Raw genomic sequence first — 224,560 nt, 5'->3', positions numbered from 1 at the left:
AAGCTGTTGTCGTTCAGGCGTGCCAGCAGGTGCGGATGGCCGGCTTCGGCCAGGCGCTGCCCGGCCTGCACCATCAGCCGTTCAAACGCGGCATAGCCATAGCGTTCGCGCAGGCCCAGCGCGCTGGCCACTTCGATGAAGAACACGCCGCCCTGATCGCGGTGGGCGAGTGCGGTGTTGAGCTGCTGCAGCACGTGGTGGCGCGTCGGCAGGCCGGTTTCCGGATTGCTGGTGGCCGGTGCGCCGGTGGCGCCGGGCAGGGTCGCGGCCTGGGCTCGTGCGCGGCGGATGCGGTTGGCCACCGCTGCGATCAGGTGGCGGGGCCGGATCGGCTTGCTCAGGTAGTCGTCCGCGCCGCTGTCGAGGACTTCGAACTGGCGCTCCGGATCCGGATCACCGCTGAGAAACACGATCGGAAGCAGCTGCAGGCCGGGCTGCTGGCGGATCAGCGCGGTCAGGCGCATGCCGTCCAGGCCGGGCAGATGAAGATCCATCAGGATCAGGTCGGGGCGGTGCTCCTTGATGGCCTGCAGCGCGGCATCGGCATCGTTGTGGACGATCGCCTGCATGCCGGCGCCGTGCAGCACGCTCTGCGCGAACAGGGCCTGCGCGCGATCGTCCTCAACGATCAGCACGCGGTAGGGCGAGTCCGATGGCGACGGGGCCAGATCGTTGTTGCCGGCGTCGGCCAGTGCGATCGGGCCGGGCAGCGGCGGCGGCGCGCTGTTGGCCGGCGTAGACGCATCGGCCGCGACAGGAGATGGGGTCGCCGCCATCGGCGGGTCCACGGCCGGAGGTGCCGTCTCGGGGGCCCAGCGTTGCCAATGGTCGGCCGGAGGGGTTTCAGCGCGTCCCGGGCGGGCGCCCGCGGGGGATTCGTTTGCGGCCATCGGTGCTCCTGGTGTTCGCGTCCATTATGCGACAAGCCCGGCGCTCAGCCGGTACCGGTGTGCCCTGGCGGTGCTGCCGATGCACCGCGCGCCAGCCAGCGCACACCCTTCCACAGGGCGCGCCAGACCAGCCACACCAGCAGCGCACCGGCCAGGCTGCAGGCCAGCACCACGATCAGCGCGATCCACGGGTGTGCCAGCGCGAGGGCCAGGCCACCGATCACGACGGTGTCTTCGGCCGCAGAGGCGACCCAGTTGCTGGCCGGTTCCGGCGAGGTGTTGAGCAGGGCGCGGGTACCGGCCTTCAGGCCATGGCTGGCCAGGGCGACGCCGGCACCGGCGGCGAGCGCACCGGTGCCCAGCTGGCCATCCGGCGACAGCGTGGCCGCCGCAAGGAATGCGCCGGCGGGTACGCGCGCGAGCGTCTGCACCAGGTCCCACACCGAATCCACGCCAGGGATCTTGTCGGCGAAGAACTCGGTCACCGCCAGCGCCGCCGAGGTGCCCAGCACCCACCATGATTCGGTGGCCTGCAGGGCGGGGGGCAGATCGACCCAGCCAAGCAGCCCGGCCAGGCCGACACCGAACACGGTGAGGTAGACGCGGATACCGGCCAGCCAGGCCAGCAGGATGCCGATCACGAACAGGTGGGCCTCGGTCATGGCGATGCTCCGGCGACGGAACTGTGCAGGGGGCCACACTATCGACGATGGCGTGCCTGAACGCCACAGACCGTGGCCGGCCGCTGCGCAGGAAACCCACCCGTCCTGTCATACACTAGCCCGTCGTTTGCCACAGGGGCCGTACCGGTGTCGCCCTTGCGATACCCCGGAAACCACCCATGACCAACCGTCCTCCCATGCGCGTGCAGGTCCGCCTGCCCGGCGCGCCGCAACCGCCTGCCGACCGTCGCCGCCTGCTGGTGATCGGCGGCATCTGGCTGCTCAGCCTGGTGCTGGCGGTGCTCGGCGGCTGCTGGATGGCCACCCCGCGCGATGCCCAGGGCCAGCGCCTGCAGGCCGCCGAGAAGCGTGCCGAGACGCTGCAGGCACAGCTGACCGAGTTGCGCCAGAAGCAGGCCACGCTGGAAGCCTCCGACCGCATCAGCCGTGCCGCCAATACCGAGGTGCAGTCCTCGCTGGCCGAGCGCGATGAGGAAATCGCCGGGCTGCGCGCCGATGTTGCCTTCTATGAGCGGCTGGTCGGCTCGACCAGCCAGCGCAAGGGCCTGAACACCCATTCGATCGAGTTCAGCCCGGAAGCGGCCGGCACCTGGCAGTACACCGCGGTGCTGACCCAGAACCTCAACCGCGGGGCCATCAGCCAGGGGCAGATGCGCTTCACCGTGGAAGGCGTGAAGAACGGCAAGCTAGCCACGATCAGCTGGGATGATCTGCACCAGCGCAGCAAGGTGCCGGGACAGGACTACTCGTTCCGGTACTTCCAGCAGCTCACCGGCAGCGTGATGCTGCCGGCTGACTTCACCCCGCAACGCGTGCGGGTGACATTGGGGAGTGGTACGGGGGGTACCACCCAGGTATTCGACTGGAAACAGGCCGGTGCGCCGGCCAGCAAAGGGGAGTAGGCAGATGTTCGGAAGCAGCAAATCCAACCGTGAAGGCCAGCTGGTGGTGGATGCCCTGATCGGCAACCAGGTGGTGATCCGCGGTGATGTGGAATTCAGCGGGGGCCTGTATGTGGAAGGCCGCATCCACGGCAAGGTGATCGCCGCCGAAGGCGCCAGCGGCGCGACCCTGACGGTCGCCGAGCATGGCGTGATCGAGGGTGAGATCCGGGCCCAGGTGGTGGTCATCAGCGGCCGCCTGGACGGCGATGTACACGCCACCGAGAAGGTCGAGCTGACCCCCAGCGCACGGGTCAACGGCAACGTGCATTACCAGGTGGTGGAGATGAACGCGGGCGCGCAGCTGAACGGCCGCCTGATCCATGCCAGCGCCCCGATGGCAGCCTTGCCGGCGCCGGAAGGCGAAGACGCCCCGGATGGCAAGGGCGATACCGCCGCGCGTCGCAAGCTGGCCGAGGCGATGGCTTGAAAGCCGCCGTCGGCACCCCCATGCTGGCAGCATGAGCACGCTAGTCTCCCTGCCCGGCGCCACCCCGGTTGCCGCGCCCGATTACCAGTCGCTGGAGCGCCCGCTGAACTTCACCGAGTCGGCGGCCGCCAAGGTCAAATCCCTGATCCAGGAAGAGGGCAACCCCGACCTGGCCCTGCGTGTGTACATCGAGGGAGGCGGCTGTTCGGGCTTCCAGTACGGGTTCGAGTTCGACGAGAACCGTGCCGAGGATGACCTGGCGGTACAGACCAGCGGGGTGACCCTGCTGGTCGACCCGCTGAGCCTGCAGTACCTGATGGGCGCGGAGGTGGATTACACCGAGAGCCTGACGGGTGCGCAGTTCGTGATCCGCAACCCGAACGCAAAGACCACCTGCGGCTGCGGCAGCAGTTTCAGCATGTAAGCAGGGCGCGGGGCCTGTGTCCCGCGCGACAAGGTGTGTGGAGCAAGCGGCACACCCACAGGCGGTTTCCGCGAAGCCTGCGGCTTGCCACCTGCATCGATTGGCGGCACGCTTGGCGGATGCCCAATACTCCTTCGCCGCTTTCCGGTTTCGCCTTCGTTGGCGAACCGTTGGAGCGCGCCGATGCCCTGCGCGAAGATGCCGATGCACTGGCACGCCTGTGGCCGGGCGCGCGCATCCTCGTGCTCGATCAGGACGGCAGTGCCTTCACCGGCGATGACGACCAGCCGCTGGCGCTGACCGGCGCCGACATCGGCGGTGGCCCGGGCGCCGCAGTTTTCCTGGGGCTGCGCGGTGATCAGGCATGGTTCTCGGTTGAAGCCACCAATGTCACCGTGAACGCGCCACGCCGACTCGATCTGCGCCAGGCTGCGTTGTTGTGGCCGATGGCCGATGCCACCGCTTTCAGCTATGCCCGTGGCATGTCCTACTGGCACTCGCGCACCCGCTTCTGCGGCGTATGCGGCGGCGCGGTGGCGTTTGCCCGTGGCGGCTTCGTCGGCCGTTGCGCGCAGTGTTCCACCGAACATTATCCGCGCGTCGATCCGGCGGTGATCGTCGCCGTGGAAAACCAGGGCCGGCTGCTGCTTGGCCGGCAGTCGAACTGGGCCCCGCGCCGTTACTCGGTGCTGGCCGGCTTCGTCGAACCCGGCGAGACCTTCGAGCAGACCGTGGTGCGCGAAGTCCATGAGGAGAGCAAGGTGCGGGTGACCGCCTGCCAGTACCTCGGTTCGCAGCCGTGGCCGTTCCCCGGCGCGCTGATGGTCGGCTTCCGTGCACAGGCGCATGACGACCTGCCGACCGTGGATGGCGAGCTGGAAGACGCGCGCTGGTTCAGTGCCGACGAGGTCGGCGCCGCGTTGGCGCGCGATGTGGAGGACGACGGCCAGGGCATCCGCCTGTCGCCACCGATCTCGATTTCGCGGGGCCTGATCGAACACTGGTACCGCCAGCAGCGAGGCTGAGTCGGCGTTTCGGCAGGGCCGGTCGTGGCAGCTGTATTGCCGCCACCTGAACACGGCCCGGGTTACAGTCCGGTTCACCCGCGAGGGCACCGCTGCGACAGGTAAGGTAGCGACGCCGAGCGTTCTGTTTCGTAGGGAGACCTGCCATGTTCACCACTCTGGCCGCCGTGCTGGTGGCGCTGGCCCTGGGCCACGTTGCCCCGGCCGCTGCCGCCTCGATGCGCCGTTTCGACGGCTTCCGGCGCTGGCTGGGCTGGCTGGACGCGCGTGGTGGCAAGGCCTGGCAGGGACCGGCTGGAGTGGCACTGGCGCTGCTGCCGCCGCTGCTGCTGATGGGGCTGCTGGCGTGGCTGCTGCGCGGAGTGCTGTTCGGCCTGCCGTCGCTGCTGCTGGGTGTGGCCGTGCTGGCCTGGTGCTGGGGGCCGCGCGACCTGGATCGTGATATTGAAGCGATCATTGATGCGGACGACGCCGCGACGCGGCAGGCCGCCGTGCGCAACCTGCAGGCCGCCGGTGGCAGCCTGCGCGAAGATGTGCCGTCGCTGGTCGAAGCGACCGTGCTCAATGCGCTGCGTCGCTGGTTCGCGGTGCTGTTCTGGTTCCTGCTGCTGGGCCCGGCCGGTGCGCTGGGCTACCGCTTGCTGGCGTTGATGGCGGAAAGCCCGATGCGTGCACGCGTGCCGGTGGAGCCGCTGGCGCTGGCGCAGCGCCTGCTGGGCTGGATCGAGTGGCCGGTAGCGCAGCTGATGGCGTTCTCGATGGCGCTGGTCGGCAACTTCGATACGGCGTGGAAGGCCTGGCGCCAGGCCCATGGCGAACGCTTGGCCGGCACCATCGGGTTCCTGGGCGCGGTGGCGCGGGCCAGCGTCAACGCCGAACTGCGCGAGGACGCGCACGATTACACCGAGGCGGGGCTGTTGCCGGTGTGGCAGCGGCTGCCGGACCTGCGTGATGCGATGAGCCTGGTGTGGCGGATGCTGCTGCTGTGGCTGGCGATCCTCGCGTTGCTGGTGATTGCAGGTTGGGTGACGTAGTTGTTTTGCAGGGCTTGCAGCCCTGCACCTGCAGAGGCCAAAGCCAAAGCCAGAGCCAAAGCCAAAGCCAGAGCCAAAGCCAGAGCCAAAGCCAAAGCGGCTCTGGATTGCTGAGGGTTGGGCGGGGCGGTGTGGGGCTGCAGGACACGCCGTAAACCCGTCCCTGGGGGCTCGATGGCGCCATCCATGGCGCCAACGGTCCTGCTGCCCCACACCGCCCCACCCCCGACAGTTTCCCGGTGACGGTGGGTCAACCGCGACTGCCGGTGGGTGTCCACCTTGGTCGACACGGTCGATCCACGCCATGCGTGGATACAGAGCGAAGCGATCCGCTTCCGCTTTTGATCTTCTCTTTCTTTTCCGTGGTGGACGCACACGGAAACTGTCCGTGGCCGGGCGGGATGGGTTTGCGGGGGTGTCCGCGGCATGGATGCCGCGGCCAAGCCTCCACGGACGGATTCACGGCGTCCCCCGCAAACCCATCCCGCCCGGCCAACCCCAGGGCTTCTGCCTTCAAACGCCGCCCACCACGAGGGGCTGCGCCGTTGGCTGGAAACTAGACCGGTGCCAACGCCGTGAACGGTGCCCACGGCAGGTTACGCAGCAGCGCATACCCGGGCAGTACCCAGAGCCAGAACGTGGGATTGGCCAGCACCCGCATCAGCGGGTCCAGCAGGCGCGGACGGATGCCGGCGACGTTCAGCAGCATCAGCAGGAGGAAGGGCAGGCTGATGACCAGCAGCGGGTTCATCGCCATCGCGCCGGGCAGGTCGAAATGGACCAGCGAATACAGGCAGCGGGTACTGCCACAGCCCGGGCAGTACAGGCCGGTCAGCGCGTACAGCGGGCAGCTCGGCAAGGGATTGCCGGCGACATACGGATTGACGTTGCGCAGCACCAGCGCGGCACCGGCGGCCAGGCCGGTGGCGGCCAGCAGCGGTGCCCAGCGGGCCAGTCGGGATCGGGTGGGCAGTGCGGACATGCAGCAACGGATCCGGCGCAGGCGCCGGATCCGTCCACGCGGATCAGTAGCCGCTGTTGCTCATCGCACCCATGCCGCCGAGAGCGACGATCAGGATGCCGTACAGCACGCCGACCACGACGGCGGCAATGGCCGACCAGATGGCCCACTTCTTGGCCTTGGCCGAGGATTCCTGGGCACCGGCGATGTCGCCAGCGGCCAGCTTGCCGTTGACCTGGGCGGCGTAGACGATCGACACGATGCCGGCCGGCAGGCAGCAGAACAGGGTGCTCAGGATGGCCCAGACCAGATTGTTCGGGACCTGCGGAGTGGCGGTATTCATGGGTTCAAGCTCCTTGATGGGTGGTGGTGGTGAATCATTGGTCGGAAAGAGCGCCCAGTACGGCCAAGCCGCCGAACAGCCCGAACCACAACAGCAACAGGACCGGCAGGGCCACGGCCGAAGCCACCGCCCACCAGCCCGCCTTGCGCGACGCGCTGTAGGCCCCCGGCAGGTCGCCGGCCGCGCGGCGGCCATCGACCTGGGAGGCATAGACGATCGACACCACGCCCAACGGCAGGCAGCAGAACAGCGTCGTCAGGATCGCCCAGACCAGATGGTTGGGGATGTAGACCGGACGGCTGAGCGGTGGCGGTTGATTCAAAGCAAGACTCCATTCCTTGGTGGCCGGCCATGGTGCATTGGCCGAACCTCCCCCCTGTGGGTGCGTAATCTACCTCAACCTGCGCTGCATGTATGCGTTTACAGTCAGATGGTGGAGTGTGTGGCCCGTGACTGGGCGCTATTTGACGGGCCTCTGCCATGAAACAGAGGCCGTCATTCCAAGGATTGGGGCTATCGCCTGGAAGGGCTACCGGCGGCCGCTGGGCCGATCAGGCGTGATCGCCACGCAGGGCCCGTACCTGCGCCTCCAGCACCGGGGCGCGGGTGGCGTGGCCATCGACGGCCGGTGCCGCCACGACCTCGACGGTAGCGCGGAAACGGCGCGGCACCCGCATGCGGCCGAGGCGGCTGTCGCGGCGACTCCACATGCTCGACCACATGCCGCGCAGGGCCATCGGCACCACCGGCACCGGCCGCCGCTCGAGGATCTTCTCGACGCCGGACTTGAACGGCGCCATCTCCCCGTCGCGGGTCAGCGCACCCTCGGGGAAGATGCAGACCAGTTCGCCTTCGGCCAGCGCAGCGTCGATCTCGTCGAACGCGCGCTGCATCAGTGCCGGGTCTTCGCGAGCACCGGCGATCGGGATTGCCTTGGCGGTCCGGAAGATCCAGCGCATTACCGGGATGTTGAAGATCCTGTAGTACATGACGAAGCGCACCGGGCGCGGAATCGTCGCCGACAGGATCAGCGCGTCCATGTAGCTGACGTGGTTGCAGACCAGCAGTGCGGCGCCTTCGTCGGGCACGTTGGCCTCGATGCCGTGCGGGCGCAGCCGGTACAGGGTGCGCACCATCAGCCAGCTGAGGAAGCGCATCAGGAATTCGGGGACGATGGTGAAGATGTAGATCGCCACCAGCGCGTTGGCGATGGCCAGCGCCAGGAACTGCTGCGGAATGGTCCAGTGCAGCAGCTTGTGCGCGGCCAGCGACAGCAACGCCGCAGCGACGATGAAGCCCGAGTTCTGGATGTTGAGTGCGGCGAACACGCGCGACATCTGCGCCTTCGGCGTGCGGCTCTGGATCAGTGCGAACAGTGGCACCACGAAGATGCCGGTGAACAGGCCGATGCCGACCAGGTCGATGACGATGCGGATGCTGCCGGGCTGCTGCAGGAACGGCGCGATGGTCAGTCCGTGCACCGTCGCTTCGCCGCTGCGGGCGAAGTACAGGTCGAGCAGGAACGCGGTCATGCCGAACGCGCCCAGCGGTACCAGGCCGATTTCCACCGTACGGGCTGACAGCTTCTCGCACAGCAGCGAGCCGACGCCGGTGCCCACCGAGAACAGGGCCAGCGCGAAGATGTACAGGGTCGGCTGGCCGCCCAGGTTGGTCACCGCGTAGGCCGGCAACTGCGAGGTCAGCACGGTGCCAACGAACCAGAACCAGGACACGCCCAGGATCGAGTTGCGCACGGCCTTCTGCTGGCGCGCCATGCGCAGTACCGCCAGCGATTCCGGCAACGGGTTCCAGTTGATCTTCAGGTTCGGATCGCCGGCATCGACCCTGGGAATCAGGCGCGCGGCGATGTTGCCGCAGATCGCCAGGGCGATGATCGCGCACGCAGCCACCACCGTGCCGTGGCTGCCGGCCACGGTGAACACCAGGCCGCCGACGATCATGCCGGAGAGGATCGACATCGAGGTCCCCATCTCGACCAGGCCGTTGCCGCCGGTCAGTTCCTCGGGCCTGAGCACCGACGGCAGCACCGAATACTTCACCGGGCCGAACAGGGTCGATTGCATGCCGGTGCAGAACAGGGCGACCAGCAACACCGGCAGGCTCTGGGTGAGGAAACCGGCGGCCGCCAGCGACATGATCACGATCTCCATGGTGGTGGTGATCACGATCAGCCGCGATTTTTCCAGCTTGTCGGCGATCTGCCCGGCCAGTGCCGAGAACAGGAAGTACGGCAGGATGAAGATGGCTGGTGCCAACGTGGCGTACAGCCCGAGTTCCTCCTCTGGCACGGCCATGAACAGCAACATGCTGATGATCGCTTGCCGGTACACGTTGTCGTTGAACGCACCGAGCGCCTGTACGACGAAGAACGGCAGGAAACGGCGCTGGCGCAGCAGGGCAAACTGGTTGTGACCGGACATGGAACCTCCTTGACCGGCGCAGCCTAGCATTCCTGCCCATCCGCTGTGGGTGCGGACCTGTGGGTGCGGACCGTTGGTCCGCACACCTGCCAGCACCCTCAGACGATATCGTCGACCACGCCGCCGTCCACGCGCAGCGCTGCCCCGGAAGTCGCCGAGGCCTGTGGCGAGGCCAGGTACACCACCATGTTGGCCACTTCCTCGACCGTAGCGGTGCGCTGGATCACCGAAGACGGCCGATGCGCCATCACGAACTCGCGGCCGATCTGCTCCAGTGGCTTGCCGCTGCGCCGGCGTTCATCCTCGAACATCGCCGCGAAGCCGTCGGACAGGGTCGGGCCAGGCAGCACCGCGTTGACGGTGACGCCGCTGCCGGCCACGCGCTTGGCCAGGCCGCGCGACAGTGACAGCTGCGCGGTTTTGCTGACCCCGTAATGGATCATGTCGGCCGGGATGTTGCGCGCCGATTCGGACGAGATGAACAGCACGCGGCCCCAGCCGGCATCGACCATCGCTGGCAGCAGCGCACGCGACAGGCGTACGCCGGACATCACGTTGGTCTGCCAGTAGCGCTCCCAGGTGGCGTCATCGGTCTGGAAGAAATCCTCTGGGCCGAAGATGCCGGCGTTGTTGACCAGGATGTCGATCTTCGGCAACCCAGCCAGCAGCGTATCGACACCGGCCGCATCGGAGAGGTCGGCGGCGATACCGAGTACGTCGGCTCCCGGCACGGCCGCGAGCAGGTGCCGGCGGGCGCGCTCGACGCTGTCGGTGCTGCGGCCATTGAGAACGACCCGCGCACCAGCGCTGGCCAGGCCCTGGGCGATGGCCAGGCCGATGCCGGCGGTGGAGGCGGTCACCAGCGCGGTGCGGCCGCTGAGTTCGATTTTCATGGTGATGATCCGGGGCGGGAGCTGCCCAGTATCCGCGTGGCGGCGTGATCGAACTGCATCGCCAGGTGCAACGCGCCGTTGCACGCAGCGCAGCAGATCCACGCCGTGCGTGGATGGGACGCCCGATCAGCGATGAGGGATCAGGTCAGGTTGGTCACCGCCTCATTGGCCGCTGCACGCACCTTCGGCAGCATGCGCAGTACCAGCGCCATCTGGGTACGGATCAACTGCAGTTTCGGCGGCATCGCCTCGTCGATCTGCTCCAGCTCGGCGGCCACCGCGCGGTCGGCGTCGTTGTCATCTTCCGCGACGGGTTGCCGCGCGGTCAGCGCCGTCGCCAGCTGCTGAAGTGCCTTGCGCACGCGATCGCCCGCGGCCAGCGCCAGTGGATCGCCAGCGTAGCTGTCCACCTGGTCGCGGTGCGCACCCAGCGCCGACAGATGCCCCAGCAGCGTGTTGGACAGCGCCAGGAAGCGGAAGCCGGCATCCAGGTTGCGGCGCACGTGGCCGGGTTCGCGCAGCATGTTCGACAACGCGGTGGACAGCGCGGCGTCGGCGTTGTGCATGTCGCGGCGGGCGATGCGGTAGGCCAGGTCGTCGCGCATGCCGCTGCGGTACTGGCCCAGCACCGAATCCAGGTAGCGAGCCGCAGTGTCCAGCACGCGTGCCAGGACGAGATGCAGCTGGCGCCCCTGCCAGTCAGGCAGGATCAGGAATGCTGCCGCCGCTGCGATCGCGCAGCCCAACACCGTATCGACCATGCGCGGCACGATCAGCACGAAGCCATCGCCGATCAGGTTGAAGCAGGTCAGCGCCATCACGGTAATCGCGCCTGATGCCACCAGGTAGCGGTCGGTGCGGGTGAAGAAGAACAACAGTGCCGACAGCAGTGCGATCAGCAGCTGTACGTGCAGCTGCGGGAACAGCTGCAGCAGCGCCCAGGTCAGCACCAGTCCGGCGACGGTGCCGACGATGCGCTGTGCAAGGCGCTGGCGGGTGGCGCCGAAGTTGGGCCGGCACACGAACACGATGGTCAGCAGTACCCATGAACCATTCTGCGCATTGAACAGCCGGATCGCTGCAAAGCCGGCGATCAGCGCCAGTGCCATGCGCAAGCCATGGCGGAACAGCACCGAGCCGGGCGTGAGCTGCTGGCGGATGCGCACGCCCATCTCGCGCAGGGTATGCGGGTTGCTGTCGCGCAGGCGGGTGTCGACGTTGTCCAGGCTGGCTTCGGAACGTTCGGCATCCAGCAGGCGGCGCTCGATGCTGCGCAGGTTGTGAACCAGCAGGTCCAGCGAGCCGAGCAGGCGCTGCCACTGCGGGCGCTGCTGGTCACGCAGGTAGGCCAGCGCGTCGGCCAGGTCGCGCCCGGCCTGCTGGTTGCTTTCGCCGTATACGAACGGACGACGCAGCCGGATCGCCTCGCCCAGGCGGGCACAGGCCTGGCCCTGCAGGTCGAGCAGGCGCTGGCAGCGGTAAAGCACATCGCTGTGGAAGAAGGCGTCCACCAGCGCGCCATACGGGTAGTGCGAGGAACTGGCGCGCTCGTGGAAATCCTGCGCCATGTAGTACAGGCGCAGGTACAGGCCGGAGTTCACCCCGGGCCGGCCGGAGCGGCCGAAGCGGGCCAGGATCGCTGTCTTGGCCTCGTTCAGTGCACCCACCACACGGCGGTTCTGTTCGGCCAGGTCGAGCTGGCGACGTTGCAGGTCGGCTTCGCGCACCGGCTCGAACAGCGCAGCCTTCAGCTGCAGGTAGCGGCCCAATTCAAGGTACAGCCGCGCCACGCGTTCGCGCACCGGCCGGTTGGCGAACAACGCGGTCCACAGGATCGACAACAGCCCGTACCAGACCGCACCGGCCAGCAGATGGCTGACCGCTTCCAGTGCGCTGTGCAGGTCGCTGGCACCATGTTGTTCCAGGCCGATCATCGTGTAGATCGCCAGCGTCACCGTGGCCTGGGCAATCGATGCGTAGCGCTCGCCGAGCGCGCCAAGCAGGGTCAGACCGAAGGTGGACAGTGCCAGCGCGCCGATGAAGATCCACGGCCACGGGAACAGCCAGATCACCGAAGCCGCCGCAATGCAGAAGCACAACAGGGACAACACCACGGCCTTGGTCCGGCCCCACCAGTTGTCGTCGGTTTCTGCGATGGCGCTTGCGATGATGCCGAGGAACACGCCGGGCAGGGCGGTCAGCGCCTCGAACTGCCAGCACACGGCCACGGCCGCGGTCAGCGCGATGAACACGCGCAGGCCGTAGCTGGCCTTTTCGTGGGCCCACAGGCGGCTGAGGCGGGAGTGGCGGGCGGACATGCAGGCTCGGTGGAAGGGTCTTCCACCATTATTGCGGGCTGCGCGTGAAATATGGAGTGCGGACCAACGATCCGCACCCACGGTGGTGCCGGGCCTTACATGTCGAATCGCACGCTCACAGCGAACGTGCGTGGCAGGCCTGTGCCGGCGTTGGACCAGTACTTCCGGTTGGCCAGGTTCTCGACACTGGCGCGCACGGTCACCGGATGACCGGAGGCGAGCAGGCGGTAGCCGATGCCTGCATTGACCAGCGTGTAGTCGGGCAGCTTCAGGGTGTTGTCGGCGTCGTACCAGACATCGCCGTAATAGCGCACCGCGGCGTAGGACTCCAGCCCATCCACCCACGGCAGCTGGTAGGTGGCGTGCACGACCCCACTCCAGCGCGCTGCACCGGCGGTACGGTTGCCTTCCTGTGCGACGCTGGCCGGGGACAGCCTGTCGTAGGTCGGGTCAAGCCAGGTGACGCCTCCGCCAACCGTGAGGACATCGCTGAGGTGCAGGTCGGCACTGGCTTCGATGCCTTCGTACAGCGTGATGCCGTCCTGCACCAGGCGCTTGCCGGCCGGTGTGAGTTCATCGATATTTGCGCCACGCTCCAGCCGGAACGCCGCCACGTTCGCATTCCAGCGCGCGGCCTCGGCCTTCGCGCCGATCTCGTACTGCTTGCTGAGGGTCGGGTCGAGCACATCACCGGCGTTGACGTAGTTGTTGCCTACGCGGCTGCCCGCTTCCAGCGATTCGATGTAGCTGGCGTAGAGGGTGACCGCCTCGCTGGGCTTGAACATCACGGCATAGGTCGGTGTGACCGGATAGGTGTGGTAGCGGCCCTTGGTCTCGTAATCGTTGTAGCGCCAGCCCGCCAGCACCGACCAGCCGCTGCCGAGATCGACGGTATCGCTTGCGAACACGGCCTGCTGCACGGTCTCGTCGCCGCGGGTCATCACCCGTGAACCGACGGCGTCATGGCGGATGGCATGGCGCTGGTACAGGTTGGCGCGGCCGATCAGGCTCCATTCGTAGGGACGGTCCCAGCCCAGCCCGGTCTGGTGACTGATGCCTGCCACCACCTGATGCTGCAGCGGACCGGTGTGGAAGCTGCCCTGCAGCATCGCCTGCGCCAGCTTCCACTCGCTCTTGCCACCCAGTTCATAGACGTTGACGTCATAGTCGCCATTGGGCGAATCGATGTAGGCGAAGATCTTGTTGACGTCATTCCACGAGGTGGTGACGCCATAACTCAGGCTGGTTTTCCAGTCGCTGTTGATCTGCCAGTCCAAGCGGGTCGACAACAGGCTGGAACGAGTGTCGTAGTAGGTGCCGGGTACACTGTTGCCGGAATTCCCGGCGATCGGTCGTGGCAACGAGGTCAGTCCGCGGAAGTAGTACTGCGGCGATTCCTCGCGCAGGTCGCGTGACTGGAACACGCCGTCGAAGGTCCAGATCAGTGCGTCGTTCAGGCGCGCGTCCAGCGACAGTGCGCCCACCTTTCGATCGACGTGGCCACCGTTGAAGGTTTCGCCCTTTTCCCGGTAGGCGTTGAAACGATAACCGAACATCTGCTCGTTGCCGAAGCGGCCGCCGACGTCCATCCCGCCGCTGACGATGCCCTGCTCGCGCCAGCCCAGCTGGGCGGAGAAGGTGGGCGTGTCGGTCGGCTTCTTGGTGATGTAGTTGACGATGCCACCGGGGGCACCGAAACCGTAAAGGAATCCGCCCGGGCCTTTCAGCAGATCGACCTGTTCCATCACTTCCAGCGGCCACTCGGTACCCCACGAGGAGACCTGCAGGCCATTGACCCGATAGCTGTCGAAGTTCAGGTCGATGCCACGGTTGCGGATCGGCGAACTCCAGCCACTGGCATAGGCGCTGACCTGGGTGGTGACCGAAGGGTCGAGCAGGAACGCTTCGCCCAGCGAGACCACTTGGCGCTGCTCGATCTGCTCGCGGCCCACGGCGGTGATCGCAAACGGGGTATCACGCAGCACGCGATCACCAAGGGCGCCGGTATCGGCGTGGGTGCGTTCGGCGGTGACCTTCACCGCATCCAGATCGGTGGCACTGCGGTTCCGATTGGTGCGCTCGGGTACGGACTGGGCATGCGCGGCACAGGCCAGTGACAGGGAAACGGCAAGCAGGGCCGGGCGGCAGAGCGGGTGCAGGAGCATGGTTCAGTCATCCTCGGCGAACGGCCACGCGCCATCCGCCCGCATGGGGGGAAAGGTTGATGGCTGGGATCACGCAGGCTTGCCGGAGAGGGCAGCGGGGCGCCGCGAAGGGGCGCAGGACCATGGCTGGAGAGGAATTGTTCTCTTTTCGTTACAGCACGTCAAACCCGGAGGCGTGCGGACCAACGGTCCGCACCCACCCTCCGTGCCCGTGGTAGTGCCGGCCGCTGGCCGGCAGATTCGCAGTACCGAGAACTAGATCCACGCCATGCGTGGATGGGCTCTACTACGCCCGCTGTGCGCGCTTGAGCAGCCTCGCTTCGCGTCTGCGCGCGCGGCGGGCGCGCCAGCGCTCGGCCAGGCAGGAGAAGATCACGTACAGCGCCGGCGTACTGAGCAGGGTCAGGCTCTGCGAGAACAGCAGGCCGCCGATCATCGCGATGCCCAGCGGGCGGCGCAGCTCGGACCCTTCACCCAGGCCGATGGCCAGCGGCACTGCCGCCAGGATCGCGACCATCGTGGTCATCATGATCGGGCGGAAGCGCACGATGCTGGCCTCGCGTGCGGCATCGCGCGGCGCCAGCCCATGCTCGCGCTGCGCCACCAGTGCGAAGTCGATCATCATGATCGCGTTCTTCTTGACGATGCCGATCAGCAGCACCAGCGCGATCATCGAGATCACCGACAGCTCGGTGTTGGTGCCGAACAGGGCCAGCAGCGCACCGACACCCGCCGCCGGCAGCGTGGACAGGATGGTGACCGGGTGGATCAGGCTCTCGTAGAGCATGCCCAGTACCAGGTACACGGTCAGGATTGCGGCGAACACCAGGATCAGCATGTCGCTGGGATCGGAGTTGAAGCCGAAGCCCGCATCGTCGGCCAGGCGGATGTCGCCGGGCATGCGCATGCCGGCCACGGTCGCGTCGATGATCGCCTTGGCCTCGCCCATGCTCACGTTGGGAGCCAGGTTGTAGCTGAGGTCCATCGTCGTGTACTGGTTCTCGTGGGTGATCTGCGATGGGGCCAGGCCAGGCATCTGCGTGGCCACTGCGGTGATCGGCACCATGTCGCCGTTGCGCGCACGCACGTAGACCTCATCCAGCGCCGCCGGGGTGGCGGTCTGCGAGGGCAGGGCATTGACCACCACGCTGTACTGGTTGATGTCCGAATAGATGGTGGAGATCTGGCGCTGGCCGAACGCCCCGTACAGCGCGCCGTCGATGGCGCCCACCGTGATGCCCAGGCGCGCGGCCTTTGCACGGTCGATCTGGATGTTCTGGCGCAGGCCGGCATTGTCCACGTCGGTGCCGACGTCGCGCAGCTTCGGGTTCTTCTTCAGTTCCGCCTGCAGCTTGGGCAGCCATTCCTGCAGTGCGGCCAGGTCGTTGCCCTGCAGGGAAATGCGGTACTGCGCGCCCTGGCTGGAACCGCCGCCATCGTTGCTGGGCAGGTCCTGGATCGCGCGCAGGCGCAGCTGCAGGTCGGGATAGCGATCGGCCTTGGCGCTGAGTCGCGCCAGCGCATGTGCGGTGGTTTCGCGGCGGCCGTCGCTGCGTGATTTCAGCTCGATGTTGAACTGTGCACTGGAGCCCTGGCGGCCGCTGCCCAGGCGTACACCCACCGTCTTCACCGCCGGGTCGGCCATCAGCATGTCGGTGATGCGGCGCTGGCGCGCGACCATGTCCTCGAACGACACGGTGGCGCTGGAGTTGGCGCGGCCCCAGATCAGGCCGGTGTCCTGTGGCGGGAACGCACCCTTCTTCACCGCCCCGAACAGGAAGATGGTGACGCCGATCAGGATCAGCGGCGTCAGCGACAACAGCAGCGCGTGGCGCAGCGAGAAGTCGAGGAACACGGTGTAGATGCGCAGCATGCGCTCGTGGCCGGCGTCCAGCCAGCGGCCGAAACGCGATGGCGGCGCGCTGTGGTCGTGCGCACTGAGGAAGCGGCTGCACAGCGCCGGGGTCAACGTCAGCGAGACGATCATCGAGACCACGATGGCCGCCACCAGGGTGACGGTGAACTCGCGGAAGAACGCACCCATCATGCCGCTGGCGAACAGCAGCGGGATGAACACCGCCACCAGCGAGGCGGTGATCGAGACGATGGTGAAGCCGATCTCGCGCGCACCGGTCAACGCCGCCTGCATGCGCGGCATGCCCTCGTCGAGGTGGCGCATGATGTTCTCGATCACCACGATCGCATCGTCGACCACGAAGCCGATCGCGATCACCAGCGCCAGCAGGCTCAGGTTGTTCAGGGTGAAGCCCATCACGTACATCACCAGCGCGGCGCCGGCCAGCGACAGTGGCACGGTCACCGCCGCGATCAGGGTCGGGGCCAGCCGGCGCAGGAACAGCGCCATGGTCAGCACCACCATCGCCAGGCTGATCAGCAGGGTGATCTGCACTTCATGCAGTGACGAACGGATGGTCGGCGTACGGTCGAAGTACGGCGTCAGCGTGGTGCCCGGCTGCAGGTAGTCGCGCAGGGTGGGGATCTGCGCCTTGACCCGGTCCACGGTCTCCACGATGTTGGCGCCGGCACGGGTGAACACGTACATCACCACCGCCGGCTTGTGGTCGAACCAGGCCGCCTGGTAGGCATCCTGCTGGCCGTCGTAGACGTTGGCGATGTCCTTCAGCCGGATCACCCGGCCGTCGCCCTGGGTCTTGACCACCAGGTCGGCGAAGTCGGCGGCGCGTGCCACCGAGTCGTTGGCGATGATCGCGGTGGTGGTGTTGCCATCGCTGAGGAAGCCGGTGGGCGAGGTCACGTTGGCCGCGCGCACCGCGTTGCGCAGGTCATCGGCGGTCAGGCCCAGCGCGTTCATCAGGCGCAGGTTGACGTCCACGCGCACCGCCGGCGTCGACGCGCCAGCGATGTCGACCGAGGCGACGCCGCTGATCTGGCGGATGCGCTGCGCCAGCAGCGAGTCGGCCACGTTGTAGAGCTCGTCGGCCGACTGCGTCTGCGAGGTCAGCGCGATGGCGATCACCGGGTCGTCGTTCGGGTTCGCTTTCTGGTACATCGGCGAGCCCATGCCCGAGGGCAGGTCGGCCTGTGCCGAGTTGATCGCCGTCTGTACATCCAGTGCCGCCGAATCGATGTTGTGGCCGCTCTGGAAGATCATGAACACCAGCGAGCTGCCTTCCGAGCTCGACGAGCGCATGCGGTCGATGCCCGGCAGCTGGCCGAGGTGGCGTTCCAGCGGCGCGGTGACCGTCGAGGCCATGGTCGCCGCGTCGGCGCCGGACTGGCTGGCATGCACGAAGATCACCGGGATCTCGATGTTCGGCAGCGCCGATACGCCCAGGCGCAGGTAGCAGATCAGGCCGACCATGAACAGGCCGATGGCCAGCAGTGCGGTGCCGATCGGGCGGCGGATGAAGGGACCGGACAGGTTCATCGTGCGGCCGCCCACGGCAGCGGGGCGTGGATCATGCCTGCGGCTCCTGCAGCGAACCATCGCGCAGCGCACGCTGCTCGCGGCGGCGTGCCAGCCACTCCGAGAAACGTTCCATGTACAGGTAGATCACCGGCGTTGTGTACAGCGTCACCAGCTGCGACAGCAACAGGCCACCGACGATGGCGATGCCCAGCGGGCGGCGCAGTTCCGAACCGATGCCGGTGCCCAGCGCCAGCGGCAGTGCGCCGAGCATGGCTGCGGCGGTGGTCATCATGATCGGGCGGAAGCGCAGCAGGCAGGCACGGCGGATCGCCTCGTGCGCGTTGGCACCGGCGCGACGCGCCTCGATCGCGAAGTCCACCATCATGATGCCGTTCTTCTTGACGATGCCGATCAGCAGCACGATGCCGACGATGCCATCCACCGACAGGCTCAGCCCGCACAGCATCAGCGCCAGCAGCGCGCCGACGCCGGCCGGCGGCAGCGTGGAGATGATCGTGATCGGGTGGATGTAGCTCTCGTAGAGCACGCCCAGCACGATGTAGATCACCACCAGCGAGGCCAGCAGCAGCCACACCACGTCGGTCTGGCTGCCGGTGAACTCGGCGGCCTTGCCGATGAACTCGGCATGCAGGTGGGCGGGCATGTCCAGGCTGTCCTTGGTCTCCTGGATCGCTCGCACCGCTTCGGACAGCGAATAGCCCGGCGCCACGTTGAACGACACGGTCACCGCAGGCAGCTGCTGCTGGTGGCTGACCACCAGCGGTGCGCTGCTGACCTTGCCTTCGGCCAGCGCCGACAGCGGAATGATGTTGCCGGCGCCGACGGTGATGCCGGTGTTCTGCGCGCCGATGCCGGTGGCGGTGGACGAGTTGGAGGAGGTGACCTGGCCGAAGCTGGTGGCATTGGTGCCGGTCAATGCGCCGGCGCCGTTGGAGGCGACCGCCAGCTGTTCCATCAGCGCGGTGCTGGTGCGGAACTCCGGTGCCACTTCCAGCACCACGCGATACTGGTTGAGCTCGGTGAAGATGGTCGAGATCTGGCGCTGGCCGAACGCATCGTAGAGCGTGTCGTCGATGGTCTGCATCGGCACGCCCAGCACGCTGGCCTTGTCGCGGTCGATGTTCAGCTCCAGGGCGCGGCCCTGGTTGGACAGGTTGTTGTCGACGTCGGCCAGTTCCGGGCGCTTGCGCAGCGCTTCGGTCAGGCGCGTGGCCTGGGTCGCCACCGTCGCCGAATCCACGTCCGACAGCGAGTACTGGTACTCGGTGGCGGCCACGCGGGTATCCAGGGTCACGTCCTGCACCGGTTTCAGGTACAGCGCCACGCCCGGAATGCCGGCCACCGCCTTCTGCAGGCGCGGCAGGATCTCCTCCAGCCCATCGCGCTGGCTGCGCTCCTTCAGCACGATCGACAGCTGGCCCTGGTTGAGCGTGGGGTTCATGCTGCCGGCGCCGATGAAGGCCGACACGCCGGTCACGTCCGGATCCTGGCGCAGTGCTTCGGCCACCTGCCTGGTGCGCTGCTCCATCTGCGGGAAGGCGATGTTCTGGTCGGCCTGCACCACGCCGGTGATCAGGCCGGTGTCCTGTTCGGGCAGCAGGCCCTTGGGGATCAGCACGTACAGCAGCACGGTCAGCACCAGCGCGCCACCGGCCACGGCCAGGGTCAGGCGCTGGTGGCCCAGCACCCAGTCCAGGCTGTGCTCGTAGAGGCCGACGGTGCGCGTCCACAGGTTCTGCTTGCCGGCCGCCGCCGCGCGCTCATGCGCGTCCTCGCCCTCGGGCAGGGCATCGGGCTTGAGCAGGTAGGCACACATCATCGGGGTCAGCGTCAGCGAGATCAGCATCGACAGCACCACGGCGATGCTCAGCACCCACGCGAACTCGTGGAACAGGCGGCCGGTGACGCCGGGCATCAGCAGCAGCGGCAGGAACACCGCCACCAGCGAAACCGTCAGCGACAGCACGGTGAAGCCGATCTGGCGCGCGCCGATCTCGGCCGCCTCCTTGCCACTCTTGCCCTGCTCGATGTAGCGCACGATGTTCTCGATCATCACGATCGCATCGTCGACCACGAAGCCGGTGGCCACCACCAGCGCCATCAGCGACAGGTTGTCCAGCGACATGCCGGCGAAGGCCATCACCGCGAAGGTGCCGGCCAGCGACAAAGGCACTGCCACCGACGGGATGATCGTGGCCCACAGGCGGCGCAGGAACACGAAGATCACCGCCACCACCAGGCCGATGGTGAGGATCAGGGTGAACTGCACCTCATGCACCGAGGCGCGGATGGTCTCGGTGCGGTCGTTGAAGATTTCCAGGTGCACGTCGGCCGGCAGCACGCCCTGCAGCTGCGGCAGGAGCGCGCGGATGCGCTCGACGGTCTGCACGATGTTGGCGCCCGGCTGGCGGCGCACTTCCAGCAGCACCGCCGGCTTGCCATCGGCCCAGGCGGCCAACTGGTCGTTCTCCACGCCATCGACCACCTCGGCCACGTCCGACAGCCGCACCGGGCGGCCGTTCTTGTAGCTGATGATGGTGTCGCGGTACTCGGCGGCGCTGGCCAGCTGGTCGTTGGTGCCGATGCTGTAGGACTGGGTCTTGCCGTTCAACGAACCCTTCGGCGCGTTGACGTTGGCCTGGGTCAGCGCGCTGCGCAGCTGTTCCAGGGTCAGCCCCATGTTCGACAGCTGCGCCGGATTGACCTGGATGCGCACGGCGGGCCGCACGTTGCCGGCAATCGAGACCAGGCCGACGCCCTGCACCTGCGACAGGCGCTGGGCCAGGATCGAGTCGGCGTAGTTGTTGACGTCACGCAGCGGACGCGTGTCAGAGGTCAGCTTCAGGGTGACGATGGCCGCGTCGGCCGGATTCACCCGGTTGTACACCGGCTGGTAGGGCAGCGATGAGGGCAGGGTGGCCTGGCGGATCGCCGCCTGCACGTCCTGCGCGGCGATGTCGATGTCGCGGTCCATCGAGAACTGCAGGATGATCGTCGACAACCCGGCCGACGAATCCGACGTCATCAGTTCCAGCCCGGAGATCTGCCCGAACTGGCGCTCCAGCGGCGTGGTGACCAGCGAGGCCATGGTGGTGGCGTTGGCGCCGGGGTACTGGGTGGTCACCACCAGGCTGGGCGCATCGATTTCCGGCAGCGCCGACACCGGCAGCTTGCGGTAACCGAGGATGCCCAGCAGCAACAGGCCCGCCATCAACAGCGAGGTAGCGATCGGGCGGCGGATGAAGATCGTCGAAAAGCCCACGGACGGATCCTTGCTGTCACTTCAATGTCGGCGCCGGCAGGTCCGCCGGCGCGAGGGAGAACCGTGGCCTGCGCTCAGCGCGGGCCACCACCGCGACGGCCACCGCCGCCACCGTTCTTCTGCTCGGCCGCCTTCAGCTCGGCCTCGGTCGGCGCGGCCGGGGTCTCGCCCGGCTTCAGCGCGGTGACCTTGCTGCCCGGCTTCAGGCGGAACTGGCCTTCGCTGACCACCCGCTCGCCGCCCTTCAGGCCTTCGGCGATCTGCACCTGGCTGTCGCCCACTTCCACGCCGCTGCGCACGGTCTGCATCTTCACCGTGTTGTCGCCCTGCACGACATAGACGTACTCGCCGTCCGGGCCACGCAGCACCGCCTGGGTCGGAATGACCACGCCGCCGCCGATGGTGCGCAGCTGCATGCGCACGTTGACGAACTGGCCCGGCCACAGGCCGTTGTCGGTGTTGTCGAACACGGCGCGCGCCTTGAACGTGCCGCTGTCGGCACTGATCAGGTTGTCGACCACATCGAGCTTGCCGTCTGCGGACAGCACGTGCGAATCGGCGCGGTCCAGCGCCGCCACCGGTACCGTGCCGGCGGCCTGCGCCTGGCGCACATCGCCGAGCTGGCGCTCGGGCAGGTTGAACAGTACGTGGATCGGATGGATCTGGGTGAGCGTGACCAGCGCGGTGCCGGCGCTGACCACGTTGCCCGCGTCGACTGCACGGATGCCGGCGATGCCGGAGATCGGTGCGGTGACCCGGGTGTACTGCAGCTGCACCTGCGCCGAGCGCATGCTGGCCTCGTTGGCGGCCACGGCGCTTTCGTACTGTGCCACTTGGTTTCGCTGTGTATCCAGATCGGTCTTGGCGACGTACTGGCGATACTCCGGCGCGTTCGAGCGCTGGTAGTTGGAGCGCGCGGTGGCGAGCAGGGCCTCGTTCTGGCGCTTGGCTGCCGCGGCCTGGTCGTAGCTGGCCTGGGCGGTGCGCGGATCGATCACCGCCAGCACATCACCCTGCTTCACTTCCTGGCCTTCACGGAAATTCAGGCTCATCAGCTGGCCGCCGACCTGCGGGCTGACGGTAACAGTGTTCATCGCGGTCACCGTACCCAGCGCGCTGGCATACACCGGCACGTCCTGGCGCGTGGCCTCCACCACGGTCACCGGCACTGGACCGGCATTCGGATCTTCGCCGCCCTGGCGCGCGCCCGCAGCAGGTTTTCCCGCCTTGTCCTTGCCCCCGCCGATGACGCGCAGGCCGACCACGGCCAGCACCAGCACCGCCACGACCAGCAGCACGATCTTCCAAACACGTGACATTACGAGGACTCCGAGAGGGCTGGACCGGACGGGACGCCGGGACAATGCGCAAAGCATACCTGTGCCACATCACGTTTCCTGCATGACGGATGGGACGGGCGCTAAGACCGGATGCGGCGCCGGAGGTTCCCGTGGCGCCGGTGTTGCCCTACATTCAGCTGGAACCCTCTTGCTGTGGAGATTGCGATGCGCCGTTCGCTGCTGCTGTCCGCCCTGCTGCTGGCCATGCCGGCGCTTGCCCATGCCCAGGACGGGCAACGCCCGGAAGTGACCGCCGCCGCGCAGCGGCTGCAGGCCCGGGTGGTCGAATGGCGTCGTGACTTCCACCAGCACCCGGAGCTGTCCAACCGCGAGGCGCGCACCTCGGCCGAGGTCGCCAAGCGCCTGCGTGCGATGGGCCTGAAGCCGAAGACCGGCATCGCCCACCACGGCGTGGTGGCGATCATCGAGGGCGGCAGGCCGGGCCCGAAGATCGCACTGCGTGCGGACATGGACGCGTTGCCGGTGACCGAGCAGACCGGCCTGCCGTTCGCCTCCAGGGCCACCGACCAGTACCGCGGGCAGACCGTGGGCGTGATGCATGCCTGTGGGCACGACGCGCATACCGCCACCCTGCTCGGCGTGGCCGAAGCGCTGGTGTCAATGAAGAAGGACCTGCCGGGCCAGGTGATGCTGATCTTCCAGCCGGCCGAGGAAGGCGCGCCGCCGCCGGAAGAGGGCGGTGCCGCACTGATGCTGAAGGAAGGGCTGTTTGCCGACTTCAAGCCGGAGGCAGTGTTCGGCCTGCATGTGTTCTCCAGCGTGCAGGCCGGCCAGATCGCTGTGCGCGGCGGCCCATTGATGGCCGCCTCGGATCGCTTCGGGATCAAGGTGATCGGTCGCCAGACGCATGGCTCGGCACCGTGGAACGGTGTTGATCCGATCGTCGCCACCGCCGACCTGGTGGGGACCGCGCAGACCATCGTCAGCCGCCGCGCCAACCTGTCCAAGCAGCCGGCCGTGCTGACCTTCGGCGCGATCAACGGCGGCATCCGCTACAACATCATTCCCGATGAAGTGGAGATGGTCGGTACCATCCGCACCTTCGACGAAGGCATGCGCCAGCAGATCTTCGCCGACCTGCGCAACGTGGCCGAGCACACGGCCGCCGCGCACGGTGCGAAGGCGGTGACCGACATCTACGAATCGGAGGGCAATCCGGCCACGGTGAACGACCCGGCGCTGACCGCGAAGATGCTGCCGAGCCTGCAGGCGGTGGTGGGCAAGGACAATGTGTACGAGCCGCCGCTGCAGATGGGCGCGGAGGATTTCTCGCTGTACGCGAAGGAAGTGCCGGGCATGTTCTTCTTCGTCGGGTCCACCAGCGTGGGCATCGACCCGGCGACGGCGCCGGCCAACCATTCGCCGAAGTTCCTGCTGGATGAGAAGGCGCTGGATGTGGGCTTGCGTGCGCTGCTGCAGGTGAGCCTGGATTACCTGCACGGTGCCGGTACTCCGGCGGGGTAAGGGTTACCGGCAGGGCTTGCAGCCCTGGGTACGCGACATCGCATGCGCGCTGTCGCTCCCACAGTTCGCTGCGCGAACGGTGGGCCCCCCTTACCAGCTTCCAGACCCCTGCCGCTTCGCGGCCGCCCCCTGACTCGGGGGGCTTTCCTCCAGACCCGATCCCGTGGCTTGCCGGTAAATCCACGCCATGCGTGGATGGCAGACATCGAAAATGTCCGAAGGATCGGATTTTGATTTTCTGATCTTTCCCGTGGTGGATCGGCGGCAGAAATCTGTCGGGGGGGCCGGGCGGGTGGGGCTGGCGGGGTATCCGCGCCATGGATGGCGCGGCTAAGCCTCCAGGGACGGATTCACGGCGTCCCCGCCAGCCCCATCCGCCCGGCCCACTTCCGGGAATCCAGGCTTTCGACGACCCAACACCCCACCACGGAGGGGCTCCGCCGTTGGCCGGCCCGGCCGAAGGCCCGGTCTCCGCGCGATACAATGACCTCCATGAACACCCCACAGGATTCCAGCCTCGGTCGCGAGGTCAGTTACCCGTCGCAGTACGATCCCGGCCTGCTGTTCCCGATCCCCCGCAGCGGTGCCCGCGCCGAGATCGGCCTCGATGACGCCGCGCTGCCATTCGTCGGCCACGACCGCTGGCACGCCTTCGAGCTGAGCTGGCTCGACCCGCGTGGCAAGCCGCAGGTCGCCGTCGCCACCGTCCAGGTGCCATGCACTTCGCCGCGTTTGATCGAATCGAAGTCGTTCAAGCTGTACCTCAACTCCCTCAACAGCACCCGCATCGACAGCGCCGAGGCGCTGCGCGCGCGCATCGTGGCGGATCTGTCGGCCTGTGCCGGTGCGCCGGTCCAGGTGGAGTTCGGCCTGCCGGAGCTGCGCGAGACGCCGCTCGGCGAATCCATCGACGGGCTGGACGTGGAGATCGACTGCTACGGCCCGCCGCAGGCGGACTTCCTCGCCGCCGATGCGGGCGAGGTGGTGGAGGAGACCCTGGTCTCGGCGCTGCTGAAGTCCAACTGCCCGGTCACCGGCCAGCCGGACTGGGCCACGGTCAGCCTGCGTTATCGCGGGCCGAAGATCGATCGCGCCGGCCTGCTGCGCTATCTGGTCAGCTACCGCGAGCATGCCGAGTTCCACGAGCAGTGCGTTGAGCGGATCTTCAGCGAGGTGTCCGCGCGCTGCCGGCCGCACTGGCTGGAGGTCGAGGCCCGCTACACCCGCCGCGGTGGCCTGGACATCAATCCCTGGCGTGCCAGCCGGGGCATCGCCGCCCCGGCCGCGACCTACCGCGAGCTGCGGCAGTAACCGCCGCAGGCGGTTACCCGTTGTGCCGGGCCATGCCCGGCGCGCGCCGGCCAGCGGCCGGCACTACCATGGTTCGCAGGCGGTTACCCGTTGTGCCGGCCGCTGGCCGGCAATCGGCCAAGGCCGGATCCCCTGGCACAGCCGGCCAGCGGCCGGCACTACCGGGCGTCCATTCCCCCGATTGTTCAGTCGCCCCCGGGGGCGGCTTCACATCTGCACCATCCCCATTTAACAACCTCCATGGCACCGTGCCAATCACGTAGTCATGCAGACGGGAGTTGTGGATGAGTACCGAGAAGAAAGCCGATTTCTCCGGCGTCAGCAGCAGCGTCGACAGTACCGCCGAACAGGCACCGAAGGCGGATTTTTCCGGCGTCAGCGCCTCGGTGGACAGTAGCGCCGACGTTGTCAGCGGCGGCACCTACACCGTGCAGAAGGGGGACTCGCTGTCGAAGATCGCCAAGCAGCATCTGGGCGACGCCAATGCCTGGAAGAAGATCTTCGAAGCCAACCGCGATGTGCTTGATGACCCGGACAAGATCTTCCCGGGCCAGACCCTGAAACTGCCGCCGAAGTAAGCCGGCGATCGAACGCCATCCGACAATCCCTGGGAGGAACCCCGAATGATCAAGACCACCCCGCTCCAGACCGCCCTGATCGCCGCCCTGCTGGGCAGCGTCGCCCTGGTCGGTTGCAAGAAGAAAGAAGAGTCGACCGACACCAATGCCGCTCCGGCAGCGACTGCTCCGGCCGAACCGGCAGCACCGGCCCCGATGACCGGCGCGCCGCCGCCGATGGCCGAAGCCGCTGCTGTCAGCGTCTCGTCGGTCACGGTCGGCAAGACCGCAGCCGCCGACAAGTCGGTTGCGACGACGGCTCTGTTCGCGCCGAAGGACGACATCATCGTCTCGGTCAAGACCGACGGTGCTGCCAACAACGTCACCGTTGGCGCGAAGCTGACTTACCAGGACGGCCAGGTGGCCGGCGAACAGAATGCCACGCTGAACACCAGCGGTGCGGAAACCACCAACGTCACCTTCAAGAATGCAAAGGGCTGGCCGGCCGGCAAGTACCGCGCCGAAGTCACCGTCGATGGCAAGGCGGCCGGAACGCCGCAGGAGTTCGAGGTCAAGTAAGTCCAGCCGACTCTCTCCCGGCAGGGCTCACGATGGACGCAGCCGCGAGGCTGCGTCCTTTTTTGTTGGGCGATACCCGATCGAGGGGGTCTCGGGTACGCTGAACGGAATATGGAAGCGTGGGAGGGATGGGATGCTCAACTGGATTGTTCTCACGCTGGCAATGGCGTCGACGGACGGTGAAGTAGTCACCTATGTTCATACGGATGCACTCGGGAGTCCGGTGGCTATTACGGACTCAAACGGGAAGGTGATCGAGAGATTCACATACGAGCCTTATGGCTCTGTCGTTGGAATCGCCGCGGCAGATGGTCCTGGTTACTCAGGCCATGTGTTTGATTCCACGACAGGTCTCAATTACATGCAGCAACGATATTACTCTCCCGAAATAGGTGCCTTTCTCAGTGTAGATCCCGTCGCTGCCTATGGTGGGAGGTCTTCCCTCTTCAACAGGTACCGATACGCCAATAGCAGTCCTTACAACTTTGTCGATCCGGACGGCAGAGTTCCTGTAGTTACGCGGATGAAGGACGGTTCGGTGAAAATCAGCTTCCCTACAAAGTTTTCAGGGGATGGTGCGACACCCAAGAACATAGCGACCTTCAAAGAGCAGGTGGCGTCAATGTCAGGAACCTATGATATTGGCGGGAAGGAGACGCGCGTGACGGTCGAGGTCACTGACATTGAAAGAAGTACCCCGCGGGCCGCCCGTAATGAGATAAAGCTTGTCAGCGGGGAAACCTCCCACCGCAGCGGACGGAGTTTTGCGGAGTTGGGCGGAAAGAAGGGCGAGATCAATGTCCTGGATAGATTTGACAAGGGTGTTGTTCCTCATGAAGTGTCACATCTTGGCGGCGTGGATGATCTCTATGACAAGACAACGGGGCTGCCCAATCCTGCACGCGGCGACGGAATCATGAATAGGGTTCCCGGTGTGGTTGACAGCCATGCCATCGGTGGAATTGTGGATGGCGATTCGGCAGTCCAGAGACGGGAGCGTTGAGATGCTTGCACGCATTTTGGTTTTCTTCGCTTTCTTATTCCCGCTCACTTCGTGGGCCCAGGAATCTAGCCTGTGGAGCTACAGTTGCGACCACTTCCTATACGGCGCCTGTGTGCGGCTGCCGACAGGCATGTCCGTGACCTACGAGGCACCTGTTGACTTTGGTCTGCACCGCATCAGGCGTGATGGTAGGGAAGTCGCCTTGATCTACGAGGGCGATGCCCCCGAAAAGCCTGTGCCAGGAAGCACGCCGGATCTGCGCATCACGGATGGCGGATATGTCGTGTCGGGGTATGCAAGGGCGGAAGGACCTTCCACCCGGTACGACGTCTACGTTCGACCCGGATCATCTGGTGCCGGTTCGCTGCACATCCGAGGCTCTGCAGCGACGGCTGATGAACTCGCCAGCCTGGCCGCCGTCGTTGGGGGATTCCGAATCTGCAACTTCCAGCAAAGCAAGCGCTCGCAGACATTGATCTGTCCAAGGCGTGCCGAGTGGGGGCAGCGATTGTCGGAGTGGGTCATGCGTGCCTCAACGAGCGAGAAGTCGAATTAGCCATCAAGCCTCAGCTTCCTGACCGGAAGCGAGCCAACGACGAAACACAGCGGTCCAGTACCGCCGCGTATGGCACAGCTTTGCCCCGCGCGGCCGAAAACGCGACAATGCAGGGGTTTCCCCGCCGCGCGCCCACCCTGACGGCGACGGGGGAAAGCGCGGGGGCCAACCCCGCGCGCGACACGGTTGCACGTGGCCCGGCGCTGGCGCCGGCCTTCCCCTGAGCATTGCTACAGAGTCCAAGTCCCCCATGTCCAAGATCCTCTACACGCTGACCGACGAAGCACCGTTCCTGGCCACCCAGTCGCTGCTGCCGATCGTTGACGCCTACACCGCCACTGCCGGCATCGTGGTGGAAACCCGTGACATCTCGCTGTCCGGCCGCATCCTGTCGCAGTTCCCGGAACTGCTGTCCGACGCGCAGAAGGTCAGCGACGACCTGGCCGAGCTGGGCCAGCTGGCGACCACCCCGGACGCCAACATCATCAAGCTGCCGAACATCTCCGCCTCGGTGCCGCAGCTGAAGGCGGCCATCAAGGAGCTGCAGGACCAGGGCTACCCGCTGCCGGATTACCCGGAAACCCCGGCCGACGATCAGCAGCGCGACTACAAGGCGCGCTACGACAAGGTCAAGGGCAGTGCGGTGAACCCGGTGCTGCGCGAAGGCAACTCCGACCGCCGCGCACCGCTGTCGGTGAAGAACTACGCGCGCAAGCACCCGCACCGCATGGGTGCCTGGTCGGCCGATTCGAAGTCGCACGTCGCGCACATGGCCGCCGGTGACTTCTATGGCAGCGAAAAGTCGGCCACCGTCGCCAACGCCGGTTCGCTGAAGATCACCTTCCACGGCAAGGACGGCAGCGCTGTCGTGCTGAAGGAAAAGACTGCGGTCAAGACCGGCGAGATCGTCGACGCCGCCGTGATGAGCCGCAAGGCGCTGGCCGCGTTCATCGGCGAGCAGATCGCCGACGCCAAGGCCCAGGGCGTGCTGTTCTCGCTGCACCTGAAGGCGACCATGATGAAGGTCTCCGACCCGATCATGTTCGGCGTGGCGGTCAATGAGTTCTACAAGGACGTGCTGGCCAAGCACGCCGAAGTGCTCAAGCAGGCCGGTTTCGACGCCAACAACGGCATCGGTGACCTGGCTGCGCGCCTGCCGTCGCTGCCGGAAGCCACCCGTGCTGCGATCGAAGCCGACCTGGCTGCCGAGTACGCACAGCGCCCGGGCGTGGCCATGGTCAATTCGGACAAGGGCATCACCAACCTGCACGTGCCGAGCGACGTCATCGTCGACGCCTCGATGCCGGCGATGATCCGCGACTCCGGCAAGATGTGGAACGCCGAAGGCAAGCTGCAGGACACCAAGGCGGTCATTCCGGACCGCTGCTACGCCGGCGTGTACCAGGCCGTCATCGACGACTGCAAGGCGCACGGCGCCTTCGACCCGGCCACCATGGGCTCGGTGCCCAACGTCGGCCTGATGGCACAGAAGGCCGAAGAGTACGGCTCGCACGACAAGACCTTCCAGATCGCTGCCGATGGCGTGGTCAAGGTCACCGACGATGCCGGCACCGTGGTGTTCGAGCACGCCGTGGAAGCCGGTGACATCTGGCGCATGTGCCAGACCAAGGACGCGCCGATCCAGGACTGGGTCAAGCTCGCCGTCGAGCGCGCCCGCCTGAGCAGCACCCCGGCCGTGTTCTGGCTGGATGCCGCCCGCGCCCACGACGCGCAGGTCATCGCCAAGGTCGAGCAGTACCTGAAGGACCACGACACCACCGGCCTGGACATCCGCATCCTGCCGCCGGTGGAAGCGACCGCGTTCTCGCTGGCCCGCATCCGCAAGGGTGAGGACACCATCTCGGTGACCGGCAACGTGCTGCGCGACTACCTGACCGACCTGTTCCCGATCATGGAGCTGGGCACCAGCGCCAAGATGCTGTCGATCGTGCCGCTGATGGCCGGTGGTGGTCTGTTCGAGACCGGCGCCGGTGGTTCGGCCCCGAAGCACGTGCAGCAGTTCGTCGAAGAGGACTACCTGCGCTGGGATTCGCTGGGTGAGTTCCTGGCCCTGGCCGCGTCGCTGGAACACCTGGGCAACCGCTATGACAACGCCGCCGCCCGTGTGCTGGCCAAGGCGCTGGACGAAGCCAACGGCCAGTTCCTGGACAACGACAAGTCGCCGTCGCGCAAGCTGGGTGGCATCGACAACCGCGGCAGCCACTTCTACATCGCGCTGTACTGGGCGCAGGCCCTGGCCGCGCAGGACGAGGACGCCGCACTGAAGGCGCGCTTCGCCCCGCTGGCCAAGGCGCTGACCGACAACGAGCAGAAGATCGTCGACGAGCTGATCGCGGTGCAGGGCAAGGCCGTGGACATCGGGGGCTACTACCGCCCGGATGTGGCCAAGGCCAGCAAGGCGATGCGCCCGAGCGCGACCTTCAACGCCGCGCTGGAGCAGCTGCGCGGCTGATCCAGCGCCGTTCGCCTGCCGCAACATGGAAACCCGCGCTTCGGCGCGGGTTTTCTTTTTCCGGGGCCGCTCGGGGGCAGATCCCTTCTGCGCGCAAAAGCGATCCGACCCCGAGCGATGAAACCGTGACATCCGTCAGCTGTCGGACTGCCGTCAACGGGGCATGAAACTTGCCCGCGATGGCCGTCGCAGAACCGATCAGCACGCCGATGTAGCCCCACTCAATCTGAGCAGTCGATCACGACGGCCTTCGTCGGCAAACCCTAGCCTTGGCGACGCGAGACCACCGGGGAGGTGGTCGCCCGGGGAACACGGATGGCACGCGTGCTGGTAGTGGGGACCGACATCCAGGGCGAGCAGGCCCTGCTGCAACGGCTGCGCCTGGCGTCGGCACTGCCGGACGGCCAGGTCCGCCGCAGCCAGGACCTGGACGATTGCGACCTGCTGGTCATCCGCGATACCCCGGCGCTGCGCAACGCGGCCCAGCGCATGCGCCAGCAGCGACCGCGCCTGCAATGCTGGATCGAGGACAACGGCGGCCAACTGCGCGACGGCGACGGACACCAGGATGTGCTCGACGACGGTGCCATCGGCCGCGCGCTGCGTCGCATGCAGTTGGCACCGGAGCCCCTGGCCATGCCCGCACCCGCGCTGATACGTCTGGCCGATGGCGCACACGCCATCACCCGCCTGCTGCGCGAGCGGTTGCCGCTGCGCCATGGCCAGGCACTGTTGAGTGATGCGGGCGAACCTTTGCTGTTGATGGATCTGGAGCACGACCAGGCTGTGCTGTTGCAGGAACCCGCGAGCGTGCTGGTGGAGCGCCTGGCCGATGCGTTCGAACGCCTGCAGCTGGATGCGCTGACGCCGGCGCGCCTGCAGGCACTGGCTGGTGAGCGACCACGCCAGCCGCTGCGGCCGCTGCTGTGGCAATGGGCGCAACGCAGCCGCCACTGGCAGGCACTGGACGAACGCCTGCGCGGCGCTTCGGTGAAGCTGCTGCGCTGGCCGGATTTCCGCGTACTGGGGCACGACCACGATGGATTCCGCCTGTGCTCGCTGCTGCTCAAGCGCGCCTGCACGGTTGAAGAATGCGCGATGCTGCTTGAGCTGCCGGCGGCGGCCGTTCGCGATTTCATCCACGCGGCCTACCTGTGTGGCTACGCGCAGCTGCAGGCCGCCCCGGCGGCGCCGATGGTGGCGACCGGTGGCACCCGCACCGACAACGGATTGCTTGCCCGCCTGTGGCGGCACCTGCGTGGGAGTGAGCGCAATGCGTGAGCACAAGGTGGTGGTGCTGGGCGGCATGGGCAGCGGAAAGTCGACGCTGGTGCGCAGCATCGCGGCCGGCGCCGTAGTCGACACCGATGTGGCCAACAGTGATCGCCTCGGTGCCGACAAGGCCTCCACCACCGTCGCGCTGGACTATGCAGACATCGACCTGCCCAACGGCGAGCGCCTGCGGCTGTACGGAACGCCCGGCCAGCAGCGCTTCGACTTCCTGTGGCCGATCCTGCTGCAGGGTGCACGGGGTGCGGTGCTGCTGCTGGACGCACGTCGCGCGGGCCTGGCCAGCGAGCTGCAGGACTACCTGCAGGTGCTGCAGCCGTTTGCATCGTCCTTGGCACTGGTGGTGGCGGTCACCCACCTCGACCAGGCGCCGCAGGCGGCACTGGATGACTGGGCCAGCCGAGCCTGCCTGGACGACCAGCCACTGCCGCTGCTGGCCATCGATGCCCGTGACCGGGAACAGGGACTGCTGCTGATGGACGTACTGATGAGCGAAATGGAAGCGCACGCACTGGTGGCTGCGCATGGCTGACGGGCAGATGGCGGTATTGCCCGACGCCGGCCAGCGTGAGCGCCTGCAACCCCTGCTGCAGGACCTGCAGCAGCGGGTCGAAGGCGTACGTACCGTGGTCCTGGCCAGCGTTGATGGCTTCGCCCTGGTCAGCGCCGGAGCCGACGGGCGCGGTGAACGGCTGGCGGCGATGACCAGCGCGATGCTGGCGTTGGCCGCAGCGGTGGGGCGCGAACTGGTGCTGGGCGATCTGCAGACGCTGATGCTCGAAGCGATGGGCGGGAAGGTGCTGATGCTGGCGATCCAGGCCGAAGGGCGTGCGCCGCTGCTGCTGATGGCGGCCTGCGACCAGCGCAGCGTGATCGGGCAGGTGCTGTGGCAGAGCAGGGAATGTGGCCAGGCGATCCTGGCCGAACTCGGCGGATCGTGAGCCCGGCCGCAGGGGAACGAGGGGCTCGAACCAACATCGACAAGGGGTGCGACGTGGCTGGATTGAATGAATCGTTGAACGCACTGATGGGCATCGACGGCGCGCAGGCAGTGGCGCTGGTCGACTACGAAAGCGGCATGCTGCTCGGCGAAGCCGGTGCCGGCATGGACATGGAAGTGGCCGCCGCCGGCAATACCGAAGTGATCCGGGCCAAGATGAAGACCGCCGCCTCGCTGAACCTCAATGACAGCATCGAGGATATCCTGATCTCGCTGGGCAAGGCGTACCACATAATGCGCCCGGTCGCGAAGAAGAAGGGCCTGTTCTTCTACATCGTGCTGGACCGGACCAAGTCCAACCTTGCACTGGCCCGACGCAAGGTGCAGGACGTAGAGGCCGAACTGGCGATCTGAGCCGGTAGTGCCGGCCGCTGGCCGGCGTCTGCATCGACCATCGACGGTCCAGGTGCTGCCGGCCAGCGGCCGGCACTACCTTCGCGCTCGACGGCATCGCACACGCCAGCGTATGGTGAAGCCGGTCCTTCCGGGTGAGCCCTGCATGTCCGAGCCTGACATCGCTGCCGAGCTGGCGCCGCGCATCGCCGGCGCCATCCGCGATGGTTTCGAGCAGTACCATGCCCGCTTCGCGGCGATCACCGCCCGTGCACGGCAGCGCTTCGAGCAGCGTGACTGGGCGGGCGCGCGCCAGGATGCAGTCGAGCGCATCGCGTTGTATGACCTGTGCATCGCCGAGCAGATGGATGCACTGCGCCGCCTCGCCGGCGAAGCGATCGGCGAGCGCGCGCTGTGGCTGCAGGTGCATGCGCAGTACAGCGCACTGCTGCGGGGGCTGATCGACGCCGAACTGTACAAGACCTTCTACAACACGTTGTCGCGGCGCCTGTTTTCCATCCGTGGCGTGGATCCGGCGCTGGAGTTCATCGCCTTCGATGTCGAGCCGTCCGACGCGATCACCCATCCGGTCGCCCGGCATACCTATGCCGTCTCGCCGACGCGGCCGGTGGAGGCCCTGCAGCGCGTGCTGGCCGACTACCGTTTCGACATTCCGTATGCGCACCAGCTGCGCTGCGCGGCGGCGATCGCCGTGCGCCTGCAGGATGATCTGGCGCACTGGGGCGATACGCCGGTGCGCAGCATCGAGCTGCTCGACACCGTGTTCTATCGCGAGCGCCGTGCCTACCTGGTTGGCCGCGTGTTCGGCGAGCACCGCTTCTCACCGTGCGTGATCGCACTGGTCAACGATGAGCGTGGCCTGCGTGCCGACGCGGTGCTGACCCGTCGTCGCGACGTCGCCCACCTGTTCGGTGTATCGCGCAGTTACTTCCAGGCTGACCTCGCCACGGTCGGCGATGCGGTGGTGTTCCTGCGCAGCCTGCTGCCGGGCAAGCCCATCGATGAGATCTACACGGTGCTGGGACGCGCCAAGCAGGGCAAGACCGAGCGCTACCGCACCTTTTTCCGCCACTTCAACGAGCATCCGCAGGAGCGGCTGGTGCCCGCCGAAGGCACGCCGGGCATGGTCATGGCGGTGTTCACCCTGCCCAGCTATCCGCTGGTGTTCAAGCTGATCCGCGACCGCTTCGCCTGGCCCAAGGCGATGTCGCGGCAGCAGGTGGAAGAGAAGTACGCGCTGGTGTTCAACCTCGACCGTGTCGGCCGCCTGCTCGATGCGCAGCCATATCGCCACCTGCGCTTCCCGCGAGACCGTTTCGCGCCGGCCTTGCTGGAAGAGCTGCTGCAGCAGTGCGCGCAGACCGTGCGGGTCGACGGCGACGAGGTGGAAGTGGCACTGTGCTACGTACAGCGCCGCTTCCGGCCATTGAACCTGTACCTGCGCGAGCAGGGCGGTGAGGCCGTGCGCGCGGCGGTACTGGACTATGCGCAGGCGATCACCGACATGGCGCGCAACAACATCTTCCCCGGCGACATGCTGCCGAAGAACTTCGGCGTATCCCGGCATGGCCGGGCCGTGTTCTACGACTATGACGAGTTGTGCCTGGTCAGCGACTGCGTGTTCCGCACCTGGCCGCAGCCACGTACGCCGGAGGACGCCATGGCCGACGAGCCCTGGTTCCATGTCGGTCCACGCGATGTGTTCCCGGAGCGCTTCGGCCCGTTCATGGGCCTGCCCGCCAGCGAACTGGCGGCGGTGAGGGAGCACTACCGGCACCTGTTCGATCCGACGTGGTGGCAGGACCTGCAGGCGCGCTTCGTCGCGGGTGATTATCCGGATACGCCGCCCTATGCAGCGGCCCATCGCCTGGCCTGAACGGCGTGGCGTGAAGCGCGTGCCGGTCCGGTCTGGACTGCGGTACGCTCGGTGCTCACTTCATCACCACGGATCCGGCAATGATGCGTTCCCCCCTGTTCCTTGCGCTGGCCCTGGCGTTCTCCGCCGGTGCCCCCCTGCTGCCAGCCGAGGCCGTCGCCCAGAACGCGCGCGCCGTGCGTGCCACCGCCGAGATGAGCATGGCGCTGTCGGGCAGTATCGAGGTGGCGGCCGACGGCTCGGTCAGCGCGCTGGTCCTGGACCAGCAGGCGATGCTCGCACCGGGTATCGCCTCATTCGTGGAGGGCACCATCCGTGGCTGGCAGTTCGAGCCGACGCTGCGCGATGGCAAGCCGGTGGCGGTCCACGCACCACTGCGGGTGCGCCTGCGTGGCAAGCAGCAGGACGACGGCAGCTACCAGGTCAGCATGACCGGTGTCGACTTCAGTGAGTATGACCCGAAGGCTACCGATTCGGTGACCCGGAAGAGCATGCCGCCACCGCGCTACCCCGAGGATGTCTTCCGCAGTGGTGGGCAGGGTGATGTGCTGTTGCTGGTCAAGGTGGCCCGCGACGGGACCGTGGCCGACGTCATTGCCGAACAGGTGAACATGACCGTGGTCGCGCCGGAGCGGACCCTGGCCAAGATGCGCGACCTGCTCGCCAAGGCCAGCATCAGCGGCGCCCGCAAGTGGACCTTCGTCCCGCCGACCACCGGCGAGAACAGCGCGCGCGACTTCTGGACCGTGCGCGTGGCAGTGAACTTCGCCCTGAACAGCGACACCGGCAGCAACGGCAATGCCCAACCGGAACGCTATGGCCGCTGGCGTGCCTTCATCCCCGGCCCGCGCCAGGCCGCACCGTGGCGCAAGCCGGATGCCGCCGGACAGGCGGGCAGTGATCTGCTGCCTGCCGGGGGCGTGTACATGGTCGATGGCACCCAGCGCGGCCTGCGCCTGCTGACACCGTTGGCGCAGCGCTGAGCCCGGCGCGGTGAAGCGGTCGGTCAGGCCGGCCGCGTCTCAGTCCGCGTACGGGTAGACCACAACGCGGTTGCGGCCCTGTTCCTTGGCCATGTACAGGGCCTTGTCGGCCAGCCGCAGCGCCTGCTCGGCATCGACATGGAAGCTGGGGAAGTGGGCCACGCCCAGTGACACGGTGATGGTGCCGACCGGTGCGAACGGATGATCGGCGATGTGCTGGCGCAGGCGCTCGCCGGCCTGGCGCGCCGAGTCGGTGCTGATGCCCGGCAACAGCAGCAGGAATTCCTCGCCGCCGGCGCGGCAGAGGATGTCGCTGTCGCGCGAGTAGCGGCGCATCTGGTCGGAGATATGGACGATGGCGGCGTCACCGACGTCATGGCCGTGGCTGTCGTTGATCGATTTGAAGCGATCGATGTCCAGCGCCAGGATCGCGAACGGAATGCCCTGCACCTGCAATGCATCCAGCGCCTGCTGCAGGCCGCGGCGATTGAGCAGGCCGGTCAGCGGATCGGTACGGTTGGCGCGGCTGAGCGTGCCGATGCGGTCCTGCAGCGCGTTGAAGCTGTGCAGCACCGCCTGCTTGAGCTGGGCCACCTCGAAGTACCACGCGCGGATGCCGCTGACGTGGCTGATCGCGTTGCCGGTGTCCTCGCCACCCTGCACGTTTCGCGCCAGCTGCCACAGCGGCATCGAGATGCGACGGGCGAACCACCAGGTGACCAGCAGTGACAGCAGGCCGAGCGGGATCGCATTCCAGATCACCGCGGTCATCAACCGTGACAATGGCTGCAGCGTGGCCTCGGTCGGCCGCTGGGCGATGATGCCCCAGCCGGTGGCCGGTACCGGTGCATAGCCGGCCAGCATCGACACGCCCAGGTTGTTGCGGACCTGCTGCGCACCGCGTTCACCGCGCACGACTGCCTTCACCGCCGGGTTGCCGACCACGTAGTCGCCGACCCGCTTGCCATCGGCGTGGTACAACAGGCGGCCATTGCGGTCCACCACGTACAGGTACGAGCCGTCGCGGTAATAGTGCTTGCCCAGCAGCGTGTGCAGCGCACTGCGCTGGCGCAGGTACAGGGTGCCGCTGACGTAACCGCGGTAGTGGCCGCTGCGGTCGAAGATCGGATGCGACAGCGAGACCAGCAGCTTGCCGGTGGTCGACTGGTAGGGATCGCTGATCATCGGCTGGCGCGCGGCCAGTGCGGCGTTGTTGCCGGCGCTGTGCAGGATCTCGCCCTGCAGCTGCAGGGTCTGCGGCGAGGTGGCGATCACCAGACCATCGGCGTCGACCACCAGCGAGGAGTTGAAGCTGTTGGTCTGCAGCTGCAGCCGGCTGGCTTCATCCTGGGCCTGTGCCGGATCGAGATCATTCTGGCCGAGCCGGGTGGCGGCGTAGGCCAGCTCCTGCTGCGCGGCCAGCAGGAAATTCTGGGTGGTCTCGGCCAGCTTGGTGGCATAGACGCGGTTGGCCTCCAGCGTGTTGCCGACCAGCTGGTCGCGCTGCACGCGGTAACTGGCGAGCAGGGTATTGGCCAGGGCGATGATGGCGCTGAGCAGGGCCAGAGCGAGGATCAGCTTGCCCAGGTTGAGGCGGGGGGACAGCGTTCGCATGCGTCGACGGATCCGGCAGGAGGCTGGACCCGACCGGTTCTCCGGAAGGGGCGACAGCGGGAATCGGTGGCCACGCCCTTGGGGCCGGGCAGGGTGTCGGGCGAATTATCGCCAAAAGTCAGCGGCGGCAAAGTGAAACAGGTCGCCCTGCAGGCAAAAAAAAACCTGCCGCAGCGGGCTCGGTGCCAAGACGCGTGGGCGCAGGGCCAGTCTGGCTGGTCAAGGAAATCTACAACTATTCGCATGGTACCTGCCCACGGGAACTGAAAGCATGGTGCGTTTGGAGGATGCACGTTCATGCGATATCTGCTGCAGAGCTTGAGAGTTCTTCCTTGTGCAACCCATCGAAGCCACTTTGTCGAATCCCATCTTTCGCGGGTTCGCATGCACCTGAATGCCGGTGACCACGCTTCGGCCGAGGCCGTGATGGCGGGGGGGGCGGCTGAAACCCATGAGCACCTTGTCTGGCGCCTGTCGGTGGAACGCCGGGTTGGTCGATGGATCAAGACGTGGACGCAGGCGTTGCCACAATCCTCTCATCCTCTATTGGTTTCTGCATATGCGGACATCAACAAGGCATGGACAGTCCGCGGTGAGAGTTACGCAGCGGATATCCCGATGTTGCGGCGACGCAGATACCCCGGGATCATGATGCAGGCATATCGGAAGCTCTCGGACATCGTGGCCCAGGAGCCTGGCAATGCAATGGCGCTGGCTGGCCTGATTCACTGCAACGTCGTGGTCGGCGCAGGTGACGGAAACAGGGAGGAATGGCTCGATGCGGCGATGGCGGCCGAGCCGTTCCATTGCCCATCGATCGTGCAGTATGCGAGAGGGACATGGCAGCGCTGGGGAGGCAAGCCCGATGATCACTTTCGATTTGCCGATTGGGTGGTTGAGAACGCGCCCGCTGGTAGCTGCTCGCACATCGTGGCTGCACAAGCGGTGCTGGATGACGCCCTGACCGCGGCAGACAGCTTCAGCACGATGCGAGGAATCTCCCGCCATCTCGGAAACGAGGAAACCGCTGCGTGGCTACGCCGCGCAATACTGAAATGGGCCGGTGCCACGCCCGAAACCCTGGAGTGTCGTCTGCAGGACATTGCATCCGTTCATGGCGACAGCTATCACGGGGTCTGCATGGAGACATTTGCTTTTGCGGCGTACTTCGCGGGTGCGAAGGACGAGGCCCGCCAGCTGCTGATCGCATTGAGGGGGCGATTGCAGGCTGATGTATGGGAGATGCTCTTGCCCTCCATTCCCGGCTGGCTGGCTGCCGTTGGCCTCCGGCATCGGGCGGCGCATCTGGCGCATGATCGCATCTGTCGTGATCTGGGGTTGGACCCGAGGCAGATCTGCCGATAACTCCATGGTGCCCATGAACGGTAGCGATGGTCCCAATGAAGAGGCCCCGCATGGCGGGGCCTCTTCTCGTTCCATCAATGCCGTGGATCAGCGCTTCATCGAACCGAAGAACTCGTCGTTGGACTTGGTGTTCTTCATCTTGTCGAGCAGGAATTCCATCGCGGCCATTTCATCCATCGGATGCAGCAGCTTGCGCAGGATCCAGATCTTCTGCAGCAGCTCCGGTTCGATCAGCAGGTCTTCGCGGCGGGTACCGGAACGGTTGATGTCGATGGCCGGGAACACGCGCTTTTCAGCGATACGACGGCTCAGGTGCACTTCGCTGTTGCCGGTGCCCTTGAACTCTTCGTAGATCACCTCGTCCATCTTCGAGCCGGTGTCAACCAGCGCGGTGGCGATGATGGTCAGGCTGCCGCCTTCTTCCACGTTGCGCGCGGCACCGAAGAAGCGCTTCGGGCGGTGCAGGGCGTTGGCGTCCACACCACCGGTCAGCACCTTGCCCGAGCTCGGCACCACGTTGTTGTAGGCCCGGGCCAGGCGGGTGATCGAGTCGAGCAGGATCACCACATCCTTCTTGTGCTCGACCAGGCGCTTGGCGCGCTCGATGACCATTTCCGCCACCTGCACGTGGCGCGCGGCCGGCTCGTCGAAGGTCGAGCTGATGACTTCGCCGCGCACGGTGCGCTGCATTTCGGTCACTTCTTCCGGGCGCTCGTCGATCAGCAGTACGATCAGGTGCACGTCCGGATGGTTGGTGGTGATGGCGGTGGCGACCTGCTGCATCATCATCGTCTTGCCGGCCTTCGGCTGCGACACGATGAGCGAGCGCTGGCCCTTGCCCTGCGGCGCCATCAGGTCGAGGATGCGGCCGGTGATGTCTTCCGACGAACCGTTGCCACGCTCCAGGGTGAAGCGGCGGCGCGGGAACAGTGCGGTCAGGTTCTCGAACAGCACCTTGTTCTTCGACGCTTCGATCGGCTCGCCGTTGATGGTGTCGACGATGTTCAGCGCGAAGTAGCGCTCGCCGTCCTTCGGGAAGCGGATGCGGCCGGAGATGTGGTCGCCGGTGCGCAGGTTGAAGCGGCGGATCTGGCTGGGCGAGATGTAGGTGTCGTCCGGTCCGGCCAGGTAGCTGGCTTCGGCCGCGCGCAGGAAACCGAAGCCATCCGGCAGGATTTCCAGCACACCGTCGGCGGCGACGCCGTCACCGTGGCGGGTCAGCACTTTCAGCAGGGCGAAGATCACGTCCTGCTTGCGGGCACGGGCCACGCCTTCGGAGATCTGCAGTTGCTCGGCGATTTCCAGCAGCTTCTGTGCCGGCATGCGCTTGAGGTCGCTCAGCGAGTAGACCGGGAAGCCCTCGGGCACGTTGGCGTGCGGGCGCGGCACGAACGGCTGCTGTTCGCCGCCGTCATTGGACATGCCATCGTCGCGGAAGCGGTTGTTGCGGTCACGGTCGCGGCGGTTGCGGAAGCGGTCGCGTCGGTTGCCCTGACCTTGCCCCTGGCCCTGCTGGCCCTGCTGGCCGTTCTGGTTGTACGGGTTCTGGCCCTGGTTCTGGCCACCCCCCTGGTGATTCTGCTGCCGCGGCTGGCCGGATTCGCGGCCCTCGCCACCCTCGCCACCGCCACTGCTGGCAGGGGCCTCGGCGGCGGGCGCGCTCGGCGCAGGTGCTGCGGCCGGCGCCGGTGCTTCGGGCGCAGCTGCCAGCGGCAGGGTCGGCTGCGCCGGAGCGGCGCTGGTTTCTGCGGCTGCCGGGGCGGCGGCCTTGCTCACGCGGGGCTTGCGCACGCGCTTTTCGGCGGGCGCATCAGCGCTGCCGGTTTCGGAAGTGTTATCGGACAAGAGCGTTATTCCTCGCTTGACGGTGCGAGCGCCCGGCTGGGGCGGCGAACGTTGGGAATGGGTCTGGAAGAAACTGCGTCCAGAGGGTGCGGCACGCGAACGCGGCCGGATATGCCGACACTATCATCGGCCTGCGGCGCCATGCAAGGGTCGCCGGGAACAGCATTCATCATGGGCGTGGTGCGCCCGCCGGCAGCCGCGCTCGGCGGCTGCCGGAGACCGGCAGGATCAGGCCAGGGCCTTGTCCAGCAGGCCGGCCAGCTGGGCCTTGCCCACCGCACCGATCTGCTCGCCGACCTTCTCGCCATCCTTGAACACGACCAGGTACGGAATCGAACGCACGTGGTACTTCGCGGCCAGCGCACGGTTGTGGTCAACGTTGACCTTGGCGATCTTGGCGCGGCCCTGGTAGGCATCGGCCAGCTCGTCCAGCGCCGGGGCGATCATCTTGCAGGGGCCACACCACTCGGCCCAGAAATCGACCAGCACCGGTTCCTTGGAATTCAGCACTGCGCTATCAAAGTCGGCGTCGCCGACATGTACAACCTTGTCGCTCATCTTGGTTTCTCGTCTTGGATTGCACCCGGCCATGCCGGAGGTGGGTGAACTGGGCCTTGCCCGGTGGCGCGACCCTCGTCGTTGCCTCGCGGCGCACTGCCGCGGTGCGTTCGGCGGGATGCCTGGACGCTCACGGCCGGCAGTGTACCCCTATCGCGGGGCAGGGACAGGCGCCGGCTGGAACCCAGCGTATCGTGATCGCTTCGATGGCCGGTATGTGTCGGATTTCACTGTCTTCCTGAAGATGGGGCTGGCAGTGGGCGACACCAGCGCCCCCGTGCGGGTCGTTCAAGTCCGGTGTGGCTGGGTGAAGGTGGTGTCTCGGCATGCCATGAGACGCCGCATTCCGGTTTGCCTGCCCGAGTGCGGTAAACTGGGGCATTGCGCGGCGTGCGGACCAGGTGGTCCCTGCCTGCCAACCCGCCGCAGGGGCCGCAGTTGCGACGGTGCCCCCAGACGATGAAGTGCCAGCCGCCCCACGGGCCGGCGGCCATACCAAGACGGACTCATGAGCGACAAACCGCTGACCGATTTGACCTTCTCCTCCTTCGAGCTGCACCCGGCCCTGCAGGCCGGCCTTGAAGGAGCCGGATTCACCCGCTGCACCCCGATCCAGGCGCTGACCCTGCCGGTCGCGCTGCCCGGTGGTGATGTTGCCGGCCAGGCCCAGACCGGTACCGGCAAGACCCTGGCCTTCCTGGTCGCTGTCGTGAACCGCCTGCTGACCCGTCCGGCGCTGGCCGACCGCAAGCCGGAAGATCCCCGCGCCCTGATCCTCGCCCCGACCCGTGAGCTGGCCATCCAGATCCACAAGGATGCGGTGAAGTTCGGTTCCGACCTGGGCCTGCGTTTCGCGCTGGTCTACGGTGGCGTGGATTACGACAAGCAGCGCGAGCTGCTGCAGCAGGGCGTGGACGTGATCATCGCCACCCCGGGCCGCCTGATCGACTACGTCAAGCAGCACAAGGTGGTTTCGCTGCATGCCTGCGAGATCTGCGTGCTGGACGAAGCCGACCGCATGTTCGATCTGGGCTTCATCAAGGACATCCGCTTCCTGCTGCGCCGCATGCCGGAACGCACCATCCGCCAGACCCTGCTGTTCAGCGCCACCCTCAGCCATCGCGTGCTGGAGCTGGCCTACGAGCACATGAACGAGCCGCAGAAGCTGGTGGTCGAAGCCGAGACCATCACCGCTGCCCGCGTGCGCCAGCGCATCTACTTCCCGGCCGACGACGAGAAGATCCCGCTGCTGCTGGGCCTGCTGTCGCGCAGCGAAGGCGCGCGGACCATGGTGTTCGTCAACACCAAGGTCTTCGTCGAGCGCGTCGCCCGCTCGCTGGAAAAGGCCGGCTACCGTGTCGGCGTGCTGTCCGGCGATGTGCCGCAGAAGAAGCGCGAGAGCCTGCTCAACCGCTTCCAGAAGGGCCAGCTGGAAATCCTGGTGGCCACCGACGTGGCCGCCCGTGGCCTGCACATCGATGGCATCAAGTACGTCTACAACTACGACCTGCCGTTCGATGCCGAAGACTACGTGCACCGCATCGGTCGTACCGCGCGCCTGGGCGAAGAGGGTGATGCGATCAGCTTCGCCTGCGAACGCTACGCGATGGGCCTGCCGGACATCGAGGCCTACATCGAGCAGAAGATTCCCTCCGAGCCGGTCACCAAGGAACTGCTGACGCCGCTGCCGCGCCCGGAACGCCCGGCGCCGGCTGCAGGCGAGGAAGGCGAGGACAACGAAAGCGTCGGCCAGATCTTCCGTGAAGCGCGCGAAGCCCGCGCCGCCGAAGAAGAGCGTCGGGGTGGCGGCCGCAGTGGCGGTCGTTCCGGCAGTGGTGGTGGTCGTGGTGGCCGTGACGGCGAGCGCAGCGGCGAACGCCGTTCGCGCGGCCCGCGCAAGCCGCGCGTGGAAGGCGAGCAGGGGGCTGCCGCCCCGGTCGCCGGTGCTGAAGGCGCCGCTGCCCAGGCCCCGCGTCCACCGCGTCCGCCGCGCGCCGAAGGTGCACCGGACGCTGCCGTGGATGGTGAACACAAGCCGCGCAAGCGCCGTCGTCGTCGCCACGGCCGTCCGGTCGAGGGTGCAGAGGGTGTGCAGGCCAACGCCGGCAACGGCGCCAGCCCGGTCACCCCGGTGCAGGTGGTGGCCAAGCCGGTGCGTACCGCCGCCGATACCGGCGATTCGTTCCTGACCCGCATCGGCCGCAAGATCCGCCGGATGCTGTCGGGCAACTAGCGGGTAGCACCCGACCTTGGTCGGGTGGCCTTGAAAGGTGTGCCGGCCAACGGTCGGCACCCACCTTGGCCGGCAACCCACATAGCTGCCGGCCAGCGGCCGGCACTACCGATCCCGTGACCATCTCCACGCCGTCGCGCCGGTCCTGCATAATCGGGGCATGAGTGTCCTGCGCTTCGACAATGTCAGCAAACAGTACGCCGGTGGCCACGAGGCGCTGACCGATGTCAGCTTCGAGGTCGCGCCCGGCGAGATGCTGTTCGTCACCGGCCATTCCGGTGCGGGTAAAAGTACGCTGCTCAAGTTGATCCACCTCGACGAGCGGCCCAGCCGCGGCGCGGTGGTGTTCGACGAGCGCAACCTGCTGAAGGTGCGCGGCGGCGACGTGCCGCGCCACCGGCGCGCGGTGGGGGCGGTCTACCAGGACCACCGCCTGCTGATGGACCGCTCGATTGCCGAGAACGTGGCGCTGCCGCTGATCCTGCGTGGTACCCGCCGGGGCGACATCAACAAGCGCGTGCGTTCAGTGCTCGAGCGCATGGGCCTGGGCCATCGTGAGAAGGCACTGCCCTCGCAGTTGTCGGCCGGCGAGCAGCAGCGCGTCGGCATCGCCCGCGCCATCGTCGGCGAGCCCAAGCTGCTGGTGGCCGATGAGCCGACCGGCAATCTCGACCCGACCCTGGCAGCGGAGATCATGGCCCTGTTCGCCGAGCTGCCCTCGCGCGGTACCAGCGTGCTGGTGGTCAGCCACGACCTGCCGCTGCTGCGCCGCATGCGCAAGCGCGTATTGATCCTCGACCACGGCCGGCTGGTGGATGACATCTCGCCGCAGGACCTGGCGGAGTAACCGATGGCGAAGAACGAAAACAGCGAAGCCGCCGCCCCGTCGCGCGTGGGCGTCTGGTTCCAGCACCACGTGCACAGCGTGGTGTTCAGCCTGGGCCGCGCCTGCCGCAAGCCGTGGGCGACCCTGCTGACCGTGATGGTCATGGCGCTGGCCCTGGCGTTGCCGCTGGGGCTGTCGATCGCGCTGGACAACCTCAAGCAGTTCGCCGGCAGCGTGCAGCAGTCGCGCGACATCAACGTGTTCCTGAAGAGCAACGTCGATGGTCCCGGTGCGCTTCGCCTGGCCGGCCAGCTGCGCGACCGCGATGATGTGGCCGGAGTGAATGTGCGCACACCCGAGCAGGGCCTGCAGGAACTGCGCGATGCCGGCCTCGGTGAGGCGATCGATGCGCTCAACGACAATCCGTTGCCCTCGCTGCTGGTGATCACCCCGGGCCAGGGCAAGGACGACGCACGTCTGGCACGCGCGCTGGAAAGCCTGCCCGAGGCCGATCTGGTGCAGCACGATGCGCTGTGGCGCCAGCGCCTGGACGCCTGGCTGGCGTTCGGTGCACGTCTGGTGCAGGTGCTGTCGGTGCTGCTCGGCGTGGGCGCCGCGCTGGTGGTCGGCAACACGGTGCGCCTTGACATCCAGGCCCGTCGCGAAGAGATCGGCGTGCTGCAGCTGCTCGGCGCGAGCGATGGCTTCATCCGCCGCCCGTTCCTGTACCTGGGCGCGTGGTACGGGCTGGGCGCCGGCGCGGTAGCGCTGGCCCTGATCGGCGCCGCCGGTGCCGCCCTGCGCGTGCCGCTGGCCGAACTCTCGCGCAGCTACGGCAGCCCGTTCGTGCTGCATGGCCTGGACCTGCTGCACGGCGGCCTGGTCCTGGTCGGCACGCTGCTGCTGGGCTGGCTGGGCGCCTGGCTGGTAACCGGCCACTTCCTCCGCCAGACCCGCCCGACCGACACCTGAGACCGGCATGCAACCGCAAGCGCTGAAGCACCTTGAAGGGCCCGCGACGCGGGTGATGGTGGTCGATGGTTCGAAGCTGGTCCGCAAGCTGATCGCCGATGTCCTGCAGCGTGACCTGCCGGGCGTGGAGGTGATCGGCTGCGACAGCATCGAGGAGGCGCAGCAGGCGCTGGCGCAGGGCCCGGTGGACCTGGTGACGACCTCGCTGACCCTGCGCGATGGCGACGGTCTGGCGCTGGCGCGGATGGTGCGCGAAGCCGCCGGCCAGGCCTATGTGCCGGTGATTGTTGTGTCCGGCGATGCCCAGCAGCACCTGGAGCAGCGTCGCTTCACCGAGTACGTCACCGACTATTTCGACAAGGCGCTGGGCCATGAGGCGCTGGCGACCTTCATCCGTGGCTATGTGCAGCCGCAGACCATCCCCGGCGCCACCATCCTCTACATCGAGGACAGCCGCGTGGTGGCCGAGGCCACCAAGCGCATGCTTGAGCGGCAGCAGTTGAACGTCCTGCACGTGGTCAGCGCCGAAGAGGCATTCACCCTGCTCACTGCCGAGTCGCTGGGCCGCAGCCGCCACCGCATCGACCTGGTGCTGACCGATGTCACCCTGAAGGGCGAACTGAGTGGGCGCGACGTGGTGCAGCGCGTGCGCGTGGACTTCGGTTACGGCAAGCGCCGCCTGCCGGTGCTGGTGATGACCGGTGACGGCAACCCGCACAACCAGACCGGGCTGCTGCAGTCCGGTGCCAACGACCTGGTGCTCAAGCCGATCGAAGAGCGGCTGCTGGTCACCAAGGTGCTGTTCCAGCTGCGCCTGGCCCGATTGAACGATGGACCCCTGATTCGATGATGGATGAAGTAGCCGACACCCCGACGATCCAGCTGGAACCGAGCTGGAAGCAGCATGTCGGCGATTACCTGCTGCAGCCGCAGATGCGCGAGCTGTCCAGCTTCCTGCGCCAGCGCAAGGCCAGTGGTGCGGCGGTGTTCCCGCCCGGCCCGCAGATCTTCGCCGCGTTCGACGCCACGCCGTTCGAGCAGGTGAAGGTGGTGATCCTCGGGCAGGACCCGTACCACGGCCGCGGCCAGGCGCATGGCCTGAGTTTCTCGGTGCCGGCGGGCGTGCCGGTGCCGCCGTCGCTGCTGAACATCTACAAGGAGATCGAGAGCGATCTCGGCATCCCGCGCCCGGACCACGGCTGCCTGATTCCGTGGGCGCAACGTGGGGTGCTGCTGCTCAATGCCGTGCTGACGGTGGAAGAGGGCAAGGCTGGCGCCCACCAGGGACGTGGCTGGGAGGGCTTCACCGATCACGTGGTGGACGTGCTCAACCGCGAACGCGAAGGCCTGGTGTTCATGCTGTGGGGTGCCTATGCGCAGCAGAAGGGCAAGGTCATCGATACCCGTCGCCATCGCGTGCTGAAGTCGCCGCACCCGTCGCCGCTGTCGGCCCATCGTGGCTTCCTCGGCTGCCGGCATTTCTCGATGGCCAACGAGTACCTGCAGCGCCGCGGCCAGACCCCGATCGACTGGTCGCTGCCGCCGCGTTCGGCGCTCTGATCGCCGGCGGGCCGCTGGGCCTGAACACCGGGCAACGTCCCCGGGCCTGAATGGGCCTTCAGAACGGCCCGTTCAGCTCCGCTTGACTGGAATCGGCCTCTTTACGGCAGGTAATTGCTTGAATTGCAAGGGATTGTGAATCCCGAAAAGCGTGCTCGCCACTGTCATCAAATCGCGCTACGGTAGGGCTCTGTTTGGGACCAGTGTTGCATCAATAGGATGCTGGAACTTTTTCCTCCTTTAGCAGTCCAAATCCCGGACTGCTAAGATGGGTGCCTATGAGCCAGAACACCTCTACTGCCCTTGTGGCAAACAATCTCCCGATTCCCAGTGCGCTCGGTTCGCTGGACGCCTACATCGGTGCCGTGCACCAGATCCCGGTGCTGTCGGTCGATGACGAACAGGACCTGGCCCGTCGCTTCCGCGACGGCAACGATCTGGACGCCGCCCGCGAGCTGGTGCATTCGCACCTGCGCTTCGTGGTGCACGTGGCCCGCGGCTACAACGGCTACGGCCTCGCCCTGGGCGACCTGATCCAGGAAGGCAACATCGGCCTGATGAAGGCGGTCAAGCGCTTCGACCCGGACATGGGCGTGCGCCTGGTCTCCTTCGCCGTGCACTGGATCCGTGCCGAAATGCACGAGTTCATCCTGAAGAACTGGCGCATCGTGAAGGTCGCCACCACCAAGGCGCAGCGCAAGCTGTTCTTCAACCTGCGCAAGTCGAAGACGCGCCTGGGCTGGATGAACGCGGCGGAAGTCAGCGCGGTGGCCAAGGACCTGAACGTGTCCGAGCGCGAGGTCATGGAAATGGAGTCGCGCCTGTCCGGTCGCGATATCGGTTTCGATGCGCCGACCGACGAGGACAACGAGCACGCACCGCCGTCGCCGGCTGCGTTCCTGGTTGCCGATGACGAAGACCCGTCGATGGCCTACGAGCGCGAGGACAACGAAGACAACCAGATGCAGCTGCTGCGCGAAGGCCTGGCCGAACTGGATGCGCGTTCGCGCGACATCATCCGTCGTCGCTGGCTGGATGCCGACAGCAAGGTGACGCTGCAGGAGCTGGCCGACGAGTACGGCGTGTCCGCCGAGCGCATCCGCCAGGTCGAGGCGAACGCGCTGAAGAAGATGAAGGCGCTGTTCACCGCGTAAGCGGGAAGGCGTTGGAATGAAGAAAGGCCCGGCATTGCCGGGCCTTTTTTTTTTTTTGCGGCGTTCTCATCCACGCCACGCGTGGATGCCCTGATGCCGCACCCGCCTCACCCCTCGCGCGCGATCGCGCGCCAGCCGATGTCGTTGCGGTGGAATTCGTTGGCCCAGCTGACCTTGGCCACGCCGGCATAGGCATTGGCCTGCGCGTCGCGCACGCTGTCACCCAGTGCCGCCACGCACAGCACGCGCCCGCCGGCACTGACCACCTGGCCGTGCGCATCCAACGCCGTACCGGCATGGAACACCTTGGCGCTGGCTGGCACGTCGCCCAGGCCGGAAATCACGTCACCGGTGATCGGCGCTTCCGGGTAGGGCTTCGCGGCCAGTACCACGCCCAGTGACGGGCGCGCATCCCACTGCGCTTCTACCTGGTCCAGGCGGCCATCAATCGCCGCTTCCACCAGTTCGACCAGGTCCGACTGCAGGCGCAGCATCACCGGCTGGGTTTCCGGATCGCCGAAGCGCACGTTGAATTCGATCACCTTCGGCGCGCCGCTGGCATCGATCATCAGGCCGGCGTAGAGGAAACCGGTGAACGGGATGCCGTCGGCGATCATGCCCTGCACGGTCGGGTTCACCACTTCGCGCATCACGCGTGCATGCACCTCCGGCGTCACTACCGGCGCCGGCGAGTACGCGCCCATGCCACCCGTGTTGGGGCCGGTGTCGCCGTCGCCGACGCGCTTGTGGTCCTGCGAGGTGGCCATCGGCAGCGCATGCACGCCGTCCACCATCGAAATGAAGCTGGCTTCCTCGCCGTCGAGGAATTCCTCGATCACCACGCGGGCGCCGGCATCGCCGAACGCGTTGCCGGAGAGCATGTCACGCACTGCGTCTTCGGCTTCGGCCAACGTCATTGCGACGATCACGCCCTTGCCGGCGGCCAGGCCATCGGCCTTGACCACGATCGGTGCGCCCTTCTCGCGGATGTAGGCCAGGGCAGCGTCCACGTCGGTGTGCACGGCATAGAACGCGGTGGGGATGTTGTGGCGGGCCAGGAAGTCCTTGGCGTAGGCCTTGCTGCCTTCCAGCTGCGCGGCGGCGGCGGTCGGCCCGAAGATGCGCAGGCCGGCGGCGCGGAAGCGGTCGACCACGCCGGCCACGAGCGGTACTTCCGGGCCGACCACGGTCAACGCCACGCCTTCAGCCTGGGCCAGCGCCAGCAGGCCGTCGATATCGGTCACCTTCACCGCCACGTTGCGGCACTTGTCTTCGCAGGCGGTACCGGCGTTGCCGGGCGCCACGATCACGTCGGTGACACGGGAGGACTGGGCCAGCTTCCATGCCAGGGCGTGTTCGCGGCCGCCGGAGCCGATGACGAGGATCTTCATGGGACAGGGTTCTCGGATACGGAAAAGAAAAGCCGGGCAGGGCCCGGCTTGGTGATGCGGATCAGTGGCGGAAGTGGCGCACGCCGGTGAACACCATGGCCAGGCCATGTTCGTCGGCGGCGGCGATCACTTCGGCATCGCGCATCGAACCGCCCGGCTGGATGACCGCCTTGATGCCGGCGGCAGCGGCGGCGTCGATGCCGTCCCGGAACGGGAAGAACGCATCGGAAGCCATCACCGAACCCTCGACCACCAGGTTCGCATCGGCAGCCTTGATGCCGGCGATGCGGGCCGAGTACACGCGGCTCATCTGGCCGGCGCCCACGCCGATGGTGCGGTTGTCCTTGGCGTAGACGATCGCGTTGGACTTCACGAACTTGGCCACCTTCCAGGCGAACAGCAGGTCGGTGAACTGCTTGTCGGTCGGCGCCAGCTTGCTGACCACCTTCAGCTCGTCGCGGGTCATGCCGCGGTTGTCCGAGGACTGCAGCAGCAGGCCCGAGCCGACGCGCTTGCTGTCGAAGTTGTTCAGGCCATCACCATGCGGGATGCGCAGCACGCGCACGTTGGCCTTCTTCTGCGCGTATTCCAGCGCGGCCGGCTCGTAGTCCGGGGCAATCAGCACTTCCACGAACTGGCGGTCCAGGATCACCTTGGCGGTGGCGGCGTCCAGCGGCGTGTTGAAGGCGATGATGCCGCCGAAGGCGCTGGTCGGGTCGGTGGCGTAGGCCAGCTCGTAGGCATCGCCGTTGCCGGCGCCGACGGCCACGCCACACGGGTTGGCGTGCTTGACGATGACGCAGGCCGGTGCATCGAACTGGCGCACGCATTCCCACGCCGCGTCGGCATCGGCCAGGTTGTTGTAGCTCAGTTCCTTGCCCTGCAGCTGCTGGAAGGTGGCCAGCGTGCCCGGCACCGGGTACAGGTCGCGGTAGAACGCGCCGCTCTGGTGCGGGTTCTCGCCGTAGCGCAGGTCCATCACCTTCACGAAGGTGGAGTTCATCTGCGCCGGGTATTCGGCACGGGCCGGCACGGCGGCGTCGGTGGCGGTGACCGCCGACAGGTAGTTGCTGATCGCCGCATCGTACTGGGCGACGCGGTTGAACGCGGCCACCGAGAACGCGAAGCGGGTGGCGGCCGACAGCTGGCCGTCGTTGGCCTCCAGCGAGGCCAGCAGCTCGGGGTACTGCGACGGGTCGGTGGCCACTGCCACGCGGGCGAAGTTCTTGGCCGCCGAACGCAGCATGGCCGGGCCGCCGATGTCGATGTTCTCGACCGCGTCGGCCAAGGTGCAGTCGGCCTTGGCGGTGACCGATTCGAACGGGTACAGGTTCAGCACCAGCAGGTCGATGGCGCCGATGCCGTGCTCGGCCATCACCGCGTCATCCAGGCCGGAGCGGCCCAGCAGGCCGCCGTGCACCATCGGGTGCAGGGTCTTGACCCGGCCGTCCATCATTTCCGGGAAACCGGTGACCTCGGCCACGTCCTTCACTGCCAGGCCCGCCTCGCGGATCGCCTTGGCGGTGCCGCCGGTGGACAGCAGCTCCACGCCGCGTGCCGCCAGCGCAGTGGCCAGCTCGACCAGACCGGTCTTGTCGGAAACGGAGAGGAGGGCCCGGCGGACGGGCAACAGATCAGCAGTCATGGGACAGAATCGGCAGCGGAGCGGGGCCGATATTGTAGGCGGTGGGGGCCGGTGGCGGGCGCTGGTGGTGGCAATCAACCCGCACCGATGGCCTGTGGCCGCCTTCAGCACAGTCTGGCCGGGGGTGGTCGGCAATCAATGCGATGGGGCGCGCGGCCCCAATCGGGTAGGCTGTGCCGGAACTGCCAAGGATCAGCGGGTTCGGATCGTGTCGATCTATGCATTGAAGGGACGTTTTCAGGACCTCCTGCGCCCGGCCGTACGCGGCCTGTACCGCATGGGGATCACCGCCAATGCGGTGACCGTGGCCGCTGCCGTGGTCTCGCTGCTGGTGGCCGGCGCCGTCTGGTGCTGCGCGCCGGCGCAGCCATGGCTGTACCTGCTGCTGCCGCTGTGGATGCTGCTGCGCATGGCGCTCAACGCGGTGGACGGCATGCTGGCCCGCGAATTCGGCCAGCAGTCGCGGCTGGGGGCCTATCTGAACGAATTGTGCGATGTGATCGCCGATGCGGCGCTGTACCTGAGCCTGCTCAGCGTGCCGGGCGTGCGCCCGGAGGCGCTGTGGCTGCTGGCCTGGACCGCGGCGCTGAGCGAATACGCCGGCGTGCTGGGGCTGATGGTCGGCGCCAGCCGCCGCTATGACGGCCCGATGGGCAAGAGCGACCGCGCCTTCGTGATCGGTGCGCTGGGCCTGCTGCTGGCGTTTGAGTGGGTTGGCGCGATGACGGTCACGGGCGTGGCCGCGGCCATGGCGGTGCTGTGCGTGCTGACGATGATCAACCGGGTCCGTCGCGGGCTGCGGGAAACCGCAGTTTTGCCAAATTAATCAAGCAGATAGAAAAAGACAATCAGGAGATTGCATGCGTCAGGCGCAGGAACGGGAATTCCACAGCTTCGACCAGGTACCGCTGTTCTACCGGTACTGGGCGGGCACCACCGCCACCCCGGCCACCCGGGCCATCGTGCTGCTGCACCGCGGGCACGAGCACTCCGGGCGTGTCACCCATCTGGTCGATGAGCTGGACCTGCCTGACACCGCCTTCTTCGCCTGGGATGCGCGCGGCAATGGCCGTTCGCCGGGCGCGCGTGGCGATGCACCGGGCTTTCCGGCGCTGGTGCGCGACCTGGACAGCTTCATCGCCCACATCGGCGCCGAGCATGGGATCGCGGTGGAAGACATCGTGGTGATCGCGCAGAGCGTGGGCGCCGTGGTCGCCGCCACCTGGGTGCACGACTACGCGCCACGCCTGCGCGCGCTGGTGATGGCTTCCCCGGCGTTCAAGGTGAAGCTGTACGTGCCGTTCGCACGCCCGGGCCTGGCATTGATGCAGAAGCTGCGCGGCAACTTCTTCGTCAACAGTTACGTCAAGCCGCAATGGCTGACCCACGATCCGGCGCGGGTGGAGAGCTACCGCACCGATCCGCTGATCACCCGGCCAATCTCGGTGCGGGTGCTGCTGGGCCTGTACGAGGCGGCCGATCGCATCGTCGCCGATGCGCAGGCGATCAGCGTGCCGGTGCAGCTGCTGGTGTCCGGCTCGGACTTCGTCGTCCACCGTGGCCCGCAGGACCGCTTCTACGAGCGCCTGTCCAGCCCGATCAAGGAGCGCGTGCATCTGCCGGGCTTCTTCCACGACACGCTGGGCGAGCGTGATCGGGCACCGGCACTGGCGCGCATCCGCCGCTTCATCCAGGCGCGTTTCGCCGAGCCGTTGCGCGAGTTGTCGCGTCGCGATGCGCACCGCCATGGGCCGACATTTGAAGAGTCTGAAATCCTGGCCTGGCCGCCCGAGCGCAACAGCCTGGCCGATCTGCGCTGGCGCGTGGTGCGCGGTGGCCTGCGCTTTGGCGGCAGACTGTCCGAGGGCATTGCACTGGGCCTGCAGACCGGTTTCGATTCGGGCAGCACGCTGGACTACATCTATCGCGACGAAGCACGTGGCAAGGGCCCGTTGGGTCGCCTGGTCGACCGCAACTACCTGGATGCGATCGGCTGGCGCGGCATCCGCATTCGCGGTCGGCACCTGCAGGAACTGCTGCGCGATGCCGCCCAGCGCCTGCGCGGGCAGGGCATGCCGGTGCGCGTGCTGGACGTGGCCGCTGGCCATGGCCGTTATGTACTGGAAGCGCTGGGCCAGGGCGAGCAACGCGCCGAGCACATCGTGCTGCGCGACTTCAGCGGTCTGAACGTGACCCAGGGCCAGGCGTTGATCGAGCGCCTCGGTGCGTCCGACATCGCCCGTTTCGAACAGGGCGATGCGTTCGATCCGGTGCAGCTTGCGCAGGTCGACCCGGCGCCGACGCTGGCGGTGGTATCGGGCCTGTACGAACTGTTCCCCGACAACGACGCCGTGCTGCGCTCGCTGCAGGGCATCGCCGCAACGGTGCCGGTGGGTGGCTACCTGGCCTACACCGGCCAGCCCTGGCACCCGCAGCTGGAGTTCATCGCCCGCGCGCTGACCAGTCATCGTGGTGGCGCCGCATGGGTGATGCGCCGCCGCACCCAGCAGGAAATGGATGAACTGGTGCGCCTGGCCGGGTTCGAGAAAGTGGCGCAGCGCATCGATGACTTCGGCATCTTCACTGTGTCGCTGGCACGCCGGACCGCGTGATGGCGACGCTGGCTGCAACTCCGCTTGCCACGGCGGGGCGCCCCTGGCGGCGCGCGCTGCTGTGGCTGGCCCTGCTGGGCCCGTTCTTCTTTGCCAGCTACGGCTTCGCCAACTGGATGGCCGGCCGCCACGCCGAACTGCCGGTGATGGCGTTCGGCTGGGAAACGCAGATTCCGTTCGTGCCATGGACGATCGTGCCGTACTGGTCGATCGACCTGTTCTACGCGGTTTCGTTCTTCCTGTGCCGACAGCGCCTCGAACTGGACCGGCACGCATTGCGGCTGTTCAGTGCACAGCTGATCGCGGTGAGCTGCTTCCTGCTGTGGCCGCTGCGCTTCAGTTTCGAGCGGCCGGAGATCGGCGGCGTGTTCGGTTGGCTGTTCGATGTGCTGCTGGGTTTCGACAAGCCGTTCAACCAGGCGCCATCGCTGCACATCGTGCTGCTGATCGTGCTGTGGGTGAAGTTCGCGCAGTACCTGCACGGTGCCTGGCGCTGGGTGCTGCATGTGTGGGCGCTGCTGATCGGCGTCTCGGTGCTGACCACGTTCCAGCATCATTTCATCGACATCCCGACCGGCCTGCTGGCCGGCTGGCTGTGCGTGTGGTTGTGGCCGGAGCAGGGCACGCCACCGCTGCGTGCCTGGCGCATCGCGCGGCATGCCAAGCGGTGGCGATTGGCTGCGCTGTACCTGCTGGGGGCTGCTGTGCTGCTGGTGCCGGTGGTTCTGCTGCGGGGTACGGCGTTGTGGCTGCTGTGGCCGGTGGTGTCGCTGCTGCTGGTGGCGCTGGCCTATGCCGGGCTGGGTACGGCGGTGTTCCAGAAGCGCGCCGATGGTCGCCTGAGCATGGCGGCACGCTGGCTGCTGGCGCCGTACCTGGGCGCGGCCTGGATCAATTCGCGGCTGTGGACGCGGCGTGCGCCGCAGCCGGTGCCGGTGACGGATGGCGTGTGGCTGGGGCGTATTCCCCGCGCGGCGTTGCCAGCACCGCTGGTGGGCGTGGTCGATGCCTGTGCCGAGCTGTCCTGCCGCGCGCCGGGCGCGGCGTACGCCAGCGTGCCGATGCTGGACCTGGTGGTGCCCACGCCGCACCAGCTGCGCGAGGCCGCCGAGACCATCGAGCGTCTGCGGCCGCAGGGGCCGCTGCTGGTGTGCTGTGCACTGGGCTATTCGCGCAGTGCCGCCAGCGTGGCGACGTGGCTGCTGCGCACGGGCCGTGCCGCCGATGCCGAAGCGGCGGTGGCGATCGTGCGCGCTGCACGCCCCGGTATCGTGCTGGGCCCGGCACATCTGCGCGCCATTGCTGCTGCGGCGGGGGCAGGCGCATGAGTCCGGTTCCCGATCTGGCGACCATGCAACTGCTGCTGCGCCAGGGACGCTGGCCCGCGCTGCTGTCGCTGGGGCTGCTGCTGGTGGCGCTGCTGCTGCTGGGCATCGAAGCGGGGCTGGCGATGATCGCCGCCGGCCTGTTGCTGCTCAGCATTGCCGCGGGCATCACACAGGCTTACCACGCATGGCGGGTCGGGCTGGACGCCGGCCTGCTGCAACTGCTGCGCGATGAAGGCCTGGACGGCGAAGCCGCTGCGCGCCGTACCGACCAGCTGCTGCACGACAGTGGCCTGCGCCGCGCACAGCCCGACGCGCCGCTGCGCGGCTGGGACCTGCGCTGGGCCGGTATGCGCCGCCTGCTGTTGCGGCAGTACCTGCTGACGGCCGTGCAGTTTGCACTGCTGGTAATCGCCGTGTTGTGGCCGCAGACGTGAACCGGAGGGACCGATGTTCGCCGAATTGATTGCACGCGCCTGCAGTGGCGCGATCCACGTGGTGACCGGCGCCCGTGCGCTGTGGATCGGCTGTGCGCCGTCCAGCGAGCGCCGCGTGTACTACGGCAACCACGCCAGCCATGGTGACTTCGTGCTGATCTGGTCGTCGATGCCACCGGCGTTGCGGCGCCAGGTGCGCCCGGTGGCTGCTGCCGAGTACTGGCAACGCGACGGCCTGCGCCGCTACCTGATCGATGCGGTGTTCAACGGCGTGCTGGTCGAGCGCGAGGCCGGCCATCGCCAGCAGGACCCGTTGCAGGTACTGCGCGATGCGGTGGACGAAGAGTGCTCGCTGATCCTGTTCCCGGAAGGCACGCGCAATGTGGGCGATGAGCCACTGCTGCCGTTCAAGAGCGGCATCTACCATCTGGCGCGGCAACGGCCGGAGCTGGAGTTCGTGCCGGTCTGGATCGACAACCTGAAGCGGGTGATGCCCAAGGGCCGGTTCCTGCCGCTGCCGCTGCTGTGCACGGCCACTTTCGGTACGCCGCTGCGGCTGCAGGCCGACGAGGACAAGGCTGCATTCCTGGCCCGCAGCCGGCAGGCGCTGCTGGACCTGGCGCCGAATGGAGGGCGCGCATGAGCTATCTGATGGACGTGTCCGGTGACCTGGCCGCGCGCAGCGTGGGCCAGCAGACCGGCCTGCTGTTTGCCGGCGTCGGCGCGGTGCTGGTGCTGGCCACGCTGGTGGCCGAGACCCTGCGCTGGCGGCAGCGTGGGCAGCCCAGTGCGGTCATCGCCAACCTGGTGTCGCGCATCCGCGCCTGGTGGGTGATGGCGATCGTGGTCGGGCTGGCGCTGTTCTTCGGTCGCGCCGGGGTGATCGTACTGTTTGCGATCATCTCGCTGTTCGCGCTGCGCGAGTTCATCACTCTGGCACCGACCCGCTCGGGCGACTACTACGCGCTGCTGGCCGCGTTCTACATCGTGCTGCCGTGGCAGTACTACCTGGTGTGGATCGACTGGTACGGCATGTACACGCTGCTGATTCCGGTCTACGCATTCCTGTTCCTGCCGATCCTGTCGACTATCGGTGGTGACACCACGCACTACCTGGAGCGCACCGCGAAGGTGCAGTGGGGGCTGATGATCTGCGTGTTCTGCATCTCGCACGTGCCGCTGCTGCTGAACCTGCACGTGCCTGGCCATGACCCGTCGCGCAACGTGCTGCTGTTCGCCTTCCTGGTGATCGTGGTGCAGTCCTCGGACGTGCTGCAGTACATCTGGGGCAAGCTGCTGGGCAGGCGTCTGGTCGCGCCGAAGCTGTCGCCGTCGAAGACGGTGGAGGGCTTCGTGGGTGGCGTGCTGAGTGCCAGCGCGCTGGGAGCGGCGCTGTGGTGGATCACGCCGTTCACGCCGCTGCAGGCGTTCGGCCTGTCGCTGCTGATCAACCTGATGGGGTTCTGGGGGGGGCTGGTGATGTCGGCGATCAAGCGCGACCGTGGCATCAAGGACTGGGGCCACATGATCGAGGGCCATGGCGGCATGCTCGACCGGCTGGATTCGGTATGCTTCGCCGCGCCCGTGTTCTTCCATGTGGTGAGGTACTACTGGAAGGCCGGCGGAGGCGGGTGATTCTGCCGGGCTTCCATCCACGCATGGCGTGGGTCCACGGGTAGTGCCGGCCGCTGGCCGGCAACTGCAACTTCCTGCCATCGTTCATGGGGTTGCCGGCCAGTGGCCGGCGCTACCCACGCACGCTTACGCGCTGATGCCGTATTCCTTCAGCTTCTTGCGCAGGGTGGCGCGGTGGATGCCCAGCATCGCTGCGGCGCGGCTCTGGTTGCCTTCGCAGTGGTTGAGCACTTCCACGAACAGCGGGATTTCCATCTCGCGCAGCACGATCTCGTAGACATCGTCCGCGTCGCAGCCATCAAGGTCACGCAGGTAGCGGCGCACGGACTGGGCGACGTGTTCACGCAGCGGTGGCCGGGGAGCGCCACGACTGTTGTCAGGACGAGAGAGGACAGCGTTCAAGGGGGGTTCCCGATTCGGTTGGCCCGTGCGCGCGGAGCGCGCGGCCGGACGAGGTGGTGGCGGCCAGTCTAGCGCGAGCGTGCCCGACCTGCCACGGCTGGTCGCCTCTATCCTGCTCAGAGGAAGTCGAAGGTGAATGCGACGGTGGATGCGGCGGGTTCCTGCACGCGGAACGCAATGCGTGCACTCTGGCCCGGTTCCAGCACGGCCGCGCCGGGGTTCTCGCCGAGGTACTGCGCCGGTGCGAACACGCCGCTGCCGATCACCCGGCCATCGGCATCGGACAGCGACAGGCGCAGATCCGGCCAGGCCTGTGCCCAGCGCGCATCGTTGCGGATGCTGGCCTGCACCTGCAGTACGCCGGCCTGGCCTGGCAGGGGGCGGATCTCGCGGCTGGTCATGGTGAACGCGGTGGGTTCATGCCAGGCCGGCAGGCTGCAGCGCAGTACGCCGCACAGTGCGCCGAGCCAGGCGCGGTTGCCCGCGTCGGCGGCCAGTCGCGCTCGATCGGCCAGCACGCTCTGCAGGGCCAGCAGCAGTGCCAGTCCGGCGACCAGCCCCCAGTGCCAGCGTGGCGTCGGCAGTGCGCGTGGCCGCGAGGTGCCCAGGAAACTGGGTGCATCTCCGGCCACGGCCTGCGGGGCCGGAGCGGCAAGGACGGGTTCGATCACGGCCGCTTCGTCGAGGTTGACGATGTCATCGCTCTGTCGCGTTTCCGCCATCGGTGGCAGCGCCGCTTCGAGGGGGCTGCGGGCTTGGGCTGGCGGGATGTCATGCATCGCCGGGTCGGGCGTGCGTGAATCGGTCGCAGGTGCAGCCTCGCCTTCCGACGCGGGGCGCAGGAAGGTGGCCAAGGGGCGGCGCGGCGGGTTCGGCTCGGACATGCTCAGGGTGCGGGCTCGGATCCAGCGGTCATTCAATCACGATCAGGCGCGGCGTATGCCGGTGATGCGCATCCAGTCGCCATCCTGGGTCGCCTGCAGGTCGTCGAACCATGCGGCGTAGCGCTGCAGCAGTTCGCCTTCCTGGCCCTGCAGGATGCCGGACAGGGCGATGCGGCCGCCGGCAGCGACGCGCGCGGCCAGCAGCTCGGCCAACGCGTCCAGTGCCGAGGCAAGGATGTTGGCGACCACGATCGGGTAGGTGGCGACCGGTTCGTCCTGCGGCAGGTACACGTGCATGCGCGCCTGCTCGCCGTTGCGCTCGGCATTGTCGGCGGTGGCGACCAGTGCCTGTGGATCGTTGTCCACGCCGATCGCTTCGGCGGCACCCAGCTTCAGCGCGGCCAGGGCGAGGATGCCCGAGCCGCAGCCGAAGTCGAGCACGCGCTGGCCCTGCAACTGGCCGTCCACGGCCAGCTGGTCCAGCCAGCGCAGGCACAGGGCGGTGGTCGGGTGGGTGCCCGAGCCGAAGGCCAGGCCCGGGTCCAGCCGCACCACGGCGGCATCGGCCGCCTGCGCGGCGTCCGGCAGTTCATGGTTCCACGGCACGATCCAGGTGCGGCTGCCGAAATCCATCGGCTGGAACTGGTCCAGCCAGGCGCGTTCCCAGTCTTCATCCTCGACGGCGCGGAAGCTGCCGTTGCTCCAGTCCAGTTCCGGATCGAACGATTCCAGGGCGGCCAGCAGCAACAGCGCATTGCTGTCGGCGGGGAACAGTGCGCTCAGCACCAGGGTGTCCCACAGCGGCGTTTCACCCACGCCGGGTTCGAGGATGGCCTGTTCGTTGCTGGTGTCGGCTTCGGCATCGAGCAGGGTCACGGCCAGTGCGCCGACGTCCTCCAGCGCATTCTCATAGCGGGGCTGGGTGGCTTCGGTGCAGCGCAGGGTCAGTTCCAGGAACGGCATGGCGGTGGGGGCAATCACGGGAAAGGGGGCCATGCTAGACCATCGGGGCGTCTCCGTATTGCCTGAGATGCCGCCTTGAGATGAACGGGGGCAGTTCAGACAGCCCCGCCGGGCCTTGCTAAACTCGGTACTTTCCTGTGCGCCGTGAACGCTCACCGCCGCCGATGGCCTTCGCCCCGACCCTGAAAACCTGGTTGCTCGTGCTGCCGGCGGTGGCCGTGCTGGGCGTGGCCGGGTACCGGGCCAGTGGCCATGCGGCGGGCGTGACATCAGCGTCGCCGGACCTGCCGACCGTCGTGGCCGGCCGCGACAGCGCAGTGGCGTTGCCGGTGGTGCCGGAAGCCCTGGCGCGCCGGCTGGCTACCGTCGAGCGCGGCAACATGCTGCCGTCGGGCCTGCCGCTGGACCTCCGCGCCGACATCGAAGACGCCAGCGATCTGTATGCCTACGCCCAGCGCCTGCGCGTGCAGGCCGATACAGGTAACCATGAAGCGCGCTGGATGCTCAGCCGCGTGTATGACTATTGCGCGCAGTACGCGCTCGATCCGGGTGGCTACCGCCTGGACAACAACGTACTGAGCGGGTTGGGCCTGACCGCGGCGCCGGCGATGATCGAGGCGCGCGAGCGCGTGGCGCAGCGGTGCGGTGGCTTCGTCCCGGGCGACAAGCTGGGTGCGGCACTGGTGCTGGCCGAGCGCCGCAAGGCGGCCGCGCAGGGCAACCTGGCCGCGGAAGCATCGCTGTTCGCCGAGGGCGAGCCGTTGCATGACAGTGCCGAGTACCGCCGTGACCTGGTCGAGCGCGTGCGCACTTCGCGTGACCCGGAGGCCTATATGGCGATCGCGCCGGGCATGGGCGTGCGTGCCGCCGGTGACAGCGCACTCGACGGCCTGGTGGCGGGCGAACAGCTCAGTGAGCTTGCATGGCGGCTTGCGGCCTGCGAACTCGGTCTACCGTGTGGAGCGGACAGCGTGCTGGTCAACAGTTTTTGTGCGAACGGAGGGATCTGTTCGCAGGATGGAGCGCAGGATTTCCGGGATTTCGTGTATGACGCTGCGGTATCGCGGCAAGGTGCTGGGAAAATGAAGGAATGGATCAAGCGATTGATTGGAAAGAGGGACGGGCGATGAATTACCGTCGATTCCTGCATGGGGCCAAGTTCTGGTTCTGGGTGGCGCTGTTCGTGGCCTACTCTGCCGGTGCGGTCGGCCTGCTGATGATCGATACCTACGAGGATCGGTACCGGCATCTGTCGAAGGTGGAACTGACCACGGTGAAGGCGCAGGAAGACGTGCGCCGCGCCGGCGCCAGCCAGGTCGCTGCGGTCTATCGCGCGCAGACGGGCATGCCGTTCGCTTCACTGCCGGCCGGCAGCACCTTCCAGGTAGTGTGGCCGGATGGCTCGACCGAGACCATGGTGATCGTCGATCCGACCTCGCCCAATGGCGTGCGGCCGCTGGCCAATTCGCAGATTCCGGCCGAAGCGGCCAGCAAGCGCTGATGCGCCGGCTGTAGAGCCGAGCCCACGCTCGGCTGTGCGTTGCGGCAAGCCGAGCATGGGCTCGGCTCTACAGCAACAAAAAAAGGGCGGGGATTTCCCCGCCCTTTTCATGTCCAGTGCCTGGCGCCGATCAGGTCAGCGCGATCGGCTTGTTCTTGCGCTCGGCAAGGCGCTTTTCCAGGTAGTGGATGTTCTGGCCACCGGCCTGGAAGCCCTTGTCACGCATGATCCGCTGCTGCAGGGCGATGTTGGTCTTGATGCCATCGACCACCATCTCGCTCAGCGCCACCCGCATGCGGGCGATGGCGGTTTCGCGGTCCGGTCCGTGCACGATCAGCTTGCCGATCATCGAGTCGTAGTTGGACGGCACGCGATAGCCACTGTAGATGTGGGTATCCACGCGCACGCCGGGGCCGCCCGGCGGATGGAAGCCGGTGATGGTGCCCGGGCTCGGCACGAAGGTCTCAGCATCTTCGGCGTTGATGCGGCACTCGATGGCATGGCCGGTCAGCACCACGTCGCTCTGCTTGATCGACAGCTTCTGGCCAGCGGCGATCTTCAGCTGCTCGGCCACCAGGTCGATGCCGGTGACCATTTCGGTGACCGGATGTTCCACCTGGATGCGGGTGTTCATTTCGATGAAGTAGAAGCGGCCGTCCTCGTACAGGAACTCGAACGTGCCCGCGCCGCGGTAGCCGATGCGGATGCAGGCTTCGGTGCACACCTTGCCGATCTGCTCACGCTGTTCGGCGGTGATGCCCGGTGCCGGTGCTTCTTCCACCACCTTCTGGTGGCGGCGCTGCATCGAGCAGTCGCGTTCGCCGAGGTGGATGGCGTTGCCCTGACCGTCGGCCAGCACCTGGATCTCCACGTGGCGCGGGTTCTCCAGGAACTTCTCCATGTAGACCTCGCCATTGCCGAACGCGGCCTTGGCCTCGCTCTTGGTGGTTTCGATCGAGGTCTTCAGCGAGGCTTCGGCGTGCACGACGCGCATGCCACGGCCACCGCCACCACCGGCTGCCTTGATGATGACCGGATAACCGATCTCACGGGCGATCTTGGTGTTGGCGACGATGTCCTCGCCCAGCGGGCCGCCCGAACCGGGCACGCACGGCACGCCGGCGGCCTTCATCGCGCGGATGGCTTCGACCTTGTCACCCATCATGCGGATGGTGTCAGCCTTGGGGCCGATGAAGATGAAGCCCGACTCTTCCACGCGCTCGGCGAAGTCGGCGTTCTCCGACAGGAAGCCGTAGCCCGGGTGGATGGCCTGGGCGTCGGTGACTTCAGCGGCGGCGATCAGTGCCGGGATGTTGAGGTAGCTCTGCGGCGACGGCGCCGGACCGATGCAGACCGACTCGTCGGCCATGGCCACGTGCTTGAGGTTGCGGTCGACCGTGGAATGCACGGCCACGGTGCGGATGCCGAGGGTGTGGCACGCGCGCAGGATGCGCAGCGCGATCTCCCCTCGGTTGGCGATGACGACTTTGTCGAGCATGGCGCGCCCCTCAGCCGATCACGAACAGCGGCTGGTCGAACTCCACCGGCTGGCCGTTCTCGCCGAGGATGGCGACGATGGTGCCGGACGTGTCGGCTTCGATCGGGTTGAACATCTTCATCGCTTCGATGATGGCCAGGGTCTCGCCTTCCTTGACCTGCTGGCCCACGGTGACGAAGGCCGGCTTGTCCGGCGCGGACGAGGCATAGAAGGTGCCGACCATCGGCGAGCGCAGCACATGGCCTTCCGGCAGCGCCGGGCCCGGCTTGGCGGTGCCGCCGGTGGAGGCTTCGGTCGGCGACTGCATCGGCATGGCCTGCGCCACCGGAGCGGCCGGGGCGGCGTACACCGGGGCGGCGACCGGCGCGGCATAACCAGCGACCGGAGCGCGCGACAGGCGCACCGACTCTTCGCCTTCCTTGATTTCGATTTCAGCCAGGTTCGACTCTTCCAACAGGTCGATCAGCTTCTTGATTTTGCGCAGATCCATGAGGGCCTCTTTGGTTTCTTCTAGGTGAGGAGAGCGCCGTGAGCGCTCGGGTCGACAATCAGGTGGCGGATACGCGCAGCAGCGCCGCGTCCATCGCGTAGCGGTAGCTGTCGGCACCGAAGCCACACACCACGCCCACCGCCTTGTCGCTGAAGAAGCTGTGCTGGCGGAAGGGTTCGCGGGTATGCGGGTTGGACAGGTGGATCTCGATGAACGGCACCGCCACCGCTGCCAGCGCATCGCGCAGGGCCACCGAGGTGTGGGTGAAGGCGGCGGGGTTGATCAGGATGAAAGCGGTTCCGTCGTTGCGCGCAGCCTGCACGCGGTCGACCAGCACATGCTCGGCATTGGACTGCAGGCTCTCCACGGCGTGCCCGGCAGCCGATGCCTGCGCGACCAGGGCCTGGTCGATGTCGGCCAGCGTGGTGTGGCCGTATACCTCCGGCTCGCGGGTGCCGAGCAGGTTGAGGTTGGGGCCGTGCAGGACCAGCAGCTTCGCCATGGGATCCGGAATACGGGAAAGGGCGGCAGTCTGGCGGAACCGGTGGATGCTGTCCAGTTCGGCGAAGTTTGCAGCGTTTCAATCGTATGTTTGAAATGTGCCGGAGGGCTTGTGGCCGTATGGCGGACGCCGGATCAAGGCGCGCTGAACGTCGTGCAGGCGGTGGATGCGGGCACGTAGGCCGACGATCACGCCCGGGTCGCTCATCGGCAGAGCCATACCCTGCGTGGAGGAGGAGGCGTAGGGCGCAGCACGCTGTGCCCTCACCAGGGAGTTTCCTGGCAGCTGATCGCTCAGGTCTCCAACGGTACCGTGGGCACCACGTTCGGGAATACCTCCTCCAACGGCTCCTGTTCCCCCGGTTGCGGCGCCGGCCAGTTGTAGGCGTTCACCGGCTGCGCGCGGTTCACCCACAACGCGTAGTACAGGTGATCGGCGCGACCGTCGCCGGTATTGGGGTGGATCAGGATGGTCAGCCCCAGGCTGTTGAGCTGCAGCCAGGGCACCAGCACTGGCAGCAGGTCGTTGGTGAAGCCGAAGTAGAAGGAGGGCGTGACGTGCGGGCCACGCGGCTCCAGGTTCCAGTTGCCCAGCTCCACCGGGAAGCGCTCGGCGGCCCAGCGCCGCAGCAGGGCTGCCTTCTCGAAGCTGTCCTCGTCGAAATAGATATGTGCGTGGTAGCTCTTGATGTCGGTGTAGGCGCGCGGGGCGGTGGGCAACGTGGCCTCGCCGGGGCGCACGCTGGCCGGGCGCGGGGTCGGTTCGCTGGCGGTGGCCTGACCCCAGGGGCTGCGGCCCTTCGCTGCTGGCGGAACGATGGCGCGGAAGCCGGGTCGCCCGGGTTCGGTGGTGTTCACGGCGCTGCCGACGCGCGCGGCGGCGGCGGTGGAGGCGCTGGCCAGGCCGCCGGCGGCCAGCCCCGCCGAGGCGATCAGGCGGCGCCGTGCGGGCGAGAGCAGGTCGGCCCAGTGGGCGTCATCGTCGCCTGCGTCGATGAGGGGCTGCGGGTCCGGGTGCATGAGGGGCTCCGTGACGGCATTGTGTGGGCAGGCAACCACGCTCGGGCAGGGTCGCCGGTGGCGTCCAATAAGCAGCCGGCATCACTTCATGCACGGCTGCCTTCGTCGCCTTGAGCGCGACCGAACGGCGGGCTAGGGTGCAGGTCTGCCGCCCCGGAGCCCGCCATGGCCTCGCCTGATGCCGACACCCTGCGCAAGCGCGCCAGCTTCCGCCAGCTGCATGCAGCAGGATGCTTCGTGCTGCCCAACCCGTGGGACGCCGGCAGTGCGCGCTATCTGCAACGGCAGGGGTTCCAGGCCCTGGCCACGACCAGTGCCGGCTGCGCCTGGAGTGAGGGGCGGCCGGACGGCGCGGTATCGCTGCAGGCCACGCTGGAGCACCTGCGACTGATGGCGGCGGCGACCCCGTTGCCATTGAATGCCGACTTCGGTGATGGCTTCGGCGCTACGCCACAGGCGGTGGAGGAGGCGGTGGCCGCGGCGCTCGATACCGGCATTGCGGCGTTGTCGATCGAGGACGCCAGCGGCCTGGCCGATGCACCACTGAGGCCCATCGACCAGGCGGTCGAGCGGTTGCGCGCGGCGCGTGCGGCCATCGACCGCGCGGGCGGCGACGTGCTGCTGGTCGGGCGAGCGGAGAATTTCTTCGTGGGCGTGCCGGATATGCAGGACACCCTGCGGCGCCTGCGTGCCTACGCCGAGGCCGGTGCCGATGTGCTGTACGCACCGGGTATCAGTACGCACGAGCAGATCAGTGCGGTGGTCGCCGCTGCGGGCTCGAAGCCAGTGAACCTGCTGGTCGGTGGACCCACAGCACTGAGCCTGCAGGACATCGCCGCACTTGGCGTTCGCCGGGTCAGCCTGGGCGGTGCGCTGGCGCGTGCCGCGTGGGGTGGACTGATGCAGGCGACCCAGCCGATCGTGCAGGACGGACGCTTCGATGGCCTGCAGCAGGCGGCGTCCGGGGCTGCCTTGAATGCGTTGTTCCAGTAGACCCGCGCCCTGCATGGCGGGAAGGGCCGGCAACTACAACGCCTCGATCTCCCGCTTGGGCAGGATCACGCCGGGTTCCAGCGCTGGCAGCAGTTGGCGAAGCAGGCGTGGATTGTCCTGCAGCCCCGTGCCGTCCAGATACGTCCACCCGGAACCGCCAATGCGGCGCACGGCCACCATGAACGTGGTGCTGCGCATCGGGGTTTCACGCACCCGTACCAGGGATTGGCGTGGCACGAAGCAGACTTCTTCCTCCCCGGCCGCATAGGTCCGGGTCGGCACACCGACGTCTTCGCTGATGACCACCACGCCGGTGCTGTGCTGCGTCTTCAACGCATCGCGGGTGATCGCCTGGAAGGCCTCATCGCCGCCGGCCAGCCGCTTGAGGCTGGGATGCGTGCGCTCGATGAGGAAGTCCGCATCGCCGCGGGCGTAGGCAGTCATCAGGGCGCGCACATCTTCGCGCAGGGCCTTCGCGTCACTGGGACTGAGGTCACCCGCGAAGGCGGATGGCAGCGACAGCAGCAGCGTCAGTATCGTCAGGGGCAGGCGTCGATCCATGTCCGGGTGTCCCACAGGGCATCGCTGCACTATACGTTGGACGCGAAAACAGCGTCCCACCGGTGGCGCTGCTTTCCCGGGAATCGCTACTTACCATTGGTAGGTATTGATTCCTGGAGATCCCCATGCACAGCCTCATTGTCATCGCCCACCCTGAGCCCGGTTCGCTGACCCACGCGATGGCGCGTCGCATCGGTGATGCCATTGCCGCGGCCGACGCCGGCAACACCGTGGCCTATGCCGACCTGATGGCCGAAGGCTTCGATCCGCGCTTCAACCCGCGGGACCAGGCGTTGTTCCGCAGCACCGGCGCGGTACCCGCCGATGTCGCCGCCGAACACGCGCGGCTGGATGCCACCGATACGCTGGTGCTGGTGTTCCCGTTGTACTGGTGGTCGTTCCCGGCACTGCTGAAAGGCTGGATCGACCGTGTGTTCACCAACGACTGGGCCTACGCACAGGATGCGCAGGGCAGGCTGGTGAAGAAGCTGCAGCGCCTGAATGTGCATCTGGTCGGCTTGGGCGGCGCCGATGCAGCCATGGTCGAACGTCGTGGCTACGACGCGGCGATGAGGACGCAGATCGACATGGGCATCTTCGACTATTGCGGCGCACGCGTGTTGTCGTCCGACCTGCTCTTGGACGCCGATACCGGTGCCGCTGAAGCGCACCTGCAGACCGCGCTGGCGATCGGCCGTAAAATCGGTGTTCCGATGCGCTGATCGCCGTGCTCCGCCGATGCCCGCCAACGCCACCCCCACGCGCCGCCGAATGACCCGGGAGCAACGCACCCGCCAGTTGCTGGATGTGGCCTGGGCACTGGTCCGCGGAGAAGGTACCGGCGCGTTGACGCTGGGGCGGCTGGCCGAGGCGGCGGGCGTGACCAAGCCTGTGGCCTACGATCACTTCGTGACCCGCAATGGCTTGCTGGCGGCACTCTACGATGACTATGACGGACGCCAGACCGTGGTCTTCCACGAGCGCATCGGCCGCGCCCGGGCGCAACTGGTCGATCGGGCGGCGGCCATCGCCTCCGGCTACATCGACTGCGTCCTCAGCCAGGGCAGTGAAGTGCAAGGCATCCTCGCCGCGCTGGTGGGGGCGCCGGAACTGTATGAGGTGCGGCGGCGCTACCAGCAGGATTTCATCGACAACTGCCAGGTCTGGCTGGGCCCGTTCGCCGCCGACGGCACGGTGTCGCTGGCGGGGCGCTGGGCCATCCTCGGTGCGGCTGAAGCCCTTTCAGAGGGCGTGGCTGCCGGCGCGCTGGACAGGGCCGGTGCCGTGGCCGAGCTGCAGCGGCTGATCGTGGCGACGGTCAAGCGGCGCTGAGCCGCACGAGCGGTCAGCCGCCGGCCAGGGCGGCGAATCCCACGGCCAGCTGGTCGCGCACCAGTGCGTCGCGCGCGTCGCGGCTTGCAGAGCCCAGTACCACGGTGATCAGGCGTACCGGCTGGTCCCGCCCGGGCACTGCCCGGCACGCGGTGGCGGCCAGGCAGAAGCCTGCGGCCTGGGTGTAGCCGGTCTTCAAGCCGTCCACGCCGTCTTCGCCGAGCAGGGCGTTCTGGTTGCTGCGGTTGAAGCTGCCATGGGCGAACGCGCGCTGCGCGGTGATCGCCAGGATCTGCGGATGATCGTTCAGCAGGCGGGCGGCCAGCGCCGCCATGTCGCGCGCGCTGGAGACGTGGTGCGGTGTGGTGATGCCGGACACGCTGGCAAACCAGGTGCTGCGCAGCCCGAGCTGGCGTGCGTGCCGGTTCATGCGCTCCAGGAATGCCGCCTGCGATCCGTCCAGGTGGCGCGCGATCGCCAATGCAGCGTCATTGCCGGAAACCACCATCAACCCTTCCAGCAGGCGTGCCAGGGTGATTGTCTCGCCGGGCACCAGGCCCATGCGCGTTTCATCATCGGCCACGGCATGCACATCGTCGGCGGCGATGGTGACCGGGTCGTCCCACGTGCGTCCGTTCTCTTCGACGCACGCATAGGCGGCGTAGGCGGTCATCAGCTTGGTCAGCGATGCCGGTTGCCGCGCGGTTTCAGCGTTGTGCTGGTGGATCACCGTGGAGGTCGCCGCTTCCAGGGTGATGGACGAAATCGGTAGGGGGGCGGGCGCAGCAGACGGCATGGCGGGCGGAGATGGCAGCGACAGTCAGCAAGAATAGTTGGTGCCGGCTGCACGAAGCTGCACTGCCGGAGCGCTGCAGCGTGCACGGTAGCGCCCGGTTGCGCCCGGGCTGAGGTGGAGGCAGCCTGCGCACATGCAATCGGATATCCGCATCGACGGTCGTGTCTTCACCTACGTCTTCCCTTGTGCGTGGGAGGACTACGCGAAGATCGGCTTCTCACGTGATCCGCTCGGACGCATCAGCGCATTGCACCGGCGCTGGTTCGAGTTCTTCGACCTCGATGCCGGTGCGCTGGTGGAAGCAGAGAGCGAGCGCGATGCACGTGATCTGGAGCTGCAGCTGCGTTCGCCGTTCAAGGCGCACCGCGCACCGGCACCGATGACGGTCCAGGACAAGGCCGGAGGCCACACCGAGTGGGTACGTGGCGCCAACCAGGCGTTGTCGCTCGCGGTTGATGCGTTGGGCGAACAGGGCTATCGCTGTTACCCGCTGAAGGCATGGCTGCAGGCTGCGCTGCGCCTGCGCATGGACCGGCTGCACGACTGGGCTGTGGTGCAGCTTCCGGAAGAGGAAGGCCTGCGGATTCCAGGTGGCCCCGGTGAGGGCGTGCTGCGTGACACCCTCGACGGTTGCCGGACACTGGATATCGACCCAATGCCATGGCTGCCTGAACACGTCCAGCGCTGGTACACAGGTTGAGCCGCGTTCAACGGGTCCCCGGCTGCTGAACCGGCGTGGCCGGTCGCGCCGCGCACGCAGGGGAGGCGGTGGACGGGCTGGCCAGCTGGCGTGCCAGCTCGGCGTTGGCCACATGGCCGTGCAGGAACAACAGGCTGCCGAAGATGTTCATGAGCGTGCCTCCACTTGAGTGGATTGCACGATACGGGCAGCATGGGCGGGCAAAAAGCGACATTTCCGCAAGCATGCCTTGAGAGGAATTCAAGCCTGATGTCCCGTCCACCCCTTCATGCCCTGCAGGGTTTCGTGGCCGCCGCGCGGCTGGGCAACCTGTCACGGGCAGCGGCGTCGATGAACCTGACCGTCAGTGCGCTCAGCCATCAGATGCGCCAGTTGGAAGAGCGGCTCGGGCAGCCACTGCTGGTCCGCCAACCGCGTGGCGTCGCCCTCACCCTGGAGGGGCAGCGCCTGCTCGACCAGGTCGGCCCGCATCTGGATGCGATCAACGAAGCCTTCCAGCCCTATGCGGCCCGCGCCGAGCACGTGCTGACGATCAGTGCGGTGCCGTCGATGGCGTCGGCATGGCTGGTGCCGCGCCTGGGTCATTTCGTGGCTGAGCACCCACAGATCGAGATCAACCTGCAGTCGAGCGAGCGCCTGATTGATTTCGAGCGGCAGCGCCAGTTCGACGCCGCGCTGCGGCTGGGCAGCGGGCAGTGGCCGGGCCTGGTGGTTGAGCCGCTGTTCGACGAGTGGCTGCTGCCGATGGCCAGCCCGGCGCTGATCGAACGCATGGGAGGGATCGACCGGGTGCCACTGAACCAGTGGCCGCTGCTGGGGGACCCCGATGGTGCGTGGGGTGCCTGGTTCGCGTTGAGCGGGCAGACCCCACCGTCGCGCTTCGTAGCGGTGCTGGATGATTCGGAGGCACACCACCGTGCGGCGCTGGACGGGGTGGGCGTGGCGCTGGGGCGGGTGACGCGGGCGCGCCTGCTGCTGGATTCCGGGCAACTGGTGGCGCTGTCCAACCTGCGCCTGAAAACCGCCTGGCCGCATTGGCTGGTCTACCCGCAGCGATCGGCCCGCCACCGCGGCTTTCTCGCCTTCCGCGACTGGCTGCACGCGCAGGCGGCCGAACACGTGCGGCACATGGCGGACGCTACACTCATCGCACCAGCGTGACCGTCTGCCCGCCTCGCGCGAACGCCTCCTCCAGCAGCGAGCCGGCCTTGATCGCCTCCACTTCCTCGAACAGCGCCTGCAGCGCGTCGGCGGGGCGCGAAGCCGGCGCCGCCACCGCCTGCTGGATCGCGGTGAAGCGGTCGGCCAGCACGCGGTGGCCGGGATGCGCCCGCGCCCATGCCTGCAGCGGCTGGCGCACGCCGGCGGCGGCATCCAGGCGCTGCAGGTCGAACAGGGTGATGGCCGCCGCCGACGTCTCAGCCCGCTCGATCATCGCGTGGCGCAGTTCACGGCTGAGAAACAGGTCGTAGGCTGCACCGCGGCCCACCGCGATGCGCAGCCCTTCGCGGTCGAGGTCGTTCACCTGCTGCGCAGGACTGTCCTCGCGCACCAGATAGGTGCCTTCGATCTCCACGTACGGAGCACTGAAGGCGATGCGGTCGGCGCGTGCCGGATCGATGGCCAGGAAGGCCAGATCCCAGCCGTCTTCGCCTGCCGCAGCGACCACCGAGGCCGCGGCATCGTGACAGGTGAAGCGTGCCTGCACACCCAGGCGCTGCGCCAATGTCGTGGCCAGCTCCACTGACGGTCCGCGCGGTGAGTGCGCATCGCCGTGCGCCAGCACCGGGTTGCCCAGGTTGATCGCCACGCGCAAGAAACCATGCGGTGCCAGCGTACGTCGATGGTCGGCCAGGGACATGCAGGACTCCGCGAGGAAAGGGGCACCCAGCATGCCAGCGCTGCCCTGCAAGGGGGTGTCAGTATCCGGTTATCCTGCGCGCATGAATCCGATCCTGCACGTCGAGATACCGGTCCGTGATCTGGCCCGGGCCATCGCGTTCTACCAGCAATGGCTGCAGGTGGCGGTGGGCGAACCCATCGTGCTGCACGACTGCCGGATGGCCTATCTGCCGTTTTCCGATCCGGCCGCCGGTGCCAGTGTGGCGCTGGTGCACGGCGCGGACTACCGGCCCTCCGAGCAGGGTGCGCGCATCTACATCGGCGTCGATGACCTGGAGGTAAGCCTGGAGCGTGCACTGCGCGCGGGAGCTGCGTTGCGCTTCGGGCCGGCCGACGCGGGCGACTGGCGCGTGGCCGAGATCTGCGACAGTGAAGGCAACCGGATTGCGTTGCAGGCGCGCGCGGTTGCGTAGAGCCGAGCCCATGCTCGGCTGCTGTTGACCCAGCAGCCCAAGCTCAGCCGAGCATGGGCTCGGCGCTACAAGGTCGCGGCGCGTGAGCGCTGCAGCCAGTCATTGATCGCCGGGTCAAGCCGCGGGTCTTCGGGCAACCGCATGCCGAAGCGTTGCTGCAGTACCTCGCGCACGTCGGCAACATCGTGCAGCGGACGCTTGTCCGGTACCTGGCCGGGGCGGTACTCGGTGTAGTTGCCGCTGCCGATGGTGCGTCGCCAGTCCGGCCCGGTCAGCGACGCGCGCAGTTGGCCAGGGAAGCTGGAGTCGGGATGGGTGCACACGTACCAGTTGCCCACCACGTTGTCGATCGGTGCGGGCACGTGCAGGTCGAAACGGTACATCGATCGCCAGCCGTCGCCGGTTTGGGCGGACAGCACGAAATCCCCGTCAACGGCCAGGCGCTGCAGCAGGTACCGCTCGTGTGGCGTGGCCTGCGGCTGCGGATCATCCAGGCGCAGCGGTATGGTCGGGGTCAGGCTGCCGAAACCTGCATCCACCAGCCAGTCATCGCCGTCCACCTGCACGCGCAGCAGCAGATGGGTACGTGCGGTCAGTTCGCCGTCCTGGGCGGCCAGCAGCACGCGGGCGCTCAACGGCTGCGCATCGAAGCCCAACGCCTGCAGCAGCGCCAGCAGGCCGCCATTGAGTTCGAAGCAGTACCCGCCACGGCGCTCGTCCAGCAGCTTGCGCTGCACGCTGTCCAGGTCGATCGGCACCGCATCGCGCAGCAGGCAGCTGAGGGTCTCGAACGGCAGCACTGCGTTGTGGCGCTGCTGCAGCAGGGTCAGGCCGGCCAGGGTCAGCGGTGGCGGTGCATCCAGCTGCAGGCGCTGCAGGTAGCGGGGGACATCGAGGGTGGTCATGGAGGCACCGGAACGGGGAGGCGCGTCCACTGTGCTCCCCCAACCGGGGTTGAGGTCAAGGGCGATGGTCGTGTCACGCCAGCGTCGCCTGCACCCGGTACAAAGGCCGCGTCCGCCAGTCATCGCTGGGCCAGGACGACGAAAGCTCTAAAGTTGCCTTGAATCCGGCCGATACAGGTGCGTCCTTCTGCCTGGAGTCTGTCATGTCGGCCGTTGTCCTCCACCTCCGGTCCCTGCGCACGCGGCTTGCGGCGCTGCGCCCGGCGTCCTCCGGCCTGCTGCCGTGGCTGCAACCGCATCGGCTGAGCGTAGCCAACAAGCTCAAGGCGACCTTGTGGGTCTGTGGCTTGGGACTGGTCGCAATCGCCGCCGTCTATGCCTGGACCGGGCATGCCAACACGCAGGCTGCGCGCAGCCAGGCCAGCTACCAGCGCGGCAGTGATCTGGCCGCGCGCCTGGCCACGCGGGTGGCCGAAGCGCGCCGCCTGCAGATCCAGTATGCACGCAGTTTCGACGATGCCGATCGCGACCAGCTGCTGGCCGTGCAGGAAGCGCTGCAGAGCGACCTGCAGGTGCTGCGCGCGATGCCGATGGATGCCGGCCGGCGCAAGGCCCTGCAAGCGCTGACCGAAGCTGCAGGCGCGTTCTCGCAGGGTGTGGCCGCCCTGTTCGAACGGGTCGACGAGATGGGCCGTGGTGAGGCCGGCCTCGCCGCGCAGCTGCAACAGGCTGCAGACACGCTGCAGGGGCAGGTGGATGCGCAGCAGCGGGATGCGCTGGCGTTGTCCCTGCAGAAGATGCGTCGGCAGGAGGCACTGCTGCTGCTCGACGGTGATTCCACCCACGCCGACCGCGCCAGCGAAGAAAAGCTGCCGTTCGATCTCGCGCTGGCGGGCCTGCCCGCGGATGCGCAGGACACCCTGCGCACCGGAATGGAGGCGTATCAGGCCGCGTTGCTTGGGTATACCGCTGCCCGTGTCGGCCTGGATGTGGAAGCGCAGTCGCTGCTGGATGCCGCTGCGGGCGTAGCGCCTGCGCTGGCCGCATTCCAGCAGGCACAGGTCGCGGCACTGGCCCGTGCCCAGGCCCGCCAGCAGGCTGGTGCGCGCACCATGAGCGTGCTGTTTGCATTGACCGTGCTGCTGGTCGCCGGTGTGCTGATCACCAGCCTCGTGCTGGTGCTGCGTGCAGTACGCCAGCCGATCCATGACACCCTGCGCTTCGCCAGCGACATCGCTGACGACCGCCTGGACACCACCCTGCGCGTCTACAACGCCAACGACGAGATCGGCCAGCTGGCCCAGCGCCTGGTCGACATGCAGCAGCGCCTGCGCGCGCGTATCGAGACCGAGCGTGCCGTGGCGCGCGGCAACACCCGGGTGCGCCAGGCATTGGACAGTGCGCAGACCGGTTTGATGGTGATCGATGCAGAAGGCCTGGTGGCGTATGCCAATCCGGCTCTGCTGGAGCAGCTGGACCTCCGGGACCAGGATCTGGTGGGCAGCGACGCGGTACGCCTGCATCCGGCGTTGGCCAGCCTGACCGGCGTGCGCCAGCGCGAAGAGCGCGAGATCGGCCATGCCGGCACGCGCTACCAGCTGATTGCCAACCCCGTCATCGACGAAGGGCAATTCCTCGGCGTAGCGGTGGAATGGCGTAGTCGTGCGCTGGAGACCCTGCTGGAAACCGAGGTCGCTGCCCTGGTCGATGCTGCAGCACACGGCGACCTGCACGGTCGCGTCACGCTGGACGGCAAGCAGGGCTTCGTGCGCACGTTGTCGACCAGCATCAACCGCCTGCTGGCGACGTTTGAAACCAACCTCGGCGACCTGCAGGCATTGCTGGCCGCGCTGGCCCGTGGTGACCTCAGCGTGCGCATGGAGGGTGAGCTGCAGGGCGTGTTCGCGCGCATGCGCGATGATGCCAACGCGACGGTCGCGCAGCTGGGCCGCATCGTCACCCGCATCCAGCACGCCACCTCCCGTCTCGATAGCGGCGTTGGCGAGATCGTTGCCGGTCATCAAGATCTGTCACAGCGCACCGAGCAGCAGGCCGCCAACCTGGAAGAGACCGCCGCTTCCATGCACGAACTGACCGATACGGTCGGTCGCAATGCTGATGCCGCAGGCCGTGCCGACGCGCTGGTCAAGGGTGCGGCTGCGGTGGCGCAGCGCGGTGGCGAGGCCGTCGGCCAGGTGGTGGCGACCATGCAGCGCATCAGCGAGGCGTCGCGGCGGATCGGCGACATTACCCAGCTGATCGACGGCATCGCCTTCCAGACCAACATCCTCGCGCTGAATGCTGCGGTGGAAGCGGCGCGTGCCGGTGAGCAGGGCCGCAGTTTCGCCGTGGTGGCCGCGGAAGTGCGCCTGCTTGCACAACGCAGCGCAGAGGCGGCCAAGCAGATCAAGGGCCTGATCGAGGATTCGGTGGCGCGTGTGGGACAGGGCAACCAGCAGGCCGAACAGGCCGGCACCACGATGGGCGAGATCGTCGGCAGCGTGCAGCAGCTGGCCGACCTGCTCGCGGGTATCCGCAGTGCGTCGCAGGACCAGCATGCCGGCATCGCACAGGTGAACCAGACCATCGTGCAGATGGAAGCCAGCACCCAACGCAACGCCAGCCTGGTGGAAGAGGCCGGTGCCTCCACGGCGCAGATGCAGGTCCAGGTGCGTGCCCTGGCTGAAGCGGTGGGCGCGTTCCGGTTGCAGTCGACACCTCAGTCGCGCGCAGCGGCCTAGTCAGCCGAGCGTGGGCTCGGCGCTACATCGGCTGCAGGAACACTGTAGAGCCGAGCCCATGCTCGGCTCACACCAGCGTTCGGCGGCAGGAATCAATACACGTCGCGGCGGTAGCGCCCGTTCTCCAGCAGCGTTTCCACCGCTTCATCACCCAGCGCGGTTCGCAGCACCTGGTCCACGCCTTCGGCCATGCCCTGCAACGACCCACAGACATGGATCACCGCACCGCGCTGCATCCAGTCGCGCAGCGTTCCGGTGGCCGCCTGCAGGCGATCCTGCACATAACCGCCGTCACCATCGCGCGAGAACGCCAGGTCCACCCGCGCGAGATGGCCATCGGCCTGCCACGCTTCGATCTCGTCGGCGAACAGGAAATCGTGCGCACGCTGGCGTTCACCGAACAACAGCCAGTGTCCGTGCTCGCCTGCACGGGCGGCTTCGCGCAACAGGCTGCGCAGCCCGGCGATGCCGGTGCCGTTGCCGATCAGCACCATCGGCGCGCCAATGACGCGATGGAAACCGGGGTTGCGATGCACGCGGGCGACGATGCCGGCATCGATCGGCGCATGCAACGACAGCCAGCCCGAGCCCAACCCGGCGCGACCGGCGGTGTCATGCACCAGCCGCACCACCAGCTCCACCACGCCATCATCCGTGCAGGAGGCGATCGAATACTCGCGGCTGGGCAGCAGCGGCAGCCCGGCCAGCCACAGGCAGGCATCCTGCACCGCCAGCGCAGCATCGGCCTCGGGCAGCTCGCGTTCACTGGCCAGCGCCAGCAGCGTGCGCGGATGGCCATCGACCAGCAGTGGCTGCAGCGGATCCAGCCCATGCGCCTTCAACACGGCACCGGCATGCTGCGCATTGTGGCGGGGCGCGATGTGCAGGATGTCACCCGCCTGCCACTGCACGTCGGCCGGTGCGGCAAGACGGATACGCCAGATGGCTCCGCCCACGCTGCCCGGGTTGAGGCGGTCGCGGCCGAGCAGGCGCCACGCATGCATCTGCGTAGCTGCAGGCAGCACGCTGTCATCGGTGACGATGCCGGTGAGCGTACCCAGCTGCTGCTGCCATTGGCGCAGTGCCGGCACCGAAGCGGCGTCGACATCGATACGCTCGAACAGCGGGCGCGCGCCGTTGCCGATCAGCCAGCCATCGAACTGGCGGCCGAAGCCGCAGTAATGCGGGTACTGGCGGTCGCCCAGCGCGAGCAGGCCGAACTGCAGGCGCGACAGGTCCAGCGCTTGTGCCAGCAACTGCCGCGCTGCGCGCCGGGCGGCGTCGGGCGGCTCGCCGTCGCCGAAGGTGCTCAGCACGAACAGCGCGCTCGATGCACGCAGCAGGAGCGCGGCATCGATGCGCGCCAGCGGCAGCACCTGCACCGCATGGCCGGCCGCCTGCAGCTGTGCCGCCGCGCGCCACGCCAGCTGTTCGCCCAGTCCGCTCTGGCTGGCATGCACCACCAGCCACGCTGCGTTGCCGGCATCGCTGGCCGGCATCGGCAGCGCCTGGCGCAGCCCTCGCGCCGCACGCTGGCTGCGGCGGCGGTCCAGGTACAGCATCCAGCCGGTGATGAAGAACAGGCTCATGCCCAGGCTGCTGAGCATCACCACCACGCGCCCGGGCACACCGAAGTAGCTGCCCGAATGCAGCGCGAACACACTGGTGGCCAACTGTCCGCCCGCGCCCTGGCGTGCGTACGGACGGGCATCCAGAACGGCACCGCTGGCCGGATCGAGCTGCAGCAGGTCATGCGCACGATCATGGTGGCCGCCGCGCTGCGACGGATCACCGGCCATCACCCGAACATTCAGTGCCTGCCCGGGCTTCTCCGGCAGGCGTAGGTCAATGAAGCCGGCGCGCACGCCCGGCAGCGCGTACAGCGTGGCTTCAATGCGGTGCAGGTCCAGCGACGCATCGGTGGCAACCTGGTGCTTGGCCGCCGGTGGGACGCCCAGCAGCGTGCTGGCCGCGCTGCGATACCAGTCGAACGACCACCACAGGCCGGTCAGCGCACTCATCAGGTAGATCAGCAGCACCCAGGTGCCGACGACCGAGTGCAGGCTCCACAGGAAGCCGCGTCCGCTGCGTTTCCACTCCACTGCCAGCCAGCTGCGCCAGTGCCACCAGCGTCGTGGCCAGCGCAGGTAGAGCCCGGACAGGGTGAAGAACAGCAGGGCGATGGCACAGCTGCCGGTGATCCACTTGCCGCGTTCGCCCGCGGCAAGGTGGCGATGCAGGTCCTCGACGAAGTCGAAGAACGCCTGGCCGCGCAGGGCGCTGAAGCGCTCACCGCTGTACGGGTCGAAGTACACCCAGTGTTCCCTGCCCCCGGCAAAGCGCGCGACCGACGGCCGCTGTCCGGTGGCATCGATACGCAGGCGTTGCAGGGGGCGTTCGCTGCCGGCCTGCAGCAGCGGCACCAGCTCACTGAGTGCAAGGGGAGGCTGTCCGTCGGCATGGTGCTCGGCGATCTCGGCGAAGCCGGGATTGGCGGCGCGCAGCAGTTCGTCCTCGAAGGACAGCGTGGCGCCACTGAGGCCCATCACGGCCAGGACGGCACCTGCGGTGATGCCCAGCAGCCAGTGCAGTTGGAACAGGACGTTCTTGAACATCGAAGAAGGAGGGCCCGGGAGGCTGCCGCCCGCATCCTGCGCAACAGCAAATGAGAATTAGTCGCGTAATTCTCCGTGGCGCCCCGGCTGCGGTCAAGCTGGAGGTACCGGCCGGGCGGCACCCGGCACCCGCGGTAGTGCCGGCCGCTGGCCGGCAACCTTAGAAGCAACAGCCGAAGCAACAGCGGGTTTCCTGTGAGGAGGCGGGGTGGGTCCGGTTGCGGGGGACGGCGCAAGTACGTCCCTGTAGCCTTGGTCACGGCATCCATGCCGCGGACACCCCCTCAACCGGACCCACCCCGCCTTCGACAGTTTCCTGCGATCTGTCGGAACGGCGTTCTGCTTTGGTGGGTGCCGACCGTTGGTCGGCACGGGGTCTGATTCCGTTCTGAATATCGATATCTGACAGATGTGTCGACCAAGGTCGACACCTACCAACAGCCGCGAACTGTCAGAGGTGGGGCGGTGTCGGAGTGCGGGGTGTCAGCCGCATGGATGCGGCTGCCAAGCTTACAGCGACGTACTTGCAGCGTCCCCGCACTCCGACACCGCCCCGCCAACCCACGGAATGCCCGCTTTGGCTTTGGCTGTTGCCGTTGCATTGAGCAGGGTGCAGGGCTGCAAGCCCTGCAAAAAACACCCTCACTTCGCCCAGCCGTCGATCTCGCCGTGGGCAAACGGCCCCAGCTTCGCCTTCACCAGCCGTCCCTGTGCATCGAACAACACGCTGTAGGGCAGCAGCCCCTGCGTATTGCCCAGCTGTACGCTGGCATCGCGTGGCCCTGGCGTCTCGACCACGATCGGATAATCCACCGGTATCCGCTGCAGGAATCCGCGCACACCGTCCGCGGTGTCCAATGCCAGGCCCAGTACCTGCACGCCGTTGTCGCCCTGGGTGGCGGCGAAGCGCGCCAGTTCGGGCATCTCTTCCACGCAGGGCGCGCACCAGCTGGCCCAGACATTGATCAACAGTGGGCGACCGGCAGCGTGCTGGCGCAGGTCCAAGGGCCGGCCTTCAAGATCGGGCAGCGACAACGCGGGCAGGCTGTCGCCGACCTGCAGGGCGGGTGCCGCCGCCACAACAGACGCTCCTGGCATGGCCTCACGCGCAGTCGGCGCCGGTGCCAATCGATGCCCGGCCCACAGGCCGAGGCCGGCGGCCAGCACCGCTGTCCACAGCAGCGCTGGCCGTTGCCACTTCATCGTGCGGTGCGCAGCAGCGCTTCCTCGACCACCGCCTGGGTCAGCAGGGTCGGCAGCACGGTCGGCGGCGCGCCGGGGCCGTACACCACGTACAGCGGTACGCCCACCGCCTTGTGCTCTTCCAGGAACGTGGTGATCTGCGGGTCGACGTTGGTGTAGTCACCGCGCATGTACACCGCATTGGTGCGCTTGAGCAGTTCCTTGAACTCCGGCCGTGACAGCACCGCACGTTCGTTGGCCTTGCAGCTCACGCACCAGTCGGCGGTCATGTTGACGAACACCACGCGGTTGTCGGCGCGCAGGCGGTCCAGCAGCTGCGGCGAATACTCGACCACGTTGTCGCTGGCGGCCTGTGCGGCCCTCGCCGGCGGTGCCAGCTGGGTCACGCCCCAGGCCGGAACCAGCGCACCGATCGCCAGCAGCACGCCGAGCAGGGTCACCGCACGCGAGCCGGTCCAGCGGTTGCGTTCAAACAGCCACAGGCCGAACGCGAACAGCAGCAGGCCACCCAGCACCAGCGCCATGCCGTCCACGCCGCGCTGCTTGCCCAGCACCCACAGCAGCCACAGCGCAGTGGCGTACATCGGGAAGGCCAGCACGTGCTTGAGCGTTTCCATCCACGGGCCGGGCTTGGGCAGGCGGCGGGCCAGCGCTGGCACGAAGCCGATCAGCAGGAACGGCAGCGCCAGGCCCAGGCCGAGGAACAGGAACACGGTCATCGCCTTCAGCGGCGGGGCAATGAAGGCGTAGGCGATCGCACCGCCCATGAACGGGCCGACGCAGGCACTGCCGACCACGCAGGCCAGCGCACCGGTGAAGAAGTCACCGGCCGGGCCGCTGCGGCTGGCCAGCGACTGGCCAAGGTTGCCGATGCCGCCGCCGAGGGTGAACACGCCGGACAGGCTCAGGCCCACCGCGAACATGATGTAGGCCAGTGCCGCCACCACGCCCGGGTGCTGCAGCTGGAAGCCGATGCCGACGGCGTTGCCGATCGCACGCAGGCCCACCATCAGCGCGCCGATCCCCGCGAAGGCGACCAGCACGCCCAGCGTGTACCAGAGGGCATGACTGCGCGCCCGCTCGGGGCTCTCGCCACTCTGCGCCAGGCTCAGCACCTTCAGCGACAGGATCGGCAGCACGCAGGGCATCAGGTTCAGTACCAGGCCACCGGCCAGCGCCAGCAGCAGCACCCAGACGAACGAACGGTCCGGGTTCGGGGTGGTCGCCGGCGGACGCGTGCGCAGCGCATTGTCACCACGCGCGTCGGTGGCGAACTCGTTGCCTGCGCCCTGGCCGCCCGTGGCGGCGGGAGTGGCGTTGCCGTCGTTGGGTACGGTCGGCAGCAGGCGCAGCGGTAGGCCACTGGCGGATTCACGCGGCGCACCGGCAGCGCGCAGCGCATTGACGGCTTCCTCGTGCACTGGCGCCTGGCCGGTGCCGGCGTTGAGCTTGCCGGCCGGAATCGACAGCTTCACCCGACGGGTCATCGGCGGGTAGCAGATACCATCGGTCTGGCAGCCCTGGAAGGTCACCACCAGGGTGCTGTCGACCGCATCAGTGACGGTGCGGCGCAGCGGCAGCGGCACTTCCACCTGGTTGAAGTACACCGAGACATCGCCGAAGTGCTCGTCGCGATGCGACTGCGCGGCCGGCCAGCGCGGCTTGTCGGCGAGCACGCCGGCGCTGCCTTCCAGCTTCAGCGAAGTGCGGTCGCGGTACAGGTAGTAGCCGGGTGCCGGGCTGAAGCGCAGCAGCAGGGTGTTGCCGTCGCTGGCGATGGCATCGAAGCCGAACGCCTGTTCCGACGGCAGCGGCAGCGCCTGGCTGTTGTTGGCCGCGCCCGGCAGGCGCAGGCCACCGCTGTTGCCGGCACCGGCCAGCGGGTTGTTGAACGGGCTGGCCGCACCGCTGCGCGCGGGAGGCGCAGTGGACGCCACAGCGGCGCCGGGCAGCGTGACCTGCACCACGCGCTTCTGCGGCGGGTAGCAGACGCCGGCATCGGCGCAGCCCTGGTAGCGTACTTCCAGGCTGATGGTGCCGGCGGCGTCCGTCGGCGTGCCGGGCAGGGTGGCCTGCAGGCGCTCCCGATAGGTTTCGACTTCGCCGAAGAAATCATCGTGGTGCCTGTCACCCTTGGGCATCTGCAGCGCGCCGGCATTGAAGGCCGGATCCGCCTTGACGCTGGTGCGGTGGCGATACAGGTAGTAGCCCGGTGCGATCTTGAACTGCAGTTGCACCTGGCCCCGTTCGGGGGCGGTGGCGGTCAGCGCGAACGCCTGGTCCACCGGCAGCAGGTCCTTCTCATCCAGGGCCAAGGCGGGCAGCGAGAGCCACAACAGGGCGCACAAGGCCGCGCCACGCGCAAACAGAGTCTTCAAGCAGTTTCCTCCCGGGTCTGTGCCCGGATCCAGTCCAGATACGCCGGCAGGCCGGCCCGGGTTTCGACCGCGATGCACTCCGGGAGTTCATACGGATGCAGTTCGACGATCCGGGCGATTGCATCATCGACGCGGCTCGCGGTGGTCTTTACCAGCAACTGCAGCTCGGCATCGGTGGTCACCTCGCCCTGCCAGCGGTAGGTGGACTGCGCGCCATCGAGGCGGGTCACGCACGCGGCCAGGCGCTCGCCGACCAGCGCGTGCGCGATGCGCTCGGCACTGGCCCGGTCCGGGCAGGTGGTCAACAGCAGCAGGACGGGATCGACGGTCGGCATGACCGTCGAGTATAGGGCCGCCGCCGGGTCAGGGCCCGGCGGCGGCAGTAGACCGCAGCGTTGCGCGGTCAGTTGGCCAGCTGGCAGGTGGCTGGCTTGGCCGAGGTGAACAGGGCCGGGGTCGCCCACTCGGGGTGGTCGATGAACGGGTTGCGATTGCCCTGGAAGCTGTAGACCACGTCATTGCGGGCACGCTCGGCATCATCCGGCGGATCGGACAGGTGCCAGTCGATCAGCGTCGACAGCAGGCCCATGTAGGCCGGCGAACTGCTGGTCTTGACGATCTTGCTGCGGTCGTCGGTCAGCTCCAGGTCCGGCTCGGACTGACCGGTGGCCGCATCCTTGCCGCCCTCATAGCGGATCGCCATGTACATCACCGCACGCGCCATGTCGCCCTTGCGCTTGCCCCACACCTCGAAGGTGCCGGTGTTGCCGTCCGGCGTGCGCACCCAGTTGGAGTTGCCCGGATAGCCGCCGCTGCCGCCGCCCTGGCCGTTGTTGGCTTCGGTGGCACGCTCGCCGCAGCTGGCATCGCACTTGCCGAACGGCTTGTTGCCACGGTCGGCGTTCCACTGCGCGTCGGTCAGGTACAGCATGTGGGTGTCGGTGTACGGCGCGTAGGGCAGGCCCTTGTCACCGGTGGTGGTGGCAAAGCCCAGCGAGTTCGGCCAGGTGTGCTCGCGGTTGTAGGTCAGGCCGCTGCCGGTGCCCGCACGATCACTGACCTTGGCGTAGCTGCGGTTGCGGTAGGCATCGAGGATGCGGTTCGGGTTGTTCGGATCCTCGTCGGCGATTTCCAGGATGGTCCAGGTGCTGGTGCCCGAGCCGCTGTACGGGTAGGCGGTATGGCCCTTGATGGTGGCGTGCAGCGAGCAGCGCAGCTGGCTGGGGCTGCTGGTGTTGACCCTGGAGTAGTAGCCGGCCGGCACGCCCGGGTTGCCCGGGTCCGGATTGCCGCCGGTGCTGGCCACGGTGAAGGCGATGCGGCTGTCGGCGGCCGGATGCGCGCCCTGCAGGTCGGTGATGCGCGCGGCGCGGATGTCGAAGCGGCAGGCTTCACCAGCCACCAGCGCGGTATTGGTGGACAGCTTCACGCTGCGGCCGCTGGCCGGGAAGGTCAGCGGCACGGTGCCGGAGGTGCCGCAGCTCAGGGCGAAGGCGCCACTGGCCAGGTTCACCGTCTCGCTGAACACCACTTCCAGGTCGGCGGCAGCGGGGAAGGTGCTGCTGCCCTGCGCCGGGGTGGTGGTGGAGACTGACGGCGGCGTGTTCGGGCCTGGCGTGCCACCGCCGCTGAAGGTCTGGCCGTTGTTGCAGCTGCCGAAGGTCTGGCCGGCCGAATCGGCCCAGGTGAAGTGGGTGTACTGGCTGCCGCTGCCGGTCAGCTGCAGTGACGTACCCGGCCCCGTGCTGTTGCTTTCGGCCACCGGGATGTTCTGGCTGGTCATGCCGGCGGCAGGGCCACCGGAGGCGGTGATGGCGCCCTCGTAGCTGAGGAACTGGACCACCTTGCCGCTGGCATCGACCAGGGCGATGCCGTCGTTCGGGCCATTCTGGATGCCGTTGGTCGGATAGTTGACCACGGCGATGGTGGCGCTGCCGCAGCCGGCGGCGGTGCCGGCCGGGACCGGATTGTTGGCATAGACGGTGGCGGCCGACGGATTGCTGCCGTTGTAGAGGTACAGGCGGTAGCCGGACAGGTCCTCACCGGCAGTGGCTACGACCTCGATCGCTTCGCCGACGTCACCGGCGGCGGTGCTGTCGTCGTAGTGCAGTTCATTGATGAAGACCTCGGCCTGGACCGGCGCAGTGGCCAGCGCCAGCAGGCAGGCGGCGGCAAGCGGGGACAGCAATCGCATCGACGACTCCTTGTGATTGGGAATGCCTGACCGAGCCTAAGGCCGATCCAGTGACACTTTGTCGTAAATGAACGTCAGATATCTGACAGTGCGACGCTTGTCACCGAAATTGTCCAGGACCGACGCCTTGGGCGAGGCGCGCGGGCGGGAAAAAATTTTTTTGGTTCCGCCCTTGAAAGGGGGCGGCGGGGCTCCATCTCTGCCCTGCTCCCGACGTTGTCGGGTTTCTTCACGTGCGGTTCTGGCACTCGCCTGGGGTGAGTGCTAACATCGCCGGACTTTTTTAGACCAATCAATCACTTAAGAGGTCTCCTATGAGCATCAAGCCGCTGCACGACCGCGTTGTGGTCAAGCCGATCGAAGCCGACGAAATCTCCGCCGGTGGCATCGTCATCCCCGACTCGGCCAAGGAAAAGTCCACCAAGGGTGAGGTCGTGGCCGTCGGCCCGGGCAAGCCGCTGGACAACGGCAACGTGCGCGCGCCGTCGCTGAAGGTCGGCGACAAGGTCATCTACGGCCAGTACGCCGGCAGTTCGTACAAGAGCGAAGGCGTCGAATACAAGGTCCTGCGCGAAGACGACGTGCTCGCCGTCATCGGCTGAGCCCCGGCGCGACCTGTTTCAACCTGATCCCAGACTCCCAGCCGCCGGGCATCGTCCGGCGCTACCAATGAGGTAAATGCAATGGCTGCCAAGGATATTCGTTTCGGTGAAGACGCCCGTTCGCGCATGGTGCGCGGCGTCAATGTTCTCGCCAATGCCGTCAAGGCCACCCTGGGCCCGAAGGGCCGCAACGTCGTGCTGGAAAAGAGCTTCGGCGCCCCGACCATCACCAAGGACGGCGTCTCCGTCGCCAAGGAAATCGAACTGGCTGACAAGTTCGAGAACATGGGCGCGCAGATGGTGAAGGAAGTTGCTTCGCGCACCAACGACGATGCCGGCGACGGCACCACCACCGCCACCGTGCTGGCCCAGGCCCTGATCCGCGAAGGCGCCAAGGCCGTTGCCGCCGGCATGAACCCGATGGACCTCAAGCGCGGTATCGACAAGGCCGTTTCGGCTGCCGTCGCCGAGCTGAAGAACATCTCCAAGCCGACCGCCGACGACAAGGCGATTGCCCAGGTCGGTACCATCTCGGCGAACTCGGATGAGTCGATCGGCCAGATCATCGCTGACGCGATGAAGGAAGTCGGCAAGGAAGGCGTCATCACCGTTGAAGAAGGCTCGGGCCTGGACAACGAGCTGGACGTGGTCAAGGGCATGCAGTTCGACCGCGGCTACCTGTCGCCGTACTTCATCAACAACCAGCAGTCGCAGACCGCTGACCTGGATGACCCGTTCATCCTGCTGCACGACAAGAAGATCTCCAACGTCCGTGACCTGCTGCCGGTGCTGGAAGGCGTCGCCAAGGCCGGCAAGCCGCTGCTGATCGTCGCCGAAGAAGTCGAAGGCGAAGCGCTGGCGACCCTGGTGGTCAACACCATCCGTGGCATCGTCAAGGTCGTGGCCGTCAAGGCCCCGGGCTTCGGCGACCGTCGCAAGGCGATGCTGGAAGACATGGCCGTGCTGACCGGCGGCACCGTGATCTCCGAAGAAGTCGGCCTCTCGCTGGAAAAGGCCACCATCAAGGACCTGGGCCGCGCCAAGAAGGTGCAGGTCTCCAAGGAGAACACCACCATCATCGACGGCGTCGGCGACAAGGCCAACGTTGATGCACGCGTGGCGCAGATCAAGACCCAGATCCAGGACACCTCCTCGGATTACGATCGCGAGAAGCTGCAGGAACGCGTGGCCAAGCTGGCCGGCGGTGTTGCCGTGATCAAGGTCGGCGCCTCGACCGAAATCGAAATGAAGGAAAAGAAGGACCGCGTCGACGACGCCCTGCACGCCACCCGTGCGGCCGTTGAAGAAGGCGTGGTTCCGGGCGGCGGCGTCGCCCTGGTCCGCGCGATCACCGCGCTGGCCGGCCTGAAGGGTGCCAACGAAGACCAGAACCACGGCATCCAGATCGCCCTGCGTGCGATGGAAGCCCCGCTGCGCGAGATCGTGGCCAACGCCGGCGACGAGCCGTCGGTCATCATCAACAAGGTCAAGGAAGGCACCGGCAGCTTCGGCTACAACGCGGCCACCGGCGAGTTCGGCGACATGCTGCAGTTCGGCATCCTGGACCCGACCAAGGTGACCCGTTCGGCCCTGCAGAACGCGGCCTCGATCGCCGGCCTGATGATCACCACCGAAGCCATGGTTGCCGAAGCTCCGAAGAAGGACGAGCCGGCCATGGGCGGCGCTGGTGGCATGGGTGGCATGGGCGGCATGGGCGGCATGGACTTCTAAGTCCACGCCTCCGGCGGTCGTTGCCGGCCTCGGTCGGCACGCCTTCCCGATGTGATGTAAAGAAGAACCCCGCCGCAAGGCGGGGTTTTTTGTTGCCCGGTTGCCGTCGCCGCAGTGCATCGCTACGCTCGGTGACCATGCCTACCTCGTTCATCGTCGTTGACGACTTCCTTTCTCCCGCCGATGCGCAAGGGTTGCGCCAGGCGGCACTGGGCCTGGACTATCCCGTTCAGGAGGGCGCATTCCCCGGCCGCAATTCACAGCAGCGGCTGGACCTGGATGGACTGTCCGGCGCGGTTTCGCGACTGGTCAACGAACCGCTGCGGCCGGTCAACCCGCTGCAGTCGCACGGCAAGTTCCGCCTTACCCTCGCCGGCGACATCGGCCGCGCCAAGGTACACGCCGACCGCTCGCACTGGTCGGGCATTCTCTACCTGAGTGCACCGGAGCACTGCGAGGGTGGCACCGAGTTCTTCCGCCACCGCCGTACCGGCACCGAACGCATGGCCCTGGATGCGGCGGAGCTGGCCGCATTGGGCTACGCCAACGGCGGCGACATGCATCGCGACATCATCGAGCGCGACAGCAACGACGACAGCCAGTGGGAAATGACCATGCGCATTCCGATGCGCTTCAACCGGCTGGTGCTGCTGCGGCCCTGGTTCTGGCACACCGCCGGGCCAGCGTTCGGTGATCGGCCAGAGAATGGCCGGCTGGTGTACCTGATGTTCTTCGAGCAGGCGCGTTGAGGAGTGCCATCCACGCGTGGCGTGGATGCTCGCCCTGGCCGCATTCGCCATGCACGCGTGATCGCACCCTCATTCGACGAATACCTTCGCCGCGCCATACTCCCACTGCCACGGCACGCCGGTATCGCCCAGCACGAATGCCACCAGTGCCGGGAACGCAGCTTCCGCCCGTACATCGTTGCCCAGAATCACCACGCAGCGTTTGTGCTGTTCGATGCACACCAGCGTGTTGCCGACCGCATCGTCGTGGCCGCCCTTGTAGAAGCCTGCGCCCTGCGGGCCGCGGAACGTCACCACGCCCAGGCCCGCGGCCAGATCCTGGCGTCGCTGCGCCGCGGGCAGCTCCGGCTGCAGCGTTGGGAACTGGCTGGCGGTGGTGATCGGCAGCTGCGGCCGCACCAGTTCCCTGCGCATTGCAGGCGACAGCCCATCGCCGCGGACATAGCCGGCGGCGAAGCGCGCCATGTCGGCGATGGTGGTGTCCATCGAACCGGCCGCACGCACGCGGCTGCGTTCATCGTGCGGCTCGGCCGTGCCTTCCGCAGTCCAGCCATCGGCCAGGTTGGCGGCGAAATCCTCACGCCACATCATGCTGGTGCGGACCATGCCGAAGCGGTCGAATACCTGCCGCTGCATCAATGCACCCACGTCCTGGCCCAGCCGTCCACGCTCGATCACGAACTGCAACAGGATCAGCCCTTCGCCGGAATACCCGTAACGACTGCCGGGATCGAAGTGGAACTTCAGGCGGCCATCGGGTTCCAGGAACCCGAAGTTGGCGAAGCCACTGGAATGGTTGAGCAGCAGGCGCGGGGTGAGCCGGCGCCAGCGCGCATCATCGGCCAGTACGCTGTAGTCGGCGTACTTCTTCGGCTCTGGCGGGTAGTCCGGCAGCGGCTTGTCCAGCGCCGTGGCGATGCTGGCGTCCAGCGCGATCCGCGCGTCCTGGGCAAGCTGTGCGACCACGTGGCCGAACGCCATCTTGGTCAGCGAGGCGGCGTACATCACGGTATCGGTGCGCAGCGGCTCGCCTGCGGCGTTGCGTTCGCCGTAGGCGGCCACGTGTACCACCTTGCCGCCATCGATCACCGCCAGCGCCATCCCGCGCGCATGGGCCGCCTGCATCAGCCGCTGTGCTTCGGCATCGATGCGCGCGGGCGAGGGTAGCGGCGGCGGCGCGGCCAGCACGGCCGGCGGGAGCAGCGTCAGCAACAGCAGGACAGCACGGCGCATGCGTGGAACTCCTGGCAGGACGTGGCGCGATGCTACGCCTGCCAGGTCCCGCCGTCATGCGCCGGACGTCAGCCGGGTCGGCGCAGACAGATCCGCGCGGCACCCGCACCGATGTCCACCTGGCCACCGCGCATCGCGTCGGCACCGAGGATCAAGGCCGGTCGCGCCTCCAGGCCGATCGCCCTGAACACCGGCAGTTCGCTGATCCGGACCTCCATCGGCGGGTGCTGCCAGCCGCTGCCGGTCATGCCGGGCAGGGTGTGCAGCCAGGTTGCCTGTGCACCGCCACCCAGCCCCTCGGTGCCCTTTTCACGTGCACGCACCCGCGCATCGCTGCCGTCGGTGCGCAGGCCCAGTGCGCGGGCTGCTTCGGCGTTGAGGACGGTCTGCACGGCACCGGTGTCGACCACGGCGATGGCGTCCACGCCGGGCGTACCCAAGGCAAGCGTGATGAAGCCGAACTGGCGCAGGCCGTCGTCGCGGCCGGGCAGCGCATTGGGTTGGCAACCCGGTCCTTCCAGGTCCAGGCCGCCGGCTGTCCACAGCGCCAGTTGATTGCGGCCGAAGTCCCAACGGGTGTCCCAGCGCCCGGTCAGATCGTTGCCGATCAAGCCGTCAATGGCCGGATCATCGCCCTCCGCCAGCGATGACAGGTCGACCTGCATGCCACTGGCCTTCAATTGCCAACTGCCCAGCTGCCATGCTGTGCTGCGCATGCGCTGCATCCGCGCCGCCTTCGCGCTCGCGCCCTGGGCCTGCGACACTGCCGCTTCCGCATCCTGCAAACCATAGCGCCGCACTACGCGTGCATCGACCAGGGTTGCCCCGGCGGCACTGTCGACCACGAAGCGCAGCGGCTCTGGACGCCCGTCCAGCGAGACGGCCACTGCCGGATGACCGCCCTGCATCCACATCGGCAGGACGTGCTCGGCGGCATCGGAGGCGAGCGCCGGCAAGGGGATGGCGAACAGGGGCAACAGGAACAGGCGCAAGGGAAGACTCCGCAGTGATCGTGGGCGACCATTGGCGCGCAGCGGCGTATCACCGCGATATCGGCATTGATACCGTCCTGATACACAGGTGCGGGATACTGGGGGAATGAACACTCCCATCCGCGTCATCGTCGTCGATGACGATGCCAGCATTCGTGACGCCATCGCCGACCACCTGCTGCTGCACGGCTACCAGGTGCGTGTGGCGGCGGATGCAACAGCGCTGGACGTGTTGCTGCAGTTTGAACGTCCTGACCTGATCATCCTCGACTGGATGATGCCCGGTGAGGATGGCCTGTCGGTTTGCCGCCGGCTGCAGGCGCGGGCGATCCCGATCCTGATGCTGTCGGCGATGGGGGCCGCGCCGGATCGCGTGATCGGCCTGGAGATGGGCGCGGACGACTACCTGGCCAAGCCGTTTGACCCGCGCGAGCTGTTGGCGCGGGTACGCGCGCTGCTGCGCAGGCAGGACAAGCTGCGCGCACAGGTGGCCAGCGAGCTGCGGTTTGATGGCTGGCGATTGCTGCCTGACCAGCGTCGCCTGTTCGCGCCGGATGGTGCCGAACTGGTGCTGAGCCGCGGTGAATTCTCCCTGCTGCTGGCACTGGCTGAACGTCCCGGGCGGGTGCTGGCGCGCGAACAGCTGCTGCAGTTGAGTCGCGGAGAAGCCAGTGACAGCGTGGACCGTGCCGTCGACCTTGCGATCAGCCGCCTGCGCCGCAAGCTCGGGCAGGCCGCGTCCGGCGCTGAAGCCCTTGTGCAGACACTGCGCGGCGAAGGGTACCGCTTCAACGCGGAGGTAGGGGCGTTGTGAGCAGCCGGTGGTCGACCACCCGCTGGATCGCGATGCTGGCCCTGGCCAGCCTGCTGCTGGCGACCCTGGTCAGCGTTGCGGTAGTGGGGTGGATGCCCCGGCCCGCGCCGCCACCGATGCGGCTGGACCATGCGATGAAGGTGCTGCGTGGGGAACAGGCGCCGGCGCCACTGGGATTGCATATGTCGACGCAGGACGCGCCGCCCCGGGGCAGCGCCAGCGACTGGCTCACCCAGTTGGCGGCGGTGCAGATGGACCTGCCGGCCGGGAATGTGCGCCTGGTGTGGACGGGGCAGGGCAGGGCGCCCGATGTGCAGGTCATCGAGGGTGGCGCGGTACTGGACGCCTCCGCTCGCGCTGGCGTGCTGAAATCGCAGGCCGCGTTGCTGACCGCCATGCAGTGGCCGCCGTTCGAACTGGGGATGCGGCAAGCCGATGGCCGATGGCGGGTGGTCGGCAGCGACCACAGTGATCTGGCGGCCTGGCGCCGCCAGGTGATGCTCGCCCTGCTGGGCGGTGCGATCCTGCTGGCACCTCTGGCGGCGTGGGCGTCAATCCGGTTGGGGCGCCCGCTGCGACGCCTGGCTGAAGCCAGCGCACGGGTCGACCTGCAGGCTGAAACGCCGTTGCCTGATGACGGTCCACGCGAAGTGCAGGTACTGGCCACAGCGATCAGCACCGGTCGCGAACGCCTGCGCGCCCAGGCACGGGACATGACGCATATGCTGGCGGCAGTGGCGCATGACCTGCGCACGCCCTTGACCGGCCTGCGCCTGCGCGCGGAGTTCGCTCCCGCGCCACAGGCCGCCAGGATGGTGGCAGACATCGAGCGCATGGATACGATGATCGAGCAGGTGCTCGACTACGCACGCGGTGAACTGCAGCCGTTGCAGATGCGCATGCTGGATCTTTCAGCGCTGCTGGAGGAGTGCGTGCAGGCGGCGCTGCTGCGCGGGGTCGACATTTCCCTTCAGGGCCCGGATACGTTGCCGTGGCATGGCGATGCGCTGCTGCTCCGGCGCGCGGTCGACAATCTCATCGACAACGCCGAGCGCTACGCGGGCGCCGTGGAGCTGTCGGTCGCCATGGCCGGTGACGGGGTTCAGCTGGACGTGATGGACCGCGGCCCCGGCATCGCCGAGATCGATCGCGCACGCCTGCTGCAACCGTTCCAGCGTAGCGAGGGCTCACGTAGCCGCGCCACCGGGGGCGCCGGACTTGGACTGGCCGTGGCTGCCAACGTGGCGAAGCGCCACGCGGGCGAACTTCAGCTGCTGCACCGCGAGGGCGGGGGGCTGGTCGCGCGGCTGCTGCTGGGACGCACTTCCTGAGTCAACTCCGATTTGCCTCCACTGGTGATTCCGGCATATGATTAGGCGCCTAATCATGCGGCGAGGGAAGGATGATCGAAGCCAAGCATCAGGCGTTGCTGGAGGAAGCGCAGCGGCGCGGCCACGCCAACATCGCGCAGCTGCGCCTGTGCTTCCAGCTGCTCTCGTTGTCCTCGTCGATCGATCGCGACTGCGCTGCGCGGTTGGCACCGCACGGGCTCAGCGAGGGTCGCTTCATCGTGCTGTTCCTGCTGCACGGGGCCGGCGGCGCACTGGCGCCGCACGCGCTGGCCGAGCGCGCTGGCGTGACCCGGGCCACCATCAGCGGCCTGCTCGATGGCCTGCAGCGCGAAGGCCTGCTGCAGCGTCGCAGCGATGACGAGGATGGCCGTCGTCTGCAGATCGTGTTGACCGCACCGGGCAAGCGTTTGGCCGAGTCGCTGTTCGAGCAGCACACACAATGGATCAGCGGCCTGTTCAACGGCCTGGATGCTGATGAACGGCAGCAGCTGTCACAGCTGCTGCATAAGGTCTGGCAGCACACGGACACCGGACGGGAAGCCGCCGCATGAGCACGCCCATTCCCGCGGAACGGCTGCGTGCACTCAACAGCGGTGGTGCCGCTGCCACGCATCTGGCCGAATGCCTGGCAGTGGATTTCGCCGCGCTGCTACAGGGGGTGGCACCTGCGCTCGAGCCGAAAGCGCTGCAACGTATGCGCGACGCCTCCGGCAGGGGCATCACCCAGCGCATGGCGCTGGCGGCGCGGTTGCTGCGCGAAGCCGGGCAGGGTGATCCCGCGCACTGGCAGGCACACGCATCAGACACCGTGCGTGGCTGGGCCTGCTACCTGATCGGCAGCGATGCCGGCGCGACGCTGCCGGCCAAGCTGCGGGCGATGCGTCCGCTGGCTGACGACCCGCACTTCGGCGTGCGCGAATGGGCATGGCTGGCGCTGCGCAGCGACATCGTTGCCGCACCGTCGCAGGCGCTTGAGTACCTGTACATGTGGACGCAGGAAGCATCGCCTTACCTGCGCCGCTTCGCCTGCGAAGCGCTGCGCCCACGAGGCGTGTGGTCCACGCATATCGCGCTGTTCAAGCAGCATCCAGAACTCGCATTGCCGATGCTGGAAGCAATGGCCAACGACCCGGAGCGCTACGTGCAGGACTCGGTCGGGAACTGGCTCAACGATGCCGGCAAGACTCAACCGCAGTGGCTGCGCGAGCTGTGCGCGCGGTGGCAACAGCAGCACCCTGGCGATGCCAATGCCTACATCCGCAAACGCGCCATGCGCTCGCTCCGGTAGTGCCGGCCGCTGGCCGGCAATCTCATCAACCTCAAGGAAGACCTTCCATGTCCCACACCCTCATCGAGCTCTACACCGCCACCCCGGCCTGGACCGCGCTCCCGCCTGACCAACGCACCGCCTTCTTCGCCCGCATCGGTGCTGGCATGCGGCAGTTCGATCCGGTCCGCATCACACCGCTGGCGATGGGCCGCATTGCCACGGGCGTACAGCACGGCAGCGATGAGCAGTTCTATGCGGTCTGGCGCTGTGCAAGCCGCGCGGACGCCGACGCCCTGGTGGCCGGCATTGCCGCCACCGGTTGGCATCAGTACTTCACCACCACCAACGCCTTGGGCGCGGACGAGGGGATGGTCCAGCACCTGGCCGATCTGGCCGCCTTGTAGCGGCAACCCGGACGCGCATGGCACATGCGCCTGTCACCCGGACGCGGTAAACAGGACATTGCCCATGTCCATCCGCAGGGAAGTCGATCATGCAGAGCACGCTCCAGGTAACGCTGTACGGCCCGCAGGGCGATACGCCGGCACTGCAGCTGCCGCAGATGGAAGGGCCCTCGGTGGCCATCCCCGAAGCGGTACTGCGCCGGCTGGTGTCCGATCTCTACACCGCCCGTTCCCTGCTCAATCCCGAGCAGCTGGACGAGGCCCGGCAGGAGCTGGACCGCGTGCTGGAGCGCTGGGCCGACATCCACGAAGGCCTGCTGCTGGACGTGGAAGTGCATGGCAGATGAGCGACGTTGCACGGCGGCCGCCGCGTGGGCTGCGCGGGCAGGCGCATCGCTGAACCGCGCCCCAGTTGCGGATGAAACATTTTGCACTGCGCAAAAGCTGTGCTATCAATAGATCCCATGAACGCAGCCGCTACCCGCTTTTACTGGTATTACTTTCCGAAGCCACTGGCGGAGGAAGGACTGCGCTCACCCTGAAGAAAGCTTCAGACGCATTCCCGAAAGCCGCCAGCGAACCTGGCGGCTTTTTTCATGCCGCCACGCTGGGGACCCCCAACGTTCCGGAGATCTCCTGCAATGCCCCCGCACACCGACGACCTGCGTATCCGCACCATCGAACCGCTGACACCGCCTGCCCAGCTGCTGGCGATGCTGCCCTGTGACGATGAAGCTTCCGACACCGTCAGCGCCTCGCGCGCGGCCCTGCACCAGATCCTGCACGGCCGCGACGATCGCCTGGCGGTGGTGGTGGGCCCGTGCTCGATCCACGACCCGAAGGCCGCCATCGAGTACGCCCAGCGCCTGAAGCCGCTGCGCGATGCGCTGGCTGGCGAGCTGGAAATCGTCATGCGCGTGTACTTCGAGAAGCCGCGCACCACGGTGGGCTGGAAGGGCCTGATCAACGACCCGGACCTGGACGGCAGCTTCAGGATCGACAAGGGCTTGCGCATTGCTCGCGGCCTGCTGCGCGACATCAACAAGCTCGGCCTGCCGGCCGGTGTTGAATTCCTCGATGTGATCTCGCCGCAGTACATCGCCGATCTGGTGGCCTGGGGCGCCATTGGTGCGCGCACCACCGAAAGCCAGGTGCACCGCGAACTGGCTTCGGGGCTGTCGTGCCCGGTCGGCTTCAAGAACGGCACCGATGGCAACGTGAAGATCGCCGCCGACGCGGTGGGTGCGGCATCCAACCCGCATCATTTCCTGTCGGTCACCAAGCAGGGCGGCACTGCCATCGTGTCGACCACCGGCAACCCGGATTGCCATGTGATCCTGCGCGGTGGCAAGCAACCGAACTACGACGCTGGCAGCGTGGCTGAGGCCTGCCAGGTGCTGGCCAAGGCCAAGCTGCCGGCGCGACTGATGATCGACGCCAGCCATGCCAACAGCCTGAAGAACCCGGAGAACCAGCCGAAGGTGATCGACGACATCGCCGCTCAGATGGAAGACGGCGAACAGCGCATCGTCGGCGTGATGATCGAGAGCCATCTGGTCGGTGGCCGCCAGGAACTGGTGGAAGGCCAGCCGCTGGTCTACGGGCAGAGCATCACCGATGGCTGCATCGACTGGGACACCACCGTGACGGTGCTGGAGCGATTGGCTGCGGCCGTGCGTGCCCGTCGCGACGTAAAGGTGTCCGAAGCCGCTTGAGTGCGGCACGTGTGTGGATGGCGGCCAGCGCCTGCGGGGGTGCGGCCGCGATCAGGGCCGGCCGGAGTTGGAGACCGGCCCGTCCGCACCGGCGATGCGCCTGGCGCTGCGCATGAGCGACAGCGCCAGGTACATCGCCGGGGTGGTGCAGTCGATCAGCGCCCAGCATGGAACCCCAGGCGAACGCGAACCTCAATGCACTTCGTCGTGGTACACGAACTTCGGCATTTCCCAGCGGTAGTGGATCGCCAGCAGGCGCAGCGCGAAGCCGCCGCCCAGGCAGCACAGGATCGCGGTGGCATCGGCCACGCCCCAGTGCAGCAGCAACAGGTAGGCCGCGCCGGTCAGCAGCGCGATGATCGCGTACAGCTCCTTCTGGAAGATCAGCGGCACCTCGTTGCAGAGGATGTCGCGCAGCACGCCGCCGAACGCGCCGGTCAGCATGCCGGCGATCAGCACGATCGGCATCGCATGTCCGGCTTCGCGTGCGATCGAACAGCCGATCAGGGTGAAGGCGATCAGGCCCAGCCCGTCGAGCACCAGAAAGGTGCGGCGGAAGTGGTGCATCCAGCGTGCGACCCAGGTGGCGATCAGCGCCGCGCACACGGTAAAGCCGAGGTACTCGGGATGTTTGACCCAGCCCAGCGGATAGTGGCCAAGCAGGATGTCGCGCAGTGATCCACCACCGAGGGCGGTGACGCAGGCGATCATGACCACGCCGAACAGGTCCATGCGGCGGCGGCCGGCGGCCAGTGCGCCGGTCATGGCTTCGGCGGAAATGGCAATCAGGTAGATGATGGACAGCAGCATGGGACAGGCTCCGGGCGCGGTGGGGCCGGCCATGCGCGACGACCGCCACTGCCTGCGCAATGACGGGATGACGATGACCGGTGCCGCTCCCGCTGTCCTTTTGCCTGAGAGTTCAGCGGCGTCGGCCGCGTGCCCCTTCGGCGGATCGTCCCGGGCGTGCCCGGTGACCTCTCTCCAGCTCGGCGAGTCGAATGCATGGTTGGTGGGATTCCAGCCCACCGGCCTGAGCGATCATGGGAGCCTGCGCCTTCGGCGGGCGCCAGCGCGGCGCCTCTCTCCTGCATTCGGGCGCCAGTATATCCGCTGCAGTGCAGCACGGCATAATCCAGGCATGGCCCCGTCCCTCCGCCCGTGGTTCCTGTATCTGCTCGAATGCCGCGATGGCAGCTATTACGCCGGCATCAGCACCGACGTGGACGCGCGTTTCGCCGCCCACCAGGCCGGCAAGGGCGCGCGCTACACCCGGGCCCGGCCACCGCTGCGCGTGCTGGCCGTGCGCGAATACCCGGACCGGGCCGCCGCCTCGCGGGCCGAATGGCAGCTCAAGCAGCAGCCGCGCGAGCGCAAGCTGGCCTGGCTGCAGGCGCCGGATTCCAGCCTTCTGTAGAGCTGGGCCCACGCTCGGCTCCGGGTTCTGTAGATTCACGCCATGCGTGGATGGGCTGCCGGGCCATGCGATGATCGCTCCGCGCCAAGCGCTGGAGACCCGGATGTCCACCTTTGCTTTTCAGCACGACCGTCGGTCATTGTCGTCGCTGTGGTACCCGAAACCGAAGGCGCCGTGAACGATGCGCGCCGCCGGCAAAGCATGGATCTCCGTCGTCGTGCTGGTCGCCGGCATCGCGCTGTTGCCTGGCCTGCTGTACCTGCTCGGGCTGGCATTGGCAGGCGGTCGGCCGAAGCCGGCCGACCGTGTGCCCAGTGGTGTGGCTGCGTGCAGCAGTGAGCCACGGGCGGGATACCAACCGATGAATCCCTGGCGTTTCGCCGCGCAGTTCTTCGACAAGGACGTGATGAAGAAGAAGGTGCCGGAAGTGGAGCGGGAGGCCTTCTGGATTGCCCGACGCCACCTGTGGCGGCAACCACAGCGCGGCATGCCGCGCTGGCATCTCAGCAGTACCGCATTGACGATCTGGATCACCCGGCATTGGAGTGCCGCGCAGATTGCCGACACCGCGAGGAAGGAGGACTTCTGCCGGACCTGGTCGAAACGGCGGGTGCCCGGTGGCCCGATGAACCGGTAGATCCACGCCATGCGTGGAGGGTGTTGACGGGGTCAGAGTCCTTTCCTGCGGAAAGGGATCCGACCCCGTTGCGTGCAGTCCTACCGTCTCGGCCGCCGGTCTTCCTGATCATCACCGAAGATGATGCGCGCGCTGCGTTGGTAGCTCCAGTACGCCACGGCCCAGTTCAGCAGCACCACGATGCGGTTGCGGAAACCGATCAGGAAGAACACGTGCGCGGCCAGCCAGAACCACCACGCCAGCACGCCCGACAGCTGCAGTCGGCCCAGGTGCACGATCGCGGCCATGCGGCCGATGGTGGCCAGGTTGCCGTAGTCCGCGTACTTGAACGGACCGGGCTCGGGTGTGCCGTGCAGCCGTGCGCGGATCACCTTGGCCACGTATTTGCCCATCTGCTTGGCGGCCGGTGCCACACCGGGGACCGGCTTGCCGTCGGCCTGGCTCAGCGCGGCCAGGTCGCCGGCCACGAACAGCTCCGGGTGATCGGGCAAGGTCAGGTCCGGTTGCACCGGCACGCGTCCGGCGCGGTCCAGCGGCACGTCCAGCGTGCGCGCCAGCGGTGAAGCGGCCACGCCGGCGGCCCAGACCACGGTGCGCGCCGGTACGAACTGGTCACCGAGCGTGAAACCCTGGCTGTCGATGTTGCTCACCGGGGTACCGGTCAGCACTTCCACGCCCAGCTTTTCCAGTTGGCGGCGCGCCTTCAGCGAAAGCACATCCGGGAACGAGGACAGCACGCGCGGCCCAGCCTCGACCAGCCGCACCTTGGCGCTGGCCGGGTCGATGTGGCGGAATTCGTTGCGCAGCGTGTGGCGCGCGATCTCGGCCAGGGTGCCGGCCAGTTCGACACCGGTGGGACCACCACCGACGATGGCGAAACTCAGCCACGCCGCTTTCTTCGCCGGGTCCGGTTCGGCCTCGGCGCGTTCGAACGCCAGCAGCAGCTTGCGGCGCAGCGCGATGGCATCGTCCAGCGTCTTCAGGCCGGGCGCATCATCGGCCCACTGATCGTTGCCGAAGTAGGCGTGGGTGGCGCCGGTGGCCAGCAGCAGGCTGTCGTAGTCCAGCGTGCTGCCATCGGCCATGCGGATCTGCCGCGCCTGCTTGTCGATGGCCACCACTTCGCCGAGGCGGACTTCCACATTGCGCTGGTGGCCGAGGATGTGGCGCAGCGGTGCGGCGATATCCGGCGCGGACAGGCCGGCGGTGGCCACCTGGTACAGCAGCGGCTGGAACAGGTGATGGTTGCGGCGATCGACCAGGGTGATGCGTATGCGCTCGCGGGCCAGGGCACGGGTGGCCCAGAGACCGGCAAAACCGCCGCCGACAACGACCAGGTGGGGAACGCGCTCGCGACTCATCGACTCACTCCAGTGGGGGCATCGGGGGAAGCGCCTGGCATCTTCGCACGGCGGCCACCTGTCACGTCAGCGCCTGCCCGGATCGGCGATACTCGGGTTCAGGCAACGGCCCGTGAGGAGCCCATGAGCGAACCGGAAAAGCGCATCGCCCTGTTGATCGACGCCGACAATGCGCCGGCCTCGAAGATCGACGAGGTCCTGGCGGAAGTCGCCCGCTACGGCGTGGCCAACGTGCGCCGTGCCTACGGCAACTGGAAGAGCCCGCGACTGAAGGGGTGGGAAGCGGTGCTGCATGAGTATGCGATCCGCCCGATCCAGCAGTTCGCCTACAGCAAGGGCAAGAACGCTTCGGACATGGCGATGGTGATCGATGCCATGGACCTGCTGTACGCGCGCAACCTTGATGGCTTCGCCATCGTCTCCAGCGATGCGGACTTCACCCCGATGGTGATGCGCCTGCTGACCGATGGCGTGAAGGTATATGGCTTCGGCGAGAAGAAGACGCCCGAGCCGTTCGTCAATGCGTGCTCGAAGTTCACCTACCTGGAGGCACTGGGCCAGACCCATGCCAGCGTGCCGGATGCCGAGCAGGCGTCCAGCGAGCAGGCTTCGAACGAGCCGGTGGCCAACGACGATTCGCGTCCGCGCAAGAGCGGTGCGGAGATGCGCAGCGACACGCGGCTGGTGAAGATGCTGCGCCGTGCGGTGTCCGCGGCCGAGGGCGAGGATGGCTGGTCGCACCTCGGCCCGGTTGGCAGCCAGATCGGCAACCAGGCCTCGTTCGATCCGCGCAACTATGGGTATGGGAAGCTCAGCGACCTGCTGGCAGCGACCGGCCTGTTCGAACTGAAGAAAGACGGCAAGTCGTCCTACGTGCGCGCGCTGCCAAAAAAGAACCGGTAGTGCCAAAAAAGAACCGGTAGTGCCGGCCGCTGGCCGGCAAGTCCCAGGCGCCCGATCCCGCATCCGGCACGCACATCTCCACTCCGATCAGGCGTATCGTTGCCGCTCGCATTGCCAGCAAAGGAAACCCGCATGTTGAAGATCTGGGGCCGCCGCAATTCCAGCAACGTCCGCAAGGTGCTGTGGTGTGCCGAGGAAATCGGCCTGCCGTACGAATCCATCGAGGTCGGCGGCAGCCACGGCGGCACGCAGACGCCGGAGTACCAGGCGATGAATCCCAACGGCCTGGTGCCGGTGATCGAAGACCACGGCCTGCCGCTGTGGGAATCGAACGCCATCGTGCGCTACCTGAGCGCGCGCTATGCGCTGGGCACGCTGTACGCCGAGGACCCGATGGAACGCGCCCAGGCCGAGAAGTGGATGGACTGGAGCACTTCGCGCATGGCACCGCTGTACAGCGACCTGGTCTGGGGCATCATGCGCACCGCGCCGGCCGACCGCGACGAAGCGCGCATCAGTGCCGCCATCGTGCGCGCCGGTGACTACCTGGCGATGGCCGACGCTACCCTGGCCAGGCAGCCGTGGCTGTCGGGCGAGAAGTTCGCGATGGGCGACATCCCGCTGGGCTCGCTGGTCTACGCCTGGTACGAGCTGCCGATCCAGCGGCCGGAGCTTCCGCACCTGGCGGATTGGTATGCGCGCCTGCGCGAGCGGCCGGCCTACCAGCGCGGCGTGATGTCGCCGCTGACGTAAGCGAAGGCGTTCGGGGGCGGATCCCACCCGGCGGGTGGGCTCTGACCCCTCAATACAGATCCGTCGGATCCACATCCAGCGACCAGCGCACCTTGCGGGCTTCCGGCAGCGCATACAGCTGCGGTACCAGTTGCGAAAGCACGCCATGCAGGGGCGGCCGCTGCGGCGCCGACAGCAGCAGCTGCGTGCGCTGGTAGCCGGCGCGGCGTGGCATCGGGGCTGGCATCGGCCCGTAGGCCTCGACCACGTCCTGCTCGCCCAGCAGCTGCCGCGCGGCCAGCAGGAATGCATTGGCATGCTCCACCTGCTGCGCTTCAGCACGCATCAGCGCCAGATGCGCGAATGGCGGGAACCCGGCCGCCTGGCGCTGGTTCAACTCGGCCTGCGCAAACGGGTGGTAGCCACCGCTGACCAGGGTTTCCAGCAGCGGGTGACCAGGGTGATGGGTCTGCAGCCAGACCTCGCCGGGGTCACGTGCACGTCCGGCACGACCGGCCACCTGGATCAGCTGCTGCGCCAGCTTCTCGCTGGCGCGGAAGTCGGCGGAGAACAGGCCTTCGTCGATGCCGACCACCACCACCAGGGTCAGCTTCGGCAGGTCGTGGCCCTTGGCCAGGATCTGCGTGCCGACCAGGATGCCGGGCTGGTCGCCCAGTTTCGCCAGCTGCTGTTCCAGCGCGTCGCGTCGCGAGGTGGTGCCGCGGTCGATGCGCACCACCGGGAAGTCGGCGAAGGCGGCGGTGAGGTGTTCTTCCAGGCGTTCGGTGCCGATACCCTGCGGCTGCAGTGCCAGGCTGCCGCAGGCCGGGCACGCCAACGGCGCCGGTTGGCGCGCGCCACAGTGGTGGCATTGCAGGCGCCGGCCGCCGCCATGCACGGTCATCGGCGCATCGCAGCGCTGGCACGGCGCGGTCCAGCCGCAGTCGTGGCACAGCAGCACCGGTGCGTAGCCGCGGCGGTTCTTGAACACCAGCACCTGCTGGCCGCGCTGCAGGTGCTCGCCGATGCCGGCCAGCACGTCGGCCGAGAGGCCGTCGTGCAAGGGTCGTTTGCGCACATCGAGGATGCGCACGCGCGGTGGCCGTGCATCGCCGGCACGTTGCTTCAGGCGCAGGTGGGTGTAGCGGCCTGCATAGGCGTTGTGCAGGGTTTCCAGCGAGGGCGTGGCGCTGCCGAGCAGTACCGGAATGCCCAGCGCCTTGGCCCGGACCAGAGCGAAATCGCGCGCGTGATAACGGATGCCGTCCTGCTGCTTGTAGCTGCCGTCGTGTTCCTCGTCGACGATCAACAGGCCGGCCTGCGGCAACGGCGTGAACACCGCCGAGCGGGTGCCGACGATGACCCGTGCTTCGCCACGTGAGGCGGCCGCCCAGACGCGCGCGCGCTCGTTGTCATTCAACCCCGAATGCAAGGCGTGCACGGCGATGCCGAGACGACCGCGGAAACGTGCCAGGGTCTGCGGGGTCAGGCCGATTTCCGGCACCAGCACCAGCGCCTGTCTGCCCTGCGCCAGGCAGTGGATGATCGCCTGCAGGTAGACCTCGGTCTTGCCGCTGCCGGTCACGCCATCCAGCAGGAACGGCTGGAAGCCGTCGGCAGCGTTGATCGCCGCCGCCGCCCCGGCCTGGTCCGGGTTGAGCGTGGGGCCGGGCAGTGGCTGTGCATGCTGGGGGGCCACGCTCAATGCAACGCGCTCGGCCAGCGCGCGCTTGGCCAGGCTGCGTGCAGCGATGCGCCAGTCGGCCATGCGTTCGCCGAGCACGTCCTCATCCACGATCGCCCCGGCCAGCAGCTCGGCCAGTTGCCGCGGACGGCTGCCGGCGCGCAGCTTTTCACGCTGGGCGTGGCCTTCGGTGGTCAGCTGCCAACCCCAGTGGTGTGTGTCGGGCAGGACCTCGCCATGGCGCAGCGGGCCGGGCAGGGCGGTGCTCAGCACCTCGCCCAGTGGCGCATGGGTGTAGCGCGCCAGCCACTGCAGGCTCTGCCAGAGTTCGCCCTGCAGCAGCGGCTGCAGGTCGCACCAGGCCAGCGCCTGGCGCAGTCCCTGGCCGTCGTCGGTCTGGCCGTGGCCGGCCACCACGCCGACCAGCTCGCGGTTGCCGAACGGCACCTTCAGGCGGCAACCGACTGCGGCCGTGGGGCCATCGCCCTCCGGCGACAGGTAGTCGAACAGGCGCGGCAGCGGGACGGGCAGGGCGACCTGCAGGGTCGGAATGGGTGAAAGCATCGGGCCAGTGTAACGGGCCATGCGCGCTGGAATGGCAGGGGGCAGACGTGCCCGGGCGACGACCGTTGAATCATAAATGTCACCTAAATATCGGTGTCCATTGGAGATTCAGTCTTATCCACATGTTCTGTGGATAACGTTGTGCGTTACCGGTCGACGGGAACCCAGGAGGCCGATGGCGACGAGCTCACGCTTGGGTTGGTCAAAAAATCGCCACACTTCAAAGTCATTCAAAATCAACGACTTGAGTGTGAAACATTGCTGAAACAGAGTGAATTCAGCTGCATGCCGCAGTTTCCCGCGCGGGGAGCGTGGTGCTGTGCACAACCTGCAGCACGAAGTGCCTGTGGGCGCAAGTCCTACGGGTGCCGATGGGCTGCCGCTATCATGCCGGCAGACCTTTGGAGTGACCGATGACGGCTGTGCCCGCCCCTGTTTCCTCGACCGCGGCCGGCGCGCTGTCGGCGTTCCTGCGTGGCGTCGAGCGCCGCGCCCTGGTGGTGGCTGAACTGCAGTGCGGCGATGCCGCGCGTGCCGAGCAGACCCTGGTGGCGGTGATGCGCGCGTTTGCGGCGGTCGCCAGCGACCTGCCGATGGCGCAATGGCCGACCCGCTTCTGGACCCTGCTGGGCCAGCGCCAGGCGCTGCGCGAGCCGGCGGGCGGGCAGTGGGCGCCGTCGTTGGCCGCGTTGGGCGCGACGCCGCCACTTCCACGACTGGCGCTGCTGCTGCGGGTGGGCGGCAGCCTCGACGAGGGCATTGCCATGCGCGTGCTCGACCAGGACGAGGCCGGCTACCAGCACCTGCTGGCCGATGCCTGCCCGCGTGATGCCCAGGGCCGGCCCGATGCCGCGGCCTGGCGCCAGTTGGCCGAGCAGGTACAGGCCCGTGTCCGTGACCTGCCGGCCGCGCGCCTGCAGCAACTGCAGCAGCCGGCCGCACCCACCACCCACAATGAAGCACCGGCCTCCAGCTGGCGCGCTCCTCAGCGCGACGAGCGGGCCACTGCCAACGCCAAGCGCCGTCGGGCGAGTGCCAAGCCGCGCTGGCGCGGTCCGCTGATCCTGCTGGTGACCGTGGCGGTACTGCTGGCCGCGGCGCTGGGTTGGCGCCACCTGCAGGGACATTCGTTCGGCAGCGATGCACCCTTGCCGGAGGGCGTGGTGGCCGAAGCCGGTCCGGTGACCGTGGAAGCCCTGCCACCGAGCAAGGTCGACGCCGCACCGGACGCGGGCCAGGCGCAAGCCAATGATGACGCAGCGATGCTGGCAGATCGCGACTACCCGCTGGTCGCCGATGCCGATCTGTACGCGTGGACTGCCGCGGGCGGCCCGCTGCCGGTGGATGAATCGCAAGCCAAGCCGAGTCGGCCGGAGCCGGCCAGTGCCACGCTGGAAACTGCTGCCGCCGATGAATAAGTCCGTGTTCGCCAGCCTGCTGCTGGCCCTGCCGCTGTCGCTGTCCGCCGCACCGCAGCCGTTGAGCGTGCCGTTGCCGCCACCGGTTGCGGGCAGTTCGCCGGCCACGCCGGCGTCGGCCGCTGCAACAGCACCTGCGGAGTTCGCCCAGCTGGATGCGCAGCAGCAGCGACAGCGCCGTGCCGACTACGCCGCCTGGCGCGCATTGCCGGAAGCAGAGCGCGAGCGCATCCGTCAGGCGGCTGCGCGCTTTGATTCGCTGCCGGCCGATCAACAGCAGCGCATGCGGCAGCAGTTCCAGGCGCAGGATCAGGCGTTCCGCGACGGATGGCGGCTGGGCCCGCAGCTGGGCCTGGAATTCCCCAAGCTGCACGGACTGTTCGGATTCGTTCCACCGGCGCAACGCGAGACCGCGCTGGCCGTGCTGCGCCAACTCAGCCCGGCGCAGCTGGCCCAGCTGACCCTGGTCGCGCAGCGCACGCCGCCGCAGGAACGCGACACGGTGCGCAGCGCCTTCCTCGCCGTGCCCGCCGCCGAGCGCGACAGCTGGCTGAAGCGTCAGGCCGGCCAGTAAAAAAGGGGACGGGTAAAAAAGGGGACGGGGGGAATTAAGTCGCATCCGGCACAAACGGGCCTGAAACGACTTAATTCCCTCCGTCCCCTTTTTGTGTTGGGCGGCTGGAACCCAGCATTCACGCCGTGTCATGGGAATACCCGCGCTGCGCGCGTAAGATGACCGGCCGCAAACCCGGTGCCTGTGCCCTTCGCGCGCAACCGTAGTTCGCGTCAAGCACCTTATGTCTACTGCAACCTCCACGCCGCGCTTCAGCAAGGAAGTCGGCGCCACCGGTCTGCTCGCCCTGCCGCTTGTGCTGGGCCACGTATCCACCGGTCTGATCTCCTTCGTCGACAACGTGATTGCCGGCCACCACGCTACGGCGACCCTTGCCGCAGTCACCATCGGTACGGCGCTGTTGTGGCTGCCGATGTTGATTCCGATCGGCACCCTGATCTCGCTCACCGCTTCGGTGTCGCAGCTGCACGGCGCCGGCCGCGAGCGCGAGATCGGCCCGCTGTTCCGCCAGGCACTGTGGCTGGCGCTGGGGCTGGGGCTGATCATGTTCACCTTCCTCACCGTGGTGCCGCCGCTGCTGCCGGCCTTCGGCATCGCGCCGGACATCGTGCCGGGGGCGACCGCGTTCCTGCATGCGGTGCGCTGGGGCGGACCTGCGCTGACCCTGTACTTCTGCATGCGCTACCTGAGCGAAGGCATGCACTGGACGTTGCCGACCATGCTGCTCGGCTTCGGCGGCCTGCTGGTGCTGGCGCCAATGGGCTACGTGCTGGCCAACGGCAAGCTCGGCTTCCCGGAACTGGGGGCGGAAGGCCTGGGCATCGCTTCGGCGGTGATGATGTGGCTGCAGGCCACGGCGTTTGCCCTGTACCTGTGGCGCACCAAGCGCTTTGCCCACCTGCAGCTGTTCTCGCACTTCGAAGGGCCGCGCTGGAAGGCGATCTGGGAGCTGCTGCGCACCGGCCTGCCGATCGGCATCACCGTGCTGATGGAAGGCGGTCTGTTCATCGTCACCGCCTTGCTGATCGGCCGCCTGGGTGCCAATGAAGCGGCGGCTCACCAGATCGCGATCAACGTCGCGCAGCTGTGCTTCATGATCCCGATGGGCGTGGCCGAGGCCACTACCGTGCGTGTCGGCCATGCGGTCGGCCGTGGTGACGGCTTCGGCGTGCGGCGTGCGGCCTGGGCCGGTTACGCGATCATCATGGGCACGCAGACGCTGTCGGCGGCGGTGCTGCTGTTCGGCCACGACGCCATCGTCGGCGTGTACACCAACGACCTGGCGGTGGCCGGGCTGGCCTCGACCCTGCTGCTGTACGCGGCCACCTTCCAGTTCCCGGACGGCATCCAGGTACTGTCGGCCGGTGCGCTGCGCGGGCTGAAGGACACCCGCGTGCCGATGTTCATCGCCATGTTCGCGTACTGGGGCCTGGGCATGCCGCTCGGCGCCGGGCTCGGCCTGGGGCTGGGCATGGGCCCGCAGGGCATGTGGATCGGCCTGATCGTCGGCCTGACCGCCGCTGCGATCCTGATGGGCTGGCGCCTGCGCCGCAGCAGCCAGCGCATCGGGCAGTCCGCGCTGTCCTGATCTTCCTGCCCGCCACGTTCACCCGTGACGGGCGATCCCCTGACTTGTGTCCGATGCTGCATCACGCGGCACCGGCTATGCTGGTACCACGGCAAGAAGCCATCCGGAGCGTTCCATGAATCAACCCGTGCCCCCGCTGCCCCCGGCGCGTCGCAACCCCGTCGCCAGTTTCTTCATTGGGCTGTGGGACGTCATGAACTTCACCCGCCGGTTGATCCTCAACCTGGTGTTCTTCGGCCTGCTGTTCCTGCTGCTGGTGATGTTCGTCATCGCCGCCGGCATGGGCGCCGGTGCCAGCAAGTCGCTGCAGGACCGCACCACCCTGGTGATCGCGCCGGAAGGCCGCCTGGTCGAGCAGTTCAGTGCCGATCCGGTCAGCCGCGCGCTGGCCAAGGCGGTGGGTGACAACGGTGCCGAGGAAATCCAGCTGCGCGATCTGCTGCGGGTGATCGAGTCGGCCAAGGACGACAAGAAGATCGAGCGCGTGGTGCTGGAGCTGGACAAGCTGCAGCCGTCCGGGTTCGCTTCGCTGCGTGAAGTGGCCGCCGCGCTGCAGGATCTGCGCGCCTCCGGCAAGCAGCTGGTGGCCTACAGCGAGAGCATGGGCCAGTCGCAGTACCTGCTGGCCGCGCAGGCCGACGAGGTCTACCTGGACCCGATGGGTTCGGTCGTGCTCGAAGGCCTGGGCCGCTATCGCCAGTACTTCCGCGCCGGCCTGCAGGACAAGCTGGGCGTGGACGTGCACCTGTTCAAGGTGGGCGAGTACAAGTCCGCGGCCGAACCGTACGTGCTCGACGCCGCGTCGCCGGCCTCCAAGGAAGCCGACCTGTTCTGGATGAACGACGTGTGGCAGCGCTACCTGGGTGACATCGCCAAGGCCCGCCGCCTGGATCCGGCACAGCTGGCCGCCGGCATCGACACGCTGCCGGAAGGCATCGCCGCCGCCGGTGGCGACCTGGCCAAGTTCGCGCTGCAGCAGAAGCTGGTGACCGCGCTGAAGACCCGCGAGGAATTCGAGGATCTGATGATCGAGCGCGGCGTGGCCGACGAGGATGCCGACGGTGGTTTCCGCAACGTCGACTTCGGCCGCTACCTGGCCCTGCTCGACGCGCGCCGCAACCCGGTGGACTCGCGTCCGCAGGTGGCCGTGGTGGTGGCTGCCGGCGAAATCAGTGGCGGTGACCTGCCGGCCGGCCGCATCGGTGGCGAGTCGACCTCGGCGCTGCTGCGTGCCGCGCGCGACGACGACAACGTGAAGTCGGTGGTGCTGCGGGTGGATTCGCCGGGCGGTGAAGTGTTCGCCTCCGAGCAGATCCGTCGTGAAGTGGTAGCCCTGCAGGCTGCCGGCAAGCCGGTGGTGGTGTCGATGGGCGACCTGGCTGCCTCCGGTGGCTACTGGATCAGCATGAATGCCGATCGCATCTATGCCGATCCGTCGACCATCACCGGTTCGATCGGCATCTTCGGCATGGTGCCGAACTTCAGCCGCGCGCTGGACAAGATCGGCGTGCATACCGATGGTGTCGGCACCACCCGTTTCGCGGGTGCCTTCGATGTCACCCGTCCGATGGATCCGGCGGTGGGCCAGGTCATCCAGACGGTGATCAACAAGGGTTACGCCGACTTCACCGGTCGCGTCGCCGACGCCCGCAAGAAGCCGGTCGAGGCCGTCGACGAGGTGGCCCGTGGCCGCGTGTGGAGCGGTGCGCAGGCCAAGGAACGCGGCCTGGTCGATGCCTTCGGTGGCCTGAAGGATGCCGTGGCCGATGCAGCCAGCCGGGCCAAGCTGGGCAAGGCGGACGCTTACCGCGTGCGCTACATCGAGAAGGCAGCCACGCCGTTCGCACAGTTCGTCAGCGGTTTCGCCGGCAGCCGCGCCGGTGCCTGGATGCTGTCCGATTCGGGCATGGCGCGGATGATGCTGGCACGCACGATGCCCGAAGTGGATACGCAGCTGCGCTTTGTCGAGAACGCGGCCCGTGAGAAGGGCAATGGCGCACCGGTGAAGGCGCTTGCTTACTGCTTCTGCGGGTTCTGACGGAAGCCATCCACGCAGATCGTGGAACTACTGGACAGCGAAACGCCCGGCCTTGGCCGGGCGTTCTCGTTCATGGGGTTGGATCCCTTGGCTTCGCAAAGGGCTCTGACCCCATGGGCCACTCGTCATTGCGCCGCGTCGGCCTCGGCCTTGCGCTCGCGTGCGGCGGCTTCATCCACGGCCTTCTGCGCGCCCTTGGCGCGGTCCAGCGGCTCCTGCATCGCACGCGACATCGCTTTGGGTACCGGTGGCTTCTCCGGGTTCGGCGTCGGAGGACGCTGGCAGGCCACCAGCAGCACGATGGCCAGCAGGGACAAGGACAGGATCAGGATGCGCATGGCGGTACTCCGCGGTGGGCGTTCGCGCAGTGTCGCATCTCCGGCAACGCCCTGCCGTGAGCGCGTATCCTTGCGGCATCGAAACACAGCGGGCGCGGCCCCGGAGGACACATGACCCAGCAACGGTGGCGCCTGGACGGCCAGACTGCCCTGATTACGGGCGCCAGCGCCGGCATTGGCCTGGCCATCGCGCACGAACTGGCCGGCCTCGGCGCCGACCTGATGATCGTGGGCCGTGACATCGATATGCTGGAGACGGCGCGCGACGAACTGCTGGACGTGTATCCGCAGCACCAGGTGCACGCCCTGGCTGCCGATGTCTCCGATGACGAGGACCGCCGGCAGATCCTGGACTGGGTGGAGGACCACAGCGATGGCCTGCACATCCTGGTCAACAACGCCGGTGGCAACGTCACCAAGGCGGCCACGGAGTATTCCGAGGATGAATGGCGCAAGATCTTCGAGACCAACCTGTTCTCGGCCTTCGAGCTGTCGCGCTACGCGCATCCGCTGTTGGCACGGCATGCGTCGTCGTCCATCGTCAACGTCGGCAGCGTGTCCGGCCTGACCCATGTGCGCAGTGGCGTGGTCTATGGCATGACCAAGGCCGCGATGCACCAGATGACCCGCAACCTGGCCGTCGAGTGGGCGGAGGATGGCATCCGGGTCAACGCGGTGGCGCCCTGGTACATCCGCACGCGGCGCACGTCCGGCCCGTTGTCGGACCCGGACTACTACGAAGAAGTCATCAATCGCACGCCGATGCGTCGTATCGGCGAGCCGGAGGAAGTGGCTGCTGCGGTAGGCTTCCTGTGCCTGCCGGCGGCCAGCTACGTCACCGGCGAGTGCATCGCAGTGGATGGCGGCTTCCTGCGCTACGGGTTCTGATCTTCCGGTGGTCGTGCCGGCCGCTGGCCGGCAACTGGAATCATTTGAAGATCCTGCGATTGCCGGCCAGCGGCCGGCACTACCGCATGGCAGTCACCCCGGTACCGGGCAGTTGCTGGCCTCCAGCACGCCCTGCAACCGTTCGCGTTCCGCCCGGGCGTTGTCGCGGTTCTCCGGTGAGGCGAACCGCTCGCGGCCACGTGCGTCGCGGAAGCGTTGCTGCCAGCTGCTGCAGCGCTGCGCGTCCGGCAGTTCCTCGCAGCGGTCGCGCACCACTTCGCAGCCTGCAGCATTGACCGGTGTGGCGCCGCCCAGGCCCTGCACGGTCATCAGTTCGCAGCGGCCGGGGGCAGCTTCGTATTCGTGCAGGTAGCCACCGCCCTGGCTGTCGGTGCACTGGAAGATGGGCGGCAGCGGCGGCTTCGGTGGCGCATTGCTGTCCGGCGCGGCATCGGCCTGGCGTGGCAGCGATGCACTGTCGAGTATCAGATCGCCGCCTTCGCGTTCGACCATGCCGGCTTCCATGATCGTGCGTCCTTCGCCGGGGCGGCGGGGGCTGGGCGCGGAAGCCGGCGGCGTACCCGCCGCCGCCGGTGCGGGTGGCGACGGCACAGGGGCCGGCGTGGGCGACGCACTGGCAGCGGCCGGAATCCGCACCACCTGCTGCTTGTTGCCGGCTGGGCAGGGCGTACGTTGCAGGGTGGGCACATCGCTGTTGCTGGAGGTGCAGCGGTAGATCAGCCCGTCGTCGGCCACTGCGTTGCCGGCGAACAGGCCCAGGGCCAGCCAGATCAGGTTCTTCATGCGCACAGCGTACATGCCACGGCAGGCGCTGCGCTCAGCGTTCGCAGTCGCGCGACAGGCGCGCATCGATGCCACGCTGTTCGTTGCTGATGGCGGTGCGTTCACTCTGCAGCGCGCTGTTGTAGCGGCGGTCCAGTTCCCAGCGGCGGTCGCGCAGGCGCGCGCAGACTTCCTGTGGCGGCAGCGCATGGCAGCTGTCGCGGACCAGCACGCTGCCGGCCGGAACCTGCACACCGACACCCACCGCTGGCGGCCGGTAGCCGGTTCCTTCACCGATGGGGGGGCCGACCGGCGTGCCGAAGGCCGGGCGCGGGCCGGGATGGACCGGGCCGTGGTGCCCATGCGGGAGCCAGACGCTGGTCCACAATGGCACCCAGCGCGGATTGCCCTCGTTGTTGTCGCTGGTGTAGCGACGACCGTCGTCGCTTACGCACTCGTACAACGGTTGTGGTGGCTGGAGGTAGACGTGGCGGACCTCACGATCACGCATCACCGGAACCTCGTCCGGCCGGGCGGGTGCCGCGTCGCTGCGCACCACCCGGGGCGCCGGATCGCGCGGGCGCTGCAGGTCACGCACTTCCTGCCGGCCACTGCTGCACGGCTTGTCCTGCAGGGCCACGGCGCCGTTGCTGGCGACACAGCGGTACACGCGCACGTCCTCGGCGGCGGGTGCGGTCCATGGCAGCAACAGGCACAGGCCCAGGGCGGTGCGCAGCAGGTTCATGGCGGCAGGGTGCGTGATTGTCCGCGGTAGTGCAATCGTCGGTTCAGGAGCGCAGCACGTTGCCGCTGAGCGCGTCGCGGATCGGGGTTGGCTGGGCCAGGCCGCCGGTCTCGCCGTCGAGGAGGCCATCGAGCAGGCGCAGCAGGCGCGGATCGAGCTCGGCACGGCTGCGGGCCGGTGGTTCACCGGCCAGGTTGGCGCTGGTGGAGACCAGCGGGCCACCCCAGGCGCGGCACAGGGCGGCGACCAGCGGGTGGGCGCTGATGCGCACCGCGATACCGCTGTGTTCGCCGGTGACCCAGGGCTGCGCGTGCGGACCGGCCGGCAGGATCCAGGTGTTGGCGCCCGGCCAGCTGGCCAGCACCGCGCGCTGGCGGGCGTCGGGCAATGCCTGCAGGCGGACCCAGCCCTCCAGTTGCGACAGTTCGGCGGCGACCAGGATCATGCCCTTTTCGATCGGGCGCTGCTTCAGCCGCAGCACCGCGTGCACCGCGGCTTCATGTGACGGATCGCAGCCCAGGCCCCAGACCGCTTCGGTCGGATAGGCGATCACGCCACCGGCGCGGAGCGTGGCGACAGCAGAGTTCAGGGTGAGTTCTTTCATGACGGCGACCAGCCCGGCGTGGGCCTCCATTATCCCCCCGCCGCGTGCAGAAGGGGTGGAACGCACCACTCGGTAGTGCCGGCCGCTGGCCGGCATCTGATGTTTCCGGGGTTGCCGGCCAGCGGCCGGCACTACCCCTCATCCGCGCATGGCGCGGATCTACTTCTTTGCAGCGGTCTTCTTGACGGCCTTCTTCGCCGGTGCCTTCTTTGCGGCAGCTTTCTTCACCGCCTTCTTGGCCGGTGCTTTCTTGGCCGCGGCCTTCTTCGGCGCTGCTTCCTTCTTCACCGCAGCCTTCTTGGCCGGCGCCTTCGCGGCGGCTTTCTTGGCGCCGAAGCCCTTGCGCACCGGCTTGCCGGTTTCTTCCATCAGCTGCTGCACTTCGGCCAGGGTCAGCGATGCCGGTTCGCGATCCTTGGGGATCTTGCCGTTCATCCTGCCGTCGCTGATGTACGGGCCGAAGCGGCCGTTCAGTACCTGGATGTCGCTGCCCTCGAACTCCTTGATGATCCGGTTGCGCGCGATTTCTTCCTTCTCTTCGATCAGGAATACGGCGCGGGCCAGGTCGATGGTGTACGGGTCGTCTTCCTTCTTCAGCGAGGCGTAGGTGCTGCCGCGCTTGGCGAACGGGCCGAAGCGACCGATGCCGACGCTGACCGGCTCACCATTGTCCTCGCCCAGTGCGCGCGGCATCAGGAACAGTTCCAGCGCGTCTTCCAGCGAGATGGTGTGCATCGACTGGCCGGGGCGCAACGAGGCGAACTTCGGCTTTTCCTCGGCGTCCTCGGCGGTGCTGCCGATGGCGGCATATGGCCCGAAGCGACCCAGCCGCACGCTGACCGGCTTGCCGGTCTTCGGGTCGGTGCCGAGCTCGCGCGCGCCACTGGCCTCGGCGCGGTCGACCGATTCCTTCTTGTCTTCGACCAGTTCCTTGAACGGCTCCCAGAAACGGGCCATCAGCGGGATCCATTCTTCCTCACCGCGCGAGACGGCATCGAGCTCGTCCTCAAGCCTGGCGGTGAAGTCGTAATCCACGTACTGGGTGAAGTGGCTGGACAGGAACTTGGACACCGCGCGGCCCACGTCGGATGGGCGGAAGCTGCGGCCTTCCATTTCCACATACTTGCGGAACAGCAGGGTCTGGATGATCGAGGCGTAGGTCGAGGGACGGCCGATGCCGTACTCTTCCAGCGCCTTCACCAGCGCCGCTTCGGTGTAGCGCGGCGGTGGCTGGGTGAAATGCTGTTCGGCCAGGATGCGTTCCAGCGGGATGCGGTCGCCCGGCTTCATCGCGGGCAGCTTGCGGCCCTCATCCTCGTCCTCGGCGCTCTTGTTGTCCTTGCCTTCCTCGTACACGGCCAGGAAGCCAGGCACGACCACGGTGGTGCCGCTGGCGCGGAACACGTGTTCGCTGCCGGCCGACAGGTCGACGCTGACGGTGTTGAGCGTGGCCGGGATCATCTGGCAGGCCACCGCACGCTTCCAGATCAGCTCGTACAGGCGCCGCTCGTCGTCGGTAAGGAAGCGGGCGACCTGCGATGGCGTGCGCAGGGCCGAGGTCGGGCGCACCGCTTCGTGCGCTTCCTGGGCATTCTTCGACTTGGTCTGGTAGGTGTTGGGCTGGTCCGGCAGCGAGGCGATGCCGTAGTCGCGGGCGATCACGTCGCGGATTTCCGCCAGCGCGTCCTGCGACAGGTTCACCGAGTCGGTACGCATGTACGAAATCAGGCCGACGGTGCCTTCGTCGCCGATGGCCACGCCTTCATACAGCTTCTGCGCCACCTGCATGGTCTTGCGGGTGGTGAAGCCGAGCTTGCGCGAGGCTTCCTGCTGCAGGGTGGAGGTGGTGAACGGCGGTGCCGGGCGGCGCTTGCGCTCCTTGCTGGCCACGTCGGTGACGTGCAGCGAGCCCTGCGCGGCCTGCTGGATGCGCAGGCGCGCCGCTTCAGCGGTGTCGCCATCGGTGACGGTGAACTGCTCGAACTTCTGCCCGTCCAGCTTGACCAGCTTGGCATTGAAGTGCTGGGACGGGTGCGCGCACTCGGCAGCGATCGACCAGTACTCGCGGGCGATGAAGGCTTCGATCTCTTCCTCGCGCTCGACGATCATGCGCAACGCCGGGCTCTGCACGCGGCCGGCGGACAGGCCGCGCTGCACCTTGCGCCACAGCACCGGCGACAGGTTGAAGCCGACCAGGTAGTCCAGCGCGCGGCGGGCCTGCTGGGCGTCGACCAGGTCGCTGGCGATCGCGCGCGGCTGGCTGATCGCTTCCTTGATGGCGCGCGGGGTGATCTCGGTGAACACCACGCGCTGCATCGGCTTGTCCTTGACCAGCCCGCGTTCCTTCAGGATCTCGGCGATATGCCAGCTGATCGCTTCACCCTCGCGATCCGGGTCGGTTGCCAGCAGGATGTCGTCGGCGCCCTTGGCGGCCTTGGCGATCGCATCGACATGCTTTTCGTTCTTGTCGATCACGTCGTAGTGCATGGCGAACCCGTTGTCCGGGTCGACCGCGCCTTCCTTCGGAATCAGGTCACGCACATGCCCATACGAGGCCAGGACGGTGTAGTCCTTGCCGAGGTATTTGTTGATCGTCTTGGCCTTGGCCGGCGATTCGACGATGAGCAGGTGCTTGGGCATGGCAGCAGTGTCTGTGGGGCGAGCCGCAGGGAAGGGGCCGCTAGGGTGGAGCAAACGGCCGCATTAGTGAAGCGGCCACGGACAAATCAATACGCTGAACGCCCGGTAGTGTGCCGGGCGTTCAGGTTTCACCTTATTAGAGGAATCACGCCCGGCCAGCCCCTGTCAAGCAGCCAGACGTGAGGATGGCCGTTCATGAGGCCATCTTGGCGATGAAGCCGACCGCAGCCACCAGCAGCACCAGGCCCGCCACCGCCAGCAGGCCGGTCAGCACCAGGATCACGATGGTGACCGTACCCAGCTCATGGCGCTGAAGCTGCGGCTGGTCGGTATAGGCCCAGCGGTCGACCACCAGAGTGTCGCAGATCATGTCGTGCAGGCCCTGCTTGCGCTCGGTGAAGGCGGCCATCAGGAAGCCGATGCCCAGGGTGAAGCTGCTCAGCAGCATGGCCCAGTAGCGACCGAAGGCGCGGCCACGGGTCAGGCGGTCACCGTTGCTGCGCACGACCTTGATGCCGACCGCCATCTTGCCCAGCGTGGCGCCGCCCTGCGAGGAATGGAACCAGGTGTAGTAGGCCACGCCGATGGCCATGTTGATCAGCGCGCTGGCCAGCTGCGCGACGATTTCGATGGAGGTCTCGCCACTGCCCACCGCGCCCATGCTGGCGCCAAGCACCACGCCGATGATGGCGCCGATGATGCCGCCCGGCACGGCCAGCACGAAGTAGTCGATCATGTAGGCCGCGACGCGCTTCCAGAAGCCGGCGTAGACCACCTCGCCGCCGATCACCGGCCGCGCGCCACCGGCAGCGGCGGCGGCCGGGGCGTTGTAGGGCGAGCTGCTGAGCGCGCCCGTGCCAGGCAGCGGCGCAGTGCCGTTGTCGATGGCAGCGTAGTCGCTGCGCAGGTCGAAGCCGCCACTGGCAGTGGCGGTGCTGGCGCCGGCCAGTGTCTGCAGGCCCAGTTCATCGACCACCTGGCGCAGTGCAGCCCACTGCGCCATGCCTTCGCGCCAGACCAGGGTGTCCAGGTTCAGTTCGCCGCGCTGGAAGCGCTGGCGGATCTCCTGGACCGACAGCGGGCCCTGGCGTTGCTGTCCTTCGGCGTAGTACCACTCAGTCATTGCATGTTCCCTGTTGGATCGTCCTTGGAGGTGCTGCCGTGCGCGTGGCTCAGCCGCGGCATGACGTCGGCAGGTACTTGTCGTCGCTTTCACCGCTGCATTCCCAGCGGCCGCTGTCGCGATCATATTCCAGCCACAGCAGGTCGCCATCGAGGCTCTTGCCGGGCACGGCCAGCGTTGCTTCGATGCCACAGTGGCCGTTGTTGAAGCGGCCGATGTTCACCGCCGACAGGCCGGCCTGGCTGAAGTCACCCGGGGCCGGGAAACCGGCATCGTTGGCGCCGGGGCAGCGGCCTTCATCGTCGGCGAAGTGCTGCACCTGCTGTTTCAGCGGCTGCAGGGCATTGACCGCGGTCGCGATCCTGGCACGCACGGTGTAGTCGTTGTATGCGGGCAGGGCGATCGCCGCGAGGATGGCCATGATCGGTACCAGTACCAGCAGCAGGCCGCCGCCGATGATCGCGGTCAGGGCGCAACCGGAGAGCTTCTTCTTCGGCGGTGGCAGGACCCCGGCTGCCGCCTGGGTGGCATAGGGCGTGGACGGCGGCAGCACAGGCGGCTGCGGCGGAGGGGGGGCCACCGGTTCCGGTTCCGGTTCCGGCTCGGGTGGCTGGGCCGGCGCAGCAACGTCCAGCGCCGGCACGATCAGGCCCAGCTCGTCGACAACGGTGCGCAACGGCTGCCATTGCGGCAGGCCGTCGCGCCAGACCAGGGTGTCCAGGGAGATCTGGTTGTTGCGGAACAACTCGACCAACTGTTCCGCCGGCAGCGGGCCTTGCTGCCGGTTGCCTTCTGCATGGAACCACTCGCTCACGGGGACGCTCCTGAATGCGCTATGCCCCCAAGTGTACGGTCAGTGAAGGGGTTCTGGCTCGTCCATGAACATCTGCGTCTCCATCCAGGCATAGGCCGCTTCGGAGCCGGGCTGGTTGAACAGCACCATCAGCACGACCCATTTCAGGTCGTCCAGGTCCAGTTCGTCCTGGTCCAGGGCCATCGCCCGGTCCAGCACCAGCTCGCGCTGGTCGGCGTCGAGGATGCCGTGCTGTTCCAGGTACAGCAGGAAGCCGCGGCATTCCACATCCAGCTTGTCCAGCTCGGGGCCATGGTAGATGCGCACGGGGCCATCGACCCGCGCCTGGGCCACGCTCGGCCGCTGCGCGGCCAGGGCATCGAGCCAGTCGAACGCCTTGTTGATCTCGGTGGGGCTGAAACCGGCCTGGATCAGGCCGTTCTGCAGCGAATCGCGGTCACGGATCAGGTCCGCATCTTCGCTGAAATAGTGTTCAAACAGGTACAGCAGTACATCCAGGATGCTCTCTTTCATTGCCCCTCGGCCTGCGTCGCGCGACGCTGTGGAGGTGAAGAAACTAGGGAGTTCGACAGTAGCGGCCGTGTACGCACACCACGATTCCCGCCAGTTCCATGGCCAGCAGCATGGAGGACACCTGGGACGCCGTCAATCCACAGCGCGTGATCAGTGAATCCATACCGCTTGGGTTGTGGTCCAGGGCCCGCCACAAGCACTGGTAGTCAGGGTCGTCGGCCCAGCGCGCCGGCAGGAGGGCCGGCGGTGCCTGTTCAGTGGGGGTGGCCAGCCGCGATTGCAAGCCCGGCAGCTGCTGGCGAAGGGCAGGGGCGAGCAGTTCCAGAACCTCCTCGGGGCGCTCGACCAGCGCCGCGCCCTCGCGGATCAGGCGGTGGCAGCCAGCCGCGCGCGGGTTGAGCACCGATCCGGGCAGGGCACAGACCTCGCGGCCTGCCTCGGCGGCCAGCCGCGCGGTGATCAGCGCGCCCGAGCGCTGCGCGGCCTCGACCACCACGGTCGCCAGCGCCAGCCCGGCTACCAGCCGGTTGCGCGCGGGGAAGTGGCCTGGGCGGGCCGCCGTACCCGGCAGGTACTCACTGAGCACCGCGCCTTCGGCGGCGATGCGCGCCTGCAGCCGGGCGTGGCTGTCCGGATAGGCGCGGTCAGGACCGGTGCCGATCACCGCCACGGTGCAGCCACCGGCCTCGAGCGTGGCCTGGTGCGCAGCCGCATCGATGCCTGCGGCCAGGCCGCTGGTCACCGCCAGGCCCGCCTCGACGAAACAGCCGGCAAAACGCGCGGCCAGTGCGCGCCCACCCGGGGTGGGGGAACGGCTGCCGACCAGCGCCACCGACGGGCGCCAGGCCAGGCTGGGGTCACCGGCAACGAACAGCGCCAGCGGCGGGTTGGGCACCTCCAGCAACGAAGGTGGAAAGGCCGGATCGGTGCAGGGCAGCAGGTGATGGTTGTCCTGTTCCAGCCAGCGCAGGGCGGCTGCACACACCCGGGCGTCGGGACGTTCCAGCGCGGCGCATTGCTCCGGCGTGCAGCCGTGCGCGCGCCAGTTCGCCGGGCCTTGCGCGATGGCGGCTTGCGCACCGCCCGCGGCCTGCAGCAGGGCCCGTCGTGGCGCCAGTGCGCCTCCCGCCATCAACAGGCGCAGCAGCGCCTCATATGCATGCGTGATCATCCCCCACTATCGGCCGCACACAACAAAGGCGCCCTAGGGCGCCTTCGCACGTGATCGTCAGGTTTTCCCGCAGACGCCTGCCGGGCAGCGGCCGGCACGCCCGGCAATGGTTACTTTGCGTCCGGGTGCAGCGCGTTGTAACCCACCTGCACCGGCTTCACACCCTGCATCACCAGCGCGTAGCTGACGTTGTCGAAGGTGCGGAACACCATCGCGTGCGCGGCATACTCGTCCGGCAGCGAGACCCGGCCGGCGCCGGTGCTGAGCGAGTCGTCCATGCGCGAGGAGCCCGGGTACTTCATGCGGTGCGCCACATGGCGGCCCGGGCGCCACAGCGAGAACACGGTCCCGTTGTCCACGCCCTGGGCACGGCCGGCCGAGATCGCGATCACGTCGCGCGGGCCACCGGCATTGAACATGTCGGTGACGGCCAGCACGCGCACGTCCACACCCTCGACACCGGCAGCGGGTACATGAGGGATGAACTGCAGGTCGTATGGCTTGGCTTCGACCGGCACCAGGCGGTCACCGGCGCGCACTTCGCGGCCGCCGTCGTTCTTGTCCAGCACCAGCGTGGAGGCCTCGACCTTGCCGCCGGCAATCTGGGTGATGGTGCCGGTAGCGACCTGGGCCAGCTCGTAGCCGAGCACGCCACGGCGGGCGTTGGGCGCGTTGTAGGCCTTCCACAGGTTGCCGCTGCCCGGGGTCACGTCGCCATTGGCGGTCAGGTCTTCGGTCGGCTTGGGCTGGGCGTACCGCACGGTCGGGCGTACCACGGCCCAGCGCTGGCCCACCTGGGCATCGGCCAGGCGCACGTAGACGGTGTCACCGCCGGACACGCGCAGGCGGTTGTCCTCCAGGCCGACCACGTAGGGCAGCTGCTTGATGCTGTCGACAACGCTCAACTGCTTCAGGAACGGCTCGACCTGGGCCAGCGGAATGGCGTCGATCGGGGCCTCCTGGCGCGGGCCGGCCTGGGACACGGTCACCCGGTCCAGGTAGGCCAGGCTCAGCACGTCACCTGGATAGATCAGGTGCGGGTTGGCGATCTGCGGATTGGCTTGCCAGATCTCCGGCCACAGCCAAGGCTTCTGCAGGAAACGTGCGGCGATATCCCACAACGTATCCCCTTTTCGGACCACATAGGTGTCCGGGTGCCCGCCATTCACTTCCACGGCGGTAGCATAGGCAGCCACGGTCAGCATCGCCGCGGCGACGACCGTACGAAAACGAAGCAACATAGGTGTGAAGCCCTGATTCCCCAACAGGTCCGCGCACTATAGTCCAGAAACCGGGGCGCAAGGCAAGCGTTGGAGCTAGAATCTGCGACGTATGCCGGCGTGCCGGCCCCCTATCCGGAAACAGCCATGGCCCTTCTCCCCATTCTCGAGTTCCCCGATCCGCGCCTGCGTACCAAGGCTGCGTTGATCGACGCCGCCGAAGTCACCACGCCGGCCTTCCAGGAACTGATCGACAACATGTTCCAGACCATGTACGACGCCCCGGGCATCGGCCTGGCGGCCACCCAGGTGGACGTGCACAAGCGCTTCATGGTCATCGATGTCAGCGAAGAGAAGAATGAACCGCATGTGTTCATCAACCCGGAAATCGTCGCCAGGGACGGGGGCCGGGTGTACCAGGAGGGTTGCCTGTCGGTCCCGGGCATCTTCGCCGACGTCACCCGCGCCGACACCATCACCGTGAAGTACCTGGACCGCAACGGCCAGGAACAGCAGCTGGAGGCCGGTGAAGTGCTGGCCACCTGCATCCAGCACGAGATGGACCATCTGGACGGCAAGCTGTTCATCGACTACCTGTCGCCGCTCAAGCGCGAGATGGTCCGCAAGAAGCTGGCCAAGCAGCGCAAGCACGTGGCGTGATCGCCCATCCGGGCCGCCCTTCGGGTGGCCCGTGCCTGCGCGACGCGCGCGGGCTGCACGGCGCCGGCCGACGGCGCCGTTTTCTTTCCTGCACGAATCCATCCTGCAAGTGGGGTAGCCATGAGGATTGTCTTTGCCGGTACGCCGGAATTCGCGGTGTCGTCGCTGCGCGCCGCGGCGCGCCACCACGAGGTCGTGGCCGTCTATACCCAGCCTGACCGGCCGGCCGGCCGTGGCCGTGGCCTGGCACCGTCGCCGGTCAAGCTCGAGGCCGTGGCCCGTGGCATTCCGGTCTACCAGCCCGAATCACTGAAGGACGAGGCTGCACAGCAGCAGCTGCGCGAGCTGCAGCCGGACCTGATGGTGGTGGTGGCCTATGGCCTGATTCTGCCCAAGGCGGTGCTGGCGATCCCGACCCATGGCTGCTGGAACGTGCACGCCTCGCTGCTGCCGCGCTGGCGCGGTGCCGCGCCGATCCAGCGTGCGATCCAGGCCGGTGACACGAAGACCGGTGTGTGCCTGATGCAGATGGAAGCGGGCCTGGATACCGGCCCGGTGCTGCTGCACCAGGAATTGCCGATCGCTGCCACCGATACCGGTGGCCAGCTGCATGACAAGCTGGCCGAGCTGGGTGCACAGGTCCTGTCCGATGGCCTGGGCCTGCTGCGGGCCGGCATCAAGCCGATCGCGCGGCCGCAGCCGGAGCAGGGCGTGACCTATGCGCACAAGCTGGACAAGGCCGAAGCCCGTCTGGACTGGGCGCAGGGCGCCGATGTGCTGGCGCGTACCGTGCGTGCCTTCAATCCGTGGCCGATCGCCGAAGCGACGCTGGCTGGCGAACGCGTGCGCATCCATGGCGCGGTGGCGCTGGACGAGGCCCACGGCCAGGCGCCGGGCACGGTGCTGGCGGCCAGCCGCGATGGCATCGACATCGCCTGTGGCCAGGGCGCACTGCGCTTGCGTACGCTGCAGCGCGAAGGCGGCAAGGCGATCACCGCCGCCGACTACCTCAACGCCCGCCGTGATCTGCGCGTGGGAGCATAAGCGGTGTCGAAGCAGAACGATTTCTCCGTGGCCAAGGCGGCGCCGGGCGCGGCCACGCGCATGCTGGCCGCACGCGTGCTGGCACAGGTGTTCACCCGTGGCCGTTCATTGAAGGCCGAACTGGCCTGGGCGCTGCCGAAGCTGGCCGACAGCCGCGATCGTGCCTTGCTGGAAGCGCTGTGCTTTGCGGTCCTGCGTCGCCGCAGTACCTATGACGCTGCCTTGCAGTCGTGGATGCAGAAGCCGCTGTCGGCGCGCGACGCCGACCTGCGCACCCTGTTGATGGTGGGCTTTGCCCAGCTGGACGTGTTGGAACTGCCGGCGCATGCGGCGCTGTCGGCCACGGTCGATGCCGCGCGTGCGTTGGGCCGTGAGCGCCAGGCCGGCCTGGTCAATGCGATCCTGCGCCGCGCGCAGCGCGAGGGTTTCCCGGAGCAGCCGGCGCGCGATGCCTTCCCGGTATGGCTGGCCGATGCGGTGGAACGCGATTGGCCGGCACAGGCCGACGCCATCTTCAGCGCCAGCCTGCAACCGGCCCCATTGTGGCTGCGTGCCAATCGCCAGCACGGTGGCCGTGACAAGGCACTGGCGGCACTGGCCGAGGCGGGCATTGCCGCCGAACCCAGCGCGCTCTGCGCCGATGCATTGCGCCTGGCGGCCCCGGTTGCCGTGAACCAGCTGCCGGGTTTTGCCGACGGTGCACTGTCGGTACAGGACCTGTCGGCGCAATGCGCAGCCGACGCGCTGGCGCCCGCGACCGGCGCCCGCGTGCTGGACGCCTGTGCGGCGCCCGGTGGCAAGTCGGCGCACCTGCTGGAACGTGACCCCAGTCTGCGCCTGCTGGCGCTCGATATCGATGCGCGTCGCCTCGCGCGCGCCCGCGATACCTACACCCGCACCGGTGTGGGCGAGGGCGCGCAGACCCGGGTGGCCGATGCCAGCGATCCCGGGGCCTGGTGGGACGGCACGCCGTTCGACGCCATCCTGCTGGATGCCCCGTGCTCGGCCACCGGCGTGATCCGCCGCCAGCCGGACGTGATGTTCCACCGCCGCGCCGAGGACATCGATGCGCTGGTCGGCGTGCAGGCCCGCCTGCTGGAGGCGTGCTGGTCAATGCTGCGCCCGGGAGGCGTGCTGCTGTACGCCACCTGTTCGATCCTGCGCGCCGAGAACGTCGATCAGGTGCGAGCCTTCCTGAAGTGGCATCCGGACGCAGCGGCACAGCCTCTGGATGACACATTCGGCCTCGATTGCGAGGGGATTGCGCGCCAGCGCCTGCCGGGTGACAACGATGCCGACGGTTTCTTTTACGCGCGTCTGCTAAAAACAGCCTGACCCCGCTGACGTTCCGAGTCCCATGCTGAAATCCCGCGCGTCGCGCGAGACGTGGTTGTTCGTGGTGATGGCCCTGCTGGTGCTGGGGGCCGGGCTGGGCCTTCGTGATCCGTGGCCGTCGGACGAACCGCGCTTCGCACTGGTGGCCAAGCAGATGTTCGACAGCGGGCAGTGGCTGTTCCCGCATCGCGGCACCGAGCTGTACTCGGACAAGCCGCCGATGCTGATGTGGTGGCAGGCCACGCTGTACAGCCTGGTCGGGCAGTGGCGCGTAGCCTTCCTGCTGCCGTCGCTGCTGGCGGCGCTGGGCACGCTGTGGTGCGTGGTCGACCTGGGGCGGCGCCTGTGGACGCGGCGGGTGGGGCTGTACGCCGGCTGGGCGCTGCTGTTCGCGCTGCAGTTCACCTTCCAGGCGAAGAAGGCGCAGATCGACCCACTGCTGCTGCTGTTCATCACCCTGGCCAACTACGGCCTGCTGCGCCACCTTTTGCTGGGACCAAGCTGGCGCTGGTGGTGGCTGGGCTGGTTCTTTGCTGGCATCGGCGTGATCACCAAGGGCGTGGGGATGCTGGCGCTGCTGATGCTCGTGCCTGCGGCGATCGCCGCGGCGCTGCAGTGGCCACGGGTGGGACTGCATGCGCGCGACGCGCGTTTCTGGCTGGCGCCGCTGGCCTTCCTGCTGGCGGTGTCGTTGTGGCTGGCGCCGATGCTGCTGGCCGGCTTTGCCACCGGCTCGGACGAGTACCGGGCCTACATGGACGACATCCTGTTCCAGCAGACGGCGCGGCGCTACGCCCATTCCTGGGACCACCATCAGCCCGCCTGGTACTTCCTGGCGACGATGCCGCTGATGTGGATCCCGGCCTTCCTGGCCCTGCCCTGGGCGATTCCGGCGTGGCGCCGCCGGCTGCGCCGCCGCGACCCGCGCTACCTGCTGCCGCTGGCCTGGTGGCTGATGGTGGTGCTGTTCTTCTCGATTCCCGCCGGCAAGCGCGATGTGTACATCCTGCCGGCGCTGCCGATGTTCTGCCTGGTGCTGGCGCCGCTGTTGCCTGGATTGCTGAGGCGGCGCGATGTGCAGGCCGTGGTGGGGGCGTTCACCGGCCTGCTGTCACTGGGCCTGGCCCTGGCCGGTGCGATGGCGGTGCTGGGCGAGCCGGCCTTCGAGCTGCGCCTGACCCACAGCCGCGGGCTGGGGCCCGGCGCGGTCGACGCACTGGCCTGGACGATCCTGGCGATGGGTGTGTGGGGTGGATTGAGCCTGCTGGCCTGCGGCCGTCGCCGGCATCTGGCGCTGGTGTCGACCCTGGCGATGGTCTGGGTGCTGTACAGCCTGGTCGGCTATCCGCTGCTGAACGATTCCAGTTCCGCCCGCGGCCTGATGCGCACGGTTGGTAGCCGTCTGGGCCCGGATGCCGAGTTGGGGATGGTGGCCTGGAAGGAGCAGCATCTGCTGCTGGCCGACCGTCCTGCAGCGACCTTCGGTTTCGAGACGGACTGGGACGAGCAGCTGATTGCGGCCACGCGCTGGCAGCGGCTGGCGCCCGGACGCCGCTGGTTGCTGGTGCACGAATACGCGATGCTGTCGTGCGTCGACCGCAACCGTTCTGAACTGGCCGGCGTGGCCAACCGGCGGCGCTGGTGGCTGGTGCCGGCAGCAGCGGTGAAGGTGCCCTGCGTGGTCACTGCAGAGGAGCGCGAACGTGAACGGCGTTTGCAGGAACATGACTAGCCACCACGATTCCGGCTTGTCCAGTCTGCCCAAGCGGGCCCAAAGGCAGTAAAACAGCAGGCTGGGACGGCCTGCGTTGGCCCGTCCCGTTCTTCCCTCAGATTGCAGCGATACTTCCCGACGTGCCAGCTTCACCGGACAACCTGAACCCCATGGCCGGAAACCCGCTGGGCGTTCCCGCCGGTGGGCGCCATGGGGTCGCGCATGCGCTCGCCCAGCTGGGCCTGTTCTGCCTGCCGGCACTGGTGCTGACCGTGCCGATCAACCTGTTGCCGTATGGCCTGCTGCTGCTGCTCAGCACGCTGCTGGCGCCGGAGCTGCTGTGGCGCGCGCGCGGCATGGCCGGTCAGCCGGTGAAAGTGCTGGCCTGGCTGATGCTGGCGGTGCTGGCGCTCGGCGTACTGTCGGTGGTGTTGTTCGAGCAGGGCCTGCGAGACGTCGACAACCGCTCGCGATTCGTGGTGATCCCGTGGATCGCGCTCTGGGTCTGCGCGCTGCGTCCCAACCTGCGGTGGCTCTGGTACGGATCATTGACCGGCCTGCTCGCCACCTTCGCGATGTCGCTGTGGCAGGTGCTGGGTGGCGCCCCGCGCGCAGAGTTGTTCACCAACGCCATCGTGCTGGCCGACATCGTGATGGTGTTGATGGTGCTGCTGGTGTTCTGTCGCCCGTCGCGGCGCTGGTCGCTGGTGATCCTCGGCATGGCCGCCGGCTGCGGCACCATCGTGCTGACCGGCAGCCGCGGCGTGTTCGCCGCCCTGCTGGCGCTGCTGGTGGTGCTGGCGCTGAGCCTGCGCTGGCGCACCGGTGCGGCGCGCCTGTCGGTGCTGGCCGGCATGCTGGCGATCGGTGCGACCCTGTTGCTGTCGGTGCCGGAGCTGCGTCACCAGGTGCGCCTGAGCGAGCTGCACAGTGACGTGCAGCGGATGGAGCTGGGCGACAGTGATTCTTCCGCCGGTGCCCGCGTGGAACGCCTGCAGGTGGCCTGGGAGACCTTCCTCGATCACCCGCTGGTGGGGGTTGGCATCGGTCATTTCGACAGCGCGATGCTGCGCGTGCCGGTCTGCCGTGAGAATCCGGAAGAGTTGCGTTGCCACCTGGGGCATGCACACAACGATGTTGCCGAATGGGCAGCGACCCAGGGCGTACCGGGCCTGCTGCTGTTGCTGGCGGTGTATGGCATCCCGCTAGGGTTGTTCGTGCGGCTTCATCGCCGCAGCGGACGGTCGACCTTCCGGGGGCCGGCCGCAGCCGGCATCATGCTGGTGATCACCTATGCGCTGTGCGGCCTGACCCAGTCGATGTTCGCGCACCAGATGACGGCCAGTTTCTACGTGACCCTGGTCGGCCTGCTGACCGGCCTGTCGATCGTCGAAGGCGCGCGCCACCGGGCAGTCACCGGGGCGTGACGCATCGGCGCGCCGGGCAGGGCCCGGCGATCAGGGGCTGGGCGGATCAGCCACGGCCTGGCCGTTGCCCAGCATCCACAGCATGATGGTCTTCTGGCGCACGTAGTTGGCGCGCACATAGGCGTAGACCAGGCCATGCCAGCCGTCGCGGAAGCCGCCACGGAACACGAAGCCGCGCCAGAACCGCCAGGCCGGTGCCAGCACCAGCTTGCCCAGCGTGGCACGTTTGCCGCGCGCGAACTCGTGCTCGGCCATCATCCGCGCGTACTTCTCGGTCTTGGCCAGCTGTTGCTGCAAGGAGCGGTAGGGATAGTGGACCAGGTCGCCGCGCAGGGTACCGACACTGCCATCGACGCTGGCGGCCTCGTGGATCTCGCGCTTGCCGCGCCAGCCGCCACGGCGGCGGTCGAACAGGCGCATCACCCGGTCCGGGTAGGCATTGCCATGGCGCAGGAACTTGCCGAAGTACTCCGACAGGCGTGCGAAGCGATAGCCGGCATGGCCAGCGAAGCCACCGTCGCGGGCCTGTTCGATGGCCGCACGCAGTTCCGGGCTGATCCGCTCATCGGCGTCCAGGCACAGTACCCAGTCGTGGCCGGCCTGCTCGACGCAGTACGCCTTCTGGCTGCGGAAGCCGTCGAACGGGCGCTGCAGCACGCGGGCGCCTGCGGCCTCGGCGATGGCCACGGTGGCATCGGTGGAGTAGGAGTCCACGACGACGATCTCATCGCAGAAGGCCAGCGAGGCCAGGCAGTCGCCGATGCGGCCGGCCTCGTTGAACGCGATAATGCAGGCCGAGATGCGAGGCCGTTCGATGGGAGCGGTCGTGGAGGACATGATGGCCGGGTACCTGTTGTTTGCGACGGAGCGCTATGCGCTGCCTATTCTCGCCCCGTTGGCGCAGGCCTTGCACGCCTCCGGGCAGGAGGTGGCAGCCTGGTTCGAGGGCGGCGCGGCCGGCAGCCAGCTGCCAGGAGTGCCCAACATCGGCCTCAAGCAGGCGCTGGCACTGCGGCCGCGGGCGGTGTTCAGCGCCGCCAACTGGGTGCCGACCTTCCTTTCGGGAGCCAAGGTGCAGCTGTTCCATGGCTTCAACGTGGAGAAGCGGGACAGCGCGCGCGGCCACTTCCGGGTGCGCGGCATGTTCGACCTTTACTGCACGCAGGGGCCGGCCACCACCGCGCCGTTCCGTGAGATCGCGGCCCTGCAGGGCCACTTCGCGGTGGCCGAGACCGGCTGGCCAAAGCTGGATCCGCTGTTCCGCGACGACGGTGGCGAGAGCGCCGCGCTGCGCGCCGCCGCTGGAGGACGCCCGGTGATCCTGTTCGGCTCGACCTTCACCGAACGCCTGAGCGCAGCCCCGCACCTGCATGCGCAGATCGCCGCCGACATCGCCGAAGGCAACCGCTACTGGCTGCTGACCCTGCACCCGAAGTGCCCACCGGAATTGTTCGAACGCTACCGCGCGCTGGCCGGCGCCAATGCGCGCTTCATCGAGCCGGAGCAGGTGATGGCCGCACAGCGCGCCGCCGATGTGCTGGTGTCGGATACCTCGTCGATCGTTTCGGAGTTCATCGTCCAGCACAAGCCGGTGGTGACCTTCCGCAACCGGGTGCCCAAGCCGCACATGATCGACTTCGACGACCCGGTGCAGCTGCCGGCGATGCTGCAGCGCGCGCTGCATCCCGACGCCGCGCTGCAGGCGGAGATCGTGCGCTACGCCGATGCCATCCATCCGTACCGCGATGGCCTGTCCAGCGAGCGCGTGATTGCGGCTACCGAGGATTTCCTGTCCGGTGAAATGGGCGTGCTGCGGCGCAAGCCGTTCGGCAGCTGGGTGCGCGACCTGCAGATCCGCAAGGACCTGGGGTATTGGGGGCCGTCGCAGCGCTGATGGGTTGATGCGGATACACGCTATGCGTGGATGCGCGATCCCGCTCGCCGCGGTAGTGCCGGCCGCTGGCCGGCAACCTCGGGGATGTGTGCGGTTGCCGGCCAGCGGCCGGCACTCCCTACCAGCGCAGCTTGCGCCGCGCCAGCGCGGCCGCCAGTTGATCCATCACCTGTTGCGCCTGCGCCTGCGGCAGGTAGTGCAGGATCAACGCCACATCACCATGCGCGCCGGCGGTATCCAGCTGCAGGCTGCTGGTGCCCAACAGCTTGTCCAGTGGCGAGCGCAGCAGGCGCAGGCCCTGCACCTTGTCCAGCTCGGCCCAGCGCCACCAGCGCTTCCACCAGCCGCCGCGCACGGCGACGTAGTGGTCATCCAGATACCAGCCCATGCGCGCCATCTGCCGATGTGCCACCAGCAGCGCCAGCGGCAGCCAGGCCAGCACGATCAGGCCCCATGATCCCCAGCGCCAGTACGCGGCTGCGGCCAGCACGGGGACCAGCAGCAGCGCACCCAGGCACAGCCGCCACCAGCCACGCTGCGGAATGGACTGCCATTGCGCCGGTGGCCACTGCAGTTGAGGCAACAGGTGCTGCACCAACTGCTCGCAGCGCATTGCCGGGGCCAGCGGTGCCAGCTCGCGCAGAGCGCGGTCCTGGTCCCGCGAAGGGCCGCCGGCGGCGCTGTCGACGCGCAGCTGGCGCAGGCCGAACCAGCGATGCAGGGTGGTCTCGTACAGCGTCCAGGCCTGGATGCGGCGACGCGCGACACTGCTGCGGGTTCGGCTGACCAGGCCAGCCGAGACGGTCAGCCGGCGATCCTGCTCGCTGAGAGTGAAGCCGTGATAGCGCAGCAGGGTCAGCACCACCGACAACGCACGCAGCGCCAGCCAGCCCAGCAGCAGGGCTGCGGCCAGCAGCAGGAAGGCGCCGGCCATGCCGGGATGCAGGTGGCTTGCGTAGCCGAAGGCCTCCCTGCCACCACGCTGGATGGCCGCGTCCATCACCGGGCGCGGCACGGTCTGGAACAGCACGCCGAAGGCGGCGATCGCCAGTGCCCATCCGCGGTTGGAGAGCAGGCCCATGCGCACTACGTCCCAGCTCGACAGGCGCAGCAGCACCTGTTCGGTGTCGGCCCCGGTGATCGAGGGAGTGGCGACGACGTCGGCGGTCTGCGGTGCCTGCCCACGCTGGCGCACCAGCCGTTCCAGCGCCAGCGCCTGGTCCAGCTTCAGTACCCGCATCTCGGCTTCCGGCCGCACGCCGCCGGCCGATTCCAGGCGCAGCTCGGCCACACCGAACAGCCGGTGCAACGGGTTCTGCCGCACTTCCACGTTGTGGATGCGGGCGAACGGGATCTCGCGGCGGTTGCGCGCCAGCAGCCCGCTGCGCACGGTGATGGCATCGCTGCCGATGCGGTAGCGGTAGCTGAGGTACTGCAGCACCGAGACCAGCACCAGTGCCGCGATCGCCGACAGTGGAATCAACTGCGCCCACATCGGGTCGCGCTCGCCACGCTGGCCGAACACCAGCAGCGCGACCAGCGGCAGGAAGTAGTGGCGCAGCTGCATCAGCAGCACGAACAGCCACGACCACGGGTGCAGGCGATGATCCTCGCCACCGGCAGGCAGCGATGCGGGCAGGGGCGGCGGCAGGCTCACAGGGCGTCGGCGTCCTGGTCGAGCTGGTGCGAGAGGGTGTCGCGCAGGCGCTCGGCGTCGGCCTCATCCAGGCCGTTGACGGTGACCGCGCTCATGCGGGTACCGGCAGTGTGCACGATCAGCGTGGCCAGGCCGGCGCGGCGCTCCAACGGGCCCCGGCGCAGGTCCAGGTGCTGTACGCGCGATATGGGAATGCGGGTTTCCAGCTGCCACATCAGGTCGCGGCGCAGGCCCAGGCCCTGGTCATCCAGGCGCCAGCGGGTGCGGGTCAGTCGCCGGCGGCCGAGCCAGGCGCCGAAGAGGATGCCGATCAGCAGCCCCAGGGCGGCAGTCCACAGGCCGCCGGGCAGATCGAAGAACCAGGCAGCTGCGGCCAGTGGCAGACCCGGCACGAACAGTCCGCCGAAGGCGCCTTCCAGTGCGGCCAGGCGGGCGGCACGTTGCGGTAGCGATTGCCAGGCTTCGGTGGTCGGGGCGATGGGGGCGACGTCGGTCACGCGGGCTCCGTCAGGTGGCAGGGCGAGCGGCGGCGGTGGCCGCACCGCGCAGACGGTAGCAGGTCGGCTGTGTTACTGGGCAGCCTGGATCAGCGCATCGACATCCAGCAGGTGGCCAGCACGATCGGCCTTGGTGCGCAGGTAGTGTTCGTTTTCGGCGGTGATCTCGCCGGTGACCGGAATGCAGTCCAGCACCTCGATGCCGGCATTGCGCAGGCGCTGTGCCTTGGTCGGGTTGTTGCTGAGCAGGGCCACGCGCGAAATGCCCAGGCCATGCAGCATCGCCACCGCACTGCCGTAGCGGCGTTCGTCGGCACCGAAGCCCAGCTGTGCATCGGCGTCGATGGTGTCCAGGCCGTCGTGCTGGTAGCCGTAGGCGCGCATCTTGGCGGCGATGCCGGTGCCGCGGCCTTCCTGGTCCAGGTACAGCAGCACGCCACCGCCCAGTTCCTTCAGCTTGCGCAGGCCGCGCCGCAGCTGGTCGCCGCAGTCGCACTTGAGCGAGCCGAACAGGTCGCCGGTCAGGCACGAGGAGTGCACGCGTACCGGTACCACCGCCGACAGGTCCGGTTCGCCGACGATGATCGCGACCTGGTCACGCTGGGCCACGCCGCCGCGGAACACCGCGAAGGTGGTCATGCCGACGTCGCGCAGCGGTACCGGCGAACGCGCCACCAGTTCGTAGTCGTGGGCCGCATGTGCTGCGCCTTCGGCCAGGTCGCACAGGGCCACCTCGGCGGCACCGTCGAAAGTGTGGTCATCCACGTCCAGGCGCACCGCGACCATCGCCGGCAGCAGCAGGCCCAGGCGGGCCAGCTCGACCGCGCCGGCATCGAAGGCGTCGCCGGCTGCCCAGCCGTCGGGCATCGGGCCGGGCTCGCGCAGGTAACCCAGCGAGGGCAGGGTATCGAAGGCAATGCCGGCCAGCGGCAGGCGCGCCCCTTCCGGCGCTTCCACGCCGAGCACGCGGGCGCGGGTGGCAGTCAGGAACAGGTAGTGGCGCTCGCGCGCGGCACCGGCGAACGTGGCGAAGCTGCTGGCAGTGGCGCTGTCCAGTGCAATTACCGCCAGGCGCTGGCCCTGGCCATCGTGGAGCAGTACCGGGCGACCGGCACGCAGTTCGGCCACCGCGCGTTCGCAGCGGATCGCGGCGGGGTCGCCGAACAGGGAAGAGGCAGCAGGCATGGCAGGACCGGGGGAGGCGGACATCGCAGTCTCTATGGGGGCGACGGCGTCGTATTCAACGTGGTGCGGCCGCCGGTCGCAGGGGCCGGACGGGCCCGCGTGGTGCGACCGTCAGTGCGGATGCTCTTCGGTCGCGTAAGGGTCTTCCTCGCCGCTGCCCGGTGGCCGCAGCGTATAGCGCTTGTAGGTCCATTGGTACTGCGTCGGGTCGCGGCGGGCGATGCGCTCGATGCCGGCGTTGAGCGCGGTGGCCGCCACCTCCGGGTCCGGGTCGGCCACGGCCGGGTCGGTCGGCTCGATGTGCAGGGCGAATTCCATGTCCGGCCCGATGCGCTCGCACCAGCCATACAGCACGGTGGCGCCGGTGCGCTCGGCCAGCCGGTTGACCAGGGTCATGGTCAGTGCCTGCACGCCGAAGAACGGCACGAACACGCCGTCGCCGGCCTTGGGTTGCTGGTCGGGCAGGATGCCGGTGGCACCGCCGTCCTTGAGTACCTTGAACAGCTGGCGCACGGCGGGGCCCTCGGCGCGCACCTGCTGCACGTTCTGGCCGCCGCGCACCAGCTGCAGGAAGGCGTCGCTGGCCTCGTCCTCCGGTGGCTTGTAGACGATGGCGATGTGCCCGCGCGAGGCCAGCCACTGGTTCAGCAGCTCCCAGTTGCCGAAGTGGGGTGCGGCCACGATCACGCCCTTGCCGCTGGCCAGCGCCGCTTCGTACAGGGCTTCGCCGTGGCGCTGCTTCAGGTGCAGGTGCAGGTTGTCGGCCGGCCTCCGGCTCCACAGCCGCAGAGTCTCGATGGCCTGCAGGGCGGTGGAGCGCAGCAGCTCGCGGTGCAGGCGGTCGCGCGCCGGACCGTCCAGTTCCGGGTAGGCCAGTTCCAGGTTGCGCCGGGTGACGCGGCTCTCGCGAGCGTTGAGACGGACCCACGTCCACGCCAGGGCATGCGCGAACCCCCGCAGGACTGGCCAGGGCAGGCGGGCGAACAGGGTGGTGGCGCGGTAGACCAGCCGGGCTTTGCGTTGCGGATTCATCGGCGCCAGTTTAGCCAAGGGCGCTGCTATCGTGGCCGGCCCTGTTCATTGGAAGCCCACGATGCTCGTCCTGATCCAGCGCGTCAGCCAGGCCGCCGTCCATGTCGACGAGGAAGTGGTGGGGCAGATCGGTCCCGGCCTGCTGGCCCTGGTCGGCATGGAACCGGGCGATACCGAGGCCCAGCTGCGACGGATGGCCGAGCGCCTGCTGGGCTACCGGGTATTCGCCGACGAGGCCGGGAAGATGAACCGGTCGCTGCGCGACACCGGCGGCGGCCTGCTGCTGGTCAGCCAGTTCACCCTGGCCGCCGATACCCGTTCGGGCATGCGCCCCAGCTTCACGACCGCCGCACCGCCGGACGAGGCTGAACGCGGGTTCAATCGATTTGTCGACATCTGTCGTGAAAATCACGCGCCTGGGGTGGAAACGGGCCGATTTGGTGCCCATATGGTCGTCAGCCTGGTCAATGACGGTCCCGTGACCTTCCTTCTCAGGCCCTGAGCCTGCGGGACCACCGCCCGGCAGGCGGGGCCCCGGGCTGGTATAATGCTACGTTCCCTATTTCTCCCTAGCCGGTGGCGCGAGCACTACATGGCCAACGAACGTCCTGCCCAATCCGAAATCAAGCAACTGATCAGCAAGGGCCTGGAACAGGGCTACCTGACCTACGCCGAAGTCAATGACCATCTGCCGGACGACATGGTCGACCCGGAACAGATCGAAGACATCATCGGCATGATCAACGGCATGGGCATCGATGTCCATGAAGTTGCGCCGGATGTGGAAACCCTGCTTCTCAACGATGGCAACACCGGCAACCGCGAAGTCGATGACACTGCGGCTGAAGAAGCTGCCGCCGCGCTGAGCGCGCTCGACACCGAAGGTGGCCGTACCACCGACCCGGTGCGCATGTACATGCGCGAAATGGGCACCGTCGAGCTGCTGACCCGCGAAGGCGAAATCGCCATCGCCAAGCGCATCGAGGAAGGCCTTTCGCAGGTCCAGGCCGCCCTCGGCCAGTTCCCGGTCTCGGTCGAGTCGCTGCTGAACGACTACGAAGCCCACAAGGAAGGCAAGAAGCGCCTGGCCGAAGTGATCGTCGGCTTCAACGACCTGGTCGACGAAGAGCCGGCACCGCCGGCGGTCGTTGCCGATGACAGCGCCGATGCGGACGCCGAAGGCGACGAGGACGAGGACGACGATGTCGACGGTGGCGATGAAGAAGCCGCACCGACCGGTCCGGATCCGGAGGAAGTCGCCGCGCGCATGCAGGCACTGAGCGATGCCTTCAACGCTTTCAAGAAGGCCGCGACCAAGGGCGACAAGAAGAACCTGCCGCGCCTGCGCGAAGAGATGTCGGCGGTGTTCGTCACCCTGAAGCTGCCGCTGCCGCTGACCGACGTGCTGACCAAGCAGCTGCGCGACACCATGGCCGACATCAAGTCGCATGAGCGCCGTGTGCTGAACCTGGCCACTGTCACCGCGCGCATGCCGCGCAAGGACTTCATCCGTTCCTGGGAAGGCAACCAGACCAACCTGGAGTGGGTGGAAGACGCACTGAAGCGCAAGCAGAAGTGGTCGTCGGCCCTGCGCGAAGTGAAGGACCAGATCATCGCCGAACAGCAGGCGACGATCGACATCGAGAAGCTGACCCAGCTGGACCTGGAAGAGCTGAAGGAAATCAGCCGTGCCATGGCCTACGGCGAAGCCAAGGCGCGCAAGGCCAAGAAGGAAATGGTCGAGGCCAACCTGCGCCTGGTGATCTCGATTGCCAAGAAGTACACCAACCGTGGCCTGCAGTTCCTCGACCTGATCCAGGAAGGCAACATCGGCCTGATGAAGGCCGTGGACAAGTTCGAGTACCGCCGCGGCTACAAGTTCTCGACCTACGCCACCTGGTGGATCCGCCAGGCGATCACCCGCTCGATCGCCGACCAGGCGCGCACCATCCGTATCCCGGTGCACATGATCGAGACGATCAACAAGTTGAACCGCATTTCCCGCCAGATGCTCCAGCAGTACGGCCGCGAGGCTACGCCGGAGGAGCTGGCCAAGGAAATGGACATGCCGGAAGACAAGATCCGCAAGGTGATGAAGATCGCCAAGGAGCCGATCTCGATGGAAACCCCGATCGGCGACGACGAGGATTCCCATCTGGGCGACTTCATCGAGGACACCAACGTGGAGTCCCCGATCGAGAACACCACCAACATCAACCTGTCTGAAACCGTGCGCGACGTACTGGCCGGCCTCACCCCGAGGGAAGCCAAGGTGCTGCGCATGCGCTTCGGCATCGACATGAATACCGACCACACGCTGGAAGAGGTCGGCAAGCAGTTCGACGTGACCCGCGAGCGCATCCGCCAGATCGAAGCAAAGGCCCTGCGCAAACTGCGTCACCCGAGCCGCTCGGAGCAGCTGCGCAGCTTCCTGGATATCGATTGATAGCCAGCGGCTGTTGAAGCGTTGAGAGAAACCCCGCCTGGTGCGGGGTTTTTCTTTGGTAGCTCCCGGCCATGCCGATCGGATCCTGACGATGTCGCACCTGCCATTTGATTACGTCCCGCGGCGGCCGCACGCTGACCGTGCAGATGCTCAACACATCGCGTAGGCAGGCCGATCTTCATCGGCGCTGATGCAAGCGCGCAGCAGGTCACGTACATCACATGCGGCCTGCGGCACTGATTCGTCATGCATCTGGAGTCACGCCATGAATGACGTGGAGCACGATATGCCTGAGCCCGTGCAAATCGATTTCCCGCTGCTGATGAACTGGGATGAGATGATGCGGGATGAGTGTGAGGATCCGTTGGGGTTTGCACGTCGGACGACGTATGCGCTGCTGACGCTGTCTGAGGCTGGGTTGCCTGCCGGCTTCAGCGGCGACAACCAGAAGGGGCTGGAAGAGGCCAGGCGGACGGTGGCGCTGTTCCAGGCATATCTGCGGCGGCAGATGTGGTTCGCGGACGTGGCGGAGAAGCGGTTGGGGCGTGTTGCTGAGGCTCTGGCTGCTGACGGGTAGCCGATCGTGGGCGGCCTCCACTACACTGTGGCGCTGCGCAGGGCCTATAGCTCAACGGTTAGAGCAGGGGACTCATAATCCCTTGGTTCCAGGTTCGAATCCTGGTGGGCCCACCATCGAATCAGGCACTTAGAATTATCTGCAGTGTCTTTTTCGTCGAGCCAGCGCGACCCGGTGGCATGCACAAAGCTCCGCCGCCTGAGCGAGCGTCATCAGCTTGTTAGCCTGATCCATAAGCGGCTCCCCCTTCGTTGGTCACAGCGGCTCAAGCGGGCACGAGCCTCTTCCACCCGCGCAGACCTCGGTGCAGCAGATGGAGTGTTGGAGCCAACACGCCCACGCATGGCCCAGTCGCTGGCATTGTGAACAGCCTTATACAGTTCACTCGTCTCATAGAGCTGCTTGCCCATGAAGTTCCCAGGGACAAGGCCGAGATCAGGAGCGTTCTTCCGGAACTGGCCGGACGACAGCCGCAATAGTGCGCGGCCTCGTCAACAGTGAGCCACTCCTTGCCTGAAATATCGAAACGAAGGACCGCCAACTGCTGGCGGAGAGCTTTGATCTCGTCCTGCAGGGAAATGTCGGGTTCAGAGGTATCCATCCAGATCTTCGCCAACGTGTCCCGACCACCCTGCCGCAGTACGGGCCGTGCCGGAACCCAGGAGATCGGCGAACGGGATTTCAGGGACAGTCACGTCGCCTCCACCAGACGTTCGCCGGGCTGTGCGCCAGTGGCCTACGCCCCTGTGCGGCCCATGGTGCTCCACGCGCACGCTCACTCACCAGTTCCGCATCAGGTACACAGCCAAACCCAGCAGCGCGCAGCAGGCCAATACCTGGATGACACCCCGTTTGAAACGGAACAGGGCCACGGCGGCGAACAGCGTGAGCAGTGCCGATGGCCAATCGAGCGGGCCGACGAACCCCTGCGGCCAGAACACGTGGTAGCCAAAAAACAGGGCCAGGTTGAGGATCACGCCGACCACGGCGGCGGTGATGGCCGTCAACGGTGCGGTGAACTTCAGTTCGTTGTGCGTCGATTCCACCAGCGGGCCACCCGCGAGAATGAGCAGGAAAGAGGGCAGGAAGGTGAACCAGGTGACCACGCTGGCAGCCACCGCGCCAACCAGGAATGCCTGACCAGTACCCACTGCATGCGCGGCATGCCCACCGACGAAGCCGACAAAGGCCACCACCATGATCAGCGGCCCCGGCGTGGTCTCGCCCAAGGCCAGGCCGTCAATCATCTGCGTGGGCGTCACCCAGCCGTAGTGGCCCACCGCGCCCTGGTAGACATAGGGCAGCACCGCATAGGCGCCGCCAAAGGTCAGCAGTGCGGCCTTGGTGAAGAACCAGCCCATCTGGGTCAACGTGCCTTCCCAACCAAACAGCGCGGTCAACACGCCCATGGGCAACGCCCATAGCGCCGCGCCTGTGGCCGCCAGCACGATCAGGCGCCGCCAGCGAAAGCGCGCATGCGCCGGCGCAGGGGTGTCGTCGTCGATCAGCGCAGGACCGAACGTCTGCTGCGGGGCACGTTGGTCGCCATCGACGCCGAACATCCGTGGGGCGAATCGTCCGCCGCAATAACCGATCAGCGCAGCACCCAGTACGATCAGCGGGAAGGGCAGACCGAATGCGAAAATGGCCAGAAACGAGGCAGCGGCGATCACCTGCAGCCAAGCATTCTTCAGCACGCGCGTACCGATGCGATAGGCGGCATGCACCACGATGGCCGTGACGGCCGGCTTGATCCCGTAGAACAACCCGGCCACCACGGGCATTTCACCGAACGTCACATAGAGCCATGACAGCCCGATCAGGATGAGCAGCGAGGGCAGTACGAACAGCATCCCGGCAACCACCCCGCCCCAGGTACGGTGCATCAGCCAGCCAATGTAAGTGGCGAGTTGCTGGGCTTCCGGGCCAGGCAACAACATGCAGTAGTTCAGTGCATGCAGGAAGCGCCGTTCGGAAATCCAGCGCCGACGCTCGACCAGCTCCTGGTGCATGATCGAAATCTGGCCGGCGGGACCGCCAAAACTGATGAAGCCGAGCTTCAGCCAGAAGGCAACGGCCTCCCGGAAGCTGACCGATCGCGGTGGCTGCAGCGGATCCTGCGTGTCCTGCACTGTGTGCTTCACGTTGAGACGATTCCCTGACGAGGTTGGCAGCCAGCCGTCAGCAATGACGGAAGTCGCGGTCAGCCGTTGATCGTCCTGGTCCGGTGCCTCCCGCATCCGGCGAGGGTACTCTTGATGCCCTGGACTGGCGTTACAGCTGCGTGCGCCGCCTCCGCCCATCAATGCTGTAGCGTCCCGCCCCGGTGCAGGCCAGCAGCAGGAAGCCACCGGCCAGGCCCAGGTTCTTCAGGAACATGATCTGCTGGGTCTGATCGGCGAAGTCGTGGTGGAAGATGAAAGCGGTGACCAGGCTGAAACCCGCGAGCACGACCGCCACCAGCCGGGTCTGCAAACCGAGAAGGATGCACAGGCCGCTGCCGATCTCAAAGGCGATGGTCGGCCAGAGCAGGATGCCGGGTACTCCCATCGCCTCCATGTAGCCCTGGGTACCGCTGAGATCGCCGAGCTTGCCCAGCCCGGAGACCAGGAACAGGGCCATCAGCAGGATGCGTGCAAGCAGGTAGGCGAGCGAATGCGATGAAGTGCTCACGTCGATGTCCTCGGAGATGGCCGACCCGAGCGATCGGAGCCCACCGGCGGTGAAGCCTGTGTCTACGCGCCGGACAAGGCGCCTTGACAGCTGCCGCGCTGCAGTAGACCTTTCCCGCATGACGATCGATATTGAATCGCTCAGCCTTCGCGAGCTGGGTGCCCTGGTGGTTGCCGCTGAACAGCGGAAACAGCTGGTTTCCAGCCGCCGTCCGGCCAGTGCGGTGCGGCGGATGCTGAAGGCCGCCGCCGCCGAAGCCGGCTATACCCTTGAAGAACTCTTTGGTGGCCAAGCCTCGGAAACACCTGCGCCCGCCCGCAAACCCGCCCGCCGTAAATCCGGCAAAGTCGCACCCAAGTATCGCGACCCGGAATACAAGCGCCTGACCTGGACCGGCCGCGGGCGCATGCCGCGCTGGTTGGCGTCCAAGGTGTCGATGGGCCACAAGGTCACCGATTTCCTGATTCCTGGCTTGGCCAGGCCGACCGCTGGCAAGACCAGCACCATCGGCAAGCGGACCGTCATCAAGAAGGGATGAGGCTGCAGCACTGCTACCCTGTCCGGGTCTTTCGAAGGAGCACGGGATGGCACACGAGAGTGGCATGACGATCACGCCGAAAGTCCTGCACACAGCCGCAGGCGCGGCCGTGCTGGTCAGCCTGCTGGCCTGGGCGGTGGAATGGAGCGGGATGGCCTATGTCTGCCCGTACTGCCGCGTGCAGCGAACGGTCATCGGCGTGCTCGGCCTGCTGACGCTGTTCGCGCGCCCGGGGAGCCTCATCGTGCCCTGGTTGTCGTACACAGCGGGTGGCTTCGCCTTCGTGGTCGCAGCGATGCAGCACTTCAACGGCTGGAAACGCATTTCCGCCGGTGATTTCACTTTCAATGAGCAGTGGTACATCGACCCTTGGCTGTTGTCGGGCTGCGCAATGCTGCTCCTGGTGGCGCAGTTGATGCTGGTGCAGGCCGCCTGCCGGCGCAGGTTGCGCTGAAGACTCCGCGCGGGGCGCAGCGCTAGGCGTGCTGGAACACCGCCAGCTGCGCGGCGAACGCACGCTGATAGGCGGGCCGCTGCGTCGCGCGGGCCACATAGGCGGCCACCGTCGGATACTCGTCGAGCAACCCGCTGCTCTTCAGGCGCAGCAGCACCGAGACCATCATCAGGTCGCCCACGCTGAACTCGCCGTCCAGCCACAGCGCCTTGGCCAGCCATGTCGACAGTTGCGCCAGTCGCGCCCGAACCCGCTCATCCAGCATCGGCAGCCGTTGCGCGTACCACGGCTGCTCGCGCTCCAGCACCCAGGCCATGGAGCGCTCAACGATGGGTGGTTCCACCGTGTTCAGCGCAGCGAACACCCACATGAGCGCGCGCATGCGGGCGTCCGGATCGCGCGGCAGCAGGCCGGGGTGCTGTTCGGCCAGGTGCAGGACGATGGCGCCGGATTCGAACAGGGTCCGGTCGCCCTCCTGCCAGGTGGGAATCTGCCCGAACGGATTCCGTGCCAGGTGTGCAGGCTGCTTCATCTCGGCGAAGGTGAGCAGTTGTACGTCGTAGGCTACGGCCAGCTCCTCCAGTGCCCAGCGCACGCGCATGTCACGGGCCAGGCCCTGGCCGCGGTCGGGGGAGGTGGCGAAGGCGGTGAGGATGGGAGGCATGGGAGCAGTCCGCAGTCAAGGATGGCTTTGATGGTCTGACGAGCGAGTGTGCCGAAAATCGACATGGGGGCAGTGCCCTGCACGTCGCCTGCACGTGTCCTGCACGCACGCACCGTCGCCGATCCATCAGTCTGCCGGGGTCATCCGCAGAGACAGGCAGCAGGCATGAATACCCCCGGAAAACCGAAACCCAGTTGGCGCCAGAGAAACGTGCTGATGGGAGCACTCGTTGCGGTCCTGGTGATCGTGCTGATCATCCTCTTCGTCCCTTGGTGACCCTGCCCAGGATCGCTCGATGTGATCCACGCGCCACCGCCGCGTGAAAAAGTCAGTGCGGGTTGGGTGACGTGATGTGCGTATCAATCGTTGCTCACCCGGGAACCACACGGGCGTGTCCAGAGTGGATCCGCAGGCAGCGCAGTCGAGGCTGCTTTTCTCCCCTGAAACGAAGATACAGGAGCAACGCCATGAGCACCCAGTCCACCATCGAACATCGCCTCAACGACCTGATCGAGATCGCTCGTGACGGCAAGTCGTTCTACGAGGAGGCCGCAACCAAGGTGAAGGATGCCGAGCTGTCGGCCTTGTTCACCCGTATCGCCGGCGTCAAGGGCCGCATCGTCGCGGCGCTGAGCGGTTCGGTGGCTGCCAGCGGCGGCAAGCCGGCCGAGCATGGCACCGTGGTGGGTTCGATGCAGCAGTTCTACGGCAAGGTGCGTGCAGCCTTTGGTGACACCAACTATGGCTATGTGGCCGAGCTGGAAGAATCGGAAGACCGCCTGCTGGGCGCGTTCAAGGACGTGCTGAAGGACAACGAGCTTCCGCCGGCGGTACGTCAGGAAGTCACCCAGCTGTTGCCGGAAGTGCAGGAGTGCCACAACGTGATGCGCGCGCGCAAGCATGCGATGAAGGCGGCCTGACGATCAGCGGCGGCCCACTCCCCAGGGCCGCCGCGGCCGGGGCGGCACCGCTGCCCCGGCCACCCTGAATCGGTCGCTGCTACACTCTTGCTGGTCCCGCACTGCCAACGATCAGCACCATGAACAACGGGAACGGTCCGCAGACAGTTCGCTGAGCCGCAACAACGACGCAGACGTTGTTGCGGTGAACATCCCTGCGATGCATGCGAAGTGGATGGATCACCGCCGGACTCACTCTTGGCGGAGACTCCCCATGTTCAATCGACAGGCCCCGCGTTGGGCCCATTCGCTGCCGTCGGCGCTTGTCCTGATGGCGCCGTTCGATATCCTGGCCTCGCTGGCCATGGATATCTATCTACCTGTAGTGCACTTGATGCCCAGCGCGTTGGACGCATCGCCTGCGCGGGTGCAGTTGACGCTGAGCATCTACCTGCTGGTGCTGGGCCTGGGCCAGTTGTTGTTCGGCCCGTTGTCCGACCGGATCGGGCGCCGCCCGGTGCTGTTGCTGGGGGCGCTGCTGTTCACTGTCGCCTCGTTTGCGCTGGCGCTGTCCAGCAACAGCGGGATCTTCCTGGCCTGGCGCACAGTGCAGGCGATTGGCGCGTCGGCAGCGCTGGTAGCGACGTTTGCCACCGTCCGCGACGTGTACGCGGATGCACCGCAGGGGGCGTCCTTGTATGGACTGTTCGCTTCGATGCTGGCCTTCGTACCGGCGCTGGGGCCGATGCTGGGCGCACTGGTGGCTGCGGCAGCAGGCTGGCGCGCGATCTTCGTGCTGCTGGGTGTGCTTGGCCTGATCGCCGGCCTGCGCGCGCAACGCCAGTGGCAGGAAACCCGACCCGCAGGGCGCAGAGGCGCTGGACCGGCACTGCAGAAAATTCTTCGCAGTGGTGCCTTCTGGGTCTACACGCTGGGATTCAGTGCCGCGATGGGTACGTTCTTCGTGTTCTTCTCGATCGCACCGCGCGTGCTGGTCGAGCGCATGCAGTACTCCCAGATCACCTTCAGCCTGGCGTTCGCGACGGTGGCACTGGTGATGATCCTCACGTCGCGCGTGGCAAAGACGTTCATTGCACGCTGGGCAGTGCCTGGCACTTTCGTGCGTGGCCTGTGCGTGATGGTGGTGGGTGTGCTGGTGATGGCGCTCGCTGCGAAGTTGCCACGGTCATTCGCCAGCGTCGTGCTGCCCATGTGGGGCATCGCGGTGGGGCTGGTGATGGTGGTTTCGGTGGCTGCCAACGGCGCGTTGAGTGAATTTGCCGATGCGTCGGGTACGGCGGTGGCGCTCTACTACGCGATGCAGAGCCTGCTCGTGGCCTGCTTCGGGACACTGGCTACGGTGCTGCTGCCGGGCGATACGGTATGGCCGCTGGTGGCCTATGGGCTGTTGCTGCCAGTGGCCAGCCTGGTCGCCGCGGCGATGTTGCGCGGCCGCCGCTAGCCTCGGCCGGTGGAAAAAAAGGGGCGGCCATGAGGCCGCCCCAATCCTTCATGAGAACAGGTGACTGGAACTAGAAGCGTACCGACCAGCGCACGTTGGCGCTGTGGTCGCGGCTTTCATTGCCGAACTGGCCGCTGTAGCCCAGCTCCAGCTGCTGGCGCGCGGTCAGCCAGGCCGACAGGCCCAGTTCGGCCACCACCGCGTTGTCGGCAATCGGTGCGCCGTTGACCGCAAATGCCGTGCTTCCGTTGGCGAAGGCCAGGTTGGCGACCTGGCTGCGATCACCGGAAGCGCGGCGATAGCCGACGCCACCGCGCAGGTGCAGCCAGCTCTCCTGCTGGAACGAAGCCTTCAGTCCCTTGTCGAAGCGCAGGCCGGCAGTGGCAATCGTGGTTCCGGTATCGTCCACCTTGCCCTGCAGTGCCGCCGCTCCACCGCGTTCGTTGACGCGCTTGAGATCCACTTCGACGCGTGCGACCTGCAGGTAGGGCTCCAGCCCGGCTTCCGGGCCACCGAAGCGGTAGCCGGCTTCGATGAAGGCCTGGCGGGTACGGGCATCGTAGCGCGCGCTCAGGCTGTCGCTGAAGCCTGCGAAGGCGACATCACGCGTACTCTTCACCTCGTGCTTGCTCCACGCCACACCGCCACGCAGGCCGAAACCGCCCCAGTTGTGGCTGGCGTAGGCACCGAAGTGCGTGTTGTCGATCTTCGACTTGGCGCGACGCTCCTGCTGCTTCACGTCGGTGCGGCCCGTGCCGGCCAGCACGCCGACCTGCCAGCCGGAGAACTCGCGGTCGATGCCGACCAGCAGGCCGTTGCTGTTGGCTTCGGTGCGGGCAGTGTTGACGTCTCCGTCCAGCTTGCCGTTGCCACCGATGGCCTGCACCCACGCACCCGTCGCATCAGCCACGTCGCTACCGGGCGCGGCGGCGCCGGCATGGCGTGACAACGCGGCATCGCGCACGTAGCGGCTGCCCTCGACCAGGGCGAGGGCCGTGGCCGGATGCAGCTCGCCGCTGAGGCCATCGAGCACGCCTCCGACCTGCTGCGGGAACAGCTGGGTCAGTGGTTTGGGCAGGCCCTGGGCGATCGGCAGCAGGTCGGCGGCGGCCGCCACGGCACGCTGGTTGGGCGTGTGCGCGGCGGTGGTCAGCGATGCACCACGGGCCACATCGATGCGCGTGCCGTTGGCGCCGTAGGCCAGGCTGAACTGCAGGAACGGGGAGAACGCGCTGAAGTCGGTCCTGGCGAACTGCCCGTTGACGCCTCCGTCGGCACGCAGGAAGTTGAACTGCTCGCCCAGGTAGTACACGCCCGGTTCCGGCAGCGCGACCAGCGTGCCGCCAAGGGTGGCGGTGCCGGTCACGTGCAACTGGTCACTGCGGCCACCCGGGGCCAGCTCGGCGGCATAGACGCCGGTGGCGCCCTGCACGTAGTTGCCGTTGATGGTGAGCGTGCCGATCGAGTTGCCCGGCGCGATGATGCCGTCCACGCGGGTATTGCCGAGCGTGCCGACGCCCTTCAGCAGGCCATTGGCGCCGACCGTGGTGGTGCCGCCGGCCTGCGTGCCGTTGAAGGACACCACGCCGCCGTTGATCACCAGGTTGCTGTTGTTCAGCACGCCGCTGGCGCTGACCGTGCTCACGCCACCGGTAGTGGTCAGTGCGGTGGAGACCAGGCTGCCGTTGAGCAGCAACTGACCGCCCTGTACTTCGACCGCCGAGGCAAGCGTGTTGGCGCCGTTCAATTCCAGCGTACCGTCCTGCAGTACCGCGCCGTTGAAGCTGTTGTTGCCGCTCAGGCGCAGCCAGCCGATACCGGATTTGGTCAGCTTGCCAGGGCCACCGATGTCGTTGGTCCAGTTGTCCCAGGCATCGCCTTCCCAGACTTTCAGGCCGCCGGCCTTCTGGTTCATCACCACGTTGGTGTCCACGCGCAGCGAGCCATAGCCTTCGATGGCCTTCTTCAGATCCACCATGCCCCAGCCGTAGATCGGATCGATGCCTGCTGCACCCAGGTCACGTGCGGTGGTCAGCAGTACGTCGCGGACCTGGGCGTTGTCCAGATAGGGGAAGCGCTCCATCAGCAGGCCGAGCGCGCCGGTAATGTGCGGCGCCGCCATCGACGTACCCGTCTTGGTGCCATAGACATACTGGGTGTTCTCGCTGTCGATGATCAGCCGCACGTAGGCGGAGGTGTTTTCGATGCGGCCCTGGATATCACCGGAAACGATGGTGCTGACGATGTCGGTACCGGGTGCCGAGATGCACCAGTTGGCGGCAACGCCGCAGATGCTGGAACTGCCATCGATCACGTAGTCCGTTTCGCCCGCAGCGGCGTTGGGCCGGCGGACGTTGGCGACCGCCAGCCAGTACGGTTCCAGTTCGGGCTTCCAGCGCGGCATGGCGGCCGTGATTCCGGCGACGGCGCCGCTGCCGTTGCCAGCCGACCACACCTGGATGAGGGTGGAGCCCGGGGTATCGCCATTGCTGGCGTAGATGCTGCCGTACACGCCGTAGTCGGCACCGATGCTGGCGTACTGCTGGTCCAGCGCGGCGGCGGTCATGTTGCGCGTGGAAATGCCCCAGCTGTGGTTGATGGCACGCACGCCCTGCGCCTGGATCTGTGCATACATGTCCAGCGTGGCGGCGTCATCCGGATCGGTGCGGTACACCGCGCGCGGGCGATAGTAGTTGTCCGGATCCAGGCGCCACTCATAGTAGGTGTCGCCAAACACGCGGGCAGCCGTGAGATCCGCACCAAAGGCCACGCCATGCATGCCGTTGCCATTGCGGTTGGCGCCGATGGTGCCAAGCACATGCGTTCCGTGGTCGGCATAGCTGAAGCCATAGGGCTGGCCGGCGGCGATCAGACGTGCCGCGAGTGCGGCCGGAACGCCGGCACCGAGGCCGTAGTAGTTGTAGCCGGGCTGTTCGCCGCGGGTCTGCCCGCAGGCACCGGTCCCCGCGACCACACCCGGCGTCGCACAGTCGGCACCGATGGTGATGCTGGAGGTATTGCGTCCTGCAAACTCCGGATGCGCCAGCGCGGAGCCCGAGTCGAACAGCGCCAGGCGTACGCCCTTGCCGGTCAGGCCGCGTGCATAGGCGTAGTCCGCGCCCATCGCGCCCAGGCCCCAATCGGCGTTGAATTCATCGCTGCGCCAGCTGGCGGGATCGCCGGGGGTGCCAAGAACGGCGGTACTGCTGGCGGCAGGTGCAGCGGTTGTCGCTGCGGGTGCCGTGATGGCAGCGGGCTGCGCCCACGCGGCCTGCAGCTGGCGCTGCTGCTGCCAGGCCTCGAGTGATTCGCTGGCCATGGCTGGCAGGGCGGTGGCCAGCAGCAGCGAGCTGGCGACGGCAAGCGCCAGCGGGCGGTGCGACAGGGAGCGGGACGAACGGCCATACAGCGGGTGATTCATCGGACAACTTCCTTGGTTGACGGACATCAAGGCCGTTAACGGCAAGGCAAGGCGACATCCCCCAGTGATGTGAAGACAATTTTATGAACGCGTTAATTTTCTGTGACGGGCATCTGCGGCGGCTCCGCCGGGCAGCGCACCGTGACTCTCTTTCCGAGGTGCTGGAGCCGTCTTGCCGGGGCCGGTGGCGGGTCCGACGCGCTGCCGCACAACCCGCCGGACGAGCGCGGCAATTCGCCGATCCTGCCGTGGCGCAACCGGGATGAGCTGGCCGCGCCGCTGCGTGTGCTGGGTCCGCTGCAACACTGCGTCGAGCCGCAGCCGCCTTCACCCGGCGTCCTGTGTGCAGCGCTATGGTGGCCTGGCCTGGGCTCACCAGGCTTATCAAGGAGTGATGTCGATGCGTACTTTCAGGAAAGTGATCGCCGGTGCTGTGTTCGCGTTGGCCTGCAGCGGCTCGGTGGCCGTGGCCGGACCGGTCCAGCCCTGCGATCTGCCCTGCTGGAAGGCTTACCAGGCGTGTGTATCCGGTGGTGGTGATGCCATGGAATGCCAGTACGAATACGATCGATGTGTCATGGAGCGCTGCGGCGCGGTGTAAGCCCGGCCATGCTCGGCTGAAGACGGGCCCCGTCCGTGACGGGGCTCTTCTGTTCGTGCGCGAGGTCGGGCAGTCTCGACGCATTCTTCCTGCTGGAGTGGAACATGGCCGTCAAGCGTGTCGTCGCCAACATCGCCACGCCCGATCCCGCACGTGCCGCGGCGTTCTATGGCGAGCTGCTCGGCATGCCGGTAGTGATGGACCATGGCTGGATCGTCACCCACGGCGGGCAGGGCAGTGCGCTGGCGCAGGTCAGCTTCGCCAGTGAAGGAGGCTCCGGCACGCCAGTGCCGGACCTGTCGATCGAAGTGGACAATCTGCAGGACGTGCTGGAGCGCATGCGCGCGGCGGGCATTGCGCTGGAATATGGCCCGGCCGACGAACCCTGGGGCGTGCGGCGCTTCTTCGTCCGCGATCCGTTCGGTCGCTTGCTGAACATCCTCGCCCACGCCTGAGCGGTGGATAGTGCCTCAGCCGCGCCTGGTGGCGCGCGCGGGGCGAGGTGACACGCCAACCATGCGCAGGCAATCGGCCACCACCGCAGTGAAGGTGTCCGCGTCCTGCGCGGGCGCAGCGATCAGGTCCTCGGTGGCCACGCAGGCGCGCGCTGATCCCGCAGCCGACGTCATCCCTGCCCGGGACGTGGACGCTGGCCTGGTATCGCGGCGCGATGGCCAGCGGCTCCGGCTGGGCGATGACCGTCTCCGGCGTGCTGGCCCTGCTCGCGGCACCCGGGCTGCCCCGGCAGCGCAGGCGCGCCTGAACGCGCCGCGGTCAGCCCTGCTGGCGTTGTGGACCGTCCCTCGTTGGCGTCGCTTCGGCCCCCTGCCGCTGCTGCTGCCGTGCATTGGCGTGGCGAGCGTGCCCGCCTTCGCGACCGATCGCTGCCATATGCTGGCGGTTGCGGCTGATCGCCTCGCCGCCCTTGCGGCCGGCCACGCGTGCCTCGGCCGGGCTGAACTCATGTGCATTGCCGGACGCATGCGCGGCGCGTCCCCCCTTTGCGGCGATCGCGCGCTGCTTGTCCTGGTCCATCGAGGCGAAGCCACGATGGGAAGTGCCGTGGTGCTGGTCGGCCATGGGAAGTCTCCCGTTGCATGGAAGGGAAGCTCATCCTTGCCGCTGCCCGGCTAAGGGAGTGTCCGCACCGGCGTTGCTGCCTTCACGCCGCACCGTGCTGCCTTTCACGGCGCAAGTACCCTGCTGCGCGCACCGCCCTGCTTGGCCAGGGCGGGCGAACATGGGGTTGGCTGCCCGCACTGGAAGGACCATCCACAGATTCGGATGGCTTGTCTTGCTGGCCTGCGCTGCGCCGGCCCAGGCGGACTGCGCGTGACCAACGGCAGCTGGACCTTCGTCAGCGAAATCGAGATGGCCGCCGAGCAGGAGCGCGTCAGCGCCGGCGCGCGTCCTGCAGGCGCTGGGTGAAGGGGCGCTGTTCGAGCGCGGCAAGTGCTTCGCGCAGTACCTGCTCCAGCGGCTGCCCCAGATCGGCATCGAGGCTGCGCGCCGCTACGGCAGTGGCCTGCCATTGCGCCTGCAGCGCAGGCAGTGCCCGCTGCGCGCGCGGGCTCAACTGCAGGATGCGTTCACGTCCATCGTCGCCGCTGGCCGCGTGCAGCCAGCCATCGCGCACCATCGCCGCCACGGTCTGGCTGAGCGCCGAATGGCTGAGCCCGCAGGCCGATGCCAGGTCCTTGATCCGGCAGGGGCCCCGCGCCATCAGCGTGCGCAGCACCGGTGTGTAGCGGGGCCGGTAGTCCAGTTGCAGGTCCCGGTAGGCCTGCTCGACCGCCGGGTCCAGCTGGTCGAGCAGGGCGCGCAGCAACGTGCCGAGCGTGGCGTGTTGGAGATCCATGACCGGGATGATATATAAGTGCTTATATATATTCAACGCGGAGGTGGTTGATGGCAGTGTCCTGGATGCTCGGTGCGTTGCTGGCAGCGGCCTGCCCGGCGCAGGATGGAGTGCTGCGCGCGGCGGCCACCGCCGTGCAGGCGCAGTACCTTGACGAGGCGGAGGGCGCCCGTATCGCCGATGCCCTGCGCACCTGGTCGATGCAGCAGCGCTATGCGGACAGCTGTTCGGATCCGGTTGCGTTCAGCGCACGCCTGAACCAGGACCTGGACATGTTCGATGGCCACTTCCACGTTGAACGCGTGGACGCAGCGGCCGGCCAGGACGACTGGTTGATGGCCTGGCGCGCCGATGCCCGCAGCAATGGTGCCGGCGTGCGCGAGGTGCGGGTGATGGAGGGCAACATTGGCTACCTGCGACTGAGTACCTTCTATCCGCTGGATCTGGCGCGCCCGAAGTTCGCTGCGGCCCTTACCGTGCTGGCTGACACCGATGGCCTGGTGCTGGATCTGCGCCAGAACGGGGGCGGCGACGATGCAAGTGCCGACCTGCTGGTACGCACGCTGCTGGACGCGAAGATCGACGCGGTGCAGCAGCTGGACCAGCGCGGCCGGCGCACGCCGGTACCGCTGCCGCCTGCCAGCCTGCCTGCGTACCTGAAACCGCTGGTGGTGCTGATCGACCGCCGCACCGCTTCGGCGGCCGAATTCGTCGCCTATTCGCTGCAGGCACTGGGCCGCGCGCGGATTGTCGGCACGCGCAGTGGCGGTGCCGCGCATATGTTTGGTGATCCTGTGCTTCTGCCCGATGGCTATCAGATCAGTATTCCCGACCGGCAACCCATCAATCTGCGCACCGGTGGCAACTGGGAACGTACTGGCGTGAGGCCTGATGTGGCCGGCGGCGACGATCCGCTGTTCATCGCGCGGCAACTGCTGGCGCCTGCGAAGTCGTCAAGATGAACGCACGATTGCATGGCTGTCCTATCGCGGATGCGCGATTGCATGCCTAGAATCGAAGCATCCCGGTAGTTCCCGGGCGCTTCGAGTGAATGGACTCAATGAAGATTCTGTTGACCGGCAGTTCCGGCCGCATCGGGCGCGCGATCTTCGGTGCGTTGGCGGCCGCCCACGAAGTGGTGGGGCTGGACCGCAGCCCGTTTGCCACCACGCGCATCATTGCCGATGTCAGCGATCGGCAGGCCGTCGCGCGCGCGATGCAGGGCGTGGATGCGGTCATCCATACCGCGGCCCTGCATGCCCCACATGTCGGCCTGGTGCCGGATGCGGTGTTCCAGCAGATCAACGTGGATGCCACGGCGCACCTGCTGCAGGCGGCACGCGAAGCCGGTGCACGGCGCTTCGTGCTGACCAGCACCACTGCGTTGTATGGCCATGCCGTGGTGGCCGGTGGCTGCCGTTGGATCGACGAAGACACCGAGCCGCTGCCGCGCACGATCTACCACCGTACCAAGCTGCAGGCAGAGACCCTGGCCGAAGCCGCCGCTACGCCGGGCTTCAGCGTTCGCGTGCTGCGCATGGGCCGGTGTTTCCCGGAACCGCCCGAACGGATGGCGATGTTCCGCCTGCACCGCGGCATCGACGCCCGCGATGTGGCCAGCGCACATGCTGCACTGCTGCTCGACGAAGGCGCCCCGTTCGCGCGCTACCTTGCCTGTGCGCCGACGCCGTTCCGGCGCGAGGACTGCCTGGAGCTGGCCACCCACCCGCGCAGCGTGCTGGCCCGTCGCGCGCCGCAGCTGCTGGCCGAATTCGAACGCCGTGGCTGGCCGCTGCCATTGAGCATCGACCGTGTCTACGACAGTGCCCGCCTGCGCGGCGCGCTGGGCTGGAAACCGTGCTTCGGGCCGGACGACGTGCTTCAGCAGTATGCCGTCGGCAGCATCGAGGTACTGCCGCGGGCACAGTGGATCAAGGACCGCGTGGCCGAGTGAGGGCATCGCGAGGGGGGGGGGCGCTGAGCCGACCCTGAGCGGATTCAGGAATGTGCAGGCCTACCGCCTCAACCTCGTTGGCGGGCGGCCGCTAACCCAGTGCGCTTCCAGCGCCGGGCGCGCCCCGGCGGCCGGTGGCCTGCGCGACGGATCGCGCGCCTGCGCGGTGCCCTCGTGGTGCCGGTCGTCCTGAACTGCCCTGCGGACCCTCCCATGTCTTCTTCCCGCTCTGCCACTGCCCAACGCCCGGGCAGCATCGCCCACAAGTTGATGCTGGGCACCGCCGTGATCGCGCTGCTGTGCTTCGGCCTGACCGCCTTCCTGATCTACCGGCAGGCCAGCGCCAGTCTGATCAGCGCCTCGCGCCAGACCATGACCAGCGAGGCCAACGCCGAGGCGCGCCAGGTGGCGGCTGATCTGGGCACCGCTTTCGCCAGCAATGACGCCATGGTCGAGGCCGTGCTGGCCCAGCGTGCCCGTGGTGACATCCCCGACCGCGCCAGCCTGGCGGCGGTGCTCGGCGAACAGCTGCGTGCTCATCCTCAATGGCTGGGCAAGAGCACCATGTGGGAGGCCGATGCCTTCGACGGCAAGGATGCGGAGTTCGTCAATACCGAAGCACACGATGCCACCGGCCGCTACATGAGCTACTGGGCCTGGCAAGACGGCAAACCGCAGCAGTCGGTGATGACCGACTACACCGAGACTGCCAGCGGTTCCGGTGACTGGTACATGGTGCCCAGCCGCGACAAGCTGCCCAAGGTCAGCGAACCTTACGCCTATGACATCGCCGGCCAGAAGGTGCTCATGAGCACCCTGAGCACGCCGATCATCGAGAACGGCAGATTCCTGGGCGTGTTCACCGTCGACTTCTCGCTGGCAGCGCTGCAGAAGCACCTGGCAACGCTGAAGCCGATGGGGGCTGGCCGCGTCGAACTGCTGTCGCCGAAGGGCGTGGTGCTGGCCTCGGCCAATGCCGCCGAGATCGGCAAGCCGCGCAACGATGCGCTGACCCGCAGCATGCTGGCCGACATCGCCGCCGACCGTCCGTTCGAGGCCTTCAGCCCCGACGCGGCCGGCAACGTACGCGTGTACGTGCCGCTGCGCGTGGGCGACGCCCCGCAACGCTTCGCGCTGGGCGTGGTGATGCCGCATGCGGTGATCGTGTCTGAGGCACGCCAGCTGCTGTGGCTGACCCTGCTGGTCGGCGTGATCGCCGCGCTGACCCTCAGCGCCGGTGTCTACGTGCTGCTGCGCCGCCTGGCAATCCGCCCGTTGGCCGAAGCGGTGCGCGTGGCCGGGGATGTCGCCGCCGGCAAGCTGGACAGCACGCTGCCGGCGCGCAGCAACGACGAAGTGGGGCGCCTGCTGGACGCGATGCAGGGCATGCGTGGGCAGCTGCAGTCGGTGATGGCTGCGCAGGCCGAAATGGCGCGCCGCCACGATGCCGGTGAACTCAGCTATCGCATGGATGCTGCGGCCTTCCCGGGCGAGTACGGCCGCATGGTGGCCGACAGCAACCAGCTGGTGGCCTCCAGCAATGCGGTCACCCAGCGCCTGGTTGAAGTGATGCAGTGCTATGCCGTGGGCGACCTCAGCGTGGACATGGAAGCGCTGCCGGGCGAGAAGGCGGTGTTCACTGCCGCAATGGCGACCACCAAGCGCAACCTGGCTGCGATCAACGAGCAGATCCAGCAGCTGGCCGCCGCCGCCGCCGCCGGTGACTTCGCTGTGCGCGGTGATGCACTGCGCTTCGACCATGATTTCCGCCGCATGGTGGAGACCCTGAACACAATGATGCAGGTCAGCGACCACAACCTGGCGGCACTGTCGACGCTGCTGCGCGCGATCGCCGCCGGTGACCTCAGTACCCGCATGCAGGGCGACTTCCACGGGGTGTTTGCGGTGATGCGCGACGATGCCAACAGCACCGTGCAGCAATTGACCCAGATCGTGGGCCAGATCCAGCAGTCGGCAGCCAGTATCCGCCTGGCCGCCGGTGAGATCGCGGCCGGCAACAGCGACCTGTCGCGCCGCACCGAACAGCAGGCCGCCAACCTGGAGGAAACCGCCGCGTCGATGGAAGAACTGACCTCCACCGTGCGCCAGAACGCCGACCATGCGCTGCAGGCAAACACGCTGGCCGGTTCCGCAGCGGGCGTGGCCAGCGAAGGCGGCCAGGTGGTCAGCCAGGTGGTGCACACCATGGAGCAGATCGAGGCGTCTTCGCAGCGCATCGCCGAGATCATCTCGGTGATCGATGGCATCGCGTTCCAGACCAACATCCTGGCGCTGAACGCCGCAGTGGAAGCGGCGCGCGCCGGTGAACAGGGCCGTGGCTTCGCAGTGGTGGCCAGTGAAGTGCGCGCGCTGGCGCAGCGCTCGGCGGGTGCTGCCAAGGAGATCAAGGAGCTGATCGACGCCTCGGTGGCCCAGGTCGGTGCCGGCGCGCAGCTGGTGCACGGTGCGGGGCGCACCATGCAGGACATCGTCGGTCAGGTCGGCCGGGTCAACGAGATCATGGCCGAGATCTCGGCCGCGTCGCGCGAACAGTCGGCCGGCATCGAGCAGGTCAACCAGACCGTGGTGCAGATGGACGAAACCACCCAGCAGAACGCCGCGCTGGTGGAGGAAGCCAGTGCCGCCGCCCGTGCGATGGAGGAGCAGGCCGAGCAGCTGGCGGTGGCGGTGTCGCGCTTCCGCCTGCAGGCCGAGCCGGAGGGCATGGCCCGCCGCGCGGCCTGATGCCGGAAACGAAGACGCCCGGCGGGTGCCGGGCGTCGGATGCATCCTTGCCGCGCATCCTGCGCAGGTCTGATGGCTCAGAACATTCCTTCAAACGGATTCCAGCTGGCGCGTCCTTCCACCTTTTCCAGGTAGTAGCTGTAGTTGGTGCTGGAGGCGACCAGCAGGTTCATGGCGATGAACAACATGCGCCCGACGATGTCCGGCAGGAACATGGTGACGATGGCCAGCGCGATGTTGATGCCGATCACCACCAGTGCCTTGCGCCACATGCCGAGAATCAGCAGGTAGATGGCACCGAAGAACAACGCGAAGAAGTTCAGGTTGATCTTCAGGCGGTCGCCAAAGGACAGTGCCTTCCAGGCCTGCTTGAAGCCGGGGTTCTTGGGGGCGCCGTGCTGGCGGAAGAAGTTGAAGCGGAACTGCCACTTGGGGCTGAACTGGGAGAGGTCAGTGGTATTCATTGGGAAACATCCCTGTGAGAAAACGTTTTCATGATAGGACAAGTCCCATTCAGGATCCAAGCGCTACCGTCAAGAATGTGACGCCTGCCTTGTTCCCGCGCCTGCGGCCAAGCGCCGCGCCGTCACCCACCCGCCTTGTTTTTAGGATAGGGTGCGCAGTTCCGCTGCCGCCCCGGCTGAACCCGTGCGGCGGCGGGATGTCCATGGAGGTTGCATGACCACACCTGCTACACCGGAAAACGCACCGGGACCGGTGCTCCTGCCGACACCTGAAGTGGTGCAGGCACAACAACTGCTCGCACGCCAGCAACTGGCGGTGGCGATGGACCGTGCGCGCACGGCCGCCACGCGGGATGCGGCACCGGCCGCGCTGGAAAGCGAGTAACCCGCAACACCGTCGATCGCGCTGGCATGTCGCCAGCGCGATCACGGCGCGTGCCGCCGGTCAGAACCGCGCGGTCATGCTCAGGAAGTAGCTGCGCCCGGCGACGAAGTAGTCGGTGGAGCCTTCCGCATACAGCTTCTTGTCGGCCAGGTTGCTGACGCCACCGCGGAGGGTCAGCACTTGGTTGACGTTCCATGCCGCGGTCAGGTCATACAGGGTATAGGCCTTGAGGAACGTCGTGGCGGTGCCGGTCTGCTTGCCGGTGTACTGCGCCGACAGGCTGCCGGAAAACACCGTGCTGGGCGTCCAGTCCAGCGACGAATAGCCGGAGAACTCCGGCGTATCGATCAGGTTGCGGCCGGTGGTCAGATTCTTGGCTTCCTTCATCCAGGTCGCCGAGGTGCGCCAGCGCCACTGCTCGCCGAAGCGGACGTTGAGGTTGCCTTCCATGCCGCGGGTGCGCGCGCGCTGTACGTTGCTCATGCGCGTCCACCAGATGCCATTGAACCGGCCCAGCGGTGCGTATTCGATCTTGTTCCGGAAGTCGGTGTGGAAATAGGTCACGCCGACATCGATCAGGTCATTGTCGAAGCTGATGCCGATCTCGCGGTTGGTGCTGGTCTCCGGATCCAGGTCCGGGTTGCCGGCCATGTAGCACCCGCCGCGGGTGTAGCCCAGCGGAATCAGCGAGGTGCAGCCGCGGCCCCCGGACTGGGTAGCGGCACTGGCCGAATTCTCGGTCAGGCTGGGCGCACGGAAGCCCTTGGAGACGCCACCGCGGATCGTCCACTGTTCGGCAGGGTGCCACACCAGGTACGCACGCGGGCTGACGTGGCCGCCGAACTGCTCGTGATGGTCCAGGCGCGCGCCCACGGTCAGGGCCAGGGTGCGGTGCAGTTTCAGCTCGTCCTCGGCAAACAGCGCCCAGGTGTCCACGTCCAGAGTGGAGCCGCTGACCGCGTTGCCGGCATAGTCGATCGGCGCGCGGCCGATGGTGTCGGTGTTGGTCAGCTCCTGCCGCTTCCATTGGCCGCCTGCGGCGAACTGGTGCTCAACGCCGAGGGTGAACGGCGTGGTCAGGCTGCCCTCGATGATCGTATCGGTCGCTTCGGAACGGCCGGCAGCACCGATGTCGTTCTTGTACTCGGTCCAGTACGCACTGATCTTCGAATTGCCGAAGCGCCACCTGCCATCGTGGTTGAGCGCCAGCGAGCTGCGCTTGAGCTCACTGGCACCCCAGGCACCTTCGTCCTGCTTTTCCAGCGACGCATCGATGAAGGCCTGCTGCACGCCGTGCCCGGCTTCCAGTGACAGTTCCTGTGCGTCGCTCAGCTTCCACTGCAGCAGCGCATCGACATTGCGATCCTTCTCGCCTGCATAGGCATTGCCGTAGACACCGCCGTTGGAGCGGTCCGAATCGCGGCGCATGCTGTTGGCGCCGATGCGCAGGCCGAAGCGTTCGCCCAGCGGTCCGGAGAAAGTGGCGCCGATCTGCTGGGTATCGCCGCGCTTGCCGTCAGCCGGGCGGGTGTAGCTGTGGGTGGCGCTGCCGTTCCATTCGTCGCCGATGCGCCGGGTGATGATGTTGATCACCCCGCCCATCGCATCGGAGCCATACAGCGACGACATCGGCCCGCGCACCACCTCGATGCGCTCGATCTGGTCCGGAGAGATCCAGTTCAGGTCCTGGCGGCCGAGGTCGGGGCGATAGTGGGTCGAGGCCGAGCTGCCGATGCGCTTGCCGTCCACCAGCACCAGCGTGTAGTTGGACGGCATGCCACGCAGCTTGATCTTGGACTGCTCGCCGACGGCGCTGAGGCCGCCGGTCACGCCCGGTACGCGGCTGAGCAGGGCGGCCAGGTCCGGTACCGGCTGGCGCTCGATGTCCTCACGACCGATCACGCTGATGCTGGCCGGGGCATCCTTGATCCACTGCTGGCTGCCTGAAGCCGTGACCACCACGGTATCCAGGTCCTTGGTGGAGGCAACGGCGGCGGCCTCTGCGGCGGCCAGGCCGGGCAGGGCCAGCAGGCAGGCGGTGGCCAGGCGGGCGGTGGCCAGGCGGGCGGTGGCCAGGCGGGTGCGCGGCAGGCGCGCGGAACGGGAACGGGACGACAGGGACATGACGGCTTCCATGGGGGGTGGGGTGACCCGGTGGAAGCAGCAGGCGCAGGTAGACAGCAGGCAGCCACCCCTTCCGTGGGTCATCGGGTGCGCGGTCTGGACCGGCGCAGCTGGGTGGGTCGCGGCCGTGCGGAAGACGGTGACCTGCCTGGTTAATGAAATGATAACCGTTCGCGTTTGTTACGATCCAGTATCGGGGGCGATGCCGTGACATCTGGCCATGCCCTGGCGTGATCGCCTGCTACTTGCTGAATGGGGACAAATCCCGGTGTAGACCTTCGCACCCGGCTTACATTCTGGGCCCTAGACTGGGCCGCATTTTCGATTCCGCCCCGTTGGAGATCGTGTGGGTTCCGGTAGTGACAGACATCGACTGTGCGGCGTGAGGCCGACACAGCCAGGACAAGTGCGGGCGCCGGGAAAGCGCGCCGGGAACCTTGGTGCATGCAGCCCGGCCGGGATGGCCGGCCGTGCCGACGGCGCGGAGTAAGCGACGATGGGGGTGCAGACCATCCATGCGGAAGCAGGAACGCCCCGGCTCGATGCCGGCTGGGCGCTGCTGCCCGCTGAATCGCCGTTGCCGATGCCCGAACAGACCCTGCGCGAAGGCGCACTGAAGGTCCGGCGGCATCGCACCTCGCCGCGCCTGATCGGCCTGCGCCGGCTGTACCTGTTTGGTGGCACGCTCGGCATGACCGCGGTGGCTACGCGGATGATGTGGCGGGTGCTGTCGGCCAATGGCATCAGCGTGCTCGAAGCCTGCCTGCTGGTGCTGTTCGTCGGGCTGTTTGCCTGGATCGCGCTCTCGTTTGCCAGCGCCCTGGCCGGCTTCCTGACCGCCGTGTTCGACCGGGGCTATCGGCTCGGCATCGACCCGGACAAGCCGTTGCCGGCCGTGCACAGCCGTACTGCGCTGTTGATGCCGACCTACAACGAAGACCCGCGCCGCCTGCTGGCGGGCCTGCAGGCGATCTACGAGTCGGTGGCGGCCACCGGCCAGCTCGACCGCTTCGACTTCTTCGTGCTCAGCGACACCCGCCGCGAGGACATCGCTGCTGCCGAGGAACAGGTGTTCGCCGAGCTGCGCGAGCGTGTGCCGGAGGGGCAGGCGCGCCTGTTCTATCGACGCCGTGGTGACAACAGCGGGCGCAAGGCCGGCAACATCGCTGACTGGGTCCGCCGCTTCGGTGGTGCCTACCCGCAGATGCTGATCCTTGACGCCGACAGCCTGATGACCGGCGACAGCATCGTGCGCCTGGTGGCCGGCATGGAGCACAACGCCGACGTCGGCCTGATCCAGACCCTGCCGTCGGTGATCGGTGGCCGCACCCTGTTCGCGCGCATGCAGCAGTTCGGTGGCCGCGTGTACGGGCCGGTGATCGCCCGTGGCGTGGCGTGGTGGCATGGCGCCGAAAGCAATTACTGGGGCCACAACGCGATCATCCGCACCCGCGCCTTCGCCGACCACGCCGGCCTGCCGGCGCTGCCGGGGCGCAAGCCGTTCGGCGGGCACGTGCTCAGCCACGACTTCGTCGAAGCAGCGCTGATGCGCCGTGGCGGCTGGGCCGCGCACATGGTGCCCTACCTTGGTGGCAGCTACGAGGAAGGCCCGCCGACGCTGACCGACCTGCTGGTGCGCGACCGCCGCTGGTGCCAGGGCAACCTGCAGCACGGCAAGGTGGTCGGCAGCCGCGGCCTGCACTGGATCAGCCGCACGCACATGCTGATCGGCATCGGCCACTATTTCACCGCACCGATGTGGGCGATGCTGATGCTGATCGGCATCGCCATCCCGCTGTTCCAGGAAGGCATTGATTTCAACGCCCTGCTGCACCTGTCGCCCAGCGTGTACTGGCGCGCACAGGATGAAGAGCAGGTGGTGCGCCTGTTCGCCGCCACCATGGCAGTGCTGCTGCTGCCCAAGGTGCTCGGCTACCTGGCAATGCTGCTGGACCCGGTCGACCGCCGCGGTTGTGGCGGTCCGATCCGTGCTTTCGTATCGATGCTGGTGGAAACCGTGCTGGCCGCGCTGATGGCGCCGGTGGTGATGTACGTGCAGTCACGCGGCGTGGCCGAAGTGTTGTCCGGGCGCGATTCCGGCTGGGACGCGCAGCAGCGTGACGACGGCGGCATCTCGTGGATGGCGTTGATCCGTGGCTACGGTGGCCTGGGTGTGTTCGGCGCCTTCATGGGCGTGCTGGCCTGGGCGGTATCGCCGTCGCTGGCGGCCTGGATGGCGCCGGTGGTGATCGGCATGGTTCTGGCCGTTCCGGTGGTGGCGCTGACCTCCTCGCGCGGCCCCGGTGCTTTCCTGCATCGCCTCGGCCTGCTCGATATTCCCGAAGAGAACATTCCGCCACCGGTGCTGGTACGCGCCGCGCAGCTGCGGCGGGAAGCGGCCGAGCAACCGCCGCTGTACTGATTGCCCCGCGCCGGCGGCATAATGCGGCTCGAACTTGAAGGAGCCGCATCATGCTGCAAACGGTGGAACAGGAAACCGGCGCCTCGCCGCAGTGGTCGGTGATCTGGCTGCACGGCCTCGGCGCCGACGGCCATGATTTCGCGCCGATCGTGCCGGAACTGGTGCGGCCGCACTGGCCGGCGCTGCGCTTCGTGTTCCCGCACGCACCCGTGCGGCCGATCACCATCAACAACGGCGTGCCGATGCGCGGCTGGTACGACATCGTGGGCATGGAATTCCGTTCGCGCGCCGACATGGCCGGCGTGCAGGAATCGGTGGTGCAGCTGGACGCACTGATCGCGCGCGAGATCGAGCGCGGCATCGCGCCGGAGAAGATCTTCCTGGCAGGCTTCTCTCAGGGCGGGGCGATCATCCTGACTGCCGCGCTGTCGCGTACCGCGCCACTGGCCGGCCTGATCGCGCTGTCGACCTATCTGCCCGAAGCCGACAGCGCCACGCGTGTTGACGGCGCGGTGCAGGTGCCGGTGTTCATGGCCCATGGCAGTGGCGACCCGGTGATCCCGCAGGCCGTGGCCGCGCACAGCGCGCAGGTGCTGCGTACGCTGGGCCTGGACGTGGCGTGGCACAGTTACCCGATGGCCCACCAGGTCTGTGCCGAGGAGATCCAGGCACTGGCTGACTGGCTGCAGGAACGCCTGGGCGCCGCCTGAGCCATGTCGCCGGCCAGCACACCGCCGTGGATGCCGGAACTGTGCCGCCTGCCACGGCTGGCGGCGATGCTCGGCCTGGCCGAGCTGGTGGTGGTGGTACTGGCGCTGGCGCCGGACGGCAGCCGTCACTGGACCTTCGGCGAACTGCTGTCGGCCAGCGGATTCGCGCTGTGGCTGGCGCTGGCGGTGACCGCCAGCCTTTGCCTGCTGCGGCAGGCCCTGTCGCGGCTGCCGCCGGTGCTGGGCGCCATTGCGGCGACCGTGCTGGCCACCCTGATCGCGGTGGTCTGCGCCGGCATCGTGCACGCGCTGTACGCGGTGCTGGGCGACAACTTCGCCAGTGGCATCAGCTTCTGGCGTTTCACCCTCGGCAGCGCGGCAACCACGGCGCTGATCGCCGCGCTGGCGCTGCGCTACTTCTACGTAAGCGATCGCTGGGCCGCGCAGGTGCAGGCCAACGCGCGCGCGCAGGCCGACGCGCTGCAGGCGCGTATCCGCCCGCACTTCCTGTTCAACAGCATGAACCTGATCGCCAGCCTGCTGCATCGTGACCCGGCAGTCGCCGAGCGCGCGGTGCTGGACCTGTCCGATCTGTTCCGTGCCGCGCTTGGGGCGGGCGAGGGCGATTCCACCCTGCGCGACGAATGCGAGCTGGCCGAGCGCTACCTGTCGATCGAATCGCTGCGCCTGGGCGAACGCCTGCAGGTGCGTTGGCAGCGCGACGAGCCGCTGCCATGGGACCTGCCCTTGCCAAGGCTGGTACTGCAGCCGCTGGTGGAAAATGCCGTGCTGCATGGCATCTCGCGCCTGCCCGACGGCGGCACCATCGAACTGCAGCTGGCGCGCGAGGGCAATGAGCTGCAGATCCGCGTACGCAACCCGGCACCCGATCCGCAGGCGCCGGGGCTGGCGCTGGCACGCGGCGCCGGCCATGCCCAGCACAGCATCGGCCATCGGCTGGCCTGGCGCTTCGGCAGCGCCGCGCGGATGACGGCTGGCTGGAGCGAGGGCTACTATGCCTGCCAGGTGACAGTGCCGATCCAGTGAGGGAACGATCGTGAGGGTAGTCATCGCCGATGACGAACCACTGGCGCGCGAGCGCCTGCGCAGCCTGTTGGCGGCACAGGACGGCGTGGACGTGGTGGCCGAGGCCGGCAACGGCGAGCAGGCCCTGCACGCGTGCGCGGAGCTGCAGCCGGACCTGGTCCTGCTGGATATCGCGATGCCCGGGCTGGATGGCCTGGAAGCGGCCCGCCACCTGGCCAGCTTCGAACCCCGGCCAGCGGTGGTGTTCTGCACCGCCTACGATGCGCATGCGCTGTCGGCGTTCGAGGCTGCAGCGATCGACTACCTGATGAAGCCAGTGCGTGCCGAACGGTTGGCGGCGGCGATCGCACGTGCGCGCACGTTCCTGGCCGGCCGCGATGGTCAGCCACAGGAGCACAGCGGGCAGCAGGCACGCAGCGTGCTGTGCGCACGCCTGCGCGGCAGCCTGCGCCTGATTCCGCTGGACGATATCCACTACCTGCAGGCCGAGGAGAAGTACGTGGTGGTGCACCACGCGCGCGGCGAGGACCTGATCGAGGAATCGCTGAAGTCGCTGGAAGAAGAGTTCGCCAGTCGTTTCATCCGCATCCATCGCAACTGCCTGGTGGCACGCCACGAGCTGGTGGAGCTGCGTCGAGGCTCGGGCGGGCAGGTGCAGGCGGTATTGCGGCATGGCAAGCAGCCGCTGGAAGTCAGCCGCCGGTGCGTGGCGACGCTGAAGCAGGAACTGCGGCATCTGTGAGTGGTCCGCGCGGCCTGCGGCCGCGACTGCTGTGAAATCAACAGCAACAGCAACAGCGGGTTGTCGGCTCTGTGTTGTTGCGTGTTGGGTGAGGCGGGATGGGCGGGCGGGACACGCCGTAAACCCATCCATGGGGGCTCGATGGCGCCTTGCTCGTGTGCGCTGTCCTGCGCACACGGCAAGACCGGGGTTGGGCGTCCTGCCCAACCCGCCCGAGGCATGCCTCGGGCCCATGGCGCCAACGGTCCCGCCCGCCCATCCCGCCTCACCCTCGCGAATTTCCCGGTGACGGACGGCAAGGGCATTGTTGTTATCGAGGGGGGAAGAGGGGTCAGATCCCTTTTCCTGCGGAAAAGGGATCTGACCCCGGAAGCCGTCGGCTGTTGCCTTTGCTTCTGCACTCTTTTTTTTTTGATCTTCCGTGGCTGGCGCACACGGAAACTGTCAAAGGCCGGGCGGGGTGGGTTCGCGGGGGTGTCCGCGGCATGGATGCCGCGGCCAAGCCTCCACGGACGGATTCACGGCGTCCCCCGCGAACCCACCCCGCCCGGCCAAGCGCGATAGATCCAGCCGATGCACCAGCCACGAGGGGCTCCGCCGTTGGCCGTATCCGCGCCGAAGGCGCGATAATGACCGGATGGAAACTGTCCGCATCGCTACCCGCAAGAGTCCGCTCGCCCTCTGGCAGAGCGAACACGTCGCCGACCGCCTGCGCCAGGCCCACCCTGGCCTGCATGTGGAACTGGTGCCGATGAGCACCCGCGGTGACGAGGTGCTGGACCGCTCGCTGGCCGCCATCGGTGGCAAGGGCCTGTTCCTGAAGGAACTGGAGCTGGCCATGCTGCGGGGTGAGGCCGACTGCGCCGTGCACTCGCTGAAGGATGTGCCGATGGAACTGGACGCGCCCTTCGCACTGCCGGCGATGCTGACCCGGCACGACCCGGCCGATGGTTTCGTCTCCAACCTGTATGCCTCGCTGGACGCGTTGCCGATCGGCGCGCGGGTCGGCACGTCGTCGCTGCGCCGCCAGGCCCAGCTGCGCGCGCTGCGCCCGGACCTCGAACTGCTGGATCTGCGCGGCAACGTCAACACCCGCCTGGCCAAGCTCGACAACGGTGGCTACGACGCCATCGTGCTGGCCGTGGCCGGCCTGGAGCGCTTGGGCCTGGGCGAGCGCATCGTCGCACGCCTGCAGCCGCCACAATGGCTGCCGGCGCCGGCGCAGGGCGCGGTGGCGGTAGAGTGCGACGGAGGCAATACGCGCCTGATGGCGCTGTTCGCCACGCTTGATGACGCTGCTACGCGCGCCTGCGTGGAAGCCGAGCGGGCGATGAACCGTGCGCTGCATGGCAGCTGCCACGTGCCGGTGGCGGCGATCGCGCAGTGGCAGGGCGACGACCTGCACCTGCAGGGCCTGGTCGGCAGCGCCAGTGATGGCCGCGCCGTGCGTGCCGAAGCGGTGGGCCCGGCCCGGGATCCGGAGGCGCTGGGCCAGCAGGTGGCGAGGCTGCTGCTGGACGATGGTGCTGGCGAACTGCTGAACGTCTGAGCCATCGCGGGTAGTGCCGGCCACTGGCCGGCAACCTCTTGCCCCGATTGAGTGCAGTTGCCGGCCAGCGGCCGGCACTACCGAAAGAAGAACGGGCGCCCTGGGCGCCCGTTCTGCTTATTTGAACTTGTAGACCACGTTCATCGTGGTCAGCGTATCGGTCTTGCGCTTGTCGACAGCGACGTCGCTGTTGTAACGCGCCTGCCAACCGGCCTTCAGCGCCAGGTGCTCGTTCATGCTCACCGAGACACCGAAGTCGTTCTGGCCGAAGGTGTTGTACGAACCGGACTCGACCAGCAGCGTGTTCACCAGGTCGGTGTTGTCGGTCAGCGAGTACTTCAGGTCGAACAAGCCACGGCCGATCATGCCGGTACGGGTGCGGTCATCCTCGGTGCTGTGGGTACGGCGCACGCCGGGGCCGATCTGCGCGTCGAACGAGAAGCGCTCGGTGTTCCACAGGCGGGTGCCGTAACCCAGACCGAACGAGCTCTGGCGGTCGTAGGTGGCGAAGTCGTCGCGCTCGGTACGCACCGTGGCGGTCAGCTGGCGGTGCTCGCCCAGCTGCAGTGCGCTGCCCGCACTGCCGGTGTAGCGGTTGGCGGTGGTGTTGCTGCGGCGGGTGGTGGTGCCGTCGTCGTTGGTCTCGGTCACCTTGGAGCTGGAGCGCAGGCCGAACAGGTCCATGCTGTGCACCCAGTCGCCGTCGGTGTAGCGCAGGCGCAGGCGGCCGTTGAAGCTCTCGGTGCTGCTGTTGCCACGTGCCGAGGCAAAGCCGAGCTCGCCGCCGCTGCCACTCCACGGCGAGGACATCGCCGCCAGTTCGGAGGCATCCTGCGCGTATGCGAGCGGTGCACACAGCAGCAGGGGGATCAGCAGGGACACGCGCAGGGACATCGAGGCTTCTCCGGAACGGTTAACAGCCGGTGATGATACTGGAAGCGTGATGGCGGTCCGAATCGATCCAAAGCGTGCTTCAGCGAACGTTGCCGCGATCGCCTATTCAGGGCAGATCGACACGCAATGCGGGGTCGTTGAAGCGCGAATAGCGCAGGCGGAGCTGGAAGCTGCGGCCATTGCTGCTGCCGCTGCGCACGATCTGGCGTGGCAGGCCCTGGGCGTCCACCCAGTACTCCAGGCGTTCGCCGGGCTGGCTGCCGCGCAGCCGGTAGTGACGGGTCTCGACCCCGTCCAGCGCCTGGCGGCCGAGGTCTTCGGCCTTCAGGTCGGCGGGCAGGGCGTCGGCCGGCAGCGGGTTGCGCCACTGCTCGAGCAGGCCGGGAGGGGCCGGCACCTGGCGGATCGCACCGTCGGCCTGCAGGAACAGGGTGTCGCCGATGATGGTCTGCGGCCCGGCCGGGGTCTCCACCCGGAAACGGTCGGGTGCAACGAAGTCCATGGCGCTGCGTACCGGCTGCGGCGCGCCCAGCACCTCCAGTTCGGCGTGGAAGCTGCGCAGGGCGGCGAAACGCTGGCTGGCGCCCAGCACCGCCTGTGCCGGATCGGCGGCGGGTACCGGGGCCTCGGTGCCCGCCGGCGCCGGCGCGCGATCGCAGGCAGCCAGCAGCAGGCAGGCCAGCAGGAACAGGGCAGGCAACCGGCGCATCGGGCATTCCATGGGGTGGGGGCGACCACGATAGCCCAAACGTCCCACACAAGACCCGCGACTCGGACATAATCGGGGGTATGGACCGATACGAACGCATCACCGCCCTGCATCGTCTGCTCAAGTCCGCGCGCTATCCGGTGACGGTGGCGACCCTGCAGGACAAGCTCGGTTGTTCCCGTGCCACCGTCTACCGCGACCTGGCCTTCCTGCGCGATGCGCTGATGGCACCGATCGAGGGCGACGGCGAGGCGGGCTTCCGTTACCAGGCCGACGAGAGCGACCGCTTCGAGCTGCCCGGCCTGTGGCTCAGCTCGGAGGAGCTGCATGCCCTGCTGGCCTCGCAACACCTGCTGGCGCGCACCGGCGGTGGCGTGTTGTCGTCGGTGCTGGCACCGCTGCAGCAGCGCATCGAGAGCCTGCTGGCGGCGCAGGCCGGTGTTTCCAGTTGGCCGGTCGACCGCGTGCGGGTGATTCCGCACCGTGGCCGCAAGTTCGACGAAGGCAGCTTCCGCAGCGTGGCCTCGGCGGTGCTGGAGCGCCGCCAGCTGGCGTTCGAGTACCGCGCCCGCTCCACCGATGAGCCGACCAAGCGCACCGTCTCGCCGCAGCGCCTCACCCACTACCGCGACAACTGGTACCTGGACGCCTGGGACCATGACCGCGAGGCGCTGCGCAGTTTCGCGGTGGACCGCATCCACAAGGCACGGGTAATCGACAGTGCCGCCCGCGATGTCGCAGACAGCGAGCTGGACGAGCAGCTCGGCGCCAGCTATGGCATTTTTTCGGGTGCGCCGAAGGGCTGGGCGACCATCCTGTTCAGCGCCAAGGCTGCGCGCTGGGTGGCCGACGAGCACTGGCATTCCAAGCAGCAGGGTCGTTTCCTGGCCGATGGCCGCTACGAACTGAAGGTGCCGTACAGCGTCTCGCGTGAGTTGCTGATGGACGTGCTGCACTATGGTTCGGATGCCGAGATCATCGAGCCGATCATGCTGCGCGAGCAGGCCAAGGCGCTGCTTGAGCTGGCCCTGAGCAACTACGAAAAATCCTGACACTCCCCCCGAGAACCCCGTCCCCCATGAAGAAGACCCTGTTGCTGTCCCTGCTCGCCGCTGCGCTGGCCCTGACCGCCTGCGGCAAGTCCGGCGAGCCCTCGCAGAAGCTGGTGGTGGCCGCCACGGCCGTGCCGCATGCCGAGATCCTCGAGGTGGTCAAGCCGATCCTCAAACAGGAAGGCGTGGACCTGGACGTGCGCGTATTCAACGACTACGTGCAGCCCAACGACCAGCTGGTGCAGAAGCAGGTGGACGCCAACTACTTCCAGACCGAGCCGTACCTGGATGCCTACAACCGCGACCGCAAGACCGACCTGGTGAAGGTGATCGGCGTGCACATCGAGCCGTTCGGTGCGTACTCGCGCAAGGTCAAGTCGCTGGCCGAGCTGCGCGACGGTGCCGACGTGGTGATCCCGAACGATCCGAGCAACAACAGCCGCGCGCTGATCCTGCTGCACAAGGCCGGCGTGATCGAACTGAAGGACCCGGCCAACGCGCTGTCGACCCAGCGTGACATCACCGCCAACCCGAAGAACCTGAAGTTCCGCGAGCTGGACTCGGCGATGCTGCCGCGCGTGCTGGACCAGGTCGATCTGGCCCTGATCAACACCAACTACGCGCTGGACGCCGGCCTCAACCCGACCAAGGATGCGCTGGCGATCGAGAGCAAGGATTCGCCGTACGTGAACTTCCTGGTCGCGCGCCCGGACAACAAGGACGACGCCCGTGTGCAGAAGCTGGCCAAGGCCCTGACCAGCCCGCAGGTAAAGGCCTTCATCGAGACCAAGTACAAGGGCGCGGTGCTGCCGGCGTTCTGATTGCGGCTGATCTGTTGATTTGAATGGTGGGTGTCGACCTTGGTCGACACTGCCTTCCCTGTAGAGCCGAGCCCACGCTCGGCTCTGCAGTTTCCGGCATTTCGCCAGCGGCAGCCGAGCATGGCTCGGCTCTACAGTGTCACTCCACGTGCCGCAGCAGGGCAGGGCATTGCAGTTTCAATCGACGTGGAAGGCGAGGGTGGCGGCAACCGCCTGCTGCCATCCCGCATACAGCTTCTCGCGCCGGGACACCTCCATCTGTGGCTCGAAGCGCCGGTCCAGGCCCCACTGTGCAGCGATCTGTTCGCGGCTGGACCAGAACCCGACGGCCAGGCCGGCCAGATAAGCCGCACCGAGCGCGGTGGTTTCGGTCAACCGCGGCCGCAGCAGCGGCACACCGAGGATGTCTGCCTGGAAGCTGGCCAGGAAGTCGTTGCCGATCGCACCGCCATCGGCGCGCAGTTCGGTCAGCGCGATACCTGCATCGGACTGCATTGCATCGAGCACGTCGCGGGTCTGGTAGGCCATCGCTTCCAGCGCGGCGCGCACGAAGTGCGCCTTGCGCGTGCCACGGGTCAATCCAAACATCGCACCGCGCACATCACTGCGCCAATAGGGCGCACCCAGGCCGACAAACGCCGGCACCAGATAGGCGCCGCCGCTGTCGGGCACCTGCGCGGCCAGTGCCTGGCTGTCGCTGGCACGTTCGATCATGCGCAGTCCGTCGCGCAGCCACTGCACCACCGAGCCGGCGATGAAGATCGACCCTTCCAGCGCATACTCCACGCGCCCGTCCAGGCCCCAGGCAATGGTGGTCAGCAGGCCGTTGCGCGACCGCACCGCCTGCGCGCCGGTATGCATCAACATGAAGCAACCGGTGCCATAGGTGTTCTTGACCATGCCCGGCTGGAAACAGGCCTGGCCGAACAGTGCCGCCTGCTGGTCACCGGCGATGCCGGCGATCGGGATCGGGTGGTCGAAGAAGAACTGCGGCCGGGTGTGTGCATACACCGCACTGGAGTCGCGCACCTGCGGCAGCATCGCGCGCGGGATGTCGAGCAGGGCCAGCAGATCGTCATCCCAGTCCAGCGTGTGGATGTTGAACAACAGCGTGCGCGCCGCGTTGCTGTAGTCGGTCACATGCGCCTGGCCACCGCTGAGGTTCCACACCAACCAGCTGTCGATGGTGCCAAACAGCAGCTCGCCACGTTCGGCGCGCTGCTGCGCACCTTCCACGTGGTCGAGGATCCAGCGCACCTTGGTCGCAGAGAAATAGGCATCGATCAGCAGGCCGGTCCGCTCGCGGATCAGCGCTTCATGGCCTTCGGACTTCAGTCGTTCACAGATGGCGTGGCTCTGCCGCGATTGCCAGACGATGGCGTTGTGGATCGGCTGGCCGGTGGCACGGTCCCAGACCACGGTGGTTTCGCGCTGGTTGGTGATGCCCAGTGCGGCGATATGACGCGGGTCGATCTGCCCGCGGCTGAGCAGTTCGGTCAGCGTGGCATAGACGCTGGTGAGGATCTCGCGCGGGTCATGCTCGACCCAGCCGGGTTGCGGGAAGATCTGTGCAAACTCGCGCTGCGCGCTGCCGATGATGTCGCCGGCACGGTCGAACAGGATCGCGCGCGAACTGGTGGTGCCCTGGTCGATGGCCAGCACGTAGCGGGGCGTCATGCAGCGTCTCCGGTAGAACGGTCAGGGTAACGTACCTCAGCTTTCTGTAGAGCCGAGCCGTGCTCGGCTGCTGTACGCGGAAACCGTCGGGCCATACCCGCCTGCAGCTGCACAATGCGGCCGAGCATGGCTCGGCCCTACGCGGTGGATCGCTCCATCCACGCCTGCAGCCGTGTCACCTGCGCAGCGTCCAGCCGCAACCCCAGCTTGCTCCTTCGCCACAGCACGTCCTCGGCAGTGCGCGCCCACTCATGCTCGCGTAGAAAGACCACTTCCCGGGCATGCAGACCGCCGCCAAACCCCTCGCCAAGATCGTGCAGGCCCCGTACCCCCTGCAGCAGTTCCGCACTGCGACTGCCATAGGCCCCGGCCCAGCGTCGCGCGATACCTGCGGGCAACCATGGTGCCGATACCTGCAGATGCGCGCCCGCCTGCGCGGCGTCGCCCCAGTCGCTGCCTGGCAGCGGGTCTCCGTTTGCTGTCCACGCCGCTCCCATCTGCGGCAGGGCGGGCCGCAGCAGCTCCAGCGCTTCCTCGGCCAGCACCCGGTAGGTGGTCAGCTTGCCGCCCAGCACATGCAGTGCCGGTGCCGGGTCCACCTGCAGCTGCAGGCGGTAATCGCGGCTGAGTCTTGCCGCGCGCGGATCGGGATCAGCCAGCAGCGGGCGGACACCGGCGAACTGCCAGACCACATCTTCCGGCGCGATGGGTTCATGCAGGTAGCGATTGGCCGCTTCGCACAGGTACGCCACCTCTGAAGGCAGCACGCTGCAGCGCGCCGGGTCGCCGCGATAGTCGGTGTCGGTGGTGCCAACCAGCAGGTGGTCATGGGCGAAGGGCAGCAGGAACACCACGCGTCCATCGGGTTGCTGCAGCAGGCACGCGCTGTCATCGGGCCAGGGCCGGCGCAGGACGATGTGGCTGCCTTGTACCAGCCGCAGCGCGGAGCCGCCGCTGCGTGCCTCCATCCGTTCCAGCAGGTCGCCGGCCCACGGCCCCGCCGCATTGGCGACGGCGCGCGCGGTCACCTGCTGCTGGCCATCAGCGGATTCCAGCACGGCCTGCCACCGGCCCTGCAAGGGCTGCAGGTCGATGCAGCGGGTGCGCACACGCACCTGTGCGCCCCGCTGCGCGGCATCCAGGGCGTTGAGCAGCACCAGTCGCGCGTCATCGACCTGCGCGTCGGCGTAGCTGAAGGCCTGCCGTAGATCCGGGGAGAGCCAGGGGCCGAGCGGATCGCGCTGAAGGTCCAGGGCGCGCGAGGCGGGAAATGCCGGGCTGCGACGGCCCAGGTGGTCATACAGCCACAGTCCCACGCGTAGCATCCAGCGCGGGCGCAGATGGGGCTGCCACGGCAGCACGAAGCGCAATGGATGGACCAGATGGGGCGCCAGCCGGCGTACCACCTCTCGTTCGCCCAGCGCCTTGCGCACCAGCCCGAGCTCGCCCTGTTCCAGGTAGCGCAGGCCGCCGTGGATCAGCTTGCTGCTGGCACTGGAGGTATGCGCGGCCAGGTCGTGCTGCTCGCACAGCAGCACGCGCAGGCCGCGGCCGCTGGCGTCACGGGCGATGCCGGCACCGTTGATGCCGCCACCGATCACCAGCAGGTCGACTTCCTCCATCGCGCCTTCGCACCCTGTTTGTGTAGAGCCGAGCCGCGCCGCGCCACCATTGACCGTGGGCGCCATTGAACGTCACGCATCGCAATGCGCGCGGAGCCCGCCGCTCGACTCGGGATAGGGGGCTTGGCTCGACTCTACAAAAAAGCAGTCGAGCATGGGCTCGACTCTACAGAACGCCGGTGACGGAAACGACGACGGGCCCCGAAGGGCCCGTCGCGTTGCATCAGTGAAGCAGGTGCAGCCTGGATCAGAAGCGAGCGCCGATGCCGAAGCCGACGGTCCACGGATCCATCTTGGCTTCGCCGATCTTCTCGCCGCCCACCTTGATGTCCGGGCGGGCGCGCATGTAGCGGGCGTCGGCACGGGCGAACCAGGTGGAGTTGATGTTCATGTCGACGCCGACGGTGCCGATCACGCCCTTGGCATCCTTGAAGCGGATGTCGGTGTCAGCGCCGTTGCCCAGCTTCTCGTTGCTGAAGCTCGACTGGTAGTAGCCGACGCCCACGAACGGACGGAACACGTTGTCAGCCTGGCCGAAGTGGTACTGGCCGCTCAGCGCGACCGGCTGCTGCTCGACCGAGCCCAGGCGGGCGTTGTTCGGGCCCTTGAACTTGTTGTCGAACTTGTCAGCGGCGCCCCACAGTTCAACGGCCCAGTTGTCGTTGATGTAGTAGCTGAAGCTGACGGTCGGCGCCGGACCACCATCGGTCTTCTTCACGCCGGAGATCGGGTCGTTCTTCGGTTCCAGCAGCGAGATGCCGCCAACAACGGCAAAATGCTTGCCCGACGCGGTGTCGGTGCTGCTGCTGTCCTGGGCGAAAGCGGCCGGCGCGAAGGCGGCGGAGGTCAGCAGGGCGAGACTGAGGATACGGATGGAGCGCATGGGGGTATCTCCTAATGTTTCTTGTTTTGGGCCCCCGGTCGCGGGGCGAGCACACCGTAGTCGCCTCAACATGAATCGAATCCGACGCACGTTAAAAAATAGTTTTCCTTGTTCAGCGACGGGTACGGAACGCCTTTATTCATGGGGTCTTTGGCTCCCGGGGACATTCATGCAGTTGGAGAAGATGTGAGTGCAGCAACGTTGTGCATCGGCCTGCAAGCGCAGGTGAACGTGGAGTGCCGGGTGCTGCTGCTGGGCTCGATGCCGGGCGTGGCGTCCCTGCAGGAGCAGCGCTATTACGCCCATCCGCGCAACCGCTTCTGGCCGCTGATGGCCGACATCTGTGGTTTCGACGCGGATCTGGCCTACGCCGCGCGGCTGCAGGCATTGAATGCCGCGGGCATCGGTCTGTGGGATGTGATCGGTCGCTGCGAGCGTCGAGGCAGCCTGGATGCGGACATCGTGCGTGGCACGGAAGTGGCCAATGCACTGCCGGAACTGATCGCCACGTTGCCTGAGCTGACGCTGATCGGCTGCAACGGCGGTGCATCATGGCAGGCGTTCCAGCGCTGGGTGCTGCCGCGGCTGGAGGCCCCGCCACAGGTGGTTGCATTGCCCTCGACCAGCCCGGCCAATGCGGCGTGGTCGTTGCCGCGCCTGCGCCAGGCCTGGCAGCCGGTTGCAGACGCACTGGCGACATGAAGCGGACATCGTCCGGACAATACGCTACCGACTGGTCGCGGCCGGGACCCGTGGGCAACAGCCTGTCCCGGCTGCGTGCGTACTGAAAACACCTGTAACGGTTGGCGCTGGACCCCGCTGGCCGCACAATAGACGTTTCCCTACACCAGATTGCCGGAGTTATCCCCATGGCCGAAATCAAGGAAGCACTTGTCCCCGATATCGGTGACTACAGCGATATCCCGGTAATCGAGGTGCTTGTCGCCGTCGGCGACACGGTCAAGAAGGACCAGGGCCTGGTGACGCTGGAAAGCGACAAGGCGACCATGGAAGTGCCGTCCTCGGTGGCAGGCGTGGTCAAGGAACTGAAGGTCAAGGTCGGCGACAGCCTGTCCGAAGGCAAGGTCGTGGCGCTGATCGAAGTGGCCGAAGGCGAAGCCGCCGCGCCGGCCGCCGCCGCACCGGCACCGGCCAAGTCCGCTGCCCCGGCTGCCGCCACCCAGAGCGCGCCGGCCCCGGCCGCTGCTGCGCCGGCCGCTGCGGCCGCCAGCGGTGGCGCAGTGGAAGCGCTGGTGCCGGACATCGGCGATTACACCGACATCCCGGTCATCGAGGTGCTGGTCGCCGTGGGCGACACGGTCAAGAAGGACCAGGGCCTGGTGACGCTGGAAAGCGACAAGGCGACCATGGAAGTGCCGTCCTCGGTCGCTGGCGTGGTCAAGGAACTGAAGGTCAAGGTGGGCGACACCCTGTCGCAGGGTGCCGTGGTCGCCATCATCGAGGCCGAGGGTGCTGCGGCGCCGGCCCCGAGCAAGGCCGCCGCTGCTGCTGCCCCGGCCGCCGCCGAAACCGCCACCAAGGTCGAGCCGGTCGCTGTGCCGGCGCAGCCGGACAAGCTGGCGGCCCGTGAGATCGCCTCGGCCGGCACCCCGTCCAGCCCGCCGGTACAGTTCAACGCCGATGGCGTGCTGCCGGCCAAGGTGCCGTACGCCACCCCAGCGGTGCGCGTGTTCGCCCGCGAGCTCGGCGTGGACCTGCTGCAGATCAACGGCACCGAGAAGGGCGGCCGCATCACCAAGGCTGACGTGCAGAAGTTCGTCAAGGCCGCGCTCAGCGGTGGCGCGCCGGCTGCCGGTAGTGCTGCCGTCGCCGCCGGTGGTGGTCTGAACCTGCTGCCGTGGCCGAAGGTCGACTTCAGCAAGTTCGGCGAGACCGAAGTCCAGCCGCTGTCGCGCATCAAGAAGATCTCCGGCGCGAACCTGGCCCGCAACTGGGCGATGATCCCGCACGTCACCCAGTTCGAACAGGCCGACATCACCGACCTGGAAGGCCTGCGCGTGGCACTGAACAAGGAGAACGAGAAGGCCGGCATCAAGCTGACCATGCTCGCCTTCCTGATCAAGGCCAGCGCCGCGGCGCTGAAGAAGTTCCCGGAGTTCAACGCCTCGCTCGATGCCAGCGGTGAAAACCTGACCCTGAAGAAGTACTTCCACATCGGTTTTGCCGCCGATACGCCGAACGGCCTGGTCGTGCCGGTCATCCGCGACGTGGACAAGAAGGGCGTGGTGCAGATCGCGCAGGAAACCGGCGAGCTGGCCAAGAAGGCGCGCGACGGCAAGCTGGGCCCGGCCGACATGAGCGGCGGCTGCTTCTCGATCAGCTCGCTGGGCGGCATTGGCGGCACCGCGTTCACTCCGATCGTCAATGCGCCGGAAGTGGCCATCCTGGGCGTGTCCAAGTCCTCCATCCAGCCGGTCTGGAATGGCAAGGAATTCGCGCCGAAGCTGATGCTGCCGCTGTCGCTGAGCTACGACCACCGCGTCATCGACGGCGCCCTGGCCGCACGCTTCACCACGTACCTGTCGCAGGTGCTGGCCGACATGCGCCGCGTGCTGCTGTAAGGCATCGCTTCGCCCCCACCGTGCGGCCGCTGCCCCTGGCGCGGCCGCGTGAACAGATGCAGTGACAGCCCGCCGGCCATGCCGGCCGGGCACAAGGAAAACCACCATGGCCACGATTGAAGTCAAGGTTCCCGACATCGGCGATTACAGCGATGTGCCGGTGATCGAAGTGTTGGTCGCCGTCGGCGACACGGTGAAGAAGGACCAGGGCCTGGTGACCCTGGAGTCGGACAAGGCCACCCTGGAAGTGCCGTCCTCGGCGGCCGGCGTGGTCAAGGAAATCAAGGTCAAGCTGGGCGACACCCTGTCCGAAGGCGCCGTGGTCGTGGTGCTGGACGCTGAAGGCGCCGCCGATGCCCCGGCCAAGGCCGCTGCGCCGGCTCCGGCTGCGGCCGCTCCGGCCAGCAAGCCGCCGGTGACCCCCTCGCACCGCGCCCCGGCCGAGCCGGTGGCACCGAAGCCGGCGCTGTCCAGTGGCAAGCCGGCCGACATCGAATGCGAAATGGTCGTGCTGGGCTCCGGCCCGGGCGGCTACACCGCCGCCTTCCGCGCCGCCGACGTCGGCCTGGATACGGTGCTGGTCGAGCGCTACGCCAGCCTCGGCGGCGTCTGCCTCAACGTCGGTTGCATTCCGTCCAAGGCGCTGCTGCACGCCGCCGCGGTCATCGACGAAGTGGCCCACGCCGGCGATTTCGGCGTCGAGTTCGGCAAGCCGACCATCACCCTGGACAAGCTGCGCCAGTACAAGGAAAAGGTTGTCAACCAGCTGACCAAGGGCCTGGCCGGCATGGCCAAGCAGCGCAAGGTCCGCAACGTGCAGGGCGTCGGCAGGTTCATCTCTGCCAACGAACTGGAGATCACCGCCGCAGACGGCAGCACCCAGCTGCTGCGCTTCCAGAAGTGCATCATCGCCGCTGGTTCGCAGGCGGTGAAGCTGCCGAACTTCCCGTGGGACGACAAGCGCGTGATGGATTCCACCGACGCGCTGGAGCTGGCCGAAGTGCCGGGCTCGCTGCTGGTCGTCGGCGGCGGCATCATCGGCCTGGAAATGGCCACCGTGTACAGCGCGCTGGGCAGCAAGGTCACCGTGGTCGAGTTCATGGACCAGCTGATGCCGGGCGCCGACAAGGACCTGGTCAAGCCGCTGGCCGACCGCCTGAAGAAGCAGGGCATCGACGTGCACCTGAAGACCAAGGCGTCCGGCGTCACCGCCGATGCCAAGGGCATCACCGTGACCTTCGAAGCGGCCGAGGAAGGCCAGTCGCCGGCGCTGGCGCAAGGCACGTTCGACCGTGTGCTGGTGGCCGTCGGGCGTTCGCCGAACGGCAAGAAGATCGATGCCGAGAAGGCCGGCGTGCAGGTCACCGAGCGAGGCTTCATCCCGGTCGACCGCCAGATGCGCACCAACGTGCCGCACATCTTTGCCATCGGCGACATCGTCGGCAACCCGATGCTGGCCCACAAGGCCACGCACGAAGGCAAGCTGGCCGCCGAAGTGGCCGCTGGCCACAAGAAGGAGTGGGTGGCCCGGGTGATTCCGTCGGTGGCCTACACCAACCCGGAAATCGCCTGGGTCGGCGTCACCGAGACCGAAGCCAAGGCCAAGGGCCTGAAGGTCGGCGTGGCCAAGTTCCCGTGGGCCGCCAGTGGCCGCGCGATCGGCATCGGTCGCACCGAGGGCTTCACCAAGCTGATCTTCGATGAGGAGACCCACCGCATCATCGGCGGCGCGATCGTCGGCGTGCATGCCGGTGACCTGCTGGCCGAGATCGGCCTGGCGATCGAGATGGGTGCCGAAGCCGAAGACATCGGCCACACCATCCATGCGCACCCGACGCTGAGCGAATCGGTGGCGATGGCCTCGGAAATCTACGACGGCACGATCACCGATCTGTACATGCCGAAGAAGAAGTAAGGCGCCTGCGCCGTTCCAAATGAAAAGCCCCGGCATTTGCCGGGGTTTTTTTGTTGAGCCTCGATCACTCTCATTGCGAGCGTTCGGGCCGCAGCGCGGGTGGCAGGCATTTGGACAAATGTCCCCCGTCGCCCGCCTGTGGCGGTCGCCTCCTCCTTTACTTTGTCCAAACGCCTGCCACCCGCGCAGCGGCTCGGCTTGCGGATAGTAAGAGCCAGTGCCAAAGCCGCCCGGATGCCTGACACGCGGGGGGAGAGGAGCTTGCGTGCGAAGTAAAGGAGGAGGTGACGGCCGCAGGCCGGCGCCGGGGGACATTCGCACGCAAACCCCTCTCCCCCCGCGCTCGACCAACCTGCTTCTCTGCTCGACGATGCCACAAAAAAGCGCGGCCCCGATGTTCCGGAGGCCGCGCCAGGAGAGAGAGAGCGTGGAAGGGACGAGGGATCAGAACACGAAGCTGACGCCGGCCACCGGGCCCTTGAATTCCTGCTTCAGGCCGATGGTGCCGTCGCTGCCCTTCTTGTCCGCATCGAGCTTGAACCAGTCGTAGCCGGCGAACACACCGAAGTTCTTGGTGAAGCGGTAATCGACGATGGCGTTGGCGCGGCTCAGATCGCCCTTGTAGTCATCGAAGCTGCCCCAGCGCGTGTTGAGGTACTGGCCCTGCAGGGTGATCATCCACTTCTCGGACGGGGTGAAGCTCAATCGCGCACCGACCACCGGCGCCACGCCGTCGGTCTTCTCGTTGAGGAACTGGCCTTCGTACACGGTGCCCAGATCGGCGTAGGCCTTGGTGCTGACCTTGGCGTACTCGGCACCCAGCTGCAGGCCGAGGTCGAACGTATCGGTGTCCACCACCGAGTAGTCATAGACCAGGCTGGCCACCTGGTACTTCAGTTCGCCCTTGACGAAGCTGCCGGACGGCACGTTGACGTCACCGAAGGAGATGTCCTGGCCGAGGGTCTCGCGGCGATCCTTGTCGTACTTGAAATAGTTGAACAGCAGGCGCTGGCGGTTACTGATGCGGAACATGCCGTCAATGCGCGGCTCCCACTCCTTGCCACCCAGCTTGAAGTCCTCGGAGAAGCCGATGTCCTGGCCGGCGACATTGGTCTTGCCGCGGAGCGTGTTGTCCGAGTCGATGTTCATCGCACCCAGGCGCAGGGCAAAGCGGTCGTCGCCTTCGGCGGCGTGGGCGGCGGTGGCGAACGAGGCGCCGGCGGCGAGCAGGGAGAGAGCGAGCAGGGTGGGTACGGGGCGCATCGAAGAGTCCTTGCAGTGGTTCATCAGAATGAAGACCACTGTGCGGGACAGGCCCGTCCACCATCCGTGAACGTATGGTCCACGGCATGTGCACGGTTCAGTGCTGTCGCGACGATGCAAAAAGATGGCCCCGGAGACGGGCTTCGGGGCCATCGTGGGACCTGCGGGGTGGAGCCGACGAGGATGCTGCAGGCAGGTCGAAACATCGGACCCGCGCATCCGGCGAAAGTTCCTCGCCTGCGACCACAGTTCAATACTGCGGTGCAGCATCATGCGGACGTCATTGTCCCCCGGGTGGTACGCAAAAATGTAACCGTTACCGCAACTTGCGGCTTCCGGGGATGAACAGGCAGCGGTTGTCTCGCAAATTGTCCCATTGCTATAATTTGGCGGCTCGATGAGGCCCCCCTGCTGTAGCCGCCTCAGCCTTCCACTTGCAACCACGCGGGACGTCCTGTGCTGAACTCCGTTGATGCGGGTCGGCGACTGATGCTGCGCGCCGCGGTCTACCCGCTGGCCGCGGTCGCTGTCCTGGCCCTGGCCTTCCTGCTGGTCGGTCCGAAATATGCCCTCGGCGCGCTGGCGTCCGGTGTGGCCATTTCGGCCGGTGGCTGGGTGGCGGCAAGGATGGCGCTGGGGGGTGGTGCGGTGGCCGCAGGATCGGCGATGGCTCGCCTGATCACTGCGATCGTGGCCAAGTGGGTCGTGGTTTTCGGCGTCCTGCTGGTGGGGTTCCTGGTCTTCAAGCTGCCTGCATTGGCGCTGTTGGCCGGTATCGCCGTCGGCTTGATGTTCCAGGTCCTGGCCATGGCCAGGCGTTGACAGAATTCAATTAACTGAAGGTTCCGGACACATGGCGGGCGAGGCTCTAACCCCTACCAGCTACATCCAGCATCACCTGCACAACCTGACCGCGCCGGTCGGCAAGGGTGAGGGTATGTTCTGGCATATCCACGTCGATACCTTCCTCACTGCGGTCCTGATGGGCCTGGTGATCGTTGTCGCGTTCTGGCTGGGGACCCGCAAGGCCACCGCCGGCGTGCCGGGCAAGTGGCAGGCCTTCGTCGAGATCTGCCTGGAGTTCGTCGACCGCCAGGCCAAGGACACCTACCACGGTAAGAGCAAGCTGGTCACGCCGATTGCCATCACCATCTTCTTCTGGATTCTGCTGATGAATCTGCTGAAGATGATCCCGGCCGATTTCATCGCCAAGCCGCTGGAATGGGCGGGCGTGCACTACTGGAAGCCGGTGCCGACCGCTGACGTCAATGCCACCCTGGGCATGGCCATCAGCGTGTTCTTCCTGATGCTGTTCTTCGCGCTCAAGTCTAAGGGCCTGGGCGGTTTCATCAAGGAATTCCTGACGGCGCCGTTCGGCAAGTGGATGATGCCGTTCAACCTGATCCTCAACATCGTCGAGTGGCTGAGCAAGCCGATCTCGCTGGCGATGCGACTGTTCGGCAACATGTTCGGCGGCGAAATCGTGTTCCTGCTGATCTGGGTGCTGGGTGGTGCCGGTTTCTTCGGTGCCATTGCCGGTGGTGTGTTCGGCCTCGGCTGGATGCTGTTCCACCTGCTGGTGATCCCGCTGCAGGCCTTCATCTTCATGATGCTGTCGATCGTGTACCTGAGCCTGTCGGAAGACGCTCACTGAGTTTCAAGCTTCAACGCGTTTCAACCTTCATCCGTTTCATCACCCTTAGCAACTTAAGTTCCTGGAGATAACCATGTACTTCGCCGTCCTGACCAACTTCGCGCAGATTCAGAGCTCCACCGCCCTTGCCGTCGGCATCATGATCGGCCTGGCCGCGCTGGGCGCCGGTCTGGGTCTGGCCATCATGGCTGGTAAGTTCCTGGAGTCGGCCGCCCGCCAGCCGGAACTGATCCCGGTCCTGCAGGTCCGCATGTTCATCACCGCCGGCCTGATCGACGCCGCGTTCATCATCTCGGTCGCCGTTGGCCTGCTGCTGGCCTTCGCCAACCCGCTGTCGGCTGCCTTCGCTGGCGCCGTCACCAAGGCTCTGGCCGGCTGATACAGCGGTTTGAGACGACCGGGTGCTGATGCACCCGGTTTCGGATGAAGGCCGGATGTGCCGCTTCGGCGGCGCGTCCACCCCGAAACCAGCGATCGAGCTAACCATGAATATCAATTTCACCCTTCTTGCGCAGGCGCTGGCCTTCGCTGGTCTGATCTGGATCATCGCGACCAAGATCTGGCCGCCGCTGATGAACGCGATCGAAGAGCGCCAGCAGAAGATTGCTGAAGGCCTCGCTGCTGCCGACCGCAGCCAGAAAGATCTGGCCCAGGCGCAGGAGAAGGTCAACGAAGCGCTGAAGGAAGCCCGCACCAAGGCCAACGAGATCATCGATCAGGCCCATGCGCGTGCCAACCAGATCGTTGATGCTGCCCGCAACGAAGCGATCACCGAAGCCACCCGTCAGAAAGAACTGGCCCAGGCTGAAATCGACGCCGCCGCCAACCGTGCCCGTGAAGATCTGCGCAAGCAGGTGTCCGCGCTGGCCGTGACCGGTGCCGAAAAGCTGCTCAAGCGCGAAATCGACGCCAACGCCCACAAGGCGCTGCTCGACGAGCTGGCCTCGGAGATCTAAGGATGAGCCAGGCCCTCACGCTTGCCCGCCCGTACGCCCGCGCCGCGTTCGCGACCGCGCGCGACGAAGGCGCGTTCGCGCCGTGGTCGGACGCCTTGGCGTTCTCCGCCCACGTCGCCGCCGACCCGCGCGTGGCGGCCCTGCTCGCCAACCCGGAGCTGGGTCGTGACGACGCCGTCGCCCTGCTGGCGCCGGTGTCCCACGGCGAGACCTACTCGCGCTTCCTGGCCATCCTGGCCGAATCGCATCGCCTGCCGCTGCTGCCGGAAATCTCCGGCATGTTCGACGCCCTGCGCGCCGAAGCCGAGCACGTGGTCAAGGCCACCGTCACCTCGGCGGCCGAACTGTCGGCCGGTGAACTGGACGCGATCAAGGTCGCGCTGCGCAAGCGCTTCAACCGCGAGGTCGACGTGACCACCGCGGTCGATGCCTCGCTGATCGGCGGCGCCGTGATCGACGCCGGCGACGTGGTCATCGATGGTTCGCTGAAGGGCAAGCTGGCCCGTCTGCAGACCGCGCTCGCTAACTGAATTCATTTAACGTCCGGCCCCGCTGCCGGCACTAGGACTTGACGATGGCAACCACGCTCAACCCCTCCGAAATCAGCGAACTGATCAAGAACCGCATCGAGAAGGTCAAGCTGGCCGCGGAATCGCGCAACGAAGGCACCGTGACCAGCGTGTCCGACGGCATCGTGCGCATCTTCGGTCTGGCCGACGTGATGCAGGGCGAAATGATCGAACTGCCGAACAACACCTTCGCACTGGCCCTGAACCTGGAGCGCGACTCGGTCGGCGCCGTGGTCCTGGGTGACTACGAGCACCTGCGCGAAGGCGACGTCGCCAAGACCACCGGTCGCATCCTGGAAGTGCCGGTCGGTCCGGAACTGCTGGGCCGCGTCGTGAACGCGCTGGGCGAGCCGATCGACGGCAAGGGCCCGCTGGGCACCGACCTGACCGCTCCGGTGGAGCGCGTTGCTCCGGGCGTGATCTGGCGCAAGTCGGTCGACCAGCCGGTGCAGACCGGTTACAAGTCGGTCGACTCGATGATCCCGATCGGCCGTGGCCAGCGCGAGCTGATCATCGGTGACCGCCAGACCGGCAAGACCGCCATGGCGATCGATGCGGTGATCAACCAGAAGGGCACCGGCATCAAGTGCGTGTACGTTGCGATCGGCCAGAAGGCGTCGACCATCGCCAACATCGTGCGCAAGCTGGAAGAGAACGGCGCGCTGGCCCACACCATCGTGGTGGCCGCGACCGCTTCCGAATCGGCTGCCATGCAGTACATCAGCGCCTACTCGGGCTGCACCATGGGTGAGTACTTCATGGACCGCGGCGAAGACGCGCTGATCGTGTACGACGATCTGTCCAAGCAGGCCGTCGCCTACCGCCAGATCTCGCTGCTGCTGAAGCGTCCGCCGGGCCGCGAAGCCTACCCGGGTGACGTGTTCTACCTGCACTCCCGTCTGCTCGAGCGCGCTGCCCGCGTGTCCGAGGAGTACGTCGAGAAGTTCACCGAAGGCAAGGTCACCGGCAAGACCGGTTCGCTGACCGCGCTGCCGATCATCGAAACCCAGGCCGGCGACGTGTCCGCGTTCGTTCCGACCAACGTGATCTCGATCACCGACGGCCAGATCTTCCTGGAAACCGACCTGTTCAACGCCGGCATCCGCCCGGCCGTGAACGCCGGTATCTCGGTGTCGCGCGTCGGTGGCTCGGCGCAGACCAAGATCATCAAGAAGCTGTCGGGCGGTATCCGTATCTCGCTGGCCCAGTACCGTGAGCTGGCTGCCTTCGCGCAGTTCGCCTCGGACCTGGACGAAGCGACCCGCAAGCAGCTGGAGCGTGGCCAGCGCGTCACCGAGCTGATGAAGCAGAAGCAGTACGCGCCGATGTCGATCGCCAACCAGGCGCTGTCGATCTACGCCGTCAACGAGGGTTACCTCGACGACGTGCCGGTCAACAAGCTGCTGGCGTTCGAAGAAGGCCTGCACGCCCACTTCGCCAACACCCAGGGCGAGCTGATCAGCAAGGTCAACGCCACCGGCGGTTGGGACAACGACATCGAAGGTGCCTTCAAGAAGGGCATCGCCGAGTTCAAGACCACCGGCAGCTGGTAATCGCGGTCCTGTAGAGCGGAGCCTCCGGCTCCGCTGGACCAGATGACAAACGGTTGAACAACGCGGGGCATCAGCCCCGCGCCACGGGAAACAAGAGATGGCAAGCGGACGCGAAATCAAAACCAAGATCAAGAGCGTGCAGAACACCCGCAAGGTGACGCGCGCCCTGGAAATGGTCTCGGCCTCCAAGATCCGCAAGGCGCAGGATCGGATGAAGACCTCGCGTCCGTACGCGCAGGCGATGAAGCAGGTGATCGGTCATCTGGCCCAGGCCAGCACCGACTACCAGCATCCGTTCCTGGTCGAGCGCGAGCAGGTCAAGCGGGTCGGTTTCATCGTGATCTCCTCCGATCGCGGTCTGGCCGGCGGCCTGAACAACAACCTGTTCCGCAAGATGCTGGGCGAAGCCAAGGCATGGCAGGACAAGGGTGCCGAAGTGGACCTGGTGACCATCGGCCAGAAGGCTTCGACCTTCTTCCGCCGCGTGAAGGTCAACATGGTCGGCAGCGTGACCCACATCGGCGACGTGCCGAAGCTGGAATCGCTGATTGGTGTGATCAAGGTCATGCTCGACGCCTTCACCGAAGGCAAGATCGACCGCGTGTACCTGGTCTACAACCGCTTCGTGAACACCATGGTGCAGAAGGCCAGCTTCGATCAGCTGCTGCCGCTGCCGCCGGCTGAGAAGCAGGTCGCTCACCACGACTGGGATTACCTGTACGAACCCGATGCCGCGACCGTGCTCGAGCACGTGATGACGCGTTACATCGAGTCGCTGGTGTACCAGGCACTGCTGGAAAACGTCGCCTCCGAGCATGCCGCACGCATGGTTGCGATGAAGGCGGCGAGCGACAACGCCAACAAGCTGATCGGCACCCTGCAGCTCGTCTACAACAAGGCGCGCCAGGCAGCGATCACCCAGGAAATCTCCGAAATCGTCGGCGGCGCGGCAGCAGTCTGACCGCGTTCGTTCAAAGCACACATTAGAGGATGCAGCAATGAGTCAGGGCAAGATCGTTCAGATCATCGGCGCGGTCGTCGACGTCGAATTCCCGCGTGAATCGGTGCCGAAGGTGTACGACGCACTGAAGGTGGAAAACACCGAGATCACCCTCGAAGTCCAGCAGCAGCTGGGCGACGGCGTGGTGCGTACCATCGCCCTCGGTTCCACCGACGGCCTGAAGCGCAACCTGGTTGCCGTCAACACCGGCCGCGGCATCTCGGTGCCGGTCGGCGCCGGCACCCTGGGCCGCATCATGGACGTGCTGGGCCGTCCGATCGACGAAGCCGGCCCGGTCGCTGCCAGCGACAACTGGGAAATCCACCGCGCTGCGCCGTCGTATGAAGACCAGTCCCCGGCCACCGAGCTGCTGGAAACCGGCATCAAGGTCATCGACCTGATGTGCCCGTTCGCCAAGGGCGGCAAGGTCGGCCTGTTCGGCGGCGCCGGCGTCGGCAAGACCGTCAACATGATGGAGCTGATCAACAACATCGCCAAGGCGCACAGCGGCCTGTCCGTGTTCGCCGGCGTGGGTGAGCGTACCCGTGAGGGCAACGACTTCTACCACGAAATGAAGGACTCCAACGTCCTGGACAAGGTGGCGATGGTGTACGGCCAGATGAACGAGCCGCCGGGCAACCGCCTGCGCGTCGCGCTGACCGGCCTGACCATGGCCGAGTACTTCCGCGACGAGAAGGACGAAAACGGCAAGGGCAAGGACGTCCTGTTGTTCGTCGACAACATCTACCGCTACACCCTGGCCGGTACCGAAGTGTCGGCACTGCTGGGCCGCATGCCGTCCGCCGTGGGTTACCAGCCGACCCTGGCCGAGGAAATGGGCGTCCTGCAGGAGCGCATCACCTCGACCAAGAACGGCTCGATCACCTCGATCCAGGCCGTCTACGTTCCCGCGGACGACCTGACCGACCCGTCGCCGGCGACCACCTTCGCCCACCTGGACTCGACCGTCACCCTGTCGCGTTCGATCGCCTCGCTGGGTATCTACCCGGCCGTCGATCCGCTGGACTCCACCAGCCGCCAGATGGACCCGCTGGTCATCGGCCACGAGCACTACGACACCGCCCAGCGCGTCCAGCAGACCCTGCAGAAGTACAAGGAACTGAAGGACATCATCGCGATCCTGGGCATGGACGAACTGTCCGAAGAGGACAAGCAGGCCGTGTCGCGCGCCCGTAAGATCGAGCGCTTCTTCAGCCAGCCGTTCCACGTGGCCGAAGTGTTCACCGGTTCGCCGGGCAAGTACGTGCCGCTGAAGGACACCATCCGTGGCTTCAAGGCCATCGTCGATGGCGAGTACGACCACCTGCCGGAGCAGGCGTTCTACATGGTCGGCGGCATCGAAGAAGCGGTCGAGAAGGCCAAGAAGATGGCCGAGAAGGCCTGATCCGGGACGGGCGGGAGCGATCCTGCCCGACCTGACGCCGGCGCCGGGCAACCGCCCGCGCCGGTGGACCCCCACGGTGGCATTGCGCCACCGCGAACAGCGAAGAGATTTGCATGAGCACGATCCGTTGCGACATCGTCAGCGCCGAGCAGGAAATCTTCCGTGGCGAAGCGACCCTGGTCGTGGCCACCGGTGAGCTGGGCGAACTGGGCATCGCGCCCAAGCACGCGCCGCTGATCACCCGCCTGAAGCCGGGCAAGGTGGTGGTGACCACGCCGAACGGCGAGCAGCTGGATTTCGCCATTTCCGGCGGTATCCTGGAAGTGCAGCCGCAGGTGGTGACCGTGCTGGCCGACACCGCGATCCGCGCGCAGGACATCGACGAAGCCTCGGTCCGCAAGGCCAAGGAAGAAGCCGAACGCATCCTGGCCAACCGCGGCGAAGCGATGGAAGTGGCCGAAGCCCAGCAGAAGCTGGCTGAAGCCGTCGTCCAGCTGCAGGCCCTGGAACGCCTGCGCAAGAATCTCAAGCACTGAGGTTCGCGCTGCACCCACGAGAACGTCGGCCCAGTGCCGGCGTTTTTGTTTGTGCTGGCGGGGCAGCGCCGACTGGGTAGAGTCGACTGTCACTCGACCATCGCGCGCAGCGCGGGATTTTCGTGGCATCGAGGAAGAGCAGTCGACCGACAGTCGACTCTACCGATCCCGATCCCGATCCCGATTCGGCATCCCGGATCCCGGATCCCGAATCCCGCCGTCTCAGCGATACACCACATGGCGCATCAACAGGAACGACACGCACGCCAGCCCGCCTTCCACCAGCGGCTTGGCCAGCCACGTGTACTGCAGGCCCAGCGCCTGGTCGACAAGGCTGACCAGCAGCGTGCTCGCTGCCGTCAGCAGCAGCCACAGCCCGAAGAAGCGTGCGAAGCGCTTCCATCCCAGCTTGCCGGCACCGGCCTCGGCAAAGGTGTAGCGGCCGTTGAGCCAGTAGCCCAGCAGCATGCCGGCCAGGCGACCGGCGATGTTGGCCGGCGCGACCGGCATGCCCAGCGCGGTGGCGACCACGAACACCAGCCAATCGACCAGCAGCTGCACGAGCCCGATCACGAGGTAGGTGCCTCCTTGGCGGAGCAGGCTCATCGGCATGGTGAAGGAGGAAGGATGCCCATGTTAACGGCCCACGCTCTAGAATCACCGGCAACGAACTACGGACTGCTGCTCCCATGACCCAAGCCCTGCACGTCATCATCCTCGCCGCCGGCGCCGGCAAGCGCATGAAGTCGGTGCTGCCGAAGGTGCTGCAGCCGATCGCCGGCCAGCCGATGCTGGCGCACGTGATCGATGCGGCCCGCGAGCTGCAGCCGGCGGCCATCCACGTGGTCTACGGCCATGGTGGCGAGGCGGTGCGTCAGTACTTCGCCGGCCAGCCCGACCTGCAGTGGGCAGAACAGGCCCAGCAGCTCGGTACCGGCCACGCAGTGGCGCAGGCAATGCCGCAGGTGCCCGATGCCGCGCAGGTGCTGGTGCTGTATGGCGATGTGCCGCTGATCCGCGCGCAGACCCTGCGCGACCTGCTGGCGCAGCCGGGGCGGCTGGCAGTGCTGGTGGCCGATGTCGATGACCCGACCGGTTACGGCCGGGTGCTGCGCGATGCAGAGGGCAAGGTGGGCTCCATCGTCGAGCAGAAGGACGCCACCGACGACCAGCTGCGCGTGCGCACCATCAACACCGGCATCATCGCCGCAGAGTCGACCGCGCTGCGCCGCTGGTTGTCGCAGCTGTCCAACAGCAATGCGCAGGGCGAGTACTACCTTACCGATGTGTTCGCGTTCGCCGCGCATGAGTACACCCCGGCCGAGATGGCCCTGGTCGCCGATGCACAGGAGGCTGAGGGCGCGAATGATCCGTGGCAGCTGTCGCAGCTGGAACGCGCCTGGCAGCGCCGTGCGGTGCGTGCACTGTGCGCTCAGGGCGCGCGCGTGCGCGACCCGGCACGCCTGGATATCCGTGGCACCGTCACCGTGGGCAGCGATGTGCTGATCGATGTCGACGTTGTTCTTGAAGGCAACGTCGTGCTCGGTGACGGCGTCACCGTGGGTCCGTTCAACCGGCTGAAGGACGTCAACCTGGGGCCCGGCACCGAAGTGCGCGCGCATTGCGACCTGGAAGGCGTGGTGACCGAAGGTGCTGCGCAGATCGGCCCGTTCGCACGCTTGCGGCCGGGTACCGTGCTGGCCGATGGCGTACACGTCGGCAACTTCGTCGAAACCAAGAAGGTCACCCTCGGCGTCGGCAGCAAGGCGAACCATCTCACCTACCTGGGTGACGCGGTGATCGGCAGCAAGGTGAACATCGGTGCCGGCACCATCACCTGCAACTACGATGGGGTGAACAAGTCGACCACCACCATCGGCGACAACGCCTTCATCGGCTCCAACAGCTCGCTGGTGGCGCCGATCACCATCGGCGAGGGCGCGACCATCGCTGCCGGGTCGGTCATCACCCGCACCGCGCCGGACGGCAAGCTGACGCTGGCACGTTCACGCCAGGAAACCATCGATGGCTGGAAGCGCCCGGTCAAGAAGTCCTGAGCCACGGGTTCCGCGCACCGATGAGCTGGCTGTGCTGCCGGCGATCGAACAGCGTGCCGGTGAACTGCTCAGGGGCCACGAGGCCTATCCGGTCTTTGCCGGCCACGGCCTGGACCTGCCGACGCTGCAGGAAGGCCGTGAGCGTGGACAGCTCTGGGTGGTGGATGGCGCCGGCGGCGGCATTGCCGGCTACCTGCTGGCCGGCGATCTGGCAGGCGAGTTCCATGTCCTGCAGATGGATGTGGATCCAGCGCACGCGCGTCGTGGCCATGGCCGTGCATTGCTGCGGCATGCCTTGGCGCAGGCCAGGGCCACCGGCTTTGCTGCAGCGGTGCTGACCACCTTGAGCGATGTGCCGTGGAATGCAGCCTTCTACGCCAGCGAAGGATTCGTTGAAGTGCCGGAGGCGGAGTGGAACGATGGCCTGCGCGCCGTCATGGCCGAAGAGGCTGCGCTCGGGTTTCCGATGCACCTGCGGGTGGCGATGCGGCGGGTCTGGTAGGTGCCGACCCTGGTCGGCACATCCACGCATGGCGTGGATCTACCCGATCGGCCCGCTTACCCCACCGGCAACAGGATCGACACGCACAGCCCGCCATCACCGCGGTTCTGCAGCGACACCCGCCCACCGTGCGCCTCCACGATCTCGCGGGTCAGTGCCAGTCCCAACCCGGTACCGTTGCGCTTGGTCGAATAGAACGGCATCAGCGCGTTCTGCAGCACCTGCTCGTTCATGCCCTTGCCACGATCCAGCACATCCAGGCGCAGCCATTGCGGCAACCGCGTCAGCTGCACCTGCACGTCATCATTGGGCGGATCGGCTTCGGCGCCGGCTTCATGCGCGTTCTTCAGCAGGTTCAACAGCGCCTGCCCGAACTGCGCGATGTCGATCCGGCTGCTCAGTTCCTCGTCCGGTTCACGTTCCATGCCGAACGGAATCTGCTGGCGCAGGCTGGACAGGAAGGGCGCCCAGTGCACGGTCTGCAGTTGCGGTTGCGGCAGCTTGGCGAAGCGCGCATAGCCCCGGATGAAACCTTCCAGGTGGCGCGCGCGGTCTTCGATGGTGGTGAAGATCTCCGGCAGCCGATCGAAGCGCTCGCGTTGTACCAGCACGCCGCCGGAATGGGCCAGCGAGGCGATCGGTGCCAGCGAGTTGTTGAGCTCGTGGCTGATCACCCGGATCACCTTCTTCCACGTCTGCACTTCCTGGCGGCGCAGTTCGGCGGTGAGCAGGCGTACCAGCAACAGGTCGTGCGGGCGGCCGTTGAGCTGGAATGATCGGCGTGAGAGGTGATAGACCTGTTCGTCGTCCTCGTCGCTGTCTTCGCCTTCCGCATGCACCGCGAACAGGCTGTCGCCGCCACGGGCGATGGCATCGCGCAGCTCCACCGGCACCTGTTCCAGCACCTCTTCCAGGCGCTGGCCTTCCAGCTTCCAGCCGCCATGCAGCAGCTTGCGCGCGGCCAGGTTGGAGAACACCACGCGGGCGATGCCATCGCCGCCGGAAGCAATCAGCAGCATCGCCACCGGGGTGTTCTGCACCATGGTGTCCAGCAGCAGTTCGCGCTGCACCAGGCCCTGCCGCTGCTCGCGCAGCACGTCGCCCAGTTCGCGGTGCGCCTGCACCAGGTCGCCCAGTTCGTCGTTGCCCGGCCAGTACACACCGAAGTTGTACTCGCCGTCGCGGTAGCTGCTGGTGGTGCCGGCCAAGGCGCGCATCAATGAGCGTACCGGCGCGGTGGCACGGCGCAGGGTCCACCACATCAGCGACAGCAGGATCAGCGCCGACACCGTGGTCACCACCCAGCCGTGGTCCATCCAGTAGGCCAGCAGCCACGGCAACGCGGCGGCCAGCGCCAGCACCGGCAGCAGGCGCAGGAACAGGCGGAAGGTGAACGAGCGGCGCTTCATTCGCGTGGGATGCCGTGCCGGTCCATGCGCCGGTACAGTGCCTGGCGGCTCAGGCCGAGTTCGGCGGCGGCCTGGGCGATGACGCCGTGGTTGCGCGCCAGCACATCCTCGATGCGCGCACGGTCAGGATCATTGCCGACACTGGGTGCCGGTCGCGGAGCAGGTGCGGCACGCGGCAGGTTCAGGTCGGCCACTTCGATGCGGTTGCCGGTCGCCAGCAGCTCGGCCCGCTGGATCACGTTGCGCAGTTCGCGCACGTTGCCGGGCCAGGGGTGCCGTTGCAGGGCCGCGGTGGCGGCGCTGGAAAGTGGCTCGCCGGCGGTCAGGAAGCGCTCGGCCAGGGGCACGATGTCGCCCGGGCGCTCGGCCAATGGTGGCAGTACCAGTTCCACCGTATTGAGGCGGTAGTACAGGTCTTCGCGGAAGGTGCCGTCGCGGATCATCGCCGGCAGGTCGGCATTGGTCGCACTGACCACGCGGACTTTGACCTGGCGCTCGCGATTGGAGCCAAGACGCTCGAAGCGCCCTGTTTCCAGCACACGCAGGAGCTTCATCTGGCCGCCCAGCGACAGGTTGCCGATCTCATCCAGGAACAGCGTGCCACCGTCGGCGGCTTCGAACTTGCCCTCGCGTGCCTTGTTGGCGCCGGTATATGCGCCGGCTTCGGCACCGAACAGTTCGGCCTCGATCAGTTCCGAGGGCAGGGCGCCGCAGTTGACCGTGATGAACGGGCCCTTGGCCACCAGTGAATTGGCCTGGATGATCTGCGCGATCTTCTCCTTGCCAGCCCCGTTGGGGCCGGTGATCAGCACCGGCAGTTCGGAGCGCGCGACCTGGCAGGCCAGCGCGATGATGCGCTCGCTGGCCGGATCGGCGAAGACCGCACCACACAGCTCGTACTTTTCTTCCAGCGCATTGCGCTGGCGCAGCTCACGGCTGCGGCGACGGTCCAGCTCGCGCCGCGCCTCGGACAGCTCGAGCAGGTTGTTGACCGTGGTCAGCAGCTTGCGGTCGTCCCAGGGCTTGGCCAGGTAGTCGGCGGCACCGGCCTTGACCAGGTCCACCGCACTGCTCAGGTGGGTCCAGGCGGTGAGCAGGATCACCGGCAGGTCCGGGTGGCGCGCGCGGATCTGTGCGAACAGGTCTTCGCCTTCTTCGCCGGAGGTGGTGTCCTCGCTGAAATTCATGTCCTGGATCACCAGGTCGACCGGCTGCGACTCGAGCAGGGCCAGCCCTTCGGCCGGGCTCTGCGCCTGCAGGGTGTCGATGTCATGCAGGGAGAACAGCACGTCCAGCGCGGTGCCCACGCTGGCATTGTCGTCGATGATCAGGATCGAAGGCATCAAGCAGTTCTGCAGAAAGGGATGGGCGGCGCCGGTGGAGCCGTGTTCGTATCCATACGCCGGGAGAGCCCGGCGCCACCCATCAAGCATAGCCAAAGCCGTGGCGACGAGGGCGGGCTGGTTTCAGCGCCGCGCTGGTGGCGGCGGTGGTGCCGGCGGTGGCGGCGATGGCGGAGCGACCAGCGCCAGCCGCCACGAGGTGGCGTCCACCGGGACGGTGAGCTCGCGTTTGTCGCGGCGCAGCAACAGGTACGCAGTCGGGGCACTGGAATGCCGCAGCGCATCGGCAAGATGCTCGATCCGCCGCACAGCCGTATCGTCCAGGCGCAGGATGCGGTCGCCGCTGCGCACGCCGAAGCGGGCTTCCGGACGCGCGGCTTCCACCCGTACCTGGCCCTCGGTCGAGCGCAGCGCCAGGCGGGCATCATCCTGGCGCCATTCCAGCGTCTGCGAGCTGCCACCGCCGGCCAGCACCGGCAGTGGCAGCAGTGCCATCAACAGCATCCGGCAGGCACGCATCTCACGCGCCCCGCGTGGCAACTGCGGGCGGGACCGCTGCCGCGCGCCGGGCCGGCCCGAACACCGCGACCTGGCCCAGCACCCACAGCAGCAGCGCGCCCAGCGGCAGGTAGTACAGGGGCATGCGTGGCAGCTCGTACAGGTTCATCAGTGCCAGATTGATCGCGTAGGCCGCCAGCATGCCCAGCACGATGCCCAGCGAGGCCAGCAGGAAGTTCTCGGTCTGGAAGTAGCGCAGGATCTGCCCGCGGGTGGCACCGAGTGCGCGGCGAATGCCGATCTGCTTGCTGCGCTGCTGCACCCAGAAGCTGGCCAGGCCGATGATGCCCAGTGCGGTGACCACCAGCAGCGAGACGCTGACGGTGATCAGCAGGCCAACCATCGCGCGGTCGTTCTTGAAGAAGTCCTTGCGCTGGTCTTCATAGGTCAGCTTGTCGCGCATCAGCCGGTTGGGGTCGTTGCGCTCCAGTACAGCAGCCCCCGCATCAAGCACCTCCTGGCGGCGTTCCGGCGAAGTGCGCAGCACATAGGTGCCACCCTCGTCGAAGGTGCGCCGCATGGGCAGCAGCATGGAGTTCGTCCAGTTGTCATTCCAGCCGTTGGGCGTGCTCAGCGTGTCGACGATGCCGACCACATGCAGCGGCTGCTTGCCCATGTAGTAGGTCTTGCCCAGCGCGCTGCCGTTGGGTTCCATCTTGGCGGCGGTGGCCTGGGTGAGGATGACCGGGATGGCGTTTTGCTTGGCGCCCCCCTTGCTGGCGTCTTCGAAGTTCTGGTACTCGCCGGGCAGGAAATCGCGGCCGGCGATCAGGTTGATGCCCATCGTGGCCAGCCCGTTCTCGGACAGGGTGTACATCGAAGCATTGGTGGTCGGCCGTTCCTGGTCGATCTCCCGCGAGATGCTGCTGCTGGACGAGCCGTTGCGGAAAGGCACCTGGTTGATGATGGTGACGTTGCTGACGCCGGGAAGCGCACGCAATGACGCCAGGTCCTCACGGGTGCGGGACATGGCATCGGTCTGCTTGCCGATGCCGCTGACGCGGAGCATCACCAGTTCGTTCTCGGCGATGCCGCTGGGCATGCTGATCTTCTCCACGCGCTGGCTGACCAGGAACAGCGCGTTGCAGACGATGGCGCAGGTCAGTGCGACTTCCAGCACGATCAGGGCAGCGGCAGTCTTGTGCCGGCGCAGCGTGCTGAGGATGGGGCGGATGTCCATGGGAGTCCTCGTTCGGTTGCTTACTGCGACTTGAGCTGGATGGCCGGAGTGACCTGCATGGCGCGCCAGGCAGGCAGGAAACCGGCGGCAAGGCTGGCGAACAGGGTCAGGCCCAGCGCGAGCAGCAGCATGTTGCCGTCCAGGTGGGCCAGCTTTGCGTACTCCACCGGTTGCTGGCGCACCGCGAACAGGCCGAGCAGGGCCAGGCCGATGCCCAGCACGCCCCCGACCACGCCGACCGCGCCGGCTTCCACCAGGCACTGCAGGAAGATCTGGCCACGGCTGGCACCGAGTGCGCGGCGCACGCCGATCTCTCCACTGCGGCGCAGGAACTTGGCCAGCAGCAGGCCCACCGTGTTGACCAGGCAGACACCCAGGAAACCCAGTGCCAGCCACAGCTGCAGGCGCACGTCGCTGGGCACCGCGCCGTTGAAGTCCAGCCATTCCATCACGGTGCGCAGGCGCACGTTCGGCGGGTGCTTGAAGCGGCCGGCCTGGCGCTGCTGGCTCGAATAGTTCTCCAGGTAGCGGCGGTAGTCGGCGGCCTTGGCCGGGTCCATCTCCACCCAGTACTGCAGCCACGCGCAGGGTGCGTTGAGCGAGTAGCTGTTGCCATCGGGATTCTCGCCGAAGCAGTTCATGTTGCCGTTGCTGCCCAGCTTCAGGTCGAACGAGGTGGAGATCGGCAGCAGCAGGTCCTCGTTCTTGCCGTAGCTGCCGGTGGTCAGGTCGTAGAAGTGCGGCTCCGGGCTCCATTCCTTCATCACGCCGACGATGCGGTAACTCTGGCCTTCCATGCGCAGGTCGCGGCCCACGCTGTTGGCGCCCTGGTACAGCTTGTCGTTGAGCGCCTTGGAGATGACCACCACGCGTGCGCGGCCTTCATCGTCTTCGCGCGTCCAGGGGCGGCCGTACTGCATGGGCACCTCGAACATCGGGAAGAAATCGGCCGAGGTCCAGCGGGTGTCGATGCTGAAGGGCTTGAGGGTGCTGTTGTCCGGTTCGATGGTGCCGCCACCGCCGCTCATCAGCGCCTGGCGCTCGCCCTTGGCCTCGCGCAGCAGGGCTTCACCGTCGAAGCGGGTCAACTGGGTTTCCGGTTCCTCGCCCGCGACATAGGCGCCGGTCGCGGCATCGAGCTGCACGTAGAACAGACGGTCGCTCTTGCCGGGAATCGGGTCGCCGGACAGCACGTGGAACACGGTCAACGTGGTCATCGAGGCACCGATGCCGAGCGCGATGGCCACCACCATCAGCGCGGTCAGGACCTTGTTGCGGCGGAAGCTGCGTACCGCCAGTCGGGCGTAGTAGGCGAACATGGCCGGGCCCTCACTCGTTGACGGCGACGATGTGGCGCGGCGTGGCCAGCACCGGCTCGCGCACCAGGTCGGTGACCTGGCCATCGACGATGTGCACGTTGCGCTGCGCACGCGCGGCCAGTTCCGGGTCGTGGGTGACCATTACGATGGTGGTGCCGGCGGCGTTGATCTCCTCCAGCAGTTCCATCACGCCGCGCGCCATCTGCGTGTCCAGGTTGCCGGTCGGTTCGTCGGCCAGCAGCAGGCGCGGACTGCCGGCCAGGGCGCGTGCGATGGCCGCGCGCTGCTGCTGGCCGCCGGACAGCTCATTCGGGTAGTGTTTCATGCGCGAGCCCAGGCCAACCTGGGTCAGCGCCTTCTCGATGCGTTCGCGGCGCTCGTTGGTGCTCATCTTGCGGTAGCGCAGCGGCACGTCGACGTTGTCGAACAGGTTCAGGTCGGGGATCAGGTTGAAGCCCTGGAAGATGAAGCCGATCTTCTGGTTGCGCAGGCGGCTGCGGGCGTCATCGCCCAGCGTGCTCACATCCTGCCCGTCCAGCATGTAGGTGCCGCTGGTGAAGGTTTCCAGCAGGCCGGCGATGTTGAGGAAGGTGGTCTTGCCGGAACCGGACGGACCTGTGACCGCGACGAACTCGCCTTCCTTGACCTGCAGTTCCAGCGAGCGCAACGCGTGGGTTTCCACCTGTTCGGTGCGGAAGACCTTGGCGACCGAACGCATTTCGAGCATGTACATGGGGTGTCCTCTCTCCAGGATTCAGGTATCAGGTATCAGTTGACGGAGACGCGTTCGGCGTCCTTGAACAGGTCGCTGCCGGAGACCACGATGCGGTCGCCCGGCTGCACGCCCGACTTGATTTCCACTTCGCCCAGGCTGCTGACGCCCAGTTCCACCGGACGGCGCACGGCGGTGCGGCCATCCATCACGTAGGCCATGCCGTTGCCCTGTTCGACGAACGGGCCGCGCTCGACCTTCAGCACATCCTTGCGGGTATCGAGCAGCACGCGCACCGACATCCGCTGGCTCTGGCGCAGGCCTTCCGGCTGCGCGCTGGCAAAGCGCACGCGGGCGTTGACCTCGCCGTTGACCACTTCCGGTGATACCGCGCTGATCTCGCCCGGGAACGGCTGGCCGTTGCCACCGGTCAGCTGTGCAGGCATGCCGATCGCCAGGTCGCGGGCGAAGCTCTCCGGCACCTTGATCTCGACCTCGAACTTGGACAGGTCGACTACGCCCAGCACCGGCGCGTTGGCGGCCAGGTTGGTGGACTGCACCGCCTGGACCTGGCCGACCTGGCCATCGAACGGGGCGCGCAGGGTCAGTGCATCGACCTGGCGCTGCACTTCGGCCACCACGGCCTTCTGGCGGTCGGCCAGCAGGCGCTTGTTGCGGGCATCCAGGTCGGCGCCCTGGCTCTGCAGACGCGCGTCGGTGGTGGCATTGGCCAGGGCGATGTCGGCCTTCTTCAGGGAGTCCTTGGCCTTGGCCAGGTCGATCTGCGGCACCGCACCGCCGTCGTAGCCGCGCTGGTAGCGCTGCAGGTCGCGGTCGGCGGCCTGACGTTCGATGGTGGCCTGGTCGGTTTCCTTGCGTGACCTGGCACGGGCCAGGGTCGCGTCCAGCGAGGCGCGGCTGGCCTCGGCTTCCAGGCCGGCCAGCGTTGCCTGTTCCTGGGCCAGCTTGCTGCGCAGCTCCGGACTGTCGATGATCGCCAGCTCCTGGCCCTTCTTGACCACGTCACCGGCGACGACCTTCAGGTCCACCGTACCGGCCGAGATCGCGTACAGGATCGGGCTGTTGGCGGCGATCACGCGGCCGTCGGCAGCGATGTCACGGACCAGGTCGCCGCGCTTCACCTCGGCGATGCGCACGCGGCTGCTGTCGAAGGAGCGGCTGGCATTGGACCAGGCATGGACCGCCCAGCCGATGCCGGCGAGCAGCGCGATGGCGCCCAGCGCCGGCCAGCGGTAGCGGTGCCAGCTTGCGCGGGTGGTGCCGGCCGGGGCGGAGGAAACGATCTGGTCCTGTGCGGAAGTGTCGCGGATCATCGGGTGCGTGCCTGACGGTGGTAGCCGATACGAAGCACGTAGCGTGCCAACTTTATTTCCTTTCAGGTCAATGAGTTGGGAGTCTCGGGAAAGTGTCCGGGTGTCCGCGGACACCTTTCCGGACACTTTCATTAAGCGGACAGGAGGGGGAAGCCGGGCAGGCGGGCTAGAATGCGCCGATCGTCTCCAAGGAATCGCGTGACATGTGTGGAATCGTGGGTGCAATCGCCGATCGCGATGTGGTGCCGGTACTGATCGAAGGCCTGAAGCGGCTCGAGTACCGTGGTTACGACTCCTCGGGCATCGCGGTGATCGACCACGCCGAGCGCCCCGAAGTCCGTCGCGTCCGTCGTACCGGTCGAGTGTCGGAAATGGCCACGGCGGCCGAGGCCGAGGGCTTCAATGCGGTGCTGGGCATCGGCCACACCCGCTGGGCCACCCACGGCGGTGTCACCGAGGCCAATGCACACCCGCACATCAGCCACGGTGTGGCGCTGGTGCACAACGGCATCATCGAGAACCACGAAGAGCAGCGCGAGAAGCTGCGCGCGCTGGGCTACACGTTTGAATCGCAGACCGATACCGAAGTCATCGCGCACCTGATCCACCATCACCTGAAGGGCGGCGACGACCTGCTGGTGGCGCTGCAGCACACGGTGAAGGAGCTGACCGGTGCCTACGCGCTGGCCGTGGTCAGCCGCGCCGAGCCGGAGCGCTTCGTCTGCGCGCGCATGGGCTGCCCGCTGCTGGTCGGCCTGGGCGAGGGCGAGAACTTCGTCGCCTCCGACGTCTCGGCCGTGATCTCGGCCACGCGCAAGGTGATCTTCCTGGAAGAGGGCGACACCGCCGAGATCCGGCGTGATGGCGTGCGCATCTTCGACGAGCACGACCAGCCGGTCGAGCGCGACGTGCATCTGTCCGACGTGTCGCTGGCATCGCTGGAGCTGGGCCCGTACCGCCACTTCATGCAGAAGGAAATCCACGAGCAGCCGCGCGCGCTGGGCGACACCATCGAGGCGGCGATCGATGCCGGTGGTTTCCCGGCCGAGCTGTTCGGCAAGAACGCCGAAGCGGTGCTGTCGGGCATCGAGGGCGTGCAGATCATCGCCTGCGGCACCAGCTACTACTCGGGCCTGACCGCGCGCTACTGGATCGAAGCCATCGCCGGCCTGCCGTGCAGCGTGGAGATCGCCAGCGAGTACCGCTACCGCGCGGCCTACGCGAACCCCAAGCATCTGATCGTGACCATCTCGCAGTCCGGCGAAACGCTGGATACGATGGAAGCGCTGAAGTACGCCAAATCGCTGGGCCACAAGCACACGCTGTCGATCTGCAACGTGCCGGAAAGTGCGATTCCACGCGCCAGCGAACTGGTCTGCTACACCCGCGCCGGCGCCGAGATCGGCGTGGCCTCGACCAAGGCCTTCACCACCCAGTTGGCGGCACTGTTCCAGCTGACCGTGGTGCTGGGCAAGCTGCATGGCCGCATCGACGCGGCGCAGGAAGCGGATTACCTGGAGCAGCTGCGCTTCCTGCCGGGCAGCGTGCAGCACGCGCTGAACATGGAGCCGCAGATCGCTGCCTGGGCCGAGCGTTTCGCGCGCAAGAGCAGCGCATTGTTCTTGGGCCGCGGCCTGCATTACCCGATCGCGCTGGAAGGCGCGCTCAAGCTCAAGGAGATTTCCTACATCCACGCCGAGGCCTACCCGGCCGGTGAGCTGAAGCATGGCCCGCTGGCGCTGGTGGACGAGGACATGCCGGTGGTGGTGATCGCCCCCAACGACAGCCTGCTGGAAAAGGTGAAGTCGAACATGCAGGAAGTGCGCGCGCGTGGCGGCGAGCTGTTCGTGTTCGCCGACCAGGACAGCAACTTCAACGCGTCCGAAGGCGTGCACGTGATTCGCACCCCGCGCCACGCCGGCGTGCTCAGCCCGATCGTGCACACCATCCCGGTGCAGTTGCTGGCCTACCACACCGCGCTGGCACGCGGCACCGACGTGGACAAGCCGCGCAACCTGGCCAAGAGCGTGACGGTGGAGTAAGGCATTCCCGGAGCTGTGGGATGCTGCATGCGAAAGGGGCCTGCGAGGCCCCTTTCGTTTGTGCCGGACGCAGTGCGAAGTGGGACAGCCGCCGGGCATTCTGTCCGTCGTCGGCAGCAGGTAATCATTCTTTAATGCGCGAAGCCGCCTGTATTCAGCGGCGGTTTCAGCCGCGGTGCCATTCTCTGGATCGTCAGTTGGTTCCCACGACGAACTGTCCTATCGATGCCGGTAGTGACCGAGGGTCGCAGTCGTAGAATCGATCTGGCCGAGGTTCGGGTTGAGCGATTGAACCCGCCTCGTTCGCGTTGCAGCACATCGTCTGCCGAGTCATTCCAAGCGGCGGTCGGGTGCGCCAGACGTGCGCTGAAAGGTCTGTTCCCGGGGAGGGGGCGTATCGGAAGAGCACACTTTTTTGACTTCAGTGACCTGCACCAGGAAACAAGAATGAACGTCCGCGAACTCCTGCAATCCAAGAAAGAAGCTGTCATCACCATCGATGCCGAAGACACGATCGGTGCCGCCGCCCACAAGATGAGCGCGAACAGGATCGCTGCGCTGGTGGTGATGAAGGACGATGCCCCGGTCGGCATCATTTCCGAGAAGGACATCGTGCGCACCCTGGCCGACGACGGCCCGCAGGCCGGCCGCCGGGTGATTTCCAGCCTGCCGTCCACCGGTCTGGAGGGCATTGCGCCGGAAGCCACGCTGAAACAGGCCATGTCGTTGATGACGTACTCGCGGCGCCGTCATCTGATGGTCACCGAAGGCACCCGCCTGGTCGGCATCCTCAGCCTGGGCGATATCGTGAAGAACCTGCTGGGCGAGCTGGAACTGGAAAAGGCGGTGCTGCAGGACATCTACATGGCCGCCCACTGAGGGCCGCAGCGCTGGAAGCAGAGAAGCCGGGCATTGCCCGGCTTCTTCGTTCACGGCGCCGGTGATATCAGAAAGTGACCTTCACCGAATCGGCGCTGTAGTTCGCCGGCCCGTGATAGACCACTTCGATGTTGTTGCCATCGGGGTCGAGCACGAAGGCGCCGTAGTAGCCCGGGTGGTAGGGGCGTTCGCCTGGCGCGCCATTGTCGGTACCGCCAGCGGCGATCGCGGCAGTGTGGAAGGCATCAACAGTTGCGCTGTCGCGGGCCTGGAAGGCGAGATGGTGGCGGCCGGTCAGCTGGCCAGCGGCGGCACGGCTGCTGGCGCTGGAAATGAACAGCTCGTCGGCCCAGAAGAAGTCTGGCCCTTCGCCGCCCAGTGGGATGCCGATCGTATCGAACACTGCCTGGTAGAAGCGGCGGCTGGCGGCCAGGTCACGCACCACCAGCTGGATGTGGTCGATCAGGCGGCCACGGTGCAGTTCCATCGTTTCCATACGAACCTCACAGAAAAAGGGGACGGAGGGGATTAAGTCGCTTCCAGCTAATAGTGCCAGAAACGGCTTAATCCCCTCCGTCCCCTTTTCGGGGTCAGACGTTGGCGATGATCTCGACCCAGTAGCCGTCCGGATCCTTGATGAAGGCCAGGTTCTTCATGCGGCCGTCGGTCAGGCGCTTCTGGAAGGTCACCCCGAGGTCTTCGAAGCGCTGGCAGGCCGCCTCGATGTCCGGCACCGACACGCAGATGTGGCCGAAGCCGCGCGGGTCGCTGTTGCCGTCGTGGTAGACCGCGCCGTCCTGGGTTTCGGTGCCGTGGTTGTGGGTCAGTTCCAGCACGCCCGGCAGGCCGGCCATCCACACGCGGCGCTGGCTGTCGTCTTCCGGCACCACCGCGCCCGCCGGCACATAGGCCAGGAAGTACAGGCTGAACTGGGCCTCGGGGAAGTCGCGCTTGTCGATCAGCTGGTAGCCGAGCACGCGGGTGTAGAAGTCCAGCGAGGCGGTGATGTCCTTCACCCGCAGCATGGTGTGGTTGAACACGAAGCCGGTGGTTTCGGCCGGGGCCTGGGCAGCGACGCCGGGGACATCGCGCAGGGCGGGAATGGTCATGGGGGGAGGTCCTTCAGACAGGGCCGTTGCCGGCCGGATGGGGGCATTCTACCGGCCAGCACCTGACGGCACCGCGACGTACAATGGCCGGATCGCACCGTTCCGTCCTGACAACGATTGCCCGCCATGTCGCAGCGTGAATGGGTGGCCGCCGCCATCCGCAAGATCGAAGCCGATTTCAACCGCTCCGCCGATACCCACCTGATCCCGCTCGCGCTGCCCGGGTTCGAGGGCATCGATGTGTACCTGAAGGATGAGTCGAGCCATCCCACCGGCAGCCTCAAGCACCGGCTGGCGCGCTCGCTGTTCCTGTATGCGCTGGCCAATGGCTGGCTGCGTGAAGGGCGACCGGTGATCGAGGCCTCCAGCGGCTCGACGGCGGTGTCCGAAGCCTATTTCGCGCGCCTGCTCGGCCTGCCGTTCATTGCGGTGATACCGGCCACCACCTCGCCTGAAAAGATCGCGGCGATCGAGTTCCAAGGCGGCCGCTGCCATCTGGTCGAACGTGCCTGCGACCTCAACTGTGATTCGGAAAAGCTGGCCCGTGAAACCGGTGGCCACTTCATGGACCAGTTCACCTACGCTGAGCGCGCGACCGACTGGCGTGCCAACAACAACATCGCCGAGTCCATCTTCAAGCAGATGGCCGAAGAGCCCAGCCCGGTTCCGGAATGGATCGTGTGCAGTCCCGGCACCGGCGGTACCGCCGCCACGCTGGGGCGCTATGTCAGCTACCGCCGTCATGACACCCGCATTCTGTGCGCGGACCCGGAAGTGTCGGTGTTCTTCGATGGCTACAAAGCCGCCGTGGCCGGTGAGCAGGACTGGCGCGACCTGACCTGCAGCGGTGGCTCGCGCGTGGAAGGCATCGGCCGGCCGCGGGTAGAGGCGAGCTTCATCCCGACCAGTGTCGATGCGATGGTGAAGGTGCCCGATGCGCTGAGCCTGGCCGCGATGCGCCATGTCAGCCGCCAGCTCGGCCGCCGCGTCGGTGGCTCCACCGGCACCAACTTCATCGGCGTGCTGCAGGCGGCGCAGTGGATGCGCAAGGCGGGGCACCAGGGCAGCATCGTCAGCATCCTGTGCGACAGTGGCGAGCGCTATGCGCAGAGCTATTACGACCCGGCGTGGTACGTGCGCCAGGGCATCGATGTCGATGGCGCCGATGCGCAGCTGGCCGCTGCGGTGGCCGGGCAGGGGTTGCCCGAGCTGCCGTGGTGCAGCCTGGAAGCGCTGTAGCACGGACGACGCTCGCGCCGGGCCATGCCGGCGTCCGCGACGGTGTCTCAGTAGCCCGCTGCGGTGAAGGCGTCGAGCACCGCGTCGCGCAGTGCATCGGGCAACGCCTCGATGTCCATCGCGCGGTCATCCAGGTGCAGGGTGGGATCCAGGATGCTGGCGCGGCCCTGGGCCAATGCCTGCAACCACAGCAGCACGCAGATCACGAACTCGCGCTCATGGCCCAACTGCAGCTGGCTGGCGCCGCGCTCGACCACTTCGAACGGGTACCACTCCTGGCTTTCATTGAACGTGCCGCCCTGCTGCAGCACCGCCTGCAACTGCTGCAGGTGGCGCGGGGCGTCGTCGCCGGCATCGCACAGCGCGGCGATCCAGGCCAGTTCGGCCGCGCTGGCAGACAGTGCCAGCGACCGCGCCGGTGAGGCGGATGCAACTGCAGCCAGACCTTCCATGTGGGGCCTCGTTCGGTACGTGCCGCTGCGGACTCCCCCGCATCCAGAGCTTCGGGGGGCGCGCGTAAGGCCGATGTGAATGCCGTGCCCCCTTGTCAGCGATGCCTGGCAGCGCCATATCTACCGGGCTGCCCGCCTGCCGGGCCCGTACCCTGGAGACCTGCCGTGACCGTTGCCAACCCCCTGCTCGATTTTTCCGGCCTGCCGCGCTTCGAGGCGATCCGCCCCGAGCACGTGGCGCCGGCGCTGGATGTGCTGCTGGCCGAGGCCGAAGCCGCCGTCAGCGCAGCCGAGCAGGTGCAGCCGGTGCGTTGGGAGACCTTCGTCGCCCCGCTGGACGATGCCACCGAGCGCCTGTGGCGCGCCTGGGGCCTGGTCGGCCACCTGCAGGGCGTGGTCAACACCCCGGAGCTGCGCGAGGCCTACAACAGCAATCTGCCGCGGGTGACCCGCTTCGCCAGTGCGCTGGGGCAGAACCTGGCGCTTTACCGCCAGTACCAGGCGCTGGCCGCCAGCCCGGAGGCGGCGCATTTCGATGAAGCCCAGCGCAAGGTGCTGGACAACACCCTGCGCGACTTCCGCCTGGGCGGCGCCGAGCTGGCGCCCGAGGCGCAGCAGCGTTTTGCTGCGATCAAGGAAGAACTGTCGGCGCTGTCGGCGAAGTTCTCGCAGAACGTGCTCGACGCTACCGATGCCTGGTCGCTGATCATCGAAGACGAAGCGCGGCTGAAGGGCCTGCCGGAAGACGTGAAGGCCACCGCGCATGCCGCAGCACAGAAGGACGGCAAGGCCGGCTGGAAACTGACCCTGCAGATGCCGTGCTACCTGCCGGTGCAGACCTGGGGCGAGGACCGCGACCTGCGCGAGATCCTGTACCGCGCCAGCGCCCAGCGTGCGTCCGAATTCGGCGATGACGCACTGGACAACAGCGGCAACATCGACCGCATCCTTGCCCTGCGCGCCGAACTGGCTGCGCTGCTCGGCTTCGATTCGTACGGCCATTACTCGGTGGCGACCAAGATGGCGCAGGACCCGGCCGAAGTGCTCGGTTTCCTGCGTGACCTGGCCTCGCGCGCCAAGCCGTTCGCCGCCAGGGACCGCGCCGAACTGGAGCAGTTCGCGCGCGAACAGCTCGGCATCGACAGCCTGCAGGCCTGGGACCTGCCCTTCGCCGCCGACCGCCTGAAGCAGGCGCGTTACAGCTATTCCGAGCAGGAGGTGAAGCAGTATTTCACCGAGCCGAAGGTGCTGGGCGGCCTGTTCTCGGTGATCGAGCAGCTGTACGGCCTGCGCGTGCAGGAGGACAGCGCGCCGGTGTGGCACGAGGATGTGCGCTTCTTCCGCCTGGTCGATGCGCAGGGCGCGCTGGTCGGCCAGTTCTACCTGGACCTGTACGCACGCGAGGGCAAGCGCGGCGGGGCGTGGATGGATGATTGCCGCAACCGTCGCGTGCGCGCCGACGGCAGCGTGCAGACGCCGCTGGTCTACCTGGTGTGCAACTTCGGCCGGGGTGCCAACGGCAAGCCGGCCACCTTCAGCCACAACGAAGTGACCACGCTGTTCCATGAGATGGGCCACGGACTGCACCAGCTGCTGACCCGCGTCGGCGAACTGGGCGTGGCTGGCATCAACGGCGTGGAATGGGATGCGGTGGAGTTGCCCAGCCAGTTCATGGAGAATTTCTGCTGGGAATGGGACCATCTGCAGGCGATGACCGCGCACGTGGACAGTGGCGAGCCGCTGCCGCGCGCGCTGTACGAGCGCATGCTGGCCGCGCGCAACTTCCACAGCGGCATGGCCACCGTCCGCCAGCTGGAGTTCGGCCTGTTCGACATGCTGCTGCACAGCCAGTTCGAACCAGCGCAGGACAGCGTGCTGGCGCTGCTCGACCGCGTGCGCACGGAAGTGGCGGTGAACCACCCGCCGGCCTGGAACCGCTTCCCGCACCAGTTCAGCCACATCTTTGCGGGCGGTTACGCCGCGGGTTACTACAGCTACAAGTGGGCCGAGGTACTCAGCGCCGACGCCTATGCCGCCTTCGAGGAAGCGCCGCAGGCATTGGCTGAAACCGGTGCACGCTTCCGTGATGAGATCCTGTCGCGCGGTGGCAGCCGCCCGGCGGCGGACAACTTCAAGGCCTTCCGCGGCCGTGCTCCGCAGATCGATGCGTTGCTGCGCCACTCGGGCATGGCCTAAGGCGTCGGGCAGGTGCCAACCTTGGTTGGCACTTCACCGCCATCCACGCATGGCGTGGACCTACCGGAATGCCGGCCAGCGGCCGGCACTACCGGTGGCGGGTCATTCGGCGTAGATCATCTTCCGGGTCATGCCGCCGTCGACGATGAAATCCTGGCCGGTGCTGAAACCGGACAGTGATGACAGCAGGTACACGGCCAACGCACCGATGTCCTCCGGCTGGCCGACGCGGCCGACCGGGTGTTGCGCATGGTCGGTGGCCGAATACTCCGGCGCGTGTCGCCGTGAGGGTGCCTGCCACTCGCAGGTGCCGATCCAACCCGGACTGATGCTGTTCACCCGCACCGCCGGGCCGCTGCTGATCGCCAGCGCATGGGTGAATGCCACCAGTCCGCCCTTGGCTGCGGCATAGGCTTCGCTGTGTGCTTCGGATTGCCAGGCGCGGGTCGAGGCGATGTTGATGATCGCACCGGCGGCGCTGGCGGTCAGCGCGGGCAACGCATGCTTGCTGCACAGGAACGCGCCGTGCAGCGAAGACAGCCGGCGCTGCCACTCGTCCCAGTCCATGTCCTGCAGCAGCGTGCCGTGCGGGCTGGCAATCCCCGCGTTGTTGACCAGCCCGTCGATGCGGCCGAAACGCTGCAGGGCCACGGCGATGAAGGCGCGCACGCTGGCTTCGTCGGTGATGTCCAGGCGCTGGAACACGGCGTCCTCACCACGCTGCCATTCCGCCAGGCACGCCTCGCCGGCCTCCACGTCGAGGTCGCCGATCAACACGCGGCCACCGGCGCCGAGCACGGCCTGCGCGATGCCACGGCCGATGCCGTTGGCGCCGCCGGTGACCAGCACCACCTTGCCCGACAGCGGCGCGGCCGGCCAAGTGGCAATCGGCGGCACCGTGCTCACGACAGGTCTTCGCCACGCAGGCGGCGATGCCAGCCGTCCACGCCGATGCGGTCCAGGGTCTGGATGTTGCGCTCGACGATCACGTCCGGATCCGGATAGACGTCCACCGCGCGCGCCACGCTGTCTTCGCGCAGCAGGTGCAGGGTGGGGAAGGGGGAGCGGTTGGTGTAGTTGCTGGCATCGTCCGCCGCCACGCCTTCGAACTGGTAGTCCGGGTGGAAGCTGGCCACCTGCAGGATGCCCTGCAGGTCCAGCGCCTCGATCGCCGCGTCGGCGTTGTCGAGGAAGTCGTTGTAGTCGAGGAAGTCGGTCAGCACCTGCGGGTGCACGATCAGCGTCGTGTCGATCTGCTCGGCCGGCGTATCGCGCAGCAGGACCAGTTCCTCGGCCAACTGCTCGACCAGCGCTTCCGGCGTGGTCGCATCACTCAGCACGATCCGGACCTGGTCCTTCACGTAGACCGCCTTGGCGAACGGGCACAGGTTCAGGCCGATGACGATGCGTTCCAGCCACAGGCGGGTGGCGGCGATCGGGTCCTCGGTGGGCAGTTGGGCGTCGGTCATGGCGGGCACGTCGGCTGGCGGGGCGGACATTGTAGGCGCGTCGCTTGCAACGCGCCGTCGTACCGCAGGTGCCGGCGCCGGGCCCTGCCCGGCGGCCAGATCAATCGCGGAAATTGTTGAACTGCAGGGGCAGCTCGAACTTGCCGGCCTTGAGCACCGCGATGGCGTCCTGCAGGTCATCGCGCTTCTTGCCCTGCACGCGCAGCTTGTCGCCGTTGATCTGGCTTTCAACCTTCAGCTTGGCCTCCTTCAGTGCAGCGGCGATCTTCTTGGCGACCTTCTGCTCGATGCCCTGCTTGACGGTGATCTTCTGCCGGGCCTGGGCCAGGTTGGTCTCGATGTCGCCGAATTCGAGGCTGAGCACATCGATGCCGCGCGCGGCCAGGCGTGCACGCAGGATGTCGTTCATCTGCTTGAGCTGGAATTCGGTCGGCGCGAACTGGTTGATCACATCGCCATCGCGTTCGAACTTGGCATCCACGCCCTTGAAATCGAAGCGGGTGGCCAGTTCGCGGTTGGCCTGGTCGATGGCGTTGGTCAGTTCGTGGGTGTCGACTTCGGACACGACGTCGAAGGAAGGCATGGGCGATGCTCCGCAGGATTCAGTGGCAGCCATTCTATCGCGAGGACCCCATGCCCGCCCTTTGTAGAACCGAGCGTGGGTTCGGCTCTACAGAAAGCGACGACCGGGCGATAATGGGCCATGAACGTGCAACGCTCCCCCTCGCGCGCAGTGGCCTGGATGGTCGCTGCGGTCGCCTGCTTCTCGCTGATGGATGCTGGCATGAAGCAGCTGTCGGCCAGCTATCCCACGCTGGAAGTAACCTTCCTGCGCGGCGCGGCCTCGTTGCCGTTCGTGCTGGTCTGGGTGCTGGCCAGCGCCGGGCCGCGTTCGCTGGTGCCGCGCCGCTGGGGGCTGCACCTGCTGCGTGGTGCGCTGGGCATGGCGATGATCGGCTGCTTCGTGTTCGCGCTGCGCGACCTGCCGCTGTCCACTGCCTACACCATCTATTTCGTTGCCCCGCTGCTGATTGCCGCATTGTCGGTGCCGCTGCTGGGCGAGCGGGTCGGGCCACGGCGCTGGGTCGCCATCGGTATCGGCCTGGTCGGCGTGCTGGTGGTGCTGCGGCCGGGCGTCGATGGCTTCATCTCGGTGCCGGGGCTGATGGTGCTGGCCGCGGCCACCGCTTACGCCATTGCGGCGATCACGGTCAGCCTGCTGACCCGCACCGATACCTCGCAGTCGATGGTGGTCTGGTTCCTGGTGATCATGGCCATCGGTGCCGGCCTGCTGGCCCTTCCCGGCTGGGTGCCGCTGCAACTGGCGCATGCGCCGCTGATTGCCGGCATGGGCCTGGCCGGGGCACTGGGCCAGATCGCACTGACCAAGGCCTTCCAGCTGGGCGAGGCCTCGATGATCGCGCCGTTGGAGTACAGCGGGCTGGTCTGGGTGATCGGTTGGGACCTGGCCTTCTGGGGTCAGCTGCCCGATGGCTATACCTGGGTGGGCGCGGCGATCATCGTGGCTTCGGGGCTTTACCTGCTGCACCGTGAGCGGGTGAACCGGCAGGAGCCGCCGAAGCCGTTGGACCACCCCTGAGCCGGGGTAGGGTCGGCCGGCAACCCCTTGCGCCGGAGGCACTGCTGCAGGTGCCGGCCAGCGGCCGGCACTACCGTGGGCAGCGGCTTAGAACCAAAAGGAATAACATTCTGGCCCATGGCGCGGGCGCGCGACCGCCTGCGCTGGTAGGCTGCACGCCCCCTTCCGTCACCCAGCCGGTGAGCCACGCCCGTGATCGAGTTCCAGCGCCTGCACAAATCCTATGCCGTTGCCGGCCGCGAGATCAGCGCGCTGCAACCGTTGGACCTGACCATCGAGGCCGGTGAGGTTTTCGGCATCATCGGCCATTCCGGCGCCGGCAAGTCGACCCTGATCCGCATGATCAACCGCCTGGAAGAACCCAGCGGTGGCCGGCTGCTGATCGGTGGCGAGGATGTCACCGCGCTGGACGCGGACGGCCTGCGCGCGCTGCGCCGGCGCATCGGCATGATCTTCCAGCACTTCAACCTGCTGTCCTCGCGCACGGTGGCGGGCAATGTCGCCTTCCCGCTGGAACTGGCCGGCACGCTGAAGACGGAAATCGACGCGCGCGTGGCCGAGCTGCTGCAGACCGTGGGCCTGGAAGCGCATGCGCAGAAGTATCCGGCGCAGCTGTCCGGTGGCCAGAAGCAGCGCGTCGGTATCGCCCGCGCACTGGCGACCCGTCCGCAGATCCTGCTGTGCGACGAGGCCACCAGTGCGCTCGACCCGCAGACCACCGCTTCGGTGCTGTCGCTGCTGTCAAAGATCAATCGCGAGCTCGGCCTGACCATCGTGCTGATCACCCATGAGATGGACGTGATCCGCCGTGTCTGCGACCGCGTTGCGGTGCTCGATGCCGGCCAGATGGTCGAAACCGGTCCGGTCACCCGGGTGTTCCTGCACCCGCAGCATCCGACCACGCGCCGTTTCGTCAGTGAGTCGGAGCATGTGGACGAGGGGGCGCTGCACCGTGATTTCGATGCCGTTGGCGGCCGTATCGTGCGCCTGACCTTCCTCGGTGGCGACACCTATGAACCCCTGCTCGGCAGCGTCGCGCGGCAGACCGGGGTTGACTACAACATCCTGTCCGGTCGTATCGACCGGATCAAGGACACCCCGTATGGCCAGCTGGTGGTCGCCCTGGTGGGCGGCGACCAGTCCGCCGCGCAGGCTGCCTTCGTGGCCGCCGGCGTGCACGTCGAGGAGCTGCGTCGATGATCATTGCTGCTGCTGGCGGCTTCTTCCGCCACCTGGATGCGGGCAAGTGGGCCGACATCGGCCAGGCCACCCTCGACACCCTGCTGATGCTGCTCGGTTCGCTGCCGCTGACCCTCGCCATCGGCCTGCCGCTGGGCGTGCTGCTGTACCTGTTCGGCGCACCACAGATGAAGCGGAGGCCGTTCGCCTATGGCGCGCTGGCACTGGTGGTGAACCTGTTGCGCTCGGTGCCCTTCATCATCCTGATGATCGTGCTGATCCCGGTCACGTTGTTCCTGATGGGAACCTCGCTGGGCGTGCGCGGCGCGATCGTACCGCTGGTGATCGGCGCCGCGCCGTTCTACGCGCGCCTGGTCGAGACCGCGCTGCGCGAAGTGGATCGAGGCGTCATCGAGGCGACCCAGGCGATGGGCGCCACCACCTGGCAGCTGGTCACCCGCGTGCTGCTGCCGGAAGCGCGTCCCGGCCTGATCGCCGGTGCCACCGTCACCACCGTGGCCCTGATCGGCTTCACCGCGATGGGCGGTGCGATCGGCTCGGGCGGCCTTGGCGACCTGGCGTTCCGCGACGGCTACCAGCGTTCGCACACCGACGTCGCCCTGGTCACCGTGGTCCTGCTGCTGGTGCTGGTGCAGCTGCTGCAGATGCTCGGCGACCGCCTGGTCGCGCATTACAGCCGCAGATAGCAGAATGCCGGGCGGCAGCCGGCCAGCGGCCGGCTCTACCCGATTGCCGGGAAAAAACGGTAGTGCCGGCCGCTGGCCGGCAATTCCACGTGCGGTCAACGCGCGTTCGGTACTTCGTAGCCCAGCTTGCCGAGGCGACCTGGCGTTCCGCGATGGTTACCAGCGTTCGCACACCGACATCGCCCTGGTCACCGTGGTCCTGCTGCTGCGGGTGCTGGTGATGGCGCAGCTGCTCGGCGACCGCCTGGTCGCGCATTACAGCCGCAGATAGCAGAATGCCGGGCGGCAGCCGGCCAGCGGCTGGCTCTACCCGATTGCCGGGAAAAAACGGTAGTGCCGGCCGCTGGCCGGCAATTCCACGTGCGGTCAACGCGCGTTCGGTACTTCGTAGCCCAGCTTGCCGACCTGTTCCGGATGCTGCGGCACGCGCTTGAGCTTGTCGGTGTTCACGCCGTACTCGTCGCGCAGGCGCTCGGCCAGCTCCTTGTACAGGGCTTTGTCCATGTCCGGCGTGCGCGAGAAGATCCAGGCCATCTCCCGGCCCGGGTAGCCGATCAGTGCCCACGAATAGTCCGGGGCGACGTCCAGCACCCGAGAGTGGGTCGGCACCACGCGGTAGAACCAGGTGCGCCAGCCGTGGTTGCCGCTGTCCGGGTCGACGCTGGCGCGTGCGCGGATCTCCTGCAGGGGTTCGCCGAAGCCGTCGCGGTAGCGGTAGGTGATGCCGACCTTGTGCTCATCGCGCAACTCGTACTCGTTGACGCTGGCGACGTGCCCGCGTTCGATGAAGTTCGGCACGCGGCCGATCACGTACCAGGTGCCCATGAAGCGCTTGAGGTCGATCGGGGCATCCGGATCGGCGCGCGGGGTGCTGGCACGGGGCGATGGCGGCTCACCGACCGCCATGGCGGGGCCCGCCAGGGACAGGGCCAGCAACACGGCGCAGAGCGGGCGGATCGAAGTCATGCGGGAGCGGGCTCAGGAGGGCTTTGCCTGAGCATGGTCGACTGAGCGTGCGCGATCCGTCAATGGTGTCGCAATCTGTGAGAAGGGGCTTGCCCAAGCTGTGTTGCATTGTCTACCGGAGAAGGCCCATGAACACGCGTTCCGTCCGTCACCCTGCAACTGAACGCATCATCGAACGCGCCGACCCGCGCCTGCTGCGTGGCGTGCGGCAACTGGCGCTGGCCGGACTGGCGCTGGTACTGGTCTGGCCAGCGGCACGTGGCAGCAGCGTGTGGTTGGGCTGGCTGCCGATGTGGCTGATCGGCATGCCGCTCGCGGCCTGGTGGGCGCTGCTGCGCTTCCCGCTGCCGCGCCTGTCGGGGTTGCCGAAGGTGCGGCGTACCGGTGGACAGGCGCGGCGGCGGCGCGGCCCGGCGGCCACGGCCTGACCTTCGACACGGGGGAGGCCACGACATTCCGTGCTAGCGTTCCACGGCTTATGACTGCCTGGAGCTGCAATGTCACGACTCGCTTCCGCCTGCCTGCTGGCCGGCATGATGACCGCTGCCTCGGTGGGGACCGCCGTGGCCGCTGAAGATACCGACCGCTACGCCTGGCTGGAGGACGTCACCGGCGACAAGCCGCTGTCCTGGGTCAAGGAACAGAATGCCAAGTCCGAGGCGCGCCTGGCGCAGACCCCGGCCTTCAAGCAGATGGAGACCCGCATCCGCGAGGTGCTCGACTCCGATGCCAAGATTCCCGGCGTGCAGAAGATCGGTGACTACTACTACAACTTCTGGAAGGACCAGCAGCACGAGCGCGGCCTGTGGCGGCGCACCACCCTGGCCGAGTACCGCAAGGCCTCGCCGCAGTGGGAGACCGTGCTCGACCTGGATGCACTGAACAAGGCCGAGGGTGAGAACTGGGTCTGGCACGGCGCCGATTGCCTGCGCCCGGACTACAGCCGTTGCCTGATCGCGTTGTCGCGCGGCGGCGCCGATGCCGACGTCACCCGCGAATTCGACCTGGCCAACAAGACCTGGATCAAGGACGGCTTCTTCCGTCCGGAGTCGAAGGGGGGCCTCAACTGGGTCGATCGCGACACCGTGTTCGTCTACACCGATTTCGGTGCCGGCACGATGACCACGTCCGGCTATCCGCGCGTGGCCAAGCTGTGGAAGCGCGGCACGCCGATGGCCTCGGCCACCGTGGTGTACGAAGGCAAGCCGGAGGACATGTACATCGCGGCGATGCACGATGACACCCCGGGCTTCGAGCGCAACCTGGTCAGCCGCACGCTGGCGTTCTACAACAACGAACTCTACCTGCGTGGCGACGACGGCACGCTGACCAAGATCGACGCGCCGAATTCGGCCGAGAAGGGCCTGCACAAGCAGTGGCTGACCCTGGAGCTGCGCGACCCGTGGACCGTGGGCGGCAAGACCTACGCGTCCGGTTCGCTGTTGGCGACCAAGCTGGACGACTTCCTGGCCGGCAAGCGCGACTTCGAGGTGCTGTTCACCCCGACCGCGACCACCTCGCTGGCCAGCGCCACCTGGACCAGGAGCCACCTGGTGCTGAACGTGCTGGACGACGTCAAGAACCGCCTGTCGGTGCTGACCCCGGGCGCCAATGGCTGGCAGACCAGCCGCTTCGTCGGCGCACCTGCCTTCGGCACGCTGGGCGTGGCTGCAGTGGACAGCAATGACAGCGACGCAGTGTGGCTGACCGCCACCGACTACCTGACCCCGACCACGCTGGCGCTGGCCGAGATCGGCCAGGCCCCGGAAACACTGAAGACCATGCCGGCCTTCTTCGACGCCAAGGGCAAGGTGATCGAGCAGCACTTCGCCACCAGCAAGGACGGCACCCGCGTGCCGTACTTCGTGGTGCACGACAGGGCGATGAAGCTCGATGGCTCCAATCCGACGTTGCTGTACGGCTACGGTGGCTTCGAGATCTCGCTGACCCCGAGCTATTCCGGTGGCATGGGCCGCGCCTGGCTGGAGAAGGGCGGTGTGTATGTGGTCGCCAACATCCGCGGCGGCGGCGAGTACGGCCCGCGCTGGCACCAGGCGGCGCTGAAGCAGAACCGCCACAAGGCCTACGAAGACATGGCCGCGGTGGCGCGGGACCTGGTCAAGCGCAAGATCACCAGCGCCAAGCACCTGGGCGTTCAGGGCGGCAGCAACGGTGGCCTGCTGACCGGCAACATGCTGACCCAGTACCCGGAGCTGTTCGGTGCGGTGGTGGTGCAGGTGCCGCTGCTGGACATGAAGCGCTACAGCCACCTGCTGGCCGGTGCCTCGTGGATGGCCGAGTACGGCAACCCGGATACCAGTGACTGGGAGTTCATCAAGACCTTCTCGCCGTACCACCTGTTCAACGCGAAGAAGAACTACCCGCCGGTGCTGTTCACGACCTCGACCCGCGACGACCGCGTGCACCCGGGCCATGCCCGCAAGATGGCGGCGAAGATGATCGACGCCGGCAAGGACGTGACCTACTACGAGAACATCGAAGGGGGTCACGGCGGCGCCGCCAACAATGCGCAGGCCGCGCACATGTCGGCACTGGCCTACAGCTTCCTGTGGGAGCGGTTGGGCGGCAAGTAAGCAGAACGGAAAACGCCGCCTCAGGGCGGCGTTTTTCATTATCCGGTAGTGCCGGCCGCTGGCCGGCACCGCCGTCAGCGTGATCCCTGCCAGCGCTTCAATCCGCGCGCAATCCGCGCCACCGCCTCCTGCAATCGCGGCACCTCCTGGGTATAGGCCAGGCGCACGTGCTGGTTGGCGCGATGGAAGCCGAAATCCAGGCCCGGGGTGAACGCCACGTGCTCGGTTTCCAGGAAGTGGGCGCAGAACGCCTGCGCATCGTCGGTGAAGGCGCTGACGTCGGCGTACAGGTAGAACGCGCCCTGTGGCTCGACTTCGATACGGAAGCCCAGCTCGCGCAGTGCCGGCAGCAGGAAGTCGCGGCGCTGGCGGAACGCGTCGCGGCGCTGCTCGAAGATCGCCATCGATTCTTCGCTGAAGCAGGCGAGCGCGGCGTGCTGGGCGATGCTTGACGCGCTGATGTACAGGTTCTGCGCCAGCTTCTCCAGATCCGGTACTGCGGACGGCGGCGCCACCAGCCAGCCCAGCCGCCACCCGGTCATGCCGAAGTACTTGGAGAAGCTGTTGAGCACGAACGCGCTGTCGTCCACCTGCAGCACGCTGGGCGCATCCAGGCCATAGGTCAGGCCGTGGTAGATCTCGTCCACCACCAGGTGACCACCACGCGCGTGCAGGGTCTTCGACAGTGCCGCCAGCTCGGCGGCGGAAAGCACGGTGCCGGTCGGGTTGGCCGGCGAGGCGACCAGCGCGCCGACGCTGTCGGCATTCCAGTGCTGTTCCACCAGTGACGGGGTCAGCTGGTAGGCGGTCTCCGGCCCGACCGGTACCAGTTGCGCACCGCCTTCCACCAGGCGCAGGAAGTGGCGGTTGCACGGATAGCCGGGGTCGGCCAGCAGCCAGTGGCGGCCGGGATCGACCAGCAGGCTGCTGGCCAGCAGCAGCGCACCGGACCCACCCGGGGTGACCAGGATGCGTTCAGGATCGATGTCCAGACCGTAGTGGCTGCGGTAGAAACCGCTGATCGCCTGGCGCAGCGCCGGCAGGCCACGCGCGGCGGTGTAGCGGGTGTGGCCGGCGGCCAGTGCGGCCTGGCCGGCCCGCACGACCGGTTCGGCGGTAGTGAAGTCCGGCTCGCCGATTTCCAGGTGGATCACATCGTGGCCGGCCTGTTCCAGCGCCTGCGCGCGGGCCAGCAGGGACATCACGTGGAACGGGGCGATTTCATGGCTGCGCCGGCTGTAGCCCGGCGGGTGGGGCAGGGTACTCATGTGCCCATGGTACGCCGCGCGTCGGGGTCATGCGTTCTGGTAGTGCCGGCCGCCGGCCCGCATTCCGACCGTCTCCGGGTTCGTGAGGTTGCCGGCCGGCGGCCGGCACTACCCCATGACGATCCGCAGGGTTGCCCGCAACCCTCCTGCAACCCAGACTCGGGCACAAGGACGCCATTGCATTGCAGTTCAAGGAACCCTACTTCATGAAGTCCACCCTCTGCCTGTTGCTCGCCAGCCTGATGACCACGACTGCTACCGCCGCCACTCCGCCCGTTCCGCCGGATGCCGCCAGGCATCCGCATGTGGTCAAGGCGCCGTTCGGCGCGACCCGCAACGATGACTATTACTGGCTGCGCGACGACAAGCGCGAGAACAAGGACATGCTGGCCTACCTGCAGGCCGAGAATGCCTACGCGGACCAGGTGCTGGCGCCGCTCAAGCCGCTCGAAGACACCCTGTACAAGGAGATCGTCGGCCGCATCAAGCAGGATGATTCCAGCGTGCCGGCGCGCGAGCGCGGCTACTGGTATTACAGCCGCTTCGAGACCGGCCAGGACTACCCCATCCACGCGCGCCGCAAGGGCAGCATGGAGGCCGCCGAGGAGATCCTGCTGGACGTCAACGCCATGGCCGCTGGCAAGGGGTATTTCAGCGTCGGCTCGATGGAGGTCAGCCAGGACAACCAGTTGCTGGCCTGGGCCGATGATGATGTCGGCCGCCGCCAGTACACGATCCGCTTCAAGGATCTGGCCACCGGCAAGGTGCTGCCCGATGTGATCACCGGCAGCTCCGGCGACCTGGTCTGGGCCGACGACAACCGCACCGTGCTGTACGTCGAGAACGATCCGGAAACGCTGCTGACCGTGCGGGTGAAAAAGCACGTGCTGGGCACCCCGGTCAGCGCCGACACCGTGGTCTACGAAGAGAAGGACGACAGCTTCTACATGGGCATCGGCCGCACCCGCGACGATCGTTTCATCACCATCGGCGTGCACAGCACCGTGTCCTCGGAAGAGCGCTACGCACCGGCCAGCGATCCGACCACCTTCACCGTGCTGGCCCCGCGCCAGCGTGACGTCGAGTACGACGCCGACCACTACGACGGCCGCTGGGTGATCCGCACCAACGACGGTGCGAAGAACTTCAAGCTGGTCACCGCACCGACCGATGCCACCTCGCGTGCGCAGTGGAAGGACTGGATCGCGCATGACGATGCGGTGTTCATCGAAGGCTTCGAGCTGTTCGACAGCTACACCGCCATCGCCGAACGTTCCGAGGGCCTGGAGCGCATCCGCCTGCTGTTCAAGGATGGCCGCAGCGACTACGTGAAGGCGGACGAGCCGGCGTACTCGATGGGCCTGGGGGACAACACCGAGGCCGATACGCCGTGGCTGCGCTACGTCTACACCTCGATGACCACCCCGACCACCGTGTTCGAACTGAACACCGCCACCGGCGAGCGCCGCCAGCTGAAGGTGCAGCCGGTGATCGGCTATGACGCCTCGAAGTACGAAACCGACCGCGTCTGGATCACCGCGCGCGATGGCGTGAAGGTGCCGGTGTCGCTGGTCTACCGCAAGGGCTACCAGAAGGATGGCAAGGGCGCGCTGTTCCAGTACGCCTATGGCAGCTATGGCATGTCGATGGATCCGTACTTCAACCAGACCGCGGTGAGCCTGCTCGACCGCGGCGTAGTGTATGCCATTGCCCATATCCGCGGTGGCCAGGAAATGGGCCGCGACTGGTACGAGAACGGCAAGCTGCTGCACAAGCAGAACACCTTCAACGACTTCATCGACGTCACCCGCGGCCTGGTCGCACAGGGCTGGGCGGCGAAGGATCGCGTCGCCGCGTCCGGCGGCAGTGCCGGTGGCCTGCTGATGGGTGCGGTGGCCAACCAGGCCCCGCAGGATTACCGGGTGATGGTGGCGCAGGTCCCGTTCGTCGACGTGGTCACCACCATGCTCGACCCGACCATTCCGCTGACCACCAACGAGTACGACGAGTGGGGCAACCCGGAACAGAAACAGTATTACGATTACATGCTGTCCTACTCCCCCTACGACAACGTGAAGCAGCAGGCCTACCCGGCGCTGTTCGTGGGCACCGGACTGTGGGATTCGCAGGTGCAGTACTGGGAGCCGGCCAAGTGGGTGGCCAGGCTGCGTGATGACAACACCGGCCACCACCCGATCCTGTTCCGCACCAACATGGAAGCCGGGCATGGTGGCAAGTCCGGGCGCTTCCAGCGCTACCGCGAGCTGTCCGAGTCGTACGCGTTCGTGCTGCAGCAGCTGGGCATCGCCCAGCCGTAACGGCGAAGGGGTGCCGGGCGTTGCCGGGCACCCCGAACCGTTATCCTTGCGGCCATGAGCCTGCCCGAGCCCACCGCGTCCCGCGATACCGCCACGCCACCGCGCGTGGTGCGATTCCGCTGGGCGTGGTGGCTGCTGGCCTACGTCAGCCTGGGCACCGGCATCGTCGGCATCTTCGTGCCGGGCCTTCCGACCACCGTATTCATCCTGATCTCGGCGTGGGCTGCATCACGTGGGTCCGAACGCCTGCACACCTGGCTGCTGCAGCACCCGCGCTTCGGCCCGGCCATCGCCAACTGGCAGGCACACGGGGCGGTCAGCCGCCATGGCAAGTGGATGGCCACGATCACCATGGCGGTGTGTGCCGCCATCATGCTGTGGTGCGTGCCGATCGCCTGGGTGAAGTGGTTCTCGATCGGCAGCATGACCGTGGTCGCAATCTGGCTGTGGACGCGGCCGTTGCCGCCACCGCCCGCGGATTGAGCGCCGGCGGTAGTGCCGGCCGCTGGCCGGCAACCCGATTCCCTGCACCAACCGCTCAGCCGCCAATGGCTATACTCGGGGCATGAAGATCCCCCATCGAAACGCCATCCTGATTCCGCTGGCAGCGGCCTCGCTGCTGCTCCTCGCCGCCTGCGGCAACAAGGGCCCGCTGGTACTGCCGCAGAAGCCGGTGCCAGTGGAAGAAACCGTCGAACCCGCTGCCGAGCCCGCCACCGAGGCGACCCCGGCGGAGGCCCAGGGTGCCGTTGCCCCGGCCACGACTGTCGACCCGGCTGCAACGACCACCCAGCCGGCACCCGCGCCAGCGAAGAAGGCGGGCAGCGGGAATGAGTAAGGCCGGTTCCAGGGCCCTGCGCTTCAGCAAGATGCATGGCGCGGGCAATGATTTCGTAGTGATCGACCTGCGTGACGGCACTGCGCCGCCCACGCCTGAACTGGCCGCGCGCCTGGCCGACCGCCACACCGGCGTCGGCTGCGATCAGATCCTGACCATCGAGGCGCCGCGTGCGGAAGGCTCGGTGGCCTCGTACCGCATCTGGAATGCCGACGGTTCCAATTCCGAGCAGTGCGGCAATGGCGCGCGCTGCATCGCGGCCTGGCTGGTGCGCGAGGGCAGCGCGCAGGGCGATGCGTTCGTCATCGACAGCCCGCTGGCCAGCCATGAGGTGAAGGCGCTGGGCGAAGGGCAGTTTGCGGTGACGATGGGCGTGCCTGCTTTCGAGCCGGCCAACGTGCCTCTGATGGGTTTCGCCCACCCGCGCGAGGAATACCTGCTGCCGCTGCAGGGCGAGAGCGTACGCTTCGCCGCAGTGTCGATGGGCAACCCGCATGCGGTGATCGAAGTCGGCCTGATCGATGCCGCTCCGGTTGAACGCGTGGGTTCGCTGCTGCAGCAGCACGCGTCGTTTCCGCGCTCGGTGAACGTGGGCTTCGCCCAGGTGATGGGCCCGGCGCACGCCCGCCTGCGCGTGTTCGAGCGCGGTGTCGGCGAGACCCTGGCCTGCGGCAGTGGCGCCTGCGCCGCCGCCGTGACCCTGATGCAGCGCGGCCGCCTGCAGCGCGATGCGCGCATCAGCCTGCCCGGAGGTGACCTGCGCATCCAGTGGCCGGGCGATGGCCAGCCGGTGGTGATGGCGGGCCCGACCGCATTCGTCTTCGAAGGGGAGTGGATGGCATGAGCGAAACCGTCGACAAGCTCGGGGCCCATGAAGTCGCTGCCTGGTTGCGGCGTCATCCCGGCTTCCTCAAGCAGTTCCCGGACCTGGCCCTGACCCTGGTGGTGCCGCGCGATGACGGCCCGACCGCATCGCTGGCCAGCTACCAGCTGGAAGTGCTGCGCGAGAAGAACCGCGAGCTGGCACGACGGCTGGCCGACCTGGGCGCGACCGCCCAGGTCAATGAACGCCTTGCGGTGCGCACGCACCAGCTGACCCTGGCACTGATGAAGCAGGACAACGCGGCCGATACCCTGCGCGCGATGGCCGCATCGCTGCAGGAAGACTTCGCCGGCGACCTGGTGCGGCTGGTGGTGCATGCGCCGGTGGCCGGGCTGGAACAGGCCGACTGGTTGCAGGTGATTGCTGCCGATGATCCGCAACTGGGCCCGTTCCGTGATTGCCTGAACGACGGCGAGCCGATCTGCGGCCGCCTGCAGCCGGAAAAGAATGCCGTCCTGTACGGCGTGCGCAGCGAGGAAGTGCAGACCACCGCACTGCTGCCGTTGCCGGGCGTCGGCCTGATCGCAGTCGGCAGCCACGACCCGAACCGCTTCTACCCGGGCATGGGCACGCTGTTCCTGCGCATGATGGGCGACGCCCTGGCCACTGGCCTGAAGCGCTTCCACGACTGAGCAGGACCGGACGACGATGAGCGCGGTACAGGCCTTCCTGCAGCACCTGCAGGTGGAGCGGCGGATGTCGGCGCATACGCTTGACGCCTACCGCCGCGACCTGGACGCGCTAGCGGTCTGGGCCGAACCGCGTGGCGTGGCGGTGGAGGCGCTCGATGCCGATGCGTTGCGCCAGTTCGTCGCCGACGAGCATCGCCGCGGCCTGTCGGCCAAGAGCCTGCAGCGCCGCCTGTCGGCCTGCCGCAGCTTCTATGCCTGGCTGCTCAAGCACGGCCGCATCGAGGTCAGCCCTGCAGCGACGCTGAAGGCACCGCGCGCACCGCGCCGATTGCCGCAGGTGCTCGATGCCGACGAAGCCGTACAGCTGGTCGAGCTGGAGCCGGAAGGTGAGCTCGGCCGCCGTGACCGCGCGCTGCTGGAACTGTTCTATTCCTCCGGCCTGCGCCTGAGCGAAGTCTGCGCGCTGACCTGGCGCGACCTGGATTTCGACAGCGGGCTGGTCAACGTGCTGGGCAAGGGCAACCGCCAGCGCCGGGTGCCGTTCGGCCGGCCGGCACGCGAAGCGCTGCAGGCGTGGCGCGCGGAAAGTGGCGGTGGTCCGGCATCGCCGGTGTTCCCCGGTCGCAACGGGCCGATCAGCCAGCGTGCGGTGCAGATCCGCATCCGCCAGCTGGCGCAGCGCCAGGGCCTGTTCAAGCACGTGCATCCGCACATGCTGCGGCACAGTTTTGCCAGCCACATCTTGGAATCGTCCGGCGACCTGCGTGGTGTGCAGGAGCTGCTGGGCCATGCCGACATCGCCACCACGCAGATCTATACCCACCTCGATTTCCAGCACCTGGCCAAGGTCTACGACGCCGCGCATCCGCGCGCCAAGCGCCGACGCAGCAACGAGGGCAGCGGAGAAAGCTGAACGTTGCCCCTGCGTCAGCCGGTCGCGGGTGGCTTGAAGGGCGCAGCGCAGTCCCCACCTCTGGTTCTGTCACCCCGGAGGCATCATGGACCCCAGTCAGAACCCCAACGTTTTCCACGCCACCACCATCGTCTGCGTCCGTCGCGGCGAGCACGTGGCCATTGCCGGCGACGGCCAGGTCACGCTGGGCCACACCGTGATGAAGGGCAACGCGCGCAAGGTGCGCCGCCTTGGCCGCGACGGCCAGGTGCTGGCCGGTTTCGCCGGTGCCGCCGCCGATGCCTTCACCCTGTTCGAGCTGTTCGAGGCCAAGCTGGAAAAGCACGGCCAGCTGCAGCGCGCTGCGGTCGAGCTGGCCAAGGATTGGCGCACCGAGCGCCGCCTGGGCAAGCTCGAAGCCCTGCTGGCAGTGGCTGACAAGGAAACCTCGCTGATCATCAGCGGCACCGGCGATGTGATCGAGCCGGAGGACGGCATCATCGCCATCGGCTCCGGTGGTTCCTATGCACTGTCGGCCGCGCGCGCGTTGATGGCGCACACCGAACTGGATGCACGCACCATCGCCAGTGAAGCGATCGGCATCGCCGGCGACATCTGCATTTACACCAACCGCAACGTGGTGGTCGAGGAACTGTGAGGGTAGCGCCGGCCGCTGGCCGGCGACCTCATGATCCCCCGCACGCGTGCCTGGTTGCCGGCCAACGGCCGGCACTACCGACAAAGAATCCGTGAGCACATCCATGTCGAAGATCGAAGTTTCCTCCGCCACCATGACCCCGCGCGAGATCGTGCAGGAACTGGACCGGCACATCGTGGGCCAGCACGACGCCAAGCGCGCGGTGGCCATCGCCCTGCGCAACCGCTGGCGTCGCATGCAGCTGCCGGCGGAGCTGCGCAATGAAGTGATGCCGAAGAACATCCTGATGATCGGCCCGACCGGTGTCGGCAAGACCGAGATCGCGCGCCGCCTGGCCACGCTGGCCAACGCACCGTTCGTGAAGGTCGAAGCCACCCGCTTCACCGAAGTCGGCTACGTCGGCAAGGACGTCGAACAGATCATCCGTGACTTGGCCGACACCGCGGTCAAGCTCTATCGCGAACAGGCCAAGGTGCGCGTGCGTACCCAGGCCGAAGAACGCGCCGAAGACCGCATCCTCGATGCGCTGCTGCCGCGTCGTAGCGGCGGCATCGGTTTCGATCCGGAAGTCGCCCGCAACGAACCGTCGGCGCAGGACAACGAGACCCGCATCAAGTTCCGCAAGATGCTGCGCAACGGTGAGCTGGACGAGCGCGAGATCGAGCTCGACCTGGCGGCCAATGTCAGCATGGACATCATGACCCCGCCGGGCATGGAGGAAATGGGCCAGCAGCTGAAGTCGATGTTCGCCAATCTCGGCGGCGGCGCGAAGGCGCACAAGCGCACGCTGACCATCAAGGCCGCGCGCCCGCTGCTGATCGAGGAAGAAGCCGGCAAGCTGGTCAACGAGGATGACATCCGTACTGCTGCAATCGAGGCGTGCGAGCAGCACGGCATCGTCTTCATCGATGAGATCGACAAGGTCGCCAAGCGTGGTGACAACGTGGGCGGTGGCGACGTGTCCCGCGAAGGCGTGCAGCGCGACCTGCTGCCGCTGGTGGAAGGCTCCAACGTGTCCACCAAGTACGGCACGATCAAGACCGACCACATCCTGTTCATCGCGTCGGGCGCGTTCCACCTGGCCAAGCCCAGCGACCTGATTCCGGAGCTGCAGGGCCGCTTCCCGATCCGCGTGGAACTGGGGGCGCTGAGCAAGGGTGATTTCGTGCGTATCCTGACCGAGCCGAAGGCTGCGCTGACCAAGCAGTACGAAGCGTTGCTGGCCACCGAGGGCGTCAAGGTCAGTTTCACCGCCGATGCCATCGAGCGCCTGGCCGAGATCGCGTTCCAGGTGAACGAGCGCCAGGAAAACATCGGCGCGCGCCGCCTGCATACCGTGCTGGAGCGCCTGCTGGATTCGCTCAGCTACGAGGCACCGGACCGCGATGGCGAAACCCTGGCCATCGACAAAGCCTACGTCGATGCACACCTGGGCGAGCTGGTGCAGGACCCGGACCTGAGCCGCTACATCCTGTAACGCCCGATCCGGTCGGATCCCTCGCCGTGGCGAGGGCTCTGCCCCCACTCGCTGCAACGCAAAAGGCCGCCGCAGGGCGGCCTTCTGCGTTGGCGCTCAGCACGATTGCCGGGCGCGGTACGCCTGCAGTACCTGGTCGATCACTGCACTGGTGCGAGCAGCGCTGATGCCGTTCGAGGGCGAGTGCCCGTTGCCGCGCAGTTCGTCCACGAGAGAGGCGATCAACGGTTGCTGGATCGACGACGGGTTGGGGATGTCGAACGTCTGCACGCCGGCTTCGGTCTCCAGCACCACCGGAACATCCTCGAAGGTGGCAAAGCGCAGCTGCCCGCGGTCGCCGGTGATCTCGATCTCATCCTGGCGGCGGAACGCGCAGAAGCTCCATTGCGCGATGCCGTGCGCGCCCGCTCCAGTGCGGAAGCACATTGAAACGCTGTCCTCGGCGGCGTAAGCGCCGGCCAACGAACTGGCCAGGCCGCGCACATCGCTCAGCGGACCCAGTAGATGATCGAGCAGGTCCAAGGTGTGCGAGCCCAGATCGACGAACAGCCCGCCGCCGGAGATCGCGGGATTGGTCCGCCAGAAGTCCGGCGATGCGGCATCCACCGAATGCGGCCGATGCAGGGTGGCGCGAACGCTGCGCGGTGTACCGATCGCGCCGCTGTCCAGCAGCAGCTTCGCCTGCGCGAATCGGGGCAGGGCGCGGCGGTAGTAGGCGACGAACACGGGCACACCACGGCGTGCACTGGCTTCCAGGATGCGCTCGCATTCGCCATGGTCCATTGCCATCGGCTTTTCGATGTAGACCGGCTTGCCTGCGGCAATCGCCTGCAATGCGTACTGCATGTGCGTGGAGGGCGGCGTGGCGACGTACACCGCGTTCACGTCCGGATCGGCGATCAGCGCGTCGGCATCCGTGTACCAGCGTGGCACCGCGTGGCGCCGCGCATAGTCTTCGGCCAATGCGGCATTGCGGCGCATGACCGCCGCCACCCGTGAGCCCGGTGTGCTGGCCAGGGCGGGGCCGCTCTTCTTCTCGGTGACGCTGCCGCAGCCGATGAAGCCCCACACCACGTTGTCCAGGATCATGGGTCTGTCCTCACATTGGGGCTGCGGTGGCGGCAGCGACCCCGCTCATGCCTCGGGCAGCGGCTCGGGCACGGTGCCGGGAACGAACACGCCGTCCTTTACGTAGGCGGCCAGGGTCATGTCCAGTGCGAGCATGCCATCGCGCTTGAGGTCCATCAGATCCGGTTCGACCATCGCACCGTGCAGTACGCCCAGCACGGTGGCGTGCAGCATGCGTGCGGCGATCTTCGGGTCTGCACCCTCGCGCAGCTGGCCCAGGTCCTTGGCACGGCGCAGGGCACGTTCCATCCGGTCCAGGCCATCGCGGAAACCGGCCTGCTGCAGTTCGGTCAGCACCCTGGTATCAGCCGACGCATCGCTGCGCAGCATGATCTCCATGGTCTTGCGCAGGCGCTCGTCCTCGGACAGTTCGATGAACGAGTGGATCATCACCGCGCGCAGGTCGTGCACCGGCGTGTCGCGCTGGTCGGTCGAGGTGCGCTCCAGCTCCTGCATGAAAGGCAGATGCACGCGCTCGACGATCGCGGCCAGCACCTCGCTCTTGTTCTTGAAGTGCCAGTAGACCGCACCGCGGGTATAGCCGGCGCGGGCACCGATCATCTCCAGCGTGGTACGGGCCACGCCGTGTTCATGGAAGCAGGCTTCGGCGGCGTCAAGGATGCCTTCCCGGGTTGCCTGGGTGTCCTCTTTGGTCTTGCGGGCCATGGATGGGTACGAGTGCGGGTGAAACGTGGCTGAATTGTACCGGTTTACAAACAAACAAGCATGTATGTATATTTCGCTCCCATCATTCCCGTCGTGTGCGTGGCAGGCCGGTCCGGCTCCCACTCCCCGCTGGTGAGCGTTGCCTGCTGGCGCTTTCGGCCTGTATCAGCGCGATTTGAGATTCCTTCCCCTATGAGCCTTTCCGTCATGTTGCTGAGCCGAATCCGACCCTTTGCACTGTCGCTGGCGATCGCCGCGACCGTGGCTGCCTGCGGCGGCCAACCCCAGGCCCCCGAGCAGGGCCCGGGTGACGTCACTGTGGTCACGCTGAAGTCCGAGACCGTGGGCCTGACTCGCGAACTGCCGGGCCGTACCAACGCCTTCCTGGTCGCCGAAGTGCGGCCGCAGGTCAACGGCATCGTCGCCAAGCGCCTGTTCACCGAAGGTGGCATGGTCAAGGCCGGCGAGCCGCTGTACCAGATCGAGGACGCCAGCTACCGCGCCCAGGCCAACAGTGCCCGCGCCCAGCTGGCCCGCGCCGAGGCCACCGCCAATGCCGCCCGGCTGAGCGCCAAGCGCATCACCGAGCTGGCCAAGGTCGATGCGGTCAGCCAGCAGGACCTGGAAAATGCCGTGGCCGCGCAGAAGCAGGCCGAGGCGGATGTCGGTGCCGCGAAGGCATCGCTGGACGCGGCCAACGTCACCCTGGGCTACGCCCGCATCACCGCGCCGATCAGCGGCCGCATCGGCAAGTCCAGCGTCACCCAGGGTGCGCTGGTCAGCGCCGGCCAGGCCAATGCACTGGCAACGGTGCAGCAGCTGGATCCGATCTATGTCGACCTGACCCAGTCCTCGGCCGAGCTGCTGCAGCTGCGCCGCGAACTGGCCGCCGGCCGCCTGCAGGACAACCAGACCCTGCCGGTCAGCATCCTGATGGAAGACGGCAGCACCTTCGAGCACAAGGGCACGCTGGAGTTCTCCGAAGTCAGCGTCGATCCGGCCACCGGCAGCTTCGGCCTGCGCGTGAAGGTGGACAACCCGGACGGCCTGCTGATGCCGGGCATGTACGTGCGTGCGGTGATCGGCGGCGGCGTGCGCAGTGATGCAGTGCTGGTGCCGATGCAGGGCATCGCCCGCGATCCGAAGGGCGACACCACGGCGATGGTGGTCGGCAAGGACAACAAGGTCGAAGTACGCCCGGTCAAGGTCAGCCGCACGGTCGGCGACAAGTGGCTGGTCGAGGAGGGCCTGAAGGCCGGTGACAAGGTCATCGTCGAAGGCCTGCAGAAGATCGGCCCCGGCATGCCGGTCAAGGCCACCGAAAAGGGCGACGCACCGGCCAAGCCGGCGGCCGTCGCCCAGCCTGCCGCCCCGGCCGGCGACGCGAAGTAAGCGGAGAACCCCATGGCACGCTTTTTCATCGATCGACCCATCTTCGCGTGGGTGATCGCCATCATCATCATGCTCGCCGGCGGCCTGGCCCTGTTCAAGCTGCCGGTCTCGATGTACCCCAACGTCGCGCCGCCGGCGGTGGAGATCAGCGCCACCTACCCGGGTGCATCGGCCAAGGTGGTCGAAGACTCGGTGACGCAGATCATCGAGCAGAACATGAAGGGCCTTGATGGCCTGATCTACTTCTCCTCCAACAGCTCGTCCAACGGCCAGGCCACCATCACCCTGACCTTCGAGAGCGGCACCAACCCGGACATCGCCCAGGTGCAGGTGCAGAACAAGCTGCAGCTGGCCATGCCGCTGCTGCCGCAGGAAGTGCAGCGGCAGGGCATCAACGTGGCCAAGTCCAGCTCGGGCTTCCTGAACGTCATCGCGTTCGTGTCCGAGAACGGCAGCATGGACGCCAACGATATCGCCGACTACGTCGGTTCCAATGTCGTCGACCGCCTCAGCCGTGTGCCGGGCGTGGGCAACATCCAGGTATTCGGTGGCAAGTACGCCATGCGCATCTGGCTGGACCCGAACAAGCTGCATACCTATGGCCTGTCCGTCGCGGAAGTGACTGCGGCGATCAAGGCGCAGAATGCCCAGGTGGCGATCGGCCAGCTCGGCGGTGCGCCGTCGGTGAAGGGCCAGCAGCTCAACGCCACCATCAACGCGCAGTCGCGCCTGCAGACCCCGGAACAGTTCCGCAACATCATCGTGCGCGGCGCGCAGGACGGTGCCGAGCTGCGCCTGGGTGATGTCGCCCGCGTCGAACTGGGGGCCGAGTCCTACGACTTCGTCACCCGCTACAACGGCCAGCCGGCCAGCGGCCTGGCGGTCACCCTGGCCACCGGCGCCAACGCGCTGGATACCGCTGCCGGCGTGGACGCTGCGCTGGAAGACATGAAGAGCTTCTTCCCGGCCGGGCTGAAGGCCGAGATCCCGTACGACACCACCCCGTTCGTGCGCGTGTCGATCAAGGGCGTGGTGCAGACCCTGCTCGAAGCGATCGTGCTGGTGTTCGTGGTGATGTACCTGTTCCTGCAGAACTTCCGCGCCACCCTGATCCCGACCATCGCCGTGCCGGTGGTGCTGCTGGGTACCTTCGGCGTGCTGGCGATGCTGGGCTTCTCGGTGAACATGCTGACCATGTTCGCGATGGTGCTGGCGATCGGTCTGCTGGTGGACGATGCCATCGTGGTGGTGGAGAACGTCGAGCGCATCATGTCCGAGGAAGGACTGTCGCCGCTTGAAGCGACCCGCAAGTCGATGGGCCAGATCACCGGTGCGCTGGTGGGTATCGGCCTGGTGCTGTCGGCGGTGTTCGTGCCGATGGCCTTCATGAGCGGCTCCACCGGCGTGATCTACCGGCAGTTCTCGGCCACGATTGTCTCTGCAATGGCGTTGTCGGTGCTGGTGGCGATCGTGCTGACGCCGGCACTGTGCGCGACCATGCTCAAGCCGCTGAAGAAGGGCGAGCATCATGTTGCCCACCGCGGCCTGGCCGGTCGCTTCTTCAACGGTTTCAACCGTGGCTTCGACCGCACCAGCGAAAGTTACCAGCGTGGTGTGCGCGGCATCATCCATCGTCCGTGGCGCTTCATGGGCATCGTGGCGGCACTGTTCGTGCTGATGGGCGTGCTGTTCGTGCGCCTGCCCAGCTCGTTCCTGCCCAACGAAGACCAGGGCGTGCTGATGGCGCTGGTGCAGGCCCCGGTCGGCGCCACCCAGGAGCGCACGCTGGAATCGATCGCGGCATTGGAGAACCACTTCCTGCAGAACGAGAAGGATGCGGTGGATTCGGTGTTCTCCGTGCAGGGCTTCAGCTTCGCCGGCATGGGCCAGAACGCCGGCATGGCGTTCGTCAAGCTGAAGGACTGGAGCGAGCGTGACGCCAACAATGGCGTGATGCCGATTACCGGTCGTGCGATGGCAGCCTTGGGCCAGATCAAGGATGCCTTCATCTTTGCCTTCCCGCCGCCGGCCATTCCGGAACTGGGTACTGCCTCGGGCTATACCTTCTTCCTGAAGGACAACAGCGGCCAGGGCCACGAGGCACTGGTGGCCGCACGCAACCAGCTGCTCGGCCTGGCCGCCGGCAGCAAGAAGCTGGCCAACGTGCGCCCGAACGGCCAGGAGGACACGCCGCAGTTCCGCATCGACATCGACGCGGCCAAGGCGACCTCGTTGGGGCTGTCGATCGACCAGATCAACGGCACGCTGGCCGCTGCGTGGGGCAGCTCGTACATCGATGACTTCGTCGATCGTGGCCGCGTCAAGCGCGTGTTCGTGCAGGCCGACCAGCCGTTCCGCATGGTCCCGGAGGACTTCGACCTCTGGTCCGTGAAGAACGACAAGGGCGAGATGGTGCCGTTCAGTGCATTCGCCACCAAGCACTGGGATTACGGTTCGCCGCGCCTGGAGCGCTACAACGGTGTGTCGGCAATGGAAATCCAGGGCGAGCCGGCCCCGGGCGTCGCCTCCGGTGATGCCATGGCCGAGATCGAACAGCTGGCCAAGCAACTGCCCGCGGGTTTCGGCATCGAATGGACGGCGATGTCCTACCAGGAACGCCAGGCCGGCTCGCAGACGCCGTTGCTGTACACGCTGTCGCTGATGATCGTGTTCCTGTGCCTGGCCGCGATGTACGAAAGCTGGAGCGTGCCGACCGCGGTGCTGCTGGCGGCCCCGCTGGGTATCCTCGGCGCGGTGCTGGCCAACACCTTCAAGGGCCTGGAGCGCGACATCTACTTCCAGGTGGCGATGCTGACCACGGTGGGCCTGACCAGCAAGAACGCGATCCTGATCGTCGAGTTCGCCAAGGAAAACCTGGAAAAGGGCGCCAGCCTGATCGAGTCGATCATGCACGCCGTGCGCGACCGCCTGCGTCCGATCGTGATGACCTCGCTGGCCTTCGGCATGGGCGTGGTACCGCTGGCGATCTCCACCGGTGCCGGCTCCGGCGCCAAGCAGGCGATCGGCACCGGCGTGCTCGGCGGCATGATCGTCGGCACCGTGCTCGGCGTGTTCTTCGTGCCGCTGTTCTTCGTGGTGGTGCAGCGCGTGTTCAAGCGCAAATCCGCGACGTAAGCGAAACGGCCATGCCGGCCTCAGGTTGGCGTTATCGAAACGGTAGTGCCGGCCGCTGGCCGGCATCGCCTCCTGCCATCCGGCAGTACCGATGGAAGTCATTCCCATGAAAAGTGCATCCCTGTTCCTTTCCATTGCCGCCGCGCTCGCGCTGGCCGGCTGCTCCACTCTGGTGCCGAAGAACACCGCCGTCGCTCCGGCAATTCCGGCGCAGTGGCCGGCCGAGGCTGTACAGGGCCAGGTGGCCGATGTCGCCGCCGTCGGCTGGCGCGACTTCTTCACCGATGCGCGCCTGCAGCAGGTGATCGAGCAGTCGCTGCAGAACAACCGAGACCTGCGCGTGGCCGTGCTCAACGTTGAACGCGCGCGCGGCCAGTACCGCGTACAGCGCGCCGACCGCGTGCCCGGCGTGGCCGTCACCGGCCAGATGCAGCGCCAAGGCACCGACGCCGGCGTCACCGAGCAGTTCACCGCCGGTGTCGGCGTGGCCGAGTTCGAGCTGGACCTGTTCGGCCGCGTGCGCAACCTCAGCGAAGCGGCACTGCAGCAGTATTTTGCCGTGGCTGCCAATCGTCGCAACGCGCAGCTGAGCCTGGTGGCCGAGACAGCGACGGCGTGGCTGACCTACGGTGCCGATGCCCAGCGTCTGAAGATCGCCGATGCCACGCTGAAGACCTACGAGGATTCGTTGCGCCTGGCCGAGGCCCGCCACGAGCGTGGCGGCAGTTCGGCGCTGGAACTGACCCAGACCCGCACGCTGGTCGAAACCGCGCGCACCGATGCCGCGCGCCTGCGTGGCCAGCTGGCCCAGGACCGCAACGCGCTGGCGCTGCTGGCGGGTGGCCAGTTGGATCCAGCGCTGCTGCCGGACGGCATCGAACCTCAGCTGCTGGCACTGGCGCCGCCGCCGGCCGGCCTGCCCAGCGATGTGCTGCTGCAGCGCCCGGACATCATGGCCGCCGAACACCAGCTGCTGGCCGCCAATGCCAACATCGGCGCGGCACGTGCCGCGTTCTTCCCGAGCATCTCGCTGACCGGCAGCATTGGCAGTGGCTCCAGCGAATTGTCCAGCCTGTTCGACAGCGGCACTCGCGTATGGAGTTTCCTGCCGAAGATCACCCTGCCGATCTTCCAGGGCGGCAAGCTGCGCGCCAACCTGGCCGTCGCCAACGCCGATCGTGATATCGCACTGGCGCAGTACGAGAAGTCGATCCAGGTGGGCTTCCGCGAAACCGCCGATGCGCTGGCGTTGAATGTCAGCCTGGATGAACAGGTGAGCTCACAGCAGCGCCTGGTGGAAGCGGCCGAACAGGCCAACCGCCTGTCGCAGGCACGCTACGACGCGG

At 67.2% G+C, this 224,560-nt stretch carries 205 protein-coding genes, 1 tRNA gene, 1 pseudogene and 2 riboswitches (2 of these 209 cut by a window edge); of the genes and pseudogenes, 121 read left to right on the top strand and 86 right to left on the bottom strand.

The annotated features are described in order from the left end of the window. Positions 1–890, bottom strand: the 5' portion of a protein-coding gene (locus ACMGRF_RS16595; protein WP_049438871.1) for an EAL domain-containing protein. 1,000 nt of this gene lie to the left of the window's left edge; 890 of the gene's 1,890 nt are visible here — the first part of the coding sequence; it begins with the start codon at positions 888–890; its stop codon lies beyond the left edge, outside the window. A 44-nt stretch (positions 891–934) separates the two neighbouring features. Continuing rightward, positions 935–1,552 carry a DUF4126 domain-containing protein gene (locus ACMGRF_RS16590; RefSeq protein WP_049415391.1) on the bottom strand — a complete coding sequence of 206 codons (618 nt, stop codon included), beginning with the start codon at positions 1,550–1,552 and terminating at the stop codon, positions 935–937. A gap of 179 nt (positions 1,553–1,731) precedes the next feature. On the opposite strand from ACMGRF_RS16590, the gene ACMGRF_RS16585 reads away from it, so the two are divergent. The 5 genes from ACMGRF_RS16585 to ampE all read left to right on the top strand — a co-directional run bounded on the left by ACMGRF_RS16585 (position 1,732) and on the right by ampE (position 5,427). Then, positions 1,732–2,475: a DUF6776 family protein gene (locus ACMGRF_RS16585; protein WP_005411304.1), complete on the top strand. Its 744-nt coding sequence runs from the start codon at positions 1,732–1,734 to the stop codon at positions 2,473–2,475. 4 nt (positions 2,476–2,479) lie between these two features. After that, positions 2,480–2,944, top strand: coding sequence for a bactofilin family protein (locus ACMGRF_RS16580; protein WP_049415389.1), 465 nt, complete (start codon positions 2,480–2,482; stop codon positions 2,942–2,944). Between the two features lie 31 nt (positions 2,945–2,975). Then, positions 2,976–3,368, top strand: a complete 393-nt coding sequence (erpA, locus tag ACMGRF_RS16575) for an iron-sulfur cluster insertion protein ErpA (protein ID WP_005419789.1) — start codon at positions 2,976–2,978, stop codon at positions 3,366–3,368. Positions 3,369–3,487: 119 nt separating this feature from the next. Beyond that, positions 3,488–4,393: an NAD(+) diphosphatase gene (gene nudC, locus ACMGRF_RS16570; protein ID WP_049415385.1), complete on the top strand. Its 906-nt coding sequence runs from the start codon at positions 3,488–3,490 to the stop codon at positions 4,391–4,393. 146 nt (positions 4,394–4,539) lie between these two features. After that, entirely contained in the window at positions 4,540–5,427 is an 888-nt protein-coding gene (gene ampE / locus ACMGRF_RS16565) for a regulatory signaling modulator protein AmpE (RefSeq protein ID WP_049415384.1), read from the top strand. Between the two features lie 556 nt (positions 5,428–5,983). Here ampE and ACMGRF_RS16560 read toward each other — a convergent pair. From ACMGRF_RS16560 to ACMGRF_RS16515, 10 genes are all read right to left on the bottom strand, one after another. Continuing rightward, positions 5,984–6,409, bottom strand: a complete 426-nt coding sequence (locus ACMGRF_RS16560; RefSeq protein ID WP_005419786.1) for a DUF2752 domain-containing protein — start codon at positions 6,407–6,409, stop codon at positions 5,984–5,986. Positions 6,410–6,452: 43 nt separating this feature from the next. Then, a complete protein-coding gene (locus tag ACMGRF_RS16555) occupies positions 6,453–6,731 on the bottom strand; it encodes a CD225/dispanin family protein (RefSeq protein ID WP_005419785.1) in 279 nt (92 codons plus the stop codon). Positions 6,732–6,765: 34 nt separating this feature from the next. Beyond that, positions 6,766–7,053 (bottom strand): CD225/dispanin family protein, encoded by a 288-nt coding sequence (locus tag ACMGRF_RS16550; protein ID WP_005419784.1) that lies wholly within the window; start codon positions 7,051–7,053, stop codon positions 6,766–6,768. A gap of 229 nt (positions 7,054–7,282) precedes the next feature. Then, positions 7,283–9,172, bottom strand: a complete 1,890-nt coding sequence (locus ACMGRF_RS16545; protein ID WP_049410662.1) for an MFS transporter — start codon at positions 9,170–9,172, stop codon at positions 7,283–7,285. Between the two features lie 98 nt (positions 9,173–9,270). Further along, a complete protein-coding gene (locus ACMGRF_RS16540) occupies positions 9,271–10,065 on the bottom strand; it encodes an SDR family NAD(P)-dependent oxidoreductase (RefSeq protein ID WP_049439061.1) in 795 nt (264 codons plus the stop codon). 140 nt (positions 10,066–10,205) lie between these two features. After that, complete coding sequence (gene yccS / locus ACMGRF_RS16535; protein WP_049439062.1) at positions 10,206–12,383, bottom strand: YccS family putative transporter; 2,178 nt, start codon at positions 12,381–12,383, stop codon at positions 10,206–10,208. 95 nt (positions 12,384–12,478) lie between these two features. Next, positions 12,479–14,548, bottom strand: a complete 2,070-nt coding sequence (locus ACMGRF_RS16530; RefSeq protein WP_049410672.1) for a TonB-dependent siderophore receptor — start codon at positions 14,546–14,548, stop codon at positions 12,479–12,481. A gap of 286 nt (positions 14,549–14,834) precedes the next feature. Next, positions 14,835–17,957, bottom strand: coding sequence for an efflux RND transporter permease subunit (locus ACMGRF_RS16525; protein ID WP_049410673.1), 3,123 nt, complete (start codon positions 17,955–17,957; stop codon positions 14,835–14,837). Positions 17,958–17,988: 31 nt separating this feature from the next. Next, positions 17,989–21,222 carry an efflux RND transporter permease subunit gene (locus ACMGRF_RS16520; protein ID WP_111097353.1) on the bottom strand — a complete coding sequence of 1,078 codons (3,234 nt, stop codon included), beginning with the start codon at positions 21,220–21,222 and terminating at the stop codon, positions 17,989–17,991. Between the two features lie 74 nt (positions 21,223–21,296). Next, entirely contained in the window at positions 21,297–22,541 is a 1,245-nt protein-coding gene (locus tag ACMGRF_RS16515; RefSeq protein ID WP_049410679.1) for an efflux RND transporter periplasmic adaptor subunit, read from the bottom strand. Between the two features lie 186 nt (positions 22,542–22,727). Here ACMGRF_RS16515 and ACMGRF_RS16510 point away from each other — a divergent pair, with 186 nt between their 5' ends. The 13 genes from ACMGRF_RS16510 (at position 22,728) to ACMGRF_RS16450 (ending at position 36,029) form a co-directional block, all read left to right on the top strand. Further along, positions 22,728–24,047, top strand: coding sequence for a M20 family metallopeptidase (locus tag ACMGRF_RS16510; protein ID WP_049410704.1), 1,320 nt, complete (start codon positions 22,728–22,730; stop codon positions 24,045–24,047). Between the two features lie 492 nt (positions 24,048–24,539). Beyond that, complete coding sequence (gene queF / locus ACMGRF_RS16505) at positions 24,540–25,358, top strand: NADPH-dependent 7-cyano-7-deazaguanine reductase QueF (RefSeq protein ID WP_049410682.1); 819 nt, start codon at positions 24,540–24,542, stop codon at positions 25,356–25,358. Positions 25,359–25,642: 284 nt separating this feature from the next. Beyond that, positions 25,643–25,936 carry a LysM peptidoglycan-binding domain-containing protein gene (locus tag ACMGRF_RS16500; protein WP_414485392.1) on the top strand — a complete coding sequence of 98 codons (294 nt, stop codon included), beginning with the start codon at positions 25,643–25,645 and terminating at the stop codon, positions 25,934–25,936. Positions 25,937–25,981: 45 nt separating this feature from the next. After that, positions 25,982–26,494 (top strand): hypothetical protein, encoded by a 513-nt coding sequence (locus ACMGRF_RS16495; protein WP_049410689.1) that lies wholly within the window; start codon positions 25,982–25,984, stop codon positions 26,492–26,494. 133 nt (positions 26,495–26,627) lie between these two features. Next, entirely contained in the window at positions 26,628–27,497 is an 870-nt protein-coding gene (locus ACMGRF_RS16490) for an RHS repeat-associated core domain-containing protein (protein WP_414485391.1), read from the top strand. Position 27,498: 1 nt separating this feature from the next. Then, positions 27,499–28,053 (top strand): hypothetical protein, encoded by a 555-nt coding sequence (locus ACMGRF_RS16485; protein ID WP_238378521.1) that lies wholly within the window; start codon positions 27,499–27,501, stop codon positions 28,051–28,053. A 250-nt stretch (positions 28,054–28,303) separates the two neighbouring features. After that, on the top strand, positions 28,304–30,526 hold the full coding sequence (locus ACMGRF_RS16480; RefSeq protein ID WP_134709478.1) for an NADP-dependent isocitrate dehydrogenase: 2,223 nt from the start codon (positions 28,304–28,306) through the stop codon (positions 30,524–30,526). A gap of 315 nt (positions 30,527–30,841) precedes the next feature. Beyond that, complete coding sequence (locus tag ACMGRF_RS16475) at positions 30,842–31,807, top strand: hypothetical protein (protein ID WP_049410695.1); 966 nt, start codon at positions 30,842–30,844, stop codon at positions 31,805–31,807. Further along, on the top strand, positions 31,800–32,348 hold the full coding sequence (locus ACMGRF_RS16470; RefSeq protein WP_049410698.1) for a GTP-binding protein: 549 nt from the start codon (positions 31,800–31,802) through the stop codon (positions 32,346–32,348). The genes ACMGRF_RS16475 and ACMGRF_RS16470 overlap by 8 nt, the downstream gene beginning before the upstream one ends. Then, entirely contained in the window at positions 32,341–32,757 is a 417-nt protein-coding gene (locus tag ACMGRF_RS16465; protein ID WP_049440368.1) for a roadblock/LC7 domain-containing protein, read from the top strand. Before ACMGRF_RS16470 ends, ACMGRF_RS16465 begins: the two co-directional genes overlap by 8 nt. Before the next feature lie 53 nt (positions 32,758–32,810). After that, a complete protein-coding gene (locus ACMGRF_RS16460; protein WP_005419760.1) occupies positions 32,811–33,170 on the top strand; it encodes a hypothetical protein in 360 nt (119 codons plus the stop codon). Between the two features lie 145 nt (positions 33,171–33,315). Continuing rightward, the gene (gene aceK, locus ACMGRF_RS16455) at positions 33,316–35,046 is read left to right on the top strand and encodes a bifunctional isocitrate dehydrogenase kinase/phosphatase (RefSeq protein WP_049436141.1); all 1,731 of its coding nucleotides are present in this window, start codon (positions 33,316–33,318) and stop codon (positions 35,044–35,046) included. Positions 35,047–35,126: 80 nt separating this feature from the next. Further along, positions 35,127–36,029 carry a TonB-dependent receptor gene (locus ACMGRF_RS16450; protein WP_049412903.1) on the top strand — a complete coding sequence of 301 codons (903 nt, stop codon included), beginning with the start codon at positions 35,127–35,129 and terminating at the stop codon, positions 36,027–36,029. Positions 36,030–36,068: 39 nt separating this feature from the next. Here ACMGRF_RS16450 and ACMGRF_RS16445 read toward each other — a convergent pair whose 3' ends face one another. Further along, positions 36,069–37,643, bottom strand: coding sequence for a sensor domain-containing diguanylate cyclase (locus ACMGRF_RS16445; protein WP_049412905.1), 1,575 nt, complete (start codon positions 37,641–37,643; stop codon positions 36,069–36,071). A 297-nt stretch (positions 37,644–37,940) separates the two neighbouring features. Between ACMGRF_RS16445 and ACMGRF_RS16440 the strand changes: the two genes are divergently transcribed. Next, positions 37,941–39,008, top strand: a complete 1,068-nt coding sequence (locus ACMGRF_RS16440; protein ID WP_180880593.1) for a hypothetical protein — start codon at positions 37,941–37,943, stop codon at positions 39,006–39,008. Between the two features lie 87 nt (positions 39,009–39,095). Here ACMGRF_RS16440 and rho read toward each other — a convergent pair whose 3' ends face one another. Beyond that, positions 39,096–40,853: a transcription termination factor Rho gene (gene rho / locus ACMGRF_RS16435; protein ID WP_049441105.1), complete on the bottom strand. Its 1,758-nt coding sequence runs from the start codon at positions 40,851–40,853 to the stop codon at positions 39,096–39,098. A gap of 228 nt (positions 40,854–41,081) precedes the next feature. Next, entirely contained in the window at positions 41,082–41,411 is a 330-nt protein-coding gene (gene trxA / locus ACMGRF_RS16430; RefSeq protein WP_005411275.1) for a thioredoxin, read from the bottom strand. A 508-nt stretch (positions 41,412–41,919) separates the two neighbouring features. On the opposite strand from trxA, the gene rhlB reads away from it, so the two are divergent. The 6 genes from rhlB to rpoH all read left to right on the top strand — a co-directional run bounded on the left by rhlB (position 41,920) and on the right by rpoH (position 48,156). Then, complete coding sequence (gene rhlB, locus ACMGRF_RS16425) at positions 41,920–43,644, top strand: ATP-dependent RNA helicase RhlB (protein ID WP_088497439.1); 1,725 nt, start codon at positions 41,920–41,922, stop codon at positions 43,642–43,644. 160 nt (positions 43,645–43,804) lie between these two features. Beyond that, positions 43,805–44,491, top strand: coding sequence for a cell division ATP-binding protein FtsE (gene ftsE, locus ACMGRF_RS16420; protein ID WP_005419728.1), 687 nt, complete (start codon positions 43,805–43,807; stop codon positions 44,489–44,491). 3 nt (positions 44,492–44,494) lie between these two features. Further along, positions 44,495–45,442 carry a permease-like cell division protein FtsX gene (ftsX, locus tag ACMGRF_RS16415; RefSeq protein WP_049441097.1) on the top strand — a complete coding sequence of 316 codons (948 nt, stop codon included), beginning with the start codon at positions 44,495–44,497 and terminating at the stop codon, positions 45,440–45,442. Between the two features lie 7 nt (positions 45,443–45,449). Next, the gene (locus ACMGRF_RS16410) at positions 45,450–46,292 is read left to right on the top strand and encodes a response regulator (RefSeq protein WP_049441094.1); all 843 of its coding nucleotides are present in this window, start codon (positions 45,450–45,452) and stop codon (positions 46,290–46,292) included. After that, on the top strand, positions 46,289–47,002 hold the full coding sequence (gene ung / locus ACMGRF_RS16405) for a uracil-DNA glycosylase (protein WP_049412912.1): 714 nt from the start codon (positions 46,289–46,291) through the stop codon (positions 47,000–47,002). The genes ACMGRF_RS16410 and ung overlap by 4 nt, the downstream gene beginning before the upstream one ends. A 278-nt stretch (positions 47,003–47,280) precedes the next feature. Then, positions 47,281–48,156, top strand: coding sequence for an RNA polymerase sigma factor RpoH (gene rpoH / locus ACMGRF_RS16400; RefSeq protein WP_049412914.1), 876 nt, complete (start codon positions 47,281–47,283; stop codon positions 48,154–48,156). A 107-nt stretch (positions 48,157–48,263) separates the two neighbouring features. Here rpoH and purD read toward each other — a convergent pair whose 3' ends face one another. Together purD and purH are read right to left on the bottom strand one after the other, a co-directional pair. After that, positions 48,264–49,547 (bottom strand): phosphoribosylamine--glycine ligase, encoded by a 1,284-nt coding sequence (gene purD, locus ACMGRF_RS16395; protein ID WP_049412916.1) that lies wholly within the window; start codon positions 49,545–49,547, stop codon positions 48,264–48,266. 61 nt (positions 49,548–49,608) lie between these two features. Beyond that, positions 49,609–51,192 carry a bifunctional phosphoribosylaminoimidazolecarboxamide formyltransferase/IMP cyclohydrolase gene (gene purH / locus ACMGRF_RS16390; protein ID WP_100478837.1) on the bottom strand — a complete coding sequence of 528 codons (1,584 nt, stop codon included), beginning with the start codon at positions 51,190–51,192 and terminating at the stop codon, positions 49,609–49,611. Positions 51,193–51,400: 208 nt separating this feature from the next. Here purH and ACMGRF_RS16385 point away from each other — a divergent pair, with 208 nt between their 5' ends. The 6 genes from ACMGRF_RS16385 to ACMGRF_RS16360 are packed head-to-tail and all read left to right on the top strand — an operon-like array spanning position 51,401 to position 57,201. Then, positions 51,401–52,018: a CDP-alcohol phosphatidyltransferase family protein gene (locus tag ACMGRF_RS16385; RefSeq protein ID WP_180880595.1), complete on the top strand. Its 618-nt coding sequence runs from the start codon at positions 51,401–51,403 to the stop codon at positions 52,016–52,018. 34 nt (positions 52,019–52,052) lie between these two features. Then, entirely contained in the window at positions 52,053–53,804 is a 1,752-nt protein-coding gene (locus ACMGRF_RS16380) for a bifunctional alpha/beta hydrolase/class I SAM-dependent methyltransferase (protein ID WP_100478835.1), read from the top strand. Continuing rightward, positions 53,804–55,132, top strand: a complete 1,329-nt coding sequence (locus ACMGRF_RS16375; protein WP_414485390.1) for a phosphatase PAP2/dual specificity phosphatase family protein — start codon at positions 53,804–53,806, stop codon at positions 55,130–55,132. The genes ACMGRF_RS16380 and ACMGRF_RS16375 overlap by 1 nt, the downstream gene beginning before the upstream one ends. After that, positions 55,129–55,566: a hypothetical protein gene (locus ACMGRF_RS16370; protein WP_049412926.1), complete on the top strand. Its 438-nt coding sequence runs from the start codon at positions 55,129–55,131 to the stop codon at positions 55,564–55,566. Before ACMGRF_RS16375 ends, ACMGRF_RS16370 begins: the two co-directional genes overlap by 4 nt. A gap of 13 nt (positions 55,567–55,579) precedes the next feature. Then, positions 55,580–56,209, top strand: a complete 630-nt coding sequence (locus ACMGRF_RS16365; RefSeq protein ID WP_005419712.1) for a lysophospholipid acyltransferase family protein — start codon at positions 55,580–55,582, stop codon at positions 56,207–56,209. Continuing rightward, positions 56,206–57,201 (top strand): phosphatidate cytidylyltransferase, encoded by a 996-nt coding sequence (locus ACMGRF_RS16360; RefSeq protein WP_049412928.1) that lies wholly within the window; start codon positions 56,206–56,208, stop codon positions 57,199–57,201. The genes ACMGRF_RS16365 and ACMGRF_RS16360 overlap by 4 nt, the downstream gene beginning before the upstream one ends. Positions 57,202–57,327: 126 nt before the next feature. Here the strand turns inward: ACMGRF_RS16360 and fis are convergent, their stop codons facing one another. From fis to prmA, 3 genes are all read right to left on the bottom strand, one after another. Beyond that, positions 57,328–57,603, bottom strand: a complete 276-nt coding sequence (fis, locus tag ACMGRF_RS16355; RefSeq protein ID WP_005419706.1) for a DNA-binding transcriptional regulator Fis — start codon at positions 57,601–57,603, stop codon at positions 57,328–57,330. A gap of 116 nt (positions 57,604–57,719) precedes the next feature. Next, complete coding sequence (locus ACMGRF_RS16350) at positions 57,720–58,487, bottom strand: DUF3426 domain-containing protein (RefSeq protein WP_262257872.1); 768 nt, start codon at positions 58,485–58,487, stop codon at positions 57,720–57,722. 42 nt (positions 58,488–58,529) lie between these two features. After that, positions 58,530–59,450, bottom strand: coding sequence for a 50S ribosomal protein L11 methyltransferase (gene prmA / locus ACMGRF_RS16345; protein ID WP_049440916.1), 921 nt, complete (start codon positions 59,448–59,450; stop codon positions 58,530–58,532). A gap of 164 nt (positions 59,451–59,614) precedes the next feature. Between prmA and ACMGRF_RS16340 the strand changes: the two genes are divergently transcribed. Together ACMGRF_RS16340 and ACMGRF_RS16335 are read left to right on the top strand one after the other, a co-directional pair. After that, positions 59,615–60,580: a hypothetical protein gene (locus ACMGRF_RS16340; protein WP_049412932.1), complete on the top strand. Its 966-nt coding sequence runs from the start codon at positions 59,615–59,617 to the stop codon at positions 60,578–60,580. Continuing rightward, on the top strand, positions 60,577–60,951 hold the full coding sequence (locus ACMGRF_RS16335; protein ID WP_049412934.1) for a hypothetical protein: 375 nt from the start codon (positions 60,577–60,579) through the stop codon (positions 60,949–60,951). Before ACMGRF_RS16340 ends, ACMGRF_RS16335 begins: the two co-directional genes overlap by 4 nt. 130 nt (positions 60,952–61,081) lie before the next feature. On the opposite strand, the gene accC is transcribed toward ACMGRF_RS16335, so the two are convergent. The 4 genes from accC to ACMGRF_RS16315 all read right to left on the bottom strand — a co-directional run bounded on the left by accC (position 61,082) and on the right by ACMGRF_RS16315 (position 64,460). Beyond that, the gene (gene accC, locus ACMGRF_RS16330; protein ID WP_049412937.1) at positions 61,082–62,449 is read right to left on the bottom strand and encodes an acetyl-CoA carboxylase biotin carboxylase subunit; all 1,368 of its coding nucleotides are present in this window, start codon (positions 62,447–62,449) and stop codon (positions 61,082–61,084) included. Positions 62,450–62,459: 10 nt separating this feature from the next. Further along, a complete protein-coding gene (gene accB / locus ACMGRF_RS16325) occupies positions 62,460–62,939 on the bottom strand; it encodes an acetyl-CoA carboxylase biotin carboxyl carrier protein (protein WP_111096646.1) in 480 nt (159 codons plus the stop codon). 58 nt (positions 62,940–62,997) lie between these two features. Next, positions 62,998–63,441, bottom strand: coding sequence for a type II 3-dehydroquinate dehydratase (aroQ, locus tag ACMGRF_RS16320; RefSeq protein ID WP_049440919.1), 444 nt, complete (start codon positions 63,439–63,441; stop codon positions 62,998–63,000). Between the two features lie 293 nt (positions 63,442–63,734). Then, on the bottom strand, positions 63,735–64,460 hold the full coding sequence (locus ACMGRF_RS16315) for a DOPA 4,5-dioxygenase family protein (RefSeq protein ID WP_049412940.1): 726 nt from the start codon (positions 64,458–64,460) through the stop codon (positions 63,735–63,737). 165 nt (positions 64,461–64,625) lie between these two features. Here ACMGRF_RS16315 and ACMGRF_RS16310 point away from each other — a divergent pair, with 165 nt between their 5' ends. Next, on the top strand, positions 64,626–65,453 hold the full coding sequence (locus tag ACMGRF_RS16310; RefSeq protein ID WP_180880603.1) for an isocitrate lyase/PEP mutase family protein: 828 nt from the start codon (positions 64,626–64,628) through the stop codon (positions 65,451–65,453). 33 nt (positions 65,454–65,486) lie between these two features. On the opposite strand, the gene ACMGRF_RS16305 is transcribed toward ACMGRF_RS16310, so the two are convergent. Then, positions 65,487–66,014, bottom strand: a complete 528-nt coding sequence (locus ACMGRF_RS16305; protein WP_049412944.1) for a hypothetical protein — start codon at positions 66,012–66,014, stop codon at positions 65,487–65,489. A 125-nt stretch (positions 66,015–66,139) separates the two neighbouring features. On the opposite strand from ACMGRF_RS16305, the gene ACMGRF_RS16300 reads away from it, so the two are divergent. Further along, positions 66,140–66,736, top strand: coding sequence for an NAD(P)H-dependent oxidoreductase (locus tag ACMGRF_RS16300; protein ID WP_049412945.1), 597 nt, complete (start codon positions 66,140–66,142; stop codon positions 66,734–66,736). 16 nt (positions 66,737–66,752) lie between these two features. Beyond that, positions 66,753–67,346 carry a TetR/AcrR family transcriptional regulator gene (locus tag ACMGRF_RS16295; RefSeq protein WP_049440925.1) on the top strand — a complete coding sequence of 198 codons (594 nt, stop codon included), beginning with the start codon at positions 66,753–66,755 and terminating at the stop codon, positions 67,344–67,346. 13 nt (positions 67,347–67,359) lie between these two features. On the opposite strand, the gene ACMGRF_RS16290 is transcribed toward ACMGRF_RS16295, so the two are convergent. Further along, entirely contained in the window at positions 67,360–68,142 is a 783-nt protein-coding gene (locus ACMGRF_RS16290; protein ID WP_180880605.1) for a D-alanyl-D-alanine carboxypeptidase family protein, read from the bottom strand. Positions 68,143–68,275: 133 nt separating this feature from the next. Here ACMGRF_RS16290 and ACMGRF_RS16285 point away from each other — a divergent pair, with 133 nt between their 5' ends. Further along, positions 68,276–68,842 carry a GIY-YIG nuclease family protein gene (locus ACMGRF_RS16285; protein ID WP_099494876.1) on the top strand — a complete coding sequence of 189 codons (567 nt, stop codon included), beginning with the start codon at positions 68,276–68,278 and terminating at the stop codon, positions 68,840–68,842. A gap of 7 nt (positions 68,843–68,849) precedes the next feature. Here the strand turns inward: ACMGRF_RS16285 and ACMGRF_RS16280 are convergent, their stop codons facing one another. After that, a complete protein-coding gene (locus ACMGRF_RS16280) occupies positions 68,850–68,993 on the bottom strand; it encodes a hypothetical protein (protein ID WP_162838144.1) in 144 nt (47 codons plus the stop codon). Positions 68,994–69,091: 98 nt separating this feature from the next. On the opposite strand from ACMGRF_RS16280, the gene ACMGRF_RS16275 reads away from it, so the two are divergent. Next, positions 69,092–70,003 carry a LysR substrate-binding domain-containing protein gene (locus ACMGRF_RS16275; RefSeq protein ID WP_032954576.1) on the top strand — a complete coding sequence of 304 codons (912 nt, stop codon included), beginning with the start codon at positions 69,092–69,094 and terminating at the stop codon, positions 70,001–70,003. Here ACMGRF_RS16275 and ACMGRF_RS16270 read toward each other — a convergent pair. Continuing rightward, on the bottom strand, positions 69,987–70,703 hold the full coding sequence (locus ACMGRF_RS16270; RefSeq protein WP_049412953.1) for an ABC transporter substrate-binding protein: 717 nt from the start codon (positions 70,701–70,703) through the stop codon (positions 69,987–69,989). The genes ACMGRF_RS16275 and ACMGRF_RS16270 overlap by 17 nt on opposite strands. Before the next feature lie 82 nt (positions 70,704–70,785). Here ACMGRF_RS16270 and ACMGRF_RS16265 point away from each other — a divergent pair, with 82 nt between their 5' ends. Continuing rightward, positions 70,786–71,157, top strand: coding sequence for a VOC family protein (locus ACMGRF_RS16265; protein WP_049412954.1), 372 nt, complete (start codon positions 70,786–70,788; stop codon positions 71,155–71,157). A gap of 65 nt (positions 71,158–71,222) precedes the next feature. Here the strand turns inward: ACMGRF_RS16265 and ACMGRF_RS16260 are convergent, their stop codons facing one another. Further along, on the bottom strand, positions 71,223–72,062 hold the full coding sequence (locus ACMGRF_RS16260; protein WP_414485389.1) for an arylamine N-acetyltransferase family protein: 840 nt from the start codon (positions 72,060–72,062) through the stop codon (positions 71,223–71,225). 203 nt (positions 72,063–72,265) lie between these two features. Between ACMGRF_RS16260 and ACMGRF_RS16255 the strand changes: the two genes are divergently transcribed. Next, positions 72,266–74,803 (top strand): methyl-accepting chemotaxis protein, encoded by a 2,538-nt coding sequence (locus ACMGRF_RS16255; protein ID WP_414485388.1) that lies wholly within the window; start codon positions 72,266–72,268, stop codon positions 74,801–74,803. Between the two features lie 92 nt (positions 74,804–74,895). Here ACMGRF_RS16255 and ACMGRF_RS16250 read toward each other — a convergent pair whose 3' ends face one another. From ACMGRF_RS16250 to ACMGRF_RS16230, 5 genes are all read right to left on the bottom strand, one after another. Beyond that, positions 74,896–77,418, bottom strand: a complete 2,523-nt coding sequence (locus tag ACMGRF_RS16250; RefSeq protein ID WP_099485515.1) for a PepSY domain-containing protein — start codon at positions 77,416–77,418, stop codon at positions 74,896–74,898. 642 nt (positions 77,419–78,060) lie between these two features. Next, positions 78,061–78,621: a TlpA family protein disulfide reductase gene (locus ACMGRF_RS16245; RefSeq protein WP_049411820.1), complete on the bottom strand. Its 561-nt coding sequence runs from the start codon at positions 78,619–78,621 to the stop codon at positions 78,061–78,063. Then, on the bottom strand, positions 78,618–80,999 hold the full coding sequence (locus ACMGRF_RS16240; RefSeq protein ID WP_099485520.1) for a protein-disulfide reductase DsbD domain-containing protein: 2,382 nt from the start codon (positions 80,997–80,999) through the stop codon (positions 78,618–78,620). The genes ACMGRF_RS16245 and ACMGRF_RS16240 overlap by 4 nt, the downstream gene beginning before the upstream one ends. Continuing rightward, positions 80,996–81,334: a divalent-cation tolerance protein CutA gene (gene cutA / locus ACMGRF_RS16235; RefSeq protein ID WP_049411825.1), complete on the bottom strand. Its 339-nt coding sequence runs from the start codon at positions 81,332–81,334 to the stop codon at positions 80,996–80,998. The genes ACMGRF_RS16240 and cutA overlap by 4 nt, the downstream gene beginning before the upstream one ends. A 68-nt stretch (positions 81,335–81,402) precedes the next feature. After that, positions 81,403–83,193, bottom strand: coding sequence for an endonuclease (locus tag ACMGRF_RS16230; protein WP_049411829.1), 1,791 nt, complete (start codon positions 83,191–83,193; stop codon positions 81,403–81,405). Positions 83,194–83,507: 314 nt separating this feature from the next. Between ACMGRF_RS16230 and ACMGRF_RS16225 the strand changes: the two genes are divergently transcribed. The 3 genes from ACMGRF_RS16225 to ACMGRF_RS16215 all read left to right on the top strand — a co-directional run bounded on the left by ACMGRF_RS16225 (position 83,508) and on the right by ACMGRF_RS16215 (position 86,275). Then, complete coding sequence (locus ACMGRF_RS16225; RefSeq protein WP_005411227.1) at positions 83,508–83,795, top strand: co-chaperone GroES; 288 nt, start codon at positions 83,508–83,510, stop codon at positions 83,793–83,795. 81 nt (positions 83,796–83,876) lie between these two features. Further along, positions 83,877–85,526, top strand: a complete 1,650-nt coding sequence (groL, locus tag ACMGRF_RS16220; protein WP_005411226.1) for a chaperonin GroEL — start codon at positions 83,877–83,879, stop codon at positions 85,524–85,526. Positions 85,527–85,663: 137 nt separating this feature from the next. After that, positions 85,664–86,275: a DUF6445 family protein gene (locus ACMGRF_RS16215; RefSeq protein ID WP_134709469.1), complete on the top strand. Its 612-nt coding sequence runs from the start codon at positions 85,664–85,666 to the stop codon at positions 86,273–86,275. A 69-nt stretch (positions 86,276–86,344) separates the two neighbouring features. On the opposite strand, the gene ACMGRF_RS16210 is transcribed toward ACMGRF_RS16215, so the two are convergent. Both ACMGRF_RS16210 and ACMGRF_RS16205 read right to left on the bottom strand, forming a co-directional pair. Continuing rightward, positions 86,345–87,508: a serine hydrolase domain-containing protein gene (locus ACMGRF_RS16210; RefSeq protein WP_049411836.1), complete on the bottom strand. Its 1,164-nt coding sequence runs from the start codon at positions 87,506–87,508 to the stop codon at positions 86,345–86,347. A 68-nt stretch (positions 87,509–87,576) separates the two neighbouring features. Beyond that, positions 87,577–88,500 carry a pepsin/retropepsin-like aspartic protease family protein gene (locus ACMGRF_RS16205; protein WP_414485387.1) on the bottom strand — a complete coding sequence of 308 codons (924 nt, stop codon included), beginning with the start codon at positions 88,498–88,500 and terminating at the stop codon, positions 87,577–87,579. Between the two features lie 106 nt (positions 88,501–88,606). Here ACMGRF_RS16205 and ACMGRF_RS16200 point away from each other — a divergent pair, with 106 nt between their 5' ends. From ACMGRF_RS16200 to ACMGRF_RS16170, 7 genes are all read left to right on the top strand, one after another. Further along, a complete protein-coding gene (locus ACMGRF_RS16200; protein WP_049411842.1) occupies positions 88,607–89,314 on the top strand; it encodes a response regulator in 708 nt (235 codons plus the stop codon). Positions 89,315–89,346: 32 nt separating this feature from the next. After that, a complete protein-coding gene (locus ACMGRF_RS16195) occupies positions 89,347–90,645 on the top strand; it encodes a sensor histidine kinase (RefSeq protein WP_049411844.1) in 1,299 nt (432 codons plus the stop codon). A 71-nt stretch (positions 90,646–90,716) separates the two neighbouring features. Next, complete coding sequence (locus ACMGRF_RS16190) at positions 90,717–91,217, top strand: MarR family winged helix-turn-helix transcriptional regulator (protein WP_049411847.1); 501 nt, start codon at positions 90,717–90,719, stop codon at positions 91,215–91,217. Further along, positions 91,214–91,954 (top strand): DNA alkylation repair protein, encoded by a 741-nt coding sequence (locus tag ACMGRF_RS16185; RefSeq protein ID WP_111096390.1) that lies wholly within the window; start codon positions 91,214–91,216, stop codon positions 91,952–91,954. The genes ACMGRF_RS16190 and ACMGRF_RS16185 overlap by 4 nt, the downstream gene beginning before the upstream one ends. A 47-nt stretch (positions 91,955–92,001) precedes the next feature. Then, complete coding sequence (locus tag ACMGRF_RS16180; RefSeq protein WP_049411852.1) at positions 92,002–92,340, top strand: DUF6616 family protein; 339 nt, start codon at positions 92,002–92,004, stop codon at positions 92,338–92,340. Between the two features lie 89 nt (positions 92,341–92,429). Further along, the gene (locus ACMGRF_RS16175; protein WP_049411856.1) at positions 92,430–92,687 is read left to right on the top strand and encodes a hypothetical protein; all 258 of its coding nucleotides are present in this window, start codon (positions 92,430–92,432) and stop codon (positions 92,685–92,687) included. A gap of 294 nt (positions 92,688–92,981) precedes the next feature. Next, positions 92,982–94,055, top strand: coding sequence for a 3-deoxy-7-phosphoheptulonate synthase (locus ACMGRF_RS16170; RefSeq protein WP_065186318.1), 1,074 nt, complete (start codon positions 92,982–92,984; stop codon positions 94,053–94,055). A gap of 192 nt (positions 94,056–94,247) precedes the next feature. On the opposite strand, the gene ACMGRF_RS16165 is transcribed toward ACMGRF_RS16170, so the two are convergent. Next, the gene (locus ACMGRF_RS16165) at positions 94,248–94,865 is read right to left on the bottom strand and encodes a trimeric intracellular cation channel family protein (RefSeq protein ID WP_033835258.1); all 618 of its coding nucleotides are present in this window, start codon (positions 94,863–94,865) and stop codon (positions 94,248–94,250) included. A gap of 84 nt (positions 94,866–94,949) precedes the next feature. After that, positions 94,950–95,053, bottom strand: a riboswitch (glycine riboswitch). Positions 95,054–95,066: 13 nt separating this feature from the next. Beyond that, positions 95,067–95,156, bottom strand: a riboswitch (glycine riboswitch). A gap of 40 nt (positions 95,157–95,196) precedes the next feature. On the opposite strand from ACMGRF_RS16165, the gene ACMGRF_RS16160 reads away from it, so the two are divergent. Continuing rightward, positions 95,197–95,472, top strand: coding sequence for a GIY-YIG nuclease family protein (locus ACMGRF_RS16160; RefSeq protein ID WP_049411861.1), 276 nt, complete (start codon positions 95,197–95,199; stop codon positions 95,470–95,472). 181 nt (positions 95,473–95,653) lie between these two features. Next, positions 95,654–96,109, top strand: coding sequence for a hypothetical protein (locus ACMGRF_RS16155; protein WP_414485386.1), 456 nt, complete (start codon positions 95,654–95,656; stop codon positions 96,107–96,109). Between the two features lie 80 nt (positions 96,110–96,189). On the opposite strand, the gene ACMGRF_RS16150 is transcribed toward ACMGRF_RS16155, so the two are convergent. Then, positions 96,190–97,470: an NAD(P)/FAD-dependent oxidoreductase gene (locus ACMGRF_RS16150; protein ID WP_049411866.1), complete on the bottom strand. Its 1,281-nt coding sequence runs from the start codon at positions 97,468–97,470 to the stop codon at positions 96,190–96,192. A 123-nt stretch (positions 97,471–97,593) separates the two neighbouring features. Here ACMGRF_RS16150 and ACMGRF_RS16145 point away from each other — a divergent pair, with 123 nt between their 5' ends. Then, positions 97,594–98,373 (top strand): NYN domain-containing protein, encoded by a 780-nt coding sequence (locus ACMGRF_RS16145; RefSeq protein WP_414485385.1) that lies wholly within the window; start codon positions 97,594–97,596, stop codon positions 98,371–98,373. Between the two features lie 132 nt (positions 98,374–98,505). After that, positions 98,506–99,126, top strand: a complete 621-nt coding sequence (locus ACMGRF_RS16140; RefSeq protein ID WP_049411872.1) for a glutathione S-transferase family protein — start codon at positions 98,506–98,508, stop codon at positions 99,124–99,126. A 49-nt stretch (positions 99,127–99,175) separates the two neighbouring features. Here ACMGRF_RS16140 and ACMGRF_RS16135 read toward each other — a convergent pair whose 3' ends face one another. After that, positions 99,176–101,353, bottom strand: a complete 2,178-nt coding sequence (locus ACMGRF_RS16135) for a primosomal protein N' (protein WP_099494904.1) — start codon at positions 101,351–101,353, stop codon at positions 99,176–99,178. 413 nt (positions 101,354–101,766) lie between these two features. On the opposite strand from ACMGRF_RS16135, the gene ACMGRF_RS16130 reads away from it, so the two are divergent. From ACMGRF_RS16130 to sppA, 4 genes are all read left to right on the top strand, one after another. Then, positions 101,767–102,771 carry a hypothetical protein gene (locus ACMGRF_RS16130; protein ID WP_180880627.1) on the top strand — a complete coding sequence of 335 codons (1,005 nt, stop codon included), beginning with the start codon at positions 101,767–101,769 and terminating at the stop codon, positions 102,769–102,771. Continuing rightward, positions 102,764–103,345, top strand: coding sequence for a DUF3106 domain-containing protein (locus tag ACMGRF_RS16125; protein WP_180880628.1), 582 nt, complete (start codon positions 102,764–102,766; stop codon positions 103,343–103,345). Before ACMGRF_RS16130 ends, ACMGRF_RS16125 begins: the two co-directional genes overlap by 8 nt. A gap of 223 nt (positions 103,346–103,568) precedes the next feature. Continuing rightward, positions 103,569–104,933 (top strand): MATE family efflux transporter, encoded by a 1,365-nt coding sequence (locus ACMGRF_RS16120; protein ID WP_005419642.1) that lies wholly within the window; start codon positions 103,569–103,571, stop codon positions 104,931–104,933. Positions 104,934–105,048: 115 nt separating this feature from the next. Next, a complete protein-coding gene (sppA, locus tag ACMGRF_RS16115) occupies positions 105,049–106,971 on the top strand; it encodes a signal peptide peptidase SppA (RefSeq protein WP_049438506.1) in 1,923 nt (640 codons plus the stop codon). A 125-nt stretch (positions 106,972–107,096) separates the two neighbouring features. On the opposite strand, the gene ACMGRF_RS16110 is transcribed toward sppA, so the two are convergent. Further along, positions 107,097–107,309 (bottom strand): hypothetical protein, encoded by a 213-nt coding sequence (locus ACMGRF_RS16110; protein ID WP_049411884.1) that lies wholly within the window; start codon positions 107,307–107,309, stop codon positions 107,097–107,099. Positions 107,310–107,420: 111 nt separating this feature from the next. Here ACMGRF_RS16110 and ACMGRF_RS16105 point away from each other — a divergent pair, with 111 nt between their 5' ends. Next, entirely contained in the window at positions 107,421–108,197 is a 777-nt protein-coding gene (locus ACMGRF_RS16105) for an SDR family oxidoreductase (protein WP_014038643.1), read from the top strand. A gap of 93 nt (positions 108,198–108,290) precedes the next feature. Here the strand turns inward: ACMGRF_RS16105 and ACMGRF_RS16100 are convergent, their stop codons facing one another. From ACMGRF_RS16100 to ACMGRF_RS16060, 9 genes are all read right to left on the bottom strand, one after another. Beyond that, the gene (locus ACMGRF_RS16100) at positions 108,291–109,001 is read right to left on the bottom strand and encodes a hypothetical protein (protein ID WP_049438507.1); all 711 of its coding nucleotides are present in this window, start codon (positions 108,999–109,001) and stop codon (positions 108,291–108,293) included. Positions 109,002–109,035: 34 nt separating this feature from the next. Next, positions 109,036–109,725: a hypothetical protein gene (locus ACMGRF_RS16095; RefSeq protein WP_049438508.1), complete on the bottom strand. Its 690-nt coding sequence runs from the start codon at positions 109,723–109,725 to the stop codon at positions 109,036–109,038. A gap of 43 nt (positions 109,726–109,768) precedes the next feature. Next, a complete protein-coding gene (locus ACMGRF_RS16090) occupies positions 109,769–110,359 on the bottom strand; it encodes a Sua5/YciO/YrdC/YwlC family protein (RefSeq protein WP_099494890.1) in 591 nt (196 codons plus the stop codon). 129 nt (positions 110,360–110,488) lie between these two features. Further along, positions 110,489–112,969, bottom strand: a complete 2,481-nt coding sequence (locus ACMGRF_RS16085) for a DNA topoisomerase I (protein ID WP_049411893.1) — start codon at positions 112,967–112,969, stop codon at positions 110,489–110,491. Positions 112,970–113,162: 193 nt separating this feature from the next. After that, entirely contained in the window at positions 113,163–114,092 is a 930-nt protein-coding gene (locus ACMGRF_RS16080; RefSeq protein WP_049438510.1) for an RDD family protein, read from the bottom strand. A 49-nt stretch (positions 114,093–114,141) separates the two neighbouring features. After that, positions 114,142–114,906, bottom strand: a complete 765-nt coding sequence (locus ACMGRF_RS16075; RefSeq protein WP_099604182.1) for a pilin — start codon at positions 114,904–114,906, stop codon at positions 114,142–114,144. Between the two features lie 39 nt (positions 114,907–114,945). Then, on the bottom strand, positions 114,946–115,419 hold the full coding sequence (locus ACMGRF_RS16070; RefSeq protein ID WP_005419622.1) for a DUF494 family protein: 474 nt from the start codon (positions 115,417–115,419) through the stop codon (positions 114,946–114,948). Positions 115,420–115,462: 43 nt separating this feature from the next. Then, a complete protein-coding gene (gene dprA / locus ACMGRF_RS16065) occupies positions 115,463–116,590 on the bottom strand; it encodes a DNA-processing protein DprA (RefSeq protein ID WP_099485540.1) in 1,128 nt (375 codons plus the stop codon). A gap of 110 nt (positions 116,591–116,700) precedes the next feature. Beyond that, positions 116,701–117,831 carry a LysM peptidoglycan-binding domain-containing protein gene (locus ACMGRF_RS16060; protein ID WP_049411904.1) on the bottom strand — a complete coding sequence of 377 codons (1,131 nt, stop codon included), beginning with the start codon at positions 117,829–117,831 and terminating at the stop codon, positions 116,701–116,703. Positions 117,832–117,957: 126 nt separating this feature from the next. Here ACMGRF_RS16060 and def point away from each other — a divergent pair, with 126 nt between their 5' ends. From def to ACMGRF_RS16035, 5 genes are all read left to right on the top strand, one after another. Further along, complete coding sequence (gene def / locus ACMGRF_RS16055; protein WP_005419619.1) at positions 117,958–118,470, top strand: peptide deformylase; 513 nt, start codon at positions 117,958–117,960, stop codon at positions 118,468–118,470. A gap of 120 nt (positions 118,471–118,590) precedes the next feature. Further along, positions 118,591–119,514 (top strand): methionyl-tRNA formyltransferase, encoded by a 924-nt coding sequence (gene fmt, locus ACMGRF_RS16050; protein ID WP_099494892.1) that lies wholly within the window; start codon positions 118,591–118,593, stop codon positions 119,512–119,514. Between the two features lie 3 nt (positions 119,515–119,517). Further along, positions 119,518–120,849, top strand: coding sequence for a 16S rRNA (cytosine(967)-C(5))-methyltransferase RsmB (rsmB, locus tag ACMGRF_RS16045; RefSeq protein WP_049411910.1), 1,332 nt, complete (start codon positions 119,518–119,520; stop codon positions 120,847–120,849). A 22-nt stretch (positions 120,850–120,871) separates the two neighbouring features. Further along, complete coding sequence (locus ACMGRF_RS16040; RefSeq protein WP_414485384.1) at positions 120,872–122,581, top strand: ArnT family glycosyltransferase; 1,710 nt, start codon at positions 120,872–120,874, stop codon at positions 122,579–122,581. Positions 122,582–122,733: 152 nt separating this feature from the next. Then, the gene (locus tag ACMGRF_RS16035; protein WP_049411916.1) at positions 122,734–123,990 is read left to right on the top strand and encodes an O-antigen ligase family protein; all 1,257 of its coding nucleotides are present in this window, start codon (positions 122,734–122,736) and stop codon (positions 123,988–123,990) included. A 30-nt stretch (positions 123,991–124,020) separates the two neighbouring features. Here the strand turns inward: ACMGRF_RS16035 and ACMGRF_RS16030 are convergent, their stop codons facing one another. Continuing rightward, on the bottom strand, positions 124,021–124,827 hold the full coding sequence (locus ACMGRF_RS16030; RefSeq protein ID WP_049411918.1) for a glycosyltransferase family 2 protein: 807 nt from the start codon (positions 124,825–124,827) through the stop codon (positions 124,021–124,023). Here ACMGRF_RS16030 and ACMGRF_RS16025 point away from each other — a divergent pair. Then, positions 124,826–125,884 (top strand): CDP-glycerol glycerophosphotransferase family protein, encoded by a 1,059-nt coding sequence (locus ACMGRF_RS16025; protein WP_049438515.1) that lies wholly within the window; start codon positions 124,826–124,828, stop codon positions 125,882–125,884. The genes ACMGRF_RS16030 and ACMGRF_RS16025 overlap by 2 nt on opposite strands. Positions 125,885–126,002: 118 nt before the next feature. Here ACMGRF_RS16025 and ACMGRF_RS16020 read toward each other — a convergent pair whose 3' ends face one another. From ACMGRF_RS16020 to ACMGRF_RS16005, 4 genes are all read right to left on the bottom strand, one after another. Beyond that, positions 126,003–127,541 carry a PH domain-containing protein gene (locus ACMGRF_RS16020; RefSeq protein ID WP_099494894.1) on the bottom strand — a complete coding sequence of 513 codons (1,539 nt, stop codon included), beginning with the start codon at positions 127,539–127,541 and terminating at the stop codon, positions 126,003–126,005. Further along, complete coding sequence (locus ACMGRF_RS16015) at positions 127,538–128,038, bottom strand: PH domain-containing protein (RefSeq protein WP_005419594.1); 501 nt, start codon at positions 128,036–128,038, stop codon at positions 127,538–127,540. Before ACMGRF_RS16015 ends, ACMGRF_RS16020 begins: the two co-directional genes overlap by 4 nt. 72 nt (positions 128,039–128,110) lie before the next feature. After that, positions 128,111–129,247, bottom strand: a complete 1,137-nt coding sequence (ribA, locus tag ACMGRF_RS16010; protein ID WP_049411925.1) for a GTP cyclohydrolase II RibA — start codon at positions 129,245–129,247, stop codon at positions 128,111–128,113. Between the two features lie 87 nt (positions 129,248–129,334). Further along, positions 129,335–130,255: a lauroyl acyltransferase gene (locus ACMGRF_RS16005; protein WP_180880971.1), complete on the bottom strand. Its 921-nt coding sequence runs from the start codon at positions 130,253–130,255 to the stop codon at positions 129,335–129,337. 61 nt (positions 130,256–130,316) lie between these two features. Here ACMGRF_RS16005 and dtd point away from each other — a divergent pair, with 61 nt between their 5' ends. From dtd to ACMGRF_RS15985, 4 genes are all read left to right on the top strand, one after another. Then, on the top strand, positions 130,317–130,757 hold the full coding sequence (gene dtd, locus ACMGRF_RS16000) for a D-aminoacyl-tRNA deacylase (protein ID WP_049411932.1): 441 nt from the start codon (positions 130,317–130,319) through the stop codon (positions 130,755–130,757). A 90-nt stretch (positions 130,758–130,847) separates the two neighbouring features. Continuing rightward, complete coding sequence (gene rpoD, locus ACMGRF_RS15995; protein WP_005419586.1) at positions 130,848–132,701, top strand: RNA polymerase sigma factor RpoD; 1,854 nt, start codon at positions 130,848–130,850, stop codon at positions 132,699–132,701. Positions 132,702–132,966: 265 nt separating this feature from the next. Then, positions 132,967–133,278, top strand: a complete 312-nt coding sequence (locus ACMGRF_RS15990; protein ID WP_414485383.1) for a hypothetical protein — start codon at positions 132,967–132,969, stop codon at positions 133,276–133,278. 40 nt (positions 133,279–133,318) lie between these two features. Then, a tRNA-Ile gene (locus ACMGRF_RS15985) sits at positions 133,319–133,394 on the top strand. Positions 133,395–134,057: 663 nt separating this feature from the next. Here the strand turns inward: ACMGRF_RS15985 and chrA are convergent. Beyond that, positions 134,058–135,518, bottom strand: a complete 1,461-nt coding sequence (gene chrA / locus ACMGRF_RS15980) for a chromate efflux transporter (RefSeq protein WP_312546991.1) — start codon at positions 135,516–135,518, stop codon at positions 134,058–134,060. 34 nt (positions 135,519–135,552) lie between these two features. Further along, positions 135,553–135,951, bottom strand: coding sequence for a DoxX family protein (locus ACMGRF_RS15975; protein ID WP_049411940.1), 399 nt, complete (start codon positions 135,949–135,951; stop codon positions 135,553–135,555). Between the two features lie 118 nt (positions 135,952–136,069). Here ACMGRF_RS15975 and ACMGRF_RS15970 point away from each other — a divergent pair, with 118 nt between their 5' ends. Next, positions 136,070–136,489 (top strand): H-NS family nucleoid-associated regulatory protein, encoded by a 420-nt coding sequence (locus ACMGRF_RS15970; RefSeq protein WP_414485924.1) that lies wholly within the window; start codon positions 136,070–136,072, stop codon positions 136,487–136,489. 46 nt (positions 136,490–136,535) lie between these two features. Beyond that, entirely contained in the window at positions 136,536–136,943 is a 408-nt protein-coding gene (locus ACMGRF_RS15965; RefSeq protein ID WP_262223162.1) for a hypothetical protein, read from the top strand. A 22-nt stretch (positions 136,944–136,965) separates the two neighbouring features. Here the strand turns inward: ACMGRF_RS15965 and ACMGRF_RS15960 are convergent, their stop codons facing one another. Then, positions 136,966–137,607 carry a glutathione S-transferase family protein gene (locus ACMGRF_RS15960; protein ID WP_049438521.1) on the bottom strand — a complete coding sequence of 214 codons (642 nt, stop codon included), beginning with the start codon at positions 137,605–137,607 and terminating at the stop codon, positions 136,966–136,968. A 467-nt stretch (positions 137,608–138,074) separates the two neighbouring features. On the opposite strand from ACMGRF_RS15960, the gene ACMGRF_RS15955 reads away from it, so the two are divergent. Next, entirely contained in the window at positions 138,075–138,527 is a 453-nt protein-coding gene (locus tag ACMGRF_RS15955) for a PA2169 family four-helix-bundle protein (protein WP_005419568.1), read from the top strand. Between the two features lie 253 nt (positions 138,528–138,780). Continuing rightward, entirely contained in the window at positions 138,781–139,968 is a 1,188-nt protein-coding gene (gene cml, locus ACMGRF_RS15950; RefSeq protein ID WP_414485382.1) for a CmlA/FloR family chloramphenicol efflux MFS transporter, read from the top strand. Between the two features lie 70 nt (positions 139,969–140,038). Here the strand turns inward: cml and ACMGRF_RS15945 are convergent, their stop codons facing one another. Then, positions 140,039–143,389 (bottom strand): autotransporter domain-containing protein, encoded by a 3,351-nt coding sequence (locus ACMGRF_RS15945; RefSeq protein WP_414485381.1) that lies wholly within the window; start codon positions 143,387–143,389, stop codon positions 140,039–140,041. A gap of 400 nt (positions 143,390–143,789) precedes the next feature. Here ACMGRF_RS15945 and ACMGRF_RS15940 point away from each other — a divergent pair, with 400 nt between their 5' ends. Both ACMGRF_RS15940 and ACMGRF_RS15935 read left to right on the top strand, forming a co-directional pair. Then, the gene (locus ACMGRF_RS15940; protein WP_049411972.1) at positions 143,790–143,990 is read left to right on the top strand and encodes a hypothetical protein; all 201 of its coding nucleotides are present in this window, start codon (positions 143,790–143,792) and stop codon (positions 143,988–143,990) included. A 104-nt stretch (positions 143,991–144,094) separates the two neighbouring features. Next, positions 144,095–144,445: a VOC family protein gene (locus tag ACMGRF_RS15935; RefSeq protein ID WP_049411953.1), complete on the top strand. Its 351-nt coding sequence runs from the start codon at positions 144,095–144,097 to the stop codon at positions 144,443–144,445. A gap of 319 nt (positions 144,446–144,764) precedes the next feature. Here ACMGRF_RS15935 and ACMGRF_RS15930 read toward each other — a convergent pair whose 3' ends face one another. Beyond that, positions 144,765–145,070 carry a KGG domain-containing protein gene (locus ACMGRF_RS15930; RefSeq protein WP_049411956.1) on the bottom strand — a complete coding sequence of 102 codons (306 nt, stop codon included), beginning with the start codon at positions 145,068–145,070 and terminating at the stop codon, positions 144,765–144,767. A 313-nt stretch (positions 145,071–145,383) separates the two neighbouring features. Further along, positions 145,384–145,848 (bottom strand): MarR family winged helix-turn-helix transcriptional regulator, encoded by a 465-nt coding sequence (locus ACMGRF_RS15925; protein WP_049411958.1) that lies wholly within the window; start codon positions 145,846–145,848, stop codon positions 145,384–145,386. 50 nt (positions 145,849–145,898) lie between these two features. Between ACMGRF_RS15925 and ACMGRF_RS15920 the strand changes: the two genes are divergently transcribed. The 3 genes from ACMGRF_RS15920 to ACMGRF_RS15910 all read left to right on the top strand — a co-directional run bounded on the left by ACMGRF_RS15920 (position 145,899) and on the right by ACMGRF_RS15910 (position 150,547). Next, positions 145,899–146,810 (top strand): S41 family peptidase, encoded by a 912-nt coding sequence (locus tag ACMGRF_RS15920; protein WP_049411961.1) that lies wholly within the window; start codon positions 145,899–145,901, stop codon positions 146,808–146,810. A gap of 98 nt (positions 146,811–146,908) precedes the next feature. Further along, entirely contained in the window at positions 146,909–147,802 is an 894-nt protein-coding gene (locus tag ACMGRF_RS15915) for an NAD-dependent epimerase/dehydratase family protein (protein WP_049411964.1), read from the top strand. Positions 147,803–148,015: 213 nt separating this feature from the next. Continuing rightward, complete coding sequence (locus ACMGRF_RS15910; RefSeq protein ID WP_111190486.1) at positions 148,016–150,547, top strand: methyl-accepting chemotaxis protein; 2,532 nt, start codon at positions 148,016–148,018, stop codon at positions 150,545–150,547. Positions 150,548–150,624: 77 nt separating this feature from the next. Here the strand turns inward: ACMGRF_RS15910 and ACMGRF_RS15905 are convergent, their stop codons facing one another. Beyond that, complete coding sequence (locus tag ACMGRF_RS15905; protein WP_049415323.1) at positions 150,625–151,011, bottom strand: DUF2628 domain-containing protein; 387 nt, start codon at positions 151,009–151,011, stop codon at positions 150,625–150,627. 214 nt (positions 151,012–151,225) lie between these two features. Between ACMGRF_RS15905 and ACMGRF_RS15900 the strand changes: the two genes are divergently transcribed. Then, the gene (locus ACMGRF_RS15900; protein ID WP_005419553.1) at positions 151,226–151,396 is read left to right on the top strand and encodes a hypothetical protein; all 171 of its coding nucleotides are present in this window, start codon (positions 151,226–151,228) and stop codon (positions 151,394–151,396) included. Positions 151,397–151,456: 60 nt separating this feature from the next. Here the strand turns inward: ACMGRF_RS15900 and ACMGRF_RS15895 are convergent, their stop codons facing one another. Beyond that, positions 151,457–153,520: a TonB-dependent receptor domain-containing protein gene (locus ACMGRF_RS15895; protein WP_414485380.1), complete on the bottom strand. Its 2,064-nt coding sequence runs from the start codon at positions 153,518–153,520 to the stop codon at positions 151,457–151,459. 496 nt (positions 153,521–154,016) lie between these two features. On the opposite strand from ACMGRF_RS15895, the gene mdoH reads away from it, so the two are divergent. The 5 genes from mdoH to hemC all read left to right on the top strand — a co-directional run bounded on the left by mdoH (position 154,017) and on the right by hemC (position 159,990). Then, on the top strand, positions 154,017–155,942 hold the full coding sequence (gene mdoH / locus ACMGRF_RS15890) for a glucans biosynthesis glucosyltransferase MdoH (protein ID WP_049435601.1): 1,926 nt from the start codon (positions 154,017–154,019) through the stop codon (positions 155,940–155,942). Positions 155,943–155,992: 50 nt separating this feature from the next. Continuing rightward, positions 155,993–156,652 carry an alpha/beta hydrolase gene (locus ACMGRF_RS15885; RefSeq protein WP_111190484.1) on the top strand — a complete coding sequence of 220 codons (660 nt, stop codon included), beginning with the start codon at positions 155,993–155,995 and terminating at the stop codon, positions 156,650–156,652. Positions 156,653–156,655: 3 nt separating this feature from the next. Beyond that, entirely contained in the window at positions 156,656–157,699 is a 1,044-nt protein-coding gene (locus tag ACMGRF_RS15880) for a sensor histidine kinase (protein ID WP_181452450.1), read from the top strand. Positions 157,700–157,709: 10 nt separating this feature from the next. Beyond that, a complete protein-coding gene (locus ACMGRF_RS15875; RefSeq protein WP_005419545.1) occupies positions 157,710–158,441 on the top strand; it encodes a LytR/AlgR family response regulator transcription factor in 732 nt (243 codons plus the stop codon). A 637-nt stretch (positions 158,442–159,078) separates the two neighbouring features. Beyond that, on the top strand, positions 159,079–159,990 hold the full coding sequence (gene hemC, locus ACMGRF_RS15870) for a hydroxymethylbilane synthase (protein ID WP_049413236.1): 912 nt from the start codon (positions 159,079–159,081) through the stop codon (positions 159,988–159,990). Between the two features lie 117 nt (positions 159,991–160,107). Here the strand turns inward: hemC and ACMGRF_RS15865 are convergent, their stop codons facing one another. Together ACMGRF_RS15865 and ACMGRF_RS15860 are read right to left on the bottom strand one after the other, a co-directional pair. After that, positions 160,108–160,884 carry a YdiY family protein gene (locus ACMGRF_RS15865; RefSeq protein ID WP_049413237.1) on the bottom strand — a complete coding sequence of 259 codons (777 nt, stop codon included), beginning with the start codon at positions 160,882–160,884 and terminating at the stop codon, positions 160,108–160,110. A 106-nt stretch (positions 160,885–160,990) separates the two neighbouring features. Continuing rightward, entirely contained in the window at positions 160,991–161,593 is a 603-nt protein-coding gene (locus ACMGRF_RS15860; RefSeq protein WP_049413239.1) for a hypothetical protein, read from the bottom strand. Positions 161,594–161,673: 80 nt separating this feature from the next. Here ACMGRF_RS15860 and ACMGRF_RS15855 point away from each other — a divergent pair, with 80 nt between their 5' ends. Together ACMGRF_RS15855 and ACMGRF_RS15850 are read left to right on the top strand one after the other, a co-directional pair. Continuing rightward, the gene (locus ACMGRF_RS15855) at positions 161,674–162,645 is read left to right on the top strand and encodes a helix-turn-helix transcriptional regulator (RefSeq protein ID WP_005419539.1); all 972 of its coding nucleotides are present in this window, start codon (positions 161,674–161,676) and stop codon (positions 162,643–162,645) included. Between the two features lie 26 nt (positions 162,646–162,671). After that, positions 162,672–163,466 (top strand): MetQ/NlpA family ABC transporter substrate-binding protein, encoded by a 795-nt coding sequence (locus ACMGRF_RS15850; protein ID WP_049413241.1) that lies wholly within the window; start codon positions 162,672–162,674, stop codon positions 163,464–163,466. 177 nt (positions 163,467–163,643) lie between these two features. Here ACMGRF_RS15850 and glpK read toward each other — a convergent pair whose 3' ends face one another. The 3 genes from glpK to ACMGRF_RS15835 form a co-directional block, all read right to left on the bottom strand. Further along, the gene (glpK, locus tag ACMGRF_RS15845; protein WP_049413243.1) at positions 163,644–165,143 is read right to left on the bottom strand and encodes a glycerol kinase GlpK; all 1,500 of its coding nucleotides are present in this window, start codon (positions 165,141–165,143) and stop codon (positions 163,644–163,646) included. A gap of 137 nt (positions 165,144–165,280) precedes the next feature. Then, on the bottom strand, positions 165,281–166,765 hold the full coding sequence (glpD, locus tag ACMGRF_RS15840) for a glycerol-3-phosphate dehydrogenase (RefSeq protein WP_099485365.1): 1,485 nt from the start codon (positions 166,763–166,765) through the stop codon (positions 165,281–165,283). A 247-nt stretch (positions 166,766–167,012) separates the two neighbouring features. After that, a complete protein-coding gene (locus tag ACMGRF_RS15835; protein ID WP_005419535.1) occupies positions 167,013–167,648 on the bottom strand; it encodes an OmpW/AlkL family protein in 636 nt (211 codons plus the stop codon). 186 nt (positions 167,649–167,834) lie between these two features. On the opposite strand from ACMGRF_RS15835, the gene ACMGRF_RS15830 reads away from it, so the two are divergent. The 3 genes from ACMGRF_RS15830 (at position 167,835) to lpdA (ending at position 172,145) form a co-directional block, all read left to right on the top strand. After that, the gene (locus ACMGRF_RS15830; protein WP_049413246.1) at positions 167,835–168,350 is read left to right on the top strand and encodes a DNA-deoxyinosine glycosylase; all 516 of its coding nucleotides are present in this window, start codon (positions 167,835–167,837) and stop codon (positions 168,348–168,350) included. A gap of 167 nt (positions 168,351–168,517) precedes the next feature. After that, positions 168,518–170,230, top strand: coding sequence for a dihydrolipoyllysine-residue acetyltransferase (gene aceF, locus ACMGRF_RS15825; protein WP_111096761.1), 1,713 nt, complete (start codon positions 168,518–168,520; stop codon positions 170,228–170,230). A 106-nt stretch (positions 170,231–170,336) separates the two neighbouring features. Further along, the gene (lpdA, locus tag ACMGRF_RS15820) at positions 170,337–172,145 is read left to right on the top strand and encodes a dihydrolipoyl dehydrogenase (RefSeq protein ID WP_099495706.1); all 1,809 of its coding nucleotides are present in this window, start codon (positions 170,337–170,339) and stop codon (positions 172,143–172,145) included. A 444-nt stretch (positions 172,146–172,589) separates the two neighbouring features. Here the strand turns inward: lpdA and ACMGRF_RS15815 are convergent, their stop codons facing one another. Continuing rightward, complete coding sequence (locus tag ACMGRF_RS15815) at positions 172,590–173,408, bottom strand: hypothetical protein (protein WP_010481314.1); 819 nt, start codon at positions 173,406–173,408, stop codon at positions 172,590–172,592. Positions 173,409–173,864: 456 nt separating this feature from the next. Between ACMGRF_RS15815 and ACMGRF_RS15810 the strand changes: the two genes are divergently transcribed. The 9 genes from ACMGRF_RS15810 (at position 173,865) to ACMGRF_RS15770 (ending at position 181,081) form a co-directional block, all read left to right on the top strand. Next, the gene (locus ACMGRF_RS15810) at positions 173,865–174,230 is read left to right on the top strand and encodes a hypothetical protein (RefSeq protein ID WP_414485379.1); all 366 of its coding nucleotides are present in this window, start codon (positions 173,865–173,867) and stop codon (positions 174,228–174,230) included. A 31-nt stretch (positions 174,231–174,261) separates the two neighbouring features. Beyond that, entirely contained in the window at positions 174,262–175,062 is an 801-nt protein-coding gene (gene atpB / locus ACMGRF_RS15805) for a F0F1 ATP synthase subunit A (RefSeq protein WP_005411134.1), read from the top strand. Between the two features lie 73 nt (positions 175,063–175,135). Continuing rightward, on the top strand, positions 175,136–175,441 hold the full coding sequence (gene atpE, locus ACMGRF_RS15800; protein WP_005411133.1) for a F0F1 ATP synthase subunit C: 306 nt from the start codon (positions 175,136–175,138) through the stop codon (positions 175,439–175,441). Positions 175,442–175,547: 106 nt separating this feature from the next. Beyond that, on the top strand, positions 175,548–176,018 hold the full coding sequence (locus ACMGRF_RS15795; protein ID WP_005419512.1) for a F0F1 ATP synthase subunit B: 471 nt from the start codon (positions 175,548–175,550) through the stop codon (positions 176,016–176,018). 2 nt (positions 176,019–176,020) lie between these two features. Beyond that, entirely contained in the window at positions 176,021–176,548 is a 528-nt protein-coding gene (locus ACMGRF_RS15790; protein WP_005411131.1) for a F0F1 ATP synthase subunit delta, read from the top strand. A gap of 44 nt (positions 176,549–176,592) precedes the next feature. Then, positions 176,593–178,140: a F0F1 ATP synthase subunit alpha gene (gene atpA, locus ACMGRF_RS15785; RefSeq protein ID WP_005419511.1), complete on the top strand. Its 1,548-nt coding sequence runs from the start codon at positions 176,593–176,595 to the stop codon at positions 178,138–178,140. Positions 178,141–178,237: 97 nt separating this feature from the next. Beyond that, a complete protein-coding gene (gene atpG / locus ACMGRF_RS15780) occupies positions 178,238–179,101 on the top strand; it encodes a F0F1 ATP synthase subunit gamma (RefSeq protein WP_005411129.1) in 864 nt (287 codons plus the stop codon). 37 nt (positions 179,102–179,138) lie between these two features. Further along, positions 179,139–180,545 (top strand): F0F1 ATP synthase subunit beta, encoded by a 1,407-nt coding sequence (atpD, locus tag ACMGRF_RS15775; RefSeq protein ID WP_005419510.1) that lies wholly within the window; start codon positions 179,139–179,141, stop codon positions 180,543–180,545. Positions 180,546–180,658: 113 nt separating this feature from the next. Next, positions 180,659–181,081 (top strand): F0F1 ATP synthase subunit epsilon, encoded by a 423-nt coding sequence (locus ACMGRF_RS15770; protein WP_005419509.1) that lies wholly within the window; start codon positions 180,659–180,661, stop codon positions 181,079–181,081. Positions 181,082–181,303: 222 nt separating this feature from the next. Here the strand turns inward: ACMGRF_RS15770 and ACMGRF_RS15765 are convergent, their stop codons facing one another. Further along, the gene (locus ACMGRF_RS15765; protein WP_049411117.1) at positions 181,304–181,687 is read right to left on the bottom strand and encodes a GtrA family protein; all 384 of its coding nucleotides are present in this window, start codon (positions 181,685–181,687) and stop codon (positions 181,304–181,306) included. 83 nt (positions 181,688–181,770) lie between these two features. Between ACMGRF_RS15765 and glmU the strand changes: the two genes are divergently transcribed. Both glmU and ACMGRF_RS15755 read left to right on the top strand, forming a co-directional pair. Next, the gene (gene glmU / locus ACMGRF_RS15760; RefSeq protein ID WP_049411114.1) at positions 181,771–183,138 is read left to right on the top strand and encodes a bifunctional UDP-N-acetylglucosamine diphosphorylase/glucosamine-1-phosphate N-acetyltransferase GlmU; all 1,368 of its coding nucleotides are present in this window, start codon (positions 181,771–181,773) and stop codon (positions 183,136–183,138) included. Next, entirely contained in the window at positions 183,107–183,640 is a 534-nt protein-coding gene (locus ACMGRF_RS15755) for a GNAT family N-acetyltransferase (RefSeq protein ID WP_049411111.1), read from the top strand. The genes glmU and ACMGRF_RS15755 overlap by 32 nt, the downstream gene beginning before the upstream one ends. A gap of 56 nt (positions 183,641–183,696) precedes the next feature. Here the strand turns inward: ACMGRF_RS15755 and ACMGRF_RS15750 are convergent, their stop codons facing one another. The 7 genes from ACMGRF_RS15750 to ACMGRF_RS15720 form a co-directional block, all read right to left on the bottom strand. Beyond that, positions 183,697–185,049, bottom strand: coding sequence for a sensor histidine kinase (locus ACMGRF_RS15750; protein ID WP_049411108.1), 1,353 nt, complete (start codon positions 185,047–185,049; stop codon positions 183,697–183,699). After that, positions 185,046–186,392: a sigma-54-dependent transcriptional regulator gene (locus tag ACMGRF_RS15745; protein WP_414485378.1), complete on the bottom strand. Its 1,347-nt coding sequence runs from the start codon at positions 186,390–186,392 to the stop codon at positions 185,046–185,048. Before ACMGRF_RS15745 ends, ACMGRF_RS15750 begins: the two co-directional genes overlap by 4 nt. Positions 186,393–186,515: 123 nt before the next feature. Continuing rightward, a complete protein-coding gene (locus ACMGRF_RS15740; RefSeq protein WP_180881065.1) occupies positions 186,516–186,896 on the bottom strand; it encodes a PDZ domain-containing protein in 381 nt (126 codons plus the stop codon). 16 nt (positions 186,897–186,912) lie between these two features. Next, a complete protein-coding gene (locus tag ACMGRF_RS15735; protein WP_049411099.1) occupies positions 186,913–188,130 on the bottom strand; it encodes an ABC transporter permease in 1,218 nt (405 codons plus the stop codon). A gap of 20 nt (positions 188,131–188,150) precedes the next feature. Then, positions 188,151–189,449: an ABC transporter permease gene (locus tag ACMGRF_RS15730; RefSeq protein ID WP_005419489.1), complete on the bottom strand. Its 1,299-nt coding sequence runs from the start codon at positions 189,447–189,449 to the stop codon at positions 188,151–188,153. 10 nt (positions 189,450–189,459) lie between these two features. After that, the gene (locus ACMGRF_RS15725) at positions 189,460–190,182 is read right to left on the bottom strand and encodes an ABC transporter ATP-binding protein (protein ID WP_049411097.1); all 723 of its coding nucleotides are present in this window, start codon (positions 190,180–190,182) and stop codon (positions 189,460–189,462) included. Positions 190,183–190,217: 35 nt separating this feature from the next. Then, positions 190,218–191,495, bottom strand: coding sequence for an efflux RND transporter periplasmic adaptor subunit (locus ACMGRF_RS15720; protein WP_100478793.1), 1,278 nt, complete (start codon positions 191,493–191,495; stop codon positions 190,218–190,220). Between the two features lie 203 nt (positions 191,496–191,698). Here ACMGRF_RS15720 and glmS point away from each other — a divergent pair, with 203 nt between their 5' ends. After that, positions 191,699–193,537 carry a glutamine--fructose-6-phosphate transaminase (isomerizing) gene (gene glmS / locus ACMGRF_RS15715; RefSeq protein ID WP_134709721.1) on the top strand — a complete coding sequence of 613 codons (1,839 nt, stop codon included), beginning with the start codon at positions 191,699–191,701 and terminating at the stop codon, positions 193,535–193,537. Positions 193,538–193,984: 447 nt separating this feature from the next. After that, entirely contained in the window at positions 193,985–194,416 is a 432-nt protein-coding gene (locus ACMGRF_RS15710) for a CBS domain-containing protein (protein ID WP_005411115.1), read from the top strand. Positions 194,417–194,483: 67 nt separating this feature from the next. On the opposite strand, the gene ACMGRF_RS15705 is transcribed toward ACMGRF_RS15710, so the two are convergent. Then, on the bottom strand, positions 194,484–194,912 hold the full coding sequence (locus tag ACMGRF_RS15705) for a VOC family protein (RefSeq protein WP_019660719.1): 429 nt from the start codon (positions 194,910–194,912) through the stop codon (positions 194,484–194,486). A 94-nt stretch (positions 194,913–195,006) separates the two neighbouring features. Then, positions 195,007–195,525, bottom strand: a complete 519-nt coding sequence (gene gloA, locus ACMGRF_RS15700; RefSeq protein ID WP_049411085.1) for a lactoylglutathione lyase — start codon at positions 195,523–195,525, stop codon at positions 195,007–195,009. A 126-nt stretch (positions 195,526–195,651) separates the two neighbouring features. Between gloA and ACMGRF_RS15695 the strand changes: the two genes are divergently transcribed. Continuing rightward, positions 195,652–196,764, top strand: coding sequence for a PLP-dependent cysteine synthase family protein (locus tag ACMGRF_RS15695; protein WP_134709720.1), 1,113 nt, complete (start codon positions 195,652–195,654; stop codon positions 196,762–196,764). Positions 196,765–196,811: 47 nt separating this feature from the next. On the opposite strand, the gene ACMGRF_RS15690 is transcribed toward ACMGRF_RS15695, so the two are convergent. Continuing rightward, entirely contained in the window at positions 196,812–197,216 is a 405-nt protein-coding gene (locus tag ACMGRF_RS15690) for a hypothetical protein (protein WP_005419475.1), read from the bottom strand. Positions 197,217–197,381: 165 nt separating this feature from the next. Between ACMGRF_RS15690 and ACMGRF_RS15685 the strand changes: the two genes are divergently transcribed. Beyond that, a complete protein-coding gene (locus tag ACMGRF_RS15685) occupies positions 197,382–199,412 on the top strand; it encodes a M3 family metallopeptidase (RefSeq protein ID WP_180880720.1) in 2,031 nt (676 codons plus the stop codon). 102 nt (positions 199,413–199,514) lie between these two features. Here ACMGRF_RS15685 and ACMGRF_RS15680 read toward each other — a convergent pair whose 3' ends face one another. The 3 genes from ACMGRF_RS15680 to ACMGRF_RS15670 all read right to left on the bottom strand — a co-directional run bounded on the left by ACMGRF_RS15680 (position 199,515) and on the right by ACMGRF_RS15670 (position 201,464). Further along, the gene (locus ACMGRF_RS15680) at positions 199,515–200,318 is read right to left on the bottom strand and encodes an SDR family oxidoreductase (RefSeq protein ID WP_049411075.1); all 804 of its coding nucleotides are present in this window, start codon (positions 200,316–200,318) and stop codon (positions 199,515–199,517) included. Continuing rightward, a complete protein-coding gene (locus tag ACMGRF_RS15675) occupies positions 200,315–200,881 on the bottom strand; it encodes a DUF1415 domain-containing protein (protein WP_049411072.1) in 567 nt (188 codons plus the stop codon). Before ACMGRF_RS15675 ends, ACMGRF_RS15680 begins: the two co-directional genes overlap by 4 nt. A gap of 100 nt (positions 200,882–200,981) precedes the next feature. Then, positions 200,982–201,464, bottom strand: coding sequence for a YajQ family cyclic di-GMP-binding protein (locus ACMGRF_RS15670; protein ID WP_049411069.1), 483 nt, complete (start codon positions 201,462–201,464; stop codon positions 200,982–200,984). Between the two features lie 120 nt (positions 201,465–201,584). On the opposite strand from ACMGRF_RS15670, the gene ACMGRF_RS15665 reads away from it, so the two are divergent. The 4 genes and pseudogenes from ACMGRF_RS15665 to ACMGRF_RS15650 form a co-directional block, all read left to right on the top strand. After that, positions 201,585–202,481 (top strand): DMT family transporter, encoded by an 897-nt coding sequence (locus tag ACMGRF_RS15665; protein ID WP_049438994.1) that lies wholly within the window; start codon positions 201,585–201,587, stop codon positions 202,479–202,481. Between the two features lie 192 nt (positions 202,482–202,673). After that, positions 202,674–203,681 carry a methionine ABC transporter ATP-binding protein gene (locus ACMGRF_RS15660; RefSeq protein WP_414485377.1) on the top strand — a complete coding sequence of 336 codons (1,008 nt, stop codon included), beginning with the start codon at positions 202,674–202,676 and terminating at the stop codon, positions 203,679–203,681. Next, on the top strand, positions 203,678–204,367 hold the full coding sequence (locus ACMGRF_RS15655; RefSeq protein ID WP_111096772.1) for a methionine ABC transporter permease: 690 nt from the start codon (positions 203,678–203,680) through the stop codon (positions 204,365–204,367). The genes ACMGRF_RS15660 and ACMGRF_RS15655 overlap by 4 nt, the downstream gene beginning before the upstream one ends. Positions 204,368–204,500: 133 nt before the next feature. After that, positions 204,501–204,638 (top strand): annotated as a pseudogene (locus ACMGRF_RS15650) (metal ABC transporter permease); the annotation flags it as partial. Positions 204,639–204,733: 95 nt separating this feature from the next. Here the strand turns inward: ACMGRF_RS15650 and ACMGRF_RS15645 are convergent. Continuing rightward, positions 204,734–205,333 (bottom strand): lipocalin family protein, encoded by a 600-nt coding sequence (locus tag ACMGRF_RS15645; protein WP_414485376.1) that lies wholly within the window; start codon positions 205,331–205,333, stop codon positions 204,734–204,736. Positions 205,334–205,461: 128 nt separating this feature from the next. Here ACMGRF_RS15645 and ACMGRF_RS15640 point away from each other — a divergent pair, with 128 nt between their 5' ends. Next, positions 205,462–205,761 (top strand): hypothetical protein, encoded by a 300-nt coding sequence (locus ACMGRF_RS15640; RefSeq protein WP_049414374.1) that lies wholly within the window; start codon positions 205,462–205,464, stop codon positions 205,759–205,761. Positions 205,762–205,830: 69 nt separating this feature from the next. Beyond that, positions 205,831–207,927, top strand: coding sequence for a prolyl oligopeptidase family serine peptidase (locus ACMGRF_RS15635; protein ID WP_414485375.1), 2,097 nt, complete (start codon positions 205,831–205,833; stop codon positions 207,925–207,927). Between the two features lie 74 nt (positions 207,928–208,001). On the opposite strand, the gene ACMGRF_RS15630 is transcribed toward ACMGRF_RS15635, so the two are convergent. After that, positions 208,002–209,195, bottom strand: a complete 1,194-nt coding sequence (locus ACMGRF_RS15630) for a pyridoxal phosphate-dependent aminotransferase (protein WP_134709719.1) — start codon at positions 209,193–209,195, stop codon at positions 208,002–208,004. A gap of 206 nt (positions 209,196–209,401) precedes the next feature. Between ACMGRF_RS15630 and ACMGRF_RS15625 the strand changes: the two genes are divergently transcribed. The 8 genes from ACMGRF_RS15625 to hslU all read left to right on the top strand — a co-directional run bounded on the left by ACMGRF_RS15625 (position 209,402) and on the right by hslU (position 216,893). Further along, complete coding sequence (locus ACMGRF_RS15625; RefSeq protein WP_099485379.1) at positions 209,402–211,513, top strand: S9 family peptidase; 2,112 nt, start codon at positions 209,402–209,404, stop codon at positions 211,511–211,513. Between the two features lie 54 nt (positions 211,514–211,567). Continuing rightward, the gene (locus ACMGRF_RS15620; RefSeq protein WP_049414370.1) at positions 211,568–211,996 is read left to right on the top strand and encodes a YbaN family protein; all 429 of its coding nucleotides are present in this window, start codon (positions 211,568–211,570) and stop codon (positions 211,994–211,996) included. Between the two features lie 82 nt (positions 211,997–212,078). Continuing rightward, positions 212,079–212,351, top strand: coding sequence for an LPS translocon maturation chaperone LptM (lptM, locus tag ACMGRF_RS15615; protein WP_061479704.1), 273 nt, complete (start codon positions 212,079–212,081; stop codon positions 212,349–212,351). Next, positions 212,344–213,195 carry a diaminopimelate epimerase gene (gene dapF / locus ACMGRF_RS15610; protein ID WP_049414367.1) on the top strand — a complete coding sequence of 284 codons (852 nt, stop codon included), beginning with the start codon at positions 212,344–212,346 and terminating at the stop codon, positions 213,193–213,195. The genes lptM and dapF overlap by 8 nt, the downstream gene beginning before the upstream one ends. Continuing rightward, on the top strand, positions 213,192–213,866 hold the full coding sequence (locus ACMGRF_RS15605; protein ID WP_049414366.1) for a DUF484 family protein: 675 nt from the start codon (positions 213,192–213,194) through the stop codon (positions 213,864–213,866). Before dapF ends, ACMGRF_RS15605 begins: the two co-directional genes overlap by 4 nt. A gap of 16 nt (positions 213,867–213,882) precedes the next feature. Beyond that, positions 213,883–214,779: a tyrosine recombinase XerC gene (xerC, locus tag ACMGRF_RS15600; protein ID WP_049438989.1), complete on the top strand. Its 897-nt coding sequence runs from the start codon at positions 213,883–213,885 to the stop codon at positions 214,777–214,779. Positions 214,780–214,864: 85 nt separating this feature from the next. Further along, complete coding sequence (hslV, locus tag ACMGRF_RS15595; RefSeq protein WP_005411093.1) at positions 214,865–215,416, top strand: ATP-dependent protease subunit HslV; 552 nt, start codon at positions 214,865–214,867, stop codon at positions 215,414–215,416. 103 nt (positions 215,417–215,519) lie between these two features. After that, a complete protein-coding gene (gene hslU / locus ACMGRF_RS15590) occupies positions 215,520–216,893 on the top strand; it encodes an ATP-dependent protease ATPase subunit HslU (RefSeq protein WP_049438988.1) in 1,374 nt (457 codons plus the stop codon). Positions 216,894–216,989: 96 nt separating this feature from the next. On the opposite strand, the gene ACMGRF_RS15585 is transcribed toward hslU, so the two are convergent. Further along, positions 216,990–217,982, bottom strand: coding sequence for a Gfo/Idh/MocA family protein (locus ACMGRF_RS15585; protein WP_414485374.1), 993 nt, complete (start codon positions 217,980–217,982; stop codon positions 216,990–216,992). Positions 217,983–218,027: 45 nt separating this feature from the next. Next, the gene (gene smeT / locus ACMGRF_RS15580) at positions 218,028–218,687 is read right to left on the bottom strand and encodes an efflux transporter SmeDEF transcriptional repressor SmeT (protein ID WP_049414358.1); all 660 of its coding nucleotides are present in this window, start codon (positions 218,685–218,687) and stop codon (positions 218,028–218,030) included. A 207-nt stretch (positions 218,688–218,894) separates the two neighbouring features. On the opposite strand from smeT, the gene smeD reads away from it, so the two are divergent. The 3 genes from smeD to smeF all read left to right on the top strand — a co-directional run. Next, on the top strand, positions 218,895–220,079 hold the full coding sequence (smeD, locus tag ACMGRF_RS15575; protein WP_049438986.1) for a multidrug efflux RND transporter periplasmic adaptor subunit SmeD: 1,185 nt from the start codon (positions 218,895–218,897) through the stop codon (positions 220,077–220,079). Positions 220,080–220,091: 12 nt separating this feature from the next. Next, positions 220,092–223,214 carry a multidrug efflux RND transporter permease subunit SmeE gene (smeE, locus tag ACMGRF_RS15570; protein WP_100478785.1) on the top strand — a complete coding sequence of 1,041 codons (3,123 nt, stop codon included), beginning with the start codon at positions 220,092–220,094 and terminating at the stop codon, positions 223,212–223,214. 91 nt (positions 223,215–223,305) lie between these two features. Then, a protein-coding gene (smeF, locus tag ACMGRF_RS15565; RefSeq protein ID WP_141653560.1) for a multidrug efflux RND transporter outer membrane subunit SmeF crosses the window boundary here: on the top strand, positions 223,306–224,560 show its 5' portion. It continues 146 nt past the right edge of the window; the window shows 1,255 of its 1,401 coding nt (coding positions 1–1,255); it begins with the start codon at positions 223,306–223,308; its stop codon lies beyond the right edge, outside the window.

Source organism: Stenotrophomonas sp. EMP41, assembly GCF_047495535.1.
GTDB classification, from domain to species: domain Bacteria; phylum Pseudomonadota; class Gammaproteobacteria; order Xanthomonadales; family Xanthomonadaceae; genus Stenotrophomonas; species Stenotrophomonas sepilia.
This window is presented reverse-complemented; position numbering and strand designations above follow the sequence as displayed.

What these genes read in the sequence shown, in the direction of transcription:
- ACMGRF_RS16590 (WP_049415391.1), bottom strand. Translation starts at nt 1,552, where the DNA reads ATGACCGAGGCCCACCTGTTCGTGATCGGCATCCTGCTGGCCTGGCTG.
- ACMGRF_RS16585 (WP_005411304.1), top strand. Translation starts at nt 1,732, where the DNA reads ATGACCAACCGTCCTCCCATGCGCGTGCAGGTCCGCCTGCCCGGCGCG.
- ACMGRF_RS16580 (WP_049415389.1), top strand. Translation starts at nt 2,480, where the DNA reads ATGTTCGGAAGCAGCAAATCCAACCGTGAAGGCCAGCTGGTGGTGGAT.
- erpA (WP_005419789.1), top strand. Translation starts at nt 2,976, where the DNA reads ATGAGCACGCTAGTCTCCCTGCCCGGCGCCACCCCGGTTGCCGCGCCC.
- nudC (WP_049415385.1), top strand. Translation starts at nt 3,488, where the DNA reads ATGCCCAATACTCCTTCGCCGCTTTCCGGTTTCGCCTTCGTTGGCGAA.
- ampE (WP_049415384.1), top strand. Translation starts at nt 4,540, where the DNA reads ATGTTCACCACTCTGGCCGCCGTGCTGGTGGCGCTGGCCCTGGGCCAC.
- ACMGRF_RS16560 (WP_005419786.1), bottom strand. Translation starts at nt 6,409, where the DNA reads ATGTCCGCACTGCCCACCCGATCCCGACTGGCCCGCTGGGCACCGCTG.
- ACMGRF_RS16555 (WP_005419785.1), bottom strand. Translation starts at nt 6,731, where the DNA reads ATGAATACCGCCACTCCGCAGGTCCCGAACAATCTGGTCTGGGCCATC.
- ACMGRF_RS16545 (WP_049410662.1), bottom strand. Translation starts at nt 9,172, where the DNA reads ATGTCCGGTCACAACCAGTTTGCCCTGCTGCGCCAGCGCCGTTTCCTG.
- ACMGRF_RS16540 (WP_049439061.1), bottom strand. Translation starts at nt 10,065, where the DNA reads ATGAAAATCGAACTCAGCGGCCGCACCGCGCTGGTGACCGCCTCCACC.
- yccS (WP_049439062.1), bottom strand. Translation starts at nt 12,383, where the DNA reads ATGTCCGCCCGCCACTCCCGCCTCAGCCGCCTGTGGGCCCACGAAAAG.
- ACMGRF_RS16530 (WP_049410672.1), bottom strand. Translation starts at nt 14,548, where the DNA reads ATGCTCCTGCACCCGCTCTGCCGCCCGGCCCTGCTTGCCGTTTCCCTG.
- ACMGRF_RS16525 (WP_049410673.1), bottom strand. Translation starts at nt 17,957, where the DNA reads ATGAACCTGTCCGGTCCCTTCATCCGCCGCCCGATCGGCACCGCACTG.
- ACMGRF_RS16515 (WP_049410679.1), bottom strand. Translation starts at nt 22,541, where the DNA reads ATGTCACGTGTTTGGAAGATCGTGCTGCTGGTCGTGGCGGTGCTGGTG.
- ACMGRF_RS16510 (WP_049410704.1), top strand. Translation starts at nt 22,728, where the DNA reads ATGCGCCGTTCGCTGCTGCTGTCCGCCCTGCTGCTGGCCATGCCGGCG.
- queF (WP_049410682.1), top strand. Translation starts at nt 24,540, where the DNA reads ATGAACACCCCACAGGATTCCAGCCTCGGTCGCGAGGTCAGTTACCCG.
- ACMGRF_RS16500 (WP_414485392.1), top strand. Translation starts at nt 25,643, where the DNA reads ATGAGTACCGAGAAGAAAGCCGATTTCTCCGGCGTCAGCAGCAGCGTC.
- ACMGRF_RS16495 (WP_049410689.1), top strand. Translation starts at nt 25,982, where the DNA reads ATGATCAAGACCACCCCGCTCCAGACCGCCCTGATCGCCGCCCTGCTG.
- ACMGRF_RS16490 (WP_414485391.1), top strand. Translation starts at nt 26,628, where the DNA reads ATGCTCAACTGGATTGTTCTCACGCTGGCAATGGCGTCGACGGACGGT.
- ACMGRF_RS16485 (WP_238378521.1), top strand. Translation starts at nt 27,499, where the DNA reads ATGCTTGCACGCATTTTGGTTTTCTTCGCTTTCTTATTCCCGCTCACT.
- ACMGRF_RS16480 (WP_134709478.1), top strand. Translation starts at nt 28,304, where the DNA reads ATGTCCAAGATCCTCTACACGCTGACCGACGAAGCACCGTTCCTGGCC.
- ACMGRF_RS16475 (WP_049410695.1), top strand. Translation starts at nt 30,842, where the DNA reads ATGGCACGCGTGCTGGTAGTGGGGACCGACATCCAGGGCGAGCAGGCC.
- ACMGRF_RS16470 (WP_049410698.1), top strand. Translation starts at nt 31,800, where the DNA reads ATGCGTGAGCACAAGGTGGTGGTGCTGGGCGGCATGGGCAGCGGAAAG.
- ACMGRF_RS16465 (WP_049440368.1), top strand. Translation starts at nt 32,341, where the DNA reads ATGGCTGACGGGCAGATGGCGGTATTGCCCGACGCCGGCCAGCGTGAG.
- aceK (WP_049436141.1), top strand. Translation starts at nt 33,316, where the DNA reads ATGTCCGAGCCTGACATCGCTGCCGAGCTGGCGCCGCGCATCGCCGGC.
- ACMGRF_RS16450 (WP_049412903.1), top strand. Translation starts at nt 35,127, where the DNA reads ATGATGCGTTCCCCCCTGTTCCTTGCGCTGGCCCTGGCGTTCTCCGCC.
- ACMGRF_RS16445 (WP_049412905.1), bottom strand. Translation starts at nt 37,643, where the DNA reads ATGCGAACGCTGTCCCCCCGCCTCAACCTGGGCAAGCTGATCCTCGCT.
- ACMGRF_RS16440 (WP_180880593.1), top strand. Translation starts at nt 37,941, where the DNA reads ATGCGATATCTGCTGCAGAGCTTGAGAGTTCTTCCTTGTGCAACCCAT.
- trxA (WP_005411275.1), bottom strand. Translation starts at nt 41,411, where the DNA reads ATGAGCGACAAGGTTGTACATGTCGGCGACGCCGACTTTGATAGCGCA.
- rhlB (WP_088497439.1), top strand. Translation starts at nt 41,920, where the DNA reads ATGAGCGACAAACCGCTGACCGATTTGACCTTCTCCTCCTTCGAGCTG.
- ftsE (WP_005419728.1), top strand. Translation starts at nt 43,805, where the DNA reads ATGAGTGTCCTGCGCTTCGACAATGTCAGCAAACAGTACGCCGGTGGC.
- ftsX (WP_049441097.1), top strand. Translation starts at nt 44,495, where the DNA reads ATGGCGAAGAACGAAAACAGCGAAGCCGCCGCCCCGTCGCGCGTGGGC.
- ACMGRF_RS16410 (WP_049441094.1), top strand. Translation starts at nt 45,450, where the DNA reads ATGCAACCGCAAGCGCTGAAGCACCTTGAAGGGCCCGCGACGCGGGTG.
- ung (WP_049412912.1), top strand. Translation starts at nt 46,289, where the DNA reads ATGATGGATGAAGTAGCCGACACCCCGACGATCCAGCTGGAACCGAGC.
- rpoH (WP_049412914.1), top strand. Translation starts at nt 47,281, where the DNA reads ATGAGCCAGAACACCTCTACTGCCCTTGTGGCAAACAATCTCCCGATT.
- purD (WP_049412916.1), bottom strand. Translation starts at nt 49,547, where the DNA reads ATGAAGATCCTCGTCATCGGCTCCGGCGGCCGCGAACACGCCCTGGCA.
- purH (WP_100478837.1), bottom strand. Translation starts at nt 51,192, where the DNA reads ATGACTGCTGATCTGTTGCCCGTCCGCCGGGCCCTCCTCTCCGTTTCC.
- ACMGRF_RS16380 (WP_100478835.1), top strand. Translation starts at nt 52,053, where the DNA reads ATGCGTCAGGCGCAGGAACGGGAATTCCACAGCTTCGACCAGGTACCG.
- ACMGRF_RS16375 (WP_414485390.1), top strand. Translation starts at nt 53,804, where the DNA reads ATGGCGACGCTGGCTGCAACTCCGCTTGCCACGGCGGGGCGCCCCTGG.
- ACMGRF_RS16370 (WP_049412926.1), top strand. Translation starts at nt 55,129, where the DNA reads ATGAGTCCGGTTCCCGATCTGGCGACCATGCAACTGCTGCTGCGCCAG.
- ACMGRF_RS16365 (WP_005419712.1), top strand. Translation starts at nt 55,580, where the DNA reads ATGTTCGCCGAATTGATTGCACGCGCCTGCAGTGGCGCGATCCACGTG.
- ACMGRF_RS16360 (WP_049412928.1), top strand. Translation starts at nt 56,206, where the DNA reads ATGAGCTATCTGATGGACGTGTCCGGTGACCTGGCCGCGCGCAGCGTG.
- ACMGRF_RS16350 (WP_262257872.1), bottom strand. Translation starts at nt 58,487, where the DNA reads ATGTCCGAGCCGAACCCGCCGCGCCGCCCCTTGGCCACCTTCCTGCGC.
- prmA (WP_049440916.1), bottom strand. Translation starts at nt 59,450, where the DNA reads ATGCCGTTCCTGGAACTGACCCTGCGCTGCACCGAAGCCACCCAGCCC.
- ACMGRF_RS16340 (WP_049412932.1), top strand. Translation starts at nt 59,615, where the DNA reads ATGGCCTTCGCCCCGACCCTGAAAACCTGGTTGCTCGTGCTGCCGGCG.
- ACMGRF_RS16335 (WP_049412934.1), top strand. Translation starts at nt 60,577, where the DNA reads ATGAATTACCGTCGATTCCTGCATGGGGCCAAGTTCTGGTTCTGGGTG.
- accC (WP_049412937.1), bottom strand. Translation starts at nt 62,449, where the DNA reads ATGCTCGACAAAGTCGTCATCGCCAACCGAGGGGAGATCGCGCTGCGC.
- accB (WP_111096646.1), bottom strand. Translation starts at nt 62,939, where the DNA reads ATGGATCTGCGCAAAATCAAGAAGCTGATCGACCTGTTGGAAGAGTCG.
- aroQ (WP_049440919.1), bottom strand. Translation starts at nt 63,441, where the DNA reads ATGGCGAAGCTGCTGGTCCTGCACGGCCCCAACCTCAACCTGCTCGGC.
- ACMGRF_RS16315 (WP_049412940.1), bottom strand. Translation starts at nt 64,460, where the DNA reads ATGCACCCGGACCCGCAGCCCCTCATCGACGCAGGCGACGATGACGCC.
- ACMGRF_RS16310 (WP_180880603.1), top strand. Translation starts at nt 64,626, where the DNA reads ATGGCCTCGCCTGATGCCGACACCCTGCGCAAGCGCGCCAGCTTCCGC.
- ACMGRF_RS16305 (WP_049412944.1), bottom strand. Translation starts at nt 66,014, where the DNA reads ATGGATCGACGCCTGCCCCTGACGATACTGACGCTGCTGCTGTCGCTG.
- ACMGRF_RS16300 (WP_049412945.1), top strand. Translation starts at nt 66,140, where the DNA reads ATGCACAGCCTCATTGTCATCGCCCACCCTGAGCCCGGTTCGCTGACC.
- ACMGRF_RS16295 (WP_049440925.1), top strand. Translation starts at nt 66,753, where the DNA reads ATGCCCGCCAACGCCACCCCCACGCGCCGCCGAATGACCCGGGAGCAA.
- ACMGRF_RS16290 (WP_180880605.1), bottom strand. Translation starts at nt 68,142, where the DNA reads ATGCCGTCTGCTGCGCCCGCCCCCCTACCGATTTCGTCCATCACCCTG.
- ACMGRF_RS16285 (WP_099494876.1), top strand. Translation starts at nt 68,276, where the DNA reads ATGCAATCGGATATCCGCATCGACGGTCGTGTCTTCACCTACGTCTTC.
- ACMGRF_RS16280 (WP_162838144.1), bottom strand. Translation starts at nt 68,993, where the DNA reads ATGAACATCTTCGGCAGCCTGTTGTTCCTGCACGGCCATGTGGCCAAC.
- ACMGRF_RS16275 (WP_032954576.1), top strand. Translation starts at nt 69,092, where the DNA reads ATGTCCCGTCCACCCCTTCATGCCCTGCAGGGTTTCGTGGCCGCCGCG.
- ACMGRF_RS16270 (WP_049412953.1), bottom strand. Translation starts at nt 70,703, where the DNA reads ATGTCCCTGGCCGACCATCGACGTACGCTGGCACCGCATGGTTTCTTG.
- ACMGRF_RS16265 (WP_049412954.1), top strand. Translation starts at nt 70,786, where the DNA reads ATGAATCCGATCCTGCACGTCGAGATACCGGTCCGTGATCTGGCCCGG.
- ACMGRF_RS16260 (WP_414485389.1), bottom strand. Translation starts at nt 72,062, where the DNA reads ATGACCACCCTCGATGTCCCCCGCTACCTGCAGCGCCTGCAGCTGGAT.
- ACMGRF_RS16255 (WP_414485388.1), top strand. Translation starts at nt 72,266, where the DNA reads ATGTCGGCCGTTGTCCTCCACCTCCGGTCCCTGCGCACGCGGCTTGCG.
- ACMGRF_RS16250 (WP_099485515.1), bottom strand. Translation starts at nt 77,418, where the DNA reads ATGTTCAAGAACGTCCTGTTCCAACTGCACTGGCTGCTGGGCATCACC.
- ACMGRF_RS16245 (WP_049411820.1), bottom strand. Translation starts at nt 78,621, where the DNA reads ATGAAGTGGCAACGGCCAGCGCTGCTGTGGACAGCGGTGCTGGCCGCC.
- cutA (WP_049411825.1), bottom strand. Translation starts at nt 81,334, where the DNA reads ATGCCGACCGTCGATCCCGTCCTGCTGCTGTTGACCACCTGCCCGGAC.
- ACMGRF_RS16230 (WP_049411829.1), bottom strand. Translation starts at nt 83,193, where the DNA reads ATGCGATTGCTGTCCCCGCTTGCCGCCGCCTGCCTGCTGGCGCTGGCC.
- ACMGRF_RS16225 (WP_005411227.1), top strand. Translation starts at nt 83,508, where the DNA reads ATGAGCATCAAGCCGCTGCACGACCGCGTTGTGGTCAAGCCGATCGAA.
- groL (WP_005411226.1), top strand. Translation starts at nt 83,877, where the DNA reads ATGGCTGCCAAGGATATTCGTTTCGGTGAAGACGCCCGTTCGCGCATG.
- ACMGRF_RS16215 (WP_134709469.1), top strand. Translation starts at nt 85,664, where the DNA reads ATGCCTACCTCGTTCATCGTCGTTGACGACTTCCTTTCTCCCGCCGAT.
- ACMGRF_RS16210 (WP_049411836.1), bottom strand. Translation starts at nt 87,508, where the DNA reads ATGCGCCGTGCTGTCCTGCTGTTGCTGACGCTGCTCCCGCCGGCCGTG.
- ACMGRF_RS16200 (WP_049411842.1), top strand. Translation starts at nt 88,607, where the DNA reads ATGAACACTCCCATCCGCGTCATCGTCGTCGATGACGATGCCAGCATT.
- ACMGRF_RS16195 (WP_049411844.1), top strand. Translation starts at nt 89,347, where the DNA reads ATGCTGGCCCTGGCCAGCCTGCTGCTGGCGACCCTGGTCAGCGTTGCG.
- ACMGRF_RS16190 (WP_049411847.1), top strand. Translation starts at nt 90,717, where the DNA reads ATGATCGAAGCCAAGCATCAGGCGTTGCTGGAGGAAGCGCAGCGGCGC.
- ACMGRF_RS16185 (WP_111096390.1), top strand. Translation starts at nt 91,214, where the DNA reads ATGAGCACGCCCATTCCCGCGGAACGGCTGCGTGCACTCAACAGCGGT.
- ACMGRF_RS16180 (WP_049411852.1), top strand. Translation starts at nt 92,002, where the DNA reads ATGTCCCACACCCTCATCGAGCTCTACACCGCCACCCCGGCCTGGACC.
- ACMGRF_RS16175 (WP_049411856.1), top strand. Translation starts at nt 92,430, where the DNA reads ATGCAGAGCACGCTCCAGGTAACGCTGTACGGCCCGCAGGGCGATACG.
- ACMGRF_RS16170 (WP_065186318.1), top strand. Translation starts at nt 92,982, where the DNA reads ATGCCCCCGCACACCGACGACCTGCGTATCCGCACCATCGAACCGCTG.
- ACMGRF_RS16165 (WP_033835258.1), bottom strand. Translation starts at nt 94,865, where the DNA reads ATGCTGCTGTCCATCATCTACCTGATTGCCATTTCCGCCGAAGCCATG.
- ACMGRF_RS16160 (WP_049411861.1), top strand. Translation starts at nt 95,197, where the DNA reads ATGGCCCCGTCCCTCCGCCCGTGGTTCCTGTATCTGCTCGAATGCCGC.
- ACMGRF_RS16155 (WP_414485386.1), top strand. Translation starts at nt 95,654, where the DNA reads ATGCGCGCCGCCGGCAAAGCATGGATCTCCGTCGTCGTGCTGGTCGCC.
- ACMGRF_RS16150 (WP_049411866.1), bottom strand. Translation starts at nt 97,470, where the DNA reads ATGAGTCGCGAGCGCGTTCCCCACCTGGTCGTTGTCGGCGGCGGTTTT.
- ACMGRF_RS16145 (WP_414485385.1), top strand. Translation starts at nt 97,594, where the DNA reads ATGAGCGAACCGGAAAAGCGCATCGCCCTGTTGATCGACGCCGACAAT.
- ACMGRF_RS16140 (WP_049411872.1), top strand. Translation starts at nt 98,506, where the DNA reads ATGTTGAAGATCTGGGGCCGCCGCAATTCCAGCAACGTCCGCAAGGTG.
- ACMGRF_RS16135 (WP_099494904.1), bottom strand. Translation starts at nt 101,353, where the DNA reads ATGCTTTCACCCATTCCGACCCTGCAGGTCGCCCTGCCCGTCCCGCTG.
- ACMGRF_RS16130 (WP_180880627.1), top strand. Translation starts at nt 101,767, where the DNA reads ATGACGGCTGTGCCCGCCCCTGTTTCCTCGACCGCGGCCGGCGCGCTG.
- ACMGRF_RS16125 (WP_180880628.1), top strand. Translation starts at nt 102,764, where the DNA reads ATGAATAAGTCCGTGTTCGCCAGCCTGCTGCTGGCCCTGCCGCTGTCG.
- ACMGRF_RS16120 (WP_005419642.1), top strand. Translation starts at nt 103,569, where the DNA reads ATGTCTACTGCAACCTCCACGCCGCGCTTCAGCAAGGAAGTCGGCGCC.
- sppA (WP_049438506.1), top strand. Translation starts at nt 105,049, where the DNA reads ATGAATCAACCCGTGCCCCCGCTGCCCCCGGCGCGTCGCAACCCCGTC.
- ACMGRF_RS16110 (WP_049411884.1), bottom strand. Translation starts at nt 107,309, where the DNA reads ATGCGCATCCTGATCCTGTCCTTGTCCCTGCTGGCCATCGTGCTGCTG.
- ACMGRF_RS16105 (WP_014038643.1), top strand. Translation starts at nt 107,421, where the DNA reads ATGACCCAGCAACGGTGGCGCCTGGACGGCCAGACTGCCCTGATTACG.
- ACMGRF_RS16100 (WP_049438507.1), bottom strand. Translation starts at nt 109,001, where the DNA reads ATGAAGAACCTGATCTGGCTGGCCCTGGGCCTGTTCGCCGGCAACGCA.
- ACMGRF_RS16095 (WP_049438508.1), bottom strand. Translation starts at nt 109,725, where the DNA reads ATGAACCTGCTGCGCACCGCCCTGGGCCTGTGCCTGTTGCTGCCATGG.
- ACMGRF_RS16090 (WP_099494890.1), bottom strand. Translation starts at nt 110,359, where the DNA reads ATGGAGGCCCACGCCGGGCTGGTCGCCGTCATGAAAGAACTCACCCTG.
- ACMGRF_RS16085 (WP_049411893.1), bottom strand. Translation starts at nt 112,969, where the DNA reads ATGCCCAAGCACCTGCTCATCGTCGAATCGCCGGCCAAGGCCAAGACG.
- ACMGRF_RS16080 (WP_049438510.1), bottom strand. Translation starts at nt 114,092, where the DNA reads ATGACTGAGTGGTACTACGCCGAAGGACAGCAACGCCAGGGCCCGCTG.
- ACMGRF_RS16070 (WP_005419622.1), bottom strand. Translation starts at nt 115,419, where the DNA reads ATGAAAGAGAGCATCCTGGATGTACTGCTGTACCTGTTTGAACACTAT.
- dprA (WP_099485540.1), bottom strand. Translation starts at nt 116,590, where the DNA reads ATGATCACGCATGCATATGAGGCGCTGCTGCGCCTGTTGATGGCGGGA.
- ACMGRF_RS16060 (WP_049411904.1), bottom strand. Translation starts at nt 117,831, where the DNA reads ATGTTGCTTCGTTTTCGTACGGTCGTCGCCGCGGCGATGCTGACCGTG.
- def (WP_005419619.1), top strand. Translation starts at nt 117,958, where the DNA reads ATGGCCCTTCTCCCCATTCTCGAGTTCCCCGATCCGCGCCTGCGTACC.
- fmt (WP_099494892.1), top strand. Translation starts at nt 118,591, where the DNA reads ATGAGGATTGTCTTTGCCGGTACGCCGGAATTCGCGGTGTCGTCGCTG.
- ACMGRF_RS16040 (WP_414485384.1), top strand. Translation starts at nt 120,872, where the DNA reads ATGCTGAAATCCCGCGCGTCGCGCGAGACGTGGTTGTTCGTGGTGATG.
- ACMGRF_RS16035 (WP_049411916.1), top strand. Translation starts at nt 122,734, where the DNA reads ATGGCCGGAAACCCGCTGGGCGTTCCCGCCGGTGGGCGCCATGGGGTC.
- ACMGRF_RS16025 (WP_049438515.1), top strand. Translation starts at nt 124,826, where the DNA reads ATGATGGCCGGGTACCTGTTGTTTGCGACGGAGCGCTATGCGCTGCCT.
- ACMGRF_RS16030 (WP_049411918.1), bottom strand. Translation starts at nt 124,827, where the DNA reads ATGTCCTCCACGACCGCTCCCATCGAACGGCCTCGCATCTCGGCCTGC.
- ribA (WP_049411925.1), bottom strand. Translation starts at nt 129,247, where the DNA reads ATGTCCGCCTCCCCCGGTCCTGCCATGCCTGCTGCCTCTTCCCTGTTC.
- ACMGRF_RS16005 (WP_180880971.1), bottom strand. Translation starts at nt 130,255, where the DNA reads ATGAATCCGCAACGCAAAGCCCGGCTGGTCTACCGCGCCACCACCCTG.
- dtd (WP_049411932.1), top strand. Translation starts at nt 130,317, where the DNA reads ATGCTCGTCCTGATCCAGCGCGTCAGCCAGGCCGCCGTCCATGTCGAC.
- rpoD (WP_005419586.1), top strand. Translation starts at nt 130,848, where the DNA reads ATGGCCAACGAACGTCCTGCCCAATCCGAAATCAAGCAACTGATCAGC.
- ACMGRF_RS15990 (WP_414485383.1), top strand. Translation starts at nt 132,967, where the DNA reads ATGAATGACGTGGAGCACGATATGCCTGAGCCCGTGCAAATCGATTTC.
- chrA (WP_312546991.1), bottom strand. Translation starts at nt 135,518, where the DNA reads ATGCGGGAGGCACCGGACCAGGACGATCAACGGCTGACCGCGACTTCC.
- ACMGRF_RS15970 (WP_414485924.1), top strand. Translation starts at nt 136,070, where the DNA reads ATGACGATCGATATTGAATCGCTCAGCCTTCGCGAGCTGGGTGCCCTG.
- ACMGRF_RS15965 (WP_262223162.1), top strand. Translation starts at nt 136,536, where the DNA reads ATGGCACACGAGAGTGGCATGACGATCACGCCGAAAGTCCTGCACACA.
- ACMGRF_RS15960 (WP_049438521.1), bottom strand. Translation starts at nt 137,607, where the DNA reads ATGCCTCCCATCCTCACCGCCTTCGCCACCTCCCCCGACCGCGGCCAG.
- ACMGRF_RS15955 (WP_005419568.1), top strand. Translation starts at nt 138,075, where the DNA reads ATGAGCACCCAGTCCACCATCGAACATCGCCTCAACGACCTGATCGAG.
- cml (WP_414485382.1), top strand. Translation starts at nt 138,781, where the DNA reads ATGTTCAATCGACAGGCCCCGCGTTGGGCCCATTCGCTGCCGTCGGCG.
- ACMGRF_RS15945 (WP_414485381.1), bottom strand. Translation starts at nt 143,389, where the DNA reads ATGAATCACCCGCTGTATGGCCGTTCGTCCCGCTCCCTGTCGCACCGC.
- ACMGRF_RS15940 (WP_049411972.1), top strand. Translation starts at nt 143,790, where the DNA reads ATGCGTACTTTCAGGAAAGTGATCGCCGGTGCTGTGTTCGCGTTGGCC.
- ACMGRF_RS15935 (WP_049411953.1), top strand. Translation starts at nt 144,095, where the DNA reads ATGGCCGTCAAGCGTGTCGTCGCCAACATCGCCACGCCCGATCCCGCA.
- ACMGRF_RS15930 (WP_049411956.1), bottom strand. Translation starts at nt 145,070, where the DNA reads ATGGCCGACCAGCACCACGGCACTTCCCATCGTGGCTTCGCCTCGATG.
- ACMGRF_RS15925 (WP_049411958.1), bottom strand. Translation starts at nt 145,848, where the DNA reads ATGGATCTCCAACACGCCACGCTCGGCACGTTGCTGCGCGCCCTGCTC.
- ACMGRF_RS15920 (WP_049411961.1), top strand. Translation starts at nt 145,899, where the DNA reads ATGGCAGTGTCCTGGATGCTCGGTGCGTTGCTGGCAGCGGCCTGCCCG.
- ACMGRF_RS15915 (WP_049411964.1), top strand. Translation starts at nt 146,909, where the DNA reads ATGAAGATTCTGTTGACCGGCAGTTCCGGCCGCATCGGGCGCGCGATC.
- ACMGRF_RS15910 (WP_111190486.1), top strand. Translation starts at nt 148,016, where the DNA reads ATGTCTTCTTCCCGCTCTGCCACTGCCCAACGCCCGGGCAGCATCGCC.
- ACMGRF_RS15905 (WP_049415323.1), bottom strand. Translation starts at nt 151,011, where the DNA reads ATGAATACCACTGACCTCTCCCAGTTCAGCCCCAAGTGGCAGTTCCGC.
- ACMGRF_RS15900 (WP_005419553.1), top strand. Translation starts at nt 151,226, where the DNA reads ATGACCACACCTGCTACACCGGAAAACGCACCGGGACCGGTGCTCCTG.
- ACMGRF_RS15895 (WP_414485380.1), bottom strand. Translation starts at nt 153,520, where the DNA reads ATGTCCCTGTCGTCCCGTTCCCGTTCCGCGCGCCTGCCGCGCACCCGC.
- mdoH (WP_049435601.1), top strand. Translation starts at nt 154,017, where the DNA reads ATGGGGGTGCAGACCATCCATGCGGAAGCAGGAACGCCCCGGCTCGAT.
- ACMGRF_RS15885 (WP_111190484.1), top strand. Translation starts at nt 155,993, where the DNA reads ATGCTGCAAACGGTGGAACAGGAAACCGGCGCCTCGCCGCAGTGGTCG.
- ACMGRF_RS15880 (WP_181452450.1), top strand. Translation starts at nt 156,656, where the DNA reads ATGTCGCCGGCCAGCACACCGCCGTGGATGCCGGAACTGTGCCGCCTG.
- hemC (WP_049413236.1), top strand. Translation starts at nt 159,079, where the DNA reads ATGGAAACTGTCCGCATCGCTACCCGCAAGAGTCCGCTCGCCCTCTGG.
- ACMGRF_RS15865 (WP_049413237.1), bottom strand. Translation starts at nt 160,884, where the DNA reads ATGTCCCTGCGCGTGTCCCTGCTGATCCCCCTGCTGCTGTGTGCACCG.
- ACMGRF_RS15860 (WP_049413239.1), bottom strand. Translation starts at nt 161,593, where the DNA reads ATGCGCCGGTTGCCTGCCCTGTTCCTGCTGGCCTGCCTGCTGCTGGCT.
- ACMGRF_RS15855 (WP_005419539.1), top strand. Translation starts at nt 161,674, where the DNA reads ATGGACCGATACGAACGCATCACCGCCCTGCATCGTCTGCTCAAGTCC.
- ACMGRF_RS15850 (WP_049413241.1), top strand. Translation starts at nt 162,672, where the DNA reads ATGAAGAAGACCCTGTTGCTGTCCCTGCTCGCCGCTGCGCTGGCCCTG.
- glpK (WP_049413243.1), bottom strand. Translation starts at nt 165,143, where the DNA reads ATGACGCCCCGCTACGTGCTGGCCATCGACCAGGGCACCACCAGTTCG.
- glpD (WP_099485365.1), bottom strand. Translation starts at nt 166,765, where the DNA reads ATGGAGGAAGTCGACCTGCTGGTGATCGGTGGCGGCATCAACGGTGCC.
- ACMGRF_RS15835 (WP_005419535.1), bottom strand. Translation starts at nt 167,648, where the DNA reads ATGCGCTCCATCCGTATCCTCAGTCTCGCCCTGCTGACCTCCGCCGCC.
- aceF (WP_111096761.1), top strand. Translation starts at nt 168,518, where the DNA reads ATGGCCGAAATCAAGGAAGCACTTGTCCCCGATATCGGTGACTACAGC.
- lpdA (WP_099495706.1), top strand. Translation starts at nt 170,337, where the DNA reads ATGGCCACGATTGAAGTCAAGGTTCCCGACATCGGCGATTACAGCGAT.
- ACMGRF_RS15815 (WP_010481314.1), bottom strand. Translation starts at nt 173,408, where the DNA reads ATGCGCCCCGTACCCACCCTGCTCGCTCTCTCCCTGCTCGCCGCCGGC.
- atpB (WP_005411134.1), top strand. Translation starts at nt 174,262, where the DNA reads ATGGCGGGCGAGGCTCTAACCCCTACCAGCTACATCCAGCATCACCTG.
- atpE (WP_005411133.1), top strand. Translation starts at nt 175,136, where the DNA reads ATGTACTTCGCCGTCCTGACCAACTTCGCGCAGATTCAGAGCTCCACC.
- ACMGRF_RS15795 (WP_005419512.1), top strand. Translation starts at nt 175,548, where the DNA reads ATGAATATCAATTTCACCCTTCTTGCGCAGGCGCTGGCCTTCGCTGGT.
- ACMGRF_RS15790 (WP_005411131.1), top strand. Translation starts at nt 176,021, where the DNA reads ATGAGCCAGGCCCTCACGCTTGCCCGCCCGTACGCCCGCGCCGCGTTC.
- atpA (WP_005419511.1), top strand. Translation starts at nt 176,593, where the DNA reads ATGGCAACCACGCTCAACCCCTCCGAAATCAGCGAACTGATCAAGAAC.
- atpG (WP_005411129.1), top strand. Translation starts at nt 178,238, where the DNA reads ATGGCAAGCGGACGCGAAATCAAAACCAAGATCAAGAGCGTGCAGAAC.
- atpD (WP_005419510.1), top strand. Translation starts at nt 179,139, where the DNA reads ATGAGTCAGGGCAAGATCGTTCAGATCATCGGCGCGGTCGTCGACGTC.
- ACMGRF_RS15770 (WP_005419509.1), top strand. Translation starts at nt 180,659, where the DNA reads ATGAGCACGATCCGTTGCGACATCGTCAGCGCCGAGCAGGAAATCTTC.
- ACMGRF_RS15765 (WP_049411117.1), bottom strand. Translation starts at nt 181,687, where the DNA reads ATGAGCCTGCTCCGCCAAGGAGGCACCTACCTCGTGATCGGGCTCGTG.
- glmU (WP_049411114.1), top strand. Translation starts at nt 181,771, where the DNA reads ATGACCCAAGCCCTGCACGTCATCATCCTCGCCGCCGGCGCCGGCAAG.
- ACMGRF_RS15755 (WP_049411111.1), top strand. Translation starts at nt 183,107, where the DNA reads ATGGCTGGAAGCGCCCGGTCAAGAAGTCCTGAGCCACGGGTTCCGCGC.
- ACMGRF_RS15750 (WP_049411108.1), bottom strand. Translation starts at nt 185,049, where the DNA reads ATGAAGCGCCGCTCGTTCACCTTCCGCCTGTTCCTGCGCCTGCTGCCG.
- ACMGRF_RS15745 (WP_414485378.1), bottom strand. Translation starts at nt 186,392, where the DNA reads ATGCCTTCGATCCTGATCATCGACGACAATGCCAGCGTGGGCACCGCG.
- ACMGRF_RS15740 (WP_180881065.1), bottom strand. Translation starts at nt 186,896, where the DNA reads ATGCTGTTGATGGCACTGCTGCCACTGCCGGTGCTGGCCGGCGGTGGC.
- ACMGRF_RS15735 (WP_049411099.1), bottom strand. Translation starts at nt 188,130, where the DNA reads ATGGACATCCGCCCCATCCTCAGCACGCTGCGCCGGCACAAGACTGCC.
- ACMGRF_RS15730 (WP_005419489.1), bottom strand. Translation starts at nt 189,449, where the DNA reads ATGTTCGCCTACTACGCCCGACTGGCGGTACGCAGCTTCCGCCGCAAC.
- ACMGRF_RS15725 (WP_049411097.1), bottom strand. Translation starts at nt 190,182, where the DNA reads ATGTACATGCTCGAAATGCGTTCGGTCGCCAAGGTCTTCCGCACCGAA.
- ACMGRF_RS15720 (WP_100478793.1), bottom strand. Translation starts at nt 191,495, where the DNA reads ATGATCCGCGACACTTCCGCACAGGACCAGATCGTTTCCTCCGCCCCG.
- glmS (WP_134709721.1), top strand. Translation starts at nt 191,699, where the DNA reads ATGTGTGGAATCGTGGGTGCAATCGCCGATCGCGATGTGGTGCCGGTA.
- ACMGRF_RS15710 (WP_005411115.1), top strand. Translation starts at nt 193,985, where the DNA reads ATGAACGTCCGCGAACTCCTGCAATCCAAGAAAGAAGCTGTCATCACC.
- ACMGRF_RS15705 (WP_019660719.1), bottom strand. Translation starts at nt 194,912, where the DNA reads ATGGAAACGATGGAACTGCACCGTGGCCGCCTGATCGACCACATCCAG.
- gloA (WP_049411085.1), bottom strand. Translation starts at nt 195,525, where the DNA reads ATGACCATTCCCGCCCTGCGCGATGTCCCCGGCGTCGCTGCCCAGGCC.
- ACMGRF_RS15695 (WP_134709720.1), top strand. Translation starts at nt 195,652, where the DNA reads ATGTCGCAGCGTGAATGGGTGGCCGCCGCCATCCGCAAGATCGAAGCC.
- ACMGRF_RS15690 (WP_005419475.1), bottom strand. Translation starts at nt 197,216, where the DNA reads ATGGAAGGTCTGGCTGCAGTTGCATCCGCCTCACCGGCGCGGTCGCTG.
- ACMGRF_RS15675 (WP_049411072.1), bottom strand. Translation starts at nt 200,881, where the DNA reads ATGACCGACGCCCAACTGCCCACCGAGGACCCGATCGCCGCCACCCGC.
- ACMGRF_RS15670 (WP_049411069.1), bottom strand. Translation starts at nt 201,464, where the DNA reads ATGCCTTCCTTCGACGTCGTGTCCGAAGTCGACACCCACGAACTGACC.
- ACMGRF_RS15665 (WP_049438994.1), top strand. Translation starts at nt 201,585, where the DNA reads ATGAACGTGCAACGCTCCCCCTCGCGCGCAGTGGCCTGGATGGTCGCT.
- ACMGRF_RS15655 (WP_111096772.1), top strand. Translation starts at nt 203,678, where the DNA reads ATGATCATTGCTGCTGCTGGCGGCTTCTTCCGCCACCTGGATGCGGGC.
- ACMGRF_RS15645 (WP_414485376.1), bottom strand. Translation starts at nt 205,333, where the DNA reads ATGACTTCGATCCGCCCGCTCTGCGCCGTGTTGCTGGCCCTGTCCCTG.
- ACMGRF_RS15640 (WP_049414374.1), top strand. Translation starts at nt 205,462, where the DNA reads ATGAACACGCGTTCCGTCCGTCACCCTGCAACTGAACGCATCATCGAA.
- ACMGRF_RS15635 (WP_414485375.1), top strand. Translation starts at nt 205,831, where the DNA reads ATGTCACGACTCGCTTCCGCCTGCCTGCTGGCCGGCATGATGACCGCT.
- ACMGRF_RS15630 (WP_134709719.1), bottom strand. Translation starts at nt 209,195, where the DNA reads ATGAGTACCCTGCCCCACCCGCCGGGCTACAGCCGGCGCAGCCATGAA.
- ACMGRF_RS15625 (WP_099485379.1), top strand. Translation starts at nt 209,402, where the DNA reads ATGAAGTCCACCCTCTGCCTGTTGCTCGCCAGCCTGATGACCACGACT.
- ACMGRF_RS15620 (WP_049414370.1), top strand. Translation starts at nt 211,568, where the DNA reads ATGAGCCTGCCCGAGCCCACCGCGTCCCGCGATACCGCCACGCCACCG.
- lptM (WP_061479704.1), top strand. Translation starts at nt 212,079, where the DNA reads ATGAAGATCCCCCATCGAAACGCCATCCTGATTCCGCTGGCAGCGGCC.
- dapF (WP_049414367.1), top strand. Translation starts at nt 212,344, where the DNA reads ATGAGTAAGGCCGGTTCCAGGGCCCTGCGCTTCAGCAAGATGCATGGC.
- ACMGRF_RS15605 (WP_049414366.1), top strand. Translation starts at nt 213,192, where the DNA reads ATGAGCGAAACCGTCGACAAGCTCGGGGCCCATGAAGTCGCTGCCTGG.
- xerC (WP_049438989.1), top strand. Translation starts at nt 213,883, where the DNA reads ATGAGCGCGGTACAGGCCTTCCTGCAGCACCTGCAGGTGGAGCGGCGG.
- hslV (WP_005411093.1), top strand. Translation starts at nt 214,865, where the DNA reads ATGGACCCCAGTCAGAACCCCAACGTTTTCCACGCCACCACCATCGTC.
- hslU (WP_049438988.1), top strand. Translation starts at nt 215,520, where the DNA reads ATGTCGAAGATCGAAGTTTCCTCCGCCACCATGACCCCGCGCGAGATC.
- ACMGRF_RS15585 (WP_414485374.1), bottom strand. Translation starts at nt 217,982, where the DNA reads ATGATCCTGGACAACGTGGTGTGGGGCTTCATCGGCTGCGGCAGCGTC.
- smeT (WP_049414358.1), bottom strand. Translation starts at nt 218,687, where the DNA reads ATGGCCCGCAAGACCAAAGAGGACACCCAGGCAACCCGGGAAGGCATC.
- smeD (WP_049438986.1), top strand. Translation starts at nt 218,895, where the DNA reads ATGTTGCTGAGCCGAATCCGACCCTTTGCACTGTCGCTGGCGATCGCC.
- smeE (WP_100478785.1), top strand. Translation starts at nt 220,092, where the DNA reads ATGGCACGCTTTTTCATCGATCGACCCATCTTCGCGTGGGTGATCGCC.